We start from the raw sequence: 177714 nt of genomic DNA, 5'->3' as shown, positions 1-177714 counted from the left end.
AGGCCGCGTAGTGAGGTTTCGCCACCCCACATCTTCGTCAACAGGTCATTGAATGTGGGGGCGTTGTCTGCGCGAGCAAAGATGAAGTGGCGGGAGTCGCCACTTCTGTAATGCATACTATTTTTTGGAGTTCTGGATCTTTCTGTTTGTGGCACTTGCCACGGCCAGCAGGCCGTCAGTGATGTTGAATTTGTGAATTATTGGAAGGGGGAACTCAAGCTCGTTCACAATTGGCGCCATTCGGTCTGGAAATGTGTCTTTCCGGTATGTGCGGGCGGCAAGCGACTCTCCACGCTCATGACCTGCAAGCTGGGACGCAACGTCTTCCGGATGGCCTTGATTGAAAATCTCGCTAATGAACATGTGTCGGAAACTATGGAAGGTTTTGCTTCCGTCGCGAGCTATGCCTAGCTGCTTGCCGAGAAACCTCTCGTTAAACCATGAGCTTGCTGGTTTTCCATAGCCTTTTACCCGGTCGTATTTCAGTTCGGGGAACAATCTCTCATGCTTGTTTGCCTTGAGTTCCTCGATGTAGTCCAAAAGCCCGAGATCTATCAGTTTCGCATGAAGCGGTATTTTCCGTTCTGAACTCAGCGTCTTCAGGGACTTATCGCCGGCTGAGTCGACTTTTGCCGCACCATCTTTGTTGAAGGAAACGAAGTGCGTGCCAATTTTCGTGCATTGAAAGTCTTTCAAATACAGCTGAGATAGCTCGTTGATGCGGCCTCCGGTGTAAAGGCCGAGCAATGGCAACCAGTAAAAATGAGGGCGATATGATGTGAATCCCCCATATTGGTTTTTTTTGTCAGTGCCCGTGACGAACCATGCGCAAGAAAAAATTTTACGTATTTCGTCATCGCTAAATACACCTCGGCTGTCTTGGTCCCGTCTGGTTTTTTTGACTGGGGGCGTGATGTTTTTTGCTGGATTCTCTTTGAGATACTGTTGAATCACTGCCCACTGGAAAATCTCCGCGAGTTTTTCCATGTGTTTTTTGACTGCGTTCTCAGTCATTCGTGGTTCGTCATTGATCTCGGCGAGTTCAATCAGAATGGCTGGATCGTCCGTTCCATGCTTCTTTGCGGAAATGTCGCGCTTCACCGGCATTTTTTTCAGCAACTGATGGTAGCTTCTGATCAATTCTCTATTGAGTTTTCCGAGCGTAGGGTTGCTCATGAGAGAAATGAATATTCGCACCATTGAGGCGATCCGGATGCGCGTCTCCTCCTTGCAGCTTGCCTTGTATGCCAGGTAGAGGGTGAGCAGGTCGGCAACAGTCATGGATGAGTGTTCTGGTGCGCAACAGGAGTCAGATGTTGTCGGAGCTGGGGGTGCTGACGAAGCCGAAATGGGGGTTGCAGTGGTCAGTGGGCTGACCGGCGCGACTGTTGTAGGTGTCAATGCTTTGATGAGCGGAACGATAAATAGACTTTGCGCCTGAACCGTTGAAATCAGCACAGAGGCGGCAGTTAGGCGAAGGCCGGGCAGATCAAAGAATGCGCCAGATCGCCCACCAGGCACGTTGAAAGCGACCTCCTCTGACACCCCGTCCTCAAGAATGCTGAGAATCGTATTGCGGCTGTGGAACGGTCTGAGGTTGCCTGTAAATGTGTGCGGATCTCCTTCGGAAAAAGCGCTGTTTAGGACAAATCCACCCGTGTCCGACTCCCGATCAACCTCGTCGTAGTCGGTCACTAAATAACCGGGCTGTGCATTTGCCGCGTAGAACACGGGAAGGTTGTGTTTCAGCGTCTCTCTGAGGAGGTGCTCTACAGGCAGGCCGGAAGCTGAGCTGAGTTCGCTAATGCTGATGAACCCTACGGTCGATAGGAGAGCACTGCTCATGTTCAATTTTTCTAGGTTCATCTGATCCAACTCGTCTACGCACGAATGCCAATGCAACAGCAATCGGCATGCTACAGCTTTTGCCGCACGATAATCACTGGATCGGGTCGAGGTGTGAAGTTCGCGTTGACCAAAATGCAGTCGGAAGCGTTTGGGGATGGTAATGCGTAAAACGTAGATTCCGCTCGAACGGCGGTAGAGGTTGTCACGATGCGTCACGTTGGGGACTCCAGTGTAGGAGGACCTCGTGACAAGCTACTGCTAACCCGGAAAATTGATTAAGAAATCAATGAGTTAGAGTAGAGATGGAGCGGGTGAAGGGAATCGAACCCTCGTTATCAGCTTGGGAAGCTGGAGTAATGCCATTATACGACACCCGCTCAGAGCGGCTGACTTTGTACCAGATGTGCGCGCGGATTTGAAGTTTTTCTTTATGTGCGCTGCATTTAGCACGGGTGACACGCAGGCTTGGACCGTGTAATGGCCAATCGCGGGCAAGCCTTGCTCCTACAGATGCGGTGGGGCGCAGGCTTGCTCGCGATGACGCTGTTTCAGATTGCCAGTGCATGGTGGTCCTGGACGTAGTGGTAACGCGGTCGGCTGGCGTACTGCTCAGGTTTCAGGAAGCCCAGCAGTGCGTTTTGGCTGTCTCGGCAGGCGGCTTTGTGTTCCATGTCGAGAAAGTGCCCGGTGGCTTGCAGGGTGCTGAAGGTGGCGTGTTGCACGTGGTTGGCGAATAGCCGGGCGCCGTCGGCGGCGGTGTATTCGTCCCATTCGCCGTTCATGAACAGCACCGGCACGTTGATTTTCTCGGCAGCCTTGAGGAAGCACTGACGATCGCTGTGCAGCAGGTCGCTGATGTGGAAGTGCATCTGCCCGTATTCGTGCTCGGCCAGGCTGCTGACGTGGCGATAGTTGAAGCGTTTGAACAGCGACGGCAGGTGTTTGCCGATGGTGCTGTTCACCAGGTTGCCGACCCGGTCGCCGTCGCGGCTGCCGAGGTAATCGACGCCGCGCTCGAGGTAGTCGAGCATGTGCGCGTTGATCTCCGGCGAGAACGAGCTGATCACGGCTTTTTCGATGCGCCGTGGCCGTTGGGCGAGGGCGACCAGGGTGGCGGCGCCGCCCCAGGAAAACGACAGCACGTGTTCGGCGGCGAAGTGGTCGATCAGCTCCAGCAGGATCTGCCCTTCGACTTCCTTGGTCAGCAATTTCTCATGCAGGTTGTGGGCTTTTGACTTGCCCGCGTAGGGCTGGTCGTAGCAAACCACGTTGAATTGCGGGTGCAGGTTTTTCACAGTTTGTGCAAACGACGCAGTCGTGGCCATCGAGCCGTTGACCAGAATAATGGTCTTCTCTGCGGCGTCTGCGCGATAGAACTCCGTGTAAACCCGGTACTGACCCTGTATATCCAGCACAGCGATTTCTGGCCTCATGTCATAAGACTCCTGGCAAGCGGGTATGCGCGCAAATGAGATTGCACGAGCTTTGTGACAGGTAGGCATACGCCTGGAATTTGGAGGCCCATGTCGATCCGGTAAGGCAGGTCGACGGGTATTGTTATTGGCGGGCAGTCTGCCGGTGGAATGCGGAACCTGAGGGTTCTCTGCCGGCAAAAAGTTTCTTAGAAGTATGTTGTGACTCGTCGGTCACAATTTGGCCGACGTCCTGATTCAAGCAGGGGAGAAGCCGTCGCGCAAGTGTCATTCGTAAATTGTTCGACAACTTCTGCTGAGTGGTCGTGCGCTTAGATCAATTGGATCTCTTCGGTGCGCAACTCGCGGTAGTCGCCCGGTTTTAGCGCGTTATCGAGCACCAGCGGGCCCATGCTTTCACGGTGCAGGCGCAGCACCTTGTTGTCGAAATGGCCGAACATGCGCTTCACCTGGTGATATCGGCCCTCGACGATGCTCAGCCGCGCCGACTTCGGCCCAAGCAGCACCAGTTCGGCGGGTTGGGTCGTCAGGTCTTCGAAGGCGAAGTACAGGCCCTCGGTGAACTTGAGCGCATACTCCGGGCCAATGTCTTGCTCGGTCTCGACGTAATAGACCTTCGGTAGTTTGGTCTGCGGCTGGGTCAGGCGGCGCGACCAGCTGCCGTCGTTGGTGATGATCATCAAACCGGTGGTGTTGAAGTCCAGGCGCCCGGCGATATGCAGGTCATCCTTGTCCGGTTCATGGATCAGGTCGAGCACGGTCGGGTGTTGTGGATCGCGGGTGGCGCTGACGCAACCGGGCGGTTTGTTCAGCATGAAATAGCGCGCGGGTTTGCCGACTTGCAGCACCTCGTCATCGACTTCGACGCGGCTGAATTCCAGCACTTCGCTATGGGGATCACTGACGACTTTTCCGTCAATCCGCACGCGTTTTTCCACCAGCAACAGGCGAACCTGCTGACGGTTGAAGCGCGGCAGGTTGCTGAGGAAACGGTCTACACGCATGGGTTAAAAATCGGACATGAAAGGGCCGCGCATCTTACGTGATCGGCCGTGCGGCTGCTTGCAGCTGCGCCTCTACTTGCGCGCAGCGCGGGCACAGGCAGGAAAGATCCCGCAGTTCGGCGGGCAGCGCTTCAAGCACTGCCGGGTCGATGCTGACGCCGTAGCACCAGCAGGCGCGGTCGGCGGTTCGCGGGTCGGCCAGGCTGCAGTCGTTGGGGGCGCCGCAGGCCGGGCAGAGGTCAGGCTTTTTCATCAACGATTATTCATAAACGGAGTGGGGCATTTCCACGCAGGTGCGGTTGCGGCCGGCTTGCTTGGCCCGGTACATCGCATGATCGGCCCGGGACAGCAGCGTGTGCAAGGTTTCATCCGGTTGCAGGGTGGTCAGGCCGATGCTCACAGTCAGCTGCAATTCTTTGCCGTTGTAGACATAACGCTGTTTTTCCACGTGTTGACGAATTTTCTCGGCGATTTTCTGACCGGTCTCACCGTCGGTGTCTTTGAGCAGCACGATAAATTCCTCACCTCCCCAGCGGCAGACGATGTCGGAATGCCGCAGGCAGCTTTCCAGATCCCGGGCAAAACCGATCAGCACCTGATCGCCCGCGAGGTGGCCGTAGGTGTCGTTCAACACTTTGAAGTGGTCGAGGTCCAGCAGCAGCGCGGTCAGCGGTTTCGGTTCGCGCTGGGCCTCGTGCATCGCCTGGGCTGCCAGCAGGTCGAAACCCCGGCGGTTGGGCAGTTCGGTGAGGCTGTCGAGGGTGGCCTGGGCCTGGATCTTGTTCTGGTAGCGATGGATCACCCGGTTAAGCAGGGCCAGCACAATCAAGGTGATGGCCAGGTAGATCAGCAGGTTGAGGTACAGCGACTGGCGGATTTCACTGAGGGCGCCATCTTCGCGTTTGTCGACGAACAGGTACCAGTTCAGCTCGGGAATAAACCGCACGTTGAGGAAATGGCCCTGGCCCTGGGTGGAGTATTCGTAGCTGCCGCTGTGGGGTTTGGGCAACTGGCTGACCAGGCCTTTCATACTCGCCAGTTCACCCAGGCTCTGGCCGGCCCGCGCGCCTTCGGGGCCGCCCTCGGCGCCAGTCAGTACTAGCCGGCCGAAGGTGTCGACGAAGTACACGCTGCGTTGATAGCGCTGCTGGTACTTGTCGATCAGTTTGATCACCGCGTCGACGGTCAGGCCGACGCCGGCCGCGCCGATGAAGCGTTTATCGTAGTCATAGACTTTGTAGTTGATGAAGAACGTCAGGTTGTCCTTGTTGGCCAGGTCCGGGTCGACGTTGATCTCGTAGGGCTCTTTCATGTCGCGAACGCGGAAATACCAGGCGTCCCGCGGCTCGTCGATCTTGATCTGCTTGAGCACGCCTTTGGCGTGGTAGTAGGTCAGGCTGCTGTTGGAGATGAAAAACGCAGTGTAGGCGCCGTAATGGGTCATGACCTCGTTGAGGTAGCGGGTCATCTGGTCGGGGTCGTGCTCGCCGTTGACCACCCAGTCGCGCATGAAGGTGTCGCGGGACATCATCGAGGAAATCAGGATCGGTCTGACGAGGTCTTTCTGGATTTCCGAGTAGACCGTATCGGATGTCAGCGGCAATTCGGTGTTGACGATGTTGTCGCGAATCGACGCTCGCGAGGCGTAGTAGCTGAGAAAGGAGGTGGCGAGGAAACCGGCCCCCAGCAATGCGATCAGCGTGAGGACCAACGAACGTTGGGAATACAGTGGCGAGCGAAGCGGCATGGTGGTTCCGTTGGCAGTGACCCGATGGCAGCATTCTAGTGGCACCGCGCAGAAATAACTGCTGCATTTGTGCTGTGATCAGGCTTGAGATTTCTTTCGTCCGATATGGCCTCTTCGCGAGCAAGCCCGCTCCCACAGGATTTGTGTCAGCCAAGGCTTTTCAGATAAGCACGCCACCCGCCAAAACGACTGATATCCACCGCGCCTTCAAGCCCGTAAGCCTCACAAATAAACCCGCTTTCCCAGCGCCCATCCGCCAGTTGCACCTTGCCCAACCCCAGCGGTGCCGGAATTCCGGTCAAAAATGAGCCCAATTCACTGCTGGGCAATTCCCACACTTCAACAGCAATTGCCACGCCACCGTCCTTCACCCGCACCATTCCCGGACGAAACGGCGGCCCGCCGGCCAGCGCATACAACTGATAATCCGCCGAACTGAATGTCGTCTCGACCAACCGCCCGCCACGTTGCTTCAACTGCCAGTTCAACGCCAACCCGTCCAGATGCGCGCCGCACACCACCAGTCGGGCGCGATCATTCCGGGCAGCGCTGCTCGGCGCTGGCGAGGCCAATCCTTGATGGCGTTGGAAAGCATCCGCCACGCTCAACAAATACTGATCGGTAAACGCCCGGCCAAACAGCGTCACGCCCCAGGGCAAGCCATTGCCCATGAAACCGCTGGGCACGGCGACGGCGGCGTAGTCGAGCAGGTTCATGAAGTTGGTGTAGTAGCCCAGTTCCGAATTGCGCAGCACCGGTTCGGCGGCCAGTTCCGCCAGGGTCACGGGCCGGCCGATGGTCGGCGTGAGCACGCAATCGAGGCCGTCCAGCGCCTGGTCGCACAGGGCTTTGAGGGTTTGCAGTCGATACTGCGCGCGGAAGGTCTGCACGCCGCTCACCGCCGGGGCTTTGGCCAGCACCGCGCGAATCACCGGTAGCACCGCTTGCGGGTTTTGCTCCATCAACTCGCCGGCCACGCTGTAGCGCTCGGCGACCCATGGCCCTTCATAAAGCAACCGCGCGGCTTCGAGGAACGGCGTCAGATCATGTTCCACCGCTTCGCCGCCCAGGGCTTTGAGTTGGTCGATGGCATCGCCGAACAACAGCGGGCCTTCGGGGCAGCCGAAAAACTCCAGGTCCTGCGCACGGGGCACGCCGAAACGGAAGGAGCGCGGCGCACCGAATGCCGAGCCGTCATTGAACGACGGATTGCTGCGGCTGTAGGCGTCCCGGGGATCAAGGCGCGCCGTCAGCGCCAGTAACTGACTGGCCTCTCGCGCCGTAGAAGTGAACGTCGTGACGCAATCCAGCGTGCGACACGCCGGCACTACACCGCCCGTGGAGATCAGCCCTTTGGTGGCTTTCAAACCGACCAGATTATTCAATGCCGCCGGCACTCGCCCCGACCCTGCCGTGTCCGTGCCCAGGGAAAAACTCGCCACGCCCAACGCCACCGCCAACGAAGACCCGGCGCTGGACCCGCCCGACGGATACTCCGGCAACACGCTGTTGGGGCAGGCGCCATAAGGCGAGCGGCTGCCATTGAGCCCGGTGGCGAACTGATCAAGATTGGTCTTGCCCAACGGAATCGCCCCCAGCGCCAGCAACTGCTCGACGATGGTCGCCGAACGCTCCGGCATATAGGCAAACGCCGGGCACGCCGCCGTGGTTGGGATGCCCGCCAGGTCGATGTTGTCCTTGATCGCGAACGGCACGCCGTACAGCGGCAGGCTATCGATATCGCGGCCATCAAGCGCGGCGAGGTAGGGTTCCAGTTCCTCGACACTGAGCAAATGGATGAACAGGTGATAGTCGGTATTCAGCGCCGCAGCCTTGTCCCGCAGGCTCAGCAGCAATTGCCGAGGCGTGGTCTGGCCGTCGCGATAAGTGCTGCGCAGGGCGTCGAGTTGCAGATTGAAATTCATGGTTCGATCCTTTTCAAAATGAGTTCAGTCGAGGTCCAGTACCACGACCCGCTGCCCGGCGCGCACCGCCGAACCCGGTTGCACACGAATCTCTCGCACCACCCCGGCCATCGGCGCGAGCAGCGGGATTTCCATCTTCATCGACTCCAGAATCACCAGCACATCCCCGACCGCGACGCGGCTGCCGACCTCAACCGACACCTGCCAGAGGTTGCCGGCGATGTGGCTGTCGACACTCTGTTGACCGCTGGCCAGGGGCGCGTCTTCGGTGGCTTCGGGGATCAGTTCTTCACTGTCGAAATGTGCCTGGCCGCTGGCGATCCAGCGTTCCCGTTCGGCGTTGAACGCGCCTTGTTGCCGGGCACGAAACTCGGCGATGCTCTCGGCCTCTTTCGCCAGAAAGCCCTGGTAATCCGCCAGGTTCAATTGGCTGTGTTCGATGTTCAATTCGAAGCGGCCGAGGGGGAAATCCCGGCGGATGCGCAGCAACTCGTCGGCGCTCACCGGGTAGAAACGGATCTGGTCAAAGAACCTGAGCAACCATGGTTTGCCGTCGAACGCCGCGACTTCCCGGTAGCGATTCCACATCTGCAAGGTGCGCCCGACAAACTGATAACCGCCGGGGCCTTCCATGCCGTACACGCACATGTAGGCGCCACCGATGCCCACCGAATTCTCGGCGGTCCAGGTGCGGGCCGGGTTGTACTTGGTGGTCACCAGTCGATGGCGTGGGTCGAGCGGGGTGGCGACCGGGGCGCCGAGGTAGACGTCACCGAGGCCCATCACCAAATAGCTGGCGTCGAACACCGTGCGCTGCACTTCGTCGAGGTTTGGCAGGTCATTGATGCGGCGGATGAACTCCAGATTGCTCGGGCACCACGGCGCGTCCTTGCGCACGGTGGTCATGTATTTCTCGATGGCCAACTGGCACGCCGGGTCGTCCCAGGACAGCGGCAGATGGACGATGCGCGACGGCACTTGCAGGTCTTTCGCGGCGCACACGGCGTCCCATTCGCCGGCGACGATGCCGAGCAGGTCGGCCAGCGGTAGCTGCTCGGGTTGGTAGTGAATTTGCAGCGAGCGGATGCCGGGGGTGAGGTCGATGGCGCCGTGCAGGTGTTTGGTTTCGAGCGCCTGCATGAGGGCGTGGGCGCGGAAGCGCAGGACCAGGTCGAGTTCCGGGGCGCCGATTTCCATAAGTAGGTGAGTGTCCCCCGACAACCTCGCAACCAGCCGCGTATCCCCCTGACCGATATCCAATACCACAGGCGACCCAATCCCCTGTGGGAGCGAGCTTGCTCGCGATGGCGTCGTGTCAGTCGATATTAATGGGGCTGATACACCGCTTTCGCGAGCAAGCCCGCTCCCACAGGGGGTATTCCATTTCAGGGCGAGGTCTCGGGCGGTTTTGAGATCGACAGGGAGAAACTGCACCTTATCCCCGGCCTTGAGCTGTCCCAACTGCCAAAGATCCGCCTCGATCACTGTCACCGGGCACACAAACCCGCCCAGGCTCGGCCCATCCGGCCCGAGGATCACCGGCATGTCCCCAGTGAAATCCACCGCGCCAATCGCATACGGATTGTCATGGATATTCGACGGGTGCAGCCCGGCTTCACCGCCATCGGCCCGCACCCATTCCGGCTTCGGCCCGATCAATCGCACGCCGGTCCGACTGGAGTTGAAATGCACTTCCCACTCAGTGGCGAAAAAGGTGCCGATGTAGTTTTCGGTGAAGTATTCCGGCGCGCCATGGGGGCCATAGATCACCCGAATCTGCCGCACCGCTGGCAACTCGGCGATTTCAGACAATTGCCCACCGACGCTGCGATCGCTCAAAACCGGCACATGCAACACATCTCCGGCCCGCAGCGCCCGGCCGCCATGCCCGCCGAACTGGCCTAGGGTGAAGGTACTTTTGCTGCCCAGATAATCCGGCACTTGCAGCCCGCCGCGCAGGCAGAGATAGCTGCGGGCGCCGGCCCCGGCGATGGTGCCGAGGCTCAGAGTAGCGCCTGCCGGGATCAGCAACGCGGTGTTCATCGGTACCGCTTCACCGTTCAACGTCAGCGGAATCACCGCGCCGGTCACCGCCACCACCGCCTCGCAATTGAAGCGCAGCAACGGCCCGCTCATGGTGATTTCCAGCGCCGCAGCGCCTTCATCATTGCCCAGCAGACGATTACCCAAGCGCAGCGCCCGACTGTCCATCGGCCCCGACGGCGGCACGCCGACCGCCCAGTAACCGAGGCGACCGGGATAGTCCTGAACGCTGGTTTGCGTACCGGCGCTGAGCACTTCAAAGGTGTTCGCCTGATACACCAGACCTTCCAGGCAGCGGGTCCACGGCTGACCACTGGCGAAAGGCGTATCGAGCAGAATCTGCCGCAGGTAATCGCGGTTGGTTTCCACGCCGTACAACAAGCTGTCGCCCAGTGCCTGATGCAGATCGGCACGGGCCTGTTCGCGGGTCGGCGCCCAACTGATGACCTTGGCGATCATCGGGTCGAAGTACGGCGGGATCTCGCAGCCGGCCTCGACCCAGGTGTCGATACGCAGGCGTTTGCCGTCGGCGACAGGGAAATTTACTGCCGTCAGCAGGCCAGGACTCGGCTGGAAATCCCGGCCCGGATCTTCGGCATACAGCCGCGCCTGAATCGCATGGCCCTCGGCTTTCAAACCACGTCGCAACTCACCCAGGGGCGGCAAATCACCGGCCGCCAGTTCGACCATCCAGCGCACCAGATCCACGCCCCACACCTGTTCGGTGACGCCGTGCTCTACCTGCAACCGGGTGTTCACTTCCAGGAAATAGAAGCGCTGATCTTCGCTGTCGAAAACAAATTCCACCGTGCCGGCGCTGCGGTAATTCACCGCTTTGGCCAGTTTGATTGCCGCTGCGCACAGCTCTTCGGCCATGCCTTCGGGCAGGTTCGGTGCCGGGGTTTCTTCGAGGACTTTCTGGTTACGGCGCTGCACCGAGCAGTCGCGCACGCCAAGGGCAATCACCTCGCCACGACCGTCGCCAAACACCTGCACTTCCAGATGCCGGGCGCGCTGGATGTACTTCTCGATGAAAACCCCGGCGTCGCTGAAATTGTTCTGACCCAGGCGTTTTACCGCTTCAAAGGATTCGCTCAATTCAGCCGCGCTGCGGCACACGCGCATGCCGATGCCGCCTCCGCCGGCGGTGCTTTTGAGCATCACCGGGTAGCCGACCTGTTCGCCGGCGATCAGCGCGGCATCGAGGCTGTCGAGCAACTCGGTGCCTTCGAGCATCGGTACGCCGTGTTGCTTGGCCAGGGCGCGGGCGGTGTGCTTGAGGCCGAACACTTTTAACTGCTCGGGTGTCGGGCCGATGAAGGCAATTCCAATGGCTTCACAGGCTTCGGCGAACGCCGCGTTTTCCGAGAGGAATCCATAGCCGGGATGAATCGCCGTGGCGCCGGAGGCTTGGGCGATGGCGAGGATTTTATCCACCGCCAGATAGGTGCCAGCGGCCGCACCTTCACCGAGGCTGTGGGCTTCGTCGGCTTGCAGGATGTGCAAACTGGCGGCATCGGCTTCGGAGTAAACGGCAACGCCCTTGACCCGCAACTCACCCAAAGTGCGCAGGATGCGGCAGGCAATCGCGCCACGGTTGGCAATCAGGACTTTTTCGAACATGGCAAAACCCCCGGAGGCGATAACGCATCAGCCTCGACCTGGGATGCGGGCCGTCCCGCAGTTTTTCGAGATGCACCCGGGCCGTCCCGGGTAACCGAAACTCACACCGACCCCGCGTAGGGGCTGCCGAAGGCTGCGATCTTTTGATCGTGCTTGTGATCTTTGAAGATCAAGATCAAAAGATCGCAGCCTTCGGCAGCTCCTACAGGGGACGTTATTTAATGCACTGGCCGGAGCGGGCCTGGCACAAGGCAAACAGCCATTTACGCAACCGCGCTATTTTCAGTTCCATACCAGCAGCTCCGCAGGGGTCGGGTTGTAGGCATTGCATGGGTTGTTCAATTGCGGGCAGTTGGAGATCAGCACGATCACATCCATCTCTGCCCGCAAATCCACGTACTTGCCCGGCGCCGAAATCCCGTCTTCAAAGGTCAGCCCACCGTCCGCCGTGACCGGCACGTTCATGAAGAAATTGATGTTCGGCCCGATGTCGCTTTTGCCCAGTCGCCCGTCGTGGACGCAGGCTCGCAGGTAGTTGTCGCGGCAGCTGTGCATGTAGCGTTTTTCCAACGCGTAACGCACGGTGTTGCTCTCTTGCGCGCAGGCGCCGCCGAGGGTGTCGTGACGCCCGCAGGTGTCGGCGACGAGGGTCAGCATCGGTTTGCCGAGGTTGGAATAGAGCACGCTGCCGGTGCTCAGGTAGACGCTGTTCTGCCGGCGCAGGGTGCGTTGCACGTCGTAGCGTTCCTTCGGGTTGGCGACGCTGTAGAACAAGGTGTCGACCGCTTGATTGCCTTCCAGGTCGAGGATGCGCAGGGTCTGGCCGGCCTTGACCTCCATCAGCCAGGGTTCGCCGGCGGGGATGGTGGCGCGGTAGATCGCGGTTTCGGGCTGCTTTTGAGTGGTGGCGATGGCGAGTGACATGGCAGCGATCCTCAGGCGAACAAACGGTCGGTGTTGATAAAGCCGCGCTCGTTTTCCGGGCGCGAGGTGCGGCAGTGTTCGGCGACGCTGGCGTCAGCGTTCATCCACGTCAGCTTCAATGGTTTTGGCGCGTAGTCCGGCGACGGGTCCATCGGATGTTGCAGGGCGGTGAGCACCACCAGCGTGTCCATCGGCGCGTACAACTCGATGTAGTCGCCGGCCCTGGAATTGCCTTCGACAAAGTGGAAATGCCCGGCCTCGTCGACATTGACGCGGCTGAACAGGTTGAGGGTCATCAGCAAGTCCGACAGGCCCAGGCCCCACTTGCCGAGTTCCACCAACAGGTTGTCGGTGCCGTTGCGGAAGAAGCCGTTGCGCAGTTCCTGATAGCGGCCCGCGCCGTATTTTTCCGCGACCTCTTCAGCACAGAGCACGCCGCCGAGGCTGTCGCTCCAGCCGCAGGTGTCGGCGGTGATCGCCGCCAATACGCGGCCCATGTCCGAGTACAGGCAATGGCCGGTGGTGAGCTTGGCGGTGTGTTGGCATTTGAGGCTGTCGGGCAGGTTCAGGCGTTCGGTTTTTTCGTTGGCGTTGAGCAGCGTCAGGCTGACGTTGGCGCCGCCGCGCAGGTCGGTCAGGCGCAGCAATTGGCCGCGCTTTAACACGAAGGAACGGTGGCCGCCGCCGGGGAGCATTTCTTCGGCGAAGGGCGGGAACAGTTGGGTGGAATCGGTCATTTGAAAAATCCTCTTAAGCGGTGCGAAGCGTGCCCGCCAAATCAATCGGCAAGGCATCGACGGCGGCGCGATTGGCGCGGCGGTCGCTGTTCAAAGGGATGTCGTAGGTGATGCGTGCGCCATAGGCGCCGGGGGCGTGCGGGTCGACGCGGACCTTGTCGAACACCAGTAGGCGAGTGCCGAGGGTGAAACCTTCGGACAGGTCATGGGTGACCATGAACACCGTCAGTTGCGTCTCGCGCCACAGCTCCAGCAACAAGTGGTGCATGTCTTTGCGGATGCCCGGGTCGAGGGCGCCGAACGGTTCGTCGAGCAGCAACACGCGCGGCTTCATGATCAACGCCTGGGCGATGGCCAGCCGCTGTTGCATGCCACCGGAAAGCTGCGCCGGGTACTTGTCCAGCGAGTGGCCGAGGCCGACTTTGTGCAGCAGCACCGAAGCCTGTTCCCGGGCGTCCTTTTTGGCACTGCCGAACAGGCGTCCGAGCAGCGGCGAGCGCGGCAGTTCGAGACCGAGGGCGACGTTGTCCAGCACCGTCAGATGCGGGAACACCGAGTAACGCTGGAACACCACGCCACGGCTGGAATCCGGTTCACCGGCCAGGGCTTGGCCGTCGAGCAGGATCTCGCCGCGACTGGCTTTTTCCTGACCCAGCAGCAAACGCAGGAAGGTTGATTTGCCGCAACCGGAGGCGCCGACGAGGGTGCAAAACTCCCCTTCGTTGACGCTCAGGTTCAGGCCTTCGAGCACCACTTGATCGGCGTATTGCTGCCAGACGTTTTTCACCGTGATGAAGCTCATGCGCGAGCTCCTTCGTACCAAGGGAAGGCCCGTTGGGTCAGGCGCTTCAAGCCCCAATCCATCAGCCAGGCGAGCAGGGTGATCCACACCACGTAAGGCAGAATTACGTCCATCGCCAGGTAGCGGCGCACCAGGAAAATCCGGTAGCCGAGGCCGTCAGTAGACGCAATGGCTTCAGCCGCGATCAGGAACAACCACGCCGAACCAAGCATCAGCCGCAACGAAATCAGCAGCCGTGGCAGCAATTGCGGCAGTACCACCCGCAGCATCAGCGTCCAGGTTGAAGCCCCCAGCGTCTGGGCCTTGATCAGCAACTCGACCGGAATTTCCCGGGCGCGTTGTTCCAGATCACGGGCCAGCGCCGGGGTGATGCCGATCACGATCAGCATCACTTTCGACAACTCGCCCAAGCCGAAGACGATGAACAGAATCGGCAGGATCGCCAGCGGCGGCACCATCGATAGCACCGTCAGCAGCGGCGACAACGGCGCGCCGAACAACGGCAACGTCCCGGCCGCCATGCCCAGGCACAACCCGGCCAACGCGCTAATGCCGAGGCCGATGGCCAGCCGTCGCAGGCTGGAGGCGCTGTCTTGCCAGAGCACATATTCACCGGTGCGGCTGTCGGCGACGAAGGCCAGGCGTTTTACCGCGTCGGTCATCTGTACGGCGCTGGGCAGCAGTTTGTCGTTGGGGTTGTCCGTCAGCCGCTCGGCCGAGCCCAGGAAGTAGGCGAGCAGCACCAGGGCGAACGGCAGGATCACCAACAGCAAGCGACTCGGGCGATCCGGGTGGCGATTGATCAGGCGCATGGCCAGGTCCTCCTGATTACAGCTTGGCGTCGGCGGCCATCTGCACGTAGCTCGGGTCGAAGCGCAGCTTGAGGTTGCCTTTGTCGCCGCTGGTCACGCCGTTGGCGAACGCCATGCCGACGGCGCTGGTGTCCTTGGCGCCTTCACCGAGTAAACCGTGCAGGAACGAGAACTCGGCGACTTTGCGCATGGTGTCCGGCAGTTGCTTGCTGGTGGAGAACGCCAGGGCCTCCTGCGGCGTCGCAAATAGCTTGGTGGTGTCGAGTTGCGACTGGAACCCGGCCAGGTCAGTGCCCGAGGCTTTGGCCATGTGTTCCAGCGCCGCTTTGCTCGCGGCATTCTTGGCGTTCATCAACTCGACCACTTCGAACCAGGCGCCGGTCAGGGCTTTGCCCAGGGCCGGGTTGTCTTTGAGGGTGGCGCTGTTGACCACCATCATGTCCATGATTTCGCCGGGGATCTGGCTGGAGTTGAACACTTCGGTCACGCCGGGTTTGGCCTTGATGTCCGAGAGCATCGGGTTCCAGGTGGTGACGGCGTTGACCTGGTCGGTGTTGAAAGCGGCCGAGATATCGGCGTCGGAGGTGTTGACCACTTTCAAGTCTTTCTCGGTGAGATCGACGGAATCCAGGGCCCGGGCCAGCAGGTAGTGGGACACCGACAGCTCCACAAGGTTGACGTCCATGCCCTTGAGGTCGGCGACTTTTTTGCCTTCGCCCTTGAGCACAATGCCGTCGTTGCCGTTGGAGAAATCGCTGACGATCAGCGCGGTGCTGTCGACGCCGCCCGCCGCCGGAATGGTCAGCGCATCCATGTTGGTCATGGTGCAGCCGTCGAACTGGCCGGCGGTGTATTGGTTGATCGATTCGACGTAGTCATTGAGCTGCACCACGTCAATCTTGATGCCGTACTTCTTCGCCCATTTGTCGACGATGCCTTGGCTGCCGGCGTACTCCCAGGGCATCCAGCCGGCGTAGATGGTCCAGCACACACTGAAGTGGTCTTTCTGGGCGGCGTGGGACGAGACGCTGACGAAGGCTGCAAACGCAGCGGCGAGCAGGGCGGGTAAACGAAGTCGGGTCATGGGATGGTTCTCCAGTTGATAAGGGCGGACAGGAAGGCAGCGGCACCGTAAACGGTGGCTTGTCTCCCGGGCTTTTGTCCCGCCGTGTAACCTCAACTGGAGGTCGCCAACTCTCGGACCAGCCACTCGCCTAAGCGAGCCGGAACCCTAGTCAGCCATTGCAAATTGTGGTGCCGCGAACCTGTTATGACTCCTGCACGGGTTTACTAAAGCGAGAGCCGTGCCAATTCGCTGCAAGGGCTCTGGGCCGGGGTGTGAGGTTGATTGACTGGCAGGAGGAGGGCAGTGGATTGCCTTGTGATGGTGCGTCGGCGCACCGCAATGGGCCGCTGATCCGAAGGTTTTCACCGGCGCGCACTTGGTCCCGGTTTTACAGTCAAATTCCATGTGAGTCGGCTTGTGCCGGCTGCTGTCGCGGGTCTTTCAGGAGGCCGCCATGGTTTACTCAAAAACGCTTCGTCGATTACTGCTGGGTGGGTTGTTGGGTTTGGGGTTGTCCGGTTGCTATTACTACGCCGGTACCGCCGATGTGTACGCCACGCCTTATTACTACCCCGGTTACTACTATTCGCCTTATTACTACGGCTATTCGTACCCTCGGTATTACGGTCGCTATCGCTACTATTACTACGGCGGCCACGGCTATTACGGCGAACACGGACCGGGTTACTACCACGGTGGCGGCCGTTACGGTCGTCATTAATCACGGCGGCGCTTCCATTGAAGGACGCGCCGTTTTTTATGACGAAGATGAAAAACCTTTCATCGGCTACTTGTTTCAATGTATTTCAGGATCGCACCAGATTCCGAAATCGATGTCTGATCTTTCGACAGTCGCCAACAATTGGCTGTCGCCTGCCAGCGTCGCTGGTGTGGCTCACTCGCGGTCCAGGAGGCCGCCATGTATCGCCGAATTCTTCTGCTGGTCGTGTTGAGTTTTTCCCTTGGTGCATGCGTTCCCTATTCCTACGGAGATGGAGGCAGCTACTACAGTTCTGAGGTCTACTCGTCCCCCGCGCCGGCTTACTACTCGGGCGGTGGCAGCTACTACTCGGCGCCACGCTACTACCAGCCAGCGCCGCGTTATTACCAGGCGCAACCGCGCTACTACCAGTCCCAGAACCGTGGCTGGCAAGGCCATGACCGAGGCGGTTGGGATGGCCACAATCGCGGCGGTTGGGGCAATGACTATCGTGGTGGTGATGGGCGAGACCATGGACGTGGACGTGGCGATCATGACGGTCGCGATGGCCGGGGTAACCACCGCTAAGCGGGTACAAAAAAGCGGCGCATTGAGCGCCGCTTTTTTTATGCCCGGATTTCAGTAATCCGACAAATCCGCCAACGGATGCCGCCCTTCCCAAACCTTATGAAAATGCGCCTCCACCACCGCATCCGGCACGTTATTGATGTCCGGCCAATGCCAGTGCGGCTTCTGATCCTTGTCGATCAGCCGCGCCCGTACCCCTTCACTGAACTCCGGATGACGGCAGCAGTTGAGGCTCAAGGTGTATTCCATCTGAAAGACTTCCGCGAGCGACAGATGCCGGGCCCGGGCGATCTGTTCCCAGACCAGATAAGCGGTCAAGGGCGAGCCTTCGGTCATGGTCTTCGCGGCGCGGCTTAGCAGCAGATCCGTGTGGTCGCGCAAATGACTGATGGCTTTCCAGGCGCAGCGCACGTCGCTGACATCCAGCAGTTCGTCGATCTGCTGGCGGCGCGGCAGCCATTGCGCTTCGGGCATCTGCGCGACGGCTTCCTGTTGCAAGGCCTTGAGCAGGCTGTTGAGTTGCATCGCGGTCTGTTCCTGCCAATTCAATTGCAGCAAGCCTTCGACCAGTTCCTCTTGCTGTTCTTCGAGTAGGAAGCGATCGGCCAGATCCAGATCGATTGCATCCCGGGCATTCATGTGCGCGCCGGTCAAACCGAGGAACAACCCGAGCTTGCCCGGCAGTCGCGACAGGAACCAACTGGCACCGACATCCGGGTACAAACCGATGCTGATTTCCGGCATCGCCAAACGGCTGCTCGGCGTGACAATCCGGATGCTCGCCCCTTGCAGCAGCCCCATGCCGCCGCCGAGGACGTAGCCGTGACCCCAGCAGATCAGCGGTTTGGGGTAGGTGTGCAGCTTGAAGTCCAGCCGATATTCCGCCGCAAAAAATTGCGCGGCCAGGGGCGGCACTTCCCCCGGATGGTGGCGGCAGGCTTCAACCAGGCTGCGCACTTCGCCGCCGGCGCAGAAGGCCTTGGCGCCGTTACCGCGCAGTAAAACGCAGACGATTTGTGGGTCCTTGGCCCAGGCGTCCATCTGGTCGCGCAGGGCATTGATCATCGGCAGAGACAGTGCGTTCAGCGACTTTTCGGCATCCAGGCTGGCGATGCCGATGCGGGCGCCGTCGGTGCCGGTGAGTTCTTCGAAGTGCAGATTCATCGTGACCTCGATCGGGAATTTGAGCGTTCAGTATGATCGCAATGCAGGAAAGTGCCGGATCTGCGTCAGATCAATTGACAAGGGGGTTGGGGTTTCCTAGGGTTCGCCCCATTGTTTATGCCGGGTATGACCATGACTGCTGACGACCGTATCAAACTCGAACCGAGCTGGAAGGAGGCACTGCGTGCTGAATTCGACCAGCCCTACATGGCAGAGTTGCGCTCATTCCTGCAACAGGAGCGGGCGGCGGGCAAGGAAATCTATCCCCCAGGCCCGATGATTTTCAACGCACTCAACTCCACGCCGCTGGACAAGGTCAAAGTCGTGATCCTCGGCCAGGACCCGTACCACGGCCCGGGCCAGGCCCATGGCTTGTGTTTCTCGGTGCAACCGGGCGTGCCCGCGCCGCCGTCGCTGGTGAACATCTATAAAGAGTTGAAACGCGACCTGAACATCGACATCCCGAGCCACGGCTACCTGCAAAGCTGGGCTGATCAGGGGGTACTGATGATCAACACCACCATGACCGTCGAGCGCGCGAACGCCAATGCGCACAAGGACAAAGGCTGGCAGTTTTTCACCGACCGGATCATTGAAGTGGTCAGTGAACGGCAACCGCACCTGGTGTTCATGCTGTGGGGCGCCCATGCCCAGAGCAAGCAGAAGCTGATCGATGCCACCAAGCATCTGGTGCTGACCTCGGTGCATCCGTCGCCGCTGTCGGCCTATCGCGGCTTTCTCGGTTGCGGGCACTTCAGCCGGACCAACAAGTTTCTGGAACAGAATGGCGAAACGCCGATTGAGTGGCGGTTGCCACCGGTCTAAAAGCTTCGCGGGCAAGCCTCGCTCCTACAGGGTTGCGTCGATCACACTATTTGGATTCGACACAACCCTGTAGGAGCGAGGCTTGTCCGCGAAGAAAACGGCTCGGTCCTTCGTCTTACTCAGGCATCCGATTCCAATACTTGAACAACGGCTCCGCCAGAAACAACACAAACAACAACCGCATCACCTGCATCGCCGTCACCAGCGGCACAGAGAGCTGCAGGGTTTCCGCCGTCAAACTCATCTCGGCAATCCCGCCGGGCATCATGCCCAAGGTCAGTGAACGCAAATCCAGATGCGTCAACGCACTCAAGCCCAGCGCGGCCGCCGTGGCGATCAACATGGTCAGTGCCGTGCCAATCAGGGTCCGGCCCATGAATGATGGCGCCCGCCGAAAGAACTGCCGATTGAAGTGACAGCCCAGACCGCTACCGATCAGCCATTGGCCGATCTGGCTGCCGCCGTTGGGCAAGCCGATGTGCAGATCCCAACCGATGCTCACCGCTGCACTCACCAGCAACGGCCCGAACAGCCACGGATTGGGTTGACGCAACCGCTGCCAGACCCAGGCGAGCAGGGCGCCCGCCGGGAACAGAATCGCCAGCCAACCCCAATCAACCTCCGTGGCATGGCCGATGGGCGCACCGTCCCCGAGCAAATACTTGAACGCCGCCGGCACACACAGCACCACCACCAGCACCCGCAAACTTTGCCCCGCCGCGACCCGGCTAAGCACCGCGCCGTTGCGCGCGCCGAGGTTGACCATCTCCCCGGAGCCGCCGGGCATGCTGGAAAAGAATGCGGTGGCGCGATCCTCCCCGGTACGCCGCATCAACCAGACCCCGACCACGGCCGACAGGCTGGTGACCAACGCCCCGAAGAAGATCAAACCGAAATGACTCAACACCTGCTCCATCACCACCGGGGTGAAGTGCAGGCCAATGCCGATGCCGACGATCCATTGGCCGCATTTACGCCCGCCGGGGATTTCCGCCAACTGCCAGGGTGTCAGGCAGCGCACCAGGATGATCGCCAGCAACGAGCCGACCATCCACGGCAGCGGCCAGCCGACCTGGCTGGCGAGGTAACCGCCCAGCAGGCCGACCAGCGGGGTTCCCCACCAGGTTTTGAAGGGACGATCAGACATCGGCAATGGCGCGCCGAGAGGCCGAACGTTTGCGCCAGATTCGCAGGATTGGCATCAGCAGCATGATCGCGGTCAATACCCAGCAACCGAAGGTGATCGGGCTGGACCAGAGGATCTCCAGCGCGCCGTTGGAAATCGACAGGGCGCGACGCAGGTTCTGTTCCATCAAGCCGCCGAGGATAAAGCCCAGCAGTACCGGCGACAACGGGAAGTCCATCTTGCGCAGGATGTAACCGAAGATACCGATGCCGATCATCAGGAACAGGTCGAACGTGGTGGCATGCACCGCGTAGACGCCGATCCCGGTAATGATTGCGATCACCGGCACCAGCGCCCAGTTCGGCACGGCGAGGATGCGGGTGAAGATGCGGATCATCGGGATGTTGAGGATCACCAGCATGATGTTGGCGACGAACAACGAGGCGATCAGGCCCCAGACGATGTCGGGTTGTTGCTGGAACAGCAACGGCCCCGGCGTGATGTTGTACAGCGACAGGGCGCCGATCATCACCGCCGTGGTGCCCGAGCCCGGCACACCGAGGGTCAACATCGGCACCAGTGCACCGCACGCGGCGCCGCCGATGGCGGTTTCCGGGGCGGCGAGGCCGCGCATGTCACCCTGGCCGAACGTGCCTTTGGCGCCGGCGATGCGTTTCTCGGTCATATAGGCCACGGCGCTGGCCAGCGTTGCGCCGGCACCCGGCAGCACGCCCATGATGAAACCCAGCACGCCGCAACGAATGTTCACCACGAACACCGCCGACGCTTCCTTGAAGTTGAACATCATGCGCCCGGTGGCTTTGACCGCTTCCTGGCCGTGATGGGTTTTTTCCAGCAGCAGGAGGATTTCACTGATGGAGAACAGGCCCAGTACCAACACGACGAATTGAATGCCGTCGGTCAGGTGGATGTTGTCCCCGGTGAAGCGGTACACGCCGCTGTTGGCATCGATCCCGACGCTGGACAGAAACAGACCGATCAACGCCGCAATAAAGGTCTTCAGCGGTCGATCACCGGCCATGCCGCCGAGGCAGACAATTGCAAACACCATCAGCACGAAATATTCAGCTGGGCCGAAGGCAATCGCCCACTTCGCCAGCAGCGGGGCAAACAGCACCATGCCGCAGGTCGCGATGAATGCACCGATGAACGAACTCCACGCCGACAGCGACAACGCGACACCGGCCAAGCCTTTGCGGGCCATCGGGTAACCGTCGAGGGTGGTCATCACGGTGGACGCTTCGCCGGGAATGTTCAGCAGGATCGAGCTGATCCGGCCGCCGTATTCGCAACCCAGGTACACCGCCGCCAGCAGGATCAGTGCGGACTCCGGTGGCAGGCCGAGGGCGAATGCGATCGGGATCAACAGTGCGACGCCGTTGATCGGGCCCAGGCCCGGCAACAGGCCGACCACGGTGCCGATGAGGGTGCCGCACAGCGCGGTCACCAGGTTGTACGGGGTCAGCGCAACGCCAAACCCTTGTCCCAAATAGCCAAGAGTATCCATGTCAGTTCTCCAGAACGTCGAGCACGCCCAACGGCAGCGGCACGTCCATCACCTTATCGAACAGCAAGTAGAGGCCGACGGCCATCAAACTGATGATGACCGCGCTGGGTAGCCAGCGGCCGCCGTACAAACGCGCCATCGGAACGCCAATCAGCGTGCTGGCAACGATGAAACCGAGGGGTTCGAAGGTGCCCGCGAACACCAGCAACAGCACCACGCAGATACCGATTTTGCTCAGGGTTTCGCGGTCCAGCGGCGGTTCGTCAGGGTTGTGTTTGATCGGTGCGGGACGAAATACCATGTACAACAGCGCCAGGCCCATCAGGCCGAGCATCAACAGCGGGAAGGCCCGAGGCCCCACCGGTTCGTAGGAAAAAGCCGCTTGATACGGCCATGCCATCAGCGCCAGGCCAATACAGGCCAGCAACAGCACCGAAGCAAAAATGCGTTGTAAGAGCATGGGAAACTCCTGTGCCACGGCCCCGCGCAAACGGGGCCGCAGCCGCTAGACAGAGGCGATCACTGGATCAGGCCGAACTCTTTGGCCAGCACTTTGTAGTCCGCGACTTGCTTCTTCACGTAGGTGTCCAGCTCCGGGCCGGTCATGGCGAACGGGAACAGTTCACGCTGATCGCGCAGCTTGGCGAAGTCCTCGGAGGCCAGCAGTTTGTCGAAGGCGTTTTTCCACCAGGCGTAGTCTTCGTCGCTGACCTTTGGCCCGAGGTAAAAACCGCGAACCACCGGCCAGACGATGTCGTAGCCTTGCTCTTTGGCGGTCGGGATGTCCTTCATTTCCGGCTCGTCCAGACGCTTGTCGGCGAACACCGCGAGCAGACGCATGTCGCCACTCTGAATGTGCGGCATGGAGTCGGAGATGTCGGTGCTGCCGACCTGGATATGCCCGCCGAGCAGGGCGGTGGCGATTTCACCGCCACCTTCGAGGGCCACGTAACGCAGGTCACGCGGGTTGATCCCGGCAGCCTTGGCGATCAGCGCGGTTTGCATCCAGTCCTGGCTGCCGACGGTGCCGCCGGAACCGATCACCACTTTGCTTGGATCTTTCTTCAGTGCTTGAACGAGATCGTCAAGATTCTTGTAAGGCGAATCGCTTTTGACGGCGATGGCGCCGTAGCTGGTGCCGACGGCGGCCAGCCAGCGAACGTTGGTTTCATCGAACCGGCCGAATTTGCCTTGGGCCAGGTTCAGCAGCGAACCGCTGGACCACGCCACCAGCGTGCCGGCATCGGCCGGACGCTGGGCGACCACCGCGTTGTACGCCACCGCGCCGACACCGCCGGGCATGTAGGTCACGCGCATCGGTTTGGTCAGCAGTTTTTCGTTCACCAGCGCGCTTTGCGCCAGTTTGCAGGTCAGGTCGAAACCGCCGCCGGGGGAGGCCGGGGCGATGCATTCCGGGCGTTTTGGCTCGGCCATGAGTTGGCCGGCGAACAGCAGGGCGCTGGCGGTGAGAGCAACTTTACGCAGTGATAAATTCATTCGATTCTCCACAGATTTTTTGTTGTAAGGATGTGTAGGAGCTGCCGAAGGCTGCGATCTTTTAGCCTTGGGCGGGTTCAATCAATTACCAAAGTGCAACGCTATAGCTCACCAGCAGACGCACTTCATCGGCATCGCGAGCGGAGTAGTTGGAACGGTAGGTGGCATTACGCAGGCGCACGGCGACATCCTTGAGCGCGCCGCTTTGTACTACATATTTGATCTCGGTATTGCGTTCCCACTCCTTGCCTTCGTCGCCGTTCTTGAGCTTGATGTTGTCGCCGCTCAGGTAACGGCTCATGAAACTCAGGCCGGGGATGCCGAGCCTGGCGAAGTCGAAGTCATAGCGTGCCTGCCAGGAATGTTCTTCGGCGCCGGCAAAGTCGTTGATCTGCACGAAGTTGACCAGGTACGGGTCGCTGCCATCGACATACGGGAACGCACTGTCGCCGGACATGTGCTGATAACCGGCGCTGAATTTATGTCCGCTCAAGGCATAGCTCACCAGGCCGTTGAGGGATTTGTTATCGATCTTGCCGCCACGGGCCGCGCCCTGGTCGTCACTGATGGCCAGTCGCAGGTCGGTGCCGAAGGTGCCCGGGCCGAACGGCTGGGAGGCGACCACGCCGAGGAAGTGCTGGTTGTAGACTTCATCGAGTTGCGCGAAGTGGTAGCTGCCGGTGATTTTGTCGGTGAACTTGTAATCCACACCGCCAAAGTCGAAGTGCTTGCCGGCGGCCGTACCGGCAAAGCGGCTGTTCTTGTTGTTGAGGGCAATGTCCTCGAAGTCGGTGCTGTCGCGGTCCTTGGCTTTATCCAGGCGACCACCGGTAAAGGTCAGGTTCTTGATCTCTTTGGACGTCAGCATGCCGCCTTCAAAGGTCTGCGGCAGGATGCGTCCGTCGTTGGGCTTGAGGATCGGCAGTTCGGGGATCAGGCTGCCGATTTTCAGCTCGGTGGCGGAGATCTTCACTTTGCCGGTCAGGCCCAGCTTGGAGTATTCATCGGCGGCGCGACCATCATCGTGGGTCGGCAACAGGCCCGTGCCGGTGCGGTCGGGGCTCGAATCGAGCTTGATCCCCAACATGCCCAACGCATCGACGCCGAATTTTACGGTGCCGTCGGTGTAACCCGATTGCAGATTGAGCATGAAGCCCTGGGCCCATTCGTCACGCTTGGATTGCTGGGCGCTGGTGCCGTCGCGAAAGTCGCGGTTGAAATACATGTTGCGGGTTTCAAGCGTTGCCGTACTGTCTTCGAAGAAGGCTGCCTGGCTCAACGGCGAAAAGCCGGCGAGGGCGGCGGCACTGGCAAGGGCGGTCTGGCTGAGACGGGAAAAACGAACAGGCGGGCGTGCCTGGGGCTGCATGGACAGCATCGTGAAGTACTCCGTTATTGTTCTTATTGGCGAAAACGCTTCGTGGCGTTTTTCGTACTTGCTAGTGGCAATAGCAACGGCAGTCGAGACTGTCCGTGGCTGGACTGTAACGGGCCAACCTTTCGCTAACCTTTCAGCCGACTTTCACGGTTTTCGGGCTTCACAGCGGCGGTGGCGGCTGTAAACTCCGCGCCAAAGAATGGCGTCGACCATCCCTGAACGAGGTGAAAATCCATGCGTGTCCTGCTCGTCGAAGACCATCTGCAGCTCGCCGAAAGTGTTGCCCAGGCGCTCAAGAGCACCGGGTTGACCGTGGATGTCTTGCACGATGGCGTGGCGGCCGACCTGGCCTTGAGCAGCGAGGAATACGCCATGGCGATCCTCGATGTCGGCCTGCCACGCATGGATGGTTTTGAGGTGCTGGCGCGTCTGCGGGCCCGGGGCAAAAACCTGCCGGTGCTGATGCTCACCGCCCGCAGCGACGTCAAGGACCGGGTTCACGGGCTGAACCTGGGCGCCGACGATTACCTGGCCAAACCGTTCGAACTGACCGAGCTCGAGGCCCGGGTCAAAGCCTTGCTGCGGCGCAGTGTGTTGGGCGGCGAACGCCAGCAAACCTGCGGCGTGCTGGCCTATGACCTCGACACCCGACGCTTCACCCTCGGCGAAGAATTGCTGACCCTGACCTCTCGCGAACAAGCGGTGCTGGAAGCGCTGATCGCCCGTCCCGGCCGGGTGATGAGCAAGGAGCAACTGGCCTCCCAAGTGTTTGGTCTGGATGAAGAGGCCAGCCCCGACGCTATCGAAATCTATGTCCACCGCTTGCGCAAGAAACTCGACGGCCAACCAGTGGCGATCGTGACCTTCCGTGGCCTCGGCTATTTACTGGAAAGCCGCGATGCATAAGCCCAGCAGCCTGCGCTGGCGGTTGCTGTGGAACCTGGCGTTGTTGCTGGTGGTGTTGATGTTGGCCAGTGGTTTGAGTGCGTACTGGAACGGTCGCGAAGCGGCCGACACCGCTTATGACCGCACTTTGCTGGCCTCGGCGCGGACCATCGCGGCGGGCCTGTCCCAGCGCGACGGCAGCCTCAGTGCGAACGTACCTTACGTCGCCCTCGACACCTTCGCCTATGACAGCGCCGGGCGGATTTATTACCAGGTCAACGACATCCATCAGAAGCTGATCTCCGGCTACGAAAACCTCCCCGGCCCGCCGCCCGGCACGCCGCGCACCGACGATTACCCGGCGTTGGCGCGTTTTTACAACGCCACGTATCAGGGGCAGAACGTGCGGGTGGTGAGCCTGCTTAAAGCGGTGATCGAGCCGAACATGAATGGCATGGCCGAGATTCGCGTGGCGGAGACCGATGAGGCGCGGGTGCGCATGGCGCGCAGTCTGGCGGCGGATACCTTGCTGCGCTTGGGCATGCTGGCGATTGGTGCGTTGATGATTGTCTGGTTTGCGGTCAGCGCGGCGTTGCGTCCGTTGGAGCGTCTGCGTACGGCGGTGGAAGAGCGCCAGTCCGACGATCTGCGGCCGTTGCCGCTGGTGGAAGTGCAGCGTGAGTTGTGGCCGCTGGTGCGGGCGCTCAATCACTTTACCGAACGCCTGCGCGGGCAGTTTGAGCGCCAGGCGCAATTCATCGCTGATGCGGCTCATGAATTACGCACCCCGTTGGCGGCACTCAAGGCGCGACTGGAACTGGGTCTGCGTGCCAGCGAACCGCAAACCTGGCGCAGCACCCTGGAAACCGCCGCCCAGGGCACGGATCGCCTGACGCACCTGGCCAATCAACTGCTTTCGCTGGCACGGGTGGAAAACGGCGCACGGGCGATTGCCGAGGGTGGCGCCCAGTTGCTGGACTTGAGCCAATTGGCCCGGGAGCTGGGCATGGCCATGGCGCCTCTGGCCCATGCTCGCGGCGTAGCGCTGGCGCTGGAGGCGGACGAGCCGGTGTGGCTGCGGGGCGAACCGACGTTGTTGAATGAATTGCTGAGCAACCTGGTGGACAACGCCCTGGCTCACACACCGCCGGGGGGTAATGTGATCTTGCGGGTGACGGCACCAGCGGTGCTGGAGGTTGAGGACGATGGCCCCGGGATTCCCCTGGAAGAGCGTGATCGGGTGTTTGAGCGCTTCTACCGGCGTAATCAACAGGTCGCGGGATCAGGCCTGGGCTTGGCGATTGTCGGTGAGATTTGTCGGGCGCATTTGGCGCAGATCAGCTTGCACGACGGGGAGACAGCGGGGTTGAAGGTGAGGGTGAGCTTTATTGCGGGGGAGTAAGAGACGTCGGTATTGGCGGGTGATTAACCTGTAGGAGCTGCCGAAGGCTGCGATCTTTTGATCTTGATCTACAGCCATCGGTCAGACGCCAGGATGAAAGTCAAAAGATCGCAGCCTTCGGCAGCTCCTACAGGGAGCGTGTTCATATTCAGTAAAACATCGACCGCGATTCTTCGAGATCCCTGCACATCGCCTCGTTCTCGATATCAATCCCCAGCTTCTTGAACGCGGGCACATTGAGTACATCGATACGAGCCAATGGGTGGTCGGTGTCCTTGTGGCAATACAGGCTGGCCACTTGCACCAGATCGACATAATCGACCCGCGCAGAATCACGTTTGAAATCCAGATACTGCCCCGGCAACTTCACCAGCATTTCCGGAAACTCCCAGACGCGGAGCAGTTTATCGCCGAGCAGCGGATGAATACGGTCGATCACATGGTTGAGGCTGACCGGGTCCGACAGCAGTTCGTAGTGATCTTCGGCGTAGGTCAGGATCGGCAACACACCAATCTGATGCACCAGCCCGCCGAGGGCCGCCTGATCGGGTTTGAGTTGAGTGTAACTGCGGCACAGCGCGTAGCTGATCCCGGCGATTTCCAGGCTTTTGCGCCAGACATCGCGCATTTTCTGTTCCACCACTTCGGAGCGGGCGTGGAAAATCTGCTCCATCACCAGCCCGATGGCCAGGTTGCTGCTGTAGTTCACGCCCAGCCGGGTGATGGCAGTGTGCAGGTCGGTGACTTCCTGGGTCGCTCGCAGCAACGGGCTGTTGACCACTTTGATCAGGCGCGCCGACAGCGCGGTATCGCGACCGATCACTTTGCTCAGGGTGCTTACGCTGATTTCCGGATCTTCAGCAGCCTTGCGAATTTGCAGGGCCACTTCCGGTAATGTTGGCAGAACCAGGTCATCGTTATCGATGGCCTCAACCAAATCCTGTTGGACCTTTTCCGCCAGCTCGCTCATTTCTGTTCTCTAGGGTCTTGCAAAAAAATACTGCTGTTAACGCTGGATTTCTTTATCGCGATCCAGCGCGTAGGGCAGGTCGAGCAAGTGCAGCGCCGGGCCTTCGAGCGCTGCCAGGTGGATGTTGCCACCTTCTGCCGCTTCGGCTTGCAGCACGGCCAGGAGTTCAATGTTTTGGGCGCCGCGTGCCGCAAGCACCACTTCACCGATGGAACTGCCGTGGGTCGGCGAAAACAGCTGAGTACCCGGCTCCGGCAGTTCACTGCCATCCAGTTGCAGGCGATACAGGCGACGCTTGAGTTTGCCCAGGTACTGCATGCGCGCGACGATTTCCTGGCCGGTGTAGCAACCTTTTTTGAAACTCACGCCACCGACGGCTTGCAGGTTGAGCATTTGCGGGATGAACAGCTCGCGGGTGCTCGGCATGACCTGGCCGATCCCTGCGCGGATCTGGCCCAGCAGCCATTGATTCAGCTCGCCTTCGGCCAGCAGGGCGGACAGCTTGCCTTTGATGACGTCCGCTTGATCAGCGGCGACCCACAGCTCGGCGCGTTCCGGCGAAACACGAATCGCGATCAGGCCGTCGTTGCGTACAACGCTGTCGGTGTCGGCCGGCAGCTCAAGACCGAGGCTGCTCAGTGCCGCATCGCCATGGTCGAGGCCGAAGCGCACCCAGGCAGCGCTTTCGTCGGTCAGTTTGGATTTGGAGAACACCGCGTACTTTTTCAGGTCCGCCAGTTGCGGTTCCAGCAGCTCGGTGGCCATGGCCAGCAACACGCCGTCGCCTTCGAGCAGAATGCGGAAACTCGACTGCATCCGGCCTTTTTGCGTGCAACGAGCGCCCAGGCTGGCCTGGGTATCGCTCAGGTAATTGAGGTTGCAGGTCAATTGGCCTTGCAGGAATTTGCCGGCATCCGCGCCGCGGACCGCAAGAACGCCTTCGTGGGACAGGGTGCAGAAAAAAGCAGAATCGGCCATGGGTCATCGCAGGGTAAAGAGTCTGGGGGACATCATAAGGGGGCGCCCATGAAATGGGTAGTTCACAAAAGGTCTGAGGGGGCCGACCAAAGCCGACTGTTCGCTCAGGCTTTGGGCTGTATACTTGCCGCCTATTTGAGGAGCGCTCCATGGTCGAAGATGTTGAACTGAATCGCCTCTACTGGCACAGCCGCCGCGGCATGCTTGAGCTAGACGTGTTGCTGGTGCCGTTTGTGAAAGAGGTCTACCCGCACCTCAATGACGTCGACCGCGATTGCTACCGCAAGCTGCTCGAATGCGAAGATCAGGACATGTTCGGCTGGTTCATGGAGCGCGCCGAATCGGAAGACCCTGAGTTGCAGCGCATGGTTCGCATGATCCTGGACCGTGTCCAACCCAAGTAATACGTTCGAATGCCGCTGGCATGCCTCACGGCAGTTGCTGGCGGCGTACGTTTTGGCCCAGCTGTTCGCGCTGGGTTCGCTGTTTCTTCTTTCTATTGCGCTCTGGGCCAGCCTGCTCGGGGTTTTGCTGTGCCTGGCCCATGGCGTCCGGGTGTTGCCGCGACAGATTTTGCTGACACATCCGCAGGCCATTCGCGGCTTGCGTCGCGATGCCGATGGCTGGCAGTTGTGGAGTCAGGCGCGGGGATGGCAATCGGCGCAGCTACGGCCTGACAGCCTGGCGCTGCCGTTGGTCGTGGTGTTGCGGTTTCGTCTGCGGGGTGAGCGCTGGGTCAGAACAGTCTGCGTACCGCGTGACTCGCAGGCGGCGGATCTGCACCGACGCCTGCGGGTTCGGCTGAGGTTCAGTCGACGTAGGTGGGCGGCACCAGAATAGTGTCCAGGGCTTCAGGCAGCATGTTCGGGTAGTCGAGGGTGTAATGCAGGCCGCGGCTTTCCTTGCGTTCCATGGCGGACTGGATCATCAATTCGGCCACCTGGGCCAGGTTGCGCAGCTCGATCAAATCCCGGCTGACTTTATAGTTGCTGTAGAACTCGTCGATTTCGTCGAGCAACAGCCGCACCCGGTGCTGCGCCCGTTGCAAACGCTTGTTGGTGCGCACGATGCCAACGTAGTCCCACATGAATCTCCGCAGTTCATCCCAGTTGTGCGCGATGATCACGTCTTCGTCGGAGTCGGTCACCTGGCTCGCATCCCAGACGGGCAGGGCGGTGGGGATCGACACTTGCGGCAACTGCTGAAGAATGTCCGCCGCCGCCGAACGGGCGTAGACGAAGCATTCCAGCAGCGAGTTGCTGGCCATGCGGTTGGCGCCGTGCAGGCCGGTGAAGCTGGTTTCACCAATCGCATAAAGGCCCGGCACATCGGTGCGGCCCTGTTGATTGACCATCACGCCGCCGCAGGTGTAGTGCGCCGCCGGAACCACCGGGATCGGCTGTTTGGTGATGTCGATGGAAAACTCGAGGCAGCGTTCGTACACCGTCGGGAAGTGGGTCTTGATGAACGCTTCGGGCTTATGGCTGATGTCCAGGTAAACGCAGTCGATGCCCAGACGCTTCATCTCATGGTCGATGGCCCGGGCGACGATGTCCCGGGGCGCCAGTTCGGCCCGTGGGTCGAAGCGCTGCATGAAGCGTTCGCCGTTGGGCAGCTTCAGGTGTGCGCCTTCGCCGCGCAGGGCTTCGGTGATCAGGAAACTCTTGGCCTGCGGGTGATACAGGCAGGTGGGGTGGAACTGGTTGAATTCCAGGTTCGCCACCCGGCAGCCCGAACGCCAGGCCATGGCGATGCCATCGCCACAGGCGCCGTCGGGGTTGCTGGTATAGAGGTAGACCTTGGCGGCGCCACCGGACGCGAGGATCACGAAGCGGGCGGCGTAGGTGTCGACTTCGCCAGTGGCGCGGTTGAGCACGTAGGCGCCGAGGCAGCGATCGCCTTCCAGGCCCAGGCGTTTTTCGGTGATCAGGTCCACCGCGACGCGCTGTTCCAGCAGTTCGATGTTTGGTCGTTGTCGCGCCTGGAAGAGCAAGGTCCGGAAGATCGCCGCACCGGTGGCGTCGGCGGCATGGATGATGCGCCGATGGCTGTGGCCGCCTTCGCGGGTCAGGTGGAATTCGAAACCACCGTCTTCGGTGCCGGATTGTTCATCGCGGGTAAACGGTACGCCCTGGTCGATCAGCCACTGGATGGCTTCTTTACTGTGTTCGACGGTAAAGCGCACGGCGTCTTCGTGGCACAGGCCACCGCCGGCATTGAGGGTGTCATCGACGTGGGATTCAACGGTATCGGTGTCATCCAGGACGGCAGCAACGCCGCCCTGAGCCCAAAAAGTCGAGCCATTGGCGAGGTCGCCTTTGCTCAATACGGCGATGCGCAGGTGACCGGGCAGGGTCAGCGCAAGGCTCAAACCGGCAGCGCCGCTGCCAATCACCAGAACATCGTGTTGAAACTGTTGGCTCATTTCAGGATTCCGCTCAAAGCGACCCGGGTCGGGGTTGGCGCAAGACACCTGGATCGGCGAGTCAGGCAGCCACACAGCCCACTAGTATATAGAGGGGGGGAGCGGCACAATAGCCGGGCCTACATGGCATTGTGAAACTACTGTGACGGAAAAGACCGGACGCTTCGTCGGATGTTTTTTTCGCCGGTTCGGCGACAAGACGACTGTATCGTGGATTTAACAGTCTTTTTCTCTTCACGGTTGCACAATGTCGGTTACACCCGGCTATAAATATTTGGAACTTTTGCCAAAGGCCCAAGATCAATAGCTGGTTGCCTGAATCAAGGGACAGTGTCGGCTTCAGCGCGGGATCTGCTGTTGGGTCCTTGCCGGCGAATCCGATGACAAGATTATTCGCGCAGCCGGGTTATCCCGAGCTGCGCTTTTCGTGCGTGCCAAATCAGAGCCCGCAGGAAACTTGCTTGGAGGGGGAGAACTTTTGCGAAAAGCCCGAGTCTATGTTTGCAAGTCTGGTCGTTTAGTTATGCAAGCTTCCTCCGAGCTTATCGAGGAGTGTTCATGCTAACCCAGGAAGAGGATCAGCAGCTGGTCGAGCGCGTTCAACGTGGCGACAAGCGAGCTTTCGATCTGCTAGTGCTGAAATACCAGCACAAAATTCTCGGGTTGATCGTGCGTTTCGTGCACGACACCCATGAAGCCCAGGATGTCGCACAGGAAGCCTTTATCAAGGCTTACCGTGCACTTGGTAATTTCCGCGGAGACAGCGCGTTTTATACGTGGCTTTACCGCATCGCCATCAACACGGCGAAAAACTATCTGGTTTCACGCGGCCGCCGGCCGCCGGATAGTGATGTCAGTTCTGAAGACGCAGAGTTCTACGACGGCGATCATGGCCTCAAGGATCTCGAGTCTCCAGAACGCGCATTGCTGCGGGATGAGATCGAAGGCACCGTCCATCGAACCATCCAGCAACTTCCAGAAGATTTGCGTACGGCGTTAACTTTACGTGAATTCGATGGTCTGAGTTACGAGGACATTGCAGCAGTCATGCAATGCCCGGTGGGTACCGTGCGCTCCCGGATTTTCCGGGCTCGGGAAGCCATTGATAAAGCCCTGCAACCGTTGTTGCAGGAAAACTGAGACAGCGGCGACAGCCAAGAGAGGAACGCCATGAGTCGTGAAGCCCTGCAGGAATCGCTGTCCGCAGTGATGGATAACGAAGCGGACGAGCTGGAATTGCGTCGGGTACTGAATGCCTTTGACGATGTTGAAACCCGCGATACCTGGGCTCGTTACCAGATCGCTCGGGCAGTCATGCATAAGGATCTGCTGCTTCCACGTCTGGACATCGCTGCGGCAGTCTCTGCTGCGCTGGAAGACGAAGCCGTCCCGGCCAAGGCATCTCGCAGCCCATGGCGCAGTCTGGGCCGTCTGGCCGTCGCTGCCTCGGTGACCGTTGCTGTATTGGCAGGTGTTCGTCTGTACAACCAGGACGAAATTGCCGGTGTCGAACTGGCTCAGCAATCCAATCAACCGGGCTTGACCGTTCCTCAGGTTAAAGGCCCAGCTGTATTGGCCGGCTATAGTGAGAGTTCGGAAGCCACTGGTCCTATGGCCAACGGCGTTTTGCAAGGTCAGCCGGGCTGGCACGATCAGCGTCTGCCAAGCTACTTGCGCCAACATGCTCAACAGGCTGCACTCAAAGGCACTGAAAGCGCCCTGCCTTATGCTCGTGCAGCAAGCCTGGAAAACCGTTAAGGAGGATCATGCGCGCCATACCTCTACTTACGCTGCTGCTGGGTGGCTGGTTTGTTGTTCCAGCCCACGCTGATGAAGCCCAAGACTGGTTGACCCGTCTGGGCCAGGCCGAGCAAACGCAAAGCTTTCACGGCACTTTTGTTTACGAGCGAAACGGTAGTTTTTCTACCCATAACATCTGGCACCGCGTCCAGGATGGCAAGGTCCGCGAGCGTTTACTCCAGCTCGACGGCTCGGCACAGGAAGTCGTGCGCATTGATGGGCATACTCAATGCGTCAGCGGCACCCTGATAGCGGGGCTGGGGGACTCTCCCAACTCTGCTGCTCGTGCACTCGATCCACAAAAGCTCAAGAATTGGTACGACCTTGCCGTCATCGGCAAGTCGCGTGTGGCCGGGCGTGCGGCGGTGATTGTTTCGCTGACGCCGCGTGACCAGCATCGTTACGGTTTCGAACTGCATCTGGACAAGGAAACCGGCCTGCCGTTGAAGTCATTGCTGCTCAATGACAAAGGCCAGTTGCTCGAGCGTTTCCAGTTCACGCAACTGGATACCGCCGATGCCCCATCCGACAGCGATTTGCAGGCTGGCCCTGATTGCAAGGCGCTCACGCCCAACGCAGATAAAGCCACTGCCCTCAAGACCGTAGATGAGTGGCATTCGGACTGGTTGCCGCCAGGTTTCGAGCTTAGCAGCAGCTCTTCGCGCAAAGACCCTGAAACCAAAACTCAAGTCAGTAGCCTGATGTACGACGATGGCCTGGCCCGTTTCTCGGTGTTCCTTGAGCCATTGAACGGCGCAACAGTCACCGATACGCGTACTCAGCTGGGGCCAACCGTCGCCGTTTCCCGGCGCTTGACCACCCCTCAGGGCGAGATGATGGTGACCGTGGTCGGTGAAATTCCGATTGGTACCGCCGAACGAATTGCGCTGTCCATGCGCAATAGTGCTACTACGGCCAAGCAGTGAGCTGAACAATGATGCTCATGGATCGACGATTTGATTGTGCGAGAGGTCAGCAATGTCCAACCCACCTTTGAGACGTCGAAATGTTTGGTGAGCATTTCAAGTTGCAAATATCCCCGGATTTTTCTATAGGTCAGAGCCTCTCGGCTCTGGCCTTGTTTGTTGTTCCCGGAACAAAAATACCGGCGTATCGTTCCCGGTGTTCCTTGCTCCATATCGCTTAACCATGCTCGTCGTAACGGGAGCCGTATGTCGATACCACGCTTGAAGTCTTATCTCTCCATTTTTGCCACCGTGCTGGTGCTCGGTCAGGCGGTCTCTGCTCAAGCGGCCGAATTGCCTGACTTTACGCAACTGGTCGAACAGGCCTCGCCTGCCGTGGTGAACATCAGTACCACGCAAAAACTGCCTGATCGCAAAGTCTCCAGCCAGATGCCTGACCTTGAAGGCTTGCCGCCCGCGCTGCGCGAGTTCTTCGAGCGCGGCATGCCGCAACCACGTTCGCCCCGTGGCGATCGCCAGCGCGAAGCCCAATCCCTGGGGTCGGGGTTTATCATCTCGCCGGATGGCTACATCCTGACCAACAACCACGTTATCGCCGACGCTGATGAAATTCTCGTGCGCCTGGCCGACCGCAGTGAGTTGAAAGCCAAACTCGTCGGCACCGACCCGCGTTCCGACGTGGCGCTGCTGAAAATCGAAGGCAAGGACCTGCCGGTGCTCAAGCTCGGCAAATCCCAGGACCTGAAGGCCGGTCAATGGGTGGTTGCCATCGGTTCGCCATTTGGCTTTGACCATACCGTGACCCAAGGCATCGTTAGCGCCATCGGTCGCAGCCTGCCGAACGAAAACTATGTTCCGTTCATCCAGACCGACGTGCCGATCAACCCGGGTAACTCCGGTGGCCCGCTGTTCAACCTGAATGGCGAAGTGGTCGGGATCAACTCTCAGATCTACACCCGTTCCGGCGGCTTCATGGGCGTGTCGTTCGCGATCCCGATTGACGTTGCGATGGACGTGTCCAATCAGCTGAAAAGCGGCGGCAAAGTCAGTCGTGGCTGGTTGGGTGTGGTGATCCAGGAAGTGAACAAAGACCTGGCCGAATCGTTCGGTCTGGATAAGCCGGCCGGTGCGCTGGTGGCTCAGATCCAGGATGACGGCCCGGCGGCCAAGGGCGGCCTTCAAGTCGGCGACGTGATTCTGAGCATGAATGGTCAACCGATCGTCATGTCCGCTGACCTGCCGCATCTGGTCGGCGCACTCAAGGCCGGCTCCAAAGCCAATCTTGAAGTGATCCGCGAGGGCAAGCGCAAGAATGTCGAACTGACCGTCGGCGCTATCCCGGAAGAAGGCAAAGAGCTGGATGCCGTGCCGAAATCCGGTGTCGAAGGCAGCAGTAACCGCTTGGGTGTTTCGGTGATCGAGCTGACCGATGAGCAGAAGAAAACCTACGACCTCAAGGGTGGTGTGGTGATCAAGGATGTTCAGGACGGTCCTGCTTCGCTGATTGGCTTGCAGCCTGGCGACGTGATCACTCACCTGAACAACCAGGCGATTGGCTCCACCAAGGAGTTCACCGAAATCGCCAAGGCCCTGCCGAAGAACCGTTCGGTGTCGATGCGGGTTCTGCGTCAAGGTCGTGCCAGCTTCATCACCTTCAAACTGGCTGAATAAACCGGTTGTCGGCTGAATAAAAAACCGCCTCGAAAGAGGCGGTTTTTTTGTGTCTGCGTTCTGAGTCTCGGCGAACGCTCAGCCCATCATGTCCTTGACCATGCGCTCCTGTTCCATCAGCTCCCTTTGCCGAGCGTCGATGCGCGAGGACAGCGGGAAGTTGCTGCCGGCCTTGCGCTTGGCGAAGTCCAGTTGCTGGATGGCCTGTCGGTAGTCGCCGACCAGCGCGAAGTATTCGGCGCGCGCCTGATGCAGGCCGATGATATTGCCGGAAAGGCCTCGGGTTTCCGCCACCATGTACCAGACATCGGGATCGTCCGGACGGCTCTTGAGCAAACTCTCCAGGGCTTTTTCCGCATCGGCGGTGCGGTTCTGCTTGAGCAGCAAATCGACTCGCACCTGATTCAGCGGATAGTTGCCCGGATATTGGGTGAGCAAACGGTCGACCCGGGTTTGGGCCTCTGGCAGGCGATTGTTGGTGATGTCCAGATCGACCTGCGCCAGGTTATAGATGATCTCGTTCGGCGCCGTGGCCAGCAGTTGTTTGAGATTCTCCCGGGCTTCGTTCAACTGGCCACCCTTGATTTGGGCGATGGCGAGGCCGTAGCGCGCAACGTCGTTTTTCGGGTTTTCATCGAGCTGGGCGCGGAAGCGTTTGGCGCCAAGGCCTGGGGTTTCTTCATAGATCAGTTGCACCCGTGCCCGAATCAGTTGGTAGCGCATGCTGTCTTCGATGCCGCCCGGTTTGGCCTGTTCGGCGCGGTTGCGGGTGTCGGCGATACGGGATTCGGTGACCGGGTGAGTCAGCAGGAATTCCGGCGGCTTGGCGTCGAAGCGATACTGGCGCATCAGCCGTTCAAACATGTTCGGCATCGAGCGCGGATCGTAACCGGCTTTTTCCAGGTTCAGGATGCCGATCCGGTCGGCTTCCTGCTCGTTCTGGCGCGAGAAACGCCGCTGTTCCTGAATCGCCGCCGCTTGCGTACCGGCAATGGTCGCGATCCCGGCATCGCCGGCACCGGCCGCTGCGATCACGATGCCGGCCAGCAGCGCCGCCATCATCGGCACTTGCATGCGTTGCGAGGCTTCGACGCCCCGGGCAAAGTGGCGTTGAGACAAGTGAGCCAATTCGTGAGCCAGCACCGAGGCATATTCGCCTTCGGTCTGGGCATTGAGGAACAGGCCACCGTTGACCCCAACGATCCCGCCCGGCGCCGCGAAGGCGTTGAGTTGCGGACTGTTGATCAGGATGAACTCCAGGCGCCGGTCGCTGACCTGGCTGGTCTCGACCAACTTATAGACGCTGGATTCGACATAGTCCTTGAGTTGCGGGTCATTGAGCTGCGACACCTGGCTGCGCAACATCGCCAGCCATGCACGGCCCAATTGGTATTCCTGTTGCGGCGAGACAATGGCAGAACTGGCGTCACCAAGTGACGGCAGGTCGTCGGCGAAGCCTGGTGAGGCGAGCAGGCAAGCGAGCGTCAGCAGGGTAGGGCGCAAAAAGGTCATGCACAAAGCCTTAGTCGACAAAGACCTTACTGTAGCCGGACAGTGGACTTCGGACCAGATATTCTAGGCCGCTCAACCACCTGACCCGGAGTGATGCAATGATCGACGCTGTAGCCCATGACGTTGAGCTGGATGCCAGTGGCCTGAATTGTCCGTTGCCATTGCTCAAGGCCAAACTTGAGCTCAACCGGATGGCCAGCGGCGCGGTGTTGAAGGTCATCGCCACGGACGCGGGCTCCCAGCGCGATTTCCGCACCTTTGCCCGATTGGCCGGTCATACGCTGCTGCTCGAAGAAGACGAGGCGGGTGTTTACCGCTATTGGTTGAAAAAAGCCTGAAACCGGCTGCGTTTGTTCTTAAGGATTATTGATGTTCAAAGTGTTACGCGACTGGATTCAGCGCTACTTCTCCGACGAAGAAGCCGTGGTGCTGGCGGTGCTGCTGGTGTTGGCATTCACCGCCGTGCTCACCTTGGGCGGCATGCTCGCGCCGGTGCTGGCCGGGATGGTGCTGGCTTATCTGATGCAGGGGTTGGTGGTGACCCTCGAACGACTGCGGGTGCCCGGCGGGGTTGCCGTGGGGCTGGTCTTTGCCTTGTTCATGGGGTTATTGCTGGTGTTCATCGTGGTGGTGGTGCCGTTGCTCTGGCATCAACTGATCACGCTGTTCAACGAGTTGCCCGGCATGCTCGCCAAGTGGCAATCGCTGCTGTTGCTGCTGCCTGAGCGCTACCCGCATCTGGTATCTGACGAGCAAGTGCTGCAAGCCATTGAAGTGGCGCGGGGCGAGATCGGCAAGTTCGGCCAATGGGCGTTGACGTTTTCGCTGTCGAGCCTGCCACTGCTGGTCAACATCATGATCTATCTGGTGCTGGTGCCGATCCTGGTGTTCTTTTTCCTGAAGGATCGGGAAATGATCGGGCAGTGGGTTCGCGGCTACCTGCCCCGCGAGCGAGCGCTGATCACCCGGGTCGCGCAAGAGATGAACCGGCAGATCGCGAATTACATTCGCGGCAAAGTCATTGAAATCATCATTTGCGGCGGCGTGACCTACATTGCGTTCGTGGCGCTGGGCCTCAACTACGCGGCGCTGTTGGCGTTGCTGGTGGGGGTGTCGGTGGTGGTGCCATACGTCGGTGCCGTGGTGGTGACCGTGCCGGTGTTGCTGATCGCGTTGTTCCAGTGGGGCTGGAGTGATCAGTTCATCTATTTGATGGCGGTCTACGGGATCATTCAGACCCTGGACGGCAACGTGCTGGTGCCGCTGCTGTTTTCCGAGGCGGTCAACCTGCACCCGGTGGCGATCATCTGTGCGGTGCTGTTGTTTGGCGGGTTGTGGGGCTTCTGGGGCGTGTTCTTCGCGATTCCCCTGGCGACGCTGTTCAAGGCTGTGCTGGATGCTTGGCCGCGCAAGGAACCGGTGGTGGCGCCGTTGCTCTAGGTTTCAGTCTTGAGGGCCTCATCGCGGGCAAGCCTCGCTCCTACAGGTTATGTGTCGTGCCCAGTCTCGTGAACGACACAAATCTGTAGGAGCAAGGCTTGCCCGCGATAGCGTCCCATCAGACGCCAGATGAGTCAGGCCTTGTTCAGTGCCTCGGCCGCCGCCAATACCGCATCCACATGCCCCGGCACCTTCACGCCGCGCCATTCCTGACGCAACACGCCGTCCTTGTCGATCAGGAACGTGCTGCGATCAACGCCCATGTATTCCTTGCCGTAGAGCTTTTTCAGCTTGATCACGTCGAACAACTGACAAAGCGCTTCTTCCTTGTCGCTGATCAGCTCGAAGGTGAAGGCCTGCTTGGCCTTGAAGTTCTCGTGGGATTTGAGGCTGTCGCGGGACACGCCGAAGACTTCGGTGTTGGCGGCTTTAAAAGCCTCCAACTGATCACGAAAGCCCTGGCCCTGGGTCGTGCAGCCCGGAGTGCTGTCCTTCGGATAGAAGTAAATCACCACTTGCTTGCCTTTGAGGCTCGCGAGGCTGACGGTCTGCCCGCTGGTGGCGGGTGCTTCGAAGTCGGTAACCGGTTGGTCGATAGCAACGGCCATGAAAGCTTCCTTACATTGGGTTTTGTGGGCGCCACGGTTCGATCAGGGCGTCCAGGTTCAGCGCGTCGGCGAAATCCAGGAACTGATCGCGCAGCCAGCTGATTTGTACGCCGGCGGGCAGCGTCACGGTAAACGTGGCGTTAAGCATGGTGCCGCCGGTTTGCGGCGCCTGATACGTGTCGCAGGTCAGGTTTTCCAGCTCGACGTTGTGGTCCATGAAGAACTGGCACAACTCGTTGATGATGTCCGAGCGGTAAGCCGAGCTGACATAGGCGACGTAAGGCAGGGCCTGTGGACGGTTCTCCAGCGCGGCGCTACGCACCACATTGACCGTGAAGGCGTGCTTCTTGGCGAGGGTCGGCAGACTGCCTTCCAGGCGGGCCAGGGCATCCCAGCTACCGGAGATCTCGAGGATCAGGGCACTGCACTCGCCGTGACGGGTCAGGCGAGAGGTGACCACGGCGCAGCGGTTTTCATGGCTGGCGCGGCACAGGACGTTAGTCAGCTCCATGGGGTTGGCGCCAAGGGCACTGATAACAAGGAATTGTTCGCGAACTGTGGGGGTGGACATGCAGCATTCCTAAAGCGATGAGCGGTCGATACTTCTACGGGCTTTTTTTACCGGGGGCGAGCCTGCGGATGCGAATTCAGAAAACCCGGCCGAAGGTTGCAACGTGCTCCATCGAAGGCAGGAGCGAGGGGCGGCAACGCTGGATCGGGGCTTGTGATGCCGAAAATGGAGGCTGGAACCCGGCGTACGAGCGTGTCGGTACCGATCAAAGTCTGAAGGGTAGCGAAAAGCAGCGCCAAGGGGAATGGCGGCAGCGCAGTACTTCGCTTGTACAAGCATCTTGGCGCCAGTACCATTACGGCTCTCTTTTTCCGGCAGGAGCGGTTGCATGATTGCGGGCAGTATGGTGGCACTGGTCACACCCATGGATGCACAGGGTCGTCTCGATTGGGACAGCCTGAGCAAACTGGTGGACTTTCACCTGCAAAACGGCACCCACGCCATCGTGGCGGTCGGCACGACAGGTGAATCGGCCACGCTAGACGTGAACGAGCACATCGAAGTGATTCGTTACGTGGTCAAGCAAGTGGCTGGGCGCATTCCGGTGATCGCCGGTACGGGCGCCAATTCGACGCGCGAAGCCATTGAGCTGACCACCAACGCCAAGATCGCTGGCGCCGATGCTTGCCTGCTGGTGACGCCGTACTACAACAAGCCAACCCAGGAAGGCTTGTACCAGCACTTCAAGGCCATCGCCGAAGCCGTCGATATCCCGCAGATCCTATATAACGTGCCTGGCCGCACCGCGTGCGACATGCAGGCCGAGACCGTGATCCGCCTGTCGACCGTAAAAAACATCATCGGTATCAAGGAAGCCACTGGCGACCTGAGCCGTGCCAAGGCGATCATCGACGGCGTCAGCAAAGACTTCCTGGTGATCTCCGGTGACGATGCCACCGCTGTCGAATTGATCCTGCTGGGCGGCAAAGGCAACATCTCGGTGACCGCCAACGTCGCCCCGCGTGACATGGCCGATCTGTGCAACGCCGCGCTCAAGGGCGATGCCGTGACTGCTCGGGCCATCCACGAAAAGCTGATGCCGCTCAATAAAACCCTGTTTATCGAATCCAACCCTATCCCCGTGAAATGGGCATTGCATGAAATGGGCTTGATGCCGGACGGTATCCGTCTGCCGCTCACCTGGCTCAGCACTGCTTGTCACGAACCGCTGCGGCAGGCCATGCGCCAGTCCGGCGTCCTGGTTTAATTGAGGAAGTACAACGCATGAAGCGAATGGCCGGACTTTCCGCACTTGCCTTGATTATCTCCAGCACCAGTGGCTGTGGATGGATCTGGGGCCCGGAAGGTTACTTCCGTGACCGTGGTAGCGATTACCTGGAAGCGCAACAGACTGCACCAATGCAACTGCCACCGAATGTCAGCACCGCCAAACGCCTGGACCCGCTTTTGCCGATCCCGCGTAACGTGGCCGATGACACCGCCAAGGGCGAGTACATCGTGCCGCGTCCGCAGCCGCTGTCGGCGATTGCTGACGCCAGCGACTACACCCTGCAAAAAAGCGGTGACTCGCGCTGGGTCATGGGTCAGCACCCTCCGGCCGAAGTCTGGCCAGTGGCGTTGCAGTTCTTCCAGGACAACGGTTTCCGCCTGGACGAACAACGCCCGCAAACCGGCGAATTCACCACTACCTGGCAGCATTCCGACGAACTGTCCGCGGCAATGGCCAAGCGCCTGACCGCCGCCGGTGTCGGCGCCGACAGCGAAACCCGCGTGCGGGTCCGCATCGAGCCAGGCGTGCAGCGCAACACCAGTGAAATCTACGTGGTCAGCGCAGAGCGTCCTGTCGGCAGCACCGCGAATGTCGATTTCACCAACCGTTCGGTCAACACTGGCCTGGACGCGGCACTGGTCGATGACATGCTCGCGAGCATGAGCCGCACCGCTGAGAAGGGCGGTTCGGTTTCCATGCTGGCATCCCGTGATTTCGATACGCCAAATCGCGTCAGCCTGAGCGAAGACGGCAGCGGTAACCCGATCCTGAACGTCGGTCCGGACCTGGATCGCGCCTGGTCGAGCGTTGGTCGTGCGTTGGAACAAGGCGAATGGCGCGTTGAGGACATCAACCGCAGCCTGGGTCTGTACTACATCAACTTGTCGGAAAAAGCCGAGAAGAAAGACGAGAAGCCTGGTTTCTTCAGCAGCCTGTTCGGCAGTGCGCCGACCAAGGAAGAAGTTGAAGCCCGTGCCGACCGTTATCAGGTTCGTCTGAGCAAGGTGGGCGAGAACGTTCAGGTCACCGTCGAGAAAAACATCAACACCGTGGCGCCGGCAGAAGTGGCCCGCAAAGTGTTGACCGTGATTCAGGACAACCTGGGCTGATCACATGCGTTTTGCCGTTCTCGGCAGCGGTAGCCAAGGGAACGGCACGCTGATCGCCAGCGCTGACACGTATGTACTGGTGGATTGTGGTTTCTCCCTGCGAGAAACCGAAAAACGCCTGCTGCGCCTGGGTGTAAACCCGGCGCAGTTGAGCGCGATACTCGTAACCCACGAACATGCCGACCACGTGCATGGCGTGGGTTTGCTGTCTCGGCGCTACAATCTGCCTGTCTACCTCAGTCGCGGCACCCTGCGCGGGATGCGCAAACCGATCGAACCCGCTGGCTTCCTGGCCGGTGGCGAGCAATTGCAAGTCGGCGCCCTGAACATCGAAGTCATTGCCGTGGCACACGATGCACAGGAACCGACGCAATACGTTTTCAATGACGGCGAACGGCGCTTTGGCCTGTTGACCGATCTGGGCTCGTATTGCAACAAGGTGCTGGACGGCTATCGGGACCTTGATGCGTTGATGATCGAGTCCAACCATTGCCGTGACATGCTGGCTCGCGGTCACTACCCGTACTTCCTGAAGCAGCGGGTGGGCGGTGAACTGGGACATTTGAACAACCATCAGGCGGCATTCCTGGTGTCCGAGTTGGGCTGGCAAGGCCTGCAACACCTGGTCCTGGCCCATCTGAGCAGCAAGAACAACCTGCCGCAGCTGGCCCGGCAATGTTTTGTCGACACCCTCGGGTGCGACCCGGACTGGCTGCAACTGGCCGATCAAGATTCAGGGCTCGACTGGCGACACATCGCCTAGCCCACCTACTTAGCAAGCGGAGCCCATCATGGAAAAACGTGAAGAACTCTACCGCGGCAAAGCCAAATCGGTTTTCAAGACCGACGACGCTGACCGCTTGATCCTGCTGTTTCGCAACGACACTTCGGCGTTCGACGGCAAGCGCATCGAGCAGCTCGACCGCAAAGGCATGGTGAACAACAAGTTCAACGCCTTCATCATGCAGAAACTCGAAGCGGCCGGCGTGCCGACCCAATTCGACAAACTGCTGGGCGACAACGAATGCCTGGTTAAAAAACTCGACATGATCCCGGTTGAATGCGTCGTGCGTAACTACGCCGCCGGCAGCCTGGTCAAGCGTCTGGGCGTCGAAGAAGGCTTGAAGCTCAACCCTTACACCTTCGAACTGTTCCTGAAGGACGACGCCAAGGGCGACCCGTTCATCAACGAATCCCACGTAGTGGCTTTCGGTTGGGGAACCGCTGAGCAACTGGTTCGCATGAAGGAACTGTCGCTCAAGGTCAACGAAGTCCTGAGCAAACTGTTCGATGACGCCGGCCTGCTGCTGGTCGACTTCAAACTCGAATTCGGCGTGTTCTCCGACGGCTCCATCGTCCTGGGCGACGAATTCAGCCCGGACGGCTGCCGCCTGTGGGATAAGGCCACCGGCAAGAAAATGGACAAGGACCGCTTCCGCCAGGGCCTCGGTGACGTCATCGAAGCCTATGAAGAAGTCGCCAATCGTCTGGGCGTACCGCTTTAATCGACGCAAGCATCTGATAGCACGGAAAAAATTTGCTTAGGGGGGTTCGCTTCCGGCAAAAGTGTTGTTATGATGCGCGCCGTTGGAGAGATGCCAGAGTGGCCGAATGGGACGGATTCGAAATCCGTTGTACCTTCACCGGTACCTAGGGTTCGAATCCCTATCTCTCCGCCATATCTAGAAAACCCCTGTAATTCAATGAGTTACGGGGGTTTTTCTTTTTGGGTTGTACTACTCATTTGTACTACTCAGGTCGCTAATTTTTCGTGTTCAGTTGCACTGGTTCGCCCTTTTCAGGCTGACATGAAAAAGCCCGCTCACTTGGCGGGCTCCGTTCTGGTGGCTAGGCGGCTATCGCACTACTGTTGCGTCTTGCCCGCCGAAAGGCAGGAAGCATCCTCCTGCACTCCTCATCAAGAATCTCACCTTCAGTCTGCTGCCTTTAGCAAGATCGTATCCAGCGTTCTTGCCTGCAAACGTTACGCGCAGGTCTTGGGTTCCTACACCGTCCACGTTCAGTGATGCCTCATCAGACTCCAGCAATACTGCCTCGCCGCTCCAGGTCATCCAATGGTCTTTGTACTTGGCTTTGAAAATATCGTCTTTCTTCTGATCGCTGTAGCTGCTTTTGCACCCAACATCTGCGTTCACCTGCGCGTATGTCGCAGTGCTTTCGGGGTGCTGATCCACAGGGCGGGAGGCTGAATAGGTGGTGCTTGCTGATGATGCTACTTGAGTTTTGTCTGGCGATTGGGAACTCAACGAAGGCCAGAGGATGAAGACTGCGAGCCATCCAAACCCAATCACTCTAGACTGAGTCGAGTAGCCTTTACGGAGCAGAAACCATACGAAGATTGGGGCTAGTACAACGTTCCCAAGAAAGAGCGGAAGGCTAACCATGCGATGTGCCGGTTGGTATGGCCTTGGGCCGGCTGGTCTGTTGTTTGACTTCACGGGGGCGCCGCAACCGGGGCATGATTGGGCGGTATCACTGATTTCCTTGGAGCATTCGTAACACGCGATGAGTGCCATTTTACTTCCCTGTCAAAAGCGGCAGTTTGCCATTATCGATTATGTGCGGCAATTGGTTGGGGAGTGATTGAGGGTTTGAAGCCCTGCCTTACCTATTGGACGGGACATGCTTGAATTTGTATCGCGTGAAAATCACGACGAATAAGCCAATGATGAAAAGGATGGCGCCGGGTGCGGCTTGACTGATTCGAGATTCCGCCCCCCAGATGTTGGTATACCAGTCAGAAGCGCCTGTTACACCAAGCACGAACAAAGTGATCCCGCCGATCATACATAGAAGGCCAAGGATCAAACCGGCGATGGAGTAGTAGAACTGGAAGCGCGCAAGGTCCCGCTGAAGCATCACGTCGGTATCTGGTGAAATATCGGTTTGGTTTACTCGCAAAGTTACTTGGCGTGGCTTACTTGTCATGAATTTGCTCCTTGCGGGGGGGGGGCATTGATTCTACATGCCCCGCTTGCCGGGCTCCTACAGTGAATATGCACTCAGGGTCGATTTTCTGGCGAATTCCCGCCCCCGCGCCGCGAGAGTCATGCACTTGAGCGCGTTCCTCGATTCAGCTCAGGGAAAAATAATGGCTTAAAGCCAGAGCTATCAAGCAGCGAACAGCGGCGTCAGTTAGATCGCTCCAAGCGGAACCACAAATAAGAGACGGACACCCTACGCACGATCTGCCTTCTGTGGCTGGCTGTGACGCTGTTGGTGGGGTGTGATCAGTTTGTATTGGGCGAGGTGCTGTGTTGTATCAGCGTGGCTTGTTGGGGCTGTATGGCGCTCTGTGACAGCGTGCTGTGACTGTACGAACTGAGGGCATGACGATACCCGCTCAATGGCGGGCTATGTGTTAGTTACCGGGTGAATTCGCTCGCCACTGACATTGAAGCGCGTCAGTGGAAACGGGCTGTGAGCCTTGATATACGTGGTCTGGAGGCGAATCCATCCCGGTAGGATGTCTACTACTGGCGTGTGTTGAGAGTTGTTCAAACAGGGGCTGGCTCAACCTTTTGGCGTTAGCTTGGGAGAGAAAGATTCAGACGTTCCATCAGGCGCTTTACCGTCATGGGCTGGAATGCACTCCCACGTTCAGTCGTGACTCCTTTGTCGTTCAGGCACCTAGCGATAGCGGCCAGAGTTGGTTGACCATCGTATAAGCAAGCCTTCAGTTCAGCTTCCAATGACTTTGCACGGATGTTGGCGTTGACTGCCTTAGCTTTTACAGCCGCACCGTTCCCTACAGCCCATGCGGCCATACGGCCAGCATCCCGGTTGGCAATCTTCTGGCGAGCTTCTGCACCCTTCTGAGTATCTAGGAGTGCGTTCTTCTTCAATTCTGCTAATCCGTCTTTTGTGCGTTGGCGAATCTTGATCAACTCTTCTTCAGCCAGCAGCGACTTGATATTGCGCACCAAACCACTGCCATGCACGTCCTCAGCTTCGATGAACTTAAACTTCTTTTGCAGCGTAATGAAGTGTGCGTGATCACGTCCAAGCCGGTCGAGGCGGTGAACCACGATTGGGCAATTCAAACCTTTAGCCATAGCAAGAGCCAGACGGCATTGGGGGCGTTCCTGAGGATCAATGGAGCCTGACACACCCTCATCGGTGAACTGGGCAACAATCTCCCAGCCGTTGGCTTCAGCAGCGATCTTGATAGCAGCGAACTGACCAGCAACGGAAAGTGACTGATCGTCGGTACTTACACGTGCATAAGCCACTACCTGTTTCATCGTTCGCCCCTGTCATCGTTGGTGATGGGATCATCATAACATATTGCTGACGTTCGTCTACGAAGTGTTATGGCTAGGCGTGAGCTGAAAATCTAGCCGACGTGGGCAAAAAATTTTGCTGACGATTCACCAAGGACATCAGTGCCCTTTCCAGACGTGTATTGATTGGCAGAGGAAAATTTCTCCGCCAATGAGCAAAAAATTTTGCTGATTCACCGGACAAGGCCGGAAGGAATAATCGAGAAACATTCGCACTTAAGAATGAGAAGCAGAAGGATTGAGAGTATTGCAGGCATCTGCACTGAATTGGCGTTTTGTTGCTGTTTGTTGACTGAAAGTGGTGAAAAACTGATTCTTGCGGGAAGAGAAAGCAGATTGCTTAGTACATTCCGCACCAGTCATAACAGGTCAACTGGCATAAATCAGGAAAACAGAATCTTCACATAGGGCTTTGGGCCAATGAATCCGGGGGTGCGAGAGGAACTGAGTTGCGACGAAGGAAATTTTTCCCTCGTCTACCGGGTAGCCTGACGGCTTTAGGGATTACAACATTATGTACCAATCAGTACATAATAAATGTGATGGAGTGGGTTTTCAGGATGTTTCTGAAGGTTTTAATTCGCACTTTAGAAGCTGGGAACAGAGTTGACCTTACGGTCGGAGGGAACAACTTGAAGGGTAATACCGCTGTGTCTTAACCGACACGGGATACCTTTCAAACAACATCAAGAGCAGAAGCTTTTTGTTCTGTGGTGACAGGTTATGAATATGGGCGGTGTGTCAGGAGGCTTCGCGGTGGTGCTGAAGTACTGAAGATCAAGCGCATTGTACTGATGGTTGCAGATCGTGTCAAGAACTATTTGCATTTGGATCAGTGGGTTGCATCGCCTAAAAGCTGACTTCATTCAAGGGTCAATGTCCTGACAGGGTTCCCTGTCAACTGTACGCACTCTGAAATGTACCTCTCTGGAGGTGTGAACGCGTCAGCCTAAATCGGCTGGAGGCCCCGTAATACATGGGCTGGGTGCATATCGGTCCCGGTGGAACCTCTACTACGGCTGCCAGTAGTCAGCGAGCAAAGCGAAGCACTCTGTTTGATACTCATGTTGTTCTCCTGTGGTACGCCCTAAAATTTTAGGGCGTGGGCCATTTACCCTTATTAAATGCCGATAGCGAACCAACGTGTAGTACCGCTGAACAAAAGCCCGCCAAGCGTGAGCCAGACGGGCAGAAAAGTTAAAACGGAGGTTGTTCCACTTCGTTACCCCAAGGGTCGAATACGGCCACTGGGAGCATGTGCAGCGCGATTTCCTCATGCCGCTGAATGTGGTTGCCCACCTCGATATCGACGCCCAGAGACGCTTTGAAAGCTGCCAGCGACGTTGTGTGAAGTTGGGCGCCAGCTTGGGGGTTGGTGACGAAATGGAAGGCGTCAACGTGGTATCTCGGCAGCACTGCAACGCTGTCGTCGTAGGTGATGAACCTGTGAGCGGTGTTCTCGCCAATGACCATTGCCAGCGTATCGGCCATGACAGCAATCGACTTTCCGTGCAGCACGTCGAACAACATCTGTTCATGATGCTTGGAAAACAAACTGTAGTCGTCGCCTTGCGTGGTCAAGGCTTCATCGAGAGCGTAGGCGTAGACTTCAAGCTCTGGACGGTAGGCGCTCAGTCTGGTCAGTTCATCGCGCAGTACGATTGCTGGGTGAGCCGCTGGGGACGCAAAGTATTCTCCCGCTTCCTCATAAAGCATGGCGTCTTTAACGTGCTTCAACTGTTGAGTCTTGAGGTCGTGGATTTGGGACAGGTCGCCCAGGGCGATCAAGTGACGAGGGTTAGCCGGATCGTAATGAGCGAGAATCCATTCAACCAACTGACTACGCTGTGCAGGTTTGATTTTGCAAGTCTTGATGACGGCCAATACCAAGTCTTTGCCCAGATAGCTGATGACCATCTGCACCACTTCAGACGGAGTATTCCAACGCTTGTCTACGGAGTGTTTGGGGTTGAGCGTTAGACGGCTGATCGATTTGCCAAACCCGTAGTGCTTGTTGCCGTGAGCGCGGTTGAGAGCCTTGGGAGCGGACACAAGATTTTCAGCAAACAACATACCCACGCCAGCATGACCTTTCACGGAAGCAATATGGCTGAGTTCATAAGCGTTACTGCCGCCATAGCCATTCCATTTCATGTTGCTCTTATAGACTTCGTGGAGTTCACACAGAGTTTCCAGTGTGTGGCCGTGGAGAATCTCAAGGGTGTTAGCGCGTAGACACTCGCCAGCGATGTAGTAGAAAAACGCAGACTTCAATGCCTTCTCAAGCGGGTCAACCTTTTTACGGCTGTTCCGTCTGGCGTCACCGCATTTGGTAGAACAATACTTAGCGGTGGCTACTGTCGTGGTGAACCGTTTTTTACACGCTGGGTTCTGGCAGGTTGGACGGCGGGTCTTACTCGATTGTTTGTGTGTGTCGGGTTTGGTCATTAGTGTTTGCTCCAATCAGGATTGCGGGAAGTGGGTTGTTTGCCATGAATGTGTGGCGGCACGTGTTATTGCAGAATGGGCGAATTCGTTTGCTCACGAACACATGGCCGCAGTTCTGGCAGATGCAGGTTTTCATAGAGGGTTCTCCATTGGATGAATTGGGAGTGATGGTTGTTTCGCTATCGGGGTTTGATTCATTGGCTGCTTAAAATTTAGCCGCCAATCACTAAATGCTGTACATGGTTTTGGCATCACGCCTGAATTGGGTTTCTGTCACGCCGTAGTCAAGGCATCGCACCAGATGTGCCACTAAATCGGGGAACATGTATGGGATATGGTGGCCGTACCAATCTTCAAGATATTTGTAGGCGGCCTCGTACTGGTCGTATTGCTTGTTGATTTGGTTGTAAGGTAGCTTCATTGTCTGGGTTCTCCTTGCGTATGTAGGTTGTCACTGCACAGAGAGCGGTCGTTCTCTCTCTGGCAGATGATGATTGCTAGTAGCCGCGTAGCTTTAGAAACTTCTCCCACCATATCGAGCACCCTAGTTTGGGAATCAATAATGCGGTTATCTGCGTACTGCCGTGATTGCATGATCATAAAGGCAGTATCTCTGGCCAGAGCTTGCTGTGATTCATAGGTGTAAACTGTGAAAATCAGTATGAGTGATAACATCACCACCTTGATTAGTTTGATCAGGGATGTCATGAATGTTCGTCTTAAAGTTGGGATTGATGGGTTGAGGGAACTTGGCGCCCCCTCGGTTATTGTCGCTCTGCCTGCTGTGCTCTGGCGTTACCAAGTGCGTCTTTCAATGTGCCCTTGGCAATGTTTGGAACTTGAGAGAGAGTGTCTTTCATGCCTTTGTCGATCAAAGCAACTATCTCTCTCTTGTCACCTTCGTTCGCCGTACCGTAAAGAGTCACGTTGATGTTCGCCCCCTCGACAGTTATCGGCGTGTTGAATACTTGGCTTGTTGTTGTGGCGGCCTGCATACTACTAGAGTCGGACATTGCACTCTGCATTGCACTAAGAGTGTCGTACAGGTTTGGCATCTTCGATTGCTTAGGCTGGTAGTTCAGGTTTTTGTCAGAAGCACTGTTGAAGGATTGCGAACCAGTATCCAAATCTGGAATAGCTGGTGTGCCAAGAGTTGGTGCTTCCACTGGCTTATCCTTGACTCCAAGCGCCCAGTTCCAGAAGTTACCGATTGGGCCTGTCTGGCGTTGAGTATTGGTATCGACGTTCGAATAGTCAGGAGTTCCAACCATACTAAGGGAAACTGGCATGTCTGGAGGACTCAAGTCTTCCTGTAGCTTTTGCTGTTCAGTCTTCTTACTTCCATCCATGTTCAAGCCGGATGCCCAGTTGAGCAACCCAGTTTCAGCTTTGGTTAAGGCAATGTCGAAGTTAAGCAGCGTTTTTTGCAGTGGCTCCATGGCCTTGTTCAAATCTTCTTCTGCCTTAATTCGGTCGTGGATAGCAGAGATTAGTTCAGGGTTGTTTTCTTGGGCCACTCTTTGCAAGAACTTTTGGTTCTGTAGTGTGATTTCGCTGTTCTCAATAGAGCCAGCGTGACGCTCTTGCACGTCTCTTGTATTCTTGGCTACATAATCGTAACCAGCAATCAAATCTTTTGCTGTGAATTGAGCGTGGTGGTCTTTATTCAGATACTTGGATGCACCAGACTCATCGCCTTTGTAGCCACGGTTCTTAGCGACACCAAATTCAAACATGCCAGATACAGCGCCCAAGTGGGACAGGACAGCCATAGATTGACGAGAGTCCAACTTGCCTTTAGACAGGGCGTTACGGGTTTCCCTATCCATCATTGTGTTATCAATGCCTGTGATGTTGGCGGCACGCTTCACAGCAGCGGCATTATCAAGGAATTGAATTGCGTCATCGTCAGAATATCCTTTGCCTGTCATAGCACGGAACTGTTTAACGTATTCTTTGGCTGTGTCTGTGTTGATTGGGTTGGCGTAGTCTTGAGATGCTTTCAAGTATCCAGCACGTGCCTTCTTCTGTGTCTCTGTATCGTCACCAGATGCCTGTAGAGCGAATCCGAACTGTTCAGAGTCAGCGGTGGAGTGTTCGCGTGCCTCAACACGCTCATGTAATGCACCAAGGGCAGAACTGACACCGGCAATGGCAATACCGAAGCCACCAAGAGCGAGAGTTGCGGGGCTCAAGGCACTTGTAAAGCCACTTAGAACAGAGCCAAAACTTGAGGTTGTATTACCTACGTTGGCGATTCCCTTGGCGACGTTATGCAAGTTGCCATGACCGTGAGCAGCAAAGAAACGGGCCATACCACCATGACCACTACTTGAGTGACCACCAGAGTTAATCTTCGCACCCTTGGCTTGAAGGTTAGACAATTGCTGCTGCTGGATGGCGTTACGGTTGGCAGCGATACTTTGGAATGTAGCGTGCCGGGCGTTGCGGTGACTCTGAATCTGTTTCTGTGCGGATGTTTGGTAGTTCAGTGTTTGGGCTTTCTGCTTCAGTGTAGCAGCGTGGGTCTGAGCCTTCTGGGCAATGTTCTGCAAAGCCCCTTGGTTCTTTGTTGCCTGTCCCTGCACTCTGAGTAGTTCGCGGTCTGCACGGGACTTGGCAGTTTGCAATCTGGCTAGTTGAGCTTCCTCAGTTCTGGCTTGGGCTGGAGTTTTGGCAGAGGCAACTTTGTCTCGTTGACTAGCAACAGCTTGGTTAGCTTTGTTTGCCTTGGCTTGAGCATGTTCTAACTTGGCTTTGGCCTTGTCCAGTCCAGATATATCTAGTTTAACCTTGATACTCTTAGACATGATCTTATTGAGTCTTTCATAATCTTTTGCGAAGGTGTTTAGAATCTTGCTGGCGTTCTGCATCATTGCCATAAACTGTTGCATTGGGCCAGTGTTGACGTTGAACACCAGCGTGCCCGTGAGACGGGCTACTTCTTCATGCATCGACATGTGATTATCCTTGTGTCATAACTTGGAGCCTCTTATTGGGCGTGTTCCCAAGTAGCTGTTGGGCCGCTCATGTAGAGTTGTTCGTAATCCGTTGGGCCGCTTTGAGCTTTCACGTTAGCTTCCGCTTGTGCTTTGATGCCTGCTTTCCATTCAGCGAATAGACGTTCTTCTTCAGCAACTACAGCAGCATCACTATTACGCAATTTTTCTGCACGCTTGTTGTGGTCTGCAATCTCTTTCTCGTAGTCGTACTCTGCACGCTTAACGATTTTCTCAAGGAATTGCTCGTTGAAGACATTTTCAGGGGCGATACACACGAAAGTGAGAGCAGAGCCAGGAGTTGGAACAAGTGGTGTGCGAGCGTCAGAGTCAAGTAGCCAGCCTTCAGAGGCTAGTTGGGCGTAACGCACCATACCTTCGTAAGTGGTTAATACACGGAACTCCACTCTACTTGTTGGTGACATGCTGCCTTCATGTTGAGGAATGCCGTTCTTTGCTGCTTCAATGGCAGCTTTGATGTATTCGGATAGTTCAGCTTTGAGATGGCGGCGGTTAACTTTAGCGTCATAAGCTGGGTTGTATGTTGGGTTCATTTAAAGTCTCCGTTCTGGATGAGTTTTTTGGTTGTGTTTTATGCGGTTGTAGTTGCTTGGCAGATGCAAGCGAAAGATACGGCAGAGCTGCACATGCAGAGGATCATCAACATTAGACGATTCCCCCTAGAATGCTGTTAGCCACATCATTGCCAAACATCTCACGGAGCTTTTCGGCTACACGGAGCTTACGTTGAAGACGTTCTGCACTCTTCTGAATGGCTAGTTGACGAGTTTTTAGAATCTCAAGGCGTAGCTGTTTGGCTTGAGTCTCTTCAGGTGTCCGGTGTCCACGTTTAAAAGGCTCTTGCAGGCGTGTGGCTTCTTGCACAGGCTCATGAGGCTGGATGGTCACATTGATTGTGATGTGTTCGATGTTGATGGTGTTCATTTGTTTCTCCTAGATGAATAGAGGGGGTGTTGCTGGTTATGCGGCTTGTGATTCTTGAGTTGCTTGTTCAGCAAGCTTGCGGTCATTTCGCCACATGGCCATAAAACAAGCGTGAGAACAGCAACGGCGTTTAGATTTGTGTTTCGTGATAACTGGCTTATTGCAGCGAGCACAGTAGACGAGCAGGGATAGCGACATGATGTGTCTCCTTGGAGTTGTGTGTGAGGATTCTTTTCTACAGACAAGAATATGCCAGCATTTAAGCTGGCTCAAAGGATGCAAGTGATTAGTTGGAGGCGTCTCAAGAGCATTGGATTAGGTGCCAGTTGTCGTAGCAGTTACTGGCGGAACTGTCATCAGCTTATTGTGGGAAGCTTCTACGGGGAGGAATGCGATGCAGGAAATTAGAGCAGTATTCGTCGCCAAGACTGCTAGCTTGTGGAAAGGCATCCTAAAACCTTGCGACTGGAGTAACCTTATCTGTCTATGAGGAGGAGGTTCTTAGACAATGAAGGGTACGTATACGAAGTTGTAACGGTGGTGCCCCACGGATTACCGTTGGAATCCTGACCCAAGCTTAAATGGTGTGGGTAGTTGCATCGTCCATTCGCGTAAACGATCAACATGTGTTCTGACTACGACACTGGAGGCTAAACTAGTGTGGTAATCAAATGGGGGGAATTCGGGGGTAAAAGAGTTGTAGAAAACAATCGGTCCCTACACTTACTATTCTACAGGAAGTTCCTGATTTGTCAAGTAAAACTTTCACTTTTAGTTGCTGCGTGATGATTTATCTGTTATGGGGTTTCGGTGCTGGCTGGATGTAGGCGAGTGGTGTGGAATGCAAGCAGGGGGTGGATGCACTTTCTAACGAAGTGATATCCATGATTAACCCGCTTTCCTCATACGAGTCAACGTTTCAGCCAGTAGACCAAGGCAATAGTGAAGACAATCGATGCCAATATAAAAATGCAGTCGTCGCGAATCCATCGTGTATTGGTGCTCTTCTTCAACCGCTTTAATGACTCCGCACCACTCAAACCGCGCAGCCTGTTACTCACCAGAATGTTGATATCAGAATCGATGTCGCGGTTATGAGCATTGTTGCTTGATGCGATGAATATCCAAGGGATCACCCAGAATCCGCCTGTGAAGAGGCACAGCAAAAAATGAAGTATGTGGTTGGTGCTCTTCTTCTGACTGTTGAGGGCGAAGAGTAGATCGTTCATCGGTATTCCTTGGGGGCAGCGGATGGGCGGCGGTAAGGATAACGGGCCGTTCAGTGTGCGGGTATGCATCTATATAAAGGAAGAGAAATCGCTCATACCAACAACGCCGACTCAGTTATTTAAGCGGCGAGGACGGGGAGTTTTGAGATTGCTGCCAGCTTCTGTGCGGTGCTCGCCCCTTGCGAATAGACGTCAAACGTCACAGTGCCCGTTTCATGACCTACCAGTTCAGCGATTAACGTACCTTGCACTTCAGCCCTGACTAGCTGAGTGATGACCGTTTTACGGATCGAATGGAATACGTGTTGGGCGCCGTAACCTTGGGCTTCCTTGAGCCTGCCGAATGCCTTAGAGAGCGCGTCAGAACGGATGCCATACTTGTTCTTACTGTCAGACTGGATCAGGTAGCCGTCCTTCGAATCCTCCTTCAAACGCTCGATAATGCTCGACAGGGCAGGGTGCACAGGTACGACACGGATGCCCGCTGCGGTCTTCGAATCAACAATGTCGAAGCTCTCGATTCCATCCGGCTCAATCAGGTGCTCAACCCTTAACTGGCAAAGCTCTTCAATTCGGGCGCCTGTGTACGCACCCAAGAGGATCAAGTCGGCCAGTGTCGTGTGGTCAGCGGCTAGTGCAGCAGCGTGAAGCTCTGCAATTTCTTTCGGCTGGAAGTCTTTTCGCTGACGGTCTGCACGTTCCTTACCACGGGTTTGCGGTAGCTCATGGTTTTCGAATGGGTTGGCCTTATCCTTGAAGTCTTCACGCCAGCGAATGTCATGCTTTATTGCCCACTTCCAGAATACGTTACCTGCCAACAGATATTGGGTGAGGGTCTTGCTCGCTAGCTTGAGGGAATCGAGCCACGCTGATACGGCGTCGAAGTCGAGCGGCTTAGCTTCTTTAGCCAGGTACGCGGAAAGCTTTTCAAGCTTCGATTGCTGCTGATCTATCGTCTTGGTGGCTACATTCCGTGCTTCACGGTGCTGACGGAAAGTGGCGATACGCGGCTTGGTGATGGGCGACTTGACCTTGTGGGCAGTCGGGTCAGTCAGGATCGCTTGCACCTCTTTGGCTTCAGTCGCTGTAAAGTCATTCTTGTGAGCAATCAACCCGCCCCACATCTCCAGCACCATCTTATGAGCGAGGTCGTGAGCAGCTAGTTCACCATCCTTTCCCTGCATGGCGTAAACGGTTTCTGCTTCAGCTTGGCGACGGCGCCCAGTCTCGGTATCGCTGAAAACGAACTGCCGAAACTCTTCTAGGTGGGCCGGATCAATGTCCAGCGGTGACGTTTTCGTTTCGCCAAGGGCCGTGTCGATCTTGAGTTGGCGGATAATCTGGTTGAAGTCCTGAGCATCCTCTGCAACACGGTCTTTCCAACCATCACCACGGCGGCTTCGCTTATCCCGTGCTGCCTCGATTTGGGCTTTCCAATCCGCGAGAACGGAGAGGCGACGGGTCATTGCCTCTGATCGAAGACCGGTCTTCAGTGATTGGATAAATGCGGCCTTTCCGCCGAAGGCATGTCGAACGTCAGAAGGGATTGCCAGCTTCGCGTACCACGTGGATTCGCCCTTCTTCTGGATCAAATTGTGAGCCATGGACACGCCACTGTAGAATGAGAGGTATACAATGAATTGTACTACTCATTTGTACTACTATTGAAGCTGTAAGCCGCGTATTGCCGTGGTTAAAGGGGTTGAGGGTAATGTATGGTGAGTCCCTATCTCTCCGCCATTACATAGAAAAAGCCCCGTAGCTGAACAAGCTACGGGGCTTTTTTGTTTCTACTCTTTAAAGCTGATCGTGTTCGCACTACACGCGAAGGCTCGGCAAACGGAAACGTACTGGTCTCGGCGCTTTTCAAATCACCCTCGTCGTTGGCTGATTTTTCAAGCCCGTTTCCCTTGCATCCCCAGGGCGAACTAGCTGCCCACTGCACATGAGCAGCTATCGCGGTGCTTAAATCTCCTTAATCGGCGTCCCCTCGTGCACGCCCTTGATCAACCCGATCACATGCAGACAATCCGCCTTGTTCACATACGACTCCCCGCTCGCAACCGTCTCGTGATTCCCCGCCCGTAACCGCCAGCGCCATTGCCCTTTGCCGGTACTCGGGGTGCCTTTCGATTGCCTGTAAATCTCAAAATACATTCAACTCGCTCCGTGCGATGGGTCATTTGCGACAGCCTGTGTGCCGCATGCCAGCAAGCCTAGCGGAGCTGGTTGTTTTGGCTATCGAGTATGTGTTTCCAATGATTTGAGGGCTTTTCCTACAGTTTGATTTGCGCTTTTGACGAATGGCTCTCGCTCGCTCCTGCCGCTTCATCCGCGCTGGAGAGTTCGCTCCTGAAAGCTTTGTGCCGTATTGAAATTCCGGGCACGGCAGCCATCGCCGGCGATACGTTGATGCGGATTCACCTGCAGTTGCCCGACGCAATCAGCCCGAAACGGTTTTCACTTGGAGACTATTCGCACGTGAGGCCCTGGGGATCAAATCGCTGACGGTGCAGTGTTCCTACGCACAGCGGCGATCATGCCGATAGACGCGCCCCCCGGGCCTTTCTAAGATGGTCCAAGTTTTGGGGATCGGGGGCAGTGGATGAATCGTAATGAACTACGCAAGGCCGATATCAACCTGATGGTGGTGTTCGAGACTTTGATGCTCGAACGCAACGTCACGCGGGTGGCGGAGAAGCTGTTTCTTGGTCAGCCGACTATCAGTTCTGCACTTAACCGCTTGCGCACGATGTTCAACGATCCACTGTTTATACGCGTCGGCCATCGCATGGAGCCGACGGCCCGGGCCGAGGAACTGATCCAATACCTGTCGCCCGCTCTGGATTCGCTGTCAGTGGCCTTGAGCCTGACCCACAATTTCGACCCCGCCAGCAGCACCATGACCTTCCGTATCGGCCTGTCAGACGACGTCGAGTTCGGCCTGTTGCCACCGCTGTTGCGCGTCCTGCGCCAAGAGGCGCCGAAAGTGGTGTTCGTGGTTCAGCATGTCGATTACTGGCGCATTCCGGACCTGTTGGCCTCCGGCGACATCACCGTCGGTATCAGCCAGACCCGTGGCCTGCCGGCCAATGCCAAGCGCAAATTGCTGCGGCATATTCAGCCAAGCATTTTGCGCGCGGATGCGTCCGACACGCCGCTGACCCTCGATGAATATTGCTCACGGCCTCACGTGCTGGTTTCCCACACAGCCAACGTCAGTGGCTACGCCGATGAGTGGCTGGCGGAAATCGGTCGCACGCGCCATGTGGTCCTTTCCGTGCCGCAGTACAGTTCGTTGCCGGCGCTGTTGGCCGGAACGGACCTGATCGCCAGCCTGCCGGACTACACCGCTGAAGCGATGGCAGCGTCCGGCCAGTTGTTCAAAGAGCCGTTTCCCTTCAAGACCCCGACCCTCGACCTGTCCATGGTCTGGCTCAGCCATGTCGACACCGATCCCGCCGAACGCTGGTTGCGCTCACGTCTGGAGGCATTCATGAGCGAGCGGGGCATGGCTGACATGCTCAGTGCCGGTTCACTCTAAATACAGGGCCTAAACCATGAACCCATCCCGTTCGTTATTGCGTGGTCGCGGCAGTCACGACAGCGGCAAGGTCGGCATGGTCGAGTTGTTTTTCGATCTGGTGTTCGTGTTCGCCGTGACGCAACTTTCCCATTCGCTGCTGGCGCACTTGTCCATTGGCGGCGCGGTGCAGGTCGCGTTGATGATGGTCGCGGTGTGGTGGGTGTGGATTTTTACGTCATGGATCACCAATTGGCTCGACCCGGAAAAATTGCCGGTTCGCCTCGGACTGTTCGGCCTGATGATCGCCGGATTGCTGCTCTCCTCATCGATACCCAAGGCCTTTACCGACCATGGGTTGATGTTTGCCGGGGCCTTCGTGTTCATGCAAGTCGGGCGCACGCTGTTTGCGATTTGGGCGGTGCGCGGCGAGGCGCGGAACATGACCCGCAACTTCCAGCGCATCCTTGCCTGGCTGGTGCTGTCCGGGGTGTTCTGGATCGCCGGGGCGTTTTTGCAAGGCGATCAACGCCTGGCCTGCTGGGCGCTGGCGCTGCTGATAGAACTGATTTCGCCGTCCCTGTATTTCTGGGTGCCGGGGCTCGGGCGTTCGACGCTGGAGGACTGGAATGTCGAAGGCAATCACATGGCCGAACGCTGTGGGTTGTTTGTGATCATCGCCCTGGGTGAGTCGCTGCTGGTGACGGGGGCGACCTTTGCCGAACTGGACTTGAGCCTGCAAGGCGTAACGGCATTCGTGATGGCGGTGCTCGGCAGCATCGCCATGTGGTGGGTGTATTTCGACAGCGGTGCCGAGCGTGCCCACCATCGCATCGCCCATTCCACCGACCCGGGCCGGCAGGCGCGGATCGCCTACACCTACCTGCATGTCTTGATCGTCGCCGGGGTTATCGTCAGCGCCGTGGCCGATGAACTGGTGCTGATGCATCCGGATCACGCCAGCGACGCCGGCATCCTCGCGATCATCGCCGGGCCGTGGTTGTTTTTGCTGGGTAACGCATTGTTCAAGTGGGTGATGGCCGATCGTTTACTGCCGCCGCTGTCCCATCTGGTCGGCCTGGCACTGCTGATGTTGCTACTGCCCCTGGCGCTGAATCATCTGTTTTCAGCGTTGGTGCTGGGCGCATTGACCACGATGGTGGTGATGTTGGTGGCGGCCTGGGAGACCGTGGCGTTGCGTGAGTCCCTGGCTGCCCCGGGTCAGTAAAAGTGACCCGGGAGTAGGGCTGCTCTGTGTTATATGTAGGCCCTTTCTGCCAAACCTCAGGAGCACTGTCATGCCTCATCTGCACATGGAATACACCGCCAACCTGCCTGAATTGAATGCCGATGTGGCGTTGATCCGGCTCAACAATACGTTGGTGGGTTCCGGTCAGTTTGCGGCGGAGTTCGACATCAAGAGCCGCGCAGTCAAAGTCGAGACCTTCAAGGTCGGTACCGGGTTGGGCGAACGGGCGTTCGTGCACGTGAAGTTGGCGTTGCTCAGCGGTCGCTCGGCGCAGATCAAGAAACAGCTGTCCGACAGTCTGTTGGCCGTGGTGCAGGATTTGTGTGAATGGCCGACCGGTGTGGAAGTCCAGTTGTGCGTCGAAATCCTCGACATCGACCGCGAGTCCTACACCAAGACCGCCATCGGTCACTGAGTCTCAGGCGGCTAGCTGCTCGGCGCAGGCCTGGATCACTTGTTCGCGCAGCCATATGTTGGCGCTGTCTTGATCCAGGCTTTGGCTCCACTGCATGTCGAGGGTGAAACCCGGTAAGCCGTTGGGTGCTTCGCAATGCTTGAACACCGCCTCGTTGGCCAGCAGACGCTGGATGCGCCGGGGCAGGGTCAGGATGAAATCGGTGCCGGTGATCATCTTCAGCGCCGCGCTGTAGCTGTTGGATCGTGCCACGATCTGGCGCTTTTGTGCCTGCCGCGCGAGCCAGCCATCGACCATGTTGGTGGTGGACGTCCATGGCGTGGGGAACACATGCCGGCGTTCGGTGAAGGCTTGCAGGCTTAAACGCGGTTCCAGCGGCGTGGCGCGTTTGTCGAAGATGCACACCAGGTCATCCTCAAGCAGCATCCGGGATTTGAACTCCGGGTGGTTGCGATGAAAGTTCGGGCCGAAACAGATCACCAGGTCGAGGCTACCGTCGCGCAAATCTTCGGCCGGGATATCGGTTTCGAACTTGTGCATGTTGACGATCACCGGCAGGTCGGCGAAATCGAAGCGCTTCAACAGACGCGGCAAAATCAACTGCTCGAAGTATTCCGGTGCGCAGATGTTGAAGGTGACCGGTTGCGAGGTCGGATCGAACGCCTGGGCGCTGGTGTGGCACAAGTTGATGCTTTCGAGGATCTTCAGCACGTTGGGGTACATGGTGCTGGCTTTATAGGTGGGGCGCATGCCGGTGCGGGTGTTGATAAACAACTCGTCTTCGAAACTGGTGCGCAGTTTTTTCAGGCAGTAACTGACGGTGGACTGGCTGACGAAGAGCGCCTCCGACACACCGGTGACGCTGCTTTGCTCATACACGGCGATAAACACCATGAGGTCTTGCATATCGAGCTTTCTAAGCAAGTTACTGTTTAGCATCCGTTCTGTCTCGCTGTGCTCCTTGCGCTGACTGTGCGCAAACGTGTGCGAACGATCCTAACGGAACGATGGTGCCAGGAGAATGCCTTGTAGGACATTTCATGGTCAGTTGTGGGACAGATAATGTTGCGAACACGACCTGTGAATTTATTCCATGGAAGTACGGCCAGAGGCCATTACTGCTGCGGGCCGGTCAGTGAATGTGCCGGGCATAGTGCCGTGGATCGAAGCGCAGGACCATCAGGATCATCAGCGCCACCACGCCAGTCAGTGCCCACCAGGCCCATTCGAAGCTGCCGAGCTGGTCGCGGATCACCCCGGCAATCAGCGGCGAGAGGCCGGCGATCAAGTAACCGATACCTTGCACGAACGCGGTCAGGCCACCGGCCCGGCGCGGGTTGTCCAGGTGATCCAGCGACACGATCAGGCTCATCGGGAACAGCCCGCCGATACCCAGCCCCAACAGGCAGGGCCACAGCAGGCTCAGGTGTTGCGGGCTGAGAATCAAGCCGCAGAAACCGACCATGATCAGCCCCAGCAACACCACCAGTACCAGCCGACGGTCGCGGCTGCGGTTGGCGATCGCGGGGGTCAGCAGGCCGGAGATGACTTCCATCGCCGTCAAAAAGCCCAGCAGCAACCCGGCGCTCTGTTCGCTCCAGCCCTTTTCCACGTAATACGGCGCCAGCCAGGCGAGCACGCACGTGTAGGACGCCGTACCCAGGCCGAAGAAGATTGCGAGCAGCCAGGCGCGGGAATTGCTGAAGAAGGATTCATTGCGCGCGGCCTGCGCTGGCAGCGTCGGTATGCCTTTGCGCTGTGCGATCCAGAACAGCAACGCCACCAGCGCCAGTACCGCCCAGATCGCCAAACCCACGCGCCAACTGCCGGTTCGGGTCATCACCAGCGGTGCAAATGAGGCCGCAATCGCCGCGCCGCCCATGATCGACGTGACGTACAGGCCCATGCACACCGCCACGTTATCGCTGAAGCGGGACTTGATCAGCGCCGGCATCAGCGCCTGGATCAACGCGATGCCAATGCCGGCAGCGATGGCGCTGATGATCAGTTCGGCTGCCGAGTCGAGGAACAATCGCGACACCGTGGCCAGACCAATAATCAGCAGCGACAGCACCACGGTGCGCTGCTCGCCCAGGCGCTGGCTGATGCCGATGCCGAAGAACATCGCCAACCCCATGGCCATCACCGGCAGCATGGTGAGCAGCGACGCGAGGCTGAAACTCAATGGGATGTCGCCACGTATCCCGGTCAGCAACGGGCCCACCGCTGCCATCGAAGGGCGCAGGTTCAGCGCCACGAGAATGATGCTGACCATCAACCACAGGGCAGGGCGGGCAGTTACGCGAACGTTTTCCATGAGCAGGCCTTTCAAAAACAAGGCCCTGATTAGGCGGGAGGGGCAGGTTGGGGGCAAATCAGAAAGTCTGGAGTGGTATTTAGAAATTAAATAGTTAAAAGATCGCAGCCTTCGGCAGCTCTCACAGAGAACGGTTAAACCCGTAGGAGCTGCCGAAGGCTGCGATCTTTTAGCGGCGTCCACAATGTTTAGCCAACCCGCAACCAAAGTTCTTCAAATCCCGATTTAACGCCTCATCCACCCGTGTGACGCTGCGGCTCATCTGTTTTCTGCGGTTTTTTCTATGGACGGTTGGCCAATCGAACTCCACCACCAGGCATCCAGCGGCGCGTGTGCGTCCAGCCTTGGTCGTCGGTTCATGCCTGCCACCGCGCCCAACCTCTCTGCACTTCCTTCCGAACTGGCCTTCTGGGCGCTGTGGCATTGCCGTCATGCCCGCCCGCCGGATTCCCGCATTTTCCGTTGATTGTTCCTACAGGTCCTGCGCTATGCGTCGGGATCAAAGCGGCGACGCCTGCGCGTTTGCCTGACGCGGAAAAAAGAGAATTCCCATGAGTTGTGCCACGACCTCCTTCGCCACGAAGCAAGAAGCCCTGACCTTTCTGGAGCTGAACCCGGATATCGAGATGTTCGAGCTGTTCATCCTCGACAACAACGGTGTGCCCCGGGGCAAGTTGCTGCATCGCGATGAACTGCTGGCGGTGTACGAAAGTGGCCGGCCGCTGCCCAGCACCATTCTCGGCCTGACCATCAACGGCGATGACGTGGAAAACTCCGGGCTGGTGTGGGACGTTGGCGATATCGACTGCCGCGCCTATCCGGTCAGTGGCAGTTTGCAGCGCATGCCGTGGCGGCTGATTCCGACGGCGGCGGTGCAGGTCAGCATGCACCCCAAGGAAGGCATGCCGGCGACCATCGCCGACCCCCGGCACTTGCTGGCGAAAGTCATCGAGGGGTTGCAGGCCGACGGCTATTACCCGGTGATGGCGGCGGAGCTGGAGTTCTACCTGCTGGACCAGAAGCGCGACAGCAGCGGTCGGCCGCAACCGGCGCGGGACGTGGACGGCGGGCGACCTCGGGCGACCCAGGTTTACGGCTTGCGCGAACTGGAGCAGATCGAACCGTTCCTCTCCGATCTCTATAGCGCTTGCAAACTTCAGGGGATTCCGGCGCGCACGGCGATTTCCGAATACGCGCCGGGGCAGGTCGAAATTACCCTCGAACACCGCACCGACGCCTTGCAGGCCATGGACGAAGCGGTGCGTTACAAACGCTTGGTCAAAGGCGTGGCCCATAAGCACGGGATGGCGGCGTGTTTTATGGCCAAGCCGTTCGATGACCTGGCCGGCACCGGCATGCACATGCATGTCAGCCTGGCGGACAAGGACGGCAACAACCTGTTCGCCAGCGAAGCGCCCGACGGCACGCCGCTGCTCAGGCACGCGGTGGGCGGCATGCTCAGCACCTTGCTTGATTCGCTGCTGCTGTTTTGTCCGAACGCCAACTCCTATCGACGTTTTCAGACCAACAGCTACGCGCCGCTGGCCGCCACCTGGGGCGTGGACAACCGCACCGTGAGCTTGCGAGTTCCTGGCGGGCCAGCATTTTCCCGACACATCGAACACCGGATCTGCGGCGCCGACGCCAATCCGTATCTGGCGGCGGCCGCGATCCTGGCGGGTATTCATCGCGGCATCCGCGAGCAACTCGATCCCGGCGCGCCGGTGCAAGGTAACGGTTACGCCCAAGCCACTGAATTGCTGCCGACGGACTGGCTGACCACGTTGCGGGCGCTGGAAGGCTCGGGTTGGGCGCGGGAAGCGTTCGGCGGGGAGTTCCTGGGGGTGTACCTGGCGGTGAAACGTGCCGAGTATCGGCAGTTCATGGGCGAGGTCGGGGAGCAGGATTGGCGTTGGTACCTGAACCAAGCCTGACCGTTTTGCAAATAACTTAGAATATTTGCGTCTATATCTTGAGCCAACTATTCGTTGGCTTCTTTTTCACGAAAAATTGATGGTTGCCTGCTTAAAGTTTGTGCTGTCGCGGAAAATGAAATTTTCACATTTCCCGGCGGCACTTCTTTTCAGGAACAGTCGATCCGCATGTTGAAATTCAAAGCCGTGCGCCCCGAGTGGGTGACACTGATTGCCAGTGCCTTCTTGTTAGCCGGATTCAATCTGGTTCTGTGGCAACACCTTTTCGAAATCACTGCCTCCGACGCCAAAGGCATCGCCATGCGCGTGGCGTTTGGCGTCATGGTATTGGGTGCTTTCAACATCGTCCTGACCCTGCTGGCGTTCCGGCCTGTGCTCAAGCCGCTGCTGACGGTGATCTTTATGGTCAGTGCCGGCGTGGCTTACTTCATGAGTCAATACGGCGTGCTGATCGATGCCGGCATGTTTCGCAACTTTGCCGAAACCAATGCCACGGAAGTGCGCGACTTACTGTCGATAAAGTTGTTGGCCTATATTGCGTTTCTCGGTGTTTTGCCGTCGTGGTTGTTATGGAAAACACCGGTCAATTATCGCGTCTGGCATCGTGACCTTATAAGTAAGGTGCTGGTGAGTGTCGCCTCTGTTGCAGTAGTCGGTGGCGTGGCGCTGGCGAACTATCAAGGCTTGTCTTCGTTGTTTCGCAATCACCATGAATTGCACTTGATGGTCGTGCCAAGCAACTACATCGGTGCCTCGGTCGGTTATTTGCGTGAGCAAGTGGCGTCGGTGCAACAACCCTTTGTCAAGATCGGCGAAGACGCCCGCAAAGACCTGACCTGGCAAGCCCATGGGCGCAAATCCCTGACGGTGCTGGTGGTTGGCGAAAGTGCCCGGGCCGAGAACTTCGGCATCCTCGGCTATGGCCGCGACACCACCCCAAAACTCAGTAAAGAAGCAGGCTTGATTGCGTTTACCGACGTGCATTCGTGCGGCACGGAAACCGCCGTGTCGGTGCCGTGCATGTTCTCCAACATGGGCCGCAAGGATTACAACGCCAGCAAGGCGAAGAATGAAGAAGGCCTGCTGGACGTGCTCAAGCGTGCCGGGCTGGACGTGATCTGGCGCGACAACCAGTCGGGCTGCAAAGGCACGTGTGATCGCGTGACCATTGATGATGTGAGCAATCTGAAGGACCCGGTGTTGTGCTCCAGCAGCGAGTGCCGCGATGAAATTCTGCTGCAAGGTTTGCAGCACTTTATCGACAACCTCGACAAAGACACCGTGCTGGTATTGCACCAGATGGGCAGCCATGGCCCGGAATACTTCAAGCGTTACCCGAAAGAGTACGAACACTTCACGCCGGTGTGTGAAAGCAATGCGCTGAACAATTGCAGCCGCGAAAGTATCGTTAATGGCTACGACAACACCCTGGTGTATACCGACCACGTGTTGTCGACCCTGATCGATCTGTTGCGCAGCAACCAGGACAAAGTCGATACCGCGATGCTGTATCTGTCCGATCACGGTGAGTCCCTGGGCGAATACAACCTGTTTCTCCATGGCACGCCTTACATGATGGCGCCGGAACAACAGAAGCATGTGGCGATGCTCGCGTGGTTCTCCGACAGCTATCAAAAATCGTTCTCGGTCGACACCCATTGTCTGCAACTGAGTCGCGAAAAACCCTTGAGCCAAGACAACCTGTTTCATTCGATGATTGGTCTGCTGGAAGTCGACAGCAAGGTCTACAACCCAGACCTGGACATGTTCGCCGGCTGCCGTAGTCCAGTGATCGACGGCGTGCTGGCGAAAAAGTGAGGCCTTCGACTTATTTTTCACGGGCCGGTCGCTAATCTGCGGCCGGTAGATCCTCCAACCAAGAGCCCATGCACATGTCTTCGTTGCCCCCATCCGCCATCGAGCTTGAGTTCGCCCGGCGCTACGACCAGCAACACGCTCGCGTCTGTTTGCAGCCGCAACCGCGTGGCCTGACCGGGCGCCTGGCGTTCTGGCGCTCAGAGCAGTTGGTACGCAATGCGCTCAAGGTCGCCGGCGAGCCGGGTCTGGTCCTTGATGTGGCGTGCGGGGTGGGGCGTTTCTGGCCGGTGCTGGCCGAGCATGGGAACCGGGTGATCCTGGCGTCCGATCCGTCCCAGGACATGCTCGATCACGCCCGCACCCATCACCCGCAAGACTTGCTCAAGCGGATCAAGACCTTTCAGAGCTCGGCGTTCACCATCGGCCTGTCGGCCAACGCGGTGGATTGCATAATGTGCATGCAGTTGTTTCAACACATCGCCAGCCCCGACCATCGTCTTGCCATGCTGGGGGAGTTCCACCGCGTGAGCCGTGACACGGTGATCGTCGCGGTCCGGCTGGATAGCCGCTTCGGGCACCGCTCAGCGGATACCGAGGGCCATCCGCCCCGGGCGCTGCCGAGCAAAGCCCTGGTGGAGGCCGAGTTCAGGCAGGCGGGTTTCAGCCTGCTCAGTCACCAGGACTTGTTTCCCGGTTGCGCGCAACTGCGGGTCTACGTTCTGCGTAAGGCTGGTTAACCTCACTTCGTCAGACATTTCTTGCCTTTCTGTAGGTCTTTTCGCTAAAGCTCTTGTTCAGTGGATGCGCGGAATTCGCCGGGGGCGATATATACTGCGCGCCATTCTTCAAGGGAGAGCCGTGTGGCCATCGATATTCACTGGATTCGCGACAACGATAGCCTCGGTCAGTTTTGCGCCGAGTGGCAGCAGCTGCCATTCGTTGCCCTCGACACCGAATTCATGCGGGTCGACACCTTTTATCCGATCGCCGGCCTGTTGCAGATCGGCGATGGCGTACGCGCTTACCTGATAGACCCGCTGACCATCGACAACTGGCAACCCCTGGCCGCGCTGCTGGAAAACCCGGCGGTGGTCAAAGTCGTTCATGCGTGCAGCGAAGACCTCGAAGTCCTGCTGCGCCTGACCGGCAGCCTGCCGGCGCCGCTGTTCGATACACAACTGGCCGCTGCCTACCTGAACCTGGGTTTCTCCATGGGGTATTCGCGGCTGGTGCAGGAAGTGCTCGGCATCGACCTGCCCAAGGGCGAGACCCGTTCCGACTGGCTGCAACGTCCGCTGTCGGACACCCAGATCAGCTACGCCGCCGAAGACGCCCTGCACCTGGCAGAAGTGTTCGTTCGTCTGCAACCCAAGCTGTCTGAAGACAAGTACAACTGGGTGCTGGAGGACGGCGCCGAACTGGTCGCCAACCTGCGCCGCGAGGTCGACCCGTACGAGGTCTACCGCGAAGCCAAACTGGCCTGGAAGCTGTCCCGCGCGCAACTCGCGGTACTGCGCGAACTCTGCGCCTGGCGCGAGCACGAAGCCCGCGCCCGGGATCTGCCGCGCAACCGCATCGTTCGTGAGCATTCCCTGTGGCCGTTGGCCCGTACGCAACCGGACAACCTCGGTGCGCTGGCGAAAATCGAAGACATGCACCCGCGTACCGTGCGTCAGGACGGTGAATTTCTGCTTGATCTGATCAAGCGCTCTGGCAGTGTGTCGCCAGATCAATGGCCGCCCGCCGTGCCGGAGCCGTTGCCGGTGGACGCCGCCGCGCTGGTCAAGCAACTGCGCGCGATCGGCCAGGCCGAAGCCGAGCGCCTGAACATCGCGCCGGAACTGATGCTGCGCAAGAAAACCCTGGAAGCGCTGCTCAAGAGCGGCTACCCCAACGGTCCTTACCAATTGCCTGATTCGCTGCGTGGCTGGCGCCGCGAATTGATGGGCCAAGCGCTGCTCGACAGCCTGGCCACCGCCGGAGAACAGCCTTGAAACGTATTTGCTCCATCTACCGCAGCCTGAAGAAAAACGAGATGTACCTCTATGTGCTCAAAAGCGATGCACTGGAGCGCGTCCCGGAATCGCTGATGGCGGCGTTCGGCAAGCCCCATCACGCCTTCGACCTGGTGCTGACCCCCGAGCGCAAACTGTCGCGCGAGGACATCACCGTGGTCCTGGAAAACCTCGAAAAGCAGGGCTACCACCTGCAAATGCCGCCGGCCGAAGACGAGTACATCGAACACTTGCCCGAAGAATTACTGCGCCGCAACGACCCGATGTGATCGGCAGACAGGTTCTGTTCAGAACCTGTATGAAAGACTGGAATAATTTTGACGATGGCCACGACGCTGGAGCGTGACTCCGACCGTGGCCGTCTGCACTGTTTTTGAAAGGTTTGAACCATGCGCGTTCTGATTGCTGAACACGACCACCCTGTTTACGCCCAACTGTTGCGTCAGGCAGCGCCTGAGCTGGAAGTACTGACCAGTGGCGATTCTGCCGAACTGGCGCGTCAGGCCGCCGATTGCCCGATCTGGCTCGGTCAGCCGGACTTGCTGGCGAACCTGCTGCGTCAGGGCCACCAGCCACAATGGTTGCAATCGACCTGGGCGGGCATCACGCCGCTGCTGGCTGATGGCTTGCCGCGTCACTATCGTCTGACCCGGGCAGTTGGGATTTTCGGTCAGGTCATGGCTGAATACGTCCTGACCTACATGCTCGGCCATGAGCGCGAAGTGTTGGCGCGGCTGGTCAGCCAGGTCGAGCGCAAGTGGGACAATCGCCTGGGCCAAAGCCTGGCCGGGCGCAAGGTGCTGATCGTCGGCACCGGCGATATCGGTCAGACGGTGGCGCAATTCCTCGTGCCGTTTGGCGTCGAGTTGTACGGCATCGCCAGCGAAGCCCGGGAGCAGGCGCCATTTGTTGAAGTCGGCGCGCTGAGCGACTTGCCGCGTCTGGTCGGTGAAGTGGATTACGTGGTCAATCTGCTGCCCAACACCCCGAACACCCATGACCTGTACGACGCGGCGCTGTTCAAGCAGTTCAAGCCGACCGGCGTGTTCATCAACGTCGGGCGCGGTGTGGCGGTGGTCGACGCGGATCTGGTCGAAGCCTTGAAAGAAGGGCATTTGGCGGGCGCGGTGATCGACGTCTGCCGACAGGAACCGTTGCCGCAACGGCATCCGTTCTGGACGGCGTGGGGCTTGCTGCTGACCGGCCACAGTTCCGCACCGACCTCGCCATCGATGATGGTGAACCTGTTTGTCGAAAACCTGCGGGCGTATGAGGCGGGCCAAGCGTTGCGCGGCGAAGTGGATTTCGATCGCGGCTATTGAGGCGCTACCAAAAAGATCGCAGCCTGCGGCAACGCCACAGGCGTGTAGGAGCTGCCGAAGGCTGCGATCTTTTGCTTTTAAAGGCTGAAATCACCTTCCGCTGCCAATTCGCTCAACGGACGGCGCGGGCTCGGTTCTTCACGGGCTTGCAGGTACTCCGCCAGCGTCGCTTTATCCCCCAGTTTGCCCACCGCTACCGCTGCGTGCAGCGCGTAGCCTTCGGGAATGTTCAGTTCTTTGCGGGTCAGTTCCTGGTCGAAACCGGCCATGCCGTGGGTGTGCCAGCCGCTGATGCTCGCTTGCAGCGCCAGATGGCCCCAGGCCGAACCGGTGTCGAAGGTGTGCCACAGGGCCGGGGTTTCTTCCGTGGCGCCAGGCACGGCGAAGGTGGTTTTCGAGATCACGATCACCAGCGCCGAGGCGTGTTGTGCCCAGCCACGGTTGAATTCGTTCAGCAGGCCCAGGAAACGCTCCCAGTTCGGCGTATCGCGGCGCGCGTAGAGAAACCGCCAAGGCTGCGAGTTGTAGGCCGACGGCGCCCAGCGCGCGGCTTCGAAGAAGCTCAGCAGGGTTTCTTCCGGGATGCTTTCACCGGTGAAGGCCCGTGGCGACCAGCGATCGGTGAACTGAGGGTGAATGGCGTAATCGGCGACGCGTGGGTTGGCACTCATGCAGAGATTCCTTTGCAACGGTTGAGTAGGACAATCGAAGTAAAAACCGGCGGGCGCAGTTGAGCTGAGCAATGGGGTTTTCTTGAGCCGTGGCAGTTCACCAGAATGCAACGCGGTTGAGCGTTAATGGCCTTCGGGTTTGGCTCGTTGCGACTGGCAAAGCTACCCGGCGGCGCAAAAACTGACAAGTGAAGATCTACCGACAGTCGCCAACGCTTGGCCCGCAAGGCCTTGGGCACTAGACTGGCGGCCTTTTCACCACCTGATGTTGATGCTCGAACCATGGCCGCCAAAGTCGAACCGTTCTGGATGCGCAAAACCCTCGATCAACTCGATCCCCAGGAATGGGAATCGCTGTGCGACGGCTGCGGCCTGTGCTGCCTGCAAAAGCTCGAAGATGAAGAAGACAACAGCGTCTACTACACGCGCATCGCCTGCAAACTGCTGGACTTGAAAACCTGTCAGTGCACCGACTACCCGAACCGTCGTGACTTCGTGCCGGACTGCATCCAGCTCACGCCGGGCAAGGCTGAAGAATTCCAGTGGCTGCCGCCGACCTGCGGCTATCGGCTGGTCAGCGAAGGCAAGGACTTGCCGCTGTGGCATCACCTGGTGTGCGGTGATCGCGACGCGGTGCACCACGAACGCATTTCCCAGTCCGGGCGCATGCTGGCCGAAGGCAGCGTGGCCGAGGATGATTGGGAAGATCATCTGATTTTTCGGGCGGGCTAAAAGCCTGCGGTGTTAATCCGTCACGAAGGAGTGTGTATGGCTGTGGGATTGCGGCTGGCGTTGGCTTTTGGCGTGCTGGCCCTGAGTTCATCGGTGTGGGCGGCGAAGAAAGTCGATCTGGATTACCACGTGCGCCTGTTGCCACAAAGCGACCAGGCCGAAGTACGCCTGACCCTGGCCCAAGGCTCGGCGGTGCGCAGCCTCGACTTTGACCTGGGCGACGGCAGCCACTACAGCGACTTCAAGGCTGACGGCCAGTGGCAGCTCACGCCGGGCAACGCGGCCCGTGGCGTCTGGCGCCCGGCTGCCGACAAGGCCAGCCTGACCTACCGCGTGCGCATCGGCCACGGGCGCAAAAACGGCAGCTTCGACACACGCATGACCGCGAACTGGGCGTTGATGCGTGGTGACGATCTGGTGCCAGCGGCCAAACTCGATCAACAGGACGGCATCGAATTGGTGTCACGCCTTGAATTCGAATTGCCCAGTGGCTGGAAAAGCGTCGAAACCGCTTGGCCACGAATCGGCAAGAACAAATTCCGTATCGATAACGTCTCGCGCCTGTTCGACCGACCCACCGGCTGGATGCTCGCCGGCCACCTCGGCAGCCGCCGCACGCGCCTGGGCGAAACCGAAGTCACCGTCGCCTCGCCGATCGGCCAGGGCATGCGCCGCATGGACGTGTTGACGCTGCTGACGTTCGTCTGGCCGCAAGTCCAGGCGGTGTTCCCCCGTCACCCGAGCAAGTTGTTGATCGTCGGCGCCAGCGACCCGATGTGGCGTGGCAGCCTGGCGGCGCGGGAATCGATCTACCTCAACAGCCGTTTGCCGCTGGTCAGCGAAAGTGGCAGCAGTGCGTTGGTGCGTGAATTGGCCCAAGTCTTCGGGCGGATCAACGATCAGCAGCGCAGTGACTGGATCAGCGAAGGCCTGGCCGAGTATTACGCCATCGAACTGGTGCGCCGTGCCGGCGGCATGAGTGACGAGCGCTACGAGGGGTTGCAGAAGAAGCTGGCCAGGGACAGCCAGAAGGTCACGACCTTGCGCGGTTCGCCAATTGATTCGGCGCAGATCGCCAAGGCTGTGTTGCTGCTTCAGGAACTGGACCGCGAGATTCGCTTGAAGACCCGCAACAAGCGCTCGCTCGATGATGTGCAGCGCGGGGCGATGCATTTGGAAAGCGTGGATACCAAGGCGTTTGTTCAGCTCAGCGAAAGTGTGATCGGCGAGTCTTCGAAAGTGCTTGATAGTGAGTTGTTGCAGTAAAAGATCGCAGCCTTCGGCAGCTCCTACAGGGAGTACACAAAACCCTGCGTAGGAGCTGCCGAAGGCTGCGATCTTTTGACCTTAAGCTTTCGGTGATTTCAACGAATCATTGCCGGTCACGGTCGCGGTTTTGGTCGCCGCCTCGGCATTGGCCTTCAACTGGCTCAGTTCCTCACCCGCACGCTGAATCTTCGCCCGCACGTTGTTCATATCCTGACGGCTTTTCTCCAGCAGGCTTTTCACCGAACTGTGCCCGGTGATGCCACGGGCCAGCGCAACGCCGCCAATTGCCACTTGAATCAAACCGAACACGCCGCCACGCCGCAGGCCCTTGCCGACCATCACCACGCCACCGGCCAGTGAACCGATGCGCTCCCAGCCTTCGACGTTCTGGTCAGGGTAGGTCTGGAACGGGGTGGATTGAATGCGCTCTACGCGTTTGAGTTCGCTCATGATCTGTCTCCAGGCAATAGTGGATAGTTAAGCTGACTGCCGAGGCGGGCCGCTTGTTCCATCGGATGTGCGGCGAATCAGCGGAATTTCGGCCCGGAGCGGGTGTTCAAGCCCTTGGCCATGCGGTCGTACAGCACGACGTTGACCGTGGCCGCGAGGTTCATGCAACCGGTGGTCGGGATGTAGATCACGTCTTCGCACCAGTCGCGGATGTCTTGATCCAGGGAGCCGTCTTCCGGGCCGAAGATATACAGCGCGCGGTCGGGGTGAGTGTATTCCGGCAGGGAGCGGGCGCCTTCGACCAGTTCCACGGCGACCGGCGTGCAACCCAGTGGCAGGATTTTTTTCAGGTCGTCGATGCCGATCAGCGGAATGTCGTAATGCACACGCTTGGTATCGGTGACGAAGTCGGCGGCGCGTTCATAGCGCTTGCCGGTGTAAAACACCGACGCCGCGCCGTAGCAGCCAGCGGCGCGCATCACCGAACCGACGTTCTCCGGTGACTTGGGGTTATACAAACCAATGCAGCTGTACCGTTTATCTGCCACGAGCGGGGTGCCTTCGGGAAAAAAGCGCAATTATACGGGGATTGGCCGGGAGTGCGATGTTTCAGGCCCATCCACCGTTGTGGCGAGGGGGCGTAGCCAGCGTTTAAAGCGGCTCGGCAATCACGTACCCCGACCCGCGCATGGTGCGGATCAACGGGGTCAGCCCCGGCGGATCGATCTTCTTGCGCAAGCGACCAATATGTACGTCGATCAGGTTGGTCCCCGGATCGAAGTGATAACCCCAGACCTCTTCGAAAATCATCATCCGCGACAGGATCTGCCCCGGATTGCGCATCATGAATTCCAGCAATTTGTACTCGGTGGGCAACAGGTTCAGCGGCTGTTGAGCGCGGTGGGCCTCGTGGCTGATCAGGTCCAGTTCCAGGTCGGCGACCCTCAGGATGGTTTCGGTGGCCTGGACCGGACTCTTGCGTCTAAGCAGCACCTCGACCCGCGCCGCCATCTCGTCGGTGGCGAACGGCTTGGCCAGGTAATCATCGCCGCCGGCGCGCAGGCCGCGCACCCGTTCGTCGACGTCGGAGAGGGCGCTGATCATCAGGATCGGCGTCGTCACGCCAATGGCGCGTAGCGTGGTGACAATCGCCAGGCCATCGAGCTCGGGGAGCATGCGGTCGAGGGTGATCAGGTCGTAATTGCCGCTGACCGCACTCACCAGGCCTTCGCGGCCATTGCTTACCCAATCCACTTCAAACCCGTGGCTTTGCAACTCGGTGACGATTTCCCGGGCGGTCACGGCATCGTCTTCAATGGTCAAAATTCGGGACATGTCGGGTACCTGTAAAGCGTTCCGGATGCCGCGATTTTGCCAATAAACGGTGATCGACTTGCTGAGGAAAGTTTCATGCGCGGTACAAACGAAATGCGCTAAAGCGCCCCGGCGCTTTCTCATGGTCTACCGCAATCCACCTGTGGGGGCGGGCTTGCTCGCGAAAGCGATGTGTCAGTCGACATCATTGTTTTCTGACACACCGCTTTCGCGAGCAAGCCCGCTCCCACAGGAGATTTGTAGTAGGAGGGGGATTACTTCGTCGCGGGCAGGAACGCCTTGAGCTTGTCCATCATGGAACTCGGCGCATTGGTAATCTTGGAACTCTCCGGGTTTTTACTCCCCGTGCCACTGGTATCGACGCCCGCGAGGATTTCCGCCAGGTTGTTGAAGTGCCCGTCCTTCTTCTTGCCCCCGGCGGCGACATCACCCTTGTCGTACTGAGCCAGGGCGTCCTGCAAGGTCTGGTGCTGGGACAACCATTCGGGCTTGGTCTTTTCCTCGGGGCTCATGTTGTCGAGGAAATTCAGCGCGGCTTTGGCGCGGCCGATCGGGTCGTTGGTAAACGGGTCTTTCCAGTTTTTCTTCTGATCTTCGGGGCCGCTGTAGTGACCCGCCGCCAGCCGTGCCTGCTGCTGCATCAGCGCAGTGGCCGCGGCTTGCTCATCGGCGGAAAACTTGCCGCCTTCATTGGTGGCCACGGCGTTCAGCGAGCGTCGATCAAGGTCGCCCATCAACGCATTCTTGTCTTCAACGCTGCCGGTGTAAGGCTTTTCGCCGGCCTTCATCTGCGCGTACTTGTCGTCCATGCGTTTGCGCGCGTCCACGGCTACGTCCGCGAAGGTCTTGTCCTTGGAGCTGGACACCGCGCCTGGCTGGGTAACGCCCAGCACCAGGGCATCGGCGTTCATGCCGGCACGCACCGGGAAGTACGGCGTGTTGTTGCCGATCGAACCGCTGTAGTCGGTGGATTTTTTCGAGAGGCTGACCGCGTCGCCGGTCTTGGCGTCGTTGCTCGCCTGCTCGGTGGCAGCGGTTTTAGCCTTGGCCTGGGCAGCCGCGCCATAAGCCAGCATCGCGGGGCTGTTGAAGGTTGAGGAGACGTTCATCGTTCACTGCCTTGAGTGTATTGATGCTGATACATCGCAAGAACAGTGCCAGTAGGGGGATGGGCAGTTTGACGACGGGTTTGTAGCGGTTTTGACATGTTTGTGATGCGGCAACGATTGCCGGGAGCGGCAAGTAATTGCCGGTGGGAACACGAAACGACCGTGGGAGCGGGCTTGCTCGCGAAGGCGGGGTGTCAGTCAACGAGGATGTTGAATCTGACGGCCTCTTCGCGAGCAAACCCGCTCCCACAGGAGATGAGGTCAGTCTTCTTCTTTTTTCATCAGCCCGGCCAGTGCCGCAAACGGGTTGTGCGTGGCCTTGGCGATTTTCGGAGTGCTCAGGGAGCCTTCGTGGAAGTACTGCTGGTCGGTGTAGCGCGAGTGTTCGTTGTCGTGGCAATACAGGCACAACAATTCCCAGTTCGAGCCGTCCTGAGGGTTGTTGTCGTGGTTGTGGTCGCGGTGGTGCACGGTCAGTTCGCTCAGGCGCTTGCCGGCGAATTCACGGGCGCAGCGGCCGCACACGTGCGGGTACATCTTCAGGGCCTTGTCGCGGTAACCCATTTCCTTGTCGCGCTGGTTGTCGGCGAGGATGCGATCCAGCTTCGAGGTATTGGTCGGGGTGGACGAACTCATGGGTTCACCTTTGTAAAAGACTAATGACGGTAATAAACGGAGTTTAGCTCAGCCCTTGAGCTTCTCGGCAATCCAGATGGTGTGGCGCGTGCCTTTGTTGCCGTGGGCGAAGACCTGGACTTCTTCGGCCTTGAAGCCGGCCTTCTTCAACTTGTCGGAAAATTGCTTGTCAGCGCTGGCCGACCACACCGCCAGCACGCCTTTGGGCCGCAGGGCCTTGGCGCAGGCGCTCAGGCCTCCGGAGGAATAGAGCCAACTGTTGGCGCGCTGGGTCAGGCCTTCGGGGCCGTTGTCGACGTCGAGCATGATCGCGTCGAAACCCTGGGGTTCGGCTTGCAGCACTTTGGCCACGTCTTCCATGCGGATCACCGTGCGCGGGTCGAGCAGCGGGTTGCCAGCCTTCTCACCCAGCGGTCCGCGATTCCACTCGACCACACCGGGCACCAGTTCGGCGACCACCACTTCAGCGGTCTTGCCCAAATGCTTGAGGGCCGAGGCGAGGGTGAAGCCCATGCCCAGGCCACCGATTAACACGCGGGAGTTCGGTCGGCCGGCGACTTTGCGGCAGGGGATCTCGGCCAAGGCGTCTTCGGAACCGTGCATGCGGGTGTTCATCAATTGCCCGCCGTCGCCACCCTGGATTTTGATGACGAAATCTTCACCGTATTCGAACAGGCACAGGGCACCGCCGTTTTCAGGGATGGGGGCGGTGTCGAGCAGAACGAAACGTTTCATGGGAGGCTCTTGGAAAAAATTGGCATAAGGCAAACGGACGCCGTTGGGAGTAGCCTGCAGGCAGACAACAAGGCCAACGGAGCCATTGATGAAGCGCACCATTCTAACGGTCATTGCCTTGGCCGCGCTCTCGATAACTGCAGTGCAGGCCCAGGAGCAGCAAACCATCCCCACCAGCCCTGCGCCGATGCCCGGTTCGCCCGGCACCGCGACCCCCACGCCGTACCCGCAGATCACCCCCACCAGCGTGCCCAGGACCGGAACGGGCAGCGGCGGCCCGCCCCTTGTGCCGATTGAAATGCCCAGCCCGCCGTCCAAGGACCAGCCGTTGCCGGGCCTTGAGCAGAACAGTACGAAGATCAAATCGCCGGGTGGTTAGATCTGTTGCGACAGTAGCTGCCCATCCGCCATGCGCAGGCGTTTGGACAGGGAGACGGCGAGGGCGCGGATGATCTTGGCGGCTATTTTTGGTGCGTCGTTGAGCATTTTTTCCAGCGAGTCCTTGCCCAGGTTGAGCAATTGGCAGTTGCTCGCCGCGACGCAACTGGCCGAACGCCGTTCGCCGTCGAGCACGGCCATCTCGCCGAACGCCCGACCGCTGCGCAGGGTGGCCATGATCACCGTTTGCCCGTCGCTGGTGGTCTTTTGCACCGAGACCTGGCCGGTGTGAATGATGCACATGAAACTGCCGGCATCGCCCTCGTGAAAGATTTCTTCGCCCTGGGCGATGGTGCTGATGCTGAAGTAGCCGGAAGCGGCGGCGAAGTCGGCGGGCAGCAGTTGATTGAACAGGCCGCAGTCCATCAGCCAGTCGCGAATTTCGTTGTTCAGTAAGGTCGGTTCTGACATGTCGTCACGGTCTTTTTTTTGTGGTCTGTTGCTGTTTCGGGCTCGCCGCGTCCCTGTAGGAGCATGGCTTGCCCGCGATGAGGCCCTCACATTCAACATAGTAGTCGTCAGTGATACCGTCATCGCGGGCAAGCCATGCTCCTACAGCGGGATGTATGTGGCATTGGGCCCGGCGTACTGGTCTTAAGACCGGAACACCGGGCCAAGTTCCTCAGGCAATGCCCCAAACCTTGAAAACAAATGCGTATTCGAGGGCTACGTCACGTAATCCCTGATATCGACCGCTCATTCCGCCATGCCCGGCACCCAACTCGGTCTTGAGCAACAGGGGATTGTCGTCGGTTTTGGTCGCGCGCAATTTCGCCACCCACTTGGCCGCTTCCCAGTACTGCACGCGGCTGTCGTTGTAGCCGGCGATCACCAGGGTCGCCGGATAGGCCTGGGCGCTGACGTTTTCGTACGGGGCGTAGGCCTTGATCCGATCATAGACGTCTGGCTCTTCAGGGTTGCCCCATTCGTCGTATTCGGTGACGGTCAGGGGCAGGTCCGGGTCGAGCATGGTGTTGAGCACATCGACGAACGGCACCTCGGCAATCGCCGCCGCGAACAGCTCCGGACGTTGATTGAGTACCGCGCCGATCAGCAACCCCCCGGCGCTGCCACCGCTGATCGCCAATTGCGACGGCGTGGTCAACCCGTTGGCGATCAAGTGTTCGGCGCAGGCGATAAAGTCGCTGAAGGTGTTGTGCTTGTGCTCCTGCTTGCCGGCGCGGTACCAGGCTTCGCCCAGTTCACCACCGCCGCGCACGTGGGCGATGGCAAACGCCACGCCGCGATCCAGCAAACTCAGGCGGGCGTGGGAGAACCACGGGTCGAGGCTTTCGCCATACGCGCCATAGCCGTACAGATACAGCGGCGTCGGCTTGCCGAGGGCTTCGCGTTTAACCACCAGGCTGATCGGCACCTGCGTCCCGTCCGGCGCGGTCGCCCACAGGCGTTGGCTGACGTAGGCATCGGCGTCGAACGGGCCGAGCACCGGGGTTTGCTTGAGCACTTTCTGCTCGCCCGTGGCCAGGTCCAACTGGCGGACCTGCGCCGGACGGTTCAACGCTTCGTAGCGCAGGCGAATTTTGTCGCTGACAAATTCCAGGCTGTTCTGCACATGCAGGCTGTAGGCCGCGTCCGGTAATTGCACCCGATAAGGCGTCAGGCCTTGTGGGCGCACCTCAATGATCGGCAACCCCCCTTCTCGCAGGCTCAGGGTCACGGCTTCGACGTTCAGGCTCAGGCCTTCAAGCATCACCGTGTTGCTGTGGGGGATCAGGTTCTGCCAGTCGGCCTCGGTCGGCGCCACGCCGGTATCGAGGGCGGTGTACAGGGCAAAGTTGATGCCATCGCGGTTGGTGCGGATAAACCAGGTCCATTGACCGTCGAGGGCGCCGTGATCGACGTCGTACTCGTGGTCTTCAACCCGTGGCGCCAGGCAGGTAAAGGCCTGGTGCGGCTGGAAGGCGTCGAGCACCCAGACTTCGCTGGTGGTCTTGCTGCCCAGGGACAACAGCAATTGCTGCTCGGAGCTGGACCGGTAGCAATGCAGGAAGAACCGGCCGTCCGGCTCATGGAAGACTTCTTCGGCCGCTGTGCCGTCCAGGCGATAGCGCATCAGTTTGTGCGGGCGATGGGTGTCGTCCAGTTCACCGAAGAACAGCGTCAGGCTGTCGTTGGCCCAGGTCATGCTGCCGTCGCAGTCTTCGAACTCCAGTTCGCTGACCTTGCCGTTGGACAGTTCCTTGACGAACAGCGTGTAAACCTCATCGCCCGTGGTGTCGAGGCTGTAGGCCAGGCGCTGGTGATCCGGGCTGATGCTGAACGCGCCGAGGGAGAAAAAGCCGCCATTGGCCAATTCGTTCGGGTCCAGCAGCAGGTGTTCCTGGCTTTCATCGATGAGCAGGCTGTCATCGGCCGGGCGCGGGCAGCGGTAGTGGCGGGCGTATTCGTCACCGGCCGTGGTGCGCGTGTAATACAGGTACGGGCCCCAAGGCGAGGGCAGGGACAGGTCGGTTTCGAGAATCCGGCCCTTGATCTCTTCGAACAGGGTTTCGCGCAGCCCGGCCTGATCGGCGGTTTGCGCTTCTTGATAGCTGTTTTCAGCCTTCAGGTAGTCGAGCACCGCGTCGGTGTCGCGCTCCTGGAGCCAGGCATACGGGTCAGAACCTTCGGCCTTGTGGGCAATCGGGGCGCTGGTGACGTTGGCGGATACGGGCATGGAGGGCTCTCGAACAATGTACGGAATAAGGGTTTCGCGGGGCTTGATGCCGCTGCAGATCCTTGTGGGCGCGGGCTTGCTCGCGAAAGCGGTGTATCAGACAACAATGATGTCGACTGACACGCCCTCTTCGCGAGCAAGCCCGCTCCCACAGGGGCTGCGCGTAGCAGGCTGGTATTGGGACAAGCCTGACAGGCGAAAAGTCGTTACTATAAGCGCCTCTTTGCCTGCCTTGCCATGGACACCATGACCGAGAACGACTATCTGATCGCTTGGGGCCTCTACGCCTTTGCCGCTTTAGGCTGCCTGTTGGTGTGGATGCGCTTGACCCGCTGGATGTGGCGCTACCTGCGCGAGCCACTGCGGCTGCTCATGGCGGTGTTGCTGTTCAGCCCGACCATCATCGATCCGGTGAAGGACAAGGTTGCCCCGGCCATCGCCATTACGGCGCTGGACCTGGCGTTCAAAGTGGGCAACAACGCCTGGCGGGCGATTTCCGATCTGTTCATGTACAGCATGATCGCCTTCGGCCTGTACCTGATCCTGGTGCTGATCCGCTGGCCGATCGAGCGCGCGGCCAATGCGCGTAAGGAACAGGCGGCGGCCGCCAAGGCTGCGATCAAGGCTGACGAACGTGAAGACGATCAACCGTTCGGCGTCGCCGGCGATGATCGCTACGGCCGGCCACCGATCCCGAACAATCCCCAGCGTTCGCGCATCGAACCGCGTTTGTAACGGTGCCCCTGCATTGAAGCGAGAGTCCGAGCATGTGTGAGTTATTGGGCATGAGCGCCAATGTCCCGACCGATATCGTGTTCAGCTTCACCGGGCTGATGCAGCGCGGCGGGCGTACCGGGCCGCACCGTGACGGTTGGGGCATCGCCTTCTACGAGGGCCGTGGTCTGCGCCTGTTCCAGGACCCGGCGGCCAGCTGCGAGTCTGAAGTGGCCAACCTGGTGCAGCGTTATCCGATCAAGAGCGAAGTGGTGATCGGGCATATTCGCCAGGCCAATGTCGGCAAGGTTTGCCTGTCCAACACTCACCCGTTCGTCCGGGAGTTGTGGGGGCGTAACTGGTGTTTCGCCCATAACGGCCAACTTGCGGACTTTGAACCCATCAAAAGTTTTTACCGCCCGGTCGGCGATACCGACAGCGAAGCGGCGTTCTGCGATTTGCTCAACCGCGTTCGTGCAGCGTTCCCTGAACCGGTGGAAATCGAAGAATTACTGCCGGACTTGGTGGCCGCCTGCGCCGAATACCGCAGCAAAGGCGTGTTCAACTGCCTGCTCAGCGACGGCGACTGGCTGTTCTGCTATTGCTCGACCAAACTGGCGCAGATCACCCGCCGCGCACCATTTGGCCCGGCGCGCTTGAAGGACGTCGATGTGATCGTCGATTTCCAGGCCGAAACTACGCCCAACGACGTGGTCACGGTGATCGCCACCGAACCCTTGACCGAAAACGAAACCTGGACCCGCTACGAACCGGGCCAATGGAGCCTGTGGCGACGCGGTGAATGCGTCAGCCAGGGCAAGACCGAATAAGGACTCACCCCCATGTTGCTCAGTTATCTACGGCTGGTGTTGTTTGCGGCGGGCCTGTTGATCGGTGTCCAGGTGCCGGGCTTCATCAGCGATTACGCCAAGCGGGTCGAAGCGCATCTGATTGAAGCGCAGACCGGTTTGAGTGGTTTTCAGGGCACCGCCAACGAATTTTTCAAGGGTGATATGCAGGCGCTGGTCGCGCATTATCGGGCGAGTGAAGACCCGATCTTTCGCAGCGATGCCGACAGCCTGAGCAACCTGCTGACCCGTCAATTGGCGCTGGATAAACAGTTCCAGGCGATGCAGGGCCCGTGGTACATCCGCTTCCTGCAAGTGGCGCTGGCCGCTGACCCGGATATTCGCAAGGAAACCTGGAACGGCTACAGCTACCAGATCCTGCTGACGCCGGAAGCGATGATCTGGGGCATGAGCGGCGCGTTGCTGCTGTCGTTCGGCATTGAATGCCTGTTCCGGTTGATCGACTGGGTGGTGCTGGGCGGCAAACGCCTGCGCCAGAGCCGGCCGATTGAAGATCGGGATGTGCGTGGGCTTTGATGCGCGAAAGATCGCAGCCTCGTTTCACTCGACAGCTCCTACAGAGATCGGCGTAGGAGCTGCCGAAGGCTGCGATCTTTTGATCTTTAACGATTCAAAACGATGTAACCCTCACCCACCTTGCGCGCATACCCCTCCAGCACCTGCTGACACAACGTCACCATCTCCTCGACCCATTCCACCCCGACCCGCCACGACACCACCACCTGCAAATTCGGTGGCCGTTGATCGATGGCCAGCAAGGTCAATTCCCCCCGCGCCAGCTCCTCGGCCACCAGCACCGGCGGCAACGCGCCAATCCCGAAGCCATCACGCAATAACCGGGTAATCGCCGACACCGAGTTCACACAGTTCAACCGTGGCGTCATCACACCATTGGCCTGCATCAGGCTCATGATGTCCTGATGCGGATGGGAGTTTTTCGAGTAGGTGATGATCCGCTCCCGGGCCAGGTCGGCCAAACCGGAATACTCGCGGTTGTAGATGGAATGGCTGGCGACGATCCAGCCCATCGGGTGGCTGGCCAGTTCCAGGCTGCGCACGCTTTCCTGGCGCAGCAGGTCGGTTTGCAGGATCAGATCGAGAAAGCCTTTTTGCAGCTGATCGCAGAGGTTGAGCGAGGTATCGGCGACCAACTCGATTTCCACCAGTGGGTAGTGATCCATCATCTGCGCCACCAACGGGCTGAGCCATGTGTGAATCACCGTGTCCATCACGCCGATGCGCACCCGCCCGACCTTGCTCGAACGGGTCTCGATCGACTGCTTGAGCGCCTGCATGGTGTCCATCATCTGCTCGGCGTATTCGAGCACTTTCAAGCCTTCGGGCGTCAGGCTCACCCCCCGGGAATCGCGCAGGAACAGCTTCACCCCCAGCTCACTTTCAAGCACCGCGATGCGGCTGGAAATCGACGCCTGGGTAGTGAAGAGCTTGTCGGCGGTCAGGCGGAAACTCTTGAGTCGGGCGACCCAGACAAAGGTCTCGAGGAACTTCAGGTTCATGTGATCAACTTTTTCTTATGCCTGAGCCGGGGTTTTATTAGTTGGACGCCGCATGGCCGGGCGCCCAAAAATCAGGCCATCCGGTTCCCACGATAGGCGTCGTCGGGGCTCAGAACAATACCAATAAAATTTGTACGGAGACTTGCCATGAGTGCGCCCGACACCCTCGACATCCCCAAGGCCACGACTCGCCCGGGACCGTTCGACTGGTATCGCAACATCAACAAACAGGAACGCCGCACGTTCTGGAGCTGCAAGATCGGCTATGGCCTGGACGGCATGGACACCCAGATGCTCAGCTTCGTGGTGCCGACCCTGATTGCCATGTGGGGCATCACCACCGGGCAGGCCGGGCTGATTCACACCAGCACCCTGATCGCTTCGGCCATCGGCGGCTGGGTGGCGGGGATTCTCTCCGACCGCATCGGCCGTGTACGCACTTTGCAATTGACGGTGTTGTGGTTTGCCTTCTTCACCTTCCTCTGCGGCTTCGCGCAAAACTACGAACAACTGCTGATCAGCCGCACCTTGATGGGCTTCGGTTTCGGCGGTGAATGGACGGCCGGCGCGGTGTTGATGGGTGAAGTGATTCGCGCCAAGGACCGTGGCAAAGCGGTGGGCATGGTGCAATCGGGCTGGGCGCTGGGTTGGGGGCTGACGGCGATTCTGTATGCGCTGCTGTTCTCGGTGCTGCCGCCGGAAGACGCCTGGCGCGCACTATTCATCCTCGGCATCGTCCCGGCAATTTTCGTGATTTTCGTCCGTCGGTTGGTCAAGGACCCAGAGATCTATCGCGAAGCCAAAGCCAAACAAGAGCCGGGCAACCCGGCGAAGTTCTACGAGATCTTCACCCCCGGCATTCTGTTCACCACCATCCGCGCGTCGGTGCTGACCACTGGCGCACTGGGCGGCTACTACGCGATCACCTCCTGGCTGCCGACGTTTCTGAAGAACGAGCGGGGCTTGAGCGTCCTCAACACCAGCGGTTATCTGGCAATGGTGATCGTCGGGTCCTACGTCGGTTATGTCATCAGCGCCTATTTGACCGACATCCTTGGCCGCAAGAAAAACTTCATTCTGTTCGCCGTCGGCTCGTTCACCATCGTGCTGCTCTACACCCAACTGCACGTCAGCAACGGTGTGATGCTGTGGCTGGGCTTCCCGCTGGGCTTCTTTGCCTCGGGGATTTTCAGCGGCATGGGCGCGTTTCTGACGGAGTTGTTCCCCACGCGAATTCGCGGTTCGGGCCAGGGTTTTTGCTACAACATCGGGCGGGCGTTGGCGGCGTTGTTTCCACTGTTGATCGGGTTACTTAGCCAGAAGGTGCCACTGAGTGTAGGTATCGGGGCGTTTGCGGCGGTGTCCTACGGTGTGGTCATCCTTGCGGCTTTAAGTCTGCCGGAAACCCGTGGCAAGCAACTTGAAGCCCAATAGCTAAATGCTCAGCAACTGATAATCTGCCGGGCAAATGCCCTACAGATAAAGAAGAACAAAACTACAGGAGTGTTCACCGTGAGCCGCCTGCTATTGAACTGCGACATCGGCGAGAGCTTCGGCAACTGGACCATGGGTCTGGACGCCGAGGTCATGCCCTTCATCGACTGCGCCAACGTTGCCTGCGGCTTCCATGCCGGCGACCCGAGCATCATGCGCAAGACCGTCAGCCTGGCCCTGAGCCACGACGTGCAGATCGGCGCGCACCCGGCCTATCAAGACTTGGTGGGATTCGGCCGGCGTTCGATGGCCTACACCGCCCAGGAACTGCAAGACATCCTGCATTACCAGATCGGCGCCCTCGACGGCATTTGCCGGGCCCAGGGCGGGCGGGTCAGCTACGTCAAACCCCACGGCGCGATGTACAACGACATGATGGCCAACCCGGCGCAATTGCGCGCGGTGCTACAGGCCATGGCGGCTTACGACCGCACCTTGCCGCTGATGCTGATGGCCACCCGCGACAACCGCGCCGCGCAGCAACTGGGCGATGAATACGGCGTGACCCTGTGGTTCGAAGCTTTCGCCGACCGCGCCTACGACAGCGCCGGGAGGCTGGTTTCGCGACAACTGCCAGGGGCGGTGCATCACGATCCCGAAAAAATCATCGAACAGGCGCTGATCATTGCCCGTGGCGACCATCTCACGGCCAGCGACGGCAGCGCTTTGCATCTGCAGGCCAACACCCTGTGCGTGCACGGTGACAACGCCAGTTCGGTGGCCGCCGTGCGGCGTATCCGCGAGGCCTTAAATCAGCAGAGCGTGTCATGAAACCACGGGTGGAAGTGGTGGCACTGGACTGCCTGATGGTGCGTCTGTTCGATGAAATCGCTGAAGCCAACATGCCATGGATGCTCGCCGCCAGTGAAAGCCTGCGTGCGGCGTTTGCCGGGCATTTGATCGACCTGGTGCCGTCTTACACAACGTTGATGGTCCATTACGATCTGACTGCGTTGAGTCCGGCCCAGGCGCGGGCGTTGATCGCTGAAGCGTTGATCGATCTGTCGCCTAACGCCAGCACCACGGGCAAATGCCATGTGCTGCCGGTCTGGTACGACTTGAGCGTCGGCCCCGAATTGAGCCTGTTGTCCCAACGCAGTGGCCTGTCGGTGGACGACGTGATCCGCCGCCACAGCGAGCGCGAGTACCAGGTGTTCGCCCTGGGCTTCGCGCCAGGGTTTGCCTTTATGGGGTTGGTTGAGGAAGAGCTCGCCGCGCCGCGTTTGAACACCCCGCGTAAGAAAGTAGCAGCGGGCAGTGTGGGAATTGCCGAACGGCAAACCGCCGCTTACCCGGTGGTGTCCCCCGGCGGCTGGAACCTGATCGGCCGCACCTCGGCCAAACTGTTCGACCGTGAACGCGACGGCTACAGCCTGATGCAACCCGGCGACACGGTGCGCTTCGAAGCGGTCAGCCATGCCGAATTCATTAACCTGGGCGGTGACGACACGCCGCTGGAGGCCCAGGCATGAGCCGACTGTTTATCGAGGCAAGTACGCCGCTGTGCCTGTTACAGGATGCCGGCCGTTTCGGCGTGCGGCACTTGGGCGTGACCCAGGGCGGCGGACTGGATTGGCGCTCGATGTCGTGGGCCAATTGGCTGCTCGGCAACGGGTTGGATGCGCCGGTGGTGGAAATCACCCTCGGCGGCTTCACCGTCGTCGCTGAAGAGGATTGTGTGCTGGCGCTGGCCGGGGCTGATTTGGGCGCGCAAATAAATGGCGAAGCGTTGGCGCCGTGGCGCAGTTTCCGCCTGCACAAAGGTCAGCGTTTGCAATTCACCCGACCGCTGCTCGGCGCGCGAGCCTATCTGGCGGCGCCGGGCGGGTTTGACGCGCCGAAGGTCCTAGGCAGTAGCTCGACGGTGGTCCGCGAAGAACTCGGTGGGCTGGATGGCATGGGCCGGCCCTTGGCCAAAGGGGCGCAACTGAGCTATTGCGGCAGTGACCTGATCTTGCTGCGGGAACTGCCGCGCGAACAGGTTCCGGATTTCAAACCCGATACGCCGCTGGATGTGGTACTCGGTGCGCAGATCGGCGCGTTCAGCGGGCAAAGCCTGTTTGATGCGTTCAACAGCGTCTGGGCTCTGGACAGTCGCGCCGACCGCATGGGCATTCGTCTGTTGGGCACGCCGCTGGAGTATCAGGGCAAACCGATGATCTCCGAAGGCATCCCGCTCGGCGCGGTGCAGGTGCCGCCGGACGGGCAGCCGATTGTGTTGCTTAATGATCGACAGACCATCGGCGGCTATCCGCGATTAGGCGCGTTGACGCCGTTGGCATTGGCGCGGCTGGCGCAGTGTTTGCCGGGGGCTAAGGTGCGGTTGCGGCCGGTGGTGCAGGATGTGGCGCATCGGGAGCAGGTCGGGTATTTGCAGCGGTTCAGGTGAAGATCAAAAGATCGCAGCCTGCGGCAGCTCCTACAGAGATCGGCGTAGGAGCTGCCGAAGGCTGCGATCTTTTTGCGTTTACTTGGACAAAAACCGCATCCCTTCCTCCAACCCGCGCAAGGTCAGCGGATACATCTGGTCCTCAATCAAATCCCGCACGATGTTGGTCGACGAGGTATAGCCCCAGGTGTCTTTCGGGTACGGATTGATCCAGATGAGCTTTTTGTATTTCGCCATGAAGCGCTGCATCCACACATAGCCCGGCTCTTCGTTCCAGTGCTCGACGCTGCCGCCGGCCTGGGTGATTTCGTAGGGCGCCATGGCGGCGTCGCCGATGAAGATCACTTTGTAGTCGGCGCCGTATTTGTGCAGCAAGTCCTGCGTCGAGAAACGCTCGGAAGTACGGCGCATGTTGTTTTTCCACACCGACTCATACAGGAAGTTGTGGAAGTAGAAGTACTCCAGGTGTTTGAACTCGGTCTTGCAGGCCGAGAACAGTTCCTCGCAGATCTTCACGTGGGCGTCCATCGAACCGCCGATGTCGAACAGCAGCAACAACTTGACGGTGTTACGCCGCTCCGGGCGCATCTGGATGTTCAGCAGGCCGGCGTCCTTGGCGGTGTGGTCGATGGTGCCATCGATGTCCAGCTCTTCGGCGGCACCCTGACGGGCGAATTTACGCAGCCGGCGCAGGGCAACCTTGATGTTGCGCGTGCCCAGTTCCACCGAATCGTCGAGGTTCTTGTACTCGCGCTGATCCCAGACCTTGACCGCTTTGCCTTGGCGCTTGCCGGCATCGCCGACCCGAATGCCTTCCGGGTTGAAGCCGCCGGAACCAAACGGGCTGGTGCCGCCGGTACCGATCCATTTGTTGCCGCCGGCGTGGCGTTCTTTCTGTTCTTCGAGGCGCTTCTTGAACTCTTCAATCAACTTGTCGAGGCCGCCGAGGGACTGGATCTGCGCCCGCTCTTCATCGCTCAGGGAGCGTTCGAACTCCTTGCGCAGCCAGTCTTCGGGGATCAACGCCTGAAGGTGATCGTCGAGTTTTTCCAGGCCATTGAAGTAAGCACCGAAGGCCCGGTCGAACTTGTCGAAATGCTTTTCGTCCTTCACCAGAATCGTTCGGGACAAGTAATAGAACTCGTCCATGTCGGCGAAGGTCACGCGTTGTTTCAGCGCGTTGATCAGGTCCAGCAGCTCGCGCACCGAGACCGGCACCTTGGCGGCGCGCATTTCATTGAACAGGTTGAGCAGCATGGCAGTCGCCCTTATTGATTCTTAGCGAGAGCCGCGACGGCTCATGAACGCCAGACGCTCAAGCAATTGCACGTCCTGTTCGTTCTTCACCAGCGCACCGGCCAGCGGCGGGATGGCCTTGGTCGGATCGCGTTCGCGCAGCACCGCTTCGCCGATGTTGTCGGCCATCAGCAGTTTGAGCCAGTCCACCAGTTCCGAGGTTGAAGGCTTCTTCTTCAGGCCCGGCACTTTGCGCACGTCGAAGAACACGTCCAGCGCTTCGCTGACCAGGTCTTTCTTGATGTTCGGGTAATGCACGTCGACGATCCGCTGCATCGTGGTGCGGTCCGGGAAGGCGATGTAGTGGAAGAAGCAGCGACGCAGGAACGCGTCCGGCAGCTCTTTCTCGTTGTTGGAAGTAATGATGATGATCGGGCGGACCTTGGCCTTGATGGTCTCGTCGATCTCGTAAACGTAGAACTCCATCTTGTCGAGTTCTTGCAGCAGGTCGTTCGGGAACTCGATGTCAGCCTTGTCGATTTCGTCGATCAGCAGGATCACCCGCTCCTCGGATTCGAAGGCTTCCCACAGCTTGCCCTTTTTCAGGTAGTTGCGGACGTCGTGAACCTTCTCGGTGCCCAGTTGCGAGTCGCGCAAGCGGCTGACCGCGTCGTACTCGTACAGGCCCTGATGCGCCTTGGTGGTGGACTTGATGTGCCAGGTGATCAACTTGGCACTAAGGGATTCGGCCAGTTGTTCGGCGAGCATGGTTTTGCCGGTGCCCGGTTCGCCCTTGACCAACAGCGGGCGCTCCAGGGTGATAGCGGCGTTGACCGCCAGCTTCAGGTCATCGGTGGCGACGTAGGCCTGGGTGCCTTCGAACTTCATCTGCTAATCCTCGAACGGTAACGCCGACCTGACGGGGCAGGGCGGGGCGCAATAGGTGTGATGCCCGACTATAACGCGCTGCCCGGTCGACTGTGAACGCAGACGGGTTATTCAGTCTCTGAATGGGGCGTCACATCTCGACTCAGTCTCGGCCGAAGGCCAGCCTTCAAGTATCGCCGATTTGGCGATAGCCTTTGCGTCATGTCGATTGTTGGAAGGCCGGAAACGATGTTACCCATGAAGCGACCACGGCTGACAGCCGTAAGGGCTTTGCCGGATTATCGTCTGGCCCTGACCTTTATTGACGGGCAACAGCTTCAGCATTGGCGGCGGCCGAGCAAACCGGTCGCTATACCGTCCCCCGTAAACCTTAACCGGCATCCGGCTTCGGCTGTTCATACCGCGCATTGAACGCCTGGACGAAACCATTGCGTAAAATCTGCAAAAACGCCTGGAACGCGCTGATATCTTGCTGATGAACGTTGCCGCTGAGTTCGACCCGGGTTGCGAACTGGTTCTTGCGCTGGTTTTTCAGCACGGTTTCGCTGCCGCCGACGATGGCCTCCCACACGGAACGTAAAATGCCTTTGTTCTTGTTTTCCACATCCTGCTGCCAATTGAACACTTCGACGTCACGCAGCAGCGGTTTGATGTAGCCCTTGAGCTGGCCCTTGTTGGCTTCGGCTTCGATCACCACATCGCCATGGCCGGCATTAAAGTCGAATTTGCCGTAGGCCGAGGCGAAGTCGTTCATGCGTTTGAGTTCGATGTCCTTGGCCCGCAGGCGAAACTCGAAGTCTTCGAAGTTGCTCAGCGGATCGAACGTGGCGGTGGTTTCCAGCGGGGCATGGCCCAGCAGCAGGGCCTTACCTTCGAACCGCGCGTCGCGCTTGCCTTCGGTGTCGACCACGTTGGTCAGGTTGTAGAGGCTGGCGTTGACCTGGGTGGCGTTCATGTTCACTGGCGGGGAGGAGTTGAAATTGCGAAAGCTGATTTTCCCGTCGTCGATCCGCACTTCGTTAAGCGTAATCGGCAGCAATTTACCCAATTGGGCACGCCAGTCAGTGCCGCGACCGGTCTGGGAATTCTGCTTGTTGGCGCCACCATCGACGAAGTTCACCTCAGGCTGGATGAATTTCACCTCGGCCACCACCGCATGGTCGTACCAGAGCGAGTGCCAACTGACCGAAAGATCGATCAGCGGCGCATTCACGAAGGGCACCGGGACTTTGCCGTCGGTCTTGACGATTTTCAGGCCATTGATTTTGTAGGCGCCGCGCCACAGCGCCAAATCCACGTCAGTGACCTGGCCACGGTAGTCGCCCATGTCGGCCAGTTTGTCATTGAGGTAGTTGCGCACCAGGTAGGGCAGGGCGATATCCAGGGCAATCAGCAATGCAACGAGGCCGGCGAGGGTCCACAGGGGCCAACTGTATCGACGCTTCATGGTGGCAATTCCTTGGCAGTGTTAAGCGATTGACTGCTGGCGCCGGCGGACGTTCGCCCTGACTGGACGACCATCGGCAACAGGCATACCTTGGAGCGCTTATTCAATGCTGCATAAGGACCCAGCCATGAGCCGTATTTTCGCTGACAACGCCCATTCCATCGGCAATACGCCGCTGGTGCAGATCAACCGCATCGCGCCGCGTGGCGTGACCATCCTGGCCAAGATCGAGGGACGCAACCCTGGTTACTCGGTCAAGTGCCGGATCGGCGCGAACATGATCTGGGACGCCGAAAGCACCGGCAAACTCAAGCCTGGCATGACCATCGTCGAGCCGACCTCGGGCAACACCGGGATTGGCCTGGCGTTCGTCGCCGCCGCCCGTGGCTACAAACTGATGCTGACCATGCCGGCGTCCATGAGTATCGAGCGACGCAAAGTGCTCAAGGCGTTGGGCGCCGAGCTGGTGCTGACCGAGCCGGCCAAGGGCATGAAGGGAGCTATCGACAAAGCGGCAGAAATTCTCGCCAGTGATCCGGCCAAGTACTTCATGCCATCGCAGTTCGATAACCCGGCCAACCCGGCGATCCACGAAAAGACCACCGGCCCGGAAATCTGGAACGACACCGACGGCGCGGTTGATGTGCTGGTGGCAGGCGTCGGAACGGGCGGAACCATTACCGGCATTTCGCGGTATATCAAGAATACCCAGGGCAAACCGATCATCTCGGTGGCGGTGGAGCCTGTGTCGTCTCCGGTGATTACGCAAAAAATCGCCGGCGAAGAGATCAAGCCGAGCCCGCACAAGATTCAGGGCATCGGCGCCGGTTTTGTGCCGAAGAACCTCGATTTGTCGATCGTTGACCGCGTGGAGCTGGTGACCGATGAAGAATCCAAGGCGATGGCCCTGCGCTTGATGCAGGAAGAAGGGATTTTGTGCGGTATCTCCTGCGGTGCGGCGATGGCCGTGGCGGTGCGTCTGGCCGAAACCCCGGAAATGCAGGGCAAGACCATCGTGGTCATCCTGCCGGACTCCGGCGAGCGCTACCTGTCGAGCATGTTGTTCAGCGATCTGTTTACCGAGGCAGAGACCCAGCAATAAAAATCAAAAAGATCGCAGCCTTCGGCAGCTCCTGCGCCGATCGGTTTTTTCTGTAGGAGTTGCCGCAGGCTGCGATCTTTTAATCTTGATGACTCAGGTCAGCCTTCATTCAGGAACCTTATGTTAATAAGTGCTTTGTTGCGCAATCCTTAACACTGAATGTTCAGTCATGCGGGTTTTTCCCCTGGCCGGTAGTGGTTATCATGGCCGGCTGCCGCGTCGGGTAAATGGCGTTGCGCACAGTTGCTTATATCTCAAGGAGTCGTTGATGACCTTTTCCTTTGCCGCGAAGGCCTCGGTGTTGCTGTTGTTTATCGGCAGCACCCTCTATGTGCATTTGCGCGGCAAGGCGCGTTTGCCGGTCCTGCGTCAATTCGTCAACCATTCGGCGCTGTTTGCCCCGTATAACGCGTTGATGTACCTGTTCTCCGGTGTGCCGTCCAAACCCTACCTGGATCGCAGCAAATTCCCGGAACTGGATGTGCTGCGGGATAACTGGGAAGTCATCCGCGACGAAGCCATGCACCTGTTCGACGAGGGCTACATCCGCGCCGCCGAAAAGAACAATGACGCCGGTTTCGGCTCTTTCTTCAAAAAAGGCTGGAAGCGTTTTTACCTCAAGTGGTACGACAAGCCCCTGCCATCGGCCGAAGCGCTGTGCCCGAAAACCGTCGCGCTGGTCAGCAGCATTCCTAACGTGAAAGGCGCAATGTTCGCCTTGTTGCCGGGTGGCAGCCATCTCAACCCGCACCGCGACCCGTTTGCCGGCTCCCTGCGTTATCACCTGGGCCTGTCGACCCCCAATTCCGATGATTGCCGTATTTTCGTCGACGGTCAGGTGTATGCCTGGCGCGATGGTGAAGACGTGATGTTCGATGAGACCTATGTACATTGGGTCAAGAATGAAACCGAAAAAACCCGGGTTATCCTGTTCTGCGATATCGAGCGGCCGTTGAGCAACCGCCTCATGACCCGCATCAACCGCTGGGTCAGTGGCCTGCTGGGCCGCGCCACCGCGCCGCAGAACCTGGATGACGAACGCGTCGGCGGGATCAACCAGGTTTATGCCTGGAGCAAGAACTCCAGTGACAAATTCAGCGGTGTGGTCAAGCAGTGGAAGCGCCGTCATCCCAAGGCGTACCGCGTATTACGACCAGTGCTGGCGGTGGTGGTGCTGACGTTGTTGGGGTATTGGTTGTTCGGGTAGCGCCCCTTGATTGAGTGAAAAAGACCGTCTTCAAACGTAAGGCCGATCAGTTCAGCCTGAGACCGAACCTGTGGCGAGGGGGCACGCGCCCTTGCCACAGGTTGCCCGTCGCGGGCTCCATCGCTTCACGGGCTGCAGCGGCAATCGATGCTCTTTGATCATTTATGCGCTTAGGGTTTTAAAAACTCTGGAGATGAAATCACTCACGGTTATCTCATCCGAGCCTGTTGTAATTTCAGCATCGACCGGTGGCTCATACGGACTCCCCACCCCCGACAAATTCGGCAACTGCCCCGACCTTGCCTTCTTGTACAACCCCTTCACATCACGCTGCTCGCACACCTCCAGCGGCGTGCTGACAAACACCTCGACAAAGTTCTCTTCCCCGATCAGCTCGCGCGCCATTTGTCGTTCCCGGCGGAACGGTGAAATAAACGCGGTCATGACGATCAGCCCGGCATCCATCATCAACTTGGCGACTTCAGCGATGCGTCGAATGTTTTCCACGCGGTCGGCGTCGGTAAAGCCCAGGTCTTTGTTCAGGCCCTGGCGAACGTTGTCGCCGTCGAGCAGGTAGGTTCGATAGCCATTGGCGTGCAACTCGACTTCCAGCGCGTTGGCCAGTGTCGATTTGCCCGAGCCGGAGAGGCCGGTAAACCAGATGACCTTGCCCTTGTGGCCGTTGAGTTTTTCGCGGTGTTCGCGGCTGATCGACAGCACTTGCGTGTGCACGTTTTGCGCACGTCGCAAGCTGTGGGTGATCATGCCGGCCGCCACTGTCGCGTTGCTGATGCGGTCAACGAGGATAAAGCTGCCGAGGGTCTTGGAGTGTTGGTAGCTGTCGTAAACCAACGGTTTGCTGAGCGCGAAGGTGCAGACGCTGATGTCATTGAGCGACAGTTGAGTGCAGGCGTCGTGGGCGAGGGTGTTGATGTTGACGCGATACTTGATTTTGGTGATCGAGGCCGAGGCCCATTGCGTGGCCAGTTTGATGTCGTAGTTGCGACCGTGCAGACCTGCCTCTTCATTCATCCACACCAGCGTTGCTTCGAACTGGTCGGTGGTTTCCAGCGGGCGTTGGCTCAGGGCAAGAATGTCGCCCCGTGAGGCGTCGATTTCCTGGCTTAGCTTCAACGTCACCGCGTCGCCACACGACGCTTCCTGCATCGGGCCGTCCATGCTGACGATGTCGGTCACGGTCGCAGTGTGGCCGGAGAGGGTGACGCGCACCTCGTCGCCCACGCTGACTTTCCCTTCAGCAACATAGCCGCTGAACCCGCGAAACGACGCATCGGGTCGATTGACCCACTGCACGGGAAACACCAGTCGCTCGGAGACGGGCGCACTGACCTCGAGTGTTTCCAGGCAGCCCATTAGCGTCGGCCCGGAATACCACGGTGTGTGGGCCGAGCGTTGCGTAATGTTGTCACCCTTGAGGGCGCTGACCGGGATCGGCGTGACTCTTTCAAAGCCCAAGGTGTGCGCAAACGTCTGGAACGTGTCGACGGCGTGTTGAAAAATGCCCGCGTCGAAGCTGACCAGGTCCATTTTGTTTACCGCCAGTACCACTTGGCGAATACCCATCAGCGACGCCAGGTAAGCGTGTCGCCGGGTCTGAGTCAGTACACCTTGTCGGGCGTCGACGAGGATGACCGCCACGTCTGCGGTGGAGGCGCCGGTGACCATGTTGCGGGTGTATTGCTCATGGCCGGGCGTGTCGGCAACGATGAATTTGCGCTTGGCAGTGGCGAAATATCGATAGGCCACGTCGATGGTGATGCCCTGTTCGCGCTCGGCCGACAAGCCGTCTACCAGCAAGGCGAAGTCGATGTCGGCGCCTTGGGTGCCGTACTTTTTCGATTCGTTTTCCAGGGTCGTCAGTTGATCGTCCGTCAGTTGCCGTGCGTCCCACAGCAAGCGTCCGATTAGCGTGCTTTTGCCATCGTCGACGCTGCCGCAGGTGATAAAACGCAGCAGGTCCTGGCCTTGTTGCTGTTTCAGATACGCCTCAATGGTCGAGGGCATGGCGGTGGCGGTGCTGTGTGCTTTAGGTGCCATCAGAAATAGCCCTCCTTCTTTTTCTTTTCCATGCTGGCTGAGCTGTCACTGTCGATGGCTCGCCCTTGGCGTTCGGAGCTGCTGGAGCCGATCAGCTCCAGCAAAATGTCGGCGACGCTGGCGGCGTTCGATTCCACGGCTCCGGTCAGGGGATAGCAGCCCAGCGTGCGGAAGCGGATCTGCCGGGCTTCAATCTTCTCGCCGGGCAACAGGGGCATGCGCTCATCGTCGACCATCAGAGTCATGCCGTTACGCACGACCACGGGCCGCTCTTTGGCAAAGTACAGCGGCACCACCGGGATGTTTTCCTGGTAGATGTATTGCCAGATATCGAGCTCTGTCCAATTGGAGAGCGGGAACACGCGGATGCTCTCGCCTTGGTGTTTACGGGCGTTGTAGATATTCCACAGCTCGGGGCGTTGCTGTTTCGGGTCCCACTGATGGCTTTGGCTGCGGAACGAAAAAATGCGTTCCTTGGCCCGGGATTTTTCTTCATCCCGGCGTGCTCCGCCAAACACGACGTCAAACTTGTAGTGATCCAGCGCCTGCTTGAGCCCTTCGGTCTTGGTGATGTCGGTGTGCAGGGCCGAGCCGTGATCGAAGGGGTTGATGTCTTTGCTGATGGCGTCCGGGTTGATGTGCACGAGCAGATCCATGCCGCTTTCCTGGGCCATGACGTCGCGAAACCGGTACATCTCTTGAAACTTCCAGCGCGTATCGACATGCAAGAGCGGGAAGGGCGGTGGCGACGGGTAAAACGCTTTGCGGGCGAGGTGCAGCATCACCGCGCTGTCTTTGCCCATGGAATAGAGCATCGCCGGATTTTCGGCCTCGGCGACCGCCTCGCGAATAATTTGCAGGCTTTCGGCTTCAAGGCGTTTGAGGTGAGGTGTGCGCACCTTTGACGAGTCGACCGTCCTGGCTCGAAGGCTTCCATCCAGCTCTGCCGGATAACTCAACAGCCCCATCTCGACATCCGCCGGAGTGCTGGCGTGACGGCACAGCGCAACCAGGCGACCGCTTGGAAAGATGACGACAGGCTTGGCGATATGGGCTTGCAGGCGTTGCAGCGCACCGGTGAGCTGTTGCGCGTCCACGAGGCTTGCGCCCAGCGGCAACCAGTAGCGAGCGCCACGGGCATCGTTGGCATGCAGAAAATCGTTGCCGTCAGCAGTGCGCAGCAACTGGACGAACAGCACCAATTTACGTTTGGTCCGCGCCTTTTCAATCTCCGACGCCAGCACCGACGGGATGGGCTGACGGCCTGACTCATCGCGCAGGCTGGGCGCGTTCAGCTCGGGAGGCAGCAGATCGAGCGCGTGCAGGCGTCGTTCGGCGGTGCGTTTGGTGTCCGCCTGTTCGAGCTGGTTCAGATGGAGGAATGCCAACTGCGTATCCCACACCATCGGGGCGTCCAATCCAAGAAGGTCGGGGTTGAGCATGGATCGCTTTCCTTGTCGCAATATGTGATTTGTATCTTGTTTGTGTCGGATATCACTACATTTGCTAGTTATTTCAGTTTGATTTTTATTTAAGCACGTAATGCGACAATTCGTTGCAGAACGTTTCGCGTTTTATTGCGCAGAGGCGGTTTGGCGCGTTGCAATCGATACCAAGCGCTGGTTATAGTCGGCGCTCGCCTGCTCTTCCGAGCACGGCCCTCCTGAAGATCAGCCCATGCCTGCTTCCCACATCAACGCGGTAGTCGATTCAGCGGTCAACGCTGGCGTCGTGCCGTGCGGGATTCAGCAGCCTGCGCAGATCAGTCATTACCCCCCTCCTGTCAGTAGCACGCCGGTGTGCGCAGTCGTATCACCGCCAGGCGTTGGCATTTCGGGCTGATCAGCTGTTCCTGCTGTGCCCCAATGTCCGTCTGAAAAAACAACTGAATTTCAGCTTCGGCTGAGTTGGCTTTTTGCGTGATGACAGGTGGTCTCTCATGTTTGCTCTTTCGAAAAAATCCGCGCTCGCGGCGGCGTCCACGAGCCTGTTCGTTCTGCTGTGGAGCAGCGGGGCGATCTTCTCCAAATGGGGCTTGGCCCATGCGTCACCGTTCGCCTTTCTGTTGATTCGTTTCACCATCGCCCTGTGCGGGTTGGTGCTGTTGATGCCGTTGCTCAAGCTGAAATTGCCCAAGGGCGGCAAGCCGATGCTGTATGCGATGGCCACGGGCGTGGTGTTGCTGGGGGCCTATCAGATTTTCTATCTGTTGGCGCTGGACCTGAAGGTCACGCCGGGCGTGATGGCGACCATCATGGGCGTTCAGCCGATCCTCACCGTGGTGATCATGGAGCGGCAGCGCTCAATCAGCCGGATGTTCGGCCTCGCGCTGGGCCTGGCCGGGTTGATCATGGTGGTGTACCAAGGCATCGGTCTGGCCGGGATGTCGCTGGCCGGGATGCTCTTTGGGTTGCTGGCGCTGGCGAGCATGACCTTCGGCTCGATCATGCAAAAACGCATCACCGACAATCCCCTCGGCACGCTGCCGGTGCAGTACCTGGCCGGGCTGTTGCTGTGCGGGATTTTCGTACCGTTCCAGCCGTTCCACTTCGAGCACAGCAGCGGGTTTATCGTGCCGGTGTTGTGGATGGGCCTGGTGGTGTCGGTGCTGGCGACGTTGCTGCTGTATCGGCTGATCGCCCGGGGCAATCTGGTGAACGTCACCAGCCTGTTTTACCTGGTGCCGGCCGTGACGGCGGTGATGGATTACCTGATTTTCGGTAATCGGCTGGCGATGCTGAGCATGATGGGCATGCTGCTGATTATCGTCGGCCTGGTCTTCGTCTTTCGTAAAACAGCGTAAAAACCCAAAGGCCCGGAGCCTATGCCCCGGGCCTTTTTATTTGGCCAGCGCATGCTCGGCCCGCACCGAATTCATGAACGCCTGCATCGCCGAGGATTGAATGCGATGACGCCGGGTGATCAACCCGTACGGCGGCAACCGCGCTTCAAACTTGATTGGCAGCACGGCGAGTAAATCACGCCCGGCGTAATCCTCGACCACCGACACCGGCGTGACGCCGAGCATGTCGGTCTGCTGGATCAACGACAGCAAGGTCATGATCGAGGTGGTTTCAACAATGCTGTTGGGGATATCCACCCGGGCGTTGTGGAACACCTGATTGATGATCGCGCGCATCGGGCTCGGATGCTGTTGCAACACCCAGGTCATGTTCTGCAACTCGGCCCAACTCAGGTTTTTCTCCTGCGCCAGTGGGTTCTGTGCGCCGGCAATCACGCACAGGGCTTCTTCGCCGAGGCTGTCGAACAGCAACTCTTCGGCCCGCGCCCCGGCGGGAATCCGCCCCAAAACGATATCCAGTTGATCCTGCAACAAGGCCTGCACCAGCACGTCGCTGGTATCGACCTGAATGCTCATGGACAAGCGTGGATGGCTTTGTTTCAAGGTCGCGATGGTGCGGGTCAACAACCCCGAGGCCAGCGCCGGAATGGCCCCGACCGCCACGCGCCCCAGATTGCCGGATTCGAGCGCCACCAGTTCTTCACGCATGCCGCTGAGTTCGGCAAACACCATGCGCGCGTAGTAAATGACGGTTTCCCCGAACGGGATCGAGCGCATGCCCCGGGGCAAGCGCTCGAACAGCTCGACGCCGAGCAAGTCCTCGGCTTCGTGCAGCATCTTGGTCGCCGCCGGTTGGGTCATGCCGATGTGGTCGGCGGCGCGGCGCAACGAGCCGAACTCCTGCAGCGCCAGCATCAGCCGCAATTGGCGCAGACGCAGGCGACTGTGGATCACATTGGCTTCAGGAATTCGGGTCATGGGCCGCGCTCGCAAAAAAGACTGCGGCAAGCCTGACAACAAATGTCAGGCGTTGCCAGCATTGCTGTGTCACAGCACCGATTTTGGCTTGGCGACATGGGGTTTGCGCAGCCCGATCACGGCGGCCAGCGCCTTGGAAATCAACGGCCAGAACAGCATCAACAGCGCTGCTGTGGTCAGGCAACCGACCAACGGGTTGGACCAGAAAATCCCCAGGTGCCCATCGGAAAACAGCATCGATTGACGGAACGCATCTTCAGCCTTATCTCCCAGCACCGCGGCCAACACCAGCGGCGCGATCGGATAACCGAGTTTCTTGAACAGATACCCCAGCGCACCGAAGCCCAGCATCAGCACCACGTCGAAGAACGAGTTGTGCACCGAGTAAGCACCAATCGCGCAGACCATGATGATGATCGGCGCAATGATCGAGAACGGAATGCGCAGGATCGAGGCGAACAACGGCACGGTGGCCAACACCACGATCAGGCTCACCACGTTGCCCAGGTACATACTCGCAATCAGGCCCCAGACGAAATCATGCTGCTCGACGAACAACGTCGGCCCCGGGTGCAGGCCCCAGATCATCAAGCCACCGAGCATCACCGCCGCAGTTGCCGAGCCGGGAATGCCCAGGGTCAGCATCGGCAGCAAGGCACTGGTGCCGGCAGCGTGGTCGGCGGTTTCCGGGGCGATCACGCCTTCGAGTTCACCCTTACCAAAGTTCTCGCGGTTCTTCGAGAAGCGCCGGGCCAGGCTGTAGCTCATGAACGATGCGGCCGTCGGACCGCCCGGCGTGATGCCCATCCAGCAACCGACCAAGGTACTGCGCAAAATGGTCCACCAGTAGCGGGGCAATTTGGCCCAGGTCCGCAGGATCACCATCGGTGTAATGCGCGCATGCTCGCCGCGAAACACCAAGCCTTCTTCGACGGTGCAGAGGATTTCGCCGATGCCGAACAGACCGATCACCGCCACTTCGAAACTGATGCCGGTCATCAAGATCGGCTGGTCGAAGGTCAGGCGCAGATTGCCCGACACCGTGTCCATCCCGACGGCGGCCATGGCAAAGCCGATCATCATTGCCACCACGGTTTTCAACGGCGGGTTCTTGCTCATGCCGATGAAGGTGCAGAACGCCAACAGGTACACCGCGAAGAACTCCGGCGAACTGAACGACATGGCAAACGCGGCAATCCGGGTCGACAAAAACGTCAGCAACAACACCCCGGCCAAGGCGCCAATCAGCGCCGAGCTGAACGCCGCTGTCAGGGCTTCGGCGGCGCGACCTTCCCGGGCCATCGGGTAGCCGTCGAAGGTGGTCGCCACCGATGAGGGCTCACCGGGAATGTTGAACAGGATCGAGGTGATCGAGCCGCCAAACAGCGCGCCCCAATACATGCACGACAGCAAAATGATCGCCGACACCGGCGACATGGTGAAGGTCAGCGGCAGCAGCAATGCCACGCCATTGGGGGCGCCGAGGCCGGGCAGTACGCCGACCAGAATGCCCAGCAGCACGCCGATCACCATCAGGCCGATATGGCCCGGGGTCAGGATCAGGTTCATGCCTTGCAGCAGGGAATCGAACTCGCTCATTTGAAATTTCTCCCGGCCAGGGCAATCCAGTCGCCCATCGGGCCGGCATCCAGCGGGACCTTGAACCACAGCGCGAAAATCAGGTAACTGGCGAGCACCGCACCGAGGGACACGGTGCCGATCATCCACTTGCCATAGGGTTTGACGCGCACCTTGTCACGCCACATGAACCAGGCAATGAAACACGCTGAGGACACATAGATGCCGGTGAACGGCATCGCGCCGACAAACAAGGCAATCGGGACAAACACCGACAACACTTGCTTGAATGCGCTGCGGCTGACGAACGAAACGCTCAGGGCTTGCCAGCGCACCACGGTCAACACACCGTTGCCCACGCTCGCGGCGCTCAACAACAGACCGATGTAGAAAGGGAAGTAGCCCGGCTCAGGGCCGGAATCGCCCCAGCCAATACCTTGTTCGACGCTGCCGAACATCACCACCACGCCGATCAGCGCGGTGAAGAGTGTCAGGCCGAGTTCGACCCAGCGGGTACCGACCAGCGCCGGTGAATCCGAAGAATGGGACATCAAACACCTCCAGCAGGTGACGGCCGTGCGCACGCGGACGGCCGCAGGCAACTCAGTTTTTCAGCCAGCCAGCCTCTTTGAACACCGGGGTGACGCGGGCGGTGTCCTTTTCAATGTAGGCGGTCAACTGATCACCCTGGAGGAAGGTCGGGACCAGTGCGTTCTGTTTGACGTAGGCCTTGAACTCCGGCGTCTCGGTGACTTTGCGCATCAAATCGACGTAGAACGCCCGTTGCTCGGCGGTGACTTCGCCGGGCATGAACACGGTGCGCGGGAAGCGGTACTGATCGATGCCCAAGCCTTGTTCGTGGCAGGTCGGCACATCGGCCCAGGATTTGTCGCCCGCGACTTTCTCGGTGTAGCTCATGCGTTCGTTACTGAATACGCAGAGCGGCTCGACCTGGTCGCCGCGCCATTGGCTGATGCTTTCGCTGGGGTTGTTGACGTTGGCGGCGATGTGTTTGCCGGCCAGTTGGGTCGCGGCTTCACTGCCACTCTTGAACGGGATGTACACCAGTTTGCTGCCGGTGGTCTGGTTCAGCAGCAGGGTCAGGGTCTGGTCCACATCCTTGGACTGGCTGCCGCCCATGCGCAGGTTCGACGGGTCAGCCTTGACGGCTTCGTAGAAACCCTTGGCATCCTTCCACGGCGCGTCTTTGTAGCTCCAGAGGATGAAGTCGTCCTCGGCCAGGGCCGCCACCGGGGTCAGCTCCTGCCATTGGTAGCCGAGCTTGGACACCAGCGGCAACAGGTAGATGTTGTTGGTGCCGATCACCAGTTTTTCCGGATCACCCTTGTTCATCTTCAAGTCGAGGAACGCTTCGGCGCCATTGCCGCCGCCCTTGTTGAGGACGATGGTATTCACGTCGAGAAACTTGTGGGTGGTGATGATCGACTGGATCAGGCGACCGAGCTGGTCGGTGCCGCCGCCGGGGCCACCGGCCACGACGATTTCGACATTCTTGTCCGGTTGCCAGGCGTGCGCGAGAGCGGGGAGGGTGCCGGCGGCGACCAGGGTGCAGCCCAGGAGCAGGCGGGAGGTGCGACGAGCGAATGCAGTTCGCATGGAAGGGCCTCATTCTTGTAGTTGTTATGAGTGACTTGTCTGCGCTCGAAAGCCGCAAGCCTGGCCCGAGTGTGGGAAGCCGCCGCAGCCGCGTCTAGTCAAAACAATACATACACCGATAGCCTGGGGTTATAGGTCTGAACGGACAAAATCCCATTCATCGCTGAATGCTTTGCACTAGAGCCTTTTCGCTGAAATGAGCGCCGGGCGCCAACCATTGAAAGCGTACTGAAAGCCGGGCATGCCATAACCCGAGGCTATCGCCTTATTTCAAGTTTTGATTAGACGGTTATCACTGGGCCTTCGATAGTGCTCACCAATGCCGCCTCGAAGCGGTAATGCTGCACCCACAACAATAATAAAAGAGGTACGCACCATGGCTCGTCCCAGTGCTTCCCTGCATCTGCCCGGCGCAGGTGTTCAGTCCACGGCAGCGGCCACACCGCTGACCGGCATCACCAAAGCCAGCAGCGTGCGCTGGCGGATCTTCGCGATCATCTTCGCGCTGACCATGGTCAACCTGATTGACCGGGTGTCGCTGTCGATTGCGATGCCGACCATTGCCCATGAATTTTCCCTGTCGCCGAGCATGCAAGGGCTGATCCTCAGCAGTTTCTTCTGGGCCTATGCGCTGTTGCAGATTCCCGGCGGCTGGTTGATCGACCGCTTCGGCCCGCACCGGGTGATCGGTTGGTCCACCGGGTTGTGGGGGACGTTTCAGGTGATCGCCGCCTTCGCTACCGGCGGCTTGTCATTGCTGTTCGCCCGGGTTGCCCTCGGTGCCGCCGAGGCGCCGTTGTTTCCGTCGGGCGGCAAACTGATTTCCCTGTGGCTGGCCCCCAGCGAGCGCAGTCGCGGTGCGGTGTTGATGGACAGCGGCAGCCCGTTGGGGGTGGCGTTGGGCGGGTTGATCATTGCTTACCTGATCGCGTCGCTGGATTCGTGGCGCCTGGCGTTCGTGATTGCCGGCATCGCCACGCTGGTGCTGGCGTGGCTGGCGCGGCGCTATCTGCGTGACGACCCGGCCAGCCATCCGCAAGTGAATGCGCTGGAGCTGGAGAAGATCAACGCCGGCCGCGCCACTCCGGCAGCCGAAGCGGCCCGCGTGCCGGTCAAAGGCCTGGGCATTGCCGCACGTTCCTTGAGCGGTTTGCTAATCGGTCGCGCCAGTTGGGCGATGGTGTATTTCGGCCTGTTGACCTGGGGCCCGAGTTACCTGGCCCAGGCCCGAGGCTTTGATATCAAGGGCATCGGCGCGGCGACGTTCGTGATTTTTATCTGCGGCGCACTGGGCTCATTGACCGGTGGTTTCCTCTGCGACGGGTTGATCCGCAAAGGCGTCAGCCGGGGCGTGGCGGTCAAGAGTCTGTTGGCGTTTTCCGGCCTGGTGGCCCTCGGTGCGTTCCTGTTGCTGCCGACCCTGAGCAATCCTTTTGCGGCCGTGGCGTTGTTGGCCATGACCGCGTTTTTCTTGATGTGGGGCAGCCTCTACTGGAGCTTCCCGGCGTTGCTGGCGGCCCCGGCGCGGGTCGGGTTGATCGGCGGCGTGATGAACATGGCCGGCAGCACCGGCGGCATTGCGGTACCGATTCTGGTGGGGATCATTTTGCAAATGGCCGGTGGATTTGCGCCGGTGCTGGGGTTCTTCGCGGTGTGCTCGGCGATCTTTGTTTTCGCCACGTTGTTCATCAGCCTGGATGAGGTGCGCCATGACTAAGGACTTACCCGGCACCCCATGGAATGGTCCGATCATCGACGCCCATCATCACTTCTGGGACCCGTCGATCAACGATTATCCGTGGCTCGCGCCCGAGGCCAGCATCCCGTTTCGCTACGGTGACTACAGCGCGATCAAACGGCGCTATTTGCCCGACGAATATTTTGCCGATGTCGGCCCGCATAACGTCGTGCAAACGGTGTACATCGAGACCGAATGGAACCCCCGTGACCCGATTGGCGAAACCCGTTTCATCGAAGGGCTCGCCGCGCGTTACGGCGTGCCGAATGCCATCGTCGCCCAAGCCTGGCTCGATCACCCGGACGCTATTGCGGTGCTGCGCGAGCAAGCGAGTTTCAAGTGCGTGCGCAGCGTGCGGCACAAACCCGGCGGCCCGACTGCGCCTGCGCAAGTGGGCCATGTGCGCAGCCTGATGAGCGACGAATCTTGGCGCCGTAGTTTCGCCGCCCTGCAGGGGTTGGGTTTGCATTTCGACTTGCAGACCCCGTGGTGGAACTTGCATGAAGCCGAGCGCCTGGCGCGTGACTTTCCCGGCACCACGCTGATCCTCAACCACGCCGGTTTGCCCAGCGACCGCAGCGCCGAAGGCCTGGCGGGCTGGCGCTTGGCGATGGCGCGGCTGGCCGAGTGGCCGAACGTGCAGGTGAAGATTTCGGGGCTGGGACTGGCGGGGCGGGCATGGCGCGCCAAGGACAACGCCTGGATCGTGCGCGAAGTGATCGCCATGTTCGGCACCGACCGGGTGATGTTCGCCAGCAACTTCCCGGTGGACAGCCTGTGCGGCTCGTTCGACGACATCTACAGCGGTTTCAAATCCATCGTTGCTGATCTGCCGAGGGCTGATCAGGAGCGTCTGTTCTACAGCAACGCGCAGCGCATTTATCGTTGCGAGCCTTGCGCCATCGACCGCACAGGGGCTCAAGCCTTGAGGAGAGAAGCATGAACAAGACAACCATCGCCATGGTCCTGGGTGACCCGGCGGGCATCGGCCCGGAACTGATCGCACGCCTGCTCGGCGAGCCCGAAGTGCGCCGCCAGGCCAACGTGATACTGATTGCCGATGAAGCGGAAATGCAGCGCGGCATGCGCATCGCCGGGGTGGAGTTTCCCTACCGTCGGGTCGAGTCGCTGGAGCAGTTGTCGTTTGTCGATAACACGCCGCTGTTCTATGACTTTCGTGGCGACACCATAGGTGAGTTCCCGCGCAGCGAAGCCAGTGTCATCGGCGGCCGCTACAGCCTCGACACCCTGGAAAAAGCCCTGCGCCTGACCGAGGCCGGCACCACCGGTGCGGTGCTGTTCGGGCCGTTGAACAAGACCTCGCTGCACATGGCCGGCATGGCGCATAACGATGAGCTGCACTGGTTCGCCGAGTTGCTGGATTTCCACGGGCCGTTCTGCGAATTCAACGTGCTCGACAACCTCTGGACCTCGCGGGTGACCTCGCATGTGGCCCTGGCCGAGGTGCCGGGCATGCTGACGCAAGCGCGGGTGGTGGAAGCGATCCAGTTGATTGACACCGCGCTCAAGCGCAATGGCCTGGAAAAGCCGCGCATCGGTGTGTGCGGCTTGAACCCGCATAACGGCGACAACGGCTCGTTCGGGCGCGAAGAACTCGACATCATTGGCCCGGCGGTTCGTTCGGCGCAGGCGTTGGGGATTGCGGCGGAAGGGCCGTATCCGGGTGACACGATTTTCCTCAAGGTCCAGGGCGATGCGAGTGCCTTTGACGCAGTGGTGACGATGTACCACGACCAGGGGCAGATCGCGATCAAGTTGATGGGCTTCTCCCGTGGGGTGACGGTGCAGGGCGGGCTGCCGATCCCGATCACCACACCGGCCCACGGCACCGCGTTTGATATCGCCGGGCAGGGCAAGGCGAATGTCGGGGCGATTCGCCAGGCTTTCGAGATTGCGTGCCGGATGGGGACGCGTAACTACTAACAACGAAAGATCAAAAGATCGCAGCCTTCGGCAGCGCCTACCGGGTTTATGCATTCCCTTGTAGGCGCTGGCGAAGGCTGCGATCTTTTTTTGCCTGATAACCCGATCCGGGTAATAACCGCGATCTGCTATCACCCCAGGTTATCGCTGGATACGCATAAGTGATTATCCGCGCCCATTGTCGCTGGCTAAAGTCGCTCCATCGAATGACCAGAGCCAGCCACCCGCGCCGCCTCGATCAGCCGATTCAACAACTACAAAAAGCCCGCCTTGTTACTTCCGCAAGGCACATACCGGCAGCAAAGGAACTTCATATGACCCGTCCAGACTCCGTCCTGGCTTTGACCAGTGCCATCTCCAAAAGCCGGCTGCGTTTGCTGCCGTTTCTGATCCTGATGTACATCCTCGCGTTTATCGACCGCTCCAACGTCGGCTTCGCCAAAGCGGCGTTGCAGGCCGATACCGGGCTGGGCGATGCGGCGTTTGCCTTCGGCGCGAGCATCTTCTTCATCGGTTACGCGTTCTTCGAAGTGCCGAGCAACTACATGCTGCACCGCCTCGGCGCGAAGGTCTGGCTGTGCCGGATCATGGTCACCTGGGGCCTGGTGTCGGCGGCGATGATGTTCGCCCACAACGCCGAAACCTTCTACGTCCTGCGCTTTATGCTGGGCGTCGCCGAAGCCGGTTTTTTCCCGGGCATCATCCTTTACCTCACCTACTGGTTCCCGGCGCAGAGCCGTGGCCAGGCACTCGGTCTGTTCTACTTCGGCCTGCCGCTGGCGCTGGTGTTGGGCAGTCCATTGTCGGGATGGTTGCTGGACTTCCACGGCGTGTTTAGCCTGACCAACTGGCAGTGGCTGTTCGTCGTCGAAGGGCTGATGGCGTCGGTGGTCGGCATCGCGGCGTACTTCTATCTGGTCAACCGCCCGGCCCAGGCCACCTGGTTGAGCGTCGAAGAAAAACAAGCGCTGGAAACCGCGCTGAGTGAAGAAGACGCACAGAAAAAAGACAGCAGCCCCCACGGTTTTCTCAGTGCCTTGCGCAATCCTCGGGTGCTGCAATTCTGCCTGGCGTATTTCACGATTCAGATGAGCGTCTACGGCGTGGTGTTTTACCTGCCGACGCGGATTGCCGGTTTGCTCGACGGCCATGTCGGCCTCAACGTCGGCCTGATCACTGCGATCCCGTGGATTTGCGCCCTGATCGTGACTCGTCTCGTCACTCGCTACGCCGACCGCACCGGCCAGCACCGTCGACTCGCCGTGTGCATGCTGACCATGGCCGCCCTCGGCATCGCCGCCTCGGCGCTGGGCACCAGCATGGTCCCGGTGGTGTTGGCGTTCTGCTTCGCGGCGGCCGGTTTTGTCTCGGTGCAACCCCTGTTCTGGACCATTCCCACCAGCTACCTCAGCGGCGCTGCGGCGGCTGGCGGCATCGCCTTGATCAACTCCATCGGCAACCTCGGCGGCTTCGTCGCGCCGAACCTGAAAACCGTGATGGAAACCAGTTTCGCCGACCCCCGCGCCGGCATGTTTTCCCTGGCCCTGGTCGGCCTTGTTGGCGCAGTCCTGCTGTCCCGACTTCGCACCACCCACACACCCACATCCCCCTCGCAGCTCACACCGGCTCAGGTTGGCTGATCACTACCAAAGCGTTAGCAAGGAATTGAATTCATGAAAATCACAGCGATCCGTACCCGCGTTTTCGAGTGGAAAGGCAAAGTCGTGCCACCGCAAGCGCACTTTTGCACCAACGCCAGCGACATTCTTTTCGAGCGCGGCGATGCCATGGGCTCGTTCCGTTTTCATGGCTGGCTGGTGGTGGAAATCGAGACCGATACGGGCCTGGTCGGCATCGGTAACTGCGCCCTGGCACCGCGTGTGGCCAAGGAAATCATCGACACGTACCTGGCGCCTATCGCCATCGGCGAAGACCCGTTCGACAACGAATATATCTGGCAGAAGATGTACCGCCAGAGTCACGCCTGGGGTCGCAAAGGCATCGGCATGGCGGCGATCTCGGCGATCGACATTGCGATCTGGGACATCATGGGCAAAGCCGTCAACAAACCGGTGTTCAAGTTGCTCGGTGGCCGCACCAAGGAAAAGATCTGGACCTACGCCTCCAAACTCTACGCCAACGACAACCTCGACCTGTTCCTGGAAGAAGCCCAGGGCTATCTGAATCAGGGCTTCACCGCGCTGAAAATGCGCTTCGGCTACGGCCCGAAAGACGGCCCGGCGGGCATGCGCAAGAACATCGAACAAGTGCGGGCGCTGCGTAACCTCGCCGGGCCGGACATCGACATCATGCTTGAGTGCTACATGGGCTGGACCCTGGAATATGCGCGCCGCATGTTGCCAAAACTCGCCGAATTCGAACCGCGGTGGCTGGAAGAGCCGGTGATCGCCGACGACATCGAGGGCTACATCGAGCTGAAAAAAATGGGGATCATGCCGATCTCCGGCGGCGAGCATGAGTTCACTTCCTACGGCTTCAAAGACCTGCTCGAACGCCGCGCCGTGGACGTGATCCAGTACGACACCAACCGCGTCGGCGGCATCACCGCGGCGCGCAAGATCAACGCCATGGCCGAAGCCTGGTCGGTGCCGGTGATCCCGCACGCCGGGCAGATGCACAACTATCACCTGACCATGTCCACTACCGCCTCGCCGATGGCTGAGTTCTTCCCGGTGTTCGACGTCGAAGTCGGCAACGAACTCTTCTACTACGTGTTCAAGGGCGAGCCGCAACCGGTCAACGGCTACATCCAGCTCGACGACAACAAGCCAGGCCTGGGCCTGGAAATCTCCGATGAATACCTGAGCGACTTCAACATCATCGAGTGATCCTGATGCGCCGCTCGGCAGCGGCGCCATCCACGACTTTCTGGAGGGCTGACATGCGCCTGATTCAATTTGAAAACACTGCCGGTGAACGCCAGGTTGGCGTCGTCGAGGGTTCGCAGGTCCAGGTGTTGAACGGCACCCGCAGCACCCGTGAACTGGCCCTCGCGGCGATCCGCGCCCAGCACAGCCTGCAAGACGAAGTCGCACAACGTGGGACTGAACCGGGCCCGGAGTACGCGCAGCTGTTGCAGCAGGGCAAAATTCTGCCGCCGCTGGACCACGAAGACCCGGCCCATTGCCTGATCAGCGGCACCGGCCTGACCCATTTGGGCAGCGCCTCGGCCCGGGACAAAATGCACCAGCATGAAGGCGAAGTCGAAGCCGGCATGACCGACACCATGCGCATCTTCAAATGGGGCCTGGAGGGCGGCAAACCGGCGGCCGGTCAGGTTGGGGCGCAGCCCGAATGGTTCTACAAAGGTGACGGCAGCATCGTGATCCGCCCCGGCGCCGATTTCCCGGTGCCGCCGTTTGCCGAAGATGCCGGCGAAGAACCGGAGCTGACCGGCCTCTACGTCATTGGCGACGACGGCCAGCCGTATCGCCTCGGTTATGCCCTGGGCAACGAGTTCTCCGACCATGTGATGGAGCGGCGCAATTACCTCTATCTGGCCCACTCGAAACTGCGCTTCTGCGCTTATGGCCCGGAGTTGCGCGTCGGTGAGTTGCCCAAGCACCTGGCGGGCACGAGTCGCATCATTCGCAACGGTGAAACCCTTTGGGAAAAGGAGTTTCTCAGCGGCGAAGACAACATGTGCCACAGCCTCGCCAACCTCGAATTCCATCACTTCAAATACGCGCAGTTTCTGCGTCCCGGCGATGTCCACGTGCACTACTTCGGCACCGCCACGCTGTCGTTTGCCGACGGGGTGAAAACCCAGCCGGGGGATCGCTTCCAGATCAGTCTCGACGCGTTCGGCGCTGCCCTGGAAAACGGCATCGGCGAGAGCGCCCAGCCGTTGGCCATCGGGCAGGTGCGTGCGCTTTAGATGTGAAATTCGAGTCAGGCGCTCATTTGAAAAGCATGAAGATCAGCTCCCTTTCCCCTCTCCCTTTTGGGGAGAGGGCTGGGGTGAGGGGTGGATCTTGAATCCTCCTTAACTCTCAACCACTGACACTGTCAGCCCATAAGGAATCCCTTAATGACCCCTCTACTCGGACACAACTACATCGCCGGCCAGCGCAGCGCCAACGGCGCCGTGCAACTGCAAAGCCTCGACGCCACCACCGGCGAACCGCTGCCGGGCACCTTCTTCCAGGCCACTGAAGCCGAAGTCGATGCCGCCGCCCAAGCGGCCGCCGACGCGTACCCGATTTACCGCAACCTCAGCGCAGAAAAACGCGCCACGTTCCTCGACGCCATTGCCGATGAAATCGATGCCCTGGGCGATGATTTCGTCGCCACCGTGTGCCGCGAAACCGCGTTGCCGGCCGGGCGCATCCAGGGCGAACGCGGCCGCACCAGCGGCCAGATGCGTTTGTTCGCCAAGGTCTTGCGGCGCGGCGACTTCTACGGGGCGCGCATCGACCGAGCCTTGCCGGAGCGCCAGCCATTGCCACGCCCGGACCTGCGCCAATACCGCATCGCCCTCGGGCCGGTGGCGGTGTTCGGTGCCAGCAACTTTCCGTTGGCGTTCTCCACCGCTGGCGGCGATACCGCCTCAGCACTGGCCGCCGGTTGCCCGGTGGTGTTCAAGGCCCACAGCGGACACATGGCAACCGCCGAATGGGTTGCGGATGCGATCCTGCGCGCCGCTGAACGCACCGGGATGCCGGCCGGCGTGTTCAACATGATTTATGGCGGCGGCGTCGGTGAGTGGCTGGTCAAGCACCCGGCGATTCAAGCGGTGGGCTTCACCGGTTCGCTCAAGGGCGGCAATGCCCTGAGCCATATGGCTGCGACCCGGCCACAGCCGATCCCGGTGTTTGCCGAGATGTCGAGCATCAACCCGGTGTTCCTGCTGCCCGAAGCGCTGGCGGTGCGCGGCGAGCAAATCGCCGCGCAACTGGCAGGTTCGGTGACCTTGGGCTGCGGCCAGTTCTGCACCAATCCAGGCTTGGTCATCGGTTTGCGTTCGCCGCAATTCAGCGCGTTTTTGCAGCATTTTTGCGCGCACATGAACGAACAACCGGCGCAAACCATGCTCAATGCCGGCGCGTTGGTCAGCTACGGTTTGGGCCTGGGCGCCTTGCACGAACACCCGGGGCTGACGCACCTGGCCGGTCACCCGCAGCAGGGCGAACAGGCCCGGCCGCAAGTGTTCAAGGCTGACGTCAACCTGTTGCTCAACGGCGATGAACTGCTTCAGGAAGAAGTCTTCGGGCCGACCACTATCGTCATCGAAGTCGACGATCAGGCGCAGTTGGCCGCAGCGCTCCACGGTTTGCGCGGGCAACTCACGGCGACGTTGATTGGTGAAGCGGATGAGTTGCTGGCGTTCCGTTGGCTCGCCGAATCGCTGCAGGAAAAGGTCGGGCGAATTCTGCTCAACGGTTACCCGACCGGCGTTGAAGTGTGCGAAGCGATGGTGCATGGCGGGCCGTACCCGGCAACGTCGGATGCGCGCGGGACGTCGGTGGGCACGCTGGCGATTGAGCGTTTTCTGCGCCCGGTGTGTTTCCAGAATTATCCGGATGCGCTGTTGCCCGAGGCGTTGCAGAACGCCAATCCACTGGGGATTCGGCGCTTGGTGGACGGGGAGGTGAGTGCTCAGGCGCTGTAATCAGCCAGGGTTTTGCGGCGGCGGGAAGGGGTGGTCCTACAGCGCAAACGGGGGATGTCGTAGCGGCGTACAACTTTTCAAGACGCTTCCTACGACGTACCCTGTTGCCGCGTTTTGGCATCGACCCCTATAGTTTCGGCTCGCGAAAAAACACCGCGAAATGACCTTGGCCGGTCGACCACACCAAACGCAACAGCGTCATTGCTCAGGCATGTTCATGTCTGGACGTCGTGTTATGGCAGCTGTGCGCGGGACACCTTCGGGTGTGCCGGTTTGTAGGTGTCCGGTCGGCCAACCCGCACGCAGCTGCCACCTTTTTTCGCTTGGCCGCGAACTGGAGGTAGCCCTATTTGGAGTTACACCTATGCTCGAAGTGATGCCGCGTTACCTCCCCATCGACACCTACGACGCCGACAACCCGGTGCTCTTCATCAACACCCACAAAGAACTCAGCGACATCGCCGCCTGCGCCATGCACCGGTTCAGCGTGGTCCGCGACCTGACCGACACCTTGTCCAGCCTCAACCTCACCGGCATTTCCGATTGCGACCTGACCCGCGTCACCCGGGCGGTGCACCTGTTGACGCGCGAAGGCTGCGCGATGCTCAACGTGATCCAGGCACGGGCGCGACAGCGCGAGGACGGCTACAAAACCGCGATATAGCAACTGACCGCCGAACAACCCCGTAGGAGCTGCCGAAGGCTGCGATCTTTTGATCTTGATCTTAAAAAGAAGATCAAAAGATCGCAGCCTTCGGCAGCTCCTACGGGGGGCAGGTTTTAGTGTTGGCGGGTGGCCACTTCTGCCGGTTTCACCACGGCCGGCTTCAACACCAGCCACAACGCCGCCGCAATCAACACCCCGCCATAGATGTGCGCCATCGACAACGGCTCATCCAGCAGCAACGCGCCCCACAACACACCAAACGGCGGGATCATGAAGGTCACGGTCATCGACTTCACCGGGCCGATCGAGCTCAGCAAGCGGAAGTAAACGATGTACGCAAACGCGGTGCAGAGCAGGCCCAAGCCCAGCAGCGACAACCAGACATTCCAGCCGCCCCAGCTCGGCGGCGGGTTGCTGATCACGCTGTAGCCGAACAGCGGCAACAGGAACAACGTCGCGCCGAGCATGCTGCCCAGCGCCGACAAACGACTGTCGAGGCCACCGGCCTGATCGAGCCAGCGGCGGGCGAGGAACCCGGCGAAACCGTAGCAAGTCGTCGCGAGCAAACAGGCGAGGGCGCCCATCAACAATTGCAAATCAAACGCCACCGGCCCGGCACGGGTCAGCACGCCGACGCCAAACAACCCGAGGAACACCCCGCCAAGCTTGGCCGCCGTGAGTTTTTCATGGAAGAACAACCCGCCGATCAGCACACCTATCAGCGGCGTGGTGGCGTTGAAAATCGCCGAGTACCCGGCCGGCAGCACTTGTGCGGCGACCGAATACAGGGTCGCCGGAATCCCGGAGTTGATCACCCCAAGCAGCATCACGGTTTTGAGTTTGCCTTTGAAATCCCAACTGATGCGCATCAGCCCAAGGATCACCAGCAAACCGGCCGCCGCAATCGATACCCGGAAAAACGCCGTGGGAATGGTGCCGATCACCGGCGCGATGATGCGCATGAACAGGAAACTCGCACCCCAGATAGCCGCCAGCGACAGTAAACGAACAATATCGACAGGGCTCACGGTGCACTCCTTCCTTTATGGGGACGGAAGTGTTGCCGAGAGCTCCGACGAAGGCAACCGCAAAACGGGCATTCAATTTTTTTGTGGGCGGGTGATTACCTGGGGTGAGGGCGCTCCCTGTGGCAAGCTCGCTGGCCACAACAAGCCCCTTGCCACTTAAATAACGAAGCGCGTCACCAACCCGTTCAGGTCCACCGCCAGCCGCGACAGTTCCTGACTGGCAGCGGAAGTCTGGGTAGCCCCTGCCGCCGTCTGGGTCGAAAGGTCGCGGATGTTCACCAGGTTCTGATCGACCTCTCGCGCCACCAGCGCCTGCTGTTCGGCGGCGCTGGCGATGACCAGGTTGCGCTGGTTGATCTGCGAGATCGAGGCGGTGATTTTCTCCAGCGCATGCCCGGCGCTGTTGGCCCGGCGCAAGGTCTGGTTCGCGTGCTCGGCGCTGCTTTGCAACGCACTGACCGTGGCCCCGGTACCGTGCTGGATGTTGGTGATCATCAACTCGATTTCTTCGGTGGAATTCTGCGTGCGTTGGGCCAGCGAGCGCACCTCATCCGCCACCACCGCAAACCCGCGACCGGCCTCACCGGCCCGCGCCGCTTCGATGGCGGCGTTGAGCGCCAGCAGGTTGGTTTGCCCGGCAATCCCACGGATCACTTCCAGCACTTTGCTGATGTCCTGGGCCTGACCCGCCAAACCTTCGGCCTGTTGCGAAGCCCCGAGCACTTCGCTCACCAACCCTTGAATCGAGCTGATGGTTTCGCTGACCTGCACGTGCCCGTGCTTGCTGTCATCGTTCGAGGCTTGGGAAGCTTCGGCGCTGGACACCGCATTGGCGGCCACTTCATCCACCGCCGTGCTCATCTCGGTGACTGCCGTGGCGGCCATCTCGATCTGGTCATTCTGCAGTTGCAGGCCCCGGGTGCTTTGTTCCATCACCGAACTCATTTCTTCGGCAGCGGAAGCCAGTTGCTGCGCCGAGTCGCTGATGCCGCGAATGGTCGAGCGCAGGTTGTTCTGCATGTCGGTCAGCGCATCGAGCAAGTGCGCCGCTTCGTCGTCGCCGTGGCTGACCACCTGGCCAGTCAGGTCGCCGGCCGCGATCCGCCGGGCCACACTCAGGGCCTGATTGATCGGCGTGGTGATGCTGCGCGTCAGCAACCAGGCCAGCAGCAGGGTGGCGATCAGGGCGATCACAATGATCGTGCCGACGATCCACTGCGCCCGCTGATACATCCGCGCGGCGTCATCGGACGCGGCATCGGCGCCTTGCTGGTTGAAACTGATCATGCTCTCCAGCGTTTTGTCCAACACGCTGCCCTGGGGCGCCAGTTCGGTGTTGAGGCGGGTGTAGGCTTGCTCCGACTGGCCGGCGTCAATCTGGACAATAATCTGGTCGAGAATCGACATGTACTTGGCAACGGCCGCAGTCAAGCTGTCGAGCATGACCCGTTCCTGGTCACTGGAAATCAGCGTTTTGTGATCACTGAGGCGTTTGAGCAACTCCTGGCGCTGGCTGACGAGTATGCCTTTGCTTTTTTCCCGTACGGCCGGCTGACTGTTGGCGATCAACCGCAGGGATTCCAGGCGAATGGTGGCGATGTTCGCCGCGCTGTCGTGAATGCTTTCGATGCTTGGCATCCACGACTCTTCAATCACTGTGGCGCTTTGGCGAAGGGTCGCCATTTGAACCAGGCCGAACAGACCAACAACCACCAGCAGGCTGGCCAGAACGGCAAAACTCAAACCTGCACGCAAACCTATACGCATGTTCCTGATTGACATCGATGTGCTCCTTGGGCGTTTTTGGGTGGGAGTCCTCGTGTACCGAGGATCTTGTTTTTAGGCGGGTGATGGCGAGGTATATATCAAAGTGCCATCATTTTGGTAAGACCAATCTGGAAGGCTCTGCTGCGGACGATGCAGGGCAGGTGAGTAGCAAAACGCAGATTGGAGAGGGCATTTCGAACGGATGCTTTTGGGCCAAACGCAGAGATTTGGCGGTGTTTAGAAGAATCGATTAAGCGCTGCCGGCATGACTGTTCCGACTGTTTATTGACCAGTTGGTCGGTTAAAAAATTTGCAAAAAAACCTCGCCCGATCCGTTCGACTATCGACATCAATGGCAAAAATTACGCTTCTCCTGCACCCGCTTCACTGGCTAAGCTCAGGCTTCCGCAACTTCGCAGAGGTCTCACCATGCCGCAGCAATGGCCCGCCGCCGATATCGCTCGAATGATCCTCGATGGCTTTGACGATTACCGCGAGCATTTCCGGCAGATCACCGACGGTGCCCGGGCCCGTTTCGAGCAGGCCCAGTGGCAGGAAACGCAATCGGCGTCGGCAGCGCGGATCAATCTCTACGAAGAAAAGGTTGCCGAGACCATTGCCCGTTTGCGCGAATCGTTCGACGTCGACGCGCTGATGGACGTGAGCTGCTGGCCGCTGGTCAAAAGCGCCTACATCACGCTGATCGACCTGCGGTTCGACGATGAGCTGTCCGAGACCTGGTACAACTCGATCTTCTGCGGGCTGTTCAGCCACGACCTGATCAGCGACGGCTGCATGTTTATCCACACCACCCGGCCGAGCCTGCGCCGGGCCCGCGCCGCGCAAACCCGGACCTACAAACCCCTGGGGCATTTGTCGGAAATGTTGGCGAGCATCTTTGCCGACTACCGTTTCAGCGAGGACTACGCCGACCTGGCCGGCGACCTTCGGCGCCTCGAAGCGCAACTGCGCGAGAACCTGCCGGACTGGGTGTGCAAGGACCCGGAGCTGTCCGTCGAGTTGTTCTCCTCGGTGCTTTACCGCAACAAGGGCGCGTACCTGGTGGGGCGCATCTACACCCGGGACGAACAATGGCCGCTGGTGATTCCGTTGCTGCACCGCGAAGGTCGCGGGATTCAGATCGACGCGTTGATCACCGATGAAGCGGACGTGTCGATCATCTTCTCCTTCACCCGTTCGTATTTCATGGTTGATGTGCCGGTGCCGGCGGAGTTCATCGGCTTCCTCAAACGCATCCTGCCGGGCAAGCACATTGCCGAGTTGTACACCTCGATCGGCTTCTACAAACACGGCAAGTCCGAGTTCTACCGCGCGCTGATCAATCACCTGGCCAACACCGACGACCAGTTCATCATGGCCCCCGGCGTGCGCGGCATGGTCATGAGCGTGTTTACCCTGCCGGGTTTCAACACCGTGTTCAAAATCATCAAGGACCGTTTCTCGCCGTCGAAAAACGTCGACCGCGCCACGGTGATCGAGAAGTACCGGTTGGTGAAAAGCGTCGACCGGGTCGGGCGCATGGCCGACACCCAGGAGTTCGCCGACTTCCGTTTCCCGCTGAGTAAATTCGAGCCGGCGTGCCTTGAGGAGTTGCTGGAGGTGGCGCCGTCCACGGTGTTGGTCGAAGGCGACACGGTGCTGATCCGTCACTGCTGGACCGAACGGCGCATGACCCCGCTGAACCTTTACCTGGAAAACGCCAACGACGCCCAAGTGCGCGAAGCGCTGGAAGATTACGGCCTGGCGATCAAGCAACTGGCGGCGGCGAACATCTTTCCCGGCGACATGCTGCTGAAAAACTTCGGCGTTACCCGGCACGGGCGCGTGGTGTTTTACGACTACGACGAGATTTGCTTCCTGACCGAGGCCAACTTCCGGCATATCCCGCAACCGCGCACCCCGGAAGACGAAATGGCGTCCGAGCCGTGGTATTCGATCGGGCCGCTGGATGTGTTTCCTGAAGAATTTCCACCGTTCCTGTTTGCCGACGCGGGGCAGCGGCGCTTGTTCGATCAACTGCATGGCGAGTTGTACAACGCCGATTATTGGAAAAGCCTGCAGGACGCCATTCGCGCCGGCAAAGTGATCGACGTGTTCCCGTATCGGCGCAAAGGCCTCGATAACGAATAACCCCGCGCCCCCCGTGTAGGAGCTGCCGAGTGAAACGAGGCTGCGATCTTTTGATCTTGAAAATCAAAGTCAAAAGATCGCAGCCTCGTTTCACTCGGCAGCTCCTACAAGGGATCTCGTTCGTCCGCTAAATCTGCGACAATCCGCACCCTGCGCCACTAGACGACTTATTGCGTACCTGATGACTGACGAATCGCCTTCCATCGACAAACTGCTGAAAAACCTCGATCACGCCATGCTTGCCGACCGCCACCGGCTGCGGCGGCAGTTGCTTGAGCTGCGCAAGAAACCCGACGAGGCCAAGCTGGCCGCTTGGGTGACGCGCATGCAGGCGTCCTGTGATCAGGTGTTGGCGCGGCGTGCCAGCCTGCCGGTGATTCGTTACGACGACAGTTTGCCGATCGCCGCCAAGCGCGACGAAATCAAAGCGGCACTGCTCAAGCATCAGGTGCTGATCATTGCCGGCGAAACCGGCTCGGGTAAAACCACCCAGTTGCCGAAGATCTGCCTGGAAATCGGGCGCGGCCAGCATGGCCTGATCGGCCACACCCAGCCGCGCCGGATTGCGGCACGCAGCGTCGCGAGCCGGGTGGCCGAAGAACTGGCGACGCCCCTGGGCGCGCTGGTCGGCTATCAGGTGCGGTTCGAGGATCAGAGCGATTCCAACACCCTGATCAAGTTGATGACCGACGGCATCCTGCTGGCGGAAACCCAGAACGACCGCTACCTCGAACGCTACGACACAATCATCGTCGACGAAGCCCACGAACGCAGCCTCAACATCGACTTCCTGCTCGGTTACCTGAAAACCCTGTTGCCGCGTCGCCCGGACCTGAAAGTCATCATCACCTCGGCGACCATCGACCTGGAGCGTTTCTCCAAGCATTTCGATGACGCGCCGATTGTTGAGGTCTCGGGCCGTACCTTCCCGGTGGACACCTGGTATCGCCCGCTGACGCTTGAGCAGGACGAAGAGGGCAACCGCGTCGAAGACGACTTGACCGTTGACCAGGCGATCCTCGCCACCCTCGACGAAATCGCCGCGTTCGAACGCAGCGAGGGCAAGAGCCCCGGCGATGTGCTGGTGTTCCTGCCCGGCGAGCGGGAGATTCGCGACGCGGCGGACATGCTGCGCAAGGCCCAGCTCAAGCACACCGAAATCCTGCCGCTCTATGCGCGGTTGTCGCCGGCCGAGCAACAGCGGATTTTCCAGTCGCACCCGGGACGCCGCGTCGTACTCGCGACCAACGTCGCGGAAACTTCGCTGACGGTGCCGGGCATTCGTTACGTGATCGACAGCGGCACCGCACGCATCAGCCGTTACAGCTACCGCGCCAAGGTCCAACGCCTGCCGATCGAAGCGATTTCCCAGGCCAGCGCCAATCAGCGTAAAGGTCGATGCGGGCGGGTTGAGCCGGGCATTTGCATTCGCCTCTACAGCGAAGAGGATTTCATTGGCCGACCGGAATTTACCGACCCGGAAATCCTGCGCACCAACCTCGCGGCGGTGATTTTGCAGATGCTGCATCTGCGCCTCGGCGAGATCACCGATTTCCCGTTTATCGAGCCGCCGGATGGTAAAGCCATCAGCGACGGTTTCAATCTGCTGCAAGAACTCTCGGCGGTGGACCGCAACAGTCAGTTGACCCCGCTGGGTCGTAACCTGGCACGGTTGCCAGTGGACCCGCGCATGGGCCGCATGTTGCTGGAAGCGGCCCGGCTCGGCAGTTTGCAGGAAGTGCTGATCGTCGCCAGCGCCATGTCGATCCAGGACCCCCGCGAACGTCCGCCGGAACGCCAGCAAGCGGCGGATCAGGCCCACGCGCAGTGGAAAGACGTGGACTCGGACTTCGCCGGGCTGGTCAATCTGTGGCGTGGTTTTGAAGAGCAGCGCCAGGCATTGACCGCCAGCCCGCTGCGCAACTGGTGCCGCAAGAATTTCCTCAACTATTTGCGCCTGCGCGAATGGCGCGACTCGCACCGTCAGTTGAGCCTGATCTGCCGCGACATGCAGTTGACCCTCAACAAAGAGCCGGCGGATTACCCGCGACTGCACAAAGCCGTGCTGTCCGGGTTGCTCAGCCAGATCGGCCAGAAAACCGAGGACGGCGATTACCTCGGCGCTCGGCAGCGACGGTTCTGGATTCACCCGTCGTCCGGCCTGGGCAAGAAGCGGCCGCAGTGGCTGATGACCGCCGAACTGGTGGAAACCACCAAGCTCTATGCGCGGATGGTGGCCAAGATCGACGCCGACTGGATCGAGCCGCTGGCGGGGCACCTGATCAAGAAAAACCACTTCGAACCCCATTGGGAGAAGAAGCGCGGCCAGGTCGTGGCGTTCGAACAGATCACTTTGTTCGGGCTGATCATCGTCGGGCGCCGGCCGGTGCATTACGGGCCGATTGATCCGGTGGTGTCCCGCGAGTTTTTCATTCGCGAAGGTCTGGTGCGGGGCGAAATTCAGTCCAAGGCCAAGTGCCTGACGGCCAATGCACAGTTGCTGGAACAACTCGACGAACTGGAGGCCAAGGCCCGGCGTCGGGACATTCTGGCGGACGAAGAAACCCTGTTCGCTTTCTACGATGCGCGGCTGCCGGCGGAGATTCACCAGACCGCGACGTTCGACAGTTGGTACAAGGTCAACAGCCAGAAAGACCCGCAATTGCTGGTCATGCGCGAAGAAGACGTGCTGGCCCGCGAGGCCAGTGAAGTCACCGCGCTGCATTACCCGGACACCTTGCACATCGGTGATCTGGAACTGGCCCTGAGTTACCACTTCGAACCGAATCATCCCCGCGACGGCGTGACCCTGCGCGTGCCGGCGCCGCTGTTGCCGATGCTGCCGCCGGAACGCCTGGAATGGCTGGTACCCGGCGTGATCGAGGCCAAGTGCATTGCCTTGGTGCGCAACCTGCCCAAAGCCCTGCGCAAGAACTTCGTGCCGGTGCCGGACTTCGTCAAAGCCGCGTTGCAGCGCATGACCTTCGCCGAGGGTTCGCTGCCCCAGGCCCTGGGCCGTGAACTGTTGCGCATGACCGGTGCGCGGGTCAGCGATGAAGCTTGGGCAGAAGCGGCGCAGCAGGTAGACAGCCATTTGCGGATGAACCTGGAAATCGTCGATGGCCAGGGCAAGTTCCTAGGCGAAGGGCGGGATCTGGCCGAGCTGACCGCACGTTTTGCCGAGGCGAGCCAAGCCGCGTTGGCGGTGCCGCAAACCGCGAAAAACCAGCAACCGGTGGAGCCGAAAGTCTTCGCCGCCGTCGCCGAGAAAACCCAGCAGAAGATTGCCGGGTTGTCGATGACGGTGTATCCGGCGCTGGTGGAAGAGGCGGGCACGGTCAAGGAAGGGCGTTTCTCGACGCCGGCCGAAGCCGAGTTCCAGCATCGCCGCGCGTTGCAGCGTTTGCTGATGCAACAACTGGCGGAGCCGGCGAAGTTCCTGCGCGGCAAGTTGCCGGGGCTGACCGAACTGGGCCTGATGTACCGCGAACTGGGGCGCATCGATGCGCTGGTCGAAGACATTCTGCTGGCGAGTCTCGACAGCTGCATTCTCGACGGCGAAGACCCGTTGCCTCGCGATGGCGCCGGGTTGGCGTCACTGGCCGAGCGCAAGCGCGGTGGCTGGACCGAACACGCCGAGCGCTTGGCGAAGCTGACCCTGGAGATTCTCAAGCTCTGGCACGGTTTGCAAAAACGCTTCAAGGGCAAGATCGACCTGGCCCAAGCCGTGGCCCTGAACGACATCAAGCAGCAGCTCAGTCATCTGGTGTATCCGGGTTTCGTCCGGGAAACGCCGATGCAGTGGCTCAAGGAGCTGCCGCGTTATCTGAAAGCGGTCGAGCAGCGTTTCGAGAAAATCGGCGCGCAAGTGCAGCGGGATCGGGTCTGGGCCGGCGAACTGTCGGGCCTGTGGACGCAATACCAGACCCGCGCCAACAAACACGCCCAGGAAGGCAAACGCGACCCGCAATTGGAGTTGTATCGCTGGTGGCTGGAGGAGTACCGGGTTTCCCTGTTCGCCCAGCAACTGGGGACCAAGGTGCCGATCTCCGACAAACGCCTGAACAAGCAGTGGACCCAGGTCGAGCCATAACCTCAATACTCTGTGTTCACTGCAATCCACCGTAGGAGCTGCCGAAGGCTGCGATCTTTTGATCTTTCTTTGTCGCGACACCTGAAGATCAAAAGATCGCAGCCTTTGGCAGCTCCTACAGGTTGGTCGAGTTAGGCCGTTGCTCTTGCAAATAGGGCCAAACCCCAGCGTTTATGGCAAACTTCGCGCCTATAAACGCCGGCCCCGTGGTTTTGAGCCTTCAGGGCAGCCGCGGATCGGAATAAAGCGATGCCAGGTTTGATTCCCCAGACGGGAAAAGACCCTTTGTGTGTTGGTACGTCGGTGCCAACGCTTTCTGCCTGAACAGATTAGAGAAACGACCATGCATAACGTCGTCATCAGCGGCACCGGCCTGTACACCCCGGCCAACAGCATCTCCAACGAAGAGCTGGTGCAGTCTTTCAATGCTTACGTCGCGCAATTCAACGCCGACAATGCCGACGCCATCGCGCGCGGCGAAATCGAAGCGTTGACCGAGTCCAGTGCGGCGTTTATCGAAAAAGCCTCCGGCATCAAAAGCCGCTTTGTCATGGACAAGGACGGCATCCTCGACCCGCAACGCATGGCGCCACGCTTGCCCGAGCGTTCGAACGACGAATGGTCGGTGCTCTGCCAGATGGCCATCGGCGCAGCCGAACAAGCCTTGCAGCGCGCCGGCAAGACCGCCGCCGACATCGACGGCGTGATCGTCGCTTGCTCCAACCTGCAACGCGCTTACCCGGCCATCGCCATCGAAGTCCAGGAAGCCCTGGGCATTCAAGGCTTCGGTTTTGACATGAACGTGGCCTGTTCTTCGGCGACCTTCGGCATCCAGGCCGCCACCAACAGCGTGCAACTGGGCCAGGCCCGGGCGATCCTGATGGTCAACCCGGAAGTCTGCACCGGTCACCTGAACTTCCGCGACCGCGACAGCCACTTCATCTTCGGCGACGCGGCCACCGCAGTGATCATCGAACGTGCCGACCTGGCGACTTCCCCGTACCAGTTCGACATCGTCAGCACCAAGCTGCTGACCAAGTTCTCCAACAACATCCGCAACAACTTCGGCTTCCTCAACCGCGCGGCGGAAGAGGGCATTGGTGCCAGAGACAAACTGTTCGTGCAGGAAGGCCGCAAGGTGTTCCGCGATGTGTGCCCGATGGTCGCCGAGCTGATCGCCACGCACCTGGAAGAGAACAAGCTGAACGTCGGTGATGTGAAGCGCTTCTGGCTGCACCAGGCCAACCTCAGCATGAACCACTTGATCGTCAAGAAACTGCTGGGCCGCGAAGCCAGCGAAGAAGAAGCGCCGGTGATCCTCGACACCTACGCCAACACCAGCTCCGCCGGTTCCGTGATTGCGTTTCACAAGAACCAGGATGACCTGGCCAGCGGTTCGCTGGCGGTGCTCAGCTCGTTTGGTGCCGGGTATTCGATTGGTAGCGTGATTCTGCGCAAGCGCTGAGTTAACGCCTGAAAGATCGCAGCCTGCGGCAGCTCCTACGGATCGGGTTTCACTCGATCGGCGTAGGAGCTGCCGCAGGCTGCGATCTTTTTTTGCGCCGGATTTTTGTGGTGAGGGGGTTACCACAAAGGTGCGGTGTGTTGCTGGAATATGAAAACAGCCCCGTGTTGGTCTATCGGACGGATGATGGGGACCGATAGACCAACGCGAGGCTGTAAAAAAAGCGCTCGGGCTTCCTTGCCCGAGGCGTGTAGCGGGAGGTTAGAACTTGGCTTCGGCATCCAGTTGCAGGGTGTTGATGTCGGAGTCGGTCTTCTTGATGCTGGCGTTGGTGTAGTCAGAGTTAGCCATGAAGTACGTCGCGCCGATGGTGAAGTTGTTGTCGATCTCGTAACTTGCTTTCAACTTGCTGCCGCGCGAGCCGGTGAAGCCGTTGGCGAAGTCAGAGTCGGTGAAGGCGCCGACCACGGCGTTACGCTGCACGTCGCGGTAGTTGTAGTCCACGGCGATCCCGTAGAACTTCGACTTCACGCCCGCCAGCCAACCAGTGTCCTGGTCGTTGCTGGCGTCGCTGTTGTTCACGTACTGACCGTACAGCGACAGCGGAACCGGCAAACCGCCGATGTCGATCTGACCGAAGCCTTCATACAGCTTGAACTGCTCGTTCGCGCTGTTGCCGTTGACCGCCAATGCGCATGGCGCGGTCACGGTGCCGGTAGTCGGGCAGGCGCTGTCCTTGTCGTTGTCGTAGCTGTAGATACTGCCGCCCAAGGTCATTTTCAGGTTGTCAGTAAGGGCGAAGCGCGCACCCAACTGGCCGGCGTACAGGCGCAGGTCGTGTTTGAATTGCACGCCTTCGCCGTCGACGTTGTCCTTGAGGGTGTAGTGACCGGCGCTGCCGAACAGCTCGGTGGCGCCGCCCAATGGGTACTTGTAAGTGACGGCCAGGCCTTCCGGGTTGATGTCGCTATCCCAGATGATGTCGCCCATGCTCACCCATGGCTGAGACATCTTGCCGCCGATCAGGTGCAGGTTTTTGATCGCGTCAGGGTGGTAGTCAACGTAGCCCTGGTCCAGCCAGATCTGCTTCTTGTCGAAGTAGTTGTTCAGGTCCTGGTTGGTGGAACGCGCGTCGTCGCTGCTGCCGGTGGCGATGCGAATGCCGGTGTCGACTTGCGGGTTGATCTCGCTATAGGCACCCAGGCGGGCACGAATGCGCTGACGATCCTGGTCTTTGCTGTTCGGCACGCCATCGTTGTGCACGGTTTCTTCACGGAAACGCACGTCGCCCTTGAATTGAGTCTTGGCGGCCCACGCCAGTTTCTGGTCGAAGGTGCTCAGTTCATTGGTTTTCTTCGCGGTCGCAGCGATCTGCTCGTTGGTCTCTTGCTGAGCCTGTTGGGCGATTTGCTGAGTCTTCTGATCCTTCGCCAATTCGGCTTGCAGTTCGGCGTACTGCGCCTGGGAAATCGAACCGTTGGCCTTGAGCATGTCGAGCAGTTTGGCGTCGACTGCAGCGCTGGCCGGAACACTCATGGCCAGTAGCAGGCCGCCACACAAGGCCGCCGCAGTTTTCGTGGAAGCAAGACGCATATCAATCTCCGAAGATGAGAATGGATGACTGAACCATCCAGGACACAACCGACCGTTGACGGACGGAAAACAGTGACCGGGTAGAACCCGGCGCTCTAAAAACAGGCGCCAGTATCGCGATGGTTTATGACAGTGCAGTGGCAAAGTGATGGCGTCTCGATGACGATACAAAGTGCTCGTGAACCATTGGGCCAGAGCACTGTCCGCGGATGACGGGTGTGGAATAAGTGGCGATAGGCGATACTCGCCAAGCTGTCACGCCAAGCAACAGTGAGAATGTCGATGCCGCTGCAACGTCTGCAAAGCTTGTCCGAAATCGCCGCGCCAACGTGGGACGCGTTGGTGCCTGAGCGTCAGCCGTTTCTGCGCCACGCGTTCCTGAGTGCTCTGGAAGACAGCGGCAGCGTTGGCCCGCACACCGGGTGGCAGCCGGAGCATTTGCTGCATGTCGAAGGTGATCGGCTGATCGCGGCGTTGCCCGGTTACCGCAAATGGCATTCCTACGGCGAGTACGTGTTCGACCACGCCTGGGCCGACGCCTGCGCCCGTGCCGGCATCGAGTACTACCCGAAGTTATTGGCCGCCGTGCCGTTCAGCCCGGTCAGCGGCCCGCGCTTGCTGGCGGCGACGGTCGAGGATGGTTTTGAGCTGTTGAGCAGCCTGCCGGGTTATCTGGAGATCGAAGAACTTTCCAGCGCCCACATCAATTTTACCGACCCGTTCACCGACGCGGCGCTGGCCGAACAACCGGGCTGGTTGCAGCGCATCGGCTGTCAGTATCACTGGCAAAATCGCGGTTATCGGGACTTCCAGGATTTCCTCGACGCCCTCAGTTCGCGCAAGCGCAAGCAGATGCGCAAGGAACGCGAGCAAGTGGCGGGGCAGGGCATCGAGTTTGAATGGCTGGAGGGCGTGCAACTGACCGAGGCGCAGTGGGATTTCGTCTATGCCTGCTACGCCAATACCTACGCGGTCCGCCGGCAAACGCCGTACCTGACGCGGGAATTCTTCAGCCTGTTGGCCGAGCGCATGCCGGAATCGATTCGCGTGGTGCTGGCCAAACAAGGCTCACGGCCGGTGGCGATGGCGTTCAGCCTGGTGGGCGGCGACAGTTTCTATGGGCGTTACTGGGGCTGTCTGGCAGAGTTTGACCGGCTGCATTTCGAGACTTGCTTCTATCAGGGCATGGACTATGCGATTGCCAACGGCTTCCAGCGTTTCGATGCCGGAGCCCAGGGCGAACACAAGTTGATTCGCGGCTTCGAGCCGGTGATCACCCATTCCTGGCACTACTTGCGTCATCCGGGGTTGAAAGCGGCGGTGAAGGACTTTTTGCAGCAGGAACGTGTCGGCGTGCTGGCTTATGCCGAAGAGGCGAGGACCGCCCTGCCATATCGGCAGGACTGATCCCCGCCACGGGCCTCAGGTGCCTTCCTTGCCGAGCCAGCGATACGTCACGCCGCCGACCACCGCCCCGAGCAGCGGCGCCACCCAGAACATCCATAACTGCGCGATGGCCCAGCCGCCGACAATCAGCGCCGGGCCGGTACTGCGGGCCGGGTTGACCGAGGTGTTGGTGACGGGAATCGAGATCAGGTGGATCAGCGTCAAGGCCAGGCCGATGGCGATCGGTGCCAGCCCCGCCGGCGCGCGTTTGTCGGTGGCGCCGAGGATGATCAGCACGAACATCGCCGTCATCACCAGCTCACAGACAAAGCCTGCGGCCATCGAGTATTTGCCGGGGGAGTGCTCGCCGTAGCCGTTGGAGGCCAGCCCCGCCGACAGGTCGAAGCCTTCCTTGCCGCTGGCGATGTAGTAAAGCAATGCGGCGGCGATCACCCCGCCAATCACCTGGGCGACGATGTAGGCCGGCAACTCCCTGGCCGGGAATCGACCGCCGACGAACAAACCCACCGACACCGCAGGGTTGAGATGACAGCCAGAGATATGGCCAATGGCGAATGCCATGGTCAGCACGGTTAGACCAAACGCCAGGGCCACACCCAGCACCCCGATACCCAACGGCGACGACGCGGCCAGCACCGCACTGCCACAACCACCCAACACCAGCCAGAACGTACCTAACAACTCAGTGACTGAACGTTTGAACAGAGACATGAGAGCGTCCTTGATAGGTTTCCTATCGAGACTTTAGTGCGTTATGCATCCTGCGAATTTACGACAGGTTCATCTCCAGAACCTTGGCTGAGTACAGCAGGGTTTTGGCGCAATGCCAGTGGACATGAAAAAACCGCCAGGGCCCGTGGTTGGCGGGTTGTGGCGGTTTTTTGTGTGTCGTAGTTCCAATGTGGGAGCGGGCTTGCTCGCGAAAGCGGTGGGTCAATCGATATCAATGTTGCCTGATATACCGCTTTCGCGAGCAAGCCCGCTCCCACAGGTTCGGTGTTGTTCGTTCGATTCAATCAATCCCGACAAACCCACCCGTCTGATGGGCCCACAACCGCGCATACAAGCCGCCGTGGGCCAGCAGCTCGGCATGGGTGCCGGTTTCGGCGATCTTGCCGTTTTCCAGCACCACCAAGCGGTCCATGCGGGCAATGGTCGAGAGCCGGTGGGCGATGGCGATCACGGTTTTGCCCTGCATCAGGGTTTCCAGGCTTTCCTGGATCGCCGCTTCGACTTCCGAGTCCAGCGCCGAGGTCGCCTCGTCCATGATCAGGATCGGCGCGTCCTTGAGCAGCACCCGGGCGATGGCGATCCGCTGGCGCTGGCCGCCGGAAAGTTTCACCCCGCGCTCGCCCACGTGGGCATCGAAACCGCTGCGACCTTCGGCGTCCGAGAGCAACGGGATGAACTCGTCGGCCCGGGCCTTGTGCACCGCTTCCCAGAGTTCGGCGTCGGTGGCGTCGGGTCGGCCGTAAAGCAGGTTGTCGCGAATCGAACGGTGCAGCAGCGAGGTGTCCTGGGTGATCATGCCGATGCGTTCGCGCAGGCTTTCCTGGCCGACTTCGGCGATGTTCTGGCCATCGATGAGGATGCGCCCGCCCTCGACGTCGTAGAGCCGCAGCAGCAGGTTGACCAAGGTCGATTTGCCCGCGCCGGACGGGCCGATCAGGCCGATTTTCTCACCGGGTTTGATGTTGAGGTTGAGGCCGCCGATGATGCCTTTCTTCTTGCCGTAGTGGAAATCCACCTGCTCGAAACGCACCTCGCCACGGGCCACCGCCAGCGGTTTGGCCTGCTCGCGGTCGGTGACGCTGACCGGTTGGGCGATGGTCTGCAAACCGTCCTGGACCATGCCGATGTTTTCGAAAATGCCGGTGACCACCCACATGATCCAGCCGGACATGTTGACGATGCGGATCACCAAGCCCGTGGCCAGGGCAATCGCGCCCACGGAAATCAGCGACTGCGACCACAACCACAACGCCAGGCCGGTGGTGCCGACGATCAGCAGGCCGTTCATGCTGGTGATGGCCACGTCCATGCTGGTGACTACGCGGCCAGCCATCTGGGCTTTTTCGGTCTGCTCCTTGATGGCTTCCTTGGCGTACTGCTGTTCGTAATTGGTGTGGGCGAACAGTTTGAGGGTGGTGATGTTGGTGTAGCCGTCGACGATCCGCCCCATGAGTTTGGAGCGCGCATCGGAGGACTGCACCGAGCGATCCTTGACCCGTGGCACGAAGTAATAGAGTGCGCCGATGAAACCGGCGATCCAGGTGATCAGCGGGATCATCAGGCGCCAGTCGGCTTCGGCAAACAGCACCAGCGCGCTGATCGCGTAGATCAGCACATGCCAGAGGGCGTCCACCGCTTGCACGGCAGAGTCGCGCAGGGCGTTGCCGGTTTGCATGATGCGCTGGGCGATACGTCCGGCGAAGTCGTTCTGGAAGAAATTCAGGCTCTGTTTGAGTACGTAGCGGTGGTTCTGCCAGAGGATCAGGCTGGTCATGCCCGGGGTCAGCGTCTGGTGCACCAGCAGGTCGTGCAGGCCGAAGAAAATCGGCCGCAGGACCAGCGTCACCACCACCATCCAGGTCAGTTCGAGCGCGTGGTCCTTGAAAAAATCGGGGTTGGGCGTGCCCTGCGCCAGGTCGATGATGCGGCTCAAATAGTTGAACAGCGCGACTTCGATCAACGAGGCAAACAGGCCGACCACCAGCAGGGCGGCGAAACTCGGCCAGACCTGCTTCAAGTAATAGGTATAGAAGGGGAGAACCCGATCCGGCGGGGCCGCCGTCGGTGCATCGCGGAAGATATCGATCAGTTTTTCAAAACGGCGATAAAGCATGGGTTCTCCGCCCGCGCTGGGGCTCTCCTTTGAACAGTGTGAGCGGCGCCGCCAGGCGACAGCCGCTCAAGACATCCGGTGGAACTTAGTCGATGACTTTGGCCGACTTGATGAACACAGGATCGGCCGGCACATCTTTCATGCCGCTTTTGGTGGTGGTCTGGGAGTTGACGATCACGTCCACTACGTCCATGCCTTTGACCACTTTGCCGAACACCGCGTAGCCATCGCCCTGGTCGAGGAAGTCGTTGTCCTTGACGTTGACGAAGAACTGGCTGGTGGCCGAATCCGGATCGGACGTGCGGGCCATGGACAGCGTGCCACGGACGTTATGCAAACCGTTCTTGGACTCGTTCTTGATCGGTGCCTTGGTTTCTTTTTGCTGCATTTGCTGGGTGAAACCACCGCCCTGGATCATGAAACCCGGGATCACACGGTGGAAAATCGTGTTGTTGTAGAAACCGCTGTTCACGTAATCCAGAAAGTTCTTGGTACTGATCGGCGCCTTGACCGGGTCCAGTTCGATTTCGATGGTGCCGTTGGTGGTGACCAACTCAACGTGTGGCGCCTTGGCGGGTGTCGCGGCCATCAGGTTGGCGGCAAACAGCACGGAGCCGGCGACGAGGGCGATTTTTTTCAGCATGGGTCAGTGATCCTGAGTGTGGTGGTGTCGACTGCGGTGAGAAACTCGAGCAGGGTTTGGTTAAAGCGTTCGGGTTGATCCAGCGGGGTGGCGTGGCGCGAATCGGCGATCACCACCAGCCGCGCATCGGGCAGCAGTTTTACATAGGTTTCTTTCAGCGCCACCGGGGTGTAGTCACGGTCGGCGCTGATGATGAGGGTTGGACAGGTGACCCTGGAAAGTCGTTCCTGAACCCCCCAGCCAACGATCGCATCGAAGCTGGCGAGATAAGCATGTTTGTCGTTTTTTGCCCAGCGCTCGGCCATTTTTTGTCGCAAATCGGCCTGCTCGGGTTTCGGGAACAGCTTGCCGCCCAAGGCCTGGCCGATGGTGCGCAGGCTGAGCACGCGCATCAGGCTCCAGCGCTTGAACCACTGCCAGTAATCGTCGCGGCTGCGCAACTTGACCTCGGGGGCGCTGTTGACGATGCACAGGCTCTTGAGCAGGTGCGGCTGATCCGTGGCCAGTTGGAAACCGATCATGCCGCCCATGGACAGGCCCACGTAATGGGTCGGGCCGAGGTTCAGGTGTTCCATCAGGGCGATCAGGTCGGCGCTGAACCCGGCGATGCTGTATCGCTCGCGAGGTTTGTCCGAGCGCCCGTGGCCGCGCACATCCGGGACGATCACCCGGTAGCGCGCGGCCAGTGCCGGGATCTGCATTTCCCAGTCCAGGGTGCTGGAGCCCAGCCCGTGGACCAGCAGCAACGGAGTGCCGTGACCATATTCCTCATAGTGCAGGTTGCAACCTTCATGTTCGAAATAGGCCATGCAGACACTCCTTATCAGGCTTGTTCAGGGGCGGCGAAGGGCGCATCCAGCGGCGCGGTGTCAAAGGTGCGCAGCAGTTCGATGAGGATTTGCGTCGCCGGGCCCAGGGGTTTGTCCTTGTTCGAATACAAATAGAAGCTCGGGTTGCGGCTGCCGCCCTGGTCCAACGGTAGCAGCTTGAGCGTGCCTTCCTTCAATTCCCGTTCGATCATGTGCCGGGGCAACCAGGCGAAACCCAACCCGCTGCTGACGAATGTGGCGGCGGTGGCCAAGCTGCCGACGGTCCAGCGCTGTTCGGCGCCGAGCCAGCCGACGTCCCGTGGCTGCTGGCGGCCGGAGTCGCGGATCACCACTTGCATCTGGGTTTCCAGGTCCTGGAAATTCAGTTCGCGGTTCAGGCGATGCAGCGGGTGTTCGGGGTGGGCGACGGCGACGAATTCGACGTCGCTCAATTCCGCGCCAAGGTAGCCGGGAATGCTGAAACCGGTGATGGCCAGATCGGCCACGCCTTCGAGCAGGACTTCTTCCACCCCCGACAACACTTCTTCACGCAAGCGCACGCGGCAGCCACGGCTTTGCGGCATGAACGCGGTCAAGGCGCGCACGAGGCGGGCGCTCGGGTAAGCGGCATCGACCACCAGTCGCACTTCCGCTTCCCAGCCTTGCTCCATGTGATGGGCCAGGTCTTCCAGTTGGCTGGCCTGTTTCACCAGTTGCCGGGAGCGGCGCAGCAATACGCCGCCGGCCTCGGTGAGCACGGCTTTACGCCCGTCGATGCGCAGCAGCGGCACGCCGAGTTGGTCCTGCATGCGCGCCACGGTGTAGCTGACCGACGATTGCGAGCGGTGCAGCGCTTCGGCGGCCTGGGCGAAACCACCGTGATCGACCACGGCTTGTAACGTTCGCCATTGATCAAGGGTCACGCGGGGCGCTTTCATGATGAGCTCCTCTTGTCCTAAGCTGGCAGTCCTTATTGGAGACTGCCGAATGAAAAAATTCTGTTGTGTGCTGCTCGCGATGTTGCCGCTGACGGCGTTTGCCTATCCGATCGATGTCCAGAAAACCCTGAACGGCTTGAGCATTGACTACAACGCGTCCGACACGGACAACGACATCGCCTCCATTCAGGTCAACAACTACGGCACCACCGATGCGAGCTGCAAGGTCGTCTTCAACAATGGCCCCGAGGCGCCGCGTACCCGCAGGGTCGACGTGCCCGCCGGCAAACACAGCTATGCCACGGCCAAGTTCACCCGCACCATTATCAAGATGCGTATCGACCTGACCTGCACGCCTAAATGAGTTGGAACCCTGTAGGAGTGAGGCTTGCCTGCGAAGGCGGTGCACCAGTCGACGCCGATGTTGAATGAAACGACCCCTTCGCGGGCAAGCCTCGCTCCTACAGGTACAGGGTGTGCTCAGCTTATAAACGAATTTATCGATGCGTTATAGCAGTTATTTGCGCTTTTTCATCGATATGACTCTGTTTAATCTCCACTCCATCGCCTTACAGCATTCTCAGATGGAGCCTACATCCCATGTCACGCGTTCTGATCATCGAAAGCAGCGCCCGTCAGCAAGACTCGGTTTCCCGCCAGTTGACCCAGACCTTCATCAGCCAATGGAAGACTGCACACCCGGCGGACACGATCACCATCCGTGACTTGGCCATCAATCCGGTGCCGCACCTGGATATCAACCTGCTCGGCGGCTGGATGAAACCGGCCGAACAACGCAACGACATCGAACAGGCTTCCCTGGACCGCTCCAATCAGTTGACCGACGAACTGCTGGCCGCTGATGTGTTGGTCATGGCTGCGCCGATGTACAACTTCGCAATCCCGAGCACCCTTAAAGCCTGGCTCGACCACGTGCTGCGTGCCGGCGTGACCTTCAAGTACACCGACACCGGCCCCCAAGGCCTGCTCAGTGGCAAGCGTGCTTACGTGCTGACCGCTCGCGGCGGGATCTATGCCGGTGGCCCGGCGGATCACCAGGAACCGTACCTGCGTCAGGTCATGGGCTTCATCGGTATCCACGACGTGACCTTTATTCACGCGGAGGGCATGAACCTGGGCGGTGACTTCCAGGAGAAGGGCCTGAACCAGGCCAACGCCAAGCTCTCCCAAGTCGCCTGATCCGTTAATCGCCAGATAATCACCAGATGGTCTAGTGACCTGGCGCAACCCTTCAAGCCTGTACGCGCATCGAACCTCCCTTTGCACTTGTTGCTCCTGAGTGTGTAGCCCGATTGAACGCTTTAGCGAGATCGGGCTTTTTTTTGCCCGGAATTTCTCTGGTTCACGCAATCCCCCGTAGGAGCTGTCGAGTGGAACGAGGCTGCGATCTTTTGATCTTTAACAGATCGCAGCCTCGTTCCACTCGACAGCTCCTACGGGGCGTGGGTTGGCTGAGGGTTCGCAGTGAAGGGCAAAACCCGCTATCGTCGCCGCCATTCGAAACGAGGCGAGCATGGGCTATCTACTTTTTGTCACGCTGATCCAGGCGTTTTCCTTCAGTTTGATCGGTGAATACCTGGCCGGTCATGTCGACAGCTACTTTGCGGTGCTGGTGCGGGTGTTGCTGGCCGGGCTGGTGTTTATCCCGTTGACCCGCTGGCGCTCGGTTGAACCTGCATTCATGCGCGGCATGCTGCTGATCGGCGCGTTGCAGTTCGGCGTGACGTACGTCTGCCTGTACCTGAGCTTCCGGGTGCTGACCGTGCCGGAGGTTTTGCTGTTCACCATCCTCACGCCGCTGCACGTGACGCTGATCGAGGATGCGCTGAACCGGCGTTTCAATCCCTGGGCCTTGATCGCGGCATTGGTGGCGGTGCTGGGGGCTGTGGTGATTCGCTACGACCGGATCAACCCGGACTTCTTCATGGGCTTCCTGCTGCTGCAACTGGCCAACTTCACCTACGCCGCCGGGCAGGTGCTTTATAAGCATCTGGTGGCCCGCCATCCGAGCGATCTGCCGCATTACCGGCGCTTCGGCTACTTCTATCTCGGTGCATTGGCGGTGGCGTTGCCGGCGTTTTTGCTGTTCGGCAAACACAACTTTCTGCCCGAAGCGCCGCTGCAATGGGGCGTGCTGGTGTTCCTCGGCCTGGTTTCCACGGCGTTGGGGCTGTACTGGTGGAACAAAGGCGCGTGCCTGGTCAATGGCGGGACGCTGGCGGTGATGAACAACCTGCACGTGCCCGTGGGGTTGCTGATCAATTTGCTGATCTGGAATCAGCATGAAGAGTTGGGGCGGCTGTTGCTCGGTGGGTCGGTGATTTTGCTGGCGGTCTGGATCAGTCGGTTGGGTATCAAACAACAGGCGAAACCTGCGTAGGAGCTGCCGAAGGCTGCGATCTTTTGATCTTGCTTTTTTTAAGATCAAGATCAAAAGATCGCAGCCTGCGGCAGCTCCTACGGGGGGTTACATGATGTGTTTTTCGGGCTCGGGGATGTGGCTGGCGCCGAGCACCGCCGGCAGCAGCCCGGCGCGCAAATCCCCGCCACTCGGCTGCTGGTAAAGGCTCAAGCCAAACTCCGGCAACACCGCCAGCAGGTAATCGAAGATATCGCCCTGAATCCGCTCGTAATCGGCCCACGCCGTGGTGCGGGTGAAGCAGTAGATTTCCAGCGGGATGCCTTGGGCGGTGGTCTGCATCTGGCGGACCATGCAGGTCATGTTTGGCTGGATTTCCGGGTGGCTTTTCAGATACGCCAACGCGTAGGCGCGGAAAGTCCCGATATTGGTCATGCGCCGACGGTTGGCCGACATCGCCGCAACATTGCCCTGGGCTTCGTTCCAGGCCTTGAGTTCGGCCTGTTTGCGGCTGATGTAATCGGTCAGCAGGTGCACCTGGGCCAGTTTCGACTCTTCGTCATCGCGCACAAACCGCACGCCGCTGGCATCGATGAACAGGCTGCGCTTGATCCGTCGCCCACCGGATTGCTGCATGCCGCGCCAGTTCTTGAACGACTCGGACATCAGGCGCCAGGTCGGAATCGACACAATCGTCTTGTCGAAATTCTGCACCTTGACCGTGTGCAGCGTGATGTCCACCACGTCACCATCAGCGCCGACCTGCGGCATCTCGATCCAGTCGCCGACCCGCAACATGTCGTTGCTGGTCAGTTGCACGCTGGCGACGAACGACAGCAGGGTGTCCTTGTAGACCAACAGAATCACCGCCGACATCGCGCCCAGACCCGAAAGCAGCAACAGCGGCGAACGGTCGATCAACGTGGCGACGATGATGATGGCGCCGAGCACGTACAAGACCATTTTCGTCAGTTGCACGTAGCCTTTGATCGAGCGGGTACGGGCGTGTTCGGTGCGGGCGTAGATGTCCAGCAGGGCGCTGAGCAGCGCACTGGCCGCCAGCAGCAGGAACAGAATGGTGAATGACAGGGCGACGTTGCCGAGGAAGATCCGGCTGGTCTTGCTCAACTCCGGCACCAGGTAGAGGCCGAATTGGATCACCAGCGACGGCGTCATCTGCGCCAGCCGATGAAAGACCTTGTTGTGCCGCAAGTCGTTGACCCAGTGCAGCGCCGGTTGGCGGCCGAGCATTTTGGTTGCGTGCAGAATGAGGTAGCGCGCCACTCGTCCGAGGACCAGCGCCACCACCAGTAGCAGGACCAGCGCCAGGCTGGAATGCAGGAGCGGGTGCTGGTCGAGGGCGCCCCAAAGGTCTTGGGCATTGAGCCAGAGCTGTTTGATATCCATGGGCGAAAACGGTTCTTCTGTGGGTTGCGACGGGGCGATTAGAGCATTTAAGACGTTACGGATGACGTTTGGAGACAAATCAGGCAACAAAAAAGCCACTGTTTACTGTCGATTGCATAAAGAAACTCGGCCTCGGCGCTCGAAACCGTTACCCTATGCAGCTGTTTTTTTGTATTTCTTCGAGGTAGCACCCGTGTTTTCCCAATTCGCCCTGCACGAACGCCTGCTCAAAGCCGTGGCCGAGCTTAAATTTGTCGAGCCAACGCCAGTGCAAGCAGCGGCTATTCCGCTGGCGCTCCAAGGGCGTGACCTGCGGGTGACGGCGCAAACCGGCAGCGGCAAAACCGCTGCTTTCGTTTTGCCGATCCTCAACCGTCTGATCGGCCCGGCAAAAGTCCGCGTCAGCATCAAGACCCTGATCCTGCTGCCAACCCGCGAGTTGGCCCAGCAGACCATCAAGGAAGTCGAGCGCTTCGCCCAGTACACGTTCATCAAATCCGGCCTGATCACCGGCGGTGAAGACTTCAAGGTCCAGGCCGCCATGCTGCGCAAAGTGCCGGACATCCTGATCGGTACGCCGGGCCGGATGATCGAGCAACTGAACGCCGGCAACCTCGACTTGAAAGAAGTCGAAGTGCTGGTCCTCGACGAAGCCGACCGCATGCTCGACATGGGGTTTGCCGAAGACGTGCAGCGTCTGGTGGCAGAGTGCACCAACCGCCAGCAGACCATGCTGTTCTCCGCGACTACCGGTGGTTCGGGCCTGCGCGAGATGGTCGCCAAAGTCCTGAACAACCCTGAGCACTTGCAGCTCAACAACGTCAGCGACCTGAACGCCACGACGCGTCAGCAGATCATCACCGCTGACCACAACCAGCACAAAGAACAGATCGTGAACTGGCTGCTGGCCAACGAGACCTACCAGAAGGCCATCGTGTTCACCAACACCCGGGCCATGGCCGACCGTATCTACGGCCGTCTGGTGGCGCAGGAATACAAAGCGTTCGTGCTGCACGGTGACAAGGACCAGAAGGATCGCAAACTGGCGATCGATCGTCTGAAGCAGGGCGGCGTGAAGATCCTGGTGGCCACCGACGTTGCCGCCCGCGGCCTCGACGTGGAAGGCCTGGACCTGGTGATCAACTTCGACATGCCGCGCAGCGGCGACGAATACGTTCACCGTATCGGCCGTACCGGGCGTGCCGGCAACGATGGCCTGGCCATCTCGCTGATCTGCCACGGCGACTGGAACCTGATGTCGAGCGTCGAGCGCTACCTCAAGCAGAGCTTCGAGCGCCGCACCATCAAGGAAGTCAAAGGCACCTACGGCGGACCGAAAAAGGTCAAGGCCTCGGGCAAAGCCGTTGGCGTGAAGAAGAAAAAAGTCGACGCCAAAGGCGACAAGAAGAAAACCGGCGCCAAGGCACCGACCAAGCGCAAAATCGCCAACCGCCCGAAGACCGACGCTCTGTCGCTGGTCAGCAAGGACGGCATGGCGCCGCTCAAGCGCCGCAAGCCGGAAGCGCCGGCTGCTGAATAACGCGCCTTAACGACCGCAAGACTGTGGCAAGGGTGTGTTGGACCTGAGTGATTGCACTCCAATAAAGAACCCGGACAGTGTCCGGGTTTTTTTACGTCCAGCGTTTGTCAGTGAAACGCGATCCCTGTAGGAGCTGCCGAAGGCTGCGATCTTTCAAGCGTTACCTGACAACCGCAATCGAGCCCAATGCGATGGCCGCCAGCAACATCACCCCCACCGTGCCGATGGTCCATTTCAAAGTCATGCGCTGGTTATCCCCATAATCCAGATCCAGCAACCCGCACAGCAAATAGGTGGACGCTACCAATGGGCTGAGCAGGTGCACCGGTTGGCCGATCAGGCTGGCGATGGCCATTTCCTTGCCGCTGATGCCGTAGTGGCTGGCGGTTTCGGCGAGGATCGGCAGCACGCCGAAATAAAACGCGTCGTTGGTCAGTACATAGGTGAACGGCATGCTGATGACGGCGGTAATGAGCGACATCCAGCCGCCAGCCCATTGCGGAATGATGTTGATCAGGCTGTCGGAAATGGCTTTGGTCATGCCGGTGCCGGCCATGATCCCGACGAAGATACCGGCGGCAAAGATCAGCAACGTCACGGCCATGACGTTGTCGGCGTGGCGGGCGATCACCGCTTTTTGGTCTTTGAGATTCGGGAAATTCACCACCAGGCCGATGCCGAAGGCGAGCATGAACAACACGGCGGGCGGCATCACGGCGAGCATCATCAATGCGATCAGGGCGATGGTCAGCGTCGCGTTGAACAGGAAGCGCCAGTCGTTCAGACGAAACTCGGTGAAATGCTCCAGGCCTTCATTGCCGTTGAGCTGCACCACGCCAAGCCGCCGCCGCTCCCGTCGCCCCAGGTACAGCGCGACGAAAATTACCCAGACCAGCCCGAACGCCATCAACGGCAGCATCGCCACGAACAGCTCGGTGATGTCCACGTGCATGGCGCTGGCCGCCCGGGAAAACGGTCCGGCCCACGGCAGAATGTTCATCACGCCGATGGCCAGCAGCAACACGGTGGCCATGACTTGCAAACGCACGCCGGTGCGCCGGTACAACGGCAACAGCGCGGCACAGGTGATGATGTAAGTGGTGGCGCCGTCGCCGTCCAGGCCGACGCAAATCCCCAGAATCGCAGTGCCCAGCACAATCTTCTGCGGGTCGCCTTTCACCGCTTTGAGGATCAGTTTGACCAGCGGGTTGAACAACCCGGCGTCGGTCATCATGCAGAAATACAAAATCGCAAAGGTCAGCATCACCCCGGTCGGGGCCAGCATCTTCAGGCCGTCGAACATCATCGGCCCGAGTGTCGTTGCGAATCCGCCCAGGCAGGCGAAAGCCACCGGCACCAGCAACAGTGCAACCAGCGGCGACAGGCGTTTGCTCATGACCAGGTACATGAAGCACGTGATCATCGAATAGCTGAGTAGGGTCAGCATGGTTTCCCTCGTTTTTATAGGTTTTGTCCGGGTGTGACGGCGGGCGAAAGCAGCGCTCGGTCATTTCTATCGTTCTGTTAGATAGAACATCATTCCTTTTGATGGAACAACTTTCCGATCAAATTTTTGTGCTGTCAAGTTTTTGTCCGTTCGTTGACAAGTCGTCGAAACTCGACAGATACTAAAAACAGAACAATATTCTGTCAGATAGAACGTCTTGCGAGGTGCCCGAAAATACGGGAGTTTCGTAGCGTTTCAGGAGGGCTGGTAATGGGTCATTCGAACGAAATCGATATTCTGGTGAGCGAAGTCGGGCCTCGCGACGGGCTGCAAAGTGTTGCCGCCACCATGCCGACCGAACTGAAGCTGAAATGGATCGCCGCCCTGGTGTATGCCGGGGTGCGAGAAATTGAAGTGGGGTCTTTCGTCTCACCCAAGTTGCTGCCGCAAATGGCTGATGCGGCGCAGTTGGTGGCGTATGCGCGGACCTTGCCAAATCTGTTTGTCACCGCGCTGGTGCCCAATCTCAAGGGGGCCGAAGCAGCGTTCAAGGCCGGCGTGCAGAAAATCACAATGCCGATTTCGGTGAGTGAACCCCATTCCCTGGCCAACATCCGCAAGACCCACGTCGAGGTCTATCAAGAGGTTCGTGCCGTTGTTGCGTTGCGCAACGAGCAATACCCGCACATCGCAATTGAGGCCGGGTTGTCCACGGTGTTTGGTTGCACGATCCAGGGCGAAGTACCGGATGACGACACCCTGCGCCTGGCCACGATCATGGCTGAGTTGGGCGTGGATGAAGTGGGCCTGGCCGACACCGTCGGCTACGCCAATCCGGTGCAAGTCCGGCGCTTGTTCACCCGGTTGCGCCAAGAGTTGCCGGGCGTTGCTGGCAGCGCGCATTTCCACAACACCCGCGGCCAGGGCCTGGCCAATGTGCTGGCGGCGCTGGAGGCCGGGGTGACCACCATCGACGCCTCTCAGGGCGGTATCGGCGGCTGTCCTTATGCGCCGGGTGCGTCGGGCAACATCGTTACCGAAGACCTGGTTTACCTGCTCGAATCCATGGGCCTGCGCACCGGTATCAACATCGATCGGCTGGTGGCCGCTCGCGAGTGGCTACGCCAGGGGCTGCCGGGCGAGCCGCTGTACGGTTTCATCCCTGATGCCGGGGTCGGCAAGAATTTTCACTATGCAAAGAAGGCGGTATGACGATGAGCCTCAGTCCACCACAAAAGCCTTTGCCACTGGCCGGAATCCGGGTCATCGAGTTCGTGCACATGGTCATGGGCCCGAGCTGCGGTCTGGTACTGGCGGACCTGGGCGCCGAGGTGATCAAGGTCGAGCCGACCCCCCAAGGTGATAACACCCGACGCTTGCTGGGCTCCGGCGCTGGTTACTGGACCACCTACAACCGCAACAAGAAAAGCTTCGCGGTGGATCTGAAAACCCCCGAAGGCATGACGGCGGTGAAGAAACTGATCGCCACCGCAGATGTGGTCACCGAAAACTTTCGCCCCGGCACCATGGAAAAGCTTGGCCTGGGTTATGACGACGTCAAGGCGATCAAGCCCGACATTATTTACAGCTCCATGAAAGGGTTCCTGCCGGGGCCTTACGAACATCGCACGGCGCTGGACGAAGTGGTGCAGATGATGACCGGCCTGGCCTATATGACCGGCCCGGTCGGCCAGCCGCTGCGGGCGGGGGCGTCGGTCAACGATGTGATGGGCGGGATGTTCAGCGCCATTTCGATTCTCGCGGCGTTGTTGCAGCGCAGCCAAAGTGCCCAGGGCCAGTTCGTACAGACCGGATTGTTCGAAAACTCGGCGTTCCTGGTGGCCCAGCACATGATGCAAAACGTGGTCACCGGCACGCCGGCGGCACCGATGCCGAGTCGTGTGTCGGCCTGGGCGATCTACGATGTGTTCAGTTGCGCGGGCGAAGAACAGGTCTTCCTTGGGGTGGTCAGTGACAGCCAGTGGAAGTGTTTTTGCGAGGTATTTGGCTTTGACGCATTCGCGGGCGATCCGCTGTTGAGCACTAATAATCAGCGGGTCGCGGCGCGCAAGTTGATCTTGCCGTAAGTTCGCGAGTGCCTGGCGCGCATGAGCAAAGTCGAGGTGATGACCTTGTGCGAAAAGGCTGGCCTGCCGTTTTCACCGATCCAGCGGCCCCAGGACCTGTTCGACGACAAACACCTGAACGAGTCCGGCGGCATGGCGCGGATAACCCTGGCCGACGGCCAATCGGTGACGGTGCCGATGCTGCCGTTTGAAATGGATGGTCAGCGCTTCGGCACGCGGCTGAATGTGCCGGCGTTGGGCAGTCATTCCGATGAATTGCTGGCCGAGTTGGGTTACACGGGGGCCGATATCGCCGCGCTGCACGGGGCAGGGGTTATCAGGTCGCCGGCCTGAACGGGTGCTCAGGGTGGTCGCCGCTTCGATCAACGGTTAAGGTAGCCGCTGCGCAGCCCGGTGCTGGCGCCGTCCTGAAGTTTTGTCACGAGCGAACATGAGCAATCAATCACCCCTGGAAGATGAGCCTTCGGCACCTGCGGCCGAGGGCGGCGTGGCGGCCGTGGATCGTGCCTTTGCGATCCTCTCGGCGTTCGATGTCGGCAGCAACAGCCTGCCACTGGCGGAAATTGCCCGGCGCACCGGGCTGTATAAAAGCACCATCCTGCGCTTGATGAGCTCCCTTGAACGGGCCGGTTTCATTCGGCGCCTGGGCGATGGCCAATACGCTGTCGGGCCGGAGCCTTTGCGCCTGGCTCAGGTTTATCAGACTTCGTTCCGTCTGCGGGATGTGATCTATCCGCTGCTGGAAGCCTTGTCGGACGCGAGCGGCGAAACGTCCTCGTTTTACGTCAGGGAAAACGACAGCCGCGTGGTGTTGTTCCGGGTCGAGCCCAAACGTGCAGTGCGCGTTTCCCTGCATGAAGGTGCGCGGTTTCCCCTTAACGCCGGGGCGTCGGGAAAAGTCCTACGGGCGTTTGGTGCTGTGTCCGACCCGAGCCTGGCTGCGATTCGCGAGCAGTTTTGGGCCTCTTCCTTTGGTGAACGAGATCCGGAGACGGCGTCAGTCTCGGTGCCGGTGTTTAACGCGGCGTTTGAATTGACCGGGGCGCTGACCCTGTCCGGCCCCGCCGAGCGATTCAATCAGGAAAAAGTCTCGACAGCTTGCGGCTTGCTGCTCGATGCAGCGGCCCGGGCGACCGTTGCGCTGGGTGGGGACAATCGTGAATTGCTCAAGGCGATTGAGCGGATTTCCGACGTGGGCTGACCGTCCAAAAGTCAAAAGATCGCAGCCTTCGGCCGCTCCTGCGGGGGGGTGCGCGAATACCTGCGTAGGAGCTGCCGAAGGCTGCGATCTCTTGATCTTGCTTTTAACCCTCGGCCTTCTTATCCGCCACCTCCAACTCCTTCAATCGCTGATCAATCAACTGGCACTTGTCCGGCAGATCAGCGCTGGCGGTGCCCAGATCCATCTTCTGCAATTCATCGTTAATCTCCTTGGCCTTCTTCGGGTTTTGCTCGGTGAGCTTGGCTACTTCCTGGGCCAGTTGTTCGCGCTTGGCGGTGGCTTCTTCGGGCGTGCAAGCCCAGACGGGCAGGGCGCAGGCGAGGGTGGTGGCGAGGGTCAGCTTGAGTAAGGTTTTCATGGGCAGGCCTCAGTTCCGGTTAAGGCGGGTTATTCGGTGAGGGCTCAGCCCCGTGAAAAGTTCAGCCTTTTACAGCCACATCGGCGTCAGTTCTTTCAAGTGTTCAGACCATCGGGAACGTGGATTGCTTTGATAATGCGTTAGTATCCAGACGACTTATTAAGGAACCCATACATAATGCGAGGCAGTGAATACGCCCAGCTTCGGGCCTTTGTCGCGGTGGTCGAGCACGGCAGTTTCGTGCGGGCGGCGGCTCATTTGGGGATGTCGGCGTCGGCGTTGAGCCAGACCATCCGCCAACTGGAAGAGCGGCTGGATGTGCGCCTTCTCAACCGCACCACCCGCAGTGTTTCGCCAAGCGATGCCGGCGCGCGGTTGTTGCTGCGCCTGCAACCGGCGCTCAACGAGGTGGATGCGGCGCTGGCCGGGGTCACGCAAACGCCGGGCATGCCGCCCAGTGGGCGACTGCGCATCAATGCGCCACGGGTCGCGGCGGTTCATTATCTTGCGCCTTTGATTGGGCCATTCCTGAACACTTATCCCGGCGTGAGTCTCGACATCGTGACTGATGAGCGTCCGGTGGATATGGTCGCGGGTGGTTTTGATGTCGGCATCCGGCTGGGTGAGAGCCTCGATCAGGACATGATCGCCGTGGAGTTGAGCGGGCCTCTTGAAATGATGGTCGTGGCTTCACCGGCGTATATCGAGCAATTCGGCACGCCGCACACGCCGCATGATTTGAGCGAGCATCAATGCCTGTCTTATCGCTGGCCCACGGACGGCAGTCTGTATCGCTGGGAGTTTGAGCGTGCCGGCGAACGGCTGGCGATTTCGGTGAAGGGTCCGCTGGTGGTCACGGAACCGGAGATGCTCACCCGTGTGGCGCTTGAAGGCGCGGGGATTGCGTACCTGTTTGAGCATCAGGTTCGGGAGCACATCACTTCCGGGCGCCTGGTGCATCTGCTGCCGGAGTGGACGCCGGCCTTTCCCGGTTTTTACCTGTACTACCCGAATCAGCGGCAGATGGCTCCGGCGTTGCGGGCGTTTGTGGATTTTGTGAAGAAGCCGATGCCACCGGATTCCTGATCACTTGTGCGAGCTTGCTCGCGATAGCGGTATCTCAGTCGCCATGGATGTTGAATGTTAGTCCGTCATCGCGAGCAAGCTCGCACACAGGGCAGTGCATTCCAATGTGGGAGCGAGCCTGCTCGCGAATGGCCGCTGCGCCTCGGTCCCCCGGAGCTATCCCCCGTGACAGCAGCCGGTCGACGCCGTGTCTTCGTATTTGTCGTGGTGTTTCACCCATTCCATGATCTCCTCTTCATTGCGGCCCTTGGGCGTGAGGTCGAGGTAGTTGTAGGCGCCAATCAGCAGGTCCAGGCCCCGGGCATAGGTGGAGTAGGTGTGGAAAATTTCGCCGGTTTCATTGCGATAAAACACGCTTAAGCCTGGGAGTTCTTCCTCGGCGCCGTCGGATTTTTCGTAGTTGTAGGTCGCCGTTCCGGCGGCGACGGCTTCGGCCCGGGCCGAAACGCCAAAGTCGTAGTTGAAATCGGAACCGTCTGACGATATCCAGTCGAATTTCCAGCCCAAGCGCCGCTTGAAAGCCTGGAATTCGGCGAGCGGCGCGTGGGAAACCGCCACCACGGCCACGTCATGGTGGGCCAGGTGCTGGTTGGCGCCGTCGATGTGGTCGGACAGGAACGAGCAACCAGGGCAGCCTTCATCCCAACCGGCGGCGAACATGAAATGGTAAATCACCAGTTGGCTGCGACCGCCAAACAGGTCCGCCAGTGTCAGTTCGCCTTTTTCGCTCTGGAAGCGGTAGTCCTTGTCGATCTTCACCCAGGGCAGGGCGCGGCGTTCGGCGCTGAGTCGGTCGCGTTCCTGGGTGAAGGCTTTTTCGTGGGCCAGGTGTTGTTTACGGGCTGCGAGCCATTCTTCTCGCGAGACGACCGGATGATTCTGAATTTGCATGATGAATTCTCCTGCGGGGAGCGGGGAGGTGTCTTACACAGCCTAGTCGTTCGACCGGTGCCGATTTCGACATGCCGCCAGTCGGTGCTGTCCGACACCTCGGCTGAACGGCTGTCCGCCACGCCGGTCACAACCTATGAAGGCCATCTCACTCTCTGGCTTGGAGGTTGAATCAGGATGACGACTTATAACTGGGATTTGATTGAGCGCTTGCTGCATGAAGCGCAAAACAGTGCCGGCCACAGCTTTACGCCCCGGCCCTATGCCGAGCAATACGCGGCCGCAAAAGCAGCGGCGGGCGAGCCGATTGAAAACCTCGATCACCTTAAAGCGGTGGCCGGCGAATATGAAAAGCTGCTGCTGACCCGTGGCTACATCGAGCCACGGCCAGAGGACCAGGGCGGCAATGGCTCCAATTACATTTTGACGGCGCGGGGCTCGAGTCTGTTGAGCCTGATCGACAGCAGCATTCCGGGTAATGACCATCCGCGGCAGGTGCTGGACGAGCAGGCGGATGCGCTGGATGAAGGGACGTTTGATCAGGTGGCGTCCAAAGCGCAGATTGCCTGACGGCAAAAAGATCGCAGCCTTCGGCAGCTCCTACGGTGTTTTGTGTACACCTGTAGGAGCTGCCGAAGGCTGCGATCTTTTGATCTTGCTTCTACCCCCGCTGCACCGCCTTCAGACACTTCAAATCAGTGAAGTCTTTCCTCACCCCATCAATCTTCTTCAACAACCGCTGACGCTGTTCCGGTGTGCTTTCGGCTATCAAATCCACCAGCAACCCACGGGCCTGAGCCTCGGTGTTGGCGTAGGCCTCGCGGTAAGCCGGCGTCCATAAACGCTCGCGATTGACCAGAAGTGTCTCGATTCGCTGTGGGAATTCTGCACTCTGGCGCTGCGCAACGGCCGCACTGAACTGCTTCTGCCAATGCGCGCGGTTGGCGATCCACTGCTGGTTCTGGTCGCCCAGGGCCGTTGACCATGTCATCACCCGTTGCTGTTGAGTGGTACTGAGCGGGCCGAGCCAGTCATTCAGGCGTTTATCCATGCGCTCGCCACGCTCCTTGATTTGCTGGTCGAGGGACGGCTTGAGGTATTCGTCCTGGCGTTTGCGCTGGTCTTTGGCGAAGGCATCGTTCATTTCCGCCACTTGCTGGTCGTTCAGCCCCTGCAACAATTCGATGGCCGACGGGGTGATTTCCCTGGCGGTCTGGGCAATGGCTTGTTTGGCCTCCTCAGTGCGGGCCTGGAGCGCCGCGTCGGTGACCTGATTGGTTTCGACCATCGCCTGCAAGCGGTCCAGCCAATCCAGGTAGCCCGGCAGTTGGGTGGTGCAGTGCCAGCTCAGGTGTTCCTTGAGGCGTTCGTTGAACCAGCCTTTTTGCTCGCCGTTCATGTCCAGGTAGTCGCTGAGTGTCCACGGAATGATCACGTCGAGGTTGCGATACGCCAGCCCGACACGGCTGCAGGCGCCCAGGGCGAGGGTGATGGTGATGAGGACGGCGATGCGTTTCAACCAGCGCGACATGGTGCGAGTCCTTGCGAAGACCTGGCTTCTTTGATGGGGTCTCTATGTGAGCGCAAGATAAGCCCGGCAGTTCAAGCCGATCAATAAAAGGCGCGTTCGGCCTTGAGCGTGACCAGCCCGTCGCACTGGCTGTTGTGCCCGGAGTAGGCGGTGCAGTCGCTGCCGCTGAGGTTTGAGTCGCTGTAGATCAGGTCCAGGTCGATGCCCATGAACGCGCGGGACAGTTGCAGCGACCAGTCGTTGAAACTGCCGATGGAGCCACCGTCCACCGACACCGGCGAATTGAGCTGGTGGGTGGTGTACTTCATGCTGATCCCGATGCCGAACGGTTGATTGCCGCCCAGGTCGGCGAACACGGTGCTGTTCTGTTTATCCGGGTCGTTGCTGAACGCGGCGCCGAAACGGCTGCCGAGAAAGGTCAGGCCACCGAACAGCTCCTGGCTGTCGAGGGTGTCCACTTTCGGATAGCTGTAATGGATCATGCCGACTTCGTAGCCGAGGGTTTTATCGAAGGGGTGTTTAAAACCGAGGTAGGAATCGACTTCCAGATTGCTGCCTGGGCTGAGCCCTGCGCTCGGTGACCATTGGCCAACGTAGAAGCCGCTGTCGTGGCTCAAGTCCAGGCCGCCATGGAATGAGCCGGTGCTGGCGGGCTTGACCAGCCCCTGGGCCATGCTGCGGCTGGGAGTTGTGCCGAGTTTGAGGTCGAAGTCGCCCAATTCGCGCTGGAAGATTTGCGCGTTGGCGATCGAGGACGACAGGAGAAGGCTGCCGAGTAATAAACAGGAGGGTTTGAACATGGGTCACTCCATGACCAGCGAGGGAGCCGTAATCGAAAGGCTGCTGAAACGCTTAATCTAGACGTGTGCAAGCATACCGGCGAATGCTCGGCATCGAAGGCCGTTCGTCGATTTCTGGAATTTTGATGGGGTTTGCTGGGTGGTGCGGGAGAGGTTCCAGTCCAAGCGCTTCGAAGCTCAAAGCGCTTACGGACCAGTTAAAGCAGGTGTTACTTTTTGCCGAGCGTGATTTGCTTCGACGGACCGAATGTCTGGCCGCTGACGCCTTTGGCAATTTGCTGGATCTCGCCACCGGACTTGAGGAACGCAGCAATCTGGTTGTTGATCGATTCGCTGGTTTCAACGGCTGGAGCTGGCTTTGCTTTGCTGTTGGATGCTTTTACACGCATGGCGGCCATTAACCTGTAGAAAATTAACTTGGCCAGGCATCGTACAGGAAATACTTGACAATTGCTTGGTAAATATCCCCCTGAAATAACCGGGGCCATCACTCGAATATTCACAACTTATTGTTCGAAATAGTTGGCTAAGCTGCTGTTTTAAATAAGAAGAGCGGGCGATCAAGGGACTGTTTTGCATCGACGGATGCTGGCCAAGGGCGCTGAATCGGTCTGACGAGCGGCCAGGAGCCCACCGATCAACCCAGGAAAATTAAGGCGTGCAGAGGATTTTCTCGCGCCACCGGGCCGGCCGGCGAACGCGGCCCGTAAAACCGGGTAGAATGCCGCCCACGCAATGAGGGTATTGGAAATGGCTTTAGTCGGGCGCTACAACAGTTTGCAAGTGGTTAAACACACTAACTTCGGTTTATATCTGGACGGTGGTGCGGACGGCGAAATCCTTCTGCCTAATCGTTATATTCCTAAAGATATTCCCAGCGAAGATGAAGATTGGCTCAACGTATTTGTCTATCTGGACAGCGATGACAAACTCATCGCAACTACCGAAACACCGAAAGTTCAGGTCGGTGAATTCGCCAGTTTGAAAGTCGTTGAAGTCAACAGCATCGGCGTGTTCCTGGATTGGGGTCTGCCGAAGGATCTGTTGCTGCCGTACTCCGAAGAAAAACGCCAGATGACCGCCGGCGAATATGTGGTGGTGCACGTCTACCTCGACAAGCACACCCGCCGCATCACCGCGACGGCTCGCTTGGACCGTTACCTGGACAAGACCCCGGCCAATTACACCCCGGGCCAGGAAGTTGATTTGCTGGTGGCCGAAGCGACCGACATGGGCTTCAAGGCGATCATCAACAACAAGCATTGGGGCTTGATCCACAAGAACGAAATCTTCAAGTTCATGCGCGCCGGTAAAGAAGAGAAGGGCTTTATCAAAGAAGTCCGCACCGACGGCAAGATCAGCCTGAGCCTGCAACCGGTCGGCGAAGAAGCGGCCACCAGCCTGAACTCGAAGATCCTCACCAAGTTGCGCGACAACAACGGCACGCTGCCAATCAGCGACAAGAGCGATCCGACCCTGATCAGCAGCATGTTCGGCGTCAGTAAAGGCAACTTCAAGAAGGCCATTGGCGCGTTGTACAAGAACGGCCAGATCGTCATTCATGCGGATCGCATTGAACTAAGCTGACCTCGCGCAGGCCCATGTAGGAGCTGCCGCAGACTGCGATCTTTTGACCTTGATCTTATAAAAGTCAAAAGATCGCAGCCTGCGACAGCTCCTACGCGGGTTCACTTGAGGTCGGGTGTCATGAAGAAAATGCTGTTCGCCTACGCCGGCACCTTGCTGGCGTTTCTAGTGCTCGATGGCCTCTGGCTCGGCGTGCTGATGGCGCCGACTTACCGGGCGCTGCTCGGATCGTTGATGCTCGATCAACCGTTGCTGGCTCCGGCAGCGGTGTTCTATCTCCTTTATGTCATCGGTTGCGTGGTGTTCGTGGTGTTGCCCGCGAGCTCCTGGCAGCGCGCTTGCCGTTTGGGTGCGTTGCTGGGATTGGTGGCTTACGGCACGTATGACTTGAGTAACTGGGCGACGCTGCACGGGTGGTCGGCGTCGTTGGCGCTGATGGACATGGCTTGGGGCACCTTTGCCACGGCAGTCGCGTGCACTGTGGGTTATTTCGCTGCGCGCAAGGCGTAGTGTTGGAACAGTTGTATACAGTACCGCCTGCACCGTTTGCAGGCGCGAATGCCCTGTTCATGGGCAATATCCCTTTGCGCAAGGCTCTGAAACCAGGGCCTGCTGAGCACTGACAGCCCGATCTGTCACACCTTTTGCGCCTATGGCACGCATTCTGCGTAGTAACTCGTATACAAATGATGTCGGCTCCCGTACGCAGTGTGGTGGGCCGGTACTGACGAGGAGCCCCCGCGATGACCGAGCAAGTGCCCAACGGCTACAGCCCCCGCCTGTATAACCAGGACCTGGGGCCGCTGCCGCAGAAATGGAATTGGTACAACATCTTCGCTTTCTGGATGAGCGACGTGCACAGCGTCGGCGGCTATGTGTTTGCCGCCAGCCTGTTCGCCTTGGGGCTGGCCAGTTGGCAGGTGTTGATCGCGTTGCTCGGCGGGATCTGCATCGTGCAACTGATCGCCAACCTGGTGGCCAAACCGAGCCAACAAGCGGCGGTGCCGTATCCGGTGATCTGTCGGCTCGCCTTCGGCGTGTTCGGGGCGAATATTCCTGCAGTCATTCGCGGCCTTATCGCCGTCGCCTGGTACGGGATTCAGACGTACCTGGCCTCCAGTGCCCTGATCATCGTGGTGCTGCGGTTTTTTCCTGCAATGGCGGCCTACGCCGAACCGCATTTTGCCGGTTTGTCCTACCTCGGCTGGTTCGGTTTCCTCAGCTTGTGGTTCGTTCAAGCGCTGGTGTTCTGGACCGGCATGGAATCGATCCGACGTTTCATCGATTGGGCCGGTCCCGTGGTTTATGGTGTGATGTTCATGCTCGCCGGATGGATCGTCTGGAAGGCCGGCTGGAGCAACATCAGCTTCACCCTCGCGGAAAAATCCCTCTCTGGCTGGGAAGCGTTCGGACAGGTTATCGTCGCGACGGCGCTGGTGGTGTCGTACTTTTCCGGCCCGACCCTGAATTTCGGCGATTTCAGTCGTTACTGCCGCAGCATGGCGGACGTGCGTCGCGGCAATTTCTGGGGCTTGCCGGTAAATTTTCTGGCGTTCTCCCTGGTGACGGTGGTGATTGTCTCCGGCACCTTGCCGGTGTTCGGTGAAATGCTCCATGACCCGATTGCCACGGTGGCGCGCATCGACAACAGCGTGGCGGTGCTGCTCGGCGCGTTTGCTTTCGTGACCGCGACCATCGGCATCAACATCGTCGCCAACTTCGTGTCCCCGGCGTTCGATTTCGCCAACGTTGCCCCGAGCAAAATCAGCTGGCGTGCCGGCGGCATGATCGCGGCGGTGGCGTCGATCTTCATCACCCCGTGGAACCTGTTCAACAACCCGGAAGTGATCCACTACACCCTCGATGTGCTCGCCGCGTTTATCGGGCCGTTGTTCGGGATTCTGTTGGTGGATTACTACCTGATCAAAAAGCAGCAGATCGATGTCGATGCGCTGTTCGATGACGGCCCGAGCGGTAAGTATTACTACAGCGGCGGGGTCAACTGGACGGCGGTGAAGGCACTGATTCCTGCAACGCTGATGGGCGTGGCGATTACCTTCACGCCGGTGCTGCAACCGATGGCCAACTTTGCCTGGTTCACCGGGTGTTTCCTCGGCGGCGCGATTTATGCCCTCCTGGCCTGGCGCGAGCAAAGTCGGCCGACGGTCGCGGTAGTCTCGGCAGGATGATGCAATACCCGGTGGGGGCGGGCTTGCTCGCGAAAGCGGTGTTTCAGTCAACATTTCTATTAACTGATACGACGCTTTCGCGAGCAAGCCCGCTCCCACAGGGTTTGTCTTTAACCGATATACCTCTTATAGGCCGCATTTCCTGGCCATCTGGTTGATAATCGACAGCCTGTTTTTTTGCCCCCGATTTTGAGTCGGGGGCTTTGCTTTTACTGTCGAGTCACTGCCATGAATTGTGTTGTCGAGGTGTTCCGGTGAGCGCCACCCGGCGTAGCGCCGATGGGTTTGCCCTGCAAGTGATGCTCGGGTTGTGCCTGATCTGGGGCGTGCAGCAAGTGATGATCAAGTGGGCGGCACCGGACATTGCGCCGGTCATGCAAGCCGCCGGGCGCTCGGGCATTTCCGCTTTGCTTGTAGGACTTCTGATCTGCTGGAAGGGCGGTTGGGATCAGGTGAGCCATACGTGGCGCGGTGGACTACTGGCCGGTGCGCTGTTTGGTCTGGAGTTCTTCTTTATTTCCGAAGGCTTGCAACTGACCACGGCGGCGCATATGTCGGTGTTCCTCTACACCGCACCGATCTTCACTGCGTTGGGCGTTCATTGGCTATTGCCGAGCGAGCGTTTACGGCCGGTGCAATGGCTGGGGATTTTTCTCGCTTTTGTCGGCATCACCATCGCGTTTGCCGGCGGAGTGTCCTGGGACAACCTCGACCACCGCATGCTGATGGGCGATGCCTTGGGCGTACTGGCCGGCGCCTCATGGGGCGCAACCACTGTGGTGGTGCGTGCTTCGCGGTTGTCGGAAGCACCGGTGACCCTGACCCTGTTCTATCAACTGATGGTCGGTTTTGTCGGCCTGTTGCTGATCGCCGTCCTTAGCGGTCAGGTGACCCACGTCAGCCTGACCACCATCGCGGTGGCCAGCGTGTTGTTCCAGGGGTTGGTGGTGTCGTTCTTCAGTTACCTGACCTGGTTCTGGCTGCTGCGCCGCTATCTGGCGGCAAACCTGGCGGTGTTTTCGTTTATGACGCCGCTGTTCGGCGTCACGTTCGGCGTGGTGTTGCTAGGCGAAGACCTGAGCCTGAACTTCGTGGTCGGCGCGGTGCTGGTGTTGCTCGGCATCACCTTTGTCAGCGCCGAACAGTGGGTGCGCCGTCGTTTGCGCAGAGCCCTCGGCCAGCACTGAGCGGGCTCAGCAACAAACCGCCGGCGACCAGCAAACCGCTGCCGGCGAGCACCAGCGCCGGTTGCAAGCCGCCACTGAAATGGCTGCTCAGCGCAGCGAGCAACGGCCCGGCCAATTGACCCACGGCAAAGCACGCGGTCAGCAGCCCGGCGTTGCGCTGGGTGGCGTGGGGCGCCAGTTCCCGGGAGCGTTGCATCACCAGTTGCATGCAGGCCAGGAACGGCGTGCCGCAGAGGATCACGCCCAACGCCAGGCCCGGGCCGCTGCCCAGCAAGCAGGCGAACACGCCGGCGGCTTGCATCCACAACGTCGCGACCAACCAATACCGCGTGGCGTTCGGGTTGTGCCGGCGCAGACTCACCAGCACCACGCCAATGGCCGCTGCCAGGCCGAAAAACGGCCAGAACAGATCCGCCATCCATTGCCCGTGAAACTGCGCGTTGGCCATTTGCGAAAGGAACGTGGCCGGGATGATGTAGCCCAAGCCATACAAGCCGTAGATCACGCCTAAACGGCCGATGCCCCGGTTACCTGAGGCATTAGTGGTCAGTGCTGTTACTGCGGCAGTCGATTGCGGCAAGAACGGCAGGATGACCAGCAGCATCACCAGCGCTACAGCGGCATACACCAGCCACAAGGTTGCGGAAGTTTGCCCCAACAGGTGTGAGCCCAAGGCCAACAACCCTGTCAGAAAAATCCCCAGACCCGGTCCGGCAAATACCAGCGCCCCAAGCCGTGGACGACCGGCCGCCGCTGCCAGTGGCTGACTCAATGCGGTAATCATCACCAACACCCAGGCGCTGGCCACGCCGGTGCCGAAGCGCAGCAGCAGATGGGACCAGAAACCGTTGGCCCAGAACGATGCCAGGGTCAACAGCACGCACAGCCACAACCCACCCAGCAAACGTAGCCGGACATGGTGATGGTGCCGGGCGAACATCGCGTCCACCGCGCCAACGAAGTAGCCCAGGTAATTGGCTGCGGCAATCAGACCGGCGGCGGTCAGGTCGATCTGCCCTTCGCTGAGCAGGTGCGGCAGTTGCGGCGTCAGGGCGAAACGCCCGATGCCCATGGCCATCATCAAAGCGATGAAGCTGGCGGTTAAGCGAATCAGAGGGGGCATGGTCTGAATTCCTGCAGAGGATCAATGACCGTCAGGCTAAGGCTGATTGACTTTCTGTAAAAATGAATAATAGTGAGCAACTTGTTCTGCTTGGGAGAAAGGTGTGGAGTTCAGCCAATTGCGGATTTTCCAGGCTGTCGCGCAAGAGGGTTCCATCACCCGCGCTGCCGAACGCCTGCATCGGGTGCCGTCGAACCTGTCGACCCGGCTTAAACAGTTGGAAGAGCAACTGGGTGTCGAACTGTTCCTGCGTGAGCGTCAGCGTTTGCAGTTATCGCCTGCGGGAAAAGTCCTGCTGGACTACACCGCCAAGCTGTTTGCCCTGCACGACGAAGCCAGTGCGGCGGTGCAGGGCGGGCAACCGGCGGGGGACTTCGTGCTCGGCACCATGTACAGCACGGCCGCTATCCACCTCCCAGGGCTGTTGGCGCGTTATCACCGCACGTATCCGGCGGTGAACCTGCAAGTGCAGTCCGGCCCCAGCGGCGAATTGCTTGAAGGCTTGCTCACCGGGCGGCTCGATGCGGCGCTGGTGGACGGTCCACTGGAACTGGCCGGTCTCGACGGTGTGCCGTTTTGCGACGAGCGGCTGGTGCTGATCAGCGAGGCCGATCACCCGCCCATCCTCAGCGCGCAGGACGTTGAAGGGCGCTCGGTGTTCACGTTTCGCCAGGGCTGTTCCTACCGGATGCGCCTGGAGGCCTGGTTCGCTCATTACCACGCGGCCATGGGCCGGGCGATAGAGATCGAGTCTTATCCGGGGATGCTCGCCTGCGTGATTGCGGGCTCGGGCGTAGCGCTGATGTCGGAGTCGATGCTCGCCAGCCTGCCGGGCCGTGAAAGCGTGGCAGTGCACCCGTTGGCCGAGCCGTTTGCCAGCGCAACGACGTGGCTGATGTGGCGCAAAGGCATGCTCGGGGCGAACTTGAATGCCTGGATCGAACAGCAGCAAACGGTCTATCCGGCGGCACCGTTGCAGGAGAAAGCACTGGCTTGAACTATCGGTCAGCTATTCGGATCAATTCAGTAACAGATCATTGCGATCTTGGGCGAGCATTGCGTAGGACTTCGGACTATTATCAGTGCGAAGTGGCTACAGAATTCCGGCCACTCGGCACTACCCTGAAGGGGGCACCATGAAAGAGAAAATCCAAAACTGGCTGCACGACTTGGGTGTCGCACTCGGTTTGATCGAACCGCCTCTGCAACCTGTGCCTATTCGCACTGACGACGAGCAGCGTCGGCGCCAGCCGCGCCGCCGGTAACACGCGTCAAGGCCTGAAAAGATCGCAGCCTTCGGCAGCTCCTACCGGGAGTTGTGCCGCTGCTGCGATTGCGTTTGTTCCTGTAGGAGCTGCCGGAGGCTGCGATCTTGGCGCTCTTAACGTCAATGCCGCCCAATCCTCAGCAAAAACCGACTCAAATCCTCCGCCGTCCTGGCGTCCTTGAGCATCCGGTCTTCTTCCGCCGTAAACGCCGTCAAACCAAACTCGTCTTCCAGATGGAAGATCAGTTCCTCGATATCTTCTTTATCCAATCCCAATTGCGCCAGGCTGGCGCTGTCCTCGAAGTCTTCCTGACGTTCCAGCAGGCGGCTGATAAAACGATGCACGGCAGCACGAACGGCGGATCTTTTCATGGTCGTTCTTCGCAGGGTTATTGTTGTTTTCCCTGGCGTTGAGTACAGCAGGCTTCAGCCGTGTGAGCGCTGCCACTCGTCAATCATCGTGCGCAAATGCTCCCCGGAAAAACTGCCGAAATGCCCGCCATGCACCGTGCGGATCGGTAGCGCGTGCAAGCGTTGCAGGCTGCGGGCGTAGTCGTCGAGGTTGGAATGGTAGGCGTCTTCGATCAGCGGCCCGTCGTAGATGATGTCGCCGCTGAACAACGTTTGCGTCGCCGACTCATACAGGCTGATGCCGCCCGGTGAATGCCCCGGCGTGTGCAGCACTTGCAGCACGCGATCCCCCAGGTCCAGCACGTCGCCTTCTTCAATCATCCCGGTGGCCGGCGCGGCTTTGACCCGATACTCGGCGTAGCACAACGGGCAATCGGGATGCGCTTCGAACATCTCGTCGCCGACAAATGCCGTGCTCAGGGTGTTCTCACCGTCCGGCGCAGCGAGGATCCGCGCTTCGGCCGGGTGTACCAGCCGTTCAGCAAATTCGTGATGCCCGGCGATGTGATCGAAATGGCAATGACTGGCCACCGCCACCAAGGGTCGCTCGGTAATCCATGGCAGTTGCTCGCGTAAGCTCACCAGCCCCGAGCCGCTGTCCAGCAGCACGTCCTTGTCGCGACCCTGGATGTGCCAGAGGTTGCAGCGATAAAACGGCCGAATGTAAGGCTCGTGAATCAGGCGAATGCCGTCGGCCAGGTTTTTTACTTCGAACCATTGATCGCGAGAAACAATCTGCATAAAGGTTTTCTCCAGACGAAAAAAAACGGGTGTGGCAACCGACGCCACACCCGTCGAAGAAAGCATCAAGTCGTTACATGCAGCTTAGATCGCGCTCGCCACAACAGCAGGGCGACGCGACATCAGGCTGACCACCACGAAGCTCACCAGGCCCACGCCGAGGCTGTAGTAGATCGGGCTGTTAGCGTCCAGACCGTCCTTGAACATGAACACCAGCGCCGTAGCGAAGCCCATGCCCATGCTGGCGATGGCGCCGGCGGTGGTGGCGCGTTTCCAGAAAATCGCACCGATCAGCGGGATCAGCATGCCGCCCACCAACAGGTTGTAGGCCAGGGTCAGGGCGCTGATCACGTCGTTGACCACCAGCGCAATGCCGAGTACGACGAGGCCGGTCAGCAGGGTGAACAGACGGTTCATGCCCAGGCTCGACTGTTTACCGCCACGCAGTTTCGGCAGCAGGTCTTCGGTCAGCGTAGTGGCGGCGGCGAGCAGGCCGGCGCTGGCGGTGGACATCATTGCAGCCAGCGCCGCAGCGATCACCAGGCCACGGATACCGTCCGGCAAGGACAGCTTAACGATGGCAGCGAAAGCGTTGTTGACGTTGTCCAGGTCCGGGATCAGCACGTGAGCGGCCATGCCGATCAGGGCGCAGGCCAGGCCGTAAAGGATGCAGTAGAAGCCTGCGAAGGTACCGGCGACCTGAGCCACTTTGGCGCTCTTGACGGTGAACACCCGTTGCCAGATGTCCTGGCCGATCAGGATGCCGAAGAAGTAGATCATGAAGTAGGTGATGATCGTGTCCCAGCCGATGGTGGTGAAGCTGAAGGCGCTTGCCGACAGTTTCAGCACCAACTGATCCCAGCCGCCGACGCGGTACAGGCAGATTGGCAACAGGATGAACATCAGGCCCACAGTCTTGATCACGAACTGGACGATGTCGGTCAGGGTCAGGGACCACATGCCGCCGATCGCCGAGTAGATCACCACCACGCCACCGCCGAGCAATACCGAGACCCAGAACGGCAGGCCGAACAGCACTTGCAGCACGGTGCCAATGGCGAGGATCGACACCACGCCGATCATCAGCGCATAGGCCAGCATGATGACTGCGCTCGCCGAGCGGGCCATCGGGTTGTAGCGTTTTTCCAGGACCTGGGTAACGGTGTAGATCTTCAGTTTCAGCAGCGGTTTGGCGAGGAACAGGTTCAGCGCGACGATCCCGCAACCGAGGGCTGCGCACAGCCAGAAGCCGGAGATGCCATGGACGTAGCCCAGGCGCACGGTGCCGACGGTGGACGCGCCGCCCAACACGGTGGCGGCCATGGTGCCCATGTACAGGCTCGGGCCGAGGTTGCGACCGGCGACCAAAAAGTCTTCGTTGGTCTTGGCTTTGCGCATGCCGTAATAGCCGAGTATCAGCATCGCGGCGGCGTAGATGAGTACGACGAATAAATCCAGTGCCATGATGGCGTGTCTCCGATTGTCTTTTTTATGGTGAGGCGAACATCAATTCCTGTGGAAACACCAATCACTGTAGGAGCGAGGCTTGCCCGCGAAGGGGGCGACGCGGTCTGTCAGCCAGACCGCGTTATCGTTCTTCGCGGGCAAGCCTCGCTCCTACAGGTCATGCGTTGAACACAGGGAATGCGTTGAATCAGGCCGCTTGGCGCATCGCCGGTTTAGCGTGCGAGTTCGCGCCTTTGCTGCGTGCATCGTCCGGGCCGTACACCGCTGCGGTTTCCGGGAACAGGCTCAGCAACGCGAAGTACACCAGCGAGGCCAGGCCCAGCGTCACCGGCAGGCTGATGTCGATGCCACCAGCCAGGTTGCCGAGCACGCCGACGAACTGCCCCGGCAGGTTCACAAAGCACAAACCGACCAGTGCACTCGGAATCCACGCACCCAGCCCACGCCAGTTCCAGCCGTGGGTGAACCAGTAGCGGCCACCTTTCTCGCCACGGGTGAACACTTGCAGGTCATCCGGGCAATAGAAGCCGCGACGCACCACCAGGCCGATGATCATGATCACCATCCATGGCGTGGTGCAGGTGATGATCAGCACGGCGAAGGTCGAGACGCTCTGCACCAGGTTCGCCGCAAAGCGCCCGATGAAGATGAAGGCAATCGACATCACGCCGATCAGCAACGTCGCCTTGACCCGCGACAGCACCCGAGGGAACACGCTGGACATGTCCAGCCCGGTGCCATACAGCGAGGTGGTGCCGGTGGACATGCCGCCGATCACCGCAATCAGGCACACCGGCAGGAAGAACCAGTTCGGCGCCACCGCCAGCAGACCGCCGACGTAGTTGTTGGCCGCGATGTAGTCCGGGGCCTTGATCGCCACGATGGTCGCGGTGGTCAGGCCGAACAGGAACGGGATGAACGTCGCGACTTGCGAAATCACCACCGCCGCCATAATCCGGCCTTTTGGCGTGTCGCGCGGGATGTAGCGCGACCAGTCACCGAGGAACGCGCCGAAGGAAATCGGGTTGCTCATCGCCACCAGCGCAGCGCCGATGAACGCCGCCCAGAAGCCCGGTTGTCCCATGCTCACGGTGCCGGCGAAGTTCACATCGAAGGGACCGGCGAAGGCGAAGATGCCCAGCAGGAACAACAGGCTGGCGCTCCACACCGCGATCTTGTTGACCCACAGCAGGAAGCGGAAGCCGTAGATGCAAACCGTCAGTACCAGGATCGCGAACAAACCGTAGGCCAGGCCCAGGGTCAGGTCGGTTTCCGGCAGGCCGATCAAGCGTTTCGCCCCACCGATCAGCGCATCCCCCGAACTCCACACCGAGAGCGAGAAGAAGGCGATAGCGGTCAGCAGCGACAGGAACGAACCGACGATCCGCCCGTGCACCCCGAAGTGTGCGCCGGAAGACACGGCGTTGTTGGTGCCGTTGATCGGGCCGAACAGGCCCATCGGCGCGAGGATCAGCGAACCCAGCAACACGCCCAGCACAATCGCCCAGACTCCCGCCTGGAAAGACAGGCCGAACAGCACCGGGAAACTGCCGAGCACGGCGGTGGCAAAGGTATTGGAACCGCCGAAGATCATCCGGAACAAGTCCGTGGGGCTGGCGGTTCGTTCGTTGTCCGGGATCTGTTCGACCCCGTAGGTTTCAATTTGCGTAAGGCTTTGGTCGTTGTCTTTGTTGTTTTTATTCATGATCAGCTCCGATCATAAAGGCGCGCTCATCGTGTGTGAGCGTCACCTGTTTGGCTAAGGGGTTGGCAGCCCTTCCGGCATTGCGGACAAATGTTCATGGCAGGCCAGCCATAGGCCTTGTTGTTCTTGGCCAGACGCTTGTTTTTTGAAAACAATCGTCTCGCGCTCCTGGCTGAAGTGTTGCTCCCCTTGCATGCGCAGCTCGGTGGCCACGTCATGGATGAAAATCGCCACGTCACCTTGCAGGCTGACGAAGGCGTTGCTCGAGGTGCACGAAAGCACCTCGAAGCCATCCTCGGCGCGCCAGGTGTCCCACAACGCCTGATAGGCATCGCGCGACAGCAGGGGCTGTTCGAGGGTGTAGAACACGAAGCTCGCATCGGCGCTGAACGCACCGAAGTAGGCTTCGCGATCGTTACGGGCAAAGGCTGTCACCAGGTCGGCGGCAGCTTTCAAAACCTGATCGCGTTCGTTCATGACCAATCCTCAGCGGTGGGCCACGCCCGGCAGTACGCAAAGCATTTCGTACAGCAAGTTGGCGGCCAGCAGCGAGGTATTACCGGTGGTGTCATAAGCGGGCGAGACTTCTACCAGATCGCAGCCGACCAGGTCGAGGCCTTGGCAGCCACGGACGATTTCGATTGCCTGAATGGTCGTCAAACCGCCGATTTCCGGGGTGCCGGTGCCCGGCGCCCAGGCCGGGTCGATGCCGTCGATGTCGAAACTCAGGTACACCGGACCGCCGCCGACTTTCTCGCGAACTTCGGCCATCAGTGGCGCCAGGGATTTGTGCCAGCACTCTTCGGCTTGAACGACGCGGAAGCCTTGTTTACGGCTCCAGTTGAAGTCTTCGGAGGTGTAGCCCTGGGCGCGCAGACCGATTTGCACGACGCGGTCCGGGTCCAGCAGGCCTTCTTCGACGGCGCGACGGAAGGTGGTGCCGTGGGCGATTTTCTCGCCGAACATGTGATCGTTCACATCGGCGTGGGCGTCGATGTGCACCAGGCCGACCTTGCCGTGCTTTTTATGGATCGCACGCAGGATCGGCAGGGTGATGGTGTGGTCGCCGCCCAGGGTCAGCGGGATCACATCGTGTTCGAGGATGCTGTGGTAGGACTCTTCGATGATCCGCACGGCGTCCAGCAGGTTGAAGGTGTTGATCGCCACGTCGCCGATGTCGGCCACTGACAGCGAATCGAACGGTGCAGCGCCGGTCGCCATGTTGTACGGGCGGATCATCACCGATTCAGCGCGGATTTCCCGAGGCCCGAAGCGGGTGCCGGGGCGCAGCGAGGTGCCGATGTCCAGTGGCACGCCAATGAAGGCAGCGTCCAAACCGGCAGCGGTAGGCAAATGGGGGAGTCGCATCATGGTGGCGATGCCGCCGAAGCGCGGCATTTCGTTGCCGCCCAGTGGTTGGTGAAGAATCTTGTCCACGGGTAAGGCCTCATCGTCGTTGTTTTATTTATGTCGGTTGCACAGAACCGGGGAGGTTCGGGCACCGCTGGGGGCCGATTCTGCGAAATGCAGGGGCAGGGAAGAATCGCTACGGGCAAATACTTAGTTCAGATTTTTCTAAACTAATGGAAGTGGCGCAGATAGACTTCCCCCCTTGGCCCGCGAATAACCCCGTAGGAGCTGCCGAAGGCTGCGATCTTTTGATCTTGATTCTTTGCGGTCATGACGCCGCCAAAGATCAAAAGATTAAAGATCAAAAGATCGCAGCCTTCGGCAGCTCCTACGCAGGGCTGTTCACGATTTAGCTGAAACCCGACCGGTGTTTGGAGTGTCCCCCATGGCCAACGCTTTACCCGACCTGAAACTGTTGCGCATCTTCGTCAGCGTGGTCCGCCATCAGGGGTTCGCCAACGCCCAGCAAGAGCTCAACCTTTCGACCTCGGCGATCAGCACCTACATGAGCCAGCTCGAAGCCGCGCTCGGTCTGGTGCTGTGCCATCGCGGTCGCGGCGGGTTCAGCCTGACCAGCAAGGGTGAATTGTTCCATCAGGAGACCCTGCGCCTGTTGGGCGAACTTGAAGGCTTCGAGCAGTATGCGGCGGCGTTGAAGGGGGAATTGCGCGGCACCTTGAACCTCGGCGTCATCGACTCCACGGTCAGCGACAAGGCCTTGCCCTTCGCCGAAGCCATCGGCGCCTATAGTCAGGAACACCCGGCGGTGCATTTGCACCTGTCGGTGATGAGCCCCTACGAACTGCAACTCGGCGTGCAGGACAACCGCCTCGACCTGGCCATCGGTGCGTTTTCCACGCGCATGAGCGGGCTGGTCTACATGCCGCTGTACCGCGAACAGCACTGGCTATATTGCAGCAGCCGCCACCCGTTGTTCACCGAGCGGCGCATTCCCGAGCAAGTCATCACCCAGCAACGCATGGTCGGTCGCGGCTACTGGAGCCAGGCGGAATTGGCGCGTCACGGCTTCAAACACAGCGCCGCTACCGTGGAAAGTATGGAAGCGCAGCTAATTCTGGTGCTGTCCGGCGCCTACATCGGTTACTTGCCGGAGCACTACGCTCAGGCCTGGGCGGACAAGGGCGATTTGCGGGTGTTGCTGCCGGCGACGTTCGGCTATCAGGCGCCGTTTTCGATGATTGTCCGTCGTGGCCGCAGCCGCGAACCGTTGATCCAGACTTTCCGCGATTTGCTTAAAGCACAACTGAATCAGGCTTGAACCGATGTCCAGAATCCAATGCCCCCGCTGCCTGCGTCCGCAAACCCATTGCCTGTGCCCGCTGATCCCGAGCCTCGACAGCCGCACCCGGGTGCTGCTGTTGCAGCATCCCAGCGAAGTGAATCATGCGCTGAACACCGCGCGTCTTGCTGCGTTGGGGCTGAAGAATGCCGAGTTGATCGTGGGCGAAGTGTTCGAGGATCTGCCGGCGCTGTTGAATCAGCCTGGTTACCAGGCACGGTTGCTGTTTCCCGCTGAAGCGGCGCAGCCGTTGCAGGTTTATACCGAAAATGATCAGCCGCTGCTGCTGGTGGTCCCGGACGGCACCTGGCGCAAGGCGCGCAAGATGTTGCACCTCAATCCGCTGCTGGCGGCGTTGCCCCGAGTGACGCTGGTGGATGGCGGCGTGTCGCGGTATCGGTTGCGCAAGGCACCGGGGCCGGGGGCGCTGTCGACGGTGGAGGCGATTGTGCAGGCGTTGCAGACGCTGGAAGCGCCAACCACGTTCGAGCCGTTGTTAAAACCGTTCGAAGCGTTGATCGAAGGGCAGATTGAGGCGATGGGGGAGGCGACTTACCAAAAGAATCACGGCGGTTAAAAGCGAAAGATCGCAGCCTTCGGCAGCTCCTACGCCGATCTCTGTAGGAGCTGCCGCAGGCTGCGATCTTTTGATCTTATCGTTCGCGCATCGCCTCGGTCCGCGCCTTGAGCACCGGTTTTAGCAGGTAATCCAGCACGCTTTTCTCCCCGGTAATAATGTCCACCGTCGCCACCATCCCCGGAATGATCAGCAACGGTTTCACATCCCCGCCCAGGTGGTTCTTATCGGTCCTGACCTGAATCAGGTAGAAGCTGTTGCCCTTGTCATCGGTAATGGTGTCCGCGCCGATCAGCTCAAGCTTGGCGCTCAGCCCGCCGTAAATCGTGTAGTCGTAGGCGCTGAACTTGACCATGGCTTTCTGGCCCGGGTGCAAGAACGCCACGTCCTGCGGCCGAACCTTGGCTTCGATCAACAGGTTGTCTTCCAGCGGCACGATTTCCACCATGTCGCTGCCCGGCTGAACCACGCCGCCGATGGTGTTGACCTTCAACACCTTGATGATCCCGTGCACCGGCGACACCACTGTGGTGCGGGTCACGCGGTCGTCGATGGCGATGCTTGACGCTGTGATTTTTGACAGGTCGGTGCGTTTCTCATTCAGCTCTTTGGCCGCGTCGGAGCGGAAGGACTGTTCTGATTCGTCGATCTTGCTTTTGATCTCGTTAATCGCCGATTCCGCCCTCGGAATGGCCAGCGTCGTCGCATTCAGCGAGCCGCGAATCTCCACCGCGCTGCGTTTGAGTCGCAGGATTTCCACCGGCGACACCGCCCCGGTGCCCACCAGCGGCGCGGACATGTTCATCTCTTGTTGCAGCAACGCCAGGCTTGAGCTGAATTGCCCCTGTTTGGAGCGGAATTCCGCCAGTTCCTGGCTTTTTTGATGAAGTTGCTCGGTCAGCGTCCGTTGTTCGCTGGCCAGTCGCCGTTGCCGTTGTTCGTACAGCGAGCGTTCGTCTTCAGCCACTTGCGGGGCCTTGGCGATCACTTCGTCCGACAGCTTGAACGGCCGCCCTTCAGCCTCGGCGGACAAGCGCTCGACCTTTGCGGTCAACGCATAGCGATCGGCTTCGCTTTCGCCCTTGTTCGACAGAAACCGCGTGTCATCCAGGCGCAGCAGGGTGTCGCCCTTGTTCACCATTTGCCCTTCGCGGACGAAAATTTCGGAGACGATGCCGCCCTCCAGGTTCTGGATCACCTGCACCTTGCTCGACGGAATCGCCTTGCCTTCGCCCATGGTGACTTCTTGCAACACCGCGAACTTGGCCCAGAGCAGCGCCGAAATCAGCAGCCCCGCCGCCAGCCACACGGTGATCCGCGACAGGCGCGGGGAATCCTGCAACGCGGCGCCGGCGGTTTCCGGCATGTATTCGCTTTCCGCGCTTTTTTTGAAGCTGCCGAAGTAGCCTCGGTCTTTTGACGTGTCGGAGGATGAACGGGCCATGGGATAGCTCCTAAACAGCCGCAGAGCCGACACGGCCCTTGCGCAGTGCATCGATGACCGCTTCTTTCGGACCGTCCGCGACGATCCGCCCGTTATCCAGCACCACCAGCCGATCCACCAGGCTCAGCATTGAGGTGCGGTGGGTGACCAGCAGCAGGGTTTTGCCCTGGACCCAGGTGTGGAGTTTTTGCCGCAGGACGTCTTCGCTGCTGTTGTCCATGGCGCTGGTGGGTTCGTCGAGCAGCATGATCGGCGGGTCGAGCAACAAGGCCCGGGCCAGCAACACTGCTTGGCGCTGGCCACCGGAGAGCAATTGACCGCGCTCACCCACGGGCCGGTCGAAGCCTTGCGGATGCTGGCGGGCGAGGTCGGTCACGCCGGTCAGTTCCGCCACTTCGAGCATGCGCGAATCGCTGACGTAACGGGCGCCGAGGGTCAGGTTGTCGCGCAGGCTGCCGGCCAGCAGCGGCAAGTCATGGGCGACGTAACCGATCTGTTGGCGCAGGTCGGCGACATCGAGTTGCCGCAGGTCCAGGCCATCGAGCAGCAATTGGCCTTCTTCCGGTGCATAGAAACCCATGACCAGCCGCGCCAACGTACTTTTGCCCGAACCGCTGCGACCGATGATGCCGATCCGTTCGCCGGGTTTGACGCTGAAACTGATGTTGGCCAACGCCGGCGCGTTCTGCCCGTTGTAGTGGAAGGTCACGCCGTTGACGTCGATCGCGCCTTGCAGTTGCGTGCGCTCCAGCGGTCGTTGTTTCGGGTCGCGTTCCTGGGGCAACGACATCAGCGCATCGGTGCTGCGCATCGTCAGTTGCGCTTGCTGGTAGCGGGTGATCAACCCGGCGATCTGCCCCAGCGGCGCGAGCACCCGGCTGCCGAGCATGTAGGTCGCCACCAGCGCGCCGACGCTGAGGTTGCCGGCGATGATGCTGTAGACCCCGGCGACGATGGTCGCCATGCCGGAGAATTGCTGGATGAACAGTGTGCCGTTGGTGGCCAGCGCCGAGAGGTTGCGCGCATGGCTGTCGAGGCGGGTGAGGGCGCCGTGGGTGCTTTCCCATTTGTGCTGGCGCTCGCTTTCGGCGCTGCAGGCTTTCAGGGTTTCGAGGCCGCCGAGGGTTTCGATCAGCAGGGCTTGGCGTTCGGCGCCGAGGCTCAGACTTTTTTGCACGGTGTCACGCAGGCGGACCTGGATCGCCATCGCAAAAATGATCGTGATCGGAAACGCCAGCAGCGGTATCACCACCAACCAGCCGCCGAGCAGGCCGATCACCACCAGCATCAGCACGGCGAAGGGCAGGTCGATCAGGCTGGTCAGGGTCACGGCGGTGAGAAATTCCCGCAGGCCCTGGAAGTCATGGATGCTTTGGGCGAAACCGCCGATGGTCGCCGGTCGGGCTTTCATGGCCATGCCGGTGATGCGCTCGAACAGCGTTGCCGAGAGGATCACGTCGGTTTTCTTGCCGGCGGTGTCCAGCAAGTGCGCGCGGACCACCCGCAGCACCAGTTCGAAACCGGTGCCGATCAGCAGCCCGATGGCCAGCACCCACAAAGTCGAAACAGCCTGGTTCGGCACTACGCGGTCGTAGGTCTGCATCACGAACAGGGGCACCATCAGCCCCAGCAGGTTGATCAGAAAACTCGCCAGGATGGCATCGCTGTACAGCCATTTCGACAGTTTCAGTGTGTCGCGAAACCACGCCTCGACGCGCGGCACCAACGGTGAGCGCAGGTCTTCAAGTTCATGGCGCGGCCGGGCGAACAAGGCCTGGCCGCTGTAGTTTTCGTTCAGCTCTTCACGGCTGACCCATTGTTCGCCGCCCTCGGCTTCGCTGGGCAGGATCAACAATTGGCCGTCATCGCCAAAACGCCGCAGCACGGCGGTTCGACCGTTTTTGAGGATGAGTAAAACCGGCAGGTTGAGCGCGGATATATCCGCCAGATCCCGGCGCAGCAAACGCGCCTGCAAACTGGCCCGGGCCGCTGCGCGGGGCAGCAGGTCCAGGCTCATGCGTTGCTTGTTCAGCGGCAGGCCGGCACTCAGGCTGGCGCGACTGACCGCCGCGCCGTGGAGTTTGCAGAGGATCAACAGACCGTCCAGAAGCGGGTCATCGAAGCTCAGGCGCGGATCGACCCCTGTGTTGCCGGGTTCCATGCTGGTCAAATTGATCGCTCCTGTAGAACTGCTTCCGTTGGCATAAGTGTCGCTACATCCCCCGCGTAGGAGCTGCCGCAGGCTGCGATCTTTTGATCTTGTTTTTCAAGATCAAGATCAAGATCAAGATCAAGATCAAGATCAAGATCAAGATCAAAAGATCGCAGCCTTCGGCAGCTCCTACAGGGTTTCCGGTGTTTCCGGATTACCGGGATTACCGGGTTTCCGGATTACGGGGTTACCGCTTACTTCAGTTCAGGCAGCCGGGCTTCGTTTTTCACTTCCGTGGCGGCGATTGCATCGGCTGGCAGCACCACCCGTTGTTTGCTCAGCAACTGGCCCATGTTCGCCAGTACGCGGTACATCGAGTATTCCTCGGTGTAGCGCACTTCGGTGTAGCGGCGGTTGGCGTTGTAGAGCTCGTTTTCGCTGTCGAGCAGGTCGAGCAGGGTCCGTTGGCCGAGGCCGAACTGGTCCTGGTAGGCCGCGCGCACGCGTTTGGTGGTTTCCGCGTATTCACGGGCGGTCGGGGTTTGTTTCTTGGCATTGACCATGGCGTTCCAGGCCAGGTGAATGTTCTCGTTGAGCTGGCGCAGGGCGTTGTTGCGGATGTCCATCGCCTGGTTGATCTGGTGCGCATCGGAGGCCAGGCGCGCCTTGTCGCTGCCGCCGCGGAACAGGTTGTAGTTCATGATCACGCCGACGCGCCATTCGTTGTCGTGGCCTTCATCGCCCTGCACGTTGTTGTTGGCGCCTACCGCCGCTTCGGCGTCGAAGCGTGGGTAGAACGGCGACTTGGCGACTTCATACTGGCTCTCGGCTGATTGCACATCGGCCTGGGCGGATTTCAGGTACGGGTTGTTCTCCACCATGCTCTGCTGGGCTTCCGGCAGGCTGGTCGGCAGTTCGCCGCGGGTTGATGGCGGTGTTTCGAGTTCATCGGGCATGCGCCCCACGACGCTGTAGAAGTTCGACTCGGCGTCGGCCAGATCCACCTCGGCGGTGTCCAGGTTGTTCTGCGCCAGTGCCCGGCGAGCGGTGGACTGATCGGAGTCGGCGTTACTGCCGACGCCGCGCTGGGTGCGCAGGCCGATCTGGTCGTTGACCCGCATGTGCGCTTGCAGGTTATTCGTGGCCAGCGTCACCAATTCGCGGCGCTTGAGCACTTCGAGGTAGACCTCGATGGTGCGCAGGGCCAGATCCTGAGCGGTGCCCTGGGCGTAATAAGCCCGGGAGTTGGACACGCCTTTGGTGCGCTCGACCTCATTCGCCGTATTGAACCCGTCGAACAGCATCTGCCGCAGGCGCAGTTCCGACTGGGTGTAATTGAGGATCTCGGTGTGGTGATTGCCGAAGGCCCGGGTGTTGGTGTTATCGCTGTAACCGCGCCCGTAGGCGGCGTTCAAATCCACCGACGGGTAGAAGCCCCCCTTGGCGACTTTCACCTGTTCATCAGCTGACAAACGCGCGTCCACGCGCGATGCAAGCTCGGGGTGTGTCGCGATGGTGCTTTGGATCGCGTCGGTCAACGACATGGCCTGAGCCTGAGAAGTGCAGGCCATGGCCAGCAAAACCGCGCTGCAGAGGGGGGTTAAAAGGCGCATGGGTACATCTCCCTGTTTCCTGATGGTGCTTACTTGTCGTCAAATACTTGACGTTATTTATAGGTGCAACCGTTTCACTCTTGTAACAACAGAGCTAAGAACATTCTAGGGAAAACCTAAGAACTATTTCTCATAAGGGTTATGTCAAAAAAAACTTATGCGCTCTGAAAAATCCAGCACATTGTTCAATCCGAAAGCCCTTGTTTTATGAGCCTTAGGGAGCTTGTTAAGGGCTTGAGGAAAGTTCCATCCACTTAGCGACATAGGGCGAAGAAGTGCTGGAGGGGAGGGAAGTGGGACGGTTTTGGAGTGACAGTTTTTTGTCACTCGAGTGATTCAGGACCGTTACGCATCGCTCGCAGGGAGGTTGTTCCTCAAGTGGAACCCGATGCCATTGATTGCAGAGGGTTTTATGCCGAGCCGGACAAATGGCCCGCGAGTGACACGCTTGGCGAGATCGTCGCCAGGGAGGTGGTTTACTTCGTTAAACCGCCCCTTGGCAGGCGATCCGCCGAGCGGCCCGCTTGCGCCGTGAGCACGTTCTTCGCACAACCAGGTGCCGACAGAAGGTTGGCAGCGAAGGAGAATGCACATGGCAACGCTCATTGGGATCGTCAGTAAGGTTATTGGTCAGGTGTTCGCGGTTGCGGCCGACGGTACTCGACGCGCGTTGGTCGAGGGCGACCGGTTGTTTGCCGGCGATCAACTGGTCACCGGGGCCGAAGGCGCGGTGGCGGTGCACCTGCAAAATGGCCAGGAACTGACCCTTGGGCGTGACAGCAGCCTGCAAATGACCCCCCAACTGCTCGCGCATCAGGCGCCCCATGTGGATGCCCCTGAGGCGGTGACGCCGAGCGAAGCGCAGCTCACCGATGTGCAGCAACTGCAAAAAGCCATTGCGGCCGGCGCTGACCCGACCCAAACCGGTGAAGCCACCGCGGCCGGCCCTGGCGCGACGGGTGCCCCGGGCGGTGCCTTGGGCGGCGGTCACAGTTTCGTGCTGCTGGAAGAAGTGGGCGGGCGCGTCGATCCGCGTATCGGCTTCCCGACCGCAGGGTTTGGCGGCATTCCGGAATTCCCTGAAGAACGGCACAACGCCGATGTTCAGCAAAACGACAACACCCCACCCGTGGTCGTGCCACCGGTGAACAACATCGTCACCCTCGGCGGCCTGGACGTGACCGGTGGTGAACTGACCGTCAACGAAGCCAATCTGGCCCAGGGTTCCGACAGCAATCCGGCGGCCCTGACCCAAAGCGGCACCTTCAGCGTGTCGGCCCCCGATGGCTTGTCGAGCCTGAACGTGGGCGGCATCAACGTGGTGGTGGGCGGTGTGGCCGCCGGTTTCCCGCAATCGATTACCACGGCCTTGGGCAACACGCTGAGCATCACGGGCTACAACGCGGCGACCGGCGTGGTCAGTTACACCTACACACTGGTGACCAACGAAACCCATTCGGCCGGCGATGGCGCCAACAGCCTGAGCGAGCACTTCACCGTGATTGCCAGCGACTCCAATGGCGATTCGGCTACCAATTCGCTGGACGTCAACATTACTGACGATGTGCCCAAAGCGGTCAACGACAGCAATGTCGGCACCGGCTCGGAAAGCCAATTGACCCTGGCGGGCAATGTGCTGACCAACGATGTACAAGGTGCGGACCGTGTCACTACCGGGCCTGTTACGGCCGGAACGTTCACCGGTACTTACGGCACCCTCGTTCTTGCCGCTGATGGGACTTACACCTACACCGTTCACACCACTGATCCGGCGTTTCTCGCGCTGCACGGCGGCGGCAACGGTACAGACACGTTCACCTACACGCTGACGGATTCAGATGGTGATACCAGCACTGCGAATCTGGTGTTGCAAGTCCACAACAACGATGACCCGGTGACCCTTAACGGCCTGAATATTGAGGGCGGCGAACTCACCGTTTTCGAGAAAAACCTCAGCCAGGGCAGTGCGCCGGACAGCACTCAACTGACCCAAAACGGCACGTTCACGATTACCGCGCTTGATGGTTTGCAAACCCTCGACGTTGGCGGGATTCACGTGGTGGCCGGGGGTGTGGCGGCAGGTTTCCCACAATCGATTACCACGGCCCTTGGCAACACGCTGAGCATCACCGGTTACAACGCGGCGACTGGCGTTGTGAGTTACAGCTACACCCTCAATGGCAATGACGCGCATCCGGCCGGTAATGGCGCGAACAGCCTCGGCGAGCATTTCAATGTCGTCGCCACCGATGCTGACGGCAGCACTGCCAGTGGTTCGCTGGACGTGAATGTGGTCGATGACGTGCCGACAGCGGCGAATGATTCCAACGCAGGCACTGCTTCGGAAAGCCAATTGACCCTGGCCGGCAATGTGCTGACCAACGATGTGCAAGGGGCAGATCGTGTCACCACCGGGCCTGTTACGGCCGGGACGTTCACCGGTACTTACGGCACGTTGGTGTTGGCCGCTGACGGTACGTACACCTACACCGTTCACACCACTGATCCGGCGTTCCTCGCACTGCACGGTGGTGGCAACGGCACAGACACGTTTACCTACACACTGACTGACTCCGACGGTGATACCAGCACTGCGAATCTGGTGCTGCAAGTCCACAACAACGATGACCCGGTGACCCTCAACGGCCTGAATATTGAGGGCGGCGAACTCACCGTTTTCGAGAAAAATCTCAGCCAGGGCAGTGCGCCGGACAGCACTCAACTGACTCAAAACGGCACGTTCACGATCACCGCGCTTGATGGTTTGCAGACCCTCGATATTGGCGGGATTCACGTGGTGGCCGGCGGTGTGGCGGCAGGCTTCCCGCAATCGATTACCACGGCCCTTGGCAACACGCTGAGCATCACCGGTTACAACGCGGCGACCGGTGTCGTGAGTTACAGCTACACCTTGAATGGCAACGATGCGCACCCGGCTGGTAACGGCGCGAACAGCCTCGGCGAGCACTTCAATGTCGTCGCCACCGATGCTGACGGCAGCACTGCCAGTGGTTCGCTGGACGTGAATGTGGTCGATGACGTGCCGACAGCGGCCAATGATTCCAACGCAGGCACTGCTTCGGAAAGCCAATTGACCCTGGCCGGCAATGTGCTGACCAACGATGTGCAAGGGGCAGATCGTGTCACCACCGGGCCTGTTACGGCCGGGACGTTCACCGGTACTTACGGCACGTTGGTGTTGGCCGCTGACGGTACGTACACCTACACCGTTCACACCACTGATCCGGCGTTCCTCGCACTGCACGGTGGTGGCAACGGCACAGACACGTTTACCTACACACTGACTGACTCCGACGGTGATACCAGCACTGCGAATCTGGTGCTGCAAGTCCACAACAACGATGACCCGGTGACCCTCAACGGCCTGAATATTGAGGGCGGCGAACTCACCGTTTTCGAGAAAAATCTCAGCCAGGGCAGTGCGCCGGACAGCACTCAACTGACTCAAAACGGCACGTTCACGATCACCGCGCTTGATGGTTTGCAGACCCTCGATATTGGCGGGATTCACGTGGTGGCCGGCGGTGTGGCGGCAGGCTTCCCGCAATCGATTACCACGGCCCTTGGCAACACGCTGAGCATCACCGGTTACAACGCGGCGACCGGTGTCGTGAGTTACAGCTACACCTTGAATGGCAACGATGCGCACCCGGCTGGTAACGGCGCGAACAGCCTCGGCGAGCACTTCAATGTCGTCGCCACCGATGCTGACGGCAGCACTGCCAGTGGTTCGCTGGACGTGAATGTGGTCGATGACGTGCCGACAGCGGCCAATGATTCCAACGCGGGCACTGCTTCGGAAAGCCAATTGACCTTGGCGGGCAATGTGCTGACCAACGATGTGCAAGGCGCAGACCGTGTCACCACCGGACCTGTTACGGCCGGAACGTTCACCGGTACTTACGGCACCCTCGTTCTTGCCGCCGATGGCACCTACACCTACACCGTTCACACGACTGATCCGGCGTTCCTCGCACTGCACGGTGGTGGCAACGGCACAGACACGTTTACCTACACACTGACTGACTCCGACGGTGATACCAGCACCGCCAACCTGGTGCTGCAAGTCCATAACAACGACGACCCCGTCACCCTTAACGGCCTGAATATTGAGGGCGGTGAACTCACCGTTTTCGAGAAAAATCTCAGCCAGGGCAGCGCGCCAGACAGCACGGCGCTGACTCAAAACGGCACCTTCACGATTACCGCGCTTGATGGTTTGCAGACCCTCGACATTGGTGGGATTCACGTGGTGGCCGGCGGTGTGGCGGCAGGCTTCCCGCAATCGATTACCACGGCCCTTGGCAACACGCTGAGCATCACCGGTTACAACGCAACGACCGGTGTTGTGAGTTACAGCTACACCCTCAATGGCAATGACGCGCATCCGGCCGGTAATGGTGCCAACAGCTTGGGCGAGCATTTCAATGTGGTTGCCACCGATGCCGACGGCAGCACTGCTAATGCCTCGCTGGACGTGAATGTGGTCGATGACGTGCCGACGGCGGCTAATGATTCCAACGCGGGCACTGCTTCAGAAAGCCAATTGACCCTGGCCGGCAATGTGCTGACCAACGATGTGCAAGGGGCGGATCGTGTTACCACCGGGCCGGTTACGGCCGGGACGTTCACCGGTACTTACGGCACCCTCGTGCTGGCAGCGGATGGGACTTACACCTACACCGTTCACACGACTGATCCGGCGTTCCTCGCGCTGCACGGTGGTGGTAATGCCACGGACACGTTCACCTACACACTGACCGATTCGGACGGTGATACCAGTACTGCGAATCTGGTGCTGCAAGTCCACAACAACGATGACCCCGTCACCCTTAACGGCCTGAACATTGAAGGCGGCGAACTCACCGTTTTCGAGAAAAACCTCAGCCAGGGCAGTGCGCCGGACAGCACTCAACTGACCCAAAACGGCACGTTCACGATTACCGCGCTCGACGGTTTGCAGACCCTGGACGTCGGCGGCATCCATGTGGTCGCGGGCGGTGTAGCCGCAGGCTTCCCGCAATCGATCAGCACCGGCTTGGGCAACACGCTGACCATCACCGGTTACAACGCCACCACCGGTGTGGTCAGTTACAGCTACACCCTGAACGGCAACGACGCGCACCCGGCCGCCGACGGCGCCAATAGCTTGAGCGAACACTTCAACGTGGTTGCCACCGATGTCGATGGCAGCACGGCCAATGCCTCGCTGGACGTCAACGTGATCGATGATGTGCCCAAGGCGTTCAATGACAGCAACGCTGGCACCGCGTCGGAAAGCCAACTGATCCTCAGCGGCAACGTATTGACCAACGACGTGCAGGGCGCGGACCGCGTGGTTTCTGGCCCAATCACGGCGGGAACGTTTACTGGTACTTACGGCACCCTCGTTCTTGCGGCGGATGGTACTTACACCTACACCGTTCACACCACTGATCCGGCGTTCCTCGCATTGCACGGTGGTGGCAACGGCACAGATACGTTCACCTACACGCTGACCGACTCCGACGGTGACACCAGCACCGCCAACCTGGTGCTGCAAGTCCATAACAACGACGACCCGGTCACTCTCAATGGCTTGAATATTGATGGCGGCGAACTGACGGTATACGAGAAAAACCTCAACCTCGGCAGCGCCCCGGACAGCACTCAACTGACCCAAAACGGCACCTTCACCGTGACCGCGCTCGACGGTTTGCAAACCCTGAGTGTCGGCGGGATCAACGTGGTCAGCGGCGGGGTGGCCGCAGGCTTCCCGCAATCGGTGAGTACTGGTTTGGGCAACACACTGACCATCACCGGTTACAACGCCACCACTGGCGTGGTCAGCTACAGCTACACCCTGAACGGCAACGACGCACACCCGACCGCCAACGGCGCCAACAGCTTGAGCGAGCATTTCAACGTGGTCGCCACTGACGTCGATGGCAGCACCGCCAATGGCTCGCTGGACGTCAACGTCGTCGACGATGTGCCCAAGGCCTTCAACGACAGCAACGCCGGCACAGCCTCGGAAAGCCAATTGACCCTGGCCGGCAATGTACTGACCAACGATGTACAAGGCGCCGACCGTGTCACCACTGGCCCGATCACGGCGGGCACCTTCACCGGTACTTACGGCACCCTCGTGCTGGCCGCTGACGGTACGTACACCTACACCGTTCACACCACTGATCCGGCGTTCCTCGCATTGCACGGTGGTGGCAACGGCACAGACACGTTCACTTACACGCTGACGGATTCAGATGGCGACACCAGCACCGCGAACCTGGTGCTGCAAGTCCATAACAACGACGACCCGGTGACCCTCAACGGTCTCGACGTCAACGGCGGCGAACTCACCGTCTACGAGAAAAACCTCAACCTCGGCAGTGCCCCGGACAGCACTCAACTGACCCAAAACGGCACCTTCACCGTGACAGCCCTCGACGGCTTGCAAACCCTGAGCGTCGGCGGAATCAACGTGGTCAGCGGCGGGGTGGCCGCAGGCTTCCCGCAATCGGTGAGCACTGGTTTAGGCAACACGCTGACCATCACCGGTTACAACGCATCGACTGGCGTTGTGAGTTACAGCTACACCTTGAACGGCAACGACGCGCACCCGACCGCCAACGGCGCCAACAGCTTGAGCGAGCACTTCAACGTGGTCGCCACTGACGTCGATGGCAGCACCGCCAACGGCTCGCTGGACGTCAACGTCATCGACGATGTGCCCAAGGCCTTCAACGACAGCAACGCCGGCACAGCCTCGGAAAGCCAATTGACCCTGGCGGGCAATGTACTGACCAACGATGTACAAGGCGCCGACCGTGTCACCACTGGCCCAGTTACTGCCGGAACGTTCACCGGTACTTACGGCACTCTCGTTCTTGCCGCCGATGGCACCTACACCTACACCGTTCACACCACTGATCCGGCGTTCCTCGCATTGCACGGTGGTGGCAACGGCACAGATACGTTCACCTACACGCTGACCGACTCCGACGGCGACACCAGCACCGCGAACCTGGTGCTGCAAGTCCATAACAACGATGACCCGGTGACCCTCAACGGTCTCGACGTCAACGGCGGCGAACTCACCGTCTACGAGAAAAACCTCAACCTCGGCAGCGCCCCGGACAGTACTCAACTGACCCAAAACGGCACCTTCACCGTGACCGCGCTCGACGGCTTGCAAACCCTGAGCGTCGGCGGAATCAACGTGGTCAGCGGCGGGGTGGCCGCAGGCTTCCCGCAATCGGTGAGCACTGGTTTAGGCAACACACTGACCATCACCGGTTACAACGCATCGACTGGCGTGGTCAGCTACAGCTACACCTTGAACGGCAACGACGCGCACCCGACCGCCAACGGCGCCAACAGCTTGAGCGAACATTTCAACGTGGTCGCCACTGACGTCGATGGCAGCACCGCCAACGGCTCGCTGGACGTCAACGTCATCGACGATGTGCCCAAGGCCTTCAACGACAGCAATGCCGGCACCGCGTCGGAAAGTCAGCTGATCCTCAGCGGCAACGTATTGACCAACGACGTGCAAGGCGCCGACCGCGTGGCAACCGGCCCGATCACGGCCGGGACGTTCACCGGTACTTACGGCACGTTGGTGTTGGCTGCCGACGGTACCTACACCTACACGGTTCATCCTGCCGATCCGGCGTTCCTCGCGCTGCACGGCGGCGGCAACGCCACGGACACGTTCACCTACACGCTGACCGACTCCGATGGCGACACCAGCACCGCGAACCTGGTGCTGCAAGTCCATAACAACGATGACCCGGTCACCCTGAACGGCCTCGACGTCAACGGCGGCGAACTCACCGTCTACGAAAAAAACCTCAACCTCGGCAGCGCCCCGGACAGCACTCAACTGACCCAAAACGGCACCTTCACCGTGACGGCGCTCGACGGTCTGCAAACCCTCGACATCGGTGGCATCCACGTCGTGGCCGGCGGGGTGGCCGCAGGCTTCCCGCAGTCAATCAGTACAGGCCTGGGCAACACGCTGACCATCACCGGTTACAACGCCACCACCGGCGTGGTCAGCTACAGCTACACCTTGACCGGCAACGATGCGCACCCGACCGGTAACGGCACCAACAGCCTCGGCGAGCATTTCAACGTGGTCGCCACCGATGTCGATGGCAGCACCGCCAACGCGACCCTGGACGTCAACGTGATTGACGATGTGCCAAAAGCGGTCAACGACAGCAACGCCAGCACTGCCTCGGAATCCTTGCTGACCCTCAGCGGCAACGTCCTGACCAACGACGTGCAAGGCGCCGACCGTGTGGCAACCGGCCCTATCACGGCCGGCACTTTCACCGGCACCTACGGCACGCTGGTGTTGAACGCCAACGGCACTTACACCTACACGCTGAACACCAACGACGCCGACTTCAAAAACCTGCACGGCAATGGCAACGGCACGGAGACTTTCGCCTACACCATCACCGATTCGGACGGCGACACCAGCACCGCCAACCTGGTGCTGCAAATCCACAACAACGATGACCCGGTGACCCTCAACGGTCTCGACGTTAATGGCGGCGAACTCACCGTCTACGAAAAAAACCTCAGCCTCGGCAGCGCCCCGGACAGCACTCAACTGACCCAAAACGGCACTTTCACCGTGACGGCGCTCGACGGTCTGCAAACCCTGAGCGTCGGCGGTATCAACGTGGTCAGCGGCGGTGTGGCCGCAGGCTTCCCGCAAACCCTGGTCACCGCGTTGGGCAACACCTTGACCATCACCGGGTACAACGCCACCACCGGGGTGATCAGCTACAGCTACACCCTCAACGGCAACGATGCGCACCCGACGGCCAATGGTGCCAACACCCTGAGCGAACACTTCAACGTGGTCGCCACGGACACCGACGGCAGCAGCGCCACCGGTTCGCTGGATGTGAACGTGGTCGATGACCTGCCCAAAGCGGTCAACGACAGCAACGCCAGCACTGCCTCGGAATCCTTGCTGACCCTCACCGGCAACGTCTTGACCAACGACGTACAAGGCGCCGACCGCGTGCCCACCGGCCCGGTCACGGCGGGCACCTTCACCGGCACTTACGGCACGCTGGTGTTGAACGCCAACGGCACTTACACCTATACGCTGAACACTAACGACGCCGACTTCAAAAACCTGCACGGCAATGGCAACGGCACGGAGACTTTCGCCTACACCATCACCGATTCGGACGGCGACACCAGCACCGCCAACCTGGTGCTGCAAATCCACAACAACGATGACCCGGTGACCCTCAACGGTCTCGACGTCACTGGCGGCGAACTTACCGTCTACGAGAAAAACCTCAGCGACGGCTCCAACCCCAACACGCCGGCCCTGACCCAGAGCGGCACTTTCACCGTCACCGCGCTGGACGGTTTGCAAACCCTCGATGTCGGTGGTCTGCATGTGGTCGTCGGCGGCGTGGCGGCAGGCTTCCCGCAATCGGTCACCACGGCGCTCGGCAGCACCTTCACTGTCACCGGCTACAACGCGGCGACTGGTGTGGTCAGCTACAGCTACACCCTGGTGGATAACGAAACCCATCCAACCGGCAACGGTGCCAACAGCATCGCCGAGAACTTCAACGTGGTCGCCACCGATGGCGATGGCAGCACCGCGTCGGGGCAGATCAACGTCAACATCGTCGATGACTTGCCGACCGCCGCACCGGACACCGCCACTGCGGTCGAGGGCGCAACGGTCAACATCAGCGTGCTCGGCAACGACGTACTCGGTGCCGACGGCGCCGCAGCGGGCGGGGCCGTGATCGGCGTGCGCGCCGGCAGCAACACCGCGACGTCGGCGGTGGGCGGGCTCGGCACCAATATCAACGGCACCTACGGCTACCTGACCCTGGATGCGGCGGGCAACGCTGTGTACCACAGCAACCCGAACTCGGTCGGCGTGGCGGGGGCCACCGATACCTTCGTCTACACCGTGCGCGATTCCGACGGCGATGAAAGCACCACCACCATCACCGTCAACATCACCGACAACGCCCTCAAAGCGGTGGTCGATCAAGACGTCACGGTCTACGAAAAAGCCCTCGACCTGAGCAAGGACGGCCTCGACCTGGCACCCGGCACGGTCACCGGCAGCGACCCGACCAACACCGGCGAAACCGCCACCGGTACGCTGGTCGGTTCGGTCACCGGCGGCACCGGCCCGCTGACGTACAGCCTGGTCGGCAGCGCCACCGGGACCTATGGGCAAATCCTGATCAACCCGGACGGCAGCTACACCTACACCCTGACCTCGGCGCCGAAAACCTCGCCGACTGCCAACGACGGACCGAACACCCTGAGCGAAAGCTTCACCTACAAAGCCACCGATGCCCTGGGCAACAGCACCACCAGCACCATCGTGGTCAACATCGTCGATGACGTGCCAAAAGTCGCGGCATCGGACCGTTCGGTAACGGCGGTGGAAATCGATTCCAACCTGCTGTTGGTGATCGACGTGTCCGGCAGTATGGTCGACCCGTCCGGCGTGCCGGGCCTGTCGCGGCTGGACCTGGCGAAGCAGGCGATCAGTGCCTTGCTCGACAAGTACGACGACCTGGGCGATGTGAAAGTGCAGATCGTCACCTTCAGCAGCAGCGCCACCGACAAGACCTCGGTGTGGGTCGATGTGGCGACCGCCAAGTCGATCATCGCCGGCCTGACGGCGGGCGGCGGTACCAACTACGACGCGGCGGTAGCGATGATGCAAACCGCGTTCAATACGTCGGGCAAACTGACCGGCGCGCAGAACGTCGGGTACTTTTTCTCCGACGGCAAACCGACCACCGGCCAGGAAATCGGTACCGCAGACGAAACGGCGCTGAAAAGCTTCCTCGACGCCAACGGCATCAAAAACTACGCGATTGGCCTGGGCAGCGGCGTCAGCAATGCCAACCTCAACCCGGTCGCCTATGACGGCAGCACCCACACCGACACCAACGCGGTGGTAGTGACTGACCTCAACCAACTCAACTCGGTGCTGTCGGGCACGGTGCAGGGCGCCCCGGTGACCGGCACGTTGCTGGAGGGCGGCTCGTTCGGTGCCGATGGCGGTTTCATCAAGACCCTGGTGATCGACGGCACCACCTACACCTACGACCCGAAAGGCAACAGCAATCAGGGTTCGCTGACCGTCAGCGGCACCAACCACGGCACCTTCAACACCGCCGATAACAGCATCAGCATCGCCACCAATAACAGCGGCACCTTGGTGGTCAACCTCGACACCGGCGAATACACCTACACCTCGCAAAAAACCACCACGGTGGTGCTCACCGAAACCCTCGGCTTCACCGTCAGCGACAACGACGGCGACCTGGCAAGCTCCACGCTGACGGTCAAAGTCATCCCCAACGCGGCACCGGTGGCGGTCGATGACCACATCATCACCAACGTGCTGTCGGGCACCATCGTCGTGCCGGGCGAACTGTTGCTGGCCAACGACACCGACGCCAATGGCGATCCGCTGACGGCCACCCCGACCACCTTCACCACCGGTTGGGTGGCCAAAGGCGCGGACTTCACCGGCACGGGCGCGATCAGTTTTGCCGGCACCGGCAACAACGCCGCCAACCAGACGCTGGCGGATGTGCGCAACTCGTTCGCCGCCAACTCGGCAGCGATGACGGCAGTGCTGGTGATCAGCGGCTACCTGGGCGCGGTCACCACGTCCAACGCCAACGATGAAGACCTCATCACCGTCAAACTGAAACAAGGCGAAACCCTGAACCTGGACCACAACCTGGCGGCCGGTCACATCACCATGGAGTACTCGCTCAATGGCGGTGCGTTCGTGAGCATCGCCGACGGCGGGACCATCACCGCGACGGCCGATGGCACCTATCAAATCCACCTGACCAACATCGTCAACACCAGTGGCAGCAGCACCTCGGCGGCCGAGAACTATCAACTGACCATGACCGTCAACTACGCCGGGGCCCACGACCTGACCCCGGACTACCACGGCACCTACACCGCCAACGACAACCATGGCGGCAGCGACGTGGCGAACGTGACCATCAGCTACCAGGACGGCCACACCCTTACCGGCACCTCGGGCGACGACGTGTTGGTGGCCGGCACCGGCAACAACATCCTCAACGGTGGCGACGGCAACGACGTGCTCACCGCCGGCAGTGGCAACAACGAATTGCACGGTGGCGCCGGCAATGACTTGCTGTTCAGCGGCCCGGGCAACGACCTGCTCGATGGCGGCACCGGCATCGACACCGTCAGCTACGCCCACGCCACGGCCGGCGTCACTGTCGACCTGAGCCTGCTCACCGCGCAAAACACCCTGGGCGCCGGCACCGATACCCTCACCGGCATCGAAAACCTGGTGGGCTCCAACTTCAACGACACCTTGACTGGAGACAATAACAACAACGTGATCAACGGCGGTTTGGGCAACGACGTGCTCAACGGCGGTGGCGGCGACGACATCCTCATCGGTGGCCTGGGCAACAACACCCTCACCGGCGGGCCGGGCGCCGACACCTTCCAATGGCTGGCCGGCAACAGCGGCCACGACGTGGTCACCGACTTCACCCCGGGCACCGACAAACTCGACCTGTCGCAACTGCTGCAAGGCGAAAACGGCACCGCCGCCTCGCTCGATGACTACCTGCACTTCACCGTCACCGGCAGCGGCGCAAGCCTGGTCACCAGCATCAACGTCAGCGCCATGGCCGGCGCCACACCGACCCAGACCATCGACCTGGCCGGCGTCAACCTGGCCAGCCACTACGGCGTGACGCCGGGGGCGGGCGGCGTGGTGGCCGGCGGGCACGACACGGCGACCATCATCACCGGCATGCTCAATGACCATTCGTTGAAGGTGGACACCGTTTGATGCAATAGGGCCGAAACGACAAAACCCGCCATCCCCGGTGGAAGGGGATGGCGGGTTTTTAACATCAAAAGATCGCAGCCTGCGGCAGCTCCTACGCCGACCGCGTTCACTCGACTCAACACGATCCCGGTAGGAGCTGCCGAAGGCTGCGATCTTTTGATTTTCAGTCCGAGCTAACCCTGCGGATCAAGATTATCCAGCGCCCGATTCACCGCCAATTCGCCGAGCATGATGACCTGCGCGATGCCGAGCAGCGTGTGGCGGTGAGGGCTGTCCAGGAAGCCTGCCAAATCGCTGGCCATGACATTGGCCGAGGCCAGTGATTCGCAGGCGTGGGCCAGCAGGTTTTCGGTGCTGATGTCGGGGGCGACCAGGAAGAAGGGGCTGGGTTTGCGAGGAGGATTGGGTGTTGGTTTGAACATGG

The 177714-nt window shown here is 59.6% G+C and carries 150 protein-coding genes, 2 tRNA genes, 1 pseudogene and 1 riboswitch; of the genes and pseudogenes, 71 read left to right on the top strand and 82 right to left on the bottom strand.

Translation table 11 applies throughout. The features are described 5' to 3' along the window. Positions 1 to 117 precede the first annotated feature (117 nt). The 13 genes from V5E99_RS16875 to V5E99_RS16815 form a co-directional block, all read right to left on the bottom strand. Positions 118 to 2064: a tyrosine-type recombinase/integrase gene (locus V5E99_RS16875; protein ID WP_499803452.1), complete on the bottom strand. Its 1947-nt coding sequence runs from the start codon at positions 2062 to 2064 to the stop codon at positions 118 to 120. Between the two features lie 87 nt (positions 2065 to 2151). Continuing rightward, positions 2152 to 2225, bottom strand: a tRNA-Gly gene (locus tag V5E99_RS16870). 171 nt (positions 2226 to 2396) lie between these two features. Then, on the bottom strand, positions 2397 to 3281 hold the full coding sequence (locus V5E99_RS16865; protein WP_499803451.1) for an alpha/beta fold hydrolase: 885 nt from the start codon (positions 3279 to 3281) through the stop codon (positions 2397 to 2399). 311 nt (positions 3282 to 3592) lie between these two features. Beyond that, positions 3593 to 4285, bottom strand: coding sequence for a pseudouridine synthase (locus V5E99_RS16860; RefSeq protein WP_499803450.1), 693 nt, complete (start codon positions 4283 to 4285; stop codon positions 3593 to 3595). Positions 4286 to 4319: 34 nt separating this feature from the next. Beyond that, positions 4320 to 4538: a cysteine-rich CWC family protein gene (locus V5E99_RS16855; protein ID WP_499803449.1), complete on the bottom strand. Its 219-nt coding sequence runs from the start codon at positions 4536 to 4538 to the stop codon at positions 4320 to 4322. A gap of 6 nt (positions 4539 to 4544) precedes the next feature. Then, complete coding sequence (locus V5E99_RS16850; RefSeq protein WP_499803448.1) at positions 4545 to 6032, bottom strand: sensor domain-containing diguanylate cyclase; 1488 nt, start codon at positions 6030 to 6032, stop codon at positions 4545 to 4547. Between the two features lie 146 nt (positions 6033 to 6178). Then, positions 6179 to 7957, bottom strand: coding sequence for an allophanate hydrolase (atzF, locus tag V5E99_RS16845; RefSeq protein WP_499803447.1), 1779 nt, complete (start codon positions 7955 to 7957; stop codon positions 6179 to 6181). A 24-nt stretch (positions 7958 to 7981) separates the two neighbouring features. After that, positions 7982 to 11623, bottom strand: coding sequence for an urea carboxylase (gene uca / locus V5E99_RS16840; protein ID WP_499803446.1), 3642 nt, complete (start codon positions 11621 to 11623; stop codon positions 7982 to 7984). Between the two features lie 282 nt (positions 11624 to 11905). After that, on the bottom strand, positions 11906 to 12547 hold the full coding sequence (locus V5E99_RS16835; RefSeq protein WP_499803445.1) for an urea amidolyase associated protein UAAP2: 642 nt from the start codon (positions 12545 to 12547) through the stop codon (positions 11906 to 11908). Positions 12548 to 12558: 11 nt separating this feature from the next. Then, the gene (locus V5E99_RS16830; RefSeq protein ID WP_499803444.1) at positions 12559 to 13284 is read right to left on the bottom strand and encodes an urea amidolyase associated protein UAAP1; all 726 of its coding nucleotides are present in this window, start codon (positions 13282 to 13284) and stop codon (positions 12559 to 12561) included. 13 nt (positions 13285 to 13297) lie between these two features. Continuing rightward, a complete protein-coding gene (locus tag V5E99_RS16825; protein WP_499803443.1) occupies positions 13298 to 14086 on the bottom strand; it encodes an ABC transporter ATP-binding protein in 789 nt (262 codons plus the stop codon). Continuing rightward, positions 14083 to 14898 carry an ABC transporter permease gene (locus V5E99_RS16820; RefSeq protein ID WP_499803442.1) on the bottom strand — a complete coding sequence of 272 codons (816 nt, stop codon included), beginning with the start codon at positions 14896 to 14898 and terminating at the stop codon, positions 14083 to 14085. Before V5E99_RS16820 ends, V5E99_RS16825 begins: the two co-directional genes overlap by 4 nt. 16 nt (positions 14899 to 14914) lie before the next feature. Beyond that, positions 14915 to 15982 carry a putative urea ABC transporter substrate-binding protein gene (locus tag V5E99_RS16815; protein ID WP_499803441.1) on the bottom strand — a complete coding sequence of 356 codons (1068 nt, stop codon included), beginning with the start codon at positions 15980 to 15982 and terminating at the stop codon, positions 14915 to 14917. 61 nt (positions 15983 to 16043) lie between these two features. After that, positions 16044 to 16144, bottom strand: a riboswitch (guanidine-I (ykkC/yxkD leader). Between the two features lie 274 nt (positions 16145 to 16418). On the opposite strand from V5E99_RS16815, the gene V5E99_RS16810 reads away from it, so the two are divergent. Together V5E99_RS16810 and V5E99_RS16805 are read left to right on the top strand one after the other, a co-directional pair. Beyond that, positions 16419 to 16685 carry a hypothetical protein gene (locus V5E99_RS16810; protein WP_499803440.1) on the top strand — a complete coding sequence of 89 codons (267 nt, stop codon included), beginning with the start codon at positions 16419 to 16421 and terminating at the stop codon, positions 16683 to 16685. A 198-nt stretch (positions 16686 to 16883) separates the two neighbouring features. Further along, positions 16884 to 17252 (top strand): hypothetical protein, encoded by a 369-nt coding sequence (locus V5E99_RS16805; RefSeq protein WP_499803439.1) that lies wholly within the window; start codon positions 16884 to 16886, stop codon positions 17250 to 17252. 51 nt (positions 17253 to 17303) lie between these two features. On the opposite strand, the gene dspII is transcribed toward V5E99_RS16805, so the two are convergent. Further along, positions 17304 to 18416: an enoyl-CoA hydratase/isomerase DspII gene (dspII, locus tag V5E99_RS16800; RefSeq protein ID WP_499803438.1), complete on the bottom strand. Its 1113-nt coding sequence runs from the start codon at positions 18414 to 18416 to the stop codon at positions 17304 to 17306. A gap of 132 nt (positions 18417 to 18548) precedes the next feature. Here dspII and ung point away from each other — a divergent pair, with 132 nt between their 5' ends. Next, positions 18549 to 19241, top strand: a complete 693-nt coding sequence (gene ung, locus V5E99_RS16795) for a uracil-DNA glycosylase (protein ID WP_499803437.1) — start codon at positions 18549 to 18551, stop codon at positions 19239 to 19241. Between the two features lie 115 nt (positions 19242 to 19356). Here ung and V5E99_RS16790 read toward each other — a convergent pair whose 3' ends face one another. From V5E99_RS16790 to V5E99_RS16770, 5 genes are all read right to left on the bottom strand, one after another. Then, the gene (locus V5E99_RS16790) at positions 19357 to 20388 is read right to left on the bottom strand and encodes an AbrB family transcriptional regulator (protein ID WP_499803436.1); all 1032 of its coding nucleotides are present in this window, start codon (positions 20386 to 20388) and stop codon (positions 19357 to 19359) included. Next, on the bottom strand, positions 20381 to 21895 hold the full coding sequence (locus V5E99_RS16785; RefSeq protein WP_499803435.1) for a tripartite tricarboxylate transporter permease: 1515 nt from the start codon (positions 21893 to 21895) through the stop codon (positions 20381 to 20383). Before V5E99_RS16785 ends, V5E99_RS16790 begins: the two co-directional genes overlap by 8 nt. Before the next feature lies 1 nt (position 21896). Continuing rightward, positions 21897 to 22355, bottom strand: a complete 459-nt coding sequence (locus tag V5E99_RS16780) for a tripartite tricarboxylate transporter TctB family protein (RefSeq protein ID WP_499803434.1) — start codon at positions 22353 to 22355, stop codon at positions 21897 to 21899. Positions 22356 to 22414: 59 nt separating this feature from the next. After that, the gene (locus V5E99_RS16775; protein WP_499803433.1) at positions 22415 to 23392 is read right to left on the bottom strand and encodes a Bug family tripartite tricarboxylate transporter substrate binding protein; all 978 of its coding nucleotides are present in this window, start codon (positions 23390 to 23392) and stop codon (positions 22415 to 22417) included. An 85-nt stretch (positions 23393 to 23477) separates the two neighbouring features. Continuing rightward, positions 23478 to 24770: an OprD family porin gene (locus V5E99_RS16770; protein ID WP_499803432.1), complete on the bottom strand. Its 1293-nt coding sequence runs from the start codon at positions 24768 to 24770 to the stop codon at positions 23478 to 23480. Positions 24771 to 25004: 234 nt separating this feature from the next. Here V5E99_RS16770 and V5E99_RS16765 point away from each other — a divergent pair, with 234 nt between their 5' ends. Next, positions 25005 to 25676 carry a response regulator gene (locus V5E99_RS16765; RefSeq protein ID WP_123406211.1) on the top strand — a complete coding sequence of 224 codons (672 nt, stop codon included), beginning with the start codon at positions 25005 to 25007 and terminating at the stop codon, positions 25674 to 25676. Then, positions 25669 to 27057: a sensor histidine kinase gene (locus tag V5E99_RS16760; protein ID WP_499803431.1), complete on the top strand. Its 1389-nt coding sequence runs from the start codon at positions 25669 to 25671 to the stop codon at positions 27055 to 27057. The genes V5E99_RS16765 and V5E99_RS16760 overlap by 8 nt, the downstream gene beginning before the upstream one ends. 148 nt (positions 27058 to 27205) lie before the next feature. On the opposite strand, the gene V5E99_RS16755 is transcribed toward V5E99_RS16760, so the two are convergent. Then, positions 27206 to 28027, bottom strand: coding sequence for an HDOD domain-containing protein (locus tag V5E99_RS16755; protein WP_499803430.1), 822 nt, complete (start codon positions 28025 to 28027; stop codon positions 27206 to 27208). A gap of 36 nt (positions 28028 to 28063) precedes the next feature. Beyond that, positions 28064 to 29005 (bottom strand): CAF17-like 4Fe-4S cluster assembly/insertion protein YgfZ, encoded by a 942-nt coding sequence (ygfZ, locus tag V5E99_RS16750; protein ID WP_499803429.1) that lies wholly within the window; start codon positions 29003 to 29005, stop codon positions 28064 to 28066. Positions 29006 to 29154: 149 nt separating this feature from the next. Between ygfZ and V5E99_RS16745 the strand changes: the two genes are divergently transcribed. Then, a complete protein-coding gene (locus V5E99_RS16745) occupies positions 29155 to 29409 on the top strand; it encodes an FAD assembly factor SdhE (RefSeq protein WP_007944081.1) in 255 nt (84 codons plus the stop codon). Then, positions 29393 to 29845 (top strand): protein YgfX, encoded by a 453-nt coding sequence (locus tag V5E99_RS16740; protein WP_499803428.1) that lies wholly within the window; start codon positions 29393 to 29395, stop codon positions 29843 to 29845. Before V5E99_RS16745 ends, V5E99_RS16740 begins: the two co-directional genes overlap by 17 nt. On the opposite strand, the gene nadB is transcribed toward V5E99_RS16740, so the two are convergent. Next, positions 29814 to 31430 (bottom strand): L-aspartate oxidase, encoded by a 1617-nt coding sequence (gene nadB / locus V5E99_RS16735; RefSeq protein WP_499803427.1) that lies wholly within the window; start codon positions 31428 to 31430, stop codon positions 29814 to 29816. The genes V5E99_RS16740 and nadB overlap by 32 nt on opposite strands. A gap of 558 nt (positions 31431 to 31988) precedes the next feature. On the opposite strand from nadB, the gene rpoE reads away from it, so the two are divergent. From rpoE to V5E99_RS16715, 4 genes are all read left to right on the top strand, one after another. Continuing rightward, on the top strand, positions 31989 to 32570 hold the full coding sequence (gene rpoE / locus V5E99_RS16730) for an RNA polymerase sigma factor RpoE/AlgU (protein ID WP_007944079.1): 582 nt from the start codon (positions 31989 to 31991) through the stop codon (positions 32568 to 32570). A gap of 30 nt (positions 32571 to 32600) precedes the next feature. Next, complete coding sequence (locus V5E99_RS16725) at positions 32601 to 33188, top strand: sigma-E factor negative regulatory protein (RefSeq protein ID WP_499803426.1); 588 nt, start codon at positions 32601 to 32603, stop codon at positions 33186 to 33188. Between the two features lie 8 nt (positions 33189 to 33196). Next, positions 33197 to 34156, top strand: a complete 960-nt coding sequence (locus V5E99_RS16720) for a MucB/RseB C-terminal domain-containing protein (protein ID WP_499803425.1) — start codon at positions 33197 to 33199, stop codon at positions 34154 to 34156. Between the two features lie 246 nt (positions 34157 to 34402). Beyond that, positions 34403 to 35827 (top strand): DegQ family serine endoprotease, encoded by a 1425-nt coding sequence (locus tag V5E99_RS16715; protein WP_499803424.1) that lies wholly within the window; start codon positions 34403 to 34405, stop codon positions 35825 to 35827. A 78-nt stretch (positions 35828 to 35905) separates the two neighbouring features. Here the strand turns inward: V5E99_RS16715 and V5E99_RS16710 are convergent, their stop codons facing one another. Continuing rightward, positions 35906 to 37339 (bottom strand): M48 family metalloprotease, encoded by a 1434-nt coding sequence (locus tag V5E99_RS16710; protein WP_499803423.1) that lies wholly within the window; start codon positions 37337 to 37339, stop codon positions 35906 to 35908. Between the two features lie 98 nt (positions 37340 to 37437). Here V5E99_RS16710 and V5E99_RS16705 point away from each other — a divergent pair, with 98 nt between their 5' ends. Together V5E99_RS16705 and V5E99_RS16700 are read left to right on the top strand one after the other, a co-directional pair. Then, complete coding sequence (locus tag V5E99_RS16705) at positions 37438 to 37677, top strand: sulfurtransferase TusA family protein (protein WP_499803422.1); 240 nt, start codon at positions 37438 to 37440, stop codon at positions 37675 to 37677. Between the two features lie 31 nt (positions 37678 to 37708). Next, the gene (locus tag V5E99_RS16700; RefSeq protein WP_499803421.1) at positions 37709 to 38779 is read left to right on the top strand and encodes an AI-2E family transporter; all 1071 of its coding nucleotides are present in this window, start codon (positions 37709 to 37711) and stop codon (positions 38777 to 38779) included. Positions 38780 to 38913: 134 nt separating this feature from the next. On the opposite strand, the gene V5E99_RS16695 is transcribed toward V5E99_RS16700, so the two are convergent. Both V5E99_RS16695 and V5E99_RS16690 read right to left on the bottom strand, forming a co-directional pair. Beyond that, entirely contained in the window at positions 38914 to 39387 is a 474-nt protein-coding gene (locus tag V5E99_RS16695) for a peroxiredoxin (protein ID WP_499803420.1), read from the bottom strand. A gap of 10 nt (positions 39388 to 39397) precedes the next feature. Next, positions 39398 to 39958: a glycine cleavage system transcriptional repressor gene (locus tag V5E99_RS16690; protein ID WP_017336973.1), complete on the bottom strand. Its 561-nt coding sequence runs from the start codon at positions 39956 to 39958 to the stop codon at positions 39398 to 39400. 328 nt (positions 39959 to 40286) lie between these two features. On the opposite strand from V5E99_RS16690, the gene dapA reads away from it, so the two are divergent. From dapA to V5E99_RS16665, 5 genes are all read left to right on the top strand, one after another. Next, positions 40287 to 41165, top strand: a complete 879-nt coding sequence (gene dapA / locus V5E99_RS16685; protein ID WP_499803419.1) for a 4-hydroxy-tetrahydrodipicolinate synthase — start codon at positions 40287 to 40289, stop codon at positions 41163 to 41165. Positions 41166 to 41182: 17 nt separating this feature from the next. Beyond that, complete coding sequence (bamC, locus tag V5E99_RS16680) at positions 41183 to 42298, top strand: NlpB/DapX family lipoprotein (RefSeq protein WP_499803418.1); 1116 nt, start codon at positions 41183 to 41185, stop codon at positions 42296 to 42298. Between the two features lie 4 nt (positions 42299 to 42302). Next, the gene (locus V5E99_RS16675) at positions 42303 to 43061 is read left to right on the top strand and encodes an MBL fold metallo-hydrolase (protein ID WP_054046697.1); all 759 of its coding nucleotides are present in this window, start codon (positions 42303 to 42305) and stop codon (positions 43059 to 43061) included. A 28-nt stretch (positions 43062 to 43089) separates the two neighbouring features. Continuing rightward, entirely contained in the window at positions 43090 to 43803 is a 714-nt protein-coding gene (purC, locus tag V5E99_RS16670; protein WP_123507616.1) for a phosphoribosylaminoimidazolesuccinocarboxamide synthase, read from the top strand. 84 nt (positions 43804 to 43887) lie between these two features. Next, positions 43888 to 43977 (top strand) — tRNA-Ser (locus V5E99_RS16665). Positions 43978 to 44923: 946 nt separating this feature from the next. Here V5E99_RS16665 and V5E99_RS16660 read toward each other — a convergent pair. From V5E99_RS16660 to V5E99_RS16615, 10 genes are all read right to left on the bottom strand, one after another. Beyond that, positions 44924 to 45247 carry a hypothetical protein gene (locus V5E99_RS16660; protein ID WP_499803417.1) on the bottom strand — a complete coding sequence of 108 codons (324 nt, stop codon included), beginning with the start codon at positions 45245 to 45247 and terminating at the stop codon, positions 44924 to 44926. A 599-nt stretch (positions 45248 to 45846) separates the two neighbouring features. Continuing rightward, positions 45847 to 46563 (bottom strand): recombinase family protein, encoded by a 717-nt coding sequence (locus V5E99_RS16655; protein WP_499803416.1) that lies wholly within the window; start codon positions 46561 to 46563, stop codon positions 45847 to 45849. Positions 46564 to 47799: 1236 nt separating this feature from the next. After that, positions 47800 to 49050 (bottom strand): hypothetical protein, encoded by a 1251-nt coding sequence (locus V5E99_RS16650; protein WP_499803415.1) that lies wholly within the window; start codon positions 49048 to 49050, stop codon positions 47800 to 47802. Positions 49051 to 49276: 226 nt separating this feature from the next. Continuing rightward, complete coding sequence (locus V5E99_RS16645; RefSeq protein ID WP_499803414.1) at positions 49277 to 49471, bottom strand: hypothetical protein; 195 nt, start codon at positions 49469 to 49471, stop codon at positions 49277 to 49279. A gap of 343 nt (positions 49472 to 49814) precedes the next feature. Further along, complete coding sequence (locus V5E99_RS16640) at positions 49815 to 52010, bottom strand: hypothetical protein (RefSeq protein WP_499803413.1); 2196 nt, start codon at positions 52008 to 52010, stop codon at positions 49815 to 49817. A 32-nt stretch (positions 52011 to 52042) separates the two neighbouring features. Further along, entirely contained in the window at positions 52043 to 52603 is a 561-nt protein-coding gene (locus tag V5E99_RS16635; RefSeq protein WP_178991803.1) for a hypothetical protein, read from the bottom strand. A gap of 112 nt (positions 52604 to 52715) precedes the next feature. Further along, positions 52716 to 52994 carry a hypothetical protein gene (locus tag V5E99_RS16630; RefSeq protein WP_499803412.1) on the bottom strand — a complete coding sequence of 93 codons (279 nt, stop codon included), beginning with the start codon at positions 52992 to 52994 and terminating at the stop codon, positions 52716 to 52718. Between the two features lie 911 nt (positions 52995 to 53905). Continuing rightward, positions 53906 to 54223: a hypothetical protein gene (locus V5E99_RS16625; RefSeq protein ID WP_499803411.1), complete on the bottom strand. Its 318-nt coding sequence runs from the start codon at positions 54221 to 54223 to the stop codon at positions 53906 to 53908. Between the two features lie 119 nt (positions 54224 to 54342). Beyond that, entirely contained in the window at positions 54343 to 55827 is a 1485-nt protein-coding gene (locus tag V5E99_RS16620; RefSeq protein WP_499803410.1) for a tyrosine-type recombinase/integrase, read from the bottom strand. A 361-nt stretch (positions 55828 to 56188) separates the two neighbouring features. Continuing rightward, entirely contained in the window at positions 56189 to 56380 is a 192-nt protein-coding gene (locus V5E99_RS16615) for a YegP family protein (protein ID WP_499803409.1), read from the bottom strand. A 448-nt stretch (positions 56381 to 56828) separates the two neighbouring features. On the opposite strand from V5E99_RS16615, the gene V5E99_RS16610 reads away from it, so the two are divergent. The 3 genes from V5E99_RS16610 to V5E99_RS16600 all read left to right on the top strand — a co-directional run bounded on the left by V5E99_RS16610 (position 56829) and on the right by V5E99_RS16600 (position 59410). Further along, positions 56829 to 57767 carry a LysR substrate-binding domain-containing protein gene (locus V5E99_RS16610; protein WP_499803408.1) on the top strand — a complete coding sequence of 313 codons (939 nt, stop codon included), beginning with the start codon at positions 56829 to 56831 and terminating at the stop codon, positions 57765 to 57767. 16 nt (positions 57768 to 57783) lie between these two features. Beyond that, entirely contained in the window at positions 57784 to 58974 is a 1191-nt protein-coding gene (locus V5E99_RS16605) for a low temperature requirement protein A (RefSeq protein ID WP_499803407.1), read from the top strand. Between the two features lie 70 nt (positions 58975 to 59044). After that, positions 59045 to 59410, top strand: coding sequence for a 5-carboxymethyl-2-hydroxymuconate Delta-isomerase (locus tag V5E99_RS16600; RefSeq protein ID WP_499803406.1), 366 nt, complete (start codon positions 59045 to 59047; stop codon positions 59408 to 59410). A 3-nt stretch (positions 59411 to 59413) separates the two neighbouring features. On the opposite strand, the gene V5E99_RS16595 is transcribed toward V5E99_RS16600, so the two are convergent. Continuing rightward, positions 59414 to 60316: a LysR family transcriptional regulator gene (locus V5E99_RS16595; protein ID WP_499803405.1), complete on the bottom strand. Its 903-nt coding sequence runs from the start codon at positions 60314 to 60316 to the stop codon at positions 59414 to 59416. A 226-nt stretch (positions 60317 to 60542) separates the two neighbouring features. After that, positions 60543 to 61727, bottom strand: coding sequence for a cyanate transporter (locus V5E99_RS16590; protein ID WP_499803404.1), 1185 nt, complete (start codon positions 61725 to 61727; stop codon positions 60543 to 60545). A 283-nt stretch (positions 61728 to 62010) separates the two neighbouring features. On the opposite strand from V5E99_RS16590, the gene V5E99_RS16585 reads away from it, so the two are divergent. The 7 genes from V5E99_RS16585 (at position 62011) to V5E99_RS16555 (ending at position 68816) form a co-directional block, all read left to right on the top strand. Continuing rightward, positions 62011 to 62193 carry a hypothetical protein gene (locus V5E99_RS16585; RefSeq protein WP_499803403.1) on the top strand — a complete coding sequence of 61 codons (183 nt, stop codon included), beginning with the start codon at positions 62011 to 62013 and terminating at the stop codon, positions 62191 to 62193. 85 nt (positions 62194 to 62278) lie between these two features. Further along, complete coding sequence (locus V5E99_RS16580; RefSeq protein ID WP_499803402.1) at positions 62279 to 63661, top strand: glutamine synthetase family protein; 1383 nt, start codon at positions 62279 to 62281, stop codon at positions 63659 to 63661. Positions 63662 to 63829: 168 nt separating this feature from the next. Continuing rightward, on the top strand, positions 63830 to 65479 hold the full coding sequence (locus tag V5E99_RS16575) for a phosphoethanolamine transferase (protein ID WP_499803401.1): 1650 nt from the start codon (positions 63830 to 63832) through the stop codon (positions 65477 to 65479). A 74-nt stretch (positions 65480 to 65553) separates the two neighbouring features. After that, positions 65554 to 66216 (top strand): class I SAM-dependent methyltransferase, encoded by a 663-nt coding sequence (locus V5E99_RS16570; RefSeq protein WP_499803400.1) that lies wholly within the window; start codon positions 65554 to 65556, stop codon positions 66214 to 66216. A gap of 123 nt (positions 66217 to 66339) precedes the next feature. Continuing rightward, positions 66340 to 67473 (top strand): ribonuclease D, encoded by a 1134-nt coding sequence (gene rnd / locus V5E99_RS16565; RefSeq protein WP_499803399.1) that lies wholly within the window; start codon positions 66340 to 66342, stop codon positions 67471 to 67473. Then, a complete protein-coding gene (locus V5E99_RS16560) occupies positions 67470 to 67763 on the top strand; it encodes a YcgL domain-containing protein (RefSeq protein ID WP_007898694.1) in 294 nt (97 codons plus the stop codon). The genes rnd and V5E99_RS16560 overlap by 4 nt, the downstream gene beginning before the upstream one ends. Before the next feature lie 120 nt (positions 67764 to 67883). Further along, complete coding sequence (locus V5E99_RS16555; RefSeq protein ID WP_499803398.1) at positions 67884 to 68816, top strand: D-2-hydroxyacid dehydrogenase; 933 nt, start codon at positions 67884 to 67886, stop codon at positions 68814 to 68816. Between the two features lie 77 nt (positions 68817 to 68893). On the opposite strand, the gene V5E99_RS16550 is transcribed toward V5E99_RS16555, so the two are convergent. Further along, a complete protein-coding gene (locus V5E99_RS16550) occupies positions 68894 to 69487 on the bottom strand; it encodes a nitroreductase family protein (protein ID WP_499803397.1) in 594 nt (197 codons plus the stop codon). Between the two features lie 282 nt (positions 69488 to 69769). Between V5E99_RS16550 and V5E99_RS16545 the strand changes: the two genes are divergently transcribed. After that, positions 69770 to 70219: a YcgN family cysteine cluster protein gene (locus V5E99_RS16545; RefSeq protein WP_499803395.1), complete on the top strand. Its 450-nt coding sequence runs from the start codon at positions 69770 to 69772 to the stop codon at positions 70217 to 70219. 36 nt (positions 70220 to 70255) lie between these two features. Then, the gene (locus V5E99_RS16540; RefSeq protein WP_499803394.1) at positions 70256 to 71485 is read left to right on the top strand and encodes a hypothetical protein; all 1230 of its coding nucleotides are present in this window, start codon (positions 70256 to 70258) and stop codon (positions 71483 to 71485) included. 81 nt (positions 71486 to 71566) lie between these two features. Here V5E99_RS16540 and V5E99_RS16535 read toward each other — a convergent pair whose 3' ends face one another. The 6 genes from V5E99_RS16535 to V5E99_RS16510 form a co-directional block, all read right to left on the bottom strand. Beyond that, complete coding sequence (locus V5E99_RS16535) at positions 71567 to 71938, bottom strand: YgaP family membrane protein (protein WP_499803393.1); 372 nt, start codon at positions 71936 to 71938, stop codon at positions 71567 to 71569. 77 nt (positions 71939 to 72015) lie between these two features. Next, a complete protein-coding gene (locus tag V5E99_RS16530) occupies positions 72016 to 72486 on the bottom strand; it encodes an RNA methyltransferase (protein ID WP_201195200.1) in 471 nt (156 codons plus the stop codon). Positions 72487 to 72589: 103 nt separating this feature from the next. Then, positions 72590 to 73273, bottom strand: a complete 684-nt coding sequence (locus tag V5E99_RS16525) for a response regulator transcription factor (RefSeq protein ID WP_499803392.1) — start codon at positions 73271 to 73273, stop codon at positions 72590 to 72592. Between the two features lie 254 nt (positions 73274 to 73527). Further along, positions 73528 to 74382, bottom strand: coding sequence for a hypothetical protein (locus tag V5E99_RS16520; protein ID WP_499803391.1), 855 nt, complete (start codon positions 74380 to 74382; stop codon positions 73528 to 73530). A 261-nt stretch (positions 74383 to 74643) separates the two neighbouring features. Then, complete coding sequence (locus tag V5E99_RS16515) at positions 74644 to 75018, bottom strand: YajD family HNH nuclease (RefSeq protein WP_499803390.1); 375 nt, start codon at positions 75016 to 75018, stop codon at positions 74644 to 74646. Positions 75019 to 75066: 48 nt separating this feature from the next. Then, positions 75067 to 75753, bottom strand: a complete 687-nt coding sequence (locus V5E99_RS16510) for a spermidine synthase (protein WP_123410584.1) — start codon at positions 75751 to 75753, stop codon at positions 75067 to 75069. 88 nt (positions 75754 to 75841) lie between these two features. On the opposite strand from V5E99_RS16510, the gene V5E99_RS16505 reads away from it, so the two are divergent. Further along, positions 75842 to 76132 (top strand): hypothetical protein, encoded by a 291-nt coding sequence (locus V5E99_RS16505; RefSeq protein WP_499803389.1) that lies wholly within the window; start codon positions 75842 to 75844, stop codon positions 76130 to 76132. On the opposite strand, the gene V5E99_RS16500 is transcribed toward V5E99_RS16505, so the two are convergent. Beyond that, positions 76129 to 76602 carry a cyclic nucleotide-binding domain-containing protein gene (locus V5E99_RS16500; protein WP_499803388.1) on the bottom strand — a complete coding sequence of 158 codons (474 nt, stop codon included), beginning with the start codon at positions 76600 to 76602 and terminating at the stop codon, positions 76129 to 76131. The two genes, V5E99_RS16505 and V5E99_RS16500, sit on opposite strands and share 4 nt — an antisense overlap. Before the next feature lie 211 nt (positions 76603 to 76813). Beyond that, positions 76814 to 78868: a S9 family peptidase gene (locus V5E99_RS16495; RefSeq protein WP_499803387.1), complete on the bottom strand. Its 2055-nt coding sequence runs from the start codon at positions 78866 to 78868 to the stop codon at positions 76814 to 76816. Between the two features lie 237 nt (positions 78869 to 79105). Here V5E99_RS16495 and V5E99_RS16490 point away from each other — a divergent pair, with 237 nt between their 5' ends. The 3 genes from V5E99_RS16490 to V5E99_RS16480 are packed head-to-tail and all read left to right on the top strand — an operon-like array spanning position 79106 to position 80967. After that, entirely contained in the window at positions 79106 to 79603 is a 498-nt protein-coding gene (locus V5E99_RS16490; protein ID WP_499803386.1) for a hypothetical protein, read from the top strand. Positions 79604 to 79635: 32 nt separating this feature from the next. Continuing rightward, a complete protein-coding gene (locus V5E99_RS16485; RefSeq protein WP_054049027.1) occupies positions 79636 to 80412 on the top strand; it encodes a class II glutamine amidotransferase in 777 nt (258 codons plus the stop codon). Between the two features lie 12 nt (positions 80413 to 80424). After that, the gene (locus tag V5E99_RS16480) at positions 80425 to 80967 is read left to right on the top strand and encodes a DUF2937 family protein (protein WP_499803385.1); all 543 of its coding nucleotides are present in this window, start codon (positions 80425 to 80427) and stop codon (positions 80965 to 80967) included. An 86-nt stretch (positions 80968 to 81053) separates the two neighbouring features. Here V5E99_RS16480 and V5E99_RS16475 read toward each other — a convergent pair whose 3' ends face one another. Next, positions 81054 to 81968, bottom strand: a complete 915-nt coding sequence (locus V5E99_RS16475) for a LysR family transcriptional regulator (protein WP_499803384.1) — start codon at positions 81966 to 81968, stop codon at positions 81054 to 81056. 147 nt (positions 81969 to 82115) lie between these two features. Between V5E99_RS16475 and V5E99_RS16470 the strand changes: the two genes are divergently transcribed. From V5E99_RS16470 to V5E99_RS16455, 4 genes are all read left to right on the top strand, one after another. Beyond that, positions 82116 to 83402 (top strand): MFS transporter, encoded by a 1287-nt coding sequence (locus V5E99_RS16470; RefSeq protein WP_499803383.1) that lies wholly within the window; start codon positions 82116 to 82118, stop codon positions 83400 to 83402. Between the two features lie 78 nt (positions 83403 to 83480). Continuing rightward, positions 83481 to 84233: a 5-oxoprolinase subunit PxpA gene (locus V5E99_RS16465; RefSeq protein WP_499803382.1), complete on the top strand. Its 753-nt coding sequence runs from the start codon at positions 83481 to 83483 to the stop codon at positions 84231 to 84233. Continuing rightward, positions 84230 to 84934: a 5-oxoprolinase subunit PxpB gene (gene pxpB, locus V5E99_RS16460; RefSeq protein WP_499803381.1), complete on the top strand. Its 705-nt coding sequence runs from the start codon at positions 84230 to 84232 to the stop codon at positions 84932 to 84934. The genes V5E99_RS16465 and pxpB overlap by 4 nt, the downstream gene beginning before the upstream one ends. Beyond that, on the top strand, positions 84931 to 85851 hold the full coding sequence (locus tag V5E99_RS16455; RefSeq protein ID WP_499803380.1) for a 5-oxoprolinase subunit C family protein: 921 nt from the start codon (positions 84931 to 84933) through the stop codon (positions 85849 to 85851). Before pxpB ends, V5E99_RS16455 begins: the two co-directional genes overlap by 4 nt. Before the next feature lie 78 nt (positions 85852 to 85929). Here the strand turns inward: V5E99_RS16455 and V5E99_RS16450 are convergent, their stop codons facing one another. The 3 genes from V5E99_RS16450 to V5E99_RS16440 all read right to left on the bottom strand — a co-directional run bounded on the left by V5E99_RS16450 (position 85930) and on the right by V5E99_RS16440 (position 89422). Next, positions 85930 to 87108, bottom strand: coding sequence for a vWA domain-containing protein (locus tag V5E99_RS16450; protein ID WP_499803379.1), 1179 nt, complete (start codon positions 87106 to 87108; stop codon positions 85930 to 85932). A gap of 21 nt (positions 87109 to 87129) precedes the next feature. After that, positions 87130 to 87975: an AAA family ATPase gene (locus tag V5E99_RS16445; protein ID WP_499803378.1), complete on the bottom strand. Its 846-nt coding sequence runs from the start codon at positions 87973 to 87975 to the stop codon at positions 87130 to 87132. A 370-nt stretch (positions 87976 to 88345) separates the two neighbouring features. After that, on the bottom strand, positions 88346 to 89422 hold the full coding sequence (locus V5E99_RS16440; protein WP_499803377.1) for a DUF748 domain-containing protein: 1077 nt from the start codon (positions 89420 to 89422) through the stop codon (positions 88346 to 88348). A 127-nt stretch (positions 89423 to 89549) separates the two neighbouring features. Between V5E99_RS16440 and cysK the strand changes: the two genes are divergently transcribed. Then, positions 89550 to 90524: a cysteine synthase A gene (gene cysK, locus V5E99_RS16435; RefSeq protein WP_499803376.1), complete on the top strand. Its 975-nt coding sequence runs from the start codon at positions 89550 to 89552 to the stop codon at positions 90522 to 90524. A gap of 268 nt (positions 90525 to 90792) precedes the next feature. Continuing rightward, a complete protein-coding gene (locus V5E99_RS16430) occupies positions 90793 to 91731 on the top strand; it encodes an aspartyl/asparaginyl beta-hydroxylase domain-containing protein (protein WP_499803375.1) in 939 nt (312 codons plus the stop codon). A gap of 162 nt (positions 91732 to 91893) precedes the next feature. On the opposite strand, the gene cysN is transcribed toward V5E99_RS16430, so the two are convergent. Together cysN and cysD are read right to left on the bottom strand one after the other, a co-directional pair. Further along, positions 91894 to 93789 (bottom strand): sulfate adenylyltransferase subunit CysN, encoded by a 1896-nt coding sequence (cysN, locus tag V5E99_RS16425; protein ID WP_499803374.1) that lies wholly within the window; start codon positions 93787 to 93789, stop codon positions 91894 to 91896. Then, positions 93789 to 94751 (bottom strand): sulfate adenylyltransferase subunit CysD, encoded by a 963-nt coding sequence (cysD, locus tag V5E99_RS16420; RefSeq protein WP_499803455.1) that lies wholly within the window; start codon positions 94749 to 94751, stop codon positions 93789 to 93791. Before cysD ends, cysN begins: the two co-directional genes overlap by 1 nt. A gap of 977 nt (positions 94752 to 95728) precedes the next feature. Between cysD and V5E99_RS16415 the strand changes: the two genes are divergently transcribed. Beyond that, on the top strand, positions 95729 to 96592 hold the full coding sequence (locus V5E99_RS16415) for a DMT family transporter (RefSeq protein ID WP_499803373.1): 864 nt from the start codon (positions 95729 to 95731) through the stop codon (positions 96590 to 96592). A gap of 36 nt (positions 96593 to 96628) precedes the next feature. Here the strand turns inward: V5E99_RS16415 and V5E99_RS16410 are convergent, their stop codons facing one another. From V5E99_RS16410 to V5E99_RS16395, 4 genes are all read right to left on the bottom strand, one after another. Beyond that, the gene (locus tag V5E99_RS16410) at positions 96629 to 97570 is read right to left on the bottom strand and encodes a LysR family transcriptional regulator (RefSeq protein WP_499803372.1); all 942 of its coding nucleotides are present in this window, start codon (positions 97568 to 97570) and stop codon (positions 96629 to 96631) included. Positions 97571 to 97639: 69 nt separating this feature from the next. After that, complete coding sequence (locus tag V5E99_RS16405; RefSeq protein ID WP_499803371.1) at positions 97640 to 99169, bottom strand: tripartite tricarboxylate transporter permease; 1530 nt, start codon at positions 99167 to 99169, stop codon at positions 97640 to 97642. Continuing rightward, positions 99166 to 99699 carry a tripartite tricarboxylate transporter TctB family protein gene (locus V5E99_RS16400; protein ID WP_499803370.1) on the bottom strand — a complete coding sequence of 178 codons (534 nt, stop codon included), beginning with the start codon at positions 99697 to 99699 and terminating at the stop codon, positions 99166 to 99168. The genes V5E99_RS16405 and V5E99_RS16400 overlap by 4 nt, the downstream gene beginning before the upstream one ends. Positions 99700 to 99751: 52 nt before the next feature. Then, a complete protein-coding gene (locus V5E99_RS16395) occupies positions 99752 to 100765 on the bottom strand; it encodes a Bug family tripartite tricarboxylate transporter substrate binding protein (RefSeq protein WP_499803369.1) in 1014 nt (337 codons plus the stop codon). Between the two features lie 376 nt (positions 100766 to 101141). On the opposite strand from V5E99_RS16395, the gene V5E99_RS16390 reads away from it, so the two are divergent. From V5E99_RS16390 to V5E99_RS16355, 8 genes are all read left to right on the top strand, one after another. Then, positions 101142 to 102482 (top strand): MFS transporter, encoded by a 1341-nt coding sequence (locus V5E99_RS16390; RefSeq protein WP_499803368.1) that lies wholly within the window; start codon positions 101142 to 101144, stop codon positions 102480 to 102482. Next, positions 102475 to 103446, top strand: a complete 972-nt coding sequence (locus tag V5E99_RS16385) for an amidohydrolase family protein (RefSeq protein WP_499803367.1) — start codon at positions 102475 to 102477, stop codon at positions 103444 to 103446. The genes V5E99_RS16390 and V5E99_RS16385 overlap by 8 nt, the downstream gene beginning before the upstream one ends. Beyond that, positions 103443 to 104447 carry a 4-hydroxythreonine-4-phosphate dehydrogenase PdxA gene (locus V5E99_RS16380; protein WP_499803366.1) on the top strand — a complete coding sequence of 335 codons (1005 nt, stop codon included), beginning with the start codon at positions 103443 to 103445 and terminating at the stop codon, positions 104445 to 104447. Before V5E99_RS16385 ends, V5E99_RS16380 begins: the two co-directional genes overlap by 4 nt. Before the next feature lie 314 nt (positions 104448 to 104761). Continuing rightward, positions 104762 to 106087, top strand: coding sequence for an MFS transporter (locus tag V5E99_RS16375; RefSeq protein WP_499803365.1), 1326 nt, complete (start codon positions 104762 to 104764; stop codon positions 106085 to 106087). A 33-nt stretch (positions 106088 to 106120) separates the two neighbouring features. After that, complete coding sequence (locus tag V5E99_RS16370; RefSeq protein WP_123410611.1) at positions 106121 to 107296, top strand: L-rhamnonate dehydratase; 1176 nt, start codon at positions 106121 to 106123, stop codon at positions 107294 to 107296. 53 nt (positions 107297 to 107349) lie between these two features. After that, complete coding sequence (gene araD1, locus V5E99_RS16365; protein WP_499803364.1) at positions 107350 to 108345, top strand: AraD1 family protein; 996 nt, start codon at positions 107350 to 107352, stop codon at positions 108343 to 108345. 153 nt (positions 108346 to 108498) lie between these two features. Beyond that, positions 108499 to 110079, top strand: a complete 1581-nt coding sequence (locus V5E99_RS16360; protein WP_499803363.1) for an aldehyde dehydrogenase (NADP(+)) — start codon at positions 108499 to 108501, stop codon at positions 110077 to 110079. 364 nt (positions 110080 to 110443) lie between these two features. Further along, positions 110444 to 110743 carry a hypothetical protein gene (locus V5E99_RS16355; protein ID WP_499803362.1) on the top strand — a complete coding sequence of 100 codons (300 nt, stop codon included), beginning with the start codon at positions 110444 to 110446 and terminating at the stop codon, positions 110741 to 110743. A gap of 116 nt (positions 110744 to 110859) precedes the next feature. Here V5E99_RS16355 and V5E99_RS16350 read toward each other — a convergent pair whose 3' ends face one another. Both V5E99_RS16350 and V5E99_RS16345 read right to left on the bottom strand, forming a co-directional pair. Continuing rightward, entirely contained in the window at positions 110860 to 111774 is a 915-nt protein-coding gene (locus V5E99_RS16350; RefSeq protein ID WP_499803361.1) for a DMT family transporter, read from the bottom strand. Between the two features lie 156 nt (positions 111775 to 111930). Further along, positions 111931 to 113556 carry a methyl-accepting chemotaxis protein gene (locus V5E99_RS16345; protein WP_499803360.1) on the bottom strand — a complete coding sequence of 542 codons (1626 nt, stop codon included), beginning with the start codon at positions 113554 to 113556 and terminating at the stop codon, positions 111931 to 111933. A gap of 414 nt (positions 113557 to 113970) precedes the next feature. On the opposite strand from V5E99_RS16345, the gene aceK reads away from it, so the two are divergent. From aceK to V5E99_RS16330, 3 genes are all read left to right on the top strand, one after another. Continuing rightward, a complete protein-coding gene (gene aceK / locus V5E99_RS16340; protein WP_499803359.1) occupies positions 113971 to 115692 on the top strand; it encodes a bifunctional isocitrate dehydrogenase kinase/phosphatase in 1722 nt (573 codons plus the stop codon). Positions 115693 to 115873: 181 nt separating this feature from the next. After that, on the top strand, positions 115874 to 119785 hold the full coding sequence (gene hrpA / locus V5E99_RS16335) for an ATP-dependent RNA helicase HrpA (protein ID WP_499803358.1): 3912 nt from the start codon (positions 115874 to 115876) through the stop codon (positions 119783 to 119785). Between the two features lie 343 nt (positions 119786 to 120128). Further along, a complete protein-coding gene (locus tag V5E99_RS16330; RefSeq protein WP_499803357.1) occupies positions 120129 to 121250 on the top strand; it encodes a beta-ketoacyl-ACP synthase III in 1122 nt (373 codons plus the stop codon). A gap of 261 nt (positions 121251 to 121511) precedes the next feature. Here the strand turns inward: V5E99_RS16330 and V5E99_RS16325 are convergent, their stop codons facing one another. After that, on the bottom strand, positions 121512 to 122843 hold the full coding sequence (locus tag V5E99_RS16325; protein ID WP_499803356.1) for a putative porin: 1332 nt from the start codon (positions 122841 to 122843) through the stop codon (positions 121512 to 121514). Between the two features lie 282 nt (positions 122844 to 123125). Here V5E99_RS16325 and V5E99_RS16320 point away from each other — a divergent pair, with 282 nt between their 5' ends. Then, on the top strand, positions 123126 to 124250 hold the full coding sequence (locus V5E99_RS16320) for a GNAT family N-acetyltransferase (RefSeq protein ID WP_499803355.1): 1125 nt from the start codon (positions 123126 to 123128) through the stop codon (positions 124248 to 124250). A 15-nt stretch (positions 124251 to 124265) separates the two neighbouring features. Here the strand turns inward: V5E99_RS16320 and aqpZ are convergent, their stop codons facing one another. The 5 genes from aqpZ to V5E99_RS16295 form a co-directional block, all read right to left on the bottom strand. Then, positions 124266 to 124961: an aquaporin Z gene (aqpZ, locus tag V5E99_RS16315; protein ID WP_499803354.1), complete on the bottom strand. Its 696-nt coding sequence runs from the start codon at positions 124959 to 124961 to the stop codon at positions 124266 to 124268. A 301-nt stretch (positions 124962 to 125262) separates the two neighbouring features. Further along, a complete protein-coding gene (locus V5E99_RS16310) occupies positions 125263 to 127095 on the bottom strand; it encodes an ABC transporter ATP-binding protein (RefSeq protein WP_499803353.1) in 1833 nt (610 codons plus the stop codon). Between the two features lie 85 nt (positions 127096 to 127180). Then, positions 127181 to 127738, bottom strand: a complete 558-nt coding sequence (locus V5E99_RS16305; protein ID WP_499803352.1) for a peptidylprolyl isomerase — start codon at positions 127736 to 127738, stop codon at positions 127181 to 127183. Beyond that, on the bottom strand, positions 127732 to 128547 hold the full coding sequence (locus V5E99_RS16300) for an alpha/beta fold hydrolase (RefSeq protein ID WP_499803351.1): 816 nt from the start codon (positions 128545 to 128547) through the stop codon (positions 127732 to 127734). The genes V5E99_RS16305 and V5E99_RS16300 overlap by 7 nt, the downstream gene beginning before the upstream one ends. A gap of 14 nt (positions 128548 to 128561) precedes the next feature. Continuing rightward, complete coding sequence (locus tag V5E99_RS16295; protein WP_403099186.1) at positions 128562 to 129485, bottom strand: PA3225 family LysR-type transcriptional regulator; 924 nt, start codon at positions 129483 to 129485, stop codon at positions 128562 to 128564. Positions 129486 to 129534: 49 nt separating this feature from the next. Between V5E99_RS16295 and V5E99_RS16290 the strand changes: the two genes are divergently transcribed. The 3 genes from V5E99_RS16290 (at position 129535) to V5E99_RS16280 (ending at position 131886) form a co-directional block, all read left to right on the top strand. Continuing rightward, positions 129535 to 129849 carry a hypothetical protein gene (locus tag V5E99_RS16290; protein WP_499803350.1) on the top strand — a complete coding sequence of 105 codons (315 nt, stop codon included), beginning with the start codon at positions 129535 to 129537 and terminating at the stop codon, positions 129847 to 129849. A gap of 236 nt (positions 129850 to 130085) precedes the next feature. Then, complete coding sequence (locus V5E99_RS16285) at positions 130086 to 130685, top strand: FMN-dependent NADH-azoreductase (protein ID WP_499803349.1); 600 nt, start codon at positions 130086 to 130088, stop codon at positions 130683 to 130685. Positions 130686 to 131019: 334 nt separating this feature from the next. After that, on the top strand, positions 131020 to 131886 hold the full coding sequence (locus tag V5E99_RS16280; protein WP_499803348.1) for a carboxylate/amino acid/amine transporter: 867 nt from the start codon (positions 131020 to 131022) through the stop codon (positions 131884 to 131886). A gap of 87 nt (positions 131887 to 131973) precedes the next feature. Here V5E99_RS16280 and V5E99_RS16275 read toward each other — a convergent pair whose 3' ends face one another. Further along, entirely contained in the window at positions 131974 to 133272 is a 1299-nt protein-coding gene (locus V5E99_RS16275) for a mechanosensitive ion channel family protein (RefSeq protein WP_499803347.1), read from the bottom strand. Positions 133273 to 133465: 193 nt separating this feature from the next. Here V5E99_RS16275 and V5E99_RS16270 point away from each other — a divergent pair, with 193 nt between their 5' ends. Then, positions 133466 to 134812, top strand: a complete 1347-nt coding sequence (locus tag V5E99_RS16270; RefSeq protein ID WP_499803346.1) for a DEAD/DEAH box helicase — start codon at positions 133466 to 133468, stop codon at positions 134810 to 134812. A gap of 160 nt (positions 134813 to 134972) precedes the next feature. Here V5E99_RS16270 and V5E99_RS16265 read toward each other — a convergent pair whose 3' ends face one another. Continuing rightward, positions 134973 to 136259, bottom strand: coding sequence for a CitMHS family transporter (locus tag V5E99_RS16265; RefSeq protein WP_499803345.1), 1287 nt, complete (start codon positions 136257 to 136259; stop codon positions 134973 to 134975). A gap of 270 nt (positions 136260 to 136529) precedes the next feature. On the opposite strand from V5E99_RS16265, the gene V5E99_RS16260 reads away from it, so the two are divergent. The 3 genes and pseudogenes from V5E99_RS16260 to V5E99_RS16250 all read left to right on the top strand — a co-directional run bounded on the left by V5E99_RS16260 (position 136530) and on the right by V5E99_RS16250 (position 139547). After that, positions 136530 to 137471, top strand: a complete 942-nt coding sequence (locus V5E99_RS16260; protein WP_499803344.1) for a hydroxymethylglutaryl-CoA lyase — start codon at positions 136530 to 136532, stop codon at positions 137469 to 137471. A 2-nt stretch (positions 137472 to 137473) separates the two neighbouring features. Next, positions 137474 to 138679: pseudogene (locus tag V5E99_RS16255) on the top strand (CaiB/BaiF CoA transferase family protein). 97 nt (positions 138680 to 138776) lie between these two features. Continuing rightward, a complete protein-coding gene (locus V5E99_RS16250; RefSeq protein WP_499803343.1) occupies positions 138777 to 139547 on the top strand; it encodes an IclR family transcriptional regulator in 771 nt (256 codons plus the stop codon). 103 nt (positions 139548 to 139650) lie between these two features. On the opposite strand, the gene V5E99_RS16245 is transcribed toward V5E99_RS16250, so the two are convergent. Beyond that, positions 139651 to 139926 carry a hypothetical protein gene (locus V5E99_RS16245; RefSeq protein ID WP_499803342.1) on the bottom strand — a complete coding sequence of 92 codons (276 nt, stop codon included), beginning with the start codon at positions 139924 to 139926 and terminating at the stop codon, positions 139651 to 139653. A 177-nt stretch (positions 139927 to 140103) separates the two neighbouring features. On the opposite strand from V5E99_RS16245, the gene V5E99_RS16240 reads away from it, so the two are divergent. Further along, positions 140104 to 141012: a LysR family transcriptional regulator gene (locus tag V5E99_RS16240; RefSeq protein WP_499803341.1), complete on the top strand. Its 909-nt coding sequence runs from the start codon at positions 140104 to 140106 to the stop codon at positions 141010 to 141012. Between the two features lie 156 nt (positions 141013 to 141168). Here V5E99_RS16240 and V5E99_RS16235 read toward each other — a convergent pair whose 3' ends face one another. Next, positions 141169 to 141897, bottom strand: coding sequence for a DUF899 domain-containing protein (locus V5E99_RS16235; RefSeq protein WP_499803454.1), 729 nt, complete (start codon positions 141895 to 141897; stop codon positions 141169 to 141171). A 183-nt stretch (positions 141898 to 142080) separates the two neighbouring features. Here V5E99_RS16235 and V5E99_RS16230 point away from each other — a divergent pair, with 183 nt between their 5' ends. Then, the gene (locus tag V5E99_RS16230; protein WP_499803340.1) at positions 142081 to 142473 is read left to right on the top strand and encodes a hypothetical protein; all 393 of its coding nucleotides are present in this window, start codon (positions 142081 to 142083) and stop codon (positions 142471 to 142473) included. 91 nt (positions 142474 to 142564) lie between these two features. On the opposite strand, the gene V5E99_RS16225 is transcribed toward V5E99_RS16230, so the two are convergent. From V5E99_RS16225 to V5E99_RS16215, 3 genes are all read right to left on the bottom strand, one after another. Next, positions 142565 to 143434, bottom strand: coding sequence for a DUF6279 family lipoprotein (locus V5E99_RS16225; RefSeq protein WP_499803339.1), 870 nt, complete (start codon positions 143432 to 143434; stop codon positions 142565 to 142567). Positions 143435 to 143514: 80 nt separating this feature from the next. Further along, positions 143515 to 144234, bottom strand: a complete 720-nt coding sequence (locus V5E99_RS16220) for a TorF family putative porin (RefSeq protein WP_499803338.1) — start codon at positions 144232 to 144234, stop codon at positions 143515 to 143517. Positions 144235 to 144443: 209 nt separating this feature from the next. Further along, positions 144444 to 144623: a PFL_1563 family small protein gene (locus V5E99_RS16215; RefSeq protein ID WP_007946007.1), complete on the bottom strand. Its 180-nt coding sequence runs from the start codon at positions 144621 to 144623 to the stop codon at positions 144444 to 144446. Positions 144624 to 144984: 361 nt separating this feature from the next. On the opposite strand from V5E99_RS16215, the gene V5E99_RS16210 reads away from it, so the two are divergent. The 4 genes from V5E99_RS16210 (at position 144985) to V5E99_RS16195 (ending at position 149197) form a co-directional block, all read left to right on the top strand. After that, complete coding sequence (locus tag V5E99_RS16210) at positions 144985 to 145821, top strand: CvfB family protein (protein ID WP_403018003.1); 837 nt, start codon at positions 144985 to 144987, stop codon at positions 145819 to 145821. Between the two features lie 120 nt (positions 145822 to 145941). Then, positions 145942 to 146331 carry a DUF2177 family protein gene (locus V5E99_RS16205; protein ID WP_499803337.1) on the top strand — a complete coding sequence of 130 codons (390 nt, stop codon included), beginning with the start codon at positions 145942 to 145944 and terminating at the stop codon, positions 146329 to 146331. A gap of 233 nt (positions 146332 to 146564) precedes the next feature. After that, complete coding sequence (locus V5E99_RS16200; RefSeq protein WP_499803336.1) at positions 146565 to 148010, top strand: NCS1 family nucleobase:cation symporter-1; 1446 nt, start codon at positions 146565 to 146567, stop codon at positions 148008 to 148010. A gap of 254 nt (positions 148011 to 148264) precedes the next feature. Further along, complete coding sequence (locus V5E99_RS16195) at positions 148265 to 149197, top strand: DMT family transporter (RefSeq protein WP_499803335.1); 933 nt, start codon at positions 148265 to 148267, stop codon at positions 149195 to 149197. Here the strand turns inward: V5E99_RS16195 and V5E99_RS16190 are convergent. Continuing rightward, the gene (locus V5E99_RS16190; RefSeq protein WP_499803334.1) at positions 149142 to 150320 is read right to left on the bottom strand and encodes an MFS transporter; all 1179 of its coding nucleotides are present in this window, start codon (positions 150318 to 150320) and stop codon (positions 149142 to 149144) included. The two genes, V5E99_RS16195 and V5E99_RS16190, sit on opposite strands and share 56 nt — an antisense overlap. Positions 150321 to 150423: 103 nt before the next feature. Between V5E99_RS16190 and ptrR the strand changes: the two genes are divergently transcribed. Together ptrR and V5E99_RS16180 are read left to right on the top strand one after the other, a co-directional pair. Continuing rightward, on the top strand, positions 150424 to 151317 hold the full coding sequence (ptrR, locus tag V5E99_RS16185) for a putrescine utilization regulator PtrR (RefSeq protein WP_499803333.1): 894 nt from the start codon (positions 150424 to 150426) through the stop codon (positions 151315 to 151317). Positions 151318 to 151456: 139 nt separating this feature from the next. Beyond that, complete coding sequence (locus tag V5E99_RS16180) at positions 151457 to 151585, top strand: PA1414 family protein (RefSeq protein ID WP_003184145.1); 129 nt, start codon at positions 151457 to 151459, stop codon at positions 151583 to 151585. 122 nt (positions 151586 to 151707) lie between these two features. Here V5E99_RS16180 and V5E99_RS16175 read toward each other — a convergent pair whose 3' ends face one another. The 6 genes from V5E99_RS16175 to speB form a co-directional block, all read right to left on the bottom strand. Beyond that, on the bottom strand, positions 151708 to 151959 hold the full coding sequence (locus V5E99_RS16175; RefSeq protein WP_499803332.1) for a hypothetical protein: 252 nt from the start codon (positions 151957 to 151959) through the stop codon (positions 151708 to 151710). Positions 151960 to 152013: 54 nt separating this feature from the next. Beyond that, on the bottom strand, positions 152014 to 152739 hold the full coding sequence (locus V5E99_RS16170; protein ID WP_499803331.1) for an MBL fold metallo-hydrolase: 726 nt from the start codon (positions 152737 to 152739) through the stop codon (positions 152014 to 152016). Positions 152740 to 152823: 84 nt separating this feature from the next. Further along, positions 152824 to 154203 (bottom strand): sodium:solute symporter family protein, encoded by a 1380-nt coding sequence (locus V5E99_RS16165; protein WP_499803330.1) that lies wholly within the window; start codon positions 154201 to 154203, stop codon positions 152824 to 152826. Positions 154204 to 154393: 190 nt separating this feature from the next. Then, a complete protein-coding gene (locus V5E99_RS16160) occupies positions 154394 to 155911 on the bottom strand; it encodes a purine-cytosine permease family protein (RefSeq protein ID WP_499803329.1) in 1518 nt (505 codons plus the stop codon). Positions 155912 to 155965: 54 nt separating this feature from the next. Next, positions 155966 to 156388, bottom strand: a complete 423-nt coding sequence (locus tag V5E99_RS16155; protein WP_499803328.1) for a YybH family protein — start codon at positions 156386 to 156388, stop codon at positions 155966 to 155968. A gap of 9 nt (positions 156389 to 156397) precedes the next feature. Then, complete coding sequence (gene speB / locus V5E99_RS16150) at positions 156398 to 157309, bottom strand: agmatinase (protein WP_207200082.1); 912 nt, start codon at positions 157307 to 157309, stop codon at positions 156398 to 156400. Between the two features lie 397 nt (positions 157310 to 157706). Between speB and V5E99_RS16145 the strand changes: the two genes are divergently transcribed. After that, positions 157707 to 158600 carry a LysR family transcriptional regulator gene (locus V5E99_RS16145; protein WP_007945995.1) on the top strand — a complete coding sequence of 298 codons (894 nt, stop codon included), beginning with the start codon at positions 157707 to 157709 and terminating at the stop codon, positions 158598 to 158600. A gap of 4 nt (positions 158601 to 158604) precedes the next feature. After that, the gene (locus tag V5E99_RS16140) at positions 158605 to 159198 is read left to right on the top strand and encodes a tRNA-uridine aminocarboxypropyltransferase (protein WP_499803327.1); all 594 of its coding nucleotides are present in this window, start codon (positions 158605 to 158607) and stop codon (positions 159196 to 159198) included. A 76-nt stretch (positions 159199 to 159274) separates the two neighbouring features. Here the strand turns inward: V5E99_RS16140 and V5E99_RS16135 are convergent, their stop codons facing one another. From V5E99_RS16135 to V5E99_RS16125, 3 genes are all read right to left on the bottom strand, one after another. After that, positions 159275 to 160642, bottom strand: a complete 1368-nt coding sequence (locus tag V5E99_RS16135) for an HlyD family type I secretion periplasmic adaptor subunit (RefSeq protein ID WP_499803326.1) — start codon at positions 160640 to 160642, stop codon at positions 159275 to 159277. A gap of 10 nt (positions 160643 to 160652) precedes the next feature. Next, complete coding sequence (locus tag V5E99_RS16130) at positions 160653 to 162803, bottom strand: type I secretion system permease/ATPase (RefSeq protein WP_499803453.1); 2151 nt, start codon at positions 162801 to 162803, stop codon at positions 160653 to 160655. Between the two features lie 245 nt (positions 162804 to 163048). Continuing rightward, positions 163049 to 164407, bottom strand: coding sequence for a TolC family outer membrane protein (locus V5E99_RS16125; protein ID WP_499803325.1), 1359 nt, complete (start codon positions 164405 to 164407; stop codon positions 163049 to 163051). Positions 164408 to 164999: 592 nt separating this feature from the next. On the opposite strand from V5E99_RS16125, the gene V5E99_RS16120 reads away from it, so the two are divergent. Further along, on the top strand, positions 165000 to 177290 hold the full coding sequence (locus tag V5E99_RS16120; RefSeq protein WP_499803324.1) for a retention module-containing protein: 12291 nt from the start codon (positions 165000 to 165002) through the stop codon (positions 177288 to 177290). 173 nt (positions 177291 to 177463) lie between these two features. Here V5E99_RS16120 and V5E99_RS16115 read toward each other — a convergent pair. Then, on the bottom strand, positions 177464 to 177714 hold a 251-nt coding region (locus tag V5E99_RS16115; protein WP_499803323.1), incomplete at its 5' end, for a DUF6124 family protein.

Origin of the sequence: Janthinobacterium sp. LPB2021202312-11-4 (assembly GCF_037049705.1) — a bacterium.
Classification (GTDB): Bacteria; Pseudomonadota; Gammaproteobacteria; order Pseudomonadales; family Pseudomonadaceae; genus Aquipseudomonas.
Note: the sequence above shows the minus strand (reverse complement) of the source record. Positions and strands in the feature narration are given on the sequence as shown.

What these genes read in the sequence shown, in the direction of transcription:
- V5E99_RS16245 (WP_499803342.1), bottom strand. Translation starts at nt 139,926, where the DNA reads ATGAAAACCTTACTCAAGCTGACCCTCGCCACCACCCTCGCCTGCGCC.
- V5E99_RS16210 (WP_403018003.1), top strand. Translation starts at nt 144,985, where the DNA reads ATGGCTTTAGTCGGGCGCTACAACAGTTTGCAAGTGGTTAAACACACT.
- V5E99_RS16375 (WP_499803365.1), top strand. Translation starts at nt 104,762, where the DNA reads ATGACCCGTCCAGACTCCGTCCTGGCTTTGACCAGTGCCATCTCCAAA.
- V5E99_RS16765 (WP_123406211.1), top strand. Translation starts at nt 25,005, where the DNA reads ATGCGTGTCCTGCTCGTCGAAGACCATCTGCAGCTCGCCGAAAGTGTT.
- V5E99_RS16825 (WP_499803443.1), bottom strand. Translation starts at nt 14,086, where the DNA reads ATGAGCTTCATCACGGTGAAAAACGTCTGGCAGCAATACGCCGATCAA.
- V5E99_RS16480 (WP_499803385.1), top strand. Translation starts at nt 80,425, where the DNA reads ATGTTGCTCAGTTATCTACGGCTGGTGTTGTTTGCGGCGGGCCTGTTG.
- V5E99_RS16705 (WP_499803422.1), top strand. Translation starts at nt 37,438, where the DNA reads ATGATCGACGCTGTAGCCCATGACGTTGAGCTGGATGCCAGTGGCCTG.
- V5E99_RS16545 (WP_499803395.1), top strand. Translation starts at nt 69,770, where the DNA reads ATGGCCGCCAAAGTCGAACCGTTCTGGATGCGCAAAACCCTCGATCAA.
- V5E99_RS16300 (WP_499803351.1), bottom strand. Translation starts at nt 128,547, where the DNA reads ATGGCCTATTTCGAACATGAAGGTTGCAACCTGCACTATGAGGAATAT.
- V5E99_RS16440 (WP_499803377.1), bottom strand. Translation starts at nt 89,422, where the DNA reads ATGAAGCGTCGATACAGTTGGCCCCTGTGGACCCTCGCCGGCCTCGTT.
- V5E99_RS16495 (WP_499803387.1), bottom strand. Translation starts at nt 78,868, where the DNA reads ATGCCCGTATCCGCCAACGTCACCAGCGCCCCGATTGCCCACAAGGCC.
- V5E99_RS16390 (WP_499803368.1), top strand. Translation starts at nt 101,142, where the DNA reads ATGGCTCGTCCCAGTGCTTCCCTGCATCTGCCCGGCGCAGGTGTTCAG.
- V5E99_RS16600 (WP_499803406.1), top strand. Translation starts at nt 59,045, where the DNA reads ATGCCTCATCTGCACATGGAATACACCGCCAACCTGCCTGAATTGAAT.
- nadB (WP_499803427.1), bottom strand. Translation starts at nt 31,430, where the DNA reads ATGAGCCAACAGTTTCAACACGATGTTCTGGTGATTGGCAGCGGCGCT.
- V5E99_RS16285 (WP_499803349.1), top strand. Translation starts at nt 130,086, where the DNA reads ATGTCACGCGTTCTGATCATCGAAAGCAGCGCCCGTCAGCAAGACTCG.
- V5E99_RS16325 (WP_499803356.1), bottom strand. Translation starts at nt 122,843, where the DNA reads ATGCGTCTTGCTTCCACGAAAACTGCGGCGGCCTTGTGTGGCGGCCTG.
- V5E99_RS16590 (WP_499803404.1), bottom strand. Translation starts at nt 61,727, where the DNA reads ATGGAAAACGTTCGCGTAACTGCCCGCCCTGCCCTGTGGTTGATGGTC.
- V5E99_RS16280 (WP_499803348.1), top strand. Translation starts at nt 131,020, where the DNA reads ATGGGCTATCTACTTTTTGTCACGCTGATCCAGGCGTTTTCCTTCAGT.
- V5E99_RS16240 (WP_499803341.1), top strand. Translation starts at nt 140,104, where the DNA reads ATGCGAGGCAGTGAATACGCCCAGCTTCGGGCCTTTGTCGCGGTGGTC.
- V5E99_RS16355 (WP_499803362.1), top strand. Translation starts at nt 110,444, where the DNA reads ATGCTCGAAGTGATGCCGCGTTACCTCCCCATCGACACCTACGACGCC.
- cysN (WP_499803374.1), bottom strand. Translation starts at nt 93,789, where the DNA reads ATGGCACCTAAAGCACACAGCACCGCCACCGCCATGCCCTCGACCATT.
- V5E99_RS16700 (WP_499803421.1), top strand. Translation starts at nt 37,709, where the DNA reads ATGTTCAAAGTGTTACGCGACTGGATTCAGCGCTACTTCTCCGACGAA.
- V5E99_RS16615 (WP_499803409.1), bottom strand. Translation starts at nt 56,380, where the DNA reads ATGTATTTTGAGATTTACAGGCAATCGAAAGGCACCCCGAGTACCGGC.
- V5E99_RS16200 (WP_499803336.1), top strand. Translation starts at nt 146,565, where the DNA reads ATGACCGAGCAAGTGCCCAACGGCTACAGCCCCCGCCTGTATAACCAG.
- V5E99_RS16205 (WP_499803337.1), top strand. Translation starts at nt 145,942, where the DNA reads ATGAAGAAAATGCTGTTCGCCTACGCCGGCACCTTGCTGGCGTTTCTA.
- V5E99_RS16755 (WP_499803430.1), bottom strand. Translation starts at nt 28,027, where the DNA reads ATGAGCGAGCTGGCGGAAAAGGTCCAACAGGATTTGGTTGAGGCCATC.
- V5E99_RS16760 (WP_499803431.1), top strand. Translation starts at nt 25,669, where the DNA reads ATGCATAAGCCCAGCAGCCTGCGCTGGCGGTTGCTGTGGAACCTGGCG.
- V5E99_RS16250 (WP_499803343.1), top strand. Translation starts at nt 138,777, where the DNA reads ATGAGCAATCAATCACCCCTGGAAGATGAGCCTTCGGCACCTGCGGCC.
- V5E99_RS16385 (WP_499803367.1), top strand. Translation starts at nt 102,475, where the DNA reads ATGACTAAGGACTTACCCGGCACCCCATGGAATGGTCCGATCATCGAC.
- V5E99_RS16500 (WP_499803388.1), bottom strand. Translation starts at nt 76,602, where the DNA reads ATGTCAGAACCGACCTTACTGAACAACGAAATTCGCGACTGGCTGATG.
- V5E99_RS16510 (WP_123410584.1), bottom strand. Translation starts at nt 75,753, where the DNA reads ATGAAACGTTTCGTTCTGCTCGACACCGCCCCCATCCCTGAAAACGGC.
- V5E99_RS16450 (WP_499803379.1), bottom strand. Translation starts at nt 87,108, where the DNA reads ATGCTGCTCAACCTGTTCAATGAAATGCGCGCCGCCAAGGTGCCGGTC.
- V5E99_RS16725 (WP_499803426.1), top strand. Translation starts at nt 32,601, where the DNA reads ATGAGTCGTGAAGCCCTGCAGGAATCGCTGTCCGCAGTGATGGATAAC.
- V5E99_RS16710 (WP_499803423.1), bottom strand. Translation starts at nt 37,339, where the DNA reads ATGACCTTTTTGCGCCCTACCCTGCTGACGCTCGCTTGCCTGCTCGCC.
- dapA (WP_499803419.1), top strand. Translation starts at nt 40,287, where the DNA reads ATGATTGCGGGCAGTATGGTGGCACTGGTCACACCCATGGATGCACAG.
- V5E99_RS16775 (WP_499803433.1), bottom strand. Translation starts at nt 23,392, where the DNA reads ATGAATTTATCACTGCGTAAAGTTGCTCTCACCGCCAGCGCCCTGCTG.
- bamC (WP_499803418.1), top strand. Translation starts at nt 41,183, where the DNA reads ATGAAGCGAATGGCCGGACTTTCCGCACTTGCCTTGATTATCTCCAGC.
- V5E99_RS16145 (WP_007945995.1), top strand. Translation starts at nt 157,707, where the DNA reads ATGGCCAACGCTTTACCCGACCTGAAACTGTTGCGCATCTTCGTCAGC.
- aceK (WP_499803359.1), top strand. Translation starts at nt 113,971, where the DNA reads ATGCCGCAGCAATGGCCCGCCGCCGATATCGCTCGAATGATCCTCGAT.
- ygfZ (WP_499803429.1), bottom strand. Translation starts at nt 29,005, where the DNA reads ATGGCCGATTCTGCTTTTTTCTGCACCCTGTCCCACGAAGGCGTTCTT.
- V5E99_RS16620 (WP_499803410.1), bottom strand. Translation starts at nt 55,827, where the DNA reads ATGGCTCACAATTTGATCCAGAAGAAGGGCGAATCCACGTGGTACGCG.
- ung (WP_499803437.1), top strand. Translation starts at nt 18,549, where the DNA reads ATGACTGCTGACGACCGTATCAAACTCGAACCGAGCTGGAAGGAGGCA.
- V5E99_RS16570 (WP_499803400.1), top strand. Translation starts at nt 65,554, where the DNA reads ATGTCTTCGTTGCCCCCATCCGCCATCGAGCTTGAGTTCGCCCGGCGC.
- V5E99_RS16120 (WP_499803324.1), top strand. Translation starts at nt 165,000, where the DNA reads ATGGCAACGCTCATTGGGATCGTCAGTAAGGTTATTGGTCAGGTGTTC.
- V5E99_RS16310 (WP_499803353.1), bottom strand. Translation starts at nt 127,095, where the DNA reads ATGCTTTATCGCCGTTTTGAAAAACTGATCGATATCTTCCGCGATGCA.
- V5E99_RS16445 (WP_499803378.1), bottom strand. Translation starts at nt 87,975, where the DNA reads ATGAAGTTCGAAGGCACCCAGGCCTACGTCGCCACCGATGACCTGAAG.
- V5E99_RS16635 (WP_178991803.1), bottom strand. Translation starts at nt 52,603, where the DNA reads ATGAACCCAACATACAACCCAGCTTATGACGCTAAAGTTAACCGCCGC.
- V5E99_RS16855 (WP_499803449.1), bottom strand. Translation starts at nt 4,538, where the DNA reads ATGAAAAAGCCTGACCTCTGCCCGGCCTGCGGCGCCCCCAACGACTGC.
- V5E99_RS16805 (WP_499803439.1), top strand. Translation starts at nt 16,884, where the DNA reads ATGTATCGCCGAATTCTTCTGCTGGTCGTGTTGAGTTTTTCCCTTGGT.
- V5E99_RS16865 (WP_499803451.1), bottom strand. Translation starts at nt 3,281, where the DNA reads ATGAGGCCAGAAATCGCTGTGCTGGATATACAGGGTCAGTACCGGGTT.
- V5E99_RS16485 (WP_054049027.1), top strand. Translation starts at nt 79,636, where the DNA reads ATGTGTGAGTTATTGGGCATGAGCGCCAATGTCCCGACCGATATCGTG.
- V5E99_RS16370 (WP_123410611.1), top strand. Translation starts at nt 106,121, where the DNA reads ATGAAAATCACAGCGATCCGTACCCGCGTTTTCGAGTGGAAAGGCAAA.
- V5E99_RS16515 (WP_499803390.1), bottom strand. Translation starts at nt 75,018, where the DNA reads ATGAGTTCGTCCACCCCGACCAATACCTCGAAGCTGGATCGCATCCTC.
- V5E99_RS16835 (WP_499803445.1), bottom strand. Translation starts at nt 12,547, where the DNA reads ATGTCACTCGCCATCGCCACCACTCAAAAGCAGCCCGAAACCGCGATC.
- rpoE (WP_007944079.1), top strand. Translation starts at nt 31,989, where the DNA reads ATGCTAACCCAGGAAGAGGATCAGCAGCTGGTCGAGCGCGTTCAACGT.
- V5E99_RS16830 (WP_499803444.1), bottom strand. Translation starts at nt 13,284, where the DNA reads ATGACCGATTCCACCCAACTGTTCCCGCCCTTCGCCGAAGAAATGCTC.
- V5E99_RS16400 (WP_499803370.1), bottom strand. Translation starts at nt 99,699, where the DNA reads ATGTCCCATTCTTCGGATTCACCGGCGCTGGTCGGTACCCGCTGGGTC.
- V5E99_RS16745 (WP_007944081.1), top strand. Translation starts at nt 29,155, where the DNA reads ATGGTCGAAGATGTTGAACTGAATCGCCTCTACTGGCACAGCCGCCGC.
- V5E99_RS16330 (WP_499803357.1), top strand. Translation starts at nt 120,129, where the DNA reads ATGCATAACGTCGTCATCAGCGGCACCGGCCTGTACACCCCGGCCAAC.
- V5E99_RS16140 (WP_499803327.1), top strand. Translation starts at nt 158,605, where the DNA reads ATGTCCAGAATCCAATGCCCCCGCTGCCTGCGTCCGCAAACCCATTGC.
- V5E99_RS16405 (WP_499803371.1), bottom strand. Translation starts at nt 99,169, where the DNA reads ATGAGCGAGTTCGATTCCCTGCTGCAAGGCATGAACCTGATCCTGACC.
- cysK (WP_499803376.1), top strand. Translation starts at nt 89,550, where the DNA reads ATGAGCCGTATTTTCGCTGACAACGCCCATTCCATCGGCAATACGCCG.
- aqpZ (WP_499803354.1), bottom strand. Translation starts at nt 124,961, where the DNA reads ATGTCTCTGTTCAAACGTTCAGTCACTGAGTTGTTAGGTACGTTCTGG.
- araD1 (WP_499803364.1), top strand. Translation starts at nt 107,350, where the DNA reads ATGCGCCTGATTCAATTTGAAAACACTGCCGGTGAACGCCAGGTTGGC.
- V5E99_RS16645 (WP_499803414.1), bottom strand. Translation starts at nt 49,471, where the DNA reads ATGAAGCTACCTTACAACCAAATCAACAAGCAATACGACCAGTACGAG.
- V5E99_RS16410 (WP_499803372.1), bottom strand. Translation starts at nt 97,570, where the DNA reads ATGACCCGAATTCCTGAAGCCAATGTGATCCACAGTCGCCTGCGTCTG.
- V5E99_RS16655 (WP_499803416.1), bottom strand. Translation starts at nt 46,563, where the DNA reads ATGAAACAGGTAGTGGCTTATGCACGTGTAAGTACCGACGATCAGTCA.
- V5E99_RS16580 (WP_499803402.1), top strand. Translation starts at nt 62,279, where the DNA reads ATGAGTTGTGCCACGACCTCCTTCGCCACGAAGCAAGAAGCCCTGACC.
- V5E99_RS16505 (WP_499803389.1), top strand. Translation starts at nt 75,842, where the DNA reads ATGAAGCGCACCATTCTAACGGTCATTGCCTTGGCCGCGCTCTCGATA.
- V5E99_RS16815 (WP_499803441.1), bottom strand. Translation starts at nt 15,982, where the DNA reads ATGACCCGACTTCGTTTACCCGCCCTGCTCGCCGCTGCGTTTGCAGCC.
- V5E99_RS16675 (WP_054046697.1), top strand. Translation starts at nt 42,303, where the DNA reads ATGCGTTTTGCCGTTCTCGGCAGCGGTAGCCAAGGGAACGGCACGCTG.
- V5E99_RS16180 (WP_003184145.1), top strand. Translation starts at nt 151,457, where the DNA reads ATGAAAGAGAAAATCCAAAACTGGCTGCACGACTTGGGTGTCGCACTC.
- V5E99_RS16535 (WP_499803393.1), bottom strand. Translation starts at nt 71,938, where the DNA reads ATGAGCGAACTCAAACGCGTAGAGCGCATTCAATCCACCCCGTTCCAG.
- V5E99_RS16260 (WP_499803344.1), top strand. Translation starts at nt 136,530, where the DNA reads ATGGGTCATTCGAACGAAATCGATATTCTGGTGAGCGAAGTCGGGCCT.
- V5E99_RS16525 (WP_499803392.1), bottom strand. Translation starts at nt 73,273, where the DNA reads ATGTCCCGAATTTTGACCATTGAAGACGATGCCGTGACCGCCCGGGAA.
- V5E99_RS16160 (WP_499803329.1), bottom strand. Translation starts at nt 155,911, where the DNA reads ATGAATAAAAACAACAAAGACAACGACCAAAGCCTTACGCAAATTGAA.
- V5E99_RS16190 (WP_499803334.1), bottom strand. Translation starts at nt 150,320, where the DNA reads ATGCCCCCTCTGATTCGCTTAACCGCCAGCTTCATCGCTTTGATGATG.
- V5E99_RS16860 (WP_499803450.1), bottom strand. Translation starts at nt 4,285, where the DNA reads ATGCGTGTAGACCGTTTCCTCAGCAACCTGCCGCGCTTCAACCGTCAG.
- V5E99_RS16810 (WP_499803440.1), top strand. Translation starts at nt 16,419, where the DNA reads ATGGTTTACTCAAAAACGCTTCGTCGATTACTGCTGGGTGGGTTGTTG.
- V5E99_RS16850 (WP_499803448.1), bottom strand. Translation starts at nt 6,032, where the DNA reads ATGCCGCTTCGCTCGCCACTGTATTCCCAACGTTCGTTGGTCCTCACG.
- V5E99_RS16395 (WP_499803369.1), bottom strand. Translation starts at nt 100,765, where the DNA reads ATGCGAACTGCATTCGCTCGTCGCACCTCCCGCCTGCTCCTGGGCTGC.
- V5E99_RS16455 (WP_499803380.1), top strand. Translation starts at nt 84,931, where the DNA reads ATGAGCCGACTGTTTATCGAGGCAAGTACGCCGCTGTGCCTGTTACAG.
- V5E99_RS16380 (WP_499803366.1), top strand. Translation starts at nt 103,443, where the DNA reads ATGAACAAGACAACCATCGCCATGGTCCTGGGTGACCCGGCGGGCATC.
- V5E99_RS16650 (WP_499803415.1), bottom strand. Translation starts at nt 49,050, where the DNA reads ATGACCAAACCCGACACACACAAACAATCGAGTAAGACCCGCCGTCCA.
- V5E99_RS16220 (WP_499803338.1), bottom strand. Translation starts at nt 144,234, where the DNA reads ATGTTCAAACCCTCCTGTTTATTACTCGGCAGCCTTCTCCTGTCGTCC.
- V5E99_RS16470 (WP_499803383.1), top strand. Translation starts at nt 82,116, where the DNA reads ATGAGTGCGCCCGACACCCTCGACATCCCCAAGGCCACGACTCGCCCG.
- V5E99_RS16320 (WP_499803355.1), top strand. Translation starts at nt 123,126, where the DNA reads ATGCCGCTGCAACGTCTGCAAAGCTTGTCCGAAATCGCCGCGCCAACG.
- V5E99_RS16770 (WP_499803432.1), bottom strand. Translation starts at nt 24,770, where the DNA reads ATGCTGTCCATGCAGCCCCAGGCACGCCCGCCTGTTCGTTTTTCCCGT.
- V5E99_RS16585 (WP_499803403.1), top strand. Translation starts at nt 62,011, where the DNA reads ATGGACGGTTGGCCAATCGAACTCCACCACCAGGCATCCAGCGGCGCG.
- V5E99_RS16430 (WP_499803375.1), top strand. Translation starts at nt 90,793, where the DNA reads ATGACCTTTTCCTTTGCCGCGAAGGCCTCGGTGTTGCTGTTGTTTATC.
- V5E99_RS16550 (WP_499803397.1), bottom strand. Translation starts at nt 69,487, where the DNA reads ATGAGTGCCAACCCACGCGTCGCCGATTACGCCATTCACCCTCAGTTC.
- V5E99_RS16345 (WP_499803360.1), bottom strand. Translation starts at nt 113,556, where the DNA reads ATGTCAATCAGGAACATGCGTATAGGTTTGCGTGCAGGTTTGAGTTTT.
- V5E99_RS16785 (WP_499803435.1), bottom strand. Translation starts at nt 21,895, where the DNA reads ATGGATACTCTTGGCTATTTGGGACAAGGGTTTGGCGTTGCGCTGACC.
- V5E99_RS16695 (WP_499803420.1), bottom strand. Translation starts at nt 39,387, where the DNA reads ATGGCCGTTGCTATCGACCAACCGGTTACCGACTTCGAAGCACCCGCC.
- V5E99_RS16415 (WP_499803373.1), top strand. Translation starts at nt 95,729, where the DNA reads ATGTTTGCTCTTTCGAAAAAATCCGCGCTCGCGGCGGCGTCCACGAGC.
- V5E99_RS16135 (WP_499803326.1), bottom strand. Translation starts at nt 160,642, where the DNA reads ATGGCCCGTTCATCCTCCGACACGTCAAAAGACCGAGGCTACTTCGGC.
- V5E99_RS16230 (WP_499803340.1), top strand. Translation starts at nt 142,081, where the DNA reads ATGACGACTTATAACTGGGATTTGATTGAGCGCTTGCTGCATGAAGCG.
- hrpA (WP_499803358.1), top strand. Translation starts at nt 115,874, where the DNA reads ATGACTGACGAATCGCCTTCCATCGACAAACTGCTGAAAAACCTCGAT.
- V5E99_RS16555 (WP_499803398.1), top strand. Translation starts at nt 67,884, where the DNA reads ATGCGCGTTCTGATTGCTGAACACGACCACCCTGTTTACGCCCAACTG.
- V5E99_RS16125 (WP_499803325.1), bottom strand. Translation starts at nt 164,407, where the DNA reads ATGCGCCTTTTAACCCCCCTCTGCAGCGCGGTTTTGCTGGCCATGGCC.
- V5E99_RS16295 (WP_403099186.1), bottom strand. Translation starts at nt 129,485, where the DNA reads ATGAAAGCGCCCCGCGTGACCCTTGATCAATGGCGAACGTTACAAGCC.
- V5E99_RS16155 (WP_499803328.1), bottom strand. Translation starts at nt 156,388, where the DNA reads ATGAACGAACGCGATCAGGTTTTGAAAGCTGCCGCCGACCTGGTGACA.
- V5E99_RS16660 (WP_499803417.1), bottom strand. Translation starts at nt 45,247, where the DNA reads ATGACAAGTAAGCCACGCCAAGTAACTTTGCGAGTAAACCAAACCGAT.
- V5E99_RS16265 (WP_499803345.1), bottom strand. Translation starts at nt 136,259, where the DNA reads ATGCTGACCCTACTCAGCTATTCGATGATCACGTGCTTCATGTACCTG.
- V5E99_RS16820 (WP_499803442.1), bottom strand. Translation starts at nt 14,898, where the DNA reads ATGCGCCTGATCAATCGCCACCCGGATCGCCCGAGTCGCTTGCTGTTG.
- atzF (WP_499803447.1), bottom strand. Translation starts at nt 7,957, where the DNA reads ATGAATTTCAATCTGCAACTCGACGCCCTGCGCAGCACTTATCGCGAC.
- V5E99_RS16790 (WP_499803436.1), bottom strand. Translation starts at nt 20,388, where the DNA reads ATGTCTGATCGTCCCTTCAAAACCTGGTGGGGAACCCCGCTGGTCGGC.
- V5E99_RS16720 (WP_499803425.1), top strand. Translation starts at nt 33,197, where the DNA reads ATGCGCGCCATACCTCTACTTACGCTGCTGCTGGGTGGCTGGTTTGTT.
- dspII (WP_499803438.1), bottom strand. Translation starts at nt 18,416, where the DNA reads ATGAATCTGCACTTCGAAGAACTCACCGGCACCGACGGCGCCCGCATC.
- purC (WP_123507616.1), top strand. Translation starts at nt 43,090, where the DNA reads ATGGAAAAACGTGAAGAACTCTACCGCGGCAAAGCCAAATCGGTTTTC.
- V5E99_RS16475 (WP_499803384.1), bottom strand. Translation starts at nt 81,968, where the DNA reads ATGAACCTGAAGTTCCTCGAGACCTTTGTCTGGGTCGCCCGACTCAAG.
- V5E99_RS16630 (WP_499803412.1), bottom strand. Translation starts at nt 52,994, where the DNA reads ATGAACACCATCAACATCGAACACATCACAATCAATGTGACCATCCAG.
- V5E99_RS16175 (WP_499803332.1), bottom strand. Translation starts at nt 151,959, where the DNA reads ATGAAAAGATCCGCCGTTCGTGCTGCCGTGCATCGTTTTATCAGCCGC.
- V5E99_RS16780 (WP_499803434.1), bottom strand. Translation starts at nt 22,355, where the DNA reads ATGCTCTTACAACGCATTTTTGCTTCGGTGCTGTTGCTGGCCTGTATT.
- V5E99_RS16360 (WP_499803363.1), top strand. Translation starts at nt 108,499, where the DNA reads ATGACCCCTCTACTCGGACACAACTACATCGCCGGCCAGCGCAGCGCC.
- V5E99_RS16640 (WP_499803413.1), bottom strand. Translation starts at nt 52,010, where the DNA reads ATGTCGATGCATGAAGAAGTAGCCCGTCTCACGGGCACGCTGGTGTTC.
- V5E99_RS16540 (WP_499803394.1), top strand. Translation starts at nt 70,256, where the DNA reads ATGGCTGTGGGATTGCGGCTGGCGTTGGCTTTTGGCGTGCTGGCCCTG.
- uca (WP_499803446.1), bottom strand. Translation starts at nt 11,623, where the DNA reads ATGTTCGAAAAAGTCCTGATTGCCAACCGTGGCGCGATTGCCTGCCGC.
- speB (WP_207200082.1), bottom strand. Translation starts at nt 157,309, where the DNA reads ATGCCGCGCTTCGGCGGCATCGCCACCATGATGCGACTCCCCCATTTG.
- V5E99_RS16130 (WP_499803453.1), bottom strand. Translation starts at nt 162,803, where the DNA reads ATGGAACCCGGCAACACAGGGGTCGATCCGCGCCTGAGCTTCGATGAC.
- V5E99_RS16715 (WP_499803424.1), top strand. Translation starts at nt 34,403, where the DNA reads ATGTCGATACCACGCTTGAAGTCTTATCTCTCCATTTTTGCCACCGTG.
- V5E99_RS16595 (WP_499803405.1), bottom strand. Translation starts at nt 60,316, where the DNA reads ATGCAAGACCTCATGGTGTTTATCGCCGTGTATGAGCAAAGCAGCGTC.
- V5E99_RS16490 (WP_499803386.1), top strand. Translation starts at nt 79,106, where the DNA reads ATGGACACCATGACCGAGAACGACTATCTGATCGCTTGGGGCCTCTAC.
- V5E99_RS16690 (WP_017336973.1), bottom strand. Translation starts at nt 39,958, where the DNA reads ATGTCCACCCCCACAGTTCGCGAACAATTCCTTGTTATCAGTGCCCTT.
- V5E99_RS16305 (WP_499803352.1), bottom strand. Translation starts at nt 127,738, where the DNA reads ATGCTGAAAAAAATCGCCCTCGTCGCCGGCTCCGTGCTGTTTGCCGCC.
- V5E99_RS16290 (WP_499803350.1), top strand. Translation starts at nt 129,535, where the DNA reads ATGAAAAAATTCTGTTGTGTGCTGCTCGCGATGTTGCCGCTGACGGCG.
- V5E99_RS16610 (WP_499803408.1), top strand. Translation starts at nt 56,829, where the DNA reads ATGAATCGTAATGAACTACGCAAGGCCGATATCAACCTGATGGTGGTG.
- V5E99_RS16575 (WP_499803401.1), top strand. Translation starts at nt 63,830, where the DNA reads ATGTTGAAATTCAAAGCCGTGCGCCCCGAGTGGGTGACACTGATTGCC.
- V5E99_RS16170 (WP_499803331.1), bottom strand. Translation starts at nt 152,739, where the DNA reads ATGCAGATTGTTTCTCGCGATCAATGGTTCGAAGTAAAAAACCTGGCC.
- V5E99_RS16520 (WP_499803391.1), bottom strand. Translation starts at nt 74,382, where the DNA reads ATGAACGTCTCCTCAACCTTCAACAGCCCCGCGATGCTGGCTTATGGC.
- V5E99_RS16625 (WP_499803411.1), bottom strand. Translation starts at nt 54,223, where the DNA reads ATGAACGATCTACTCTTCGCCCTCAACAGTCAGAAGAAGAGCACCAAC.
- V5E99_RS16215 (WP_007946007.1), bottom strand. Translation starts at nt 144,623, where the DNA reads ATGCGTGTAAAAGCATCCAACAGCAAAGCAAAGCCAGCTCCAGCCGTT.
- V5E99_RS16225 (WP_499803339.1), bottom strand. Translation starts at nt 143,434, where the DNA reads ATGTCGCGCTGGTTGAAACGCATCGCCGTCCTCATCACCATCACCCTC.
- V5E99_RS16165 (WP_499803330.1), bottom strand. Translation starts at nt 154,203, where the DNA reads ATGGCACTGGATTTATTCGTCGTACTCATCTACGCCGCCGCGATGCTG.
- V5E99_RS16275 (WP_499803347.1), bottom strand. Translation starts at nt 133,272, where the DNA reads ATGGATATCAAACAGCTCTGGCTCAATGCCCAAGACCTTTGGGGCGCC.
- pxpB (WP_499803381.1), top strand. Translation starts at nt 84,230, where the DNA reads ATGAAACCACGGGTGGAAGTGGTGGCACTGGACTGCCTGATGGTGCGT.
- V5E99_RS16605 (WP_499803407.1), top strand. Translation starts at nt 57,784, where the DNA reads ATGAACCCATCCCGTTCGTTATTGCGTGGTCGCGGCAGTCACGACAGC.